Consider the following 230686-nt stretch of genomic DNA (forward strand, 5'->3'; position numbering starts at 1 on the left):
GGCGCATCCCTACTCACTCTCGGCGGCGCCGGACGGACTGAGTCTGCGCATCACGGTCAAGGATCTCGGCGACGGCAGCCGCGAGCTCGCCGACGTGAAGCCCGGCACCCGCGTCCTCATCGAGGGCCCCTACGGCCGCCTCCATCCCGGCGTACGAACGCGGCGGAAGGTCACCCTGATGGCCTCAGGCATCGGGATCAGCCCGATGCGCGCCCTCCTTGAGGGCCTTCCGCAGGAGCCCGGCGAGGTCACCCTCCTCTACCGCGCAAGAGGCGACGAGGACCTTGCGCTGCGAGCGGACATCGAGCAGATCGGGCGCGCCAGGGGCGCCCGGGTGGTCTACATCCTCGGCCGGCGCGCGCCCGGCCGCGACACCTGGCTCCCCGAGTCCGCCGCCCACCTCACCGACGCTGAGGCCCTCCGGCAGCTGATCCCCGACATCGCCGACCACGACGTCTTCCTCTGCGGCGCCACGGCCTGGATGGCGGCCGCCGCGGCGGCTGCCCGCGAATGCGGGGTGCCTGACAGGCACATCCACAGCGAACGCTTCAGCTGGTGACCCCAGCTCAGACCCCAGCACTGACAAGGAGAAACACCGATGCGCACGATCATCGCCGCCCTCATGGGCACCATCAGCGGCCTGGTGCTGCTGTTCAGCTACCACACCAGCACCGGCACTCAGGCGGCTACGGTCGCGGCGACCTCCACCGAGGACGGCCAATCCGCGACCACCACGCCCAACGCGGGGGAGAGTGAGGCCGGTTCGTCGAGTTCCGTCGCCGACGAGTCCAGCACCGAGTCCAGCACTGACGACGGCACCAGCACCTCGACGACCGGGTCAGTCTCGGGCACCTTCACCGGCGCCGCCGTCGAGACCCGCTACGGCGCGGTGCAGGTGGAGATCACCGTCGAGGACGGCGTCATCACATCGTCGGAGGCCATCCAGTACCCCAACCGCGACCGTCACGATCAGCAGATCAACGCCTACGCCGTGCCGGTGCTCAACTCCGAAGCGGTCGACGCCCAGAGCGCGGACATCGACTCGGTCTCCGGGGCGACGTTCACCAGCGTCGGCTACGCGCAGTCACTCCAGTCGGCCATCGACGAGGCGTTCCAGTGATCAGCGCGCCGGTGGCCGAGCACGCGGAGACCGGCCCCACGGTGGACGCGGGGAGACTGCCGCGCCGCGCCTTCGTCGCCCAGATCATGGGGCTCCCGATGAGCATCCACGTGCGGGGCCCCCGCGCGTGCGACCCCGCCGTCGAGCAGGCCGTCCAGCAGGCGTTCGACGAGCTGCGGGCCGACGACGAGATGTTCAGCACGTGGAAGCCGAACAGCGCCGTCAGCCGGATCCGGGACGGCCGGGACTCGCTCCGGGACGCGCATCCTCGCATCCGTCGGGTCGCGGCGCTGTGCGAGATCGCGGGTCAGCGGACCGGGGGCGCGTTCTCGGCGTGGCTGCCCGACGGTGGCCGCTCCGTCCGCTTCGACCCCACCGGCCTCGTCAAGGGGTGGGCGGTTGAGCAGGCCTTCTCGGGCCTTCTGGCTCGCCTGGCCGAGCTCGGCGAGCACGACGCCCTCGTCAACGCAGGTGGAGACATCGCACTGCACTGCGAGCGCACCGATACGCCTGACTGGGTGGTCGCGGTCGAGGACCCCCGCGACAGGAGCCGGGTGCTCCAGCGGCTCGAGATGCGCACGGGCGCTGTCGCGACGTCCGGGACGGCCGCCCGCGGTCAGCACATCACCGACCCGGCCACGGGTGCCGCGGCGATCGGGCTGCTGTCGGCCACCGTCGTCGGCCCCGAGCTCACGTGGGCCGATGTCTACGCCACCGCAGCCTTCGTGCTCGGCCACACTGGCCTCGGCTTGCTCGCCACCCGACGGGGTCACGCGGGCATCCTCATCGATCACGACGGGAGCGTCACCACCGTCCGGGGGCTCTAGCAGCGGCCTGAACCGGCCCGGGTTGGGCTCACGCCTGGTCGACGCGCACGAGGTTCCCGGAAGGGTCGCGGAAGGCGCAGTCGCGGACCCCCCACGGCTGGTCCGCGACCTCGGAGACGATCTCGGCGCCGGCCTCCGTGGCCTTGGCGAAGACGGCGTCGACGTCGGAGGAGCTGAAGTGCGCCGCGTTCATGCCGCCCTTCGCGACGAGGGCCCGGATCACCTCGATGTCCTCAGGTGAGCCGTCCACGTAGTTCGACAGCACGATCCCCACGTCGGGCTGCGTCGGCGAACCGACGGTGATCCAGCGGAACTCACCCTGGGGTACGTCCATGCGCACCTCGAGGCCGAGCACGTCGCGGTAGAAGGCGAGGGCGGCATCCGGGTCGTTGACGGTGATGAATGAGGTCGAGAGCTTGATGTCCATGCCCGCAACGCTAGACCGGCCGCGCGACCGCTGGCGCCTCAGAACAGCCCGAGGTCCGCGAAGAGCGTAGCCAGACCGTTATCCCTGGGGCCAGCAGCCACGCGGTCTGCTACCGCCAGGACGCGGGGATGGGCGCCTTCGATGGCGACGCCGACGCCGGCCTCGTCGATCATCTCGAGGTCGTTGAGCCCGTCACCGACTGCGACGACTGTCGCGGGGTCCACGCCCAGCGACGATACGACCAGGCGCATCCCGACGGCCTTGTGCACACCCACCAGGTAGAGCTCGCCGGCCGCGGAGCCCAGGTCCGGGATGGAGCTCGGAAGCGCAGCCACCTCGGGACCGATCAGCTCGGCCAACTCCGGGATAAGGGTGGGGGACTCGACGCAGGAGACCTTCCCGAACGAGGCGTCGGAGAGGTCATCGGTCATCCGCAGGTTGTCGAGGAGGTCGAAGGGCCGCGATTGCGCGGGGTCTTCTGAGCGAAGATGAGGCTCCAGGTGACGGGCCACGCGCACGTCGACACCAGGCGGGCCCCACAACCCCTCCGTCGCCTCCAGCAGGAACGCCACGTCGTGCTCGAGGAGAACCTCGACGGTGCGGGCGGCCACCGCGGGCGGGAACCGGACGTCGGCGAGCACCTGTCCGTCCACCTCGACGTAGGCGCCGGCCCCGCCGACGAACCCGTCGAACCCCGCCTCCAGCATCCGGGGCGGCACCATCGACTTCGGCCGACCGGTGCACAGGAACACCAGGTGGCCGGCCTCGCGCGCCCTGCGCACCGCCGTCGCATGAGCTGGGGGAACCTCGCCGTGGTCGGCGTAGGTGCCGTCGATGTCGAGGAACACGGCGCGGCGGCCGGGTGAGCCCGATGTAGGAGCCATGGGGCTGACTGTACCGGCGAAGGCGGAAGGTCGGCTCACCGTCGTGACTTGATCGACCGCGTTGCGGGTCAGCGGCTGAGCCGACGCGGAGCCCGATCCAAGTCCAAACCACCCTCCCGCACGCGGTTCATGCACTCAGGCCGCGTCAGTGCCCCAGGCAGTGGCGCTGCGGATGAGCTCGTCGAGGGCCGGTCCGTGGTGGTCGGGCAGGCTGCACGTGTCCGGGTCCGGCGGCTCCAGATCCCAGTCGGGCGGATCCGGGGGGTCATGGACCCACTCTTGACGGTCGGGCTCCAGTGGGCATAGTGCTCCCCCGACCTGCGGTGCCAGTTGTTGAAGGCGGTGGCGCTGATGCTGCCGTGGTCGGCGGGCGGGGTCGATGTGCCGCGGTGGGGTGAACCACGGCAGGCCGGTCACTTGGTCGATGTGCACCTGCCACTGGGATTCTGCGGACTGCAGCGGATCGGGTTCGACAAGGCGATGGTGGTGGGGGCAGAGCAGAACGCCGTTGGCCAGGCAGGTGTCCCCGCCGGCCCACCAGGGAATGATGTGATGCGCCTGACACGGCGCCGGTGGGGTGGTGCAGCCGGGGAACACGCACCCTTGATCCCGCTGCACGATCGCCGCGCGCAGGGCGGGGGTGAACAGGCGATGGGTCCGGCCGACGTCCAGCGGCCGGGAGGTGGTGCCCAGCACCATGGGGATCAGGTCCGCGTCGCACGCCAGGCGCCGTGCCTCGCTGGCCGACAGCCCGTCGACCACGCCGCCGCCGAGCAGTGTCACATCGCCGAGGCCGGTGACCAGGGTGTCGTAGTCCAGGGTGATGTGGACGTGGGGGCGGTCCACCCCGTGCGAGGGCAGCGTGCCGTGACCCGCGGCATGCTGAGTCAGGAGCACCAGGGCATCGGCGCGTCGGGCGCCACGGCTCGGCGCCTCCCCGGTGTCCGTGTACTTCGACGCCGGAGGCATCAACGCATCCAGTTGAGCTGACAACAGGGCGGCGTCGGCGACAGGGAGCTGGCCCGTGATCCGCATCGACCCGTGATAATCCGGCGCCAGATGCAGGAACCGGTCCCGATGCGCGGTGCGCTCCTCCCGCGCCAGACGCGTCGCGTCGTCGGCGTCGGCGCGGTCCGGGTCGATCACTTCCGTCAGGCGCGACGCCAGGATCCGCAACTCGCTGGGGCCGAGGGTGTCGACGTGGGCCAGGATCAACTCCTGACACTCCACCAACTCGCCGCGGGTCAGGCGGGAGGGGAGTTTCTTCAACCCGGCCACGATCGCCTCGGCCTGCGGCAGAGAGACCACACCCTGACTCAACGCGGCGGCGATCAACCCGAACCGGTCCCCCAAATCCGTGGCGAGACGCAATGCGGCGGTGGCCTGCGAAGGCGTGGTGCGCACCGACTGCCGCACCCCCTCCACCACCCGGTCCGCCGCGGACAGCCTGGCCTCGTGGAGCAGGTGCAGCCTGAGCCCAGCGAGTTGGGCTTCGAACTCACCGATCGAGTCCACCAGAGCCGCCAGACGCTCCACCGCCACCGCGTCCGAACCGAGCGCGGCGGCGGCGTCCCACAGGGCGGCGAGGTACCGCTGTCCCAGGTCCACCACCGTCTCGCTCATGTGAATCATTCTGGCAACGACCACCGACAAAAACGGGCCCAGAAAGCCCGCCATGCAAGAAATTCTTGAACCAATTTCTGGGCCTTCTCCGCGCAGCTCGACCACGCGCGGAGGCATCGCTCGCAGAGGTCAACAGCCCTTGTCAGAGCGAGGTCGCGTCGGCTTCAGGTTGAGGAGTGGGGCAGGGATCCAAACCGGGCGCAAGGGTCAGCGGGTGACCACCCCGCCCAACCCGTAGGCGCGGTGCACCAGCACGATCGGGTGGACCGTCTCGACGCCGCTCGACTTCTCGATCTGCCACCGGCACGTTTCCGTGTCGCACGCGGCGAGGCCGTCGTTGTTGGCCTGAACCATGTCGAACAGCGGCTGGCCGACTGCCTGCGCGATCTCGTACTTCTCCTTCTTCAGCCCGTACGTGCCGGCGATCCCGCAGCAGGTGACGTTGCTGTCGATGACCTCGAGCCCGGGGATGAGACGCAGCAGATCCGACGCCGGGGTGCCGATGCCCTGGCTCTTCAGCTGGCACGGCGCGTGGTACGGCAGGCGCATGTTGACCGGGTGGAAGTCCGTCGGCAGCTCGCCCGCCTCGTAGAGCTCCATGAGGAACTCGGAGATCTCCCGGATTCGCGTGCCGACGTCCAACAGTTCGGGGTCGTGGATGCCAAGGATCTGGTGCGCCTCGTGCTTGAGCATGCCGGTGCAGCTGCCCGCGGTGCTGATGATCGTCAGGTCTGTGCCAGGGGTGCGAAGCTGGTCGACGAGCCGCCGGACCGACGCGCTGGCAGCCTCGAACAGGCCGTTGCTCTGCTCGGCCAGGCCGCAGCAGCCCTGCTGGGGCACGATCACTTCGTAGCCCAGGTGCTCCAGCACCTCGATGGCCTTCTTGGCCGCGTCCACCTCGAAGTAGCCGCCGGCGCAGCCGTGGAAGTAGACCAGGGCGCCGCGGGTGGCGGGCTTGGTCCGTGCGGGCCGCTTCTTCAGCCACTTGTGCAGCGATTCGCCTCGGGCGGTGGGCATGGGGGCGTCGCGGTGGACGCCCACCACCTTCTCCATGGCGTAGCGCGCAGCCTTGTTGCCCAGCACCGCGTTGGCAATGGGCGCGATGGGGGTCATGGCCTTGCCCATCAGCACCGTCTGCGTGATCATCTTGTCGCGCACCGGCACGCCGTCCTCGGCCTTCATCACGGCGCGTGCCAGGGAGTTGAGTTCGGCCACGTTGACGCCCTGCGGGCACACCACGCTGCAGGTGCCGCAGCTGGAGCAGTAGTCGACGGAGTGGTCCACTGACTCGTCGTCACGGAACCGCTCGGCCTGGGGACCGACGAACTTCGGCCCAGAGAACAGCGGCGTGACCGCGGAGACCGGGCACGAGGTCTCGCAGATGGTGCACTTGACGCACATGTCCAGGCTCATCCGCTGCAGCTCGTTGTTGAGCCGCTCCCGCAGGGCCTTGGCCCGCTCGTCGCGCTTCTCGCTCATCGTGCACCTCCGGTGATGTGATCGGCGGCCCGGACGGCCGTGGCGACGGCGATCCCGTCGCCTGACTTGTCGCGCCAGCGCTCGGCGCCGGCGATGATGCCGCCCGCGACGAACAGGTTGGGGTGGACGGCGGTGCCGGCGGCGTCGACCGGTCTGCCGGCGTCGTCGGTGCGGACTCCCACTTCGAACAGGGCCTGCGGGCCCCAGTAGACCGAGGGGATCAGCGGGGTCGCGTCCGTTGCCGTCAGCGGGAGCCCGAACACGGGCTCGGTGATCGCGCCGAACGAGTCGACGTCGAGTGCGCCGCTCTCGAAGCCGCCCGGTGCGAACACGAACGAGGCGGCCTTCAGGTGGCGGGGCCCGCCGGCCGCGGCCAGCGTGACCGAGGCCACGCCGTCGCCGCCAGGGGTGAAGCCGACGATGCGGCTGCCCTGCACGAATCGCACGCCCGCGGCGCGCACCATCGCCAGCAGCGCGTCATAGAGCCGCAGGCCCGGCACCGACGGCGGGGGCAGGGGGATCTCGCAGATGTCGCGGCCGAGCTGGTCAGCGACCTGCCGCCACACGTCGCGGCGCTTGATGCCGAGCACGGCGGGCAGCGCGACCACGTCGGCCTTCCCCGCGACAGCCGCGACCGCCGTCGCGAACGCGGCGGCGAAGGACTGATCGTCCATCGCTCGGGCGTAGGTGAGCGGGGTGGGGTCCGCCTCACCCTTCCGCGCGGGGAGGTTGATCCAGGCTGAGTGCGCGCTCAGGGCGCCGCCGTCGGGGGCCTTCGAGCGGGCGAGGTTGCCGGCGATGAGGTCCGCCGGGAAGTCCTTGAGCTGCCGCACGCCGACGACGGCGTAACTCTTACCGCCCACCGCGTCCCCCGCGACCATCGACGGCTGGGCCAGCGCCGTCGGGCGCACGGCGCCGACCGCCGTCGGCAGGTGATAGTTGCGCGCCGGATCGCCCACGAGCAGGTTCGGGCCGAGCTCCTCGGCGAGCCAGGACACGCCCGCGGCCACGGCGTCGGCGCCGATCGAGGCATACGGGTGCTCACTGGAGACGGCCGCCACCGCATCCAGCGGTGCGGTGACCCGCTCCGGTGTGTAGCCGAGGATGTCGACGGTGCCCTGGGACAGCTGGAGCCCGCCGGGCCCCTTCGTGGTCAGGGTGACCGACTTCCCGGCGCGGGCAAGCCGCAGCGCGGCGGTGAGGCCGGCAAGTCCGGCCCCGATGACGACGACGTCGCTCATCGCACGATCTCCTCTTCAGGCTGGGGCAGGTGCTCGACGTCGAGCGTGCCGGCAAAGATCCAATGGTCCAGGGCGGTCTGGCGCACCTGTTGGCCGTACAGGATGGGCCAGATGCCGATCCACCGGTGTTTGAGGAACAGGCGCAGCAGCCCGGAGGCGCGCTCCGCGTCGATCGCCTTCTCCGAGCAGGCCAGCCCGGCGGCGCGGGCGGCGCAGAACCCGCCCTGACAAGGACCCATGCCGAGACGCAGTTGGCGGCGCAGGTCGTCGAGGGTGGCGTCCGGCTGTTCCTTGAGGAGCCGCACGAACATGGAGCGGTTCATCAGCTCGCACTCGCAGATGATCTGGTCGTCCAGGCGGTCCTTCTCACGGTCCTCGAGGCGGTGAGTGACGGTGTAGAGCTTGCGGTCCTCGCTGCCGGGGATGACCTCGTCGGCTGTGGTGCAGGGCCGCTCCTCGCCGAGCTGCCGGTTCATGGCGTCGACGATGTGTTCGGCCATCAGCCGGTAGGTGGTCAGCTTGCCGCCGCCGATGGTGAGCATGCCGTTCAGGCCGTCGGTCTGGGAGTGGTCGATGACGGCCATGCCGCGGCTCATGTGGCGGGTGTCCTCCACGGAGACCCGCTTGTCCTTGATCAGCGGCCGCGACCCGGACCAGGCGTGCAGGGCGCGGGCCTTGCGGAAGCCGGGGATCATCGCCTCGCCGGCGTCCAGCATCTGCTGCACCTCGGCACGCGGGATGGGCAGGTGGTCGGGGTCCGTCTCGTGGATGTCGGTGGTGCCGATGATGGAGACGGTGTGCACGGGGACGAGGATGTCGCCGTCGGTGGGGTAGACGCAGCGGTTGATGACGGTGTTCACCAGGCGGTGGTTCATCGCGATCATGATGCCGCGGCCGGGGACGACCGCGACCGGCTCGGCGCCGGCCATCTCCGCGATCTGTCCCGCCCACGGCCCGGCGCAGTTGAGGACGAAGGTGCAGTTGATGCGGACGTCCTCGCCGCCCTTCTCGTCGCGGCAGATCACGGCCGCCACACGGTCGCCGTCGCGCTCGATCTTCGTCACCCGGTGGTAGGTGAGCACCTTCGCGCCGTGCGCCTCCGCCGAGCGGGCGGCGCCCCAGACGAGCTGCCAGCCGTCGACGGAGCCGTCGGCCACCTCGATGGCGCGCTGGATGTGGGGGTCGAGGCGGGGCTCGCGGCGGAGCGCCTCCTTGACCGAGATCTCGGTGGCTGGGACGCCCGTGGCTTTGGCCCCGGCCAGGAACTTGTCGGCGTAGGCCGGGTCGTCGCCGGCGAGGGTGACGAAGAAACCGCCCGTGTCCTCGACCGCGCTGGCCTGGATGCGGCGCAGGATCGCGTTCTCCTCGGCGCACTCGGTGGCCGATCCCGGGTCGCTGACCACGTACCGCCCGCCGGAGTGCAGCAGACCGTGGAACCGGCCGGTGGTGCCCTGGCCGAGGTCGACGCGTTCGACGAGCACCGCGCGGTATCCGCGCATGGCGGCGTCGCGGACGACGCCCAGCCCGGTCGAGCCGCCTCCGATGACGACGACGTCGGTGTCGAGACGCTTCATTGTGTCCCCTCCTTGGGCCCTTGCTGTGGTGTCTACCATCTTCCCCCGGGAGGGGCCCCGGCAAGGGGCATTGAGCCGCATTCGTGCAGCGGGAAGGTCGCGGGGCCAACCTATTGTGCACGCATCGATCATCTCCGAGGTGCTGCCCGGCGGTGCGGTTCGGGATGGACGCACCACGGGCCTCCCCACGCACTCAGCTCCGTAACGGTGCCCGACGGCGCGTCTCGGTCCGCCCGCCGGGGGCGCGGGTCTGCAACTTGCTATCCATAGAGCGGTTTGTGTGTATATGCGCAGAAGCCGCTCTATGGATAGCAAGTTGCAGCCTGGTCCTGGCGACGGCGAAGGTGTACGCGTCACAAAGGCGATCCCGGCGACTCAGGAGCGACGGCCGGTGGAGCGCCGCACGATCAATTCCGGCTGGAAGACCGTCTGCCGGGGGATCAGCTCCGGGTCCGCCGCCTCCTCGAGCAGGATCCGCAGCGCCGTCCTGCCGATCATCGCGCTCGGTTGCCGCATCGACGTCAGGGGCACCGCCGCCGCGGCCGCGAAGGTGATGTCGTCGAAGCCCACCAACGCGATCTCCTCCGGCACCCGCATCCGGCCGTCCTCCACCAGCGCCTGGAGGACGCCGAGCGCCACCAGGTCGTTGGCCGCGAAGACCGCGTCCGGCCTGTCCCTCGGCGGCCGCGACAGAATCCGCAGGCCCGCGGCCGCGCCCTCCGCGACACTCATCGCCGCCGTCGGGATCACCTCGATCTCGACGCCACCGGCGTTCTCCGCCGCGACCCTCGCGCCCGCGAGCCGGTCGGTCACCTCGTGCAGCTCGAAGGGGCCACCGACGAACGCGATCCTTCGTCGGCCCCCGGCGATGAGGTGTTCCACCGCCATCCGGCCGCCGGCGATGCTGTCTGCCGAGATGGAGCTGAACAGGTTCTGGCCCGAGAAGCGGCCGACGAGCACCGCGGGCATCCCTCGCCTCCGGAGTTTCTCCAGCCGGCTGAACACCTCCCCGAACGGCGCGATGAGCAGGCCGCGCACCTGGTGCTCCTCGAACAGGTCGATGTACATGCGTTCCCGTGCGGGGTCCTCGGCGGTGTCGCCGAAGAGGATCGCGATGCCGTGCTGGGTGGCCTCGTCGCCGGCCCCCCGGACCACGTCGTTGTAGAACGGGTTCTGCCCGTCCATGACGACGAAGCCGACGGTGCCGCTGATGCCCTGCCTGAGTTTCCGGGCTGCCTCGTTGCGGACGTAGCCCAGCTCGTCGATGGCCTGCTGGACGCGCAGGACCGCGTCCGCGGACACCACGTCGGGCCGGTTGAGCACGTTGGAGACGGTGCCGACCGACACCCCGGCGCGCCGCGCCACGTCCCGAATGCTCACGGCTGCCATGCCCCGGCGCCTCCCTCTCTAACGAATCCGCATCATTTGTCTCCGGTGACTTGACCTGGCGGATCGCTGAAACATACTGTAGCCATGAAACGACGTTGAATCGATTCAAAGGCGGCCCTCGGCGAGGAGGGCAACACACTCAAAGAGGAGAACCGCTAGTGACGGATACGGTACCCGAACCGGCGACGACGCCGGCTCTAGAGCTGTCGAGGGTAGTGAAATCCTTCGGCGCTGTCGTCGCGCTCCGCTCGGGCAGCCTGAGCCTGGAGAAGGGCTCCATCCACGCCCTCATCGGCGAGAACGGGGCCGGCAAGTCCACGCTCGTCAAGATCGTCGCCGGGCTCTACCGTCGCGACGCTGGGGAGTTCCGCCTCGAAGGGGAGCCGGTGGACTTCCACAGCACCGCCCAGTCCAAGGCAGCGGGCATCGCGGTGATCTACCAGGAGCCGACGCTGTTTCCGGACCTCTCGGTCACCGAGAACATCTTCATGGGGCGCCAGCCCGTCGGTCACTTCGGACGCATCGACCGCAAGGCCATGCGCGACGAGGCCACGCAGATCTTCGAGCGCCTCGGCGTCCGCATCGATCCCGACCGGCTCACCGAGGGCCTGTCCATCGCGGACCAGCAGATCATTGAGATCGCCAAGGCCATCTCCCTGGACGCCCGCGTGCTGATCATGGACGAGCCGACGGCGGCGCTCAGCGGGGTCGAGGTGGAACGGCTGTTCGCCGTCGCCCGAAGCCTCCGCGACGAGGGCCGCGCGCTCGTGTTCATCTCCCACCGCTTCGACGAGGTGTTCGAGCTCTGCGACACCGTCACGGTCATGCGCGACGGCTCCTACATCGACACCATGCCCATCGCGGACACCTCCGTCGACGAACTGGTGCACCTGATGGTGGGCCGCGACGTCACCGAGATGTTCCCCAAGCTGCCGGCCGACATCGGCGAGGACATCCTCGTCGTCAAGGGACTCACCCAGAAGGGCGTCTTCAACGACATCTCCTTCACCGTGCGCTCCGGCGAGATCGTCGGCCTAGCCGGGCTCGTCGGCGCAGGCCGCAGCGAGGTGGTCCGCGCCATCTTCGGCGTCGACCCCTACCAGTCCGGATCGGTCACCGTCAGCGGCCAGGCGCTGCCCAAGGGCAACCCGAAGGCCGCGATGGCGCAGGGCATCGCGCTCGTGCCGGAGGACCGCCGCAAGCAGGGACAGGTCCTGGACCAGTCCGTCGCCCTCAACCTCACGCTCGCCATCCGGCAGCGGCTGGCGAAGGGCGGCCTCATCTGGGGCGGGCTGGAGAACGCGAGCGCCAAGGTGTGGGCCAGCCGGCTCGAGGTCAAGACGGCGGCTCTGGACGCCGAGGCCGGCACCCTCTCCGGCGGCAACCAGCAGAAGGTCGTCCTGGCAAAGTGGCTGGCCACCACGCCACGGGTGCTGATCGTCGACGAGCCCACCCGCGGCATCGACGTCGGCACCAAGGCCGAGGTGCACCGGCTCATTTCACAACTCGCCCAGGAGGGGCTCGCAATCCTGATGATTTCTTCCGAACTACCAGAAGTGCTCGGCATGGCCGACCGCGTCCTGGTGATGCGCGCTGGGCGCATCACCGGCGAGTTCGACCGTGCCGACGCCACCCCCGAGGCCGTGATGTTCGCCGCGACGGCCGACGAGGAGGTCGCGTGATGACCGCGGCAACCGCAACGGTGCCCAGGCGATCGGTGCTGGACGTGGCCGGCCACATCCTCAAGGCCCGCGAGACCGGCATCGTCATCGCGCTGATCCTCATCGTGATCGCCGCGACCGCCGTCAACCCGAGCTTCATCTTCTCCTCCGACGGCTTCCGCGACCTCCTGCTCACCCCGTCGCTGCTCATGGTGGTGGCGATCGGCCAGGCCGTGGTGATCATCACCCGCAACGTGGACCTGTCCGTCGGCTCCGTCGTCGGCCTCACCGCCTACATGACCGGCCGCCTGTTCATCGACATCGAAGGCATCCACCCAGGGCTCGTCTTCCTCGCCGGCATCGCGCTCGGCGGGCTCCTCGGCCTGATCAACGGAGCGCTGGTGGCGTTCGCGAAGGTGCCGGCCCTGGTCATCACGCTTGGCACCATGTACATCTACCGCGGCATTAACGTGGCCTGGACCGGCAGTGACCGGATCAACGCCTCAGACATGCCCGCGTCCTTCCGCGATCTCGGTACCCAGATCGTGCTCGGGATCCCGCTGTTGACCATCCTGGCGGTCTTCGTGCTGGTGGTCACCGCCTGGTACCTGCGCAACCTGCGCAGCGGCCGGGAGCTCTACGCCATCGGCTCAGATCCCGACGCCGCCCACCTCTACGGCCTGCGCGTCACCCGGCGGATCCTCTCGGCGTTCATCCTGTCGGGAGCGCTCGCCGGCCTGGCCGGGGTGCTGTTCGCTGCCCGCTACGGCACCGTCAGCTCCAACGCCGGCACCGGCTGGGAGCTCCAGGCCATCGGTGCCGCCGTCATCGGTGGCGTCGCAATGTCCGGCGGCGTCGGCACGGTGTGGGGCGCTGCCTTCGGCGCCTACCTGCTGCTCACCATCAACCGGGCCCTGCCGATCATCGGCATCCAGGACTTCTGGCAGCGCGCAGTGGTGGGCATCCTCATCATCGGCGCCATCATCCTGGACCGCGTCCTCGCCGTCCGTCAGCATCGACGACTCGTCGCGGCGAGGGAAGGAGTGAAGTGATGAGCACCGCCACGGTCCTCACCGACAAGCCCGCGAGGGAGTACAAGTCCTACCAGCACCCGCTCTGGCGCCGGATCATCGCCACCCGCGAAACCGCGATCATCGCTCTGCTCGCCATCGTCGTCGTCGTGTCGACGCTGACGGTGCCCAACTTCGACAGCCCGCTCACTCTCACCTTCCTCATCCGCGAGATCGCGCCCATCCTGCTGATCGCCCTGCCGATGACGCTCATCATCGTCACCGAGGAGATCGACCTCTCGGTGGCCAGCATCCTCGGCCTGGCGAGCGTCGTCACCGGGCTCGGCGTGCAGGCGGGCTGGCCGCTGCCGGTTGCCGGGCTCGTGGCCATCCTCGTCGGGACGCTCGCGGGCGCCATCAACGGCGGGCTGATCACCTTCGTCGGGCTGCCGTCGCTGGCCGTGACCATCGGCACGCTCGCGCTGTTCCGTGGGATCGCGGTGGGCCTGCTCGGCACGACGGCGATCAGCGAGTTCCCCGACTACTGGACGGACCTGATCCGGGCGAACATCCCCGGCACATCGATGCCGGTGATCATCATCCCGTTCCTCGTGCTCGCGCTCATCTTCGCGGTGCTGCTGCACTTCACCCCCTTCGGCCGCTCCCTCTACACGATCGGCCTCAACAAGGAGGTGGCCGCCTTCTCCGGCATCGACGTGGTCCGCACCAAGTTCTGGCTGTTCGTCATGAGCGGGGCCGTCTCCGGCTTCGCCGGGGTGTACTTCACACTTCTCTACAACAACGCCCGAGGCGACAACGCCATCGGCATGGAGCTCCTGATCATCGCCTCAGTCCTCCTGGGCGGGGTGTCGATCTTCGGAGGTCGCGGGGCGCTGCACGGCGTGATCGCCGGCGTGTTCCTCATCGGGACGATGTCCAGCGCACTGCGCCTGGCGGGAGTCACGAGCGACATCATCAACGTCATCACCGGCATCGTCCTCATCCTGTCGGTGGTGTCTGCAAGCTTCCTCGGCTGGATCCGGACCAAGCGGGTCGCGGCCATCGGAAGAAAGAAGGGACAGGCGGGCGCCACCGGCGCCGCAGCCTGAAAAGAGACGAAAGACCACCGGTCCAACGACGGGCCAAGAAAGGAAACTGCAATGTTCATCAAGGGACGCAAGACCGGGCGCTTCGGCCTCGGCCTCGTCGCGATTGCCGCATCCGCGGCACTCGCGCTGGCAGGCTGCTCGGACCCGGGCACCGAGGGTTCAGCTGACCCCACCGCAACCAGCGGTGGCGGCGACGCCGGGGGCAGCGTCAGCGTGACGTTCCTGCCCAAGAACCTGGGCAACCCCTACTTCGACACCTCCAACGCCGGCGGCGCTGAGGCAGTCGAAGAGTTCGGCGGCACGTTCGAGGAGGTCGGCCCGACGGAGGCATCGCCCACCGCCCAGGTGCCGTTCATCCAGACCGCGGCCCAGCAGGGCGTCGGCGCGCTCGTCGTGTCCGCCAACGATCCCGAGGCCATCTGTGACGCCCTCAACGAGGCGCGCGACGCCGGCGTGAAGATCGTCACCTTCGACTCCGACACCAACCCGGAGTGCCGCGACCTGTTCATCAACCAGGCCACCGCAGAGGGCATCGCGAAGGTCCAGGTGGATCTGATCACCGAACAGATCGGCGACGCGGGCCAGATCGCCGTGCTGTCGGCCTCGGCCAACGCGACGAACCAGAACGCGTGGATCGAGATGATGGAGGCCGAGCTCGCGGCCAACCACCCCGACGTCGAGCTCGTCGAGGTCGCCTACGGCGATGACGACGATCAGATGTCCTTCGACAAGACCGCCGCTCTGCTCCAGACCTACCCGGAGCTCAAGGGCATCGTGTCCCCGACCACCGTCGGTATCGCCGCTGCGGCGCGCTACCTGTCGACGTCGGACTACAAGGGCAAGGTCATGCTGACCGGTCTCGGCACCCCGAACCAGATGCGTGAATACGTCGAGGACGGCACCGTCGAAGCGTTCGCGCTGTGGAACCCTGCCGATCTCGGCTACCTGGCCGCCTTCGCCGCTCAGGCTCTCGTCAACGGTGACATCACCGGCGCTGAGGGCGACAAGTTCGAGGCCGGCAAGCTGGGCTCCTACACCGTCGGTGAGGGCGCCTCGGTGCTGCTCGGTGAGCCGTACGTGTTCAACGGCGACAACATCGCGGACTTCGACTTCTGAGTTCCGCACCAACCAGGCCAAGCGCCGTCCGGGGTCACCCGGGCGGCGCTTCGTCCTGTCGCGGTGTCGACGCCCTGTAGTTCCCTGATCAGTGGGCTGGCCGCCCCCCATCGCTCCCTGAGGAGGCGCGCCGCCGAAGGCGCGGGTGCAGTCCCTGCCGCTCCCTGAGGAGGCGCGCCGCCGAAGGCGCGGGTGCAGTCCCTGCCGCTCCCTGAGGAGGCGCGCCGCCGAAGGCGCGGGTGCCGTCCCTGCCGCTCCCTGAGGAGGCGCGCCGCCGAAGGCGCGGGTGCCGTCTCGAAGGGTCGTGACTACCACCTTCACGCGCTTCTTGTGGTCGGGTGCGGTGAGGCGTGAGTCGATGCCCGGGCGGCCGTTGTCAAGGGTCCTGTTGTTGGCTGCCGGTCAGTGTGTGGTCGGGGTGTTGAGGCCGCCCGGGCATCGTCTCCCGTCTCCCCGCGCTCGCCATGTCTGTGGCGTGGTCTTGTCCCGGGTGCGGGCCGGCAGGGCGGCGTGGGGGTCAGGTCAGCTCGAGCGGGATGCCAGTTGGTGATCCTCGGGTTGGGCATCGCTGCGCAGTGCCGCCCTGCCGTCCCCCACCCTCGCTGTCAGGTCCGAGTTCTCGACCCTTCGAGACTCCCGCGGTCGCTTCGCGACGCGGGCCGTCTCGAAGGGTCGTGACTGCACCTGGCCAACATTCCAGACCCGCTGAGGTCGATGCCTGCACCAGGAGGCTCGTGGCGATAGCCGCATCGGACGAACAGACCCCACCCGTCCTTCGCAGACCTCAGGTGACCTCACGGAGGTGACCACGAGTCGTCGCAACGGAGAAGTTATCCACAGAACAGGGGAGGCCTGGGACTTCCTCGGCTCGAAAACCGATCTTTGGTATCTACTGCGACTGAAAGGACGGGATGACTCATGCCCGACGACACTTACGAAATCTGCCTGCTTCTGGATGAGGCCTGCCATCTGATGATGCACGACGACGACTCCCTACCCGGTATGTCGCAGCTGGGGGTCGTGACCTGCTGGATGCTGGCGGCGTCCCTGGCGGCGGGGAGGCCGGTTGCGGCACTCCGGTTCCCCGGGACGGCCGCCCGCTGCTTCGCCTGGGCCGCCTATCGAGTCTCGAGGTGGGACCCGCGGCGGCTCACGGACGATGAGCTGTTCTTCGCGATGATGGTGCGCGACGTGGACCTGGACATCGCCCGACGCCAGCCATCGAGGGCCGAAGAGCCGTTGGTGATCGGGGCCCCACGCATCGACCTCGCCTGGAACTGACCTGCCACTTCCCGGCGTGCACGACACGCCGTCGCGATGTCCTCCCGAGCCCCTATGTGGGGTTCGGGGCCGGGTCCGACGGCGTTTCGTGCACGGCGCGCAGCGCCAACGCGGCCGCGCGCACCTCAGCCAGCGGCACGCGCGCCCCCACCGCGACACTCAAGGCTCCCGCGAGCACCCCGTCGACGATCGGGGCGCTGAAGTCCCCCTGCTTGAACAGGAACGCCACGTCGAGGAGCTCGTATCGGTGGCCGCCGTCGTCGAGCGGCTCCTGGAAGCGTGAACCCCCGTCCACGAACGCGCACTCGACGGCGGGGAACGTGCGCTGAGCATCCGCCGCCCGGTCCCAGGTCCGGACGGAGGCGACGGTGTCCGCGACCGCCTGACCATACGCAGCGGAGTTCGCCCGGACGACGTCGGCCACCGTTCCCGGGATCCCCGACAACGCCTCGACGCCCATCCACCCCTCGGCGACGGCGCGTTCGACGAGCCCGTCCCAGCTCTCGTCGGCGGCCACCGTCACCTGGACCCCGCCGCAGAAGGCGAGGTCGTCGACATCGCAGGCCGAGTCGTCGATGACGAACCCGGCGATGGGCAGGGAGGTCTGCAGAGAACTCATCCCCCCATTGCACGCCGCCGCGACCCTCAACTCAAGGCCCCGCGGCACTCGGCTCTCGGCCGGGACGGCATTGCACGGAAAGACGCCCTTGAACAAACCTTCAACATAGGCTTCAATAGTGCCCACGGAGGGGAGTATCCCCCAGGCGCCTCGTCGTCATTACGGTCCGCCATCGGGCCCGGCGAGCCGGTCTTCGGACCGGGAGAGACCTCCGATCGACTGACTCGATCGGAAGGTTCCTCATGGACGTCTCACTCTGGGTGTGGGTCGGCGTCATCGCCGTCATCCTCGCCATGCTCGCCGTGGACCTCGTCGCCCACCGCGACGCCCACGTCATCAAAGTCCGCGAGGCCGCGGCCTGGAGCGCCGTCTGGGTGGCGCTCGGCGTCGGCTTCGGGGCGCTGCTCTGGTGGTGGCAGGGGCCCGAGATCGGTCAGCAGTACTTCGCCGGCTACCTCATCGAGAAGTCGCTGGCCGTCGACAACGTGTTCGTCTGGGCCGTCATCTTCAGCTACTTCGCGGTGCCGCCGCAGTTCCAGCACCGCGTCCTGTTCCTCGGCGTGCTCGGCGCGCTGGTCCTCCGCGGCGCGTTCATCGCCGTCGGCGCCGTCCTGATCGAGAACTTCACCTGGATCCTGTACGTCTTCGCCGCCTTCCTCCTCTACACGGGCTGGCGGATGATCCGGCAGCGCGACGAGCACCTTGACCCCGAGCAGTCGGCGGTGCTGCGCCTGTTCCGCCGCTTCGTGCCGATGACCGACGCCTACTACGGCCAGCGCCTCCTGATCCGCAAGGGCGGCGTGCTACTCGCCACGCCCCTGCTGGCGGTGCTGGTGCTGATCGAGGCCACCGACGTGGTGTTCGCCGTCGACTCCATCCCCGCGATCTTCGCCGTCACCAGCGAGCCGTTCATCGTGTTCACGGCCAACGCGTTCGCGATCCTCGGCCTGCGCGCGATGTACTTCCTCCTGGCCGATCTCATGCACCGCTTCGTCTACCTCAAGATCGGCCTGGCGCTGGTGCTGATCTGGGTTGGCATCAAGATGGCGCTCAAGATCGACGTGTTCTACATCCCCACCTCGATCTCGCTGGCGGTGATCGCGACGATCCTCACCGTCTCCGTGGTCGCCAGCCTCCGGGCCACCCGCGGCCTCGCCCCCGCGCCCGTCGTCGAGGGCAACGGCCCGTTCCGGATGGCCACCGAGGACGAGTTGGCTGAGCTCGAGGGGGCCCGCACCCGCTAAGGCCTTGAGCCGGACACGACCCTCCGCGGGAGTCGTGTCCGGCTCAGCCGTGTCCCCCGGCCAGGGCGGCGGAGGAGGGGCCTTGCCCAGAGCCTTCAGAATGTGATATCACTTAGATATCGAAATTCTCGCGGAAGGACGCACCATGAGCACCCCCCACATCCCAGATCCCTCAACAGACCTCGAGGGCGACTCGCTCGGCGGCGCACCGTCGGGCCGTCCGGTGGGCCGGGAGGGCGCACGGGTGGACATCGAGGAGCGCAAGGCCTGGTACGTCGACGGCCTGCTCGCCTTCTTCGTGGCCCTCGTCATCGGCGCCCTCGCCACCTGGCAGGGCGTCCTCGCGGGCATCCAGCTGGAGAACAACGGCGGCGGCGGCTGGCGGATGTTCCTCGCCATGCTGGCGTTCCTGCTCTCCATGGTGATGTTCTCCTCGCTGACCATCATCAGCCCCGGAGACACCAAGGTCATCCAGTTCTTCGGCCGCTACATCGGCACCATCCGCAAGGCCGGCCTGCTCATGACCGTGCCGTTCACCACCAAGAAGAAGGTCTCGGTCAAGGTCCGCAACTTCGAGACCAACGAGCTGAAGGTCAACGACGCCGACGGCAACCCCGTCAACATCGCCGCCATCGTCGTCTGGCAGGTGGCCGACACCGCCAAGTCCGTGTTCGCCGTCGAGCAGTACGACGAGTTCGTGGCCGTGCAGTCCGAGTCGGCCCTGCGCCACGTGGCCACCACCCACCCCTACGACAACGGCGAGGCCGGCGAGGAGACCCTTCGCGGCTCGACGGAGCTCGTCGCCCGGGAGCTGGCCGACGAGGTGGCCGCACGGATCGCGATCGCCGGCCTCGAGGTGGTGGAGACCCGCATCTCCTCGCTCGCCTACGCCCCGGAGATCGCCCAGGCGATGCTGCAGCGGCAGCAGGCCTCCGCCATCATCGCGGCGCGCGAGAAGATCGTCGAGGGCGCGGTGACCATGGTGCAGAAGGCGCTGGAACGCCTCGAGCGCGACGATGTGGTCACCCTCGACGACGAGCGCAAGGCGGCCATGGTGTCGAACCTGCTCGTGGTCCTCACCAGCGATTCGAGGGTGACCCCCGTCGTCAACACCGGCTCGCTGTACACCTGAGTAGCGGCGCGACGGCAGGGGCAGGTCATGATGGCCGAACGCAAGGCGGTGCTGCTCAGGCTCGACCCCGCCGTCCACGACGCGCTGGCGCGGTGGGCGGCCGACGACCTGCGCTCAGTCAACGCGCAGATCGAGCTCCTGCTGCGTGACGCGCTCAAGAGGGCGGGTCGGTCTCCGAAGGATGCCGGCCCGCTGCCTCAGCGGGGTCGGCCCCCGAAGGAGTCGTGAGCCTTCGTGGCTCGCGGTCAGCGAGCCGACGGCACCCCGTGCGCGGCGAGCAGGTCTGCCACCGCGTCCGGGGAGGTGAGGACAGCCTGAGTGATCACGGTCCTGTGGCACGTGAGCACCAGCTCCGTGAAGCTCGGCGGCGAGGTCTTCTCGGGCCTGCGGATCTCGAAGGACGTCATTCTCCGGAACGGGACCCGGGTCACGTTGTAGGCGTAGTTGGAGCGGCGGAAGAGCGGCTCGACGGTCCTGTTGCGGTTGATGATCACCAGATCTTCGGATGACGCGAGGATCATCGCCCCAGCCGAGCGGCGCCGGCGGCCCCGCTCGTTGAGGCAGGACTGGCCGGGCTCGTCGACGTGGATCGGCTGGACGCGCTCGGTGGCGCCGGTGTTGAGGGCCAGCAACAGTGAGCCGAAGAAGTGGTACTTGGGCGGCGCAGTCGAGGAGGTCACGACGGGGGCCGCCGGCTGCTTGAGGTCGCCTGGCCCGTGGGACAGGACGTAGCGGTCCACCTCCGCGATCGTCGGGTGCGACACGGCGTTGTACTCGACGTCCAGCGCGCCTCCGTCGGCGAGGAGCAGCGTCCATCTGGCCACCAGGAGGTTGGTGTGGAGGATGGTGGCGACGACGTCGTTGCGCGGCGCCTCGCGGCTGGTGACGTCTGTCGGTCCTGCCCGCAGTACGCGCACCTTGTCGGGGAAGACGGCGATCACCGATTCGTACAGGTCCATCCCGGGGTGAACCTTGGCGCGATCGATGGGGCGCGGCACCTTGAGGAGGTATCGGGCGCCTTCAAGGTCGGGCCACCATCGGCTGAACCGGCGGGGAAGGTCTGCCGGGTCCTTGACCTCGGCGATCCAGGGCCCGAAGGCGTCGTACTCGCGCAGATCGTCGGGATCTGCCGCCGCTCGCCAGGTCGGGATTTTGGCAGCCATCATCGGAGTCTCCCAGGTGCGCGACGGTGAGGTCGTCGTCGGCCCGTCCCGAGGCGCGGTACCCCGACGACTCTACCTTCGCCAGTTCACGCGGGCCACCCCCAGTGGTCAGGCGTCCTGGCTGTAGATGAGCACCGAGTACGGGCCCACCGAGATGTTCGAGTGCGCCCCCATCCCGTCCTCGTCCTCCTCGAACGCCGTGACGTCGAAGGAGTCGTGATCGCCGAACAGCGAGCTGTAGAGCTTCGCGTCGCTGTTGAACCGCAGCTTCCACAGCCCGCCGTGCGGCATCCCGATCCGGTAGTCGGTGTAGGTGTTGGTGCTGAGGTTGACCACCACCACGACGTCGTCGCCCGCCCCGTGGTCCATCCAGCGCTGGAAGACGATGACGTTGTCCTCCTCGTTGACGTGGTAGACGTTCAGCCCGCGCCCGGTCAGTCCGCGGGTGACGCCGCCCCTGTTGAGGCGCAGGTCGATGAGCGTCTTGTACAGCTTCGTGATCCCCTCAAACCGCTTGATCCGGTTCCAGTCCAAGGGGTCGTCGTCGGAGAACCAGCCGCCCTCCAGCGCCTCCTGGCCCTGGAAGATCATCGGGATGCCGGGGCTGGTCATCACCAGTGCGCCGCCGACGGTGGAGCGCTTCTGCGCGAACCAGCCGTCGGCGTTCTCCGGGTCGATCTCGTGCGGGACGCGCGCGGAGCCGTTGGCCACCTCGTCGTGGGATTCGGTGTACACGACGCGGCGGAACGGGTCGCCGTCGTAGTTGTGCGAGATCGCCTCGGCGATGGAGGACAGCGACCGCTCCTCGTCGGTCATCGCCGTGATGGCGTGCCGCACGGGGTGCACGAACTCGGCGTCCCACTGGGCGTGGAAGCCGGCGCCGTGGTCCTCGGTGCCGACGATGCGGTCGTGGCCGTGGAGGTCCTCGGCGATCGAGATGCGGCCGGGGTACTGGCTGCGCAGGGAGTCGGTGATCCAGCGCATCAGCCCGAACCCCTCCTCCAGTTCGAACCCGCCGCCGTGGACGCTGCGCATATAGGGCGTCATGTCGAGGCGCAGGCCGTCGACGTGGTACTCGCGCAGCCACATCATGGCGTTGTCGTGAATGAAGCGGCGCACCTCCTCGCGGCCGTAGTCAGGCCGGGTGTCGCCCCACGGGGTGGAGGAGCGGTCGTCGTTGTAGAAGTAGATGCCGCCCTTGCCGTTCTCGCCCCAGCCGTCGAACTGCCAGAGATCCAGGTCCGAGGGGCCGAAGTGGTTGTAGACCACGTCGAGGATCACCGCGAAGCCGCGGGAGTGCGCGGTCTTGATCAGGGTCTTGAAGGCGTCCGGGCCGCCGTAGGCGCTCTCGACCGCGAAGATGTGAGCGGGGTTGTAGCCCCAGGACTGGTCCCCGGCGAACTCGGCCACCGGCATGATCTGGAGCGTGTTGACGCCGAGCTCCTGGAGGTAGTCCAGCTGCTCGATGACGTCGTGGAAGCCACCGACGCCGTCGTCGGAGGGGGCGAACGAACCCACGTGCATCTCGTAGATGACCATCTCGTGGTGCGGCGGGCAGTGCGCGGTCTCACCCTCCCAGTCGTAGGCCGAGTGGTCGTAGATGACGCCGTTGCCCACCGAGTTGGTCACCTGCATGGCGTAGGGGTCGATCCGGTCGAGCTCCTGCTCACCGTTGGTGAGGTGGAACTTGTACTCCTGCCCTGCCGTGGCGCCCTCGACGAAGCCGTACCAGAAGCCGTTGCCCTCGTCGCCCAGTGGGTCGGCGGTGATGCTCCACTCGTTGAAGTCGCCGGTCACGGCCACGCTGTCGGCGTGCGGCGCCCAGACGCGGAAGGCCACGCCCCCGTCGGTGATGATCGCGCCCATCCCGGCCAGTGTCTCGCGCTCGGCCACGTGTCCCCCTCGTTGTTCTTGTGCGGCGAATCGAGTGTGCCCGACGCGCTGCTGTCTGCGCCAGATGCGACCGCCCGACGGCGAGAGTAGGTCAGGCCAGGCCGTAGATCGCGAACAAGGCACGCGCCCCCAGCACGGCGACTGCAAGGGCGGCGAGCCGAGCCCGCCAGGAGCGCAGCCGGGTGATTGACAGCCACACCACCACCGCGACACCCACCGCCGCCTGCGCCCACCAGTACGACGACGGGGTGGTCTCGGCGATTCGCCGCAGCCCGTGCGCGGCCTCGCCGAGGGCGACCGCCGGGAACGCGCCGGCCGCGGCTCCCCGCAACACAGGATCCCCATGGCCCTGCAGCAGCCACACCGCGACGCCCATGACGAGACCGCTCACCACGCCTGCCACCACCCAGAACCCCACCATCCGCATGCTGACGGGGAAGCCGCGCAGCGACGTGGTGGCGTAGTAGCCCACCATGGCGAGCGGGCCGGCCGACGCACCCAGGAGCGCGTGGGCCCACCACCCGCCCCGGCAGGCGAGCGCGACCAGCGCGGCCAGAGCGACGACGGGGGTGGCCGAGTTGAAGAGGGGGGCCAGGGCCTCCGGGGCGTAGGTCTGCCCGAACGACATGGCCACGCCCGCGATCAGCGAGCCGGCCAAAGCCGAGGGTAGACACCTGTGCATGGCCGTCATGCTAGGCGGGCGGGGTGACACTTCGACCCCTCCGCCGGGCCAACCCAGGGCAAACCCAGGGGACCACCCAGTCAAGTCCAGTGGGAACCCTCAGCGCACTTGGGCCGGGCCGCCCGACGACCGGGCGTCAGTGCCCGGTCAGGCCTCTGCCGGTGGGATCGGGCCCAGGCACTCCGTCGTCGTCGACCGACTGCGCGACGTCGGCGTTGACGTCGCCCGCCGCGTAGGCCTCGTTCAGGCGGCGGTAGGTGCGGGTGAAGAAGGCCGCCACGGTGACCACGAGCCCGACGATGCTGAACAGCACGAACACCAGCGCGATACCGCGGGCATCCCCCTCGCCCAGTAGCCACGTCAGGTCCCTTCGCCCCTGGGGCGACCCCGCGTACGGGATGAGCCAGAACTCGGCCAGGGGCCCGATGAGGAATGCGCGCATGGGCGCCGCGGAGGACTCCACGGCCGCGGCGAAGCCGAACACCCGACCCTGCTTCTCGAAGGGGACCACGCGCTGCAGCCTGGAGGAACGCTGGCCGCACGAGGGCCGGGTCGCAGGCCAGGTGCGCGATGAGTCCGACGCGGCTGGCCAGGCACGCGAGCTCTTCGGCCAGACGGCCATCCCCGACGCCGACCGACGCGGCTGGCCATGCTCCGAGCGAACAAGCTCGCCGGGGAGACGGCCAGGCATGGGCCGAAGACGATGCGAATACGCTCAGTCCCATGGGAAAGCAGTTCGCCGGCATCACCGACAAGCTCCGTGCGTTCATCGAGGCGCAGCACATCTTCTTCGTCGCGACGGCGGCGCGCGACGGGCGCGTGAACCTCTCGCCCAAGGGGCTCGAGTCCCTCCGCGTCGTCGGCCCCAACCGTGTGGTGTGGGTCAACGCCGTCGGCTCCGGCAACGAGACCGCGGCCCATCTCCTCGACACCCCCCGGATGACGCTGATGTTCTGCTCGTTCGACGCCAAGCCGCAGATCCTGCGCCTCTACGGCACCGCCCGCGCGCTGCACCGCGGCGACGAGGGCTGGGACGAGCTGCTGGGGCTGTTCCCCGGGTTCGTGGGGGAGCGCAACATCTTCGACGTCGCCGTCGAGATGGCTCAGACGTCGTGCGGGTTCGGGGTGCCGCTGATGGACTTCGTGGCCGACCGCGACACCATGACCGACTGGCTGGTCAAGAAGGGCGACGACGGCCTGCGCGAGTACGAGCGTCGCAACAACCTGGTGAGCCTCGACGGACTGCCGACCGGACTCCCCGTCGCCTGATTGGCATCCCCGCTGGCTGAGGTGCCGCGCAGCGGCCTCGAAGCCTATGAAACGCGAGCTGACAACGTCACTTTTCTTAGGCTTCGAGGCTCGTCGCTTCGCTCCTCGCACCTCAGCCAGCAGGGGTGGGCCCTCGCTTCGCTCCTCGCACCTCAGCCAGCAGGGGTGGGCCCTCGCTTCGCTCCTCGCTCCTCAGCCAGCAGGGGTGGGCCCTCGCTTCGCTCCTCGCACCTCAGCCAGCGGGGGGGGGGCAGCCAGCAGGGGTGGGCTCAGCGAGCGGGTGGGCTCAGCCGGGGTTCTCAGTGGCCGGGGATGTCGCGACGACCGAACCGCCACAACCCGAAAGCCACCAAACCCGCCGCGACAATCAACTGAACCGCCAGCGGCGCCACAGTCAGCTCCTCCGCCGGGAGCGCCGGCGTGTGCTCGAAGGGTGAAATCTGGCGCACCCAGTCAGGGAACTTCAACATGTCGCCGAACAGCTCGATCAGCGCACCCGCCACCACCGGGATCCACGTGAACACCACCAGGCGCGGGGCCAGAGAGTGCAGCGCGACGGCCAGTCCCAGCACCATGAGCACCGACGGGATGCCGACCGCGGACCCCGCGACACCGTCGCCCACCAGGGAGTAGTCCCCGTCGACCATGCCCGCGAACAACCCCGCGACCGCGCCGGTGAGCAGCAGCATCGCGACGCTCGCTGCGGCGACGACGGCGAGGTGGCCGGCGAGCCATCCCCAGGGTCGCACCGCGGTGGCGAGCACCGGCTCGGCGCGACCGCCTACCTCTTCGGCCACCACCTTCTGCCACGCGATGACCGCGTAGATGGCCACGGTGATGCGCATCATCGTCACGGTCAACGTCAGGTAGCCCTCCAGGGCCGCCTCGGAGCCGCCCATCAGCTGCTGGAAGATGTCCGGAAGGTCGTTGAACGCTTCCACCATGGCCGGGGTGAATGAGCCGTACATGGCCCCGGCCAGCGTCAGCGCCACGGCCCACCAGAGGGTCTGCGTCCGCTGGATGCGCCACGCGAGGGTGAGGGGTCCGCGCAGCCAGGCCGCAGCCGTCGCGCGACCCTTGCGGGGTTGCACCAGCCCGGCGCCGAGATCGCGCCTGGCCTCCATCGCGGCCCCGACGGCCACCAGCACCGCTGCGGTCAGCAGGAGCAGGCCGACGGGCCACCACCGGTCGTCGTGGAATGCGCGGGTCTGCTGCGCCCAGGCCAGCGGTGACAGCCAGGAGAGCCAGCTCGCGTACTCGCCGGGCGCGGCCGCCATGTCGCCGATGCCGCGCACCACCCAGGCGGTGGCCAGCACCGCCCCGGCGATCCCGCTGCCCGCCGACGAGAACGCGCTCAGTTGCGAGGTCACCGTCGTCACCCCGGCGAACACCAGTCCGACCCCGGCCGTCCCGGCGCCCAGCAGCAGCGACGACGACGCGTCGCTCCCGAAGCCGATCAGCCCGACGGCGATCAACGCCCCGACGAGCAGGTTGGCGATCAGGGCGAGGATGAGCGCGGACGTCAGCGGCGCGAAGCGTCCCACCACGCTGGCGCGGACGATCTCCGCGCGCCCCGTCTGCTCCTCCAGGCGTGTGTGCCGCGACACCAGCAGGATGTTCATCAGCGCCACGAAGATCAGCAGGTACAGCCAGTAGACGCCCGAGAAGATGATCTGGTGGGTGAGGGTGGTCGGGTCCACGTTCTTCAGCCCGAAGCCCGGGCCGGTGAACAGGGTGAGCGACGGGTTGGCCATCAGGATGGCGAGGGGGGCCAGTTCCTCGGGCGTGCCGAAGATGGTTTTGTAGGCCGTCATCATGTAGGGCACGAAGGCGGCCAGGGACACCACCCAGATGGTGAGCTTCACCCGGTCGCGGCGGGCGGCGAACCGCAGCAGCGGGCCGGTGGCGGTCAGTGGCTGGCTCATCGGGGGGTCTCTTCCCCGTAGTGGCGCAGCAGCATCTGCTCGAGCGTCGGGGGATGCGCGACGATGGACTGCACGCCGGCCACGGTCAGCTGGGACATGACGGTGCCCAGATGCTCGCCGTCGACCTCCATGCTGACGCGGTCCCCGTCGACCTGGGCGTGGTGCACGCCGGTCATGTGGGCGAGGCCGTTGACGGGCTGAGCCGTGGTCGCCTGGATGGTGGTGCGGCGCAGGTGGCGCATGGCGTCGAGGGTGCCGGTCTCGACGATGCTGCCTTCGCGGATGATCGACACGCGGTGGGCGAGCGCCTCCACCTGGCCGAGGATGTGGCTGGAGAGGAGGACGGTGGCGCCGCGGGCGATGAGGCCCCGGACCTCGTCCTGGAAGATGGCTTCCATGAGCGGATCGAGGCCGGAGGTGGGCTCGTCGAGGATGAATAGGTCGGCCCCGCTGGCCAGCGCCGCCACCAGGGCCACCTTCTGCCGGTTGCCCTTGGAGTAGGTGCGGCCCTTCTTGGTGCGGTCGAGGTCGAAGCGTTCGCAGAGTTCGGCGATGCGGGCCGGGTCGAAGTCGCCGCGGAGCCGGGTCAGCACGTCGATGGCTTCGCCGCCGGTGAGTTGGGGCCAGAGCTCGACGTCGCCGGGCACGTAGGCGATGCGCTTGTGGAGCTCGACGGCGTCGCGGACGGGGTGTCCGCCGAGGACGGTCGCGGTGCCGGAATCGGGGCGCAGCAGGCCGAGCAGGATGCGCAACGTGGTGGTTTTGCCGGCCCCGTTGGGGCCGAGGAAGCCGTGCACCTCTCCCTGCCGGACGTCGAGGTCCAGGCCGTTGAGGGCGACGGTGCGGCCGAAGGTCTTGGTGAGGCCGTGGGTGTCTATGGCGTGGGTCATGGGTGTGCCTTTGGGTGAGTGGGGATGTGGAGCCGGCCGCGTAAGGCGGGCCTCGAGGCTCTCGTCGCGGGGTTGCGCGCGGGCCTCAGCGATCCGGCGCGGGCGGGTCGGGGTCCGTGACGCCGTCGGCCGGGATCCGCTCGGGCGCGGCGAAGGCGGCCTTGATCTGGCGCAGCATGGTGTCGTCGGCGAAGAGGCCGTGGGTGAAGAGCTCGGTGGAGGCGATCGAGTAGCGGGGGAGCACCGCCGGGTCCAGGAGGTGCGTGCCGCCCAGGTGCCGCGACACCTGCGCCTCCAGCACCGTCGCGCCCAGGCTGAGCGCCACCAGCAGCGTGACGGTGGCGTCCAGGTCCGTGGGCTCGCGCATGATGCCGGCGGGCACGCCGACGGTGAACATCTCGCGGGTAAGACCGCACATGGCCTCGAAGAGCCGGTCCGCGCCGTCGCCGCCCTCGGTGATGGAGGCCGCGATGTAGCCGAAGAACGGCCGGAACTCGTTCTGCGCCCGGAACACCGCCTCCAGGGGGTCGGCGCCGCTGACGGCGGCCGTCTTGGTCTCGGTCAGGCGGGCCATCATCCACTCGTCGCAGGCGCGCCGGAGGCCGTCCTTGCTGCCGAAGTGGTGGATGACGAGCGCGGCGGAGACGCCGGCCCCCTCGGCGATCTGGCGGACGGTGGTGGACTTGATGCCGTGGGTCCCGAAGAGCCGCATCGCCTCGTCGCGGATGCGTGCGTGTGCTTGGAGGTCATCGGTTGAACCCATGTTCAGTATTCTGAACGCGCGTTCAGTACCTGTCAAGCCCTCGAGGGGTCTTCTGATCCGCAGCGTGGGTTTCGACGCGGGCCGGCGCCGCGGCGCGGAGCGCCCGCTGCGGTGTCGAAACCGACCTGCGCACGGTGACGGCACAACCCCGCTGGCTGACTTGAAAGAACGCTCTTTCCCGCTCCACGGGGGCCGCCCGGCCCCGGACACTGAGGTGCCGCGTAGCGGCCTCGAAGCCTATGAAACGCGAGCTGACAACGTCACTTTACTGAGGCTTCGAGGCTCGTCGCTGCGCTCCTCACTCCTCAGCCAGCGGGGGTGGGCTCGTCGCTGCGCTGCTCACTCCTCAGCCAGCGGGGGTGGGCTCGTCGCTGCGCTGCTCACTCCTCAGCCAGCGGGGGTGGGCTCGTCGGTGCGCTCCTCGCTCTTCAGCCCGCGGGCGGGGATCACTCCTCGTCGAGGTCGCTCTCGATCAGCGAGGCGATGGCGGCGTTGGCGTCCTCGTCGTCCGACTCCACGATGACCGAAGCCCCCGCGCCCGCTCCGAGTTTCACGATCGCCATCGACGAGGCGGCGTCCACCGGCTGCGTCGCGCGGTCGTCCAGGCGCAGCGTCATGGGGATGCCGAGCTCGGCCACGGCGTCGGCGATGATCGAGGCGGGCCGGGCCTGCAGGCCGACGGCGGACCCGACGGTGGCGGTGGTGTGCGGCATGGCTGATCTCCTTCTACTTCGGTGGCTTGAGTCACGCGCCCGCGGGAGCCGAAAGAGGTGGGCGGCGTCGTGCGACGGGGCCCGCCGCGGTCGAACGCGATCATGACTCCGAGACTATGCCCGAGCGGCACCGTCGAACTGCCGATCGTGACATCCGGCCCACCCGGACGCCAGCGCTCAGCCGGATGTCGCCGCCCCAGGGGTTGGCCTCGCGGACATGGCCTTCGGGGAGAGGTCGGGCGATTCGCGCTGGCCCGAGACCCGGGGGCCGTCAGTTAAGGTGCCTCATGCACCAATTGACCAGGGTGGGGGCACTCGCGGCCGGTTTCGCGTTGCTGTCGACGATGTTCATCGTCCCCTCGAGCGCCAGAGCTGACGATCCCGGCACTGAAAAGGTGTCGGTGGCCACAGGTGGGAGCCACGGCAACGGCATGAGCCATGGCGTAGACCTGTCGGCCGACGGCACGCTCGCGGTGTTCGGCTCCAACGCCACCAACCTCGTGGCCGGGGTCTCGAGTGGGTTCAACATCTATCTCCGCAACCGTTCTGCAGGGACCACGCAGCTGGTGAGCCGCAGTGTCTCCGGCGGGGGCGGCAACTCCACCAGCCTGTGGCCGTCGATCTCGTCCGACGGCACCCGGGTGGCCTTCAGTTCGATCTCGAACAACCTCGTTTCGGGTGACGACAACTCAAATTCCGACGTCTTCGTGCGCGACCTGCGGACCGGCACCACCACCCTTGTCAGCCGGGCCGCCGATGGTTCGCCGGCCTCCGGCCGAAGCGAACGCCCAGAGATCTCAGATGACGGCCGCCACGTGGTCTTCGTCTCGAGCGCGCCAGACCTGGTGCCCGGCGTGCCTGCCGGTGTGGGCCAGGTGTACGTCGCCCACCTCGACAGCGGGACAGTCGAACTCGCCAGCGTCTCATCGACAGGGGAGCCCGCCGCGCTGAACGCCGGCCAGCCGACGATCTCCGCGGACGGCCGCTTCGTCGTCTTCCAGTCGTTCTCAACCAACCTGACCCCTGACGGGCTCGGCTACCTGTTCATCCGGGACCTCCAGTCGGGCACCACCTCGGTGATCCCCGATTCCGGCTCGAACCAGAGCCAGGCGCCGACCATCAGCCCCGATGGCCGCTTCGTCTTCTTCCACCGCGGCTACACCTACCGGGTGGTTCATGACCGCCGGACCGGGACCACCGCTGTGGTCGACATCCCTTCAACCTATGCGGCGTCCTGGGCACGATGGAGCGACGACGGCCGGTGGCTGGCCGTGTACGCCGAGGACGGGCTGCGGTCGAACAGCTACCGCCTCTGGGTGTGGGACAGGCTGACCGGATCTGTCACGGAGGAGACGCGAACCGACGCCGGTGCGCCGGTCACCACGGGGGCGGACGGCGTCCCAACCTGGGGCCGGCCGGGCATCAGCGGTGACGGCCGCATCGTCGGCTTCTGGACGACCGCCGACGGCGTGGTCGCCGGTGACACCGGTGGGCTGCGGGACGTGTTCGTCCGCGACCGCGGCGATGTGCTCGGCCCCGCCGTGTCCGACGTCGCCGTCACTCCGTCCTCACCGGTTGGCGGGGAGCAGGTGACGTTGACGGCCACGGCCGACGACACGGGTCGCGGAGGGTCGGTCATCGCGGCGGCCGACTATCGCATCGGATCGGGCGACTGGGTGCCGATGGCGGCGCTCGACGGCGGTTTCGACTCGGCGCGCGAGCAGCTCATGGCCAATGTCCCAGGCCTCCCGGGCGGCACTTCCTCCATCTGCGTGCGGGCCACCGACGGCAGAGGCAATGTCACCGTCCCCCCGGCCTGCACCGACGTCATCGTGGACGAGGCGGCCGGTCCGGTTGCCGCGACAGTCGTCAACGTCGTCGCCGACGCCCCCACCACCCTGCAGCCGTTCGCCCGGATCGGGGTCATGCCGGGCGAACTCCCCGACGTCAACGCCCTGGGATACGACTCCGTCGATGACCCCTCCGTCCGGCGGGATGTGGCAGACGACGGTGACCTCTTCGCCACCTACGGCTCTCAGGTGGTCTCAACGAGCGGCACTGCGGCGGTTGTCCTGGACGTGGGGTTCCTGCGTGCAGACGGAGGCCGGACGAGGATGGACCTCAACCCGATCGAAGGAGTTTCCCACCTCGTCGTCTCGGTTGACCTGGACACCGGCCGGTGGCAGGGACTTGACGGAGACGGCAACGCGTTCGAGGCGCCAACGTCGTGCGTGCGCTCGGCATCCACGCCCGATCCCGGCACCGTCGCAGGGCATATCTGCTTCGCGGTGTCCGCACTGAGCCTCTCTGGAGACGCCGACGGGGACGGCCTGCTCGACGCCTGGGAGCTGTTCGGGGTGAGCACCGATCCTGCAGTGCCGGTGGAACTCGATCTTCCAGGCTGGGGAGCTTCCCCGGACCACAAGGACCTGTTCATCCAGTACGACGTCGAGGACGATGCCCGCTTCGACAGCCGGGTGGAGGACGGCCTGATCGCCGTCCAGGAGGCCTTCGCCCTGGCGCCCGTCGACGCCGGTGGCGTGGACAACCCCGACGGTCAGCCCGGCATCAGGCTGTGGATCGACTCACCGTCGACCGACTCGGCGCTGAGCCTGGAGGGCAGCGATCGCGATCGCGTGGTTACGGGCGAGGTGTGTTCGGTTGGTGACGACGAGTTCTACACCGTGAAGAGCGCGGTCTTCGACGCGAACCGGCGATGGGTGTTCCGGTGGGCGCTCAAGGAGTTGGAGGACGAAGTGGACCTATGCGGCCGAGGGGGGCAGGCCGAGATCAGCGGCAATGACATGCTCATCCTCAACCACGACCAGCGGACCACCCTGTCCGATGGCACGGCCTGGCCCGGCGGCGAGACGTTCATGCACGAGCTGGGGCACATGCTCAACCTCAAGCACGGCGGCTTCGAGAACGCCAACTACAAGCCCAACTACGTGTCGCTGATGAACTACCGCTACGTGTTCACCCTGCACCGACCCAACGGGGGCGACGGGTTCCTGGACTTCTCACCGGTACGCCAGGATCCCCCTGCCGTCGGGGTGCCCGGAGACCGGCCGTCGACCCTCCTCCCGAACCTGGACGAGGGGGCCCTGCCGGTGGAGGTGGTCCTCGGCGCAGATCATGCTGCCGACCTCTCGTGGGCCGACACCGCGTGCGCGCTGACCGTGGCCCCGGCTGACGATCCGTTCGACGTCGACCCGCTCGTCGCGGGCCCGGACAGCCCGGTGTCACATCCGGGCTTCAACACACCGGCCGACGATCTTCCCGAGACGTGCGAGGGTGCCTCGGAGGACGCCACGCAAACCCACCGCGACCACGATGACTGGACGGCCCTCGTTCTGCCGATCGACGCCCTGGGCGACTATTCGGATGCGCCGACCAACCCCTCGGATGACGACGGTCTGCCGACGAACCAGGAGATCGAGGCGCTGCGCGCCGCCGTCCGCACGACGGACCTGCGGCTCGAGGCATCAGGACCGGATACTCCGGTCAGGTCACCCACCGCCGTGCAGCTGACGGTCACCAACGAGCGTGGGATTCCGGCGAACGCCCTCACTGTGCGCATCGATGCGCCGGCAGAGGTCACCGTGACCGGTGAGGGCTGCAGCGCCGACGGGGTCTGTACCCGCGGGGCGCTGCCAGGTGGGGCGGACGTCGGTCTGAGCCTGAGTGTCTCCGGGCCCGCTGGTAGTCACCGGTTGAGCTTCACCGTGGAGGGGCGCGGAACTCTCGACGCCGATCCCGGAAACAACCGTGACGGCATCGAGGTGACCTTCGTCCGCGAGGAGCCGTCGCCGTCTGTCTCGCCGTCGGCGGGCCAGTCGTCGCGGCCGACGCCCAAGCCGACGCCCGGCCTGCCGAACACCGGTGTCTGACGGAGTTCGGATCCGAGGGGGGCATCGACGGCTGAAGCCCGCCCCCCTCTCCGAGGCACGCCGGGCGGGCGTAGACTGAAGGGTGCAGTCACAACAAAGGAGTTGATATGGCTGACGTCGTGGTTCTCGGGGCCGGCGTGTCCGGCCACACCGCCGCCCTCCACCTGTCCCGCCTGCTGCCCTCGGGGCACACCGTCACGGTGGTGTCGCCGAACTCGCAGTGGAACTGGATCCCCAGCAACATCTGGGTGGGAGTGGGCAAGATGGAGAAGAAGCAGGTGGTGTTCCCTCTTGCGCCCGTCTACCGGAAGAAGGGCATCCGGTTCATCCAGGCGAAGGCCACCGCCATCCGGCCGGAAGGCGACGAGACGTCTGCGCGCCCTGCCGTCGATGTCGAGTACACCTCCCCTGACAAGGCCGGACAGACCGAGCGGATCCGCTACGACTATCTGGTCAACGCCACCGGACCGCAGCTGAAGTTCGGGGCCACCCCCGGCCTCGGCCCCCACGGCGGGCACACCGTCAGCGTCTGCACGGCGGACCACGCCGTCGAGGCGGCCGCGGCGCTGCGGGCAACCATCGAACGGCTGAAGTCCGGCGAGAGCCTCACGCTGGTGGTGGGCATGGGGCACGGCACCTGCACCTGCGAGGGGGCGGCATTCGAGTACGTCTTCAACGTCGACCACGAGCTGCGCGAGGCAGGCGTCCGCGATCGCGCGCGCCTGGTCTACCTCACCAACGAGGCCGAACTGGGCGACTTCGGCGTGGACGGCATGGTGTTCGAGGAGCGCGGCTTCCAGACCACCTCCGAGCTCTGGGCGGGGTCGCTGTTCCGAGAGCGGGGCGTGGAGGCCATTCTCGGGGCGCACGTCATCCGAGTGGAGCCGGGGGTGGTGCGCTACGAGACCCTCGACGGGCTCGAGCACTCCCTGGAGTTCGACTTCGGCATGCTGCTGCCGCCGTTCGGCGGGGTGCCGCTGCAGGCGTTCGACCGCGACGGCACCGAGATCACGGCCCAGCTGTTCGCGCCGTCGGGGTTCATGAAGGTGGACGCCGACTACACGCCCAAGCCGTACGAGGAGTGGCGGGCCGACGACTGGCCCAGGAGCTACCAGGCCGTGGGCTACGACAACATCTGGGCGGTGGGCATCGCGTTCGCGCCCCCGCACCAGATCTCGCGGCCTCGGAAGAGCGCCAACGGGACGGTCATCGCGCCGTCGCCGCCCAGGACGGGGATGCCGTCGGGCGTGATGGGGAAGGTCGCTGCGATGTCGATCGCCGACCGGGTCAGGAAGGGACCGACGGCGAAGAACCACGAGGCGTCGATGGCGGCGATGGGTGCCGCGTGCGTGGCGTCGGTGGGGGAGGGGCTGCGCACGGGCTCGGCGGCGGCGATGACGATGATGCCGGTGGTGCCTGACTACCAGCGCTACCCGACGGGCCGCGACCTCGCGGACACGCGAGGCGAGGTGGGGCTCGCCGGGCACTGGGTGAAGCTGATGCTCCACTACCTGTTCCTCTACAAGGCCAAGGCGCTGCCCGGCTGGCAGCTGATTCCGGAGTGAGTGCGATGAGCGAGCGAGTGCATGAGCAGCAGTTGAGGGCGCCGTCGGGCTCGACGGTCGCGGACCTGTCGAAGGCCCCGCTGCCCACCGAGTCCACGCTGCGGAAGCGGATGAGCCTGCCGCTGCAGCTGACGCGGTTCGTGGTGTTCAACGCGAGGATCATGCGGATGGTCCTGAAGGGGCACAGCCAGGATCACTGAGTGTGAAGAATGTGAACTGAAATCTGTGATGTTTTTAAACTCTTAAGTGTGAAGAATGTAAACTGAAAGCGTGAGCAGATATCTTCCTCGCCTCGCTGACGGTGAGTTGGCCGCACAACTCGACGCGATGGGAGCCGTGCTCATCGAGGGAGTTAAGGGCTGCGGGAAGACCGCGTCAGCACGTCAGCGTGCTGCCAGTGAGGTGCTCCTGGATACCGATCCGGAGGCAGAGCGCCGCGCGGCCCTCGACCCGCGACTGTTGCTCGATGGCGCCACCCCGAAGCTGCTGGACGAATGGCAACGCGCACCGCGGATCTGGGACGCCGTGCGGCGTGAGGTCGATGCCCGTGGGATTCCGGGCCAGTTCATCCTCACTGGCTCCGCCACCCCGAACAACAACCTGCAGCGCCACACGGGAGCGGGACGGTTCGGTGTGATGCGGATGCGCACCATGACGCTGACGGAGAAGCAGGCGTCGAACCCGGCCGTCTCCCTGGCCGGCCTACTGCGCGGCGATCCGGTGACCCCGGCCAACAGCACACTCGGGGTGCGGGACTACCTCCATCACATTGCGGTGGGCGGGTGGCCGTTCCTAGTGGGGGCCGACGAACGCCGGGCGCGCACCTTCCTCGACGGCTACCTGGACATCATCGTCGAGCATGACATCGACGAGGTGTCCGGGGGGCCACGGAACCCCCGGCTGGTGCGTCGTTTCCTTCACGCCTACGCGCAGATGACGGCCCACCCCGCGACTCTGAGTGCCATCCTCAAACGGATGGAGGATCGAGAGGCCCCATCTCGTCCGGCGTCGCAGCTGTACTACGACGTTCTGACTCGGATGCTCATCGTCGACGAGGTGCCCGCTTGGGATCCTGCGGTGAGATCATCGAAACGCCTCGTCAACACCCCGAAGCGGCTCCTGGCAGACCCGTCGCTCTCGGCAGGCCTGCTGCGGTTGTCCACCGATGGCATGCTCGCGGACCTCTCCACCACCGGATTCCTCTTCGAGAGTCTCGTGGCCCACGACCTGCGGGTGTACTCCGAAGCAGCCGGCGCGTCGGTTTTTCACTACCGGGAGGGTGAGGGTCGGCTGGAGGTGGACTACGTCGTCGAGGATCGAGACGGCGAGTGGCTCGCAGTTGAGGTGAAGATGGGAGATGCTCAGGTGGAGCGGGCCGCGGGCTCATTGCATGCGCTAGCGGCACGAGTGGAGCGGCCTCCACGCGCTCTGGTTGTCATGACAACCGGTTCGCTGGCCTACACCCGGGAAGACGGTGTACATGTGGTCCCCCTGGGAGCGCTGGGGCCTTGAGCGTGTGGCGTAGGCTGACCAGCCGAGAGACGTTGAGTGGACGGGGGAGGCATGAGCCGGCGGGGATTGGTGGACGAGGCCATTCAGGGCATCCTCAATCGCGTCGTCGACGGCACCTTCCCAGTCGGCGGTTCGCTCCCGCCGGAGGCGGATCTCGCTGCGCTCCTGGACGTCAGTCGGCCCACCATGCGCGAGGCGGTCCGGTCGCTGAGCGACCGCGGCGTCCTGCGGGTGGTGCACGGGCGGGGCACCTTCGTCACGGCCCGGGAGGAGTGGCGGGACCTGCCCACCCTCATCGGCGTGCTGGCGCGGACCACACCGTCGCGGGAGCTCGGAATCCAGCTCACCCAGGTCCGGCGGATGCTGGAGGTGGGCGCGGCGGGGCTCGCCGCTGAGAACCGGAACGACGTCGACCTCACCGGGATGCGGGCGGTGCTCGACGGGTATGACGAGGCCGCGACCCGAGGAGACGTCGACGAGGTGGTCAGGCTGGACCTCGCGTTCCACGGCCTGGTCCTGAAGGCCTCGGGCAACCCGTTCCTCGCGGCGATCATGCAGCCGTTGGCCGAGGCTCTGTCGGCGTCGCGGCAGACGACGGCGGCGCGCGAGGACGTAAGGGCGCGGGCGCAGGAGCACCACCGTCGAATCCTGGAGGCCATCTCCGGCGGCGACGCGTCGGCCGCGAAGGACGCGATGCGCGCCCACATGAAGCAGACCCACGACGACATCGCGGCGCTGTAGGTCCCGACCCCCCGCGGTTGAGCCCGGCGTCGGCCGCGGAGCGGCTCGGCCGGTGTTGAAGCCTCATTTGCGGTGGGCAGGGTCTTGCACCCGGACAATCCTTGTGTCATTCTTTCCTAAGACCTCTGAGGTCTGAGCACAAAGGAGTGACATGACAGTGGAACTGTCCGATCTGTTGACCAACCATCCGTCCGTGGTGTCCGTGACCGCGGATGACGTCGTCGAGGCGCGCCACCGCGCGGGCGACCACACCGTCTACGTCGTCCTCGACGACGACCCCACCGGCACGCAGTCGGTGGCCGACCTCCCCGTCCTCACCGCCTGGGAGGTCGACGACTTCCGCTGGGCGTTCGGCACCGGCAAGCCCGCCGTCTACGTGATGACCAACTCGCGCTCGCTGGCCCCCGCCGACGCAGAGCGGGTCAACCGCGAGGTCGTCGCTGCGGCGCTCGAGGCCGCCCGCGACACTCGCGTCGCGTTCGTCTCCCGCTCCGACTCGACGCTGCGCGGCCACTTCCCTCTGGAGCCCCTGACCATCGCCGAGGAGATCCGGACCGCCACCGGCCACGGCGTCGACGGCATCGTCGTGGTCCCCGCGTTCGGCGACGCCGGCCGCATCACCGTCGACGGCGTCCACTACGCGGGCTCCCGCGCCGCCGGCTTCACTCCGGTGGGGGAGACCGAGTTCGCCCGCGACGCCACGTTCGGCTACCGGTCGTCCGGCCTCGCGGAGTGGGTGGAGGAGAAGACCGACGGCGCCACCCGCGCCGCGGACGTCATCCTGATCGACCTCACCACGCTCCGCACCGACCGCGCCCACACCGTCGCGCTGCTGCGCTCCGCCTCAGACGCCCGCGTGATCGTCGTCGACATCGTCGAGGAGGAGGACCTCCGCCAGCTCTCCCTCGCGCTGATGGAGGCCGAGACCGCCGGGTCGCGCTTCATCTACCGCGTCGGCCCGCCGTTCACCCGCGCCCGCATCGGCCAGGCCGTGCATCCGCCGGTGACCCTCGACGAGATCCGCAGCTCCCGCAGCGAGCGTGAGTTGGCCAAGGGCGGCCTCGTCGTCGTCGGCAGCCACGTGGACCTCACCACCCGCCAGCTCAACCACCTCCGCGAGGCGATGCATCCCGTCGAGCTGGAGATCGAGGTGGCCCAGGTCATCGACGCCGCCGCCCGCGACGCTCACGTCGCCGACATCGCCGCCCGCGCCGCCGACGCGCTCAACGACGGCACCGTCGTGGTCCGCACCTCCCGCGCCCTGGTCACCGGAGCCGACGGCCACGAGTCGCTCAACATCTCCCGCCAGGTGTCCGCGGCCGTCGTCGAGGTGGTCCAGCGCGTGCTGGCCGCCAACCCGCCGCGCTTCGTGGTGGCGAAGGGCGGCATCACCTCCTCGGACGTGGCGACGAAGGGCCTCGGCTTCCGCCATGCCAATGTCGTCGGCCCGATGCTTCCCGGCATCGTCTCCCTGTGGTCCGGCCAGGACGGCCCCGCCGCGGGAATCCCCTACGTGGTCTTCGCCGGCAACGTCGGCGCCGCCGACTCCCTTGCTGCCGTCGTCGACACGCTCACCCAAGCCTGATTCACCCTCGAAAGGACCCCACTTCCATGAACATCGCTGTTCTCGGACTCGGCGCCATGGGCCTGCCCATGGCCACCTGGCTAGCCCAGAGCTTCACCGTCACCGCCTTCGACATCGCCGAGGCGCGCGTCCAGCTCGCCACCGATGCGGGCATCACCTGCCGGAAGTCCGCCCGTGACGCCGCCGACGGCGCCGACATCGTCCTGGTCGCCGTGCGCAACCAGTCTCAGCTCGAGGAGCTGCTCTACGGCGAGGCCGGGATCGTCCCGGCGCTGAGCCGCGGCGCCGCGATCATCCTCACCTCCACCGTCGGCATCCAGGCCGTCGAGGACGTTGCGGCACGACTCGCGGACGACGGCATCGGCCTGGCCGACGCCCCCGTCTCCGGCGGCCCCGCCCGCGCGGGCAAGGGCGACCTGCTGGTCACCGTCGGCGCCTACCCGGCCGTCTACGAGCACTGCCGCACCGTGCTCGACGCGATGGCCTCCAACATGGTCTGGGTGGGGGAAGCCCCCGGCAAGGGTCAGTGCATGAAGACCGTCAACCAGCTGCTGTGCGGCGTGCACATCGCCGCGGCGGCCGAGGCGATGGCCCTGGCGGGCGAGCTGGGACTCGACCAGACGAAGGCGCTTGAGGCGCTGATGTCCGGCGCCGCGGCATCGTTCATGCTGGGCGACCGCGGACCCCGCGCCATCCAGGCCTACGCCGGCGAGGACGCCGAGGTGAAGAGCCGCCTGGACATCTTCGTCAAGGACATGGGCATCGTCACCTCCGCGGCGAAGTCTGTGGGCATGCCCGTGCCGGTGGCCGCGGCCGCCGAGCAGTTGTACCTCCAGGGCCTCGCCAACGGCCAGGCCGCCATGGACGACTCCTCCGTCATCCGCCTCGTCACCCCGAAGAAGGGCTGAGCCATGGGAGCCGCAAGCCTGCTCGGCATAGCCGTCGGCGCAATCGTCCTGCTGCTGATCCTGGTCATCCAGATCAAGATGTCGGCCTTCGTCGCCCTGCTTCTCGTGGCGTTCGGCACCGCGCTGGCCACCGGGATCGAACTGACCGAGGTCGTCCCCACCATGACCGAGGGCATGGGCAAGACGCTCTCCAGCGTCATGATCGTCGTCGGCCTCGGCGCCATGCTCGGCCGCCTCATCGAGGTCTCAGGCGGCGCCGACGCCCTGGCGGAGAAATTCTCCGCAGTCCTCGGACCCAAGCGCGTCGTCGCAGCGGTCACGGCCGCCGCCTTCGTGCTGGGCATCCCCGTCTTCTTCGACGTCGGCTTCATCATCCTGGCGCCCATCGTGTTCGGCTTCGCCCGCGTGGCCAAGCTCAACCCGCTGGTCCTGGGGCTCCCCGTCGCGGGCGCCATGCTCACCGTGCACGTCGCGCTGCCCCCGCACCCCGGCCCGGTCGCGGCCGCGGGCATCACCGGCGCCGACGTCGGCATGATGCTGCTCATCGGCCTGCCGATCGCCGCCGTCACCGCGATCGTCGGGTTCTACGCCTCGAAGCTGATCAAGGCGCACAAGTACGAGCTGCTGGAGTCGCCGGCCACGAAGGCCGCCGTCATCCACGACGCTGCCGTCGACGGCCCGAAGCGGGTGCTCGGCGCCGGCACCGTCCTGGCCCTCATCCTGCTGCCCATCCTGCAGATCATGGTGGGAACCGTCGGCAACATGACGCTCGCGGAGGGTTCCACCGCCCGCGGGCTGGCGGGCATGATCGGCTCGTCGCCGATCGCGCTGCTGACCGCCGTCGTCGTGGGCTACCTCGTGGTGGGTCACAACCAGGGCTGGTCGCTGGGCAAGCGTGGGTCGGTGCTGGATTCGGCGCTGCCGGATGTCGCGGTGATCGTGTTCGTCACCGGCGCCGGCGGAGTGTTCGCCAACGTGCTCGTCACCTCGGGCATCGGCGCGGCCTTCTCGGAGGCACTGATCGCCATCAACATGCCGATCATCCTGGCCGGCTTCCTCATCTCGCTCGCACTCCGCGCGTCGCAGGGCTCCGCGACGGTGGCGATCCTCACCGCGGCCGGACTGCTGGCCCAGCCCATCCTGGACGCGGGCTACAACCCCACCCAGATGACGCTGGTCACCCTCGCCATCGCGTTCGGCGGCCTGGGGCTCAGCCACATCAACGATTCGGGCTTCTGGATCGTGACGAAGTACCTGGGCCTCAGCGTCAAGGACGGCCTGAAGACGTGGACCGTGCTGTCGACCATCCTGGGCCTGACGGGCTTCCTGCTCACCTGGGGTGTGTTCGCTCTGGTGTCGTAGCGTTCGGGGATCGACGAGGGGGCCGCGCGGGGGTGCGCGGCCCCCTCGTCGCGTTGACGGCCAGGCTTGAGTCTCAGGGCTCGGCGGGTCCCGGAGGGTGCCGCAACGGAGCCACCCAGGGCTCGCCGAAGATGAGCTGGGTCCGGCAGTGAGCCACCTGGGGAATGGCGAGGAGCTTGTCGATGATGAGCGTCTGCAACTCCGCGCTGCTGGCCACGGCGACGTGGACGAGGTAGTCCTCGCTGCCGCTGACGTTGTAGAGCGCGAGCGTCTCGGGCAGGGCAAGGGCCTTCTGCACGAAGTCGTTGGCGGTGTCTCGTGCGTGCGGCCGGATCTGGATGCCGAGGAACGCCTGTTCGCCCTTCCCGAGGAGGCTGGGGAGCACGTGAGCGCGCGTCGCGACGATGGTGCCGTTGCGGCGCATCCTCCGGATCCGCTCCAGGCAGGTGCTCGGGGCCACACCCACCTTGGCGGCGATGTCCTTGTTGGGGATGGTCGCATCCACCTGGAGCAGTTCGAGGATCGCCCAGTCCACCGAATCCAGTTCGGGAGATCGGTGATCTTTCCTCTGGGGTTCGTTCATGAGCGAAGGGTAGCGAATCCACCCATAACGTTGCCCGGGACGGAATCTCGGGTTGGAGGCATGGTGGGAGCTGAGTCGTGGGCGGCGTTCGCCGTCGCTCTGGTGGTGGCGCTGGCCGTGCCCGGCCCGGACCTGGTGCTGGTGGTGCACTCGGCCACCCGTGGCGTGCGGGAAGGCGCTTCGGCGGCCGCCGGCATCGTCACCGGGTTGATGCTGCATGCGCTGCTCGCGGCGGCGGGTGCGACTGCTCTGCTGGTGTCCGCGCCGGGCGCTCTGACCGCCATGCAGGTGCTCGGCGCCGGAGTGCTGCTGTGGATAGGCGCGGGCATGCTGCGCGCCGCGCGCATTGCGGGGACCGGGGTGGATACCGAAGGCATCACCGCGGGGCGGGCGCGGGGTGGCTACGTGCGCGGGTTGGTCACGAACGCGACCAATCCGAAGGCGCTGCTCTTCTTCGCGGCGATCCTGCCCCAGTTCATCGGGCCCGGCGACGGCGCGGAGTTGCGGACCGCCGCGCTGTGCACAGCCGTCGTGCTTGGGGCGGGGCTGTGGTGGGCGGCGGCGATCGCCCTGGTGAGGCTGTTCGGCTTCCACCGGTCCCCGGCCGCGGACCGCATCGTCACGCTCCTGGGGGGCGTGGCGTTGCTGCTCATCGGGGCTGGGCTGCTCGCCACCACGGCTTACGGTCTCGTCCACCCGGCTGTCTGACCGAGCCGGTCGACGGACCCATGGCCCGTCGCAGCCCAGCCCCGATACCTTCGGACAGAAGACATCTGTAACCCACTTCGACAGAAGGACACCGAGCATGGACCTGAGCTTTCGACGGGCCGAGCCGCATGACACCGCGGCGACGCAGGCGGCCTACCGGAGGATCATCGACCACCTCGCCGAGACCGTGGACTACCCCCACTGGCACACCGAGGACCACCCGACGCCGGCGGAGGTCGCCGGGTGGGTTGAAGCAGGCGAGCTGTACCTGGCCGTCGTCGACGACACCATCGCCGGCGTTGTGGTGCTCAATCACGACGCTGCCGACGCGTACGAGAAGGCTGGTTGGGCGATCGAGGCGGAGCAGGACGAGGTGCTGATCGTCCACGCACTCGGCGTCGTGCCTGACCATCTCGGAATGGGCGTGGCCCGGTTCCTCGTGGACGCCTCGATCAGGGTCGCGAGGGAACAGGACTGCCGGACTGTCCGCCTGGACACCTATGTCGAGAACATCCCCGCGCGCAGGCTGTATGAACGATGCGGCTTCACGGATCTGGGTTGCCACACAGTGCGCTACGACGGAACTGACCTGAACCAGTTCCACCTGTTCGAGTACGTCCTCTAGAACCGACCGGCCGCCTGTCCTGATCACCTTCTCGTTCCCTGAGGAGCGTCGTCCGCGCAGCGGCGCGGCGCGTCTCGAAGGGTCGTGGCGTGAGGTTCAGCACGAACTGCTTGTGGGGTCCGAGACGACCCTTCGAGACCCGCCGCCGATGACGCCAGTGGTCGAGTCCTCGCCCACCGGCTAGTCCTCGATGACGTCGAGTCCCTGCTCCCGGAGCTGGGCGAGGTGGTCCAGCATGCCCTTGAGCACCGCTGGGTCGTGACCCTCCCAGTGCTCAAGCTCCGCGACAACGCGCAGTGAGTGCCGGGTCCGGTAGGACTGCGTGGGGTTGCCAGGGAAGCGCTTGTCGGTCACGTTGGGGTCGTCCTCGAACGGGCCCGTGGGCTCGACTACGTAGACGTGACCGCGCTCGGCGCTGCCGGTCAGGGCGGTGGCCAGCTCCGCTCCCCACACTGCCGTCTCCACCAGTGCCGAGAAGTAGATGTTGTTCGACGCCCGCCCCGCGTGGAAGTTCGAGCCGTAGCCTGCAACGAGTTCGGTGCCGGGCTCGACCGTCGACTTCGTGCCGTGGTAGAACGGCCCCTCGACGTGAGAGCAGCTGTCGAAGGTGACCGGCGTGTGGATGACGGGGTCCTCGTCTGATGTCATCTCTCTCCTTCGTCATGGATACACACGAGTCTGCCATCGGGGGTGCTCGGGCAGCGCCTTGCGAGGCTCGTCGCAGTGCCGTCGAGTGCGCTCTCGCCTTGCAGAGACCTCGAAGGTAGCGTTGCCGGATGCCCGTCACGCTCCGTCGTTACCGCGACCTCGACGTCGAACCCACCTGGCAGGTCTTCCACGCCGCGGTGCGTGTGACGGCCCGCGCGGACTACACGCCTGAGCAGTTGGGGGCCTGGTCGCCCGAGGAGGTGGATCTCGAGGTCTGGGGCCGACGGCGGGCCCAGGCGTGGACTCTGGTGGCGGTGGAGGGGGATCGGGTGGTGGGGTTCAGCGACCTGACCGACGACGGGGTCCTCGACATGCTGTTCGTGCACCCCGACTTCGGGGGGCAGGGTGTGGCGAGGCTGCTGGTGGCGGCGGTCCTTGAAGAGGCGCGACGGCGCGGGCTCGCCCGCGTGGTGACCCACGCCAGCCGCACGGCCAGGCCGGCCTTCGAACGGTTCGGGTTCGTCGTCGAGCGTGAGAACACCGACAACTGGACCCGGGGAGTACGAGTCCCGAACTTCGACATGCACGCGGATCTTCCAGCCGAACCCCGCTGACAAGGCGAGGCGCGCGGTCTTTCGTCGCAGCCAGCTGACATGCTGGGGCCGTGAGCAGCAGCGATGTGCCAGAGGGTTTCTACGACGCGTTGGTCACCCGGGCGCTCCAGCGCCAGATTGAGGTCTCTGGCCTGGACCCCACCCTCGCGGCCATCGAGTCCGCAGAACTCGCAGATGTGCTTGCCCACCATGTGCGCCGAGTGTCACTGGCCGCCTTCGAGGACGTGGGTGAGAAACGTAGCCGTGAGCTCGTCGATGAGGTGATCGCCGGCATGGGATCCGAGGGGGACCTCGTCGCAGGCGAGCCTCGTCGCCTGCTTGCACTCCTGCGCCCCGCCACACCCGGGCACCCAGCGCGCTACCTCGGCGCTCCGGAAACACCCCTGTCGCAGCCCGCCCTCCTCACCAACTCACGAGGCGAGCCGACGATGGGGAGCGAGATCGCCTCCGAGCTCGGCTCCGCTGACCACGTCGAGCTCCTGTGCGCGTTCATCAAGTGGTACGGCATCCGCACGCTGGAGAAGCAGCTCAGCAGCCTCCGCGAGCGGGGAGTCCCGCTGCGCGTGATCACCTCCACCTACCTGGGCTCGACGGAGCGAGCGGCCCTCGATCGGTTGATCCAAGACTTCGGCGCCGAGGTCCGGATCAGCTACGAGACGTCCCGCACCCGGCTCCACGCGAAGGCCTGGCGATTCCTCCGCAACACGGGATACGACACTGCCTACGTCGGGTCCTCCAACCTCACCAGCACGGCGATGCTGGACGGCGTCGAGTGGAACGTGCGGCTCACGTCGACCTCCACTCCGGACCTACTGCGCAAGTTCAGCGCCACCTTCGACAGCTACTGGAACGATCAGGCCTTCGAGCCCTACACGCCCGACGACGGGGATCGTCTGGACCGCGCCCTCGCGGAGGCTTCGGGGAAGACCCGGGCGACGGGCTCCCTCGCGATTTCGGGGCTCGAGGTGCATCCGTGGCCGCACCAGGAGCGAATCCTGGAGGCCCTCGACGTGGAGCGCCACGTGCATGACCGGCACCGCAACCTCGTCGTCGCGGCCACCGGAACAGGCAAGACCGTGGTGGCGGCGCTGGATTACCGCAACCTCGCTCGGGCAGCGGGTCGGCGGCCCAGCCTCCTGTTTGTGGCGCATCGCCGAGAGATCTTGGAGCAAGCCCTGCGCACCTACCGCGAGGTCCTGGCCGACGGAGGCTTCGGTGAGCTGCTCGTTGCCGGCTATCGGCCCTCGCGGTGGCAGCATGTCTTCGCCTCGGTTCAGTCGTTGAGCGCCGAATCGCTGGCTCAGATGGACCCATCGGCTTTCGAGGTGGTGGTCGTCGACGAGTTTCACCACGCTGAGGCGTCGAGCTACCGCCGCATCCTGGACCACTTCAAGCCGGGCGAACTCCTCGGCCTCACCGCAACCCCGGAGCGTGCCGACGGTGTCGACGTCCGAAGCTTCTTCGGCAACCGTGCCGCCTACGAGCTGAGGCTTTGGGACGCGCTCAGCTCGGACCTCCTCAGCCCGTTCCACTACTTCGGGATCGCCGACACCACGGATCTCAGCCACCTAGACTTCCGCCGGGGACGCTACGACGTGGGGCAGCTGTCTGGGCTCTTCACGGGCAACGACGCCAGATCGCGTGTCGTCCTCAAGGAGTTGTCCCGCAAAGTGGCCAGCCCGGGTGCCATGAGGGCCCTGGGCTTCTGTGTGGACGTGTCGCACGCGCGCTACATGGCCAAGGTCTTCAACGACGCGGGTCTACCCGCGGTGGCCGTCGACGGAGACACCCCTGAGGCTGAACGCAAGGCAGCCGTCGCTCGGCTCACTGCGAGTGAGCTGGTGGCGATCTTCACCGCGGACCTGTTCAACGAGGGCGTCGACATCCCGGACGTCGACACGTTGCTGTTCCTCCGCCCCACCGAGAGCGCCACGATCTTCCTGCAGCAGTTGGGCCGCGGCCTCAGGCGAACTCCGGACAAGCCGGTGCTGACGGTGCTGGACTTCGTGGGCCATCACCGCAAGGACTTCAACGTCGCTCAGCGCTTCCGCGCCATCGTCGGAGGGTCGCGGAAGTCACTGAGAGAGCAGGTAGAGCGCGGCTTCCCCTACCTGCCGTCGGGCTCGCAGATAGTGCTCGACGACATCACTCAGGAGCGCGTCCTGGACAACATCAAGGCTCAGATCGCCACACGGTGGAAGCACCTCGTCGCCGAACTGCGGGCCGTCGGCGACGTCGACCTGCGCACGTACCTGGACGAGAGCGGCGTCGAGCTTCCTGACCTGCTGGGCAAGAAGTCGTTCACCGAGCTGCGCCGCGAGGCGGGCATGCCCACACCGGCGGGCGGGCACCTGGAGGCGCAGCTCCTCAAACGCGTCAAGGCGCTGGTTCACGTCGACGATGTGGACCGCCACGCGGCCTACACGAGGCTGCTGGCGGACGCCGCCCCCCACTACCAGCACCTCCAGCCCTCTGATCGACGCTGGGCCGAGATGCTCTTCTTCTCCCTGTGGCCGCACGGCGGAGGATTCGCCAGCGTCGAGGATGGCCTGACGGCTCTGCGTGATGAGCCAGCCTTCAGGCAGGAGGCGTGCATGGTGCTCGATTGGGCGCTTGACCAGGCCGAACACGTGGCGCGCCCCCTCGTCGGACGGCTCCGCGACACGCCGCTCCGGTCGCATGCGCGGTACTCCCGCGAGGAGCTTGCGGCCGCTCTGGGGTACGCCAGCCTCAGCCGATTGCCCGGGAATCTGCGCGAGGGGGTGTTCTACAACCGAGAGGTCGACGTCGACGCGCTGCTGGTCACACTCGTCAAGACCGAGCGCGGCTTCTCGCCAACCACGATGTATCGCGACTACGCCATCAACGCATCGCTGTTCCACTGGGAGTCGCAGTCCCGGACCACCGTCGAATCACCGACGGGGCAGCGCTACGTGACCCAACGCACCAATGGCGCCGAGGTGGCGCTCTTCGTGAGGAACACCCCGATGTGGGAGTTCGGCACTGGCGCGCCGTATCTGCTGCTGGGGGACGTCGATTACGTCGATCACCGAGGTGAGCGACCGATTGCGATCACCTGGAAGTTGCGGCGAGCCATGCCTCCGCAGGTCCTGCAGGAGGCACGCGCCGTCAGCTGACGCGAGCACCCACATGGTGAGAATCCGGGGAGTTGGACGCCATAGGGCGCTATCTCCCCGGATTCTCACTCTCTCCGCGTGGGTCGTGATCCACCAGACCCAGGGAACCGTCGAGAGGGAGCAGCCAGCTCAGTCCGTGAGCTCCACGCCCGCCGCGTCGCGGTGCCACCCCCGCCGTCGCGGATGCTCCGGATCACCGCACGAAGTGGGTGGCCTCGTCGCTCGCCAGGGCACGCTCGAGGGCCTCCCGATGCCACTGCGACAAGGGCGGCAGATCGTCGAGGGGGAACCATCGCGCGTCCGTGTTCTCGTCGTCGGCTGGGTGCGGCTCGCCGCTCACCCACCGGAAGAGAAACTCGACGGACAGGTACTGGGTCTGATCCCCGTTGTCGTAGGTGATCATCGGCGTCACCCGCAGCGAGACCAACCGCACCGGCTCACCGACCACGCCCGCCTCCTCGAGTAGCTCCCGCCGGGCGGCCTGCGCGGGCTCCTCGCCCGGATCGACGATTCCTGTGACCGGAGTCCAGGCGCCGTTGTCCGCGCGTCGCACCAGCAGCACCTCGTCGTCGCGCACGACGATGGCGCTGGTGCCGGTCAGCCAGAGCGGGGCGTGACCCACCTTCTCACGCAGCTTCAGGATGAATTCGGGGGTTGCCATGGGCACACGCTAGCGGGGTCGGCGCCGGCTCAGCCCTGGAAGTCCTCCGGCTCCACATCCTCCAGGAACTTGGTGAACGCCTCCACCTCGGCCTCCTCGTCCACCTCGTGCTCCCGGTCGTCGGGGATGGCGGCGTCGTCGAGCACCGACTCGGCCGCCCAGATCACCGTCCCGGTTCGGACGGCCAATCCCAGCGCGTCCGAGGGCCTCGCGTCCAGCACGATCTGCCCGCCGGGCGTGGACAGGGTGATCTCGGCGTAGAAGGTGCCGCCCTCGATACGGGTGATCGCGACCCTCTCCACAGAGGTATCCAACGCTTCCAGCACATGCCGCATCAGGTCCAGGGTGAGCGGCCTGGGCGCCGGGTCGCCGTTGACGCCCTGAAGGATCGCGGCCGCCTCCAGCCCACCGATCCAGATCGGCAGCATCCTGCCCTCGCCCGTCTCTTCGCCGACGGGCTTCAGGATCACCACCGGCTGCGACTTCACGTCCAGTGCGAGCCCGACGATGTGGACGGGGATCATGGATGCCACCTCTCAGCGGGGCCAGATGTTCGGCCGGATTGTGATGCCTCTTCCATCGTAGGCCGGGCCGACGCCTCACCAGCGGTCGTGCACGTACCCGCGGATGTACTCGTCGTAGATCCGCTCACACGCGGCCAACTGCTCAGCGGTCAGCGACGGCAGTGACCCCGCCGCCGCGTTCGCCCGCGCCTGATCCGGCCGGCTCGCCCCCGGGATAACGACGGAGACTCCCGGCTGATCGATGATCCAGCGCAGCGCCAGCTGGGCCGGGGTAACGCCCTCGGGCACGATGGCGGCGAACTCGCGCGCCGCCTCCACTCCAACGTCGTAGGGAACACCGCTGAACGTTTCGCCCTGGTCGAAGGCCTCGCCCTGACGGTTGTAAGTGCGGTGATCCTCCACGGCGAACGTCGTCGACGCGGTGAACCGGCCGGTCAGCAGCCCGCTGGCCAGCGGCACCCGCGCGATGATGCCCACCCCCGCCTCGGCAGCGGCCGGCAGCACTCGCTCCAACGGCTTGCGGCGGAACACGTTGAGGATGATCTGAATGCTGGCCACGCCAGGACGCGCCATGGCGGTGAGGGCCTCGTCGACCGTCTCCACGGACACGCCGTAGTGGCGGATCCGGCCCTCGGCCACCATCTCGTCGAGCACGTCGTAGACCGAGTCGTCGGAGTACACCGGTGTGGGCGGGCAGTGCAGCTGGATCAGGTCGATGGCCTCGACGCCGAGCAGGCTGCGGGAGCGGTCGGCCCAGGCGCGGAGATGGTCGCGGGTGAACTGTTCCGGGGTGTGCGGGTTGGCGCGGCGGCCCAGCTTGGTGGCCACAGTGAGGGAGTCGTCGGCGCGCTCCTTGAGGAAACGGCCGACGAGCTCCTCGCTGTGCCCATCGCCGTAGACGTCCGCGGTGTCGAAGAAGGTGACGCCCTCGTCGGCTGCGGTGTGGAGGACCGCCATGGCGGTGTCGTCGCTGACCGAGCCCCAATCGCCGCCGAACTGCCAGCATCCTTGTCCCACGACGCCGATGGTGCGGCCGGTCCTACCCAAAATGGAAGTCTGCATGCCTCCCACCTTGGCACACCACACCTGATCACGTCTGAGGTGCTCCGCCTTCGCCTATCGAGCCCGGGGAGCGAGTCATAGTTATGCATAGTTATGAGGCATTCGAGCCGGTGATCCCAAATGCTCATATCTCTGTATGACCGTGCTGGCAGCGCACCGCCGCCGTCAGCCGGCGGAGGTTGAACCTCCCGCACCCACGAGGTCTCCCGCCGATCCGGCGCCGGCCATGTGGCGGGCCCCCCGGAGGCCGAACACCGTCGCTGGGCCGATCGTCGAGCCGGGGCCGGGGTACGTGCGCCCCATCACGGAGGCCGAGTTGTTGCCCGCCGCGTACAGGCCCTCGATCACCGAGCCGTCCTCACGCAGCGCCCGCGCGAACTCGTCGGTCACCACGCCACCCTTCGTGCCCAGGTCGCCGATCACCACGCGATACGCCGTGAACGGACCCTTCTCCAGCGGGCCCAGGTTGGCGTTCGGGATCACCGACGGATCGCCGTAGTAGCGGTCGTAGGCGGACCTCCCGCGGCCGAAGTCGTCATCCACGCCCGCCCGGGCGAAGGCGTTGAACCGGTCGACGGTGGCGCGCAGCGTGGCGGGCTCCATCCGCAGCTTCCGCGCCAGAGCCTCGACGGTGTCCGCCTTCGCCATCAACCCCTCGGCCGCAAGCTTCTTGTTGGTGCGCGGATCCATCGCGTAGGTGCGCATGTAACGGCGCGCGTGGCGGGCCTCACCGATGATCCAGTAGGCACCGTCCTTGTCGTGCTCCAACATGTGGTGCCCAAGGTCCACGTAGGACTCCGCCTCATTGGCGAACCGTTCCCCGCGGCCGTCCACCATGATCGAGTAGGGCAGCGCCCGCTCGCCCACGATGAAGGACGGGTCCCCGCCGTCGGCGCCGATTACGGACGCTCCCCACCACGCGTCGTCCATCAGCTCCAGCGCCGCGCCCGCGCGCTGGCCGAGCCCGATCGCCGAGCCCAGGTTGCCCGGGTTGCCGGAGCTGTCGCCCTCGATGCCGTGGTACTGCACCCGCATCAGGGCGTTGCGGTCGAATCCGCCGCCCGCGAGCATCACGCCGCGGCGGGCGCCCACGGTCTGGGTGCGGCCGTCGCGGGTGATCCGCACGCCGACCACGCGGTCGCCGTCGAAGATCAGGTCCTCGACGGGGCTGCTCAGCCACAGCTTCGCTCCGCCCTTCTGCACCACGCCCGCGAACATCGCGGTGGCGAGCGCGGCGCCGATCCCCACGCCCCGCCTCCCGGTGCCCAGGAATCCGAGCATCCGGAACACGAGGCTCGCTCCGCGCTTGAATCCGCCCCAGGTGGACCAGGCGCGCTGGATGAGCCACACGTCGTCGGTCTTGATCGGCAGCGGCGCCGTGAGGCGGAGCGTCGAATACCAGTCGCCAAGCACCTTCGAGTCCAGTGGCTTCACCTCCACGGCGCGCCCGATCCGCCCACCGGGGAGTTCGGGGTAGTAGTCCGGGTACTCGCCCGCCCGGACGAACTCCACCCCGTAGCGCTCAGCGGTGGTGACCAAGTCGGACACCGAATCGACGAAGGCCTCCTTGCGCTCGCGCGATGTGCACCGTCCGACGTCCCCGATGCACGCCTCCATGTACTCGAGTGCGGACTCGCGGGAGTCGGAGACCCTCTCCCGCTGCATCAGGGGATTGTTGGGCAGCCAGAGGCCGCCTCCCGACATGGCCGTGCTGCCGCCCCACTTCTCGGTGCTCTCCAGCATCACCACGTCCAGCTTCTCGTCGACGGCGCCCAGCGCGGTGGCCATCGCGGCCCCACCCGAGCCCACAACCACCACATCGAAAGTGTGGTCGAAAGTCTGCGTCATTTCTCCTCCTCATACCGGACATCTATGTCCGGTTCTATGCTGTCCAGCATGCCCGCCCATCACCGTCGGATCAATAGGGGACCCGCAGCGGCCGCCGAGAATCGCCGCGCGGTGCTGGCTGCCGCCCGCGAACTCTTCGCCGAACGGGGCTACGACGTGCCGATGCAGGCCATCGCCAAGCGGGCCGGCGTCGGCCAGGGGGTGCTCTACCGGCACTTCCCCAAGCGACTGGACCTGGCGCTGGCGGTGTTCGAGGAGAACTTCGTCCGCCTCGAGACGGCCGGGGCCGACGTGGGCCCCGGCTCCTTCAGCGCCCTGTGGGGAGTGATGGTGGACAGCGTGGTGGAATCCGCGGCCTTCGTCGAGATGGCGGTCGAGGCGCGGCGCGAGATGCCGGACTTCGGCGGCAACGAGCGTGTGGTCGCGGTGTTCGGCCCCCACGTGGAGGCCGCCAGGCAGGCGGGGGAGGTGCGCCCGGACCTCGTCGTCGACGATGTGCTCACGGCCGTGCGGATGGTCTACGGCCTGGTGGTGACCAGCGGCGGGGGCGGCATGCTGAGGGGGCGGATCGCGGCGGTGTCGCGGCGATGGTTCGGAATGGGGTGAGTCCCTGAACGGGTGCGGGTGGCTTCGACGCGTGCTGCGGCACTGCGCGCCTTGGCGCGGCTCACCACCCAGCGGGATAGCGGGCGCGGGAGCCTCAAACCGGCAGGTGGAGGCAACAGACGGCTAAGCCGCGCCCAGCGGTTCGTGCAGGCCTACGCTGGCCTCACACGGATGAGAGGCGGCAGACATGCCGGACATCAAACACAACATCGCCCTCGTGGCGCACGACAACAAGAAGGCCGAGCTGCTCAGCTGGGCCAACTACAACCGGGGCACCCTCAGCCACCACACCCTCTTCGCCACCGGCACCACGGGCACGATGCTGGAGTACGAGCTCGGGCTGCCCGTGACCCGGCTGCTGTCCGGCCCTGTGGGCGGGGACCAACAGATCGGCGCGATGATCGCCGAAGGCCGGATCGACACGCTCATCTTCTTCTGGGATCCGCTCGAGCCGCAGCCCCACGACCCTGACGTGAAGGCGCTGCTGAGGATCGGGGCCGTGTGGAACGTGCCCATGGCGTGCAACGTCGCCACCGCCGACGTCCTGATCTCGTCGCCGCTGATGAGCCAGCCGTGGGCGAACCGCCCAGACATCTCGCCGCGAGCCTGGCAGCCCGACGAGGAGTGATGGCCGGGCCTTCGGCCACCTTGCCGCGGTATGGAAAGCTGGGGCCGTGACACCCCTCGAGCTGACCTTCCCGGACATCAATCCGGTTGCCATCAACATCTTCGGCCTGAAGATCCACTGGTACGCCCTCATGTACCTCCTCGCGTTCGCGATGGGGTACGGGTTGATGATCCTGCGCCTCCGGCACGAGCCCTACCGGTCGATCACCACGCCCAGGCCGTGGACCCGGACGAGCATCGAAGACATCCTGCTCGCGGCCATCATCGGCGTCATGGTGGGCGGACGCCTCGGCTACACGCTCTTCTACAATCCGGCCTACTACTTTGCCAACCCGCTGGAGATCCTCCAGATCTGGGATGGCGGGATGAGCTTCCACGGCGGTGCCATCGGCGTGGCGCTCGGCCTGGCCTGGTTCGCCTTCCGCGAGAAGCGCCCCTTCCTCCAGGTGGCGGACTTCCTCGTGCCCGCCGCGCCCATCGGCCTGGCGGCCGGCCGGTTCGGCAACTTCATCAACGGCGAGCTGTGGGGCCGCGAGGCGTCGGCAGGCCTGCCTTGGGCCATGCGGTTCCCCACCGGGGGCGACGTCCTGCGCCACCCGTCGCAGCTCTACCAGATGCTCCTCGAGGGCGTCCTGCTGTTCATCCTGCTTTGGCTCTACGCCCGCAAGCCCCGCTTCCGCGGCCAGATCACCGGCGCATTCATCGCCGGCTACGGGCTGTTCCGGTTCATCGCGGAGTTCTGGCGCGAGCCCGACGCGCAGCTGGGCTTCCTCTCGCTCGGGCTCAGCATGGGTCAGTGGTTGTCGCTGCCCATGGTGCTGATCGGCCTCGTCCTCTGGTCCTGGGCCCGGATGCGCGCAGTCAGCGATGTGGAAACCGAGGCTGTTGATAACCCGGAGGATAAGTCCGTGGAGTCCGACGAGGCCTGACCCCTTCGCGGTGACCTGCGGTCTTTTCGCTCCGCGAACCTGTGGACAACTGTGTGGACGGCTGTGTGGACCGACCGGCTCAGAGGTGGTAGTGGCCGGCGCGGGCGGCCAGCCATCCTTCGGGATCCTTGAAGACGGGGCCCATGGCCGCCAGCCCCGCCCCCATCACCGACCGCAGGGGTGCGTCGGTCAACGCCGTGACCTCCATGGGTGTCTTGCGGGCCCACACCACCCGGCCCGCCAACTGCCGGTGCAGAGGCTCGCGCAGCCAGGGTTCGAGGTGGGCGAAGTGACCGGACAGTCGCACGGTGGACACGTCGGAGAGGTTGATCGCAGCACCGAGCGCGATCCCCAGGGCGCCGGCGGCGCGGCGGATCACCGTCTGGGCCCGTTCGTCGCCGTGGGAGAGGGCGTGCATGAGTGCCTCCAGGGTGGGTTGCCTGGCCGCTGAGAGGAGGGCGTGCAGGCCAACGACCGTCTCCAGGCAGCCGACCGAACCGCACGGACAGGGTGCCCCGCGCGGGTCTACGCAGACGTGGCCGATCTCACCGGCCCAGCCGTGCTCGCCGAGGTGCAGCCTGCCCTTGACGACGATGGCGCCTCCAACCCCGGCATCCCCACAGAGCAGGATGAACGACCCGCCGTGCGCGTCCCGGAGCAGGGTCACCGCGCCGCTGTCCGCGTCGTTGGCGATATTCAGCGACACAGGCACGCCGTCGTGCGCGAGAGACCAGTGATCTGCCGGGCGTTCCCCCTCCCAGCCGAGCGGAGTGGAGCGCACGATCAGGCCGGCCTTGCGATCCACCAAGGCGGGCAGCGCCACGTAGGCGCCGATGAGGCGGCCGGCGGAAGGAAGCTCCTCCAGGACGCTACGTGAGAGCCGCTCCAACTCGGCCATGGTCCCCGCGACACCCAGGCGCTTGGCATCCGCGGCCACCTCCCGGGAGGCAGTCACCTTGGAGGTCAGGTCCACGAGGCCCACCGCGAGCCTGCCCAGGCGGACATGCAGGCCCAGCCCGAACGTGGTCCCCGGCTTGATGAACAGCGGGACCGCGGGGCGGCCCCGGCCGGCGCTGGCCGCCTCGCCCTCGGTCACCAGATCGCCGGAGATCAGCTCGTCAACCAGCCGCGACACCGTCGATCTCGTCATGCCCAGCTGCTGGGCGATTCCCGCGCGCGACACGTGCCCGCTGTGTTCCACCACGCGCAGAAACACCAACGCGAGGTTCGACGATCGCATCGCCGACTGCGTCATGCCCGAGGTGTGCTCGTACTCCGGCTCTTCCGTCATGCAACTCACTTCCGATCACCGACGCTGGGGGTGCGTCTCCGGTGACGCCGCCAGTGTCCACCCAACAAGGTGTTGAGCGCTAGGGGGCGTCCATAAATGGGCGGTCAGGCAGATCTGCAACGGCGGCCCGATAGTCGTCGCCTAGGCGCTCCAGGTCCGCCCGGCAGCGGCTGATCAGGCAGCGGTCGCCGTCGGCGTCGATGCCTTCGCGCTGCCACTGCTTCCGGGCCAGCGGGAGCAGATGCTCGGGCATTCGCCCGGAGGCGTTGGTCACGCGCCACCATGACACCTCACCGCCCCAACTGGTCATGATGCTGCCGACCCGGCGGGGCGACGTGCCAACAAGAGCCGCGATGTCGCCGTAGGCCACGACCCGCCCCGGCGGGACCTGGTCCACGGCCCGCAGCACGCGCTCCACCACCTCGTCACTCATCGGCGACCCCTAGCAGAGCCGGGAGGACCTCGTCGAGCTGACCGCGGATGACCTGGTCCGCGTCGTCGTCGTAGGCGGTGGCCTCCGCGTTGACGATCACTCCGTACGCCCCGAGCTCCAACGCCAACGGGAACAGGCCGGCGACGGGATAGACGCCGAGAGTGGTGCCGACGGCGACGATGGCGTCGCAGTCCTCCGCCGCCGCCACCGCGGCGCCCAGCACGTCGGCGTCGAGGACCTCCTCGAACAGCACGACGGTGGCCCGCGTGATCCCCCCACACGCGGGGCAACGCGGATCCTCCTCGCCGGCCGCCACCCGCTCCAGCATCTCCTCCATCGGACCGGTGCGCCCACACATCTCGCAGCGCCAGGTGCGTGCCGAGCCGTGGATCTCGTGCACCAGATCGGGGTTGCTGCCGGCCAACTGGTGCAGACCGTCGGTGTTCTGCGTGACGATCGCGCGCAACCGCCCCGCCCGCTCCAGCTCGACGATGGCCCGGTGCGCGCGAGTGGGCTGCGCGGCCCACATCGCGGGGTGGGCCCGACGGCGCCAGGCCGCCTTGCGCACGTCGTCGTCGCGGAGATACCAGGAGAGGGTGGAGACCAGCTCGGCGTACGGGTCCCGCGTCCAGAGACCCTCAGGCCCGCGGAAGTCCGGGATGCCCGCCGCGGTGGACAGCCCGGCCCCGCTGAGGATCAGGATCCGGGTGGCCTCGTCGAGGCTCGTGATCTTCGCCACGGCTCAGCCTCCGGTCACCAGGCGTAGGCCTCCGGCGCGGCTCCGCCGGGGCCGGGGAAGATTTCGTCGAGGCGCTTCAAGGCGGCGTCGTCGAGGGTGATCTCCAGCGCGCGGAGGGCGCCTTCGAGCTGCTCCATGGTGCGAGGCCCGATGATGGGTCCGGTGACACCGTCCTGGTGCAGCAACCACGCGAGGGCCACGTCGCCGGGCGCGTGGCCGAGCTCGTCGCAGAACGCCTCCCACTGCTCCAGCTGCGCCCGCTTCTCCTCGACCCGCTTGAGCATGCCCGCGTCTGCGCGGCGGCCCTCATCGATCTTGCGCAGCACGCCACCCAGCAGGCCGCCGCCCAGCGGCGACCACGGAATGACGCCGAGGCCGTAGTGGCGGGCCGCCGGGAGGACCTCAAGCTCGATGGTGCGGGCGGCGAGGTGGTAGAGCGACTGCTCGCTGACCAGGCCGAGCGAGTGACGCGCCTTGGCGGCCTCGTTGGCCGCGGCGATGTGCCAGCCGGCGAAATTCGACGAGCCCACGTAGACGATGTCGCCGGAGGCGACGAGGCGGTCCATCGACTGCCACACCTCCTCCCATGTGGTGGCGCGGTCCACGTGGTGCATCTGGTAGAGGTCGATGTGTTCGGTCTGGAGCCGCCTCAGGGAGGCGATCGCCGAGCGGCGCACGTTGACGGCGGACAGCTTCGAGAAGTTCGGCACCTCTTCGTCGAGGGTGGAGCCGTAGCACTTGGTGGCCAGCACCACCTCGTCGCGGCGGCCGGACTTGGCGAACCAGCGCCCGACGATCTCCTCGGTGCGGCCGCGATGGCCCTGACCGCCGTAGCCGTTGGCGGTGTCGAAGAAGTTGATGCCCGCGTCGAGGGCGCGGTCCATGATGGCGTGCGAGTCCTCTTCCGAGGTGTGCGGGCCGAAGTTCATGGTGCCGAGCACGATGCGCGAGACGAGAAGGCCGGAACGACCGAGGTGGGTGTACTGCATGGTGTCCTCCAGTTGACTGCTCCTCCACCCTATCCACGGCCCGCGTGCGGGGGTGGGGACTTCGCAGAGGCGACGTGGCACGACGGCGGGGTTAGGACAGCCTCAGCTCATAACTGACCCCCGGGGTCGCAATTGGCAACCGCAGTGTTAGCTTAATTCCATGACCCTCGTGGAGCGCTTCGTGAGCCGTCGGTGCATCACAGCCCAACAGCTGGACGCCGGGACGACGCGCGCACTGGACGCACTGAGGGTAGGCGAGGCGGCCACCATCGCCGCCTTCGACGCCAACGACGTCGTCGCGCGGCGCCTCTTCGACCTCGGGTTCACGCCGGGAGAACCCGTCGTCAGGCTGAGGCAGGCGCCGCTCGGCGACCCGTTGATGTTTCGCGTGGGCGGCATCGAGATCGTGTTGCGCCGGGCTGAGGCGCGGCGGATCCTCGTCTCGGCATGACCCACCACCACGGAGGAGCCTCCGCAGCGCCCGTGCTGCCCGGTGCCGCCCGGGTGGCGCTCGTCGGCAGCCCCAACGCGGGCAAGACCACCCTCTTCAACGGCCTGACCGGCCTGCGCGCCAAGACAGGCAACTACCCCGGGGTGACGGTGTCGCGGTACGAGGGGCGGGTGGACACCCCGGCCGGCCCCGTCATCGTGGAGGACCTCCCGGGCACCTACTCGCTGGACCCGATCAGCCCTGACGAGGAGATCGTCGCGCAGGTGTTGGAGGAGGCCCACGAGCTCGCCGGCCTCGTCGTGGTGGTGGACGCCACCCACCTCCGCCGCGGACTCGGCCTTGTCTCGCAGGTGCAGCAGGCCGGCCTGCCCACCGTCGTAGTCCTCACCTTCGTCGACGAGCTGCTCCGACGCGGCGGCCGGGTGGACCCGGAGCGGCTCGGACGGGCGCTGGGCGTCAAGGTCCTGCCCGTGGTGGCGGGGGAGCGACGGGGGGTTGAGGCACTGCGCGACGTGCTGGCCGCACCGTCGGCCTGGCCCGCCCCGCCGCTGCCGCCGCCCACCGAGCCGGACGAGGTGACCGGCTGGGCCAGATCCATCCTCCAGGCCGCGCACTTCGCGCCTCCCGACCCCGACTCGCGCACCGGCCGCCTCGACGGAGTGCTGCTGCACCCCGTGTGGGGGTCACTGGCGTTCTTCGCGACGATGTTCGCGTTCTTCCAGACCATCTTCATGGTCGCGGCCCCGGTGCAGGGGTGGATCGAGGCTGCCTTCGCCTGGTTGGGTGACGTGGCCCGGTCGTCGATCCCGGTGGAGTGGCTGGGCCGGTTCGTCGCTGACGCGCTGCTGGCCGGCGTCGGCGGGGTGCTGGTCTTCCTGCCCCAGATCGCGCTGCTGTTCGTGCTCATCTCGCTGCTGGAGGGCTCCGGCTACCTGTCGCGGGCCGCGTACCTGATGGATCGGGTGATGGCCACCGCGGGGCTGGAGGGTCGCGCGTTCGTCGCACTGCTCAGCTCCATGGCGTGCGCCATCCCCGGCATCATGGCCACCCGCACCCTGCCGTCGGCCAAGGACCGGCTCGCCACCATGATGGCGGCCCCGCTGATGACCTGCTCCGCGCGGCTGCCCGTGTACGTGCTGCTCATCGGGATGCTGGTGCCGCCGGACCTGCGCTGGGGCCTCATCGGTGCGCAGGGCCTGATCATGTTCGGGCTGTACCTGATGGGGGCCGCCTCCGCCATGACGTCGGCCTGGTTCTGGAAGCGCATCGTCGGACGTTCCGGCATGAGCCTGCCGTTCTACATGGAGATGCCCAGCTACCGGATGCCGCGGCTGCGCACCGTGCTGATCTCCGTATGGGACGCGTGCAAGGCTTTCCTGCGCAAGATCACCTCCATCATCCTGGTCACCACCGTCGTGCTGTGGGCGCTGCTCAACCTGCCGATCCGCGGTACCGACGAGTTGCTCGAGGCTGGGGTGGACCCGGCTGACAGTGTCGCGGTGACTGCCTACACGCTGGACCACTCGGCCGCTGCAGCCGTGGGCCGGGCCATCGGGCCGGTGTTCGAGCCGCTCGGCTTCGACTGGCGCGTCAACGTGGGAGTCATCTCCTCCCTGGCCGCCCGCGAGGTGTTCGTCTCGACGTTGGGCCAGGTGGCCGCCGCCTCGGACCCGGAGGACCCCACCGCCGCGCTCGAGGCCATGACCCACACCGAGGGTCCCCGCGCCGGGGAGAAGGTCTTCACGCCGCCCACCATCGCCGCTCTGCTGGTGTTCTTCGTCTACGCGCTGCAGTGCATGTCCACCCTCGCCGTCATGCGGCGCGAGACCGGCACCTGGCGCTGGCCGCTGATCGCCTTCGTGCACCTCGGGGTCATCGCGTGGCTGATGGCGTTCCTTGCCCACTCGATCGTCGGAGCACTCCTGTGAAGCGCAGCATCCATCCCCAGGCCGTCCCCGGAGAGCCCGCGGCGGTCCGGTGGGTCACGGACGTCGACCTGCCGGTGGGGCGCGTGGTCTCCGCCCCCGGCACCCTCGGCCCGCTGCTCGAGTACGGGGTGCTGACCAAGGCGTTCGTCGAACGTGGGGGAGTGTGGACGTGGCTCGCCCCGGACCACACGTGGACCGAGCACGGGCCGCGGATCCGGGACGCGGTCTCGTCGGCCGTCGACCTGCCCGGCTGGGAGGTCGACGAGGGATCCGACGAGCTGCTCGGCCTGATCGCCCGGGAGATCCTCGACGGCGAACTCGCCGGCTACGTCGAATCTCACGGGGGCGTCATCACGGTCGCGGGCGCGGAGGGCGGGCGGCTGACGCTGGACTTCGGCGGCGCGTGCGAGGACTGCCCCGCGGCCAGCTCGACGCTCCACGAGCGGATCGAGGCCGCCGTGCGCGAGCGCTACCCGCTGCTGGGCGGGGTCGAGCGGGTGGGTGGGGCCCACCACAGGTCGCGGGGATGGTTGGGGTTGCCCGTCCCGGGTCGCGGCCGCTGATTCGCCCCGTCGCCTGAGCTGGGGCCTATCCGACCCGTCGGAGGGAGCGGAGGGTGAGTGCGGTCTCGATGGCCGCGTGCGCCGCCTCGAAGCCCTTGTCCTCGACAGAGCCCGCCAAACCTGCCCGGGCGAGTGCCTGCTCCTCGGTGTCACAGGTGAGCAACCCGAAGCCGACGGGGGTGCCATGATCGAGAGCCACGCGGGTGAGGCCGTCCGTCGCCGCGGCACACACGTACTCGAAGTGTGGCGTCCCTCCCCGAATGACGACGCCGAGGGCCGCGACGGCGTCGTGGGTACGGGCGAGAGCGTCGGCTGCCACGGGCAGCTCGAAGCTGCCGGGCACGCGGACCACCGTCGGATCGGCACCGGCGGCCACGCAGGCGCGCAGCGCACCCGCGAGGAGGCCGTCCATCACCGTCTGGTGCCAGCTGGCCGCGACGATTGCGACGCGGAGGTCGCGGGCATCTAGTCCACTGGTGGCGGGGGCGCCGTGTCCACTCATGTGAGGTCTCCTTGGGCGCTGGTGGGAAGCAGGGGACTGAGAAGATGTCCCATCCGTTCCCGTTTGGTGGTGAGGTAGGCCAGGCTGTGTTCCCCTGGCGGTACGAGGATGGGGACTCGTTCCGTGACGCTGGTCCCCAACTCCTCGAGGGCGGTGACCTTGGCCGGGTTGTTGGTGAGCAGCCGGACGGCAGGGACGCCGAGGTCGCGGATGATCTGCGCGGCGGCGGTATAGCGCCGGGCATCGATCGGGAGACCGAGATCGGTATTGGCATCGACGGTGTCGCGGCCGGACTGCTGGAGTGCGTACGCATGCAGCTTGGCGATGAGGCCGATGCCCCGACCCTCGTGGCCGCGCAGATACACGATCAGCCCTCGTCCCTCCGCCGCGATCCGGGCCAGCGCCAGGTCCAGCTGTGGGCCACAGTCGCAGCGGATGCTGCCGAAGACGTCGCCGGTGAGGCACTCAGAGTGGACCCGCGTGAGCGGAGGCTTGGGGCCGCCGAGGTCGCCGAGGGTCAGCGCGACGTGCTCCTCGCCCTCGACGGTGCGGTAACCGATCGCGAGGAAGTCTCCGTGGCGAGTGGGCAGATGTGCCTCGGCGGCCCGCTCGACCAACCGTTCGGCACGTTCCCGGTGGACCACCAGGTCCTCGATGGAGATCAGCGCTAGGCCGTGCTCGTCGGCGAAGTCACGGAGCGCCTGGCCCCGTTTCATGGTGCCGTCGTCGTTGACGATCTCCACGAGCACGCCCACCGGCCGGAGCCCGGCCAGCCGCGCGAGGTCAACGGCCGCCTCGGTGTGCCCACGCCGGGCGAGCACCCCGCCCTCCCGATACCGCAGCGGGAAGACATGCCCCGGCCTGGTCAGATCCCTGGCCCCCGTCGCCGGGTTGGCCAGCATCTGGACGGTGTGGGCCCGGTCCGCCGCGCTGATGCCCGTGGTCACCCCGGTGCGCGCATCGACGGTCACGGTGAAAGCGGTCCGGTACTGGTCGTCGTTGTCGCGGGTCATCAGCGGGATCTGCAGGCGGTCCAGCAGCTCGCCCGTCATCGGCGCGCAGACCACACCGCTTGAGTAGCGGACGGTGAAGGCCATCAGCTGGGGAGTCGCCTTCTCGGCGGCGAAGATGATGTCGCCCTCGTTCTCCCGTGACTCGTCGTCCACCACCACGACCGGGCGGCCGGCTGCGATGTCCTGGATGGCTCGGGCGACGGTGTCCAGCTGGAGGGTCATCGGGTGACCAGCCGTTCGACGTACTTGGCGATGATGTCAACCTCAAGGTTGACGAGGTCGCCGGCCTGCCGGAGGCCCAGGGTGGTGCGCTGCAGGGTCTCCGGGATCAGCCCGACGGTGAAGGTAGCGGCGTCGTCGTCGACCTCCACCACGGTCAGGCTCGTGCCGTCGACGGCGATCGATCCCTTGGGCACAACGTAGCGGGCGAGCGCCGACGGCAACGCGAAGGTCACGGTGTCCCAGTGCTGGCTGGGGTGGCGCGACACGACGTGGCCGGTCCCGTCGACGTGGCCCTGCACGATGTGGCCGCCGAGCCTCCCTGTCGCGGTGACGGACCGTTCGAGGTTCACCGGGCTGCCCGGCTCCAGTGAACCGAGGGAGGTCTTGTCGAGGGTCTCCTGCATGAGGTCTGCCGTGAAAGTGGGCCCGTCAAGAGTGACGACGGTGAGGCAGCACCCGTTGACGGCGATCGAGTCCCCGGGGCGGGCGTCGCCGGTGACCAGCGGCCCCCCGATGGTGAGGGTCAGTGCGTCGGGGTGTGGATCGAGTGCGAGCACTTGGCCCAGCTCTTCGACGATTCCGGTGAACATGTCAGAACGCTCCTTCGAGGGGGGTGGGGGAGGGTGGGCGCAGCGTGAGGCGCAGCGCGGGTTGGTCAGTGGGGTCCACAGGTGGGAGGACGGTGGCCTCGTCGAGGTCGAGGCGCAACGCCTGCGAGATGGTGCCGATGCCGAGGTCGCCGACGACCGGGCTGCCAGCTCCGAGAAGGGCCGGCGCGATGTAGGCGACGATCTCGTCGATCAGGGCCTCGCGGAGGAAAGCTGCCGCAAGCGTGGGACCGCCCTCGAGCAGCACATGCCTGCGCCCGCGCCGGTGAAGCTCGGCCAGGGCCGAGTGCGGGTCGCGGGTGGGGAGGTGGATCGAGTCGGCGGCGCCGTCGAGCACGCGGCTTCCGGGGTGGGGTTTCCGCAGCCCCATGACCACCCGCAGTGGCTGGATGTCCGCCAGGGTCCCGGCGGAGTCGCGGATCGTCAGGTGTGGGTCGTCGATGGTTACGGTGCCGGTCCCGGCGAGGATCGCGTCGCAACGTGCACGCAGCCGGTGGGCGTCGGCACGTGCGGCCCTCGACGACACCCAGCGCGAAGTGCCGTCAGAGGCCGAGGTCCGCCCGTCGAGCGTTGAGGCGAACTTCCAGGAGACGTAGGGTCGGCCGCGGCTCACGGCGATGCCCCATGCCTTGTTGAGGGCTGCCGCCTCGTCAGCAAGGAGTCCTCCGGCAACGTCGATGCCCGCGTCACTCAACCGCCGGGCACCGCCCGACGCCTCGGGGTTGGGATCCTCCTGCGCGAAGACGACCCGCCGCACGCCGGCCGCTATCAGAGCTTCCGTGCAGGGGCCTGTGCGCCCGGTGTGGTTGCATGGCTCAAGGGTGACCACGGCGGTGGCGCCATGGGCACGCACCCCCGCGGCGGTCAGGGCGTCGACCTCGGCGTGTGGTGTGCCCGCTCCCCGATGGTGACCCTCAGCGATTGTGCGCCCGTCGGGTGTGAGGAGCACGCAGCCGACGCGAGGGTTGGGGCCGTGCGGCGCGTCTTCTGCAGCCGCCAGCTGCAGTGCCCGCGTCATAGCGCTCTGTTCGGCCGGTGATTCGTGCACGGTGCCCGCTGTCCTCTTCGGGCGCGCTCCGGGGGTACACGACCAAGCGGCAGGTACGCTGCCGCTGACCGCTGCGTGCGCTTCCCATCCGGACTTTAACCGTCGGTCCAGGAGTTCCACCTGGTCAACCGGCCAACGAGTTGGCCGGGTCGCGGACTGTCACCGCCGGTGCGGAATTTCACCGCCCCCAGAGCACGCAATGTGTGTTGGGCCAACAATGCACGGCCCGGCGGTGGCAGTCAATCCGTGATGGCTGGTCAGGCCTCGTCTATCCTGGCCCGACGGCGGGGTCATGAGCCGGCTCGACGCCGTGGCCCGGAGCGGGGTCGGGGACGGGGCCGCTGTGCTTGGGGGGGGCGTGCGATTCCCGTGCGGGGCCGACGGTGAGCGCCGCGATGCCGGTCGTGATGGGCACCGCGAGGATCAGCCCGATGGCCGAGGCGAACGTCCGCACGCCCTCCCCGGCGAACAGCTCGAGCCCGAACAGGTCCAGCGGCTCCCGGGTGGTGAAGAACAGCAGCAGCAGGATGGTCAGGGCGCCACCGGCGTAGGCGAACACGATGGTGTAGATGGTGGACGCGATGTGGTCCCGCCCGATCCGCATCCCCGCCGAGAACACCTTCGCCCGCGTCCACTCCGGCGCGGCGGCACGCAGCTCCCACACGGCCGAGGCCTGCGTGATTGTCACGTCGTTGAGCACGCCCAGGCCGCCGATGATGATGCCCACCATCAGCAGTTCCTGGAAGTTGATGCCTGGGGCGAGTTGGGCCAGGTCGTACTCGTTCTCCTCGGCGAAGCCTGACAGGCGTGCCGCGCTGACGGCGATCGTCCCCAGCGTGGTGGTGACGGCGAGGCCGAGAAGGGTGCCGGCCAGCGCCGCCGACGTGCGCATCGACACCCCGTGGGCCACGTAGAGGACGATGAACATGATCACCGTGGACCCGGACAGCGCCACCGCCATTCCCGGCTTCCCGACGATGATGGCCGGCAGCATGAAGCCCAGCAGGATCCCGCCGGCGATGACCAGCCCCACCAGCGCGAACAGCCCGCGCCAGCGCGCCACCGCGACCACCGCCACAGTGAACAGTACTGCCATCGTGAGGAGCACCGGCAGTCTGTTGATGCCGTTGAACGCGTAGTGGATGCCGTCAGAGGTGGGCACGCGCGCCACCTCGATGGTGTCTCCGGCTCGCAACCCGTTGTGCACGTTGGGGCCGGTGAGCTCGACGGCAGCCTGCTCGCCGGCGTCCGGACCTGAGGTGAGCGTGACGGTGGCGGTCATGCACGCCGCCGTCCCCGTCGGCGTCTCGACGGAGGACTCGCACCCGTCCACGATCGAGTCGATGGTGGCCTGCTCGTAGGTGACCCCCGGGGCGTCGGAGATCTTGTTGAGCGCCGCGGACACCTCGCTCTGGCTGGGCCACAGCCAGATCAGCCCGGCGATGGCGAGGACGCCGAACACCACCAGCAGGCCGGTGAGCAGGGTGCGGGCGCGCTGGCCCACCTCGACGACCCCGTGGCTGCCGTGCCCGTGCCCATGCCCGTGACCCATGGGCACAACTTACCGGCCCACCCGCCCGGAGTGGCCAAGACCGCTCGCCCTAGAATGGGACTCACGATGCTCAAGGCACCCCAGCCCTCCCTCCCGCGGCGACGACCCGACGCGAAGTGCCCGCTGCGCCCGGGGGAGCCGTGCACCCTGTGCCAGGCAAGTGTGACGGGGCCGCAGGACTGCGGCCTGGTGTACCTGGTCATGGATGATCCCGAGTTCCGCGAGGCCTGGGCGGCGTCGCGCCGGCCCGTCGGGCAGTAGCAGCCCCGAGCCCGTCCAGCCCGGGCCCTCAGCCCACAACCACGGAGCCGCCCCGCTGCGGCGGCTGGGTACGCTCGTCGCATGGATGCCGAGTCGTCGACGTGTTATCGACACCCCGATCAACCCACGCGTATCGCGTGCCAGCGCTGCGACCGGCCCATCTGTCCGCAGTGCATGATCCCCGGCGCGGTCGGCTTCCAGTGCCCTGAGTGCGTGTCCCGCGGCCACCGCGAGACACGGCAACTCCAACTCCCCTACGGGGGGACTCGGGCGGCCAACCCGCGCGCCACCTCGATCGCGCTGATCGTGATCAACGTCGTCGTGTTCGCGGGGGTCCTGCTGACGGGGGGATCCTTCGGGTCCCTGTTCAACCTGTTCGCCCTGACCCCGCAGGGCATCTGCCCGGTGGGCGACCAGATCCTGCTCACGGACGCGGCCGGCTGCGCAGCGGAGGGCTACGTGTGGCAGGCGGGGGTGGCCACGGGCGCCCCCTGGCAGGTGATCACCTCCGGCTTCACCCACGCCGCCCCCCTCCACATCCTGTTCAACATGCTGGTGCTGTGGCTGCTCGGGCCCACTATCGAGCAGGTGCTCGGCCGGGCGCGGTACCTGGCGGTCTACCTGGTGGCGCTCCTGGGTGGGTCGGCCGCGGTGATGCTCTTCTCGGAGCCATTCCTCTCGACCATCGGCGCCTCTGGTGCCATCTACGGGTTGATGGGGGGTCTTCTGCTGATCGCCGTCCGGCACAAGGGAGACGTGCGCGGCATCCTCTTCTGGCTTGGACTCAACGTCGTCCTGTCGTTCACCTGGGCGGGCATCAGCTGGCAGGGGCACCTCGGCGGCCTCCTCGGCGGCGCGGCGACGGCGGCCTTGATCATGTACCTGCCCAAGGAGCGCCGCGCCGCCTGGCAGTGGCCGTTGGTGGGTCTGTTGGCGGCGGTGTTCGTGGCCATCATCGTGGCCCGCGCGCTCGCCCTGGCAGGCTGACGGCGGGGCGTGGCCCCCGTCCAGCACGGTGGTAGGTTGCGGGCATGGTGGAGGCCCCCCGCGATGAGCTCGATCCCGCGCTGCGTCGCGCCCGCTACGGCAAGCGCGACGACGGGGACAGGTTCCTCGGCTTCTGGCTGACCATCCTGGTGCATGCCCGCCAGGATCGACTCACTCCCAGCCTCACCCAGGTTCGACGCGCCATCGAGGGCTTCTATGCCGGGCGTGAGGTGCGGGCCGCCGTCGCCGCGGTGGGGCTGCCGGCTGTGCAGGACCAGCTGCGCGACGCCGCAGCCGTCTACTTCCAGACCTGCCTGACCGATCCCCAATACTCGTCGGTGGTGTGGGGGATGAATCGGCTGCAGCCAGACCAGCTGCGCGCCAAGGCGGCCAAGGATGCCGCGACCGCGCTGGCGGCGCTGGTGGAGTGCCGCGCCGGGAGCCCGGCGGAGGAGTTGCCCCCGCTGTTCGTCGATGGTTTCCTCGAGGTCTTCGGTGAGCCGGGCCGCGACGCACTGCGCCCAGCCCTGGCGAAGAGGTCCTCGCTGGCGGGCCTCGGACTGGTCTAGGAGCTCACGCCTCGGGGGCCCCCGCCATTGCGCGGCGGGCCGACGGTGCGTGGAGCGCGGCCTGGATTCGCCTGGAGAGGTCCGGCGCCAGGTCACGGCCCTCGGCGCGGGCCGTCCGGGTCAGGGCCACCGCGGCGCCGTTGGCCTCGGAGGAACGACCGGCCAGGGCGAGGGCCAGGATCTCCCGCGATGCGAGGGCGTCGTTCGAGGGCGCAGCGAGACGTCCCCTTCGTACCGCCCAGAGGGCGGCCTCGGCCGCGCTGCGCTCCAGCGCCCGGTCCGCCAGCACACTGGCCGCGTCCACGACCATGGACACCATGTCCGAGCGCAGCTGGTGCGCCCAGCCCCATTGGAACTCGAAGGAGCCAAGGGGCTCGCCGCGCACCAGGCGCAGCGCCGCCACGAGAGCAGCGTCCGAGGACAGGTTCACGCCACCGCTCAGCATGGTGCGGAACTGCTCCCAGTCCGAGGACACCCTCGGATCCAGCGACACCCTCCCCGAGTACGCATCCGGCAGGTACTGCACCCCGTCCGGGGCGTCGCCCAGCCAGCTGCGCAGGCGGCTGGTGTTGGAGCGCCGGGTGGTCTCAGCGATCAGCAGCGCGCGCGTCATGGCCGTCGGCGTGGATCCGGGGTTCTCCAGGAGCCAGGCGCAGTACTCGAGGCACTGGCCCACGGCGCGCCCAGGAACGTCTCCGGCGGCGCCGATCAGGTCCGGATCCCCGAGGAGGAGCAGCATCGGGTGCTCGGGAGTGCTGAGCCGTCCGGTCATGGGGGCGTCCTCGTACGGTCTGGGTGAGTGCGGAAGGGGCGTCACGTTGGGGGGAAGCTCGTCCTCCGAGCGCCACCACGGAGCCTGCTCTGTGTCTGTGCTGCCGGCTGCGCGGAACAGTTCAAGCACTGCCCTGCGGGCCGGCTGGGTCAGCAGTTGGGGCGTGAACGACTGACCCCGCCAGGTGCCTGAGCGATCATCGACCGTCACGGGGTGCGAGCCGAGCTGGGTGGCGGACTCCGATCCGACGACCACGCTCACGCCCACCTCACCGAGGGCGAGGGCATCGGCGATGGCATCCAGCTGCACCGGGTTCACCGTCGACACGAACACCACCACCACCGGCTGCCACACGCCGGCCAGGTCCGCGTCCTCGCGGAGCTGGGGGAGGGTGCGACCGGCCATGGCGAGGCGCCGTTGGCTGCAGAGTCTGGTGAGGGCCAGGACGCCGTCCTCGACGGTGTGCGTGGCGCTGATCCGGGGATCATCCAGGGCGTCGGCCCATTCGGTGCCGCCCACCAGGACAAGCTGCGTCTCATCGGCCCAGGGCGCGCAGCTGAGGCCCGTCACCACAGCGGCCAGCGCCGACGCCGTAGCCGGCCCGGTGAGGATCAGCGCCCGCTCCCGCTCCACGTCCGCCGCGACCGTCTCGCCCTCAGCGGTCCACCCGAGGACGACGGCGGTGGCCGACTGCCCTGGCTCCGCCTCCTCCGCCCGCCTCGCCAGCGCCGCCCAGAAGCGGGCGAGTGGAGGTGAGACCGGGATGGCTCTGCGGCCCATCGCACGGCCGAGAAGCTGCAGGCGACGCCGTGAGGCCAGGCCCGCCACGATGCCGCTGGCCAGGATGGCTCCGATGGGGCCGAGCACCTCGGCCACGCCGTCGTCCGCGTCAACCATCGAGGACACGGCGGCCGCGGCTTCGTCGGCGCGCTCAGATGGGGCAACGGTGGGTGGACCGGGGAGCGGGTCCTCGGCACCTTCGTCCGGCCGCGGAGTGGCCGGCGGGCGGCTGGGCGTGGAGGTGTCGGTGGGGTCACTGAGCGAGGACTCAACCGCGACTTCGTCAGGAAGGGGATCCGCCGGCGCCGCAGCCACTGGGACAACCTCGACGACCGGCTCAGCGGCAACTGGGACGCTGAGGACCCAACCGGTGTCGATCTGGTCCGGGTCTGCGATGCGCTGTTGATTGAGCCGGTGGATCTCCGGCCACCGCTCGGGATCCCCGAGCTCGTCCGCCGCGATGGACCACAGCGTGTCACCCTCCTCCACCACCATCTCCTCCACGGCACCCACGGCGGCTTCCTCGGGGAGGACCAGCCGCCTCCCGGCCTCGAGCCGAGTGGACTCAGTGAGCCCTGGGTTCAGGGCCACCAGCTCCCGCCAGCGGCCTCCCTCGCCCAGCTCCTGCTCGGCCACCCCCCACAGTTCGTCGCCCGGCTGGACCAGGTAGGTGCGTGACCCTGCCGCCTCATCCGACACGGAGGCCTCGGCGCGGGCCGAGACCGACGCGCGCCCCCCGGACGCATCAGCGGGGCCACCAGGCGCCGCGACCGTGTCGGCCACCGCCGCGTTGGGCGCCGCGACAGCCGCCAACACCAGCGCCCCGATGACGGGCCGGAGCCAGCCGGTGCCGGGAAGCGCCACCGCGACCCGCCGTCGGGTGGCCACGGACAGCAACTCGAAGACGACGGTGAGGGCCAGGACCGCCCACGCCACCCAGCCCACCACGCTCAGCGCGGCCACGACCAGGCGGCTGTCCATCGCCACGAAGAGCGACGTGGCCCAGTCCGCGTTGAGGAGCGCCGTCGGATTCCCCACCTGGAGCAGCAGCCACGGGATGCCGATCAGGAGGAAGGCGAGTGCCAGCGTGGCGCCGAGGGCGCGGATGAGCCTCATGGCCCTGCCTCCTCGCCGGCTGAGTGCGCGCGCATGTCAGCTGGGGAGGCGGTCTGTGACGTACGCGGTGATGGCGGTGATGACCACCAGGGCGATGGCGGCGGCGCCCGCGAGCAGGATGGCGTTCTCCGTGCTCTGGCTGAGGCCTCGCTCATCGCGCTCGCGGGGCAGGTGACGAAGGGTGACGAGCAGCCCGACGAGGTGATGGATGGGTGACATGGGAACCTCCTGGTGATGATTGTGGTGGGGGGCAGTGCCAGTTCTTGAGTTATCCACAGGTGCGGGCGAAAGAGTAGATAGTCGTCCACAGTTGTGGTCCGGGTCTTGACATCAGGTGGCCAACAGCTTCAGCAGCGGCGGAACCAGGAGGGCAAGACCGAGAATCAGGGCGGGGATGGTCATCCACAGCGACATCGCCTCGCTCGCCTCCTGCGCGGCGGTGCGTTGGGCGCCCAGGTGGGCGTCGCGCAGCTCGCGCACCCGAGCCTGAAGGACGTCCGCCAGGCCCGCGCCCTGCTCCTCCAGCTGCATGACGTCCGCGAAGTCCGCCAGCTCCGGCACGTTCCATTCCCGGGCCACCTCCCGCAGCTCGGACCATGGCTGGGACTGCTCCATGCGGGCGCGTTCGAGGCCGGATGAGATCCTCCGGAAGAGGGGCGAATCGGAGACACCAGCCGCGCTCGCCGCCGCCTGCGCGGCCGACGAGTTGGCCAACCGCTCCAACACGACGAGATCGAAGAACGTGTGGATGCCGTCGGTGGCGGCGCGGCGTTCCTGCTCCGCCCCGCCGCGGAGCCGCAGGTCAGCAACGAAGTAGCCGACCACTGCGGCCACGAGGCCGATGGCCAGGGGCGCGGGGCCTGGTGAGCCGCCGAACGCCATCTGAGACGCGGCCCACACCACCGGGAGCAGGAGCCCGGCCGCCGTCCAGACGAGCTTCTCGACGAAGAAGTCCCCCACGCTGCGGCCCTGCATGAGCAGCAACTGCTGCTGGCGGGCGGTCAGCGGGAGCCTGAGGCGCCTGTGCACCCGTTCGCCCAGCGCCTCCACGCCGACGGCGGGCGCCGACGCCGACGCCGTCGGCTGACGACTGTCCAGGAGAGCCAACGCGTCTCCCAGCCGCACCGGGGGAGTGGTGAAGCCCCGCACCATCACGACGGCGCCCAGGCCGGCCACCATGCCGAATCCGATTGCCGCCCCGATCACTGCGCGCTCCGGAGGAAGCGGGGCGCCACGGGCGGCACCGTCATGCGGCGCAGCATCACGAGGCAGCCCAGGTAGGCGGCGGCCAGTCCGAGCGCGATCAGCTGGCCGAGGGGGGTGGTGTATGGGGCGAAGAACTGCGGATTCATCACCAACGCCCCGACGAGCACGCCCAGGGTGATGAAAGTCACCTGCTTGACCACGGCGCGGGGCTTGGCGCGCTCGGCGGAGATCTCGCGCAGCGCGGCGAGGCGTGCCTGGATGCTGTCGGAGATGGCACCGAGGGTGGCCCGCGCGCCCGCGCCGCCCTTCGCGGAGGCGATGGTCAGGGCCGCCACCACCGCGTCCGCGTCTGCGGAGGCCAGCTCGTCGGCCATGGCGAACAGCGCATCCCGGGCCTGCCAGCGCTGATCCAGGCGCGTGCACAGCCGTGCGACGGGCTCGCGCAGCACCGGCGCCACCTGCTGGCGGGTGCTGAAGATGGCGTCCCGGATGGATCTACCCGAGGACAGGGAGGTGGCGATCAGCCTCACCCAGCGGTCCAGGGCGGCCAGGATCTCGATCTCGCGGTTGGGCGGCGCGCTCAGCAGCAGTGGAATGGCGATGGAGATGGCGGGGAGCAGGATCAGCGCCATCACCGAGCCCGTCGCGAGGCCGGCCACCACCCCCGCGGCCCCGGCGGCCGCGAACCAGCCCCGGCGGGCCCTCGACAGCCCTGTCCACCACCGCGACACTCTTGTCCACAGGCATGTGGACTTCGGTGTGGATAACCGCTCGGCGCGGCGCCAGCCGAGCCCTACCAGCAGCAGACCCAGGCCCAGCGTCGATCCGGACAGCGCCGCCAGGATCACCCCCACGGGCCCGCCCCGTCGAACTGCGCCAACTCCGCCGCCATCGCCGCCTCGGGCTGGAAGAGCTCGGGCTGGGTGGGCGTGGCCGCGCGATAGACCAGGTGCGTGGCCGGCCTGCCCGCCTCGACGGATCCGGTGAGCTGCCTCACCTCAGAGACGAACCGGAGTCTCGTGCCGCCACGCCAGGCGTCGTCGCGGAGGGTGACGTGGACGATGAAGTTGAGGTGATGGGCGATCTGATGCATTGCGTCCTCGACGCTCAGCACCCGGCCCTGCGCCACCCTGGCCGCCAGGCGGTCGATCGTCGACGACGCCGAATGCGAGTGCGTCGTGGCCAGGCATCCCGCGCCGGATTGCATGGCTTCAAACATTGCGCCCGCCTCCGAGCCGCGCACCTCGCCCACCACGATCCGGGTGAGGTTCTGCCGCAGCGCCTCAGGGATGAGATCCGCCACCGAGTAGGATCCCACGCTCGTCCCGCCAGCCATCTCGCCCATCCCCACCCTGGCCTGCAGCGCCAGGATGTTGCGACGGTTGCCCAGCAGGTGGGTGAGCAGCTCGTAGTCCGTCTCCAGCGTGCCGAACCGCTCCGTGGGATGGATGGCCGCGATCAGTGCACGCAGCAGTGTGGTCTTGCCCGCGCCCTGGTCTCCCGAGATGACGATGGACTTTCGAGCCATCACTGCGCTCTGCAGCAGGCGCGCGACATGCGGCGGCAGCATCCCGTCGTCTGCCAGCTCGGCCAGGGTGACGTCGGTCAGGAGGTGCTGCCGGATGACCACGCTCGGCCTGAACGAGAGTCCGAACCCGATGGCGTGCAGCCGGAAGCGATTGCCCAGGGCCAGTGTCATCGTGGGGTGCAGGTCGTCGAACGGCCTTGGCGGCGTGGCGGTCTGACCCAGGAAGCGGATGGCGTCCACCAGTTCCTCGTCGGTGTCCGCGACGGCGGCGTGCGCCTCGCGGTGACCGTCGCCGTATTGCACCGTGACCGTGTCGCAGCCGTGGATCTCGATGTTCTCGGCGTCTCGGATCTCGAACAGCGGCTGGAGCCGGCCGTAGCCGAAGATGGCGTTGTCCACCGCGTCGACGTAGCGCAGCTCCAGCTCGAGCGGCCACAGTGCCTCCCCGGCCTCGCCGAGGCTCTGTGCCCGGGCGTGCACCACGCTGCGGATGATGGCGCGGCCGCGGACCCGGCGGTCCTCCTCCGGCATGGGCTGGTTGCGGGTGGCCTGCCACTCGGCGGAGGCGTTGGAGATGAGCTCCACCGCCTCGCGCCGCAGGCCGACGACGAGCTGCCAGTCCACGTCCTGGGGAATGGAAGCCCCGCCTGCCGACGGCGCGGCGGCCCTGCGGGCGGACGAGGGATCAGGGGCAGGGGCCGCGGGCCCGGGGTCCGCGGGCATGAGCCCCAGCCTGCCCAGCGCCCCCGCCAGCGGAGGTAGTTGTCCGACGCTCATCAGGCCCTCACCGTCACCGCGGCCACGGCCTGGCGGGTACGGGTGAGGCGCTCTGACAGCGCCTTCGCGTCCGCCCGGAAACTGCCCATGAACCCTCCCTCGTGGAACCGCCTCGGCTCGACGGCGCCGTCGCTCAGCACCTCGGCCTGGCGTGGGTCCCACGACGGCTCCAGCCAGCAGGGGAGGCCGAACTGCGCCGCGATCTCTCCCGCCGCGTAGGGCCGGCCTGGGCCCACCACGGCCAGGCCCGCCGTTGTGGGGGACGGCATGGAGCGCAGCTGCTCCTCCACCGTGGCCAGATGGATCCTGGCCGCGGCAAGTGAGCGCAGCGACGACCGCACGCACACCACAACGGCGTCCGCCGCGGCGAGCAGGCCCAGCGGCAGCCCCGCCGACGAGATCCGTCCGCCGTCGATCAGCACGTCGATCCCGCGGTCGTCCAGGGAGGCCAGCGCCTCGCCGAGTGGGCCCCACACGTGCTCGAACAGCCTGGACGCCCCCGCCGTCGAGAATCCGGGGAGGAACCTCCGCTCCCGGTCCCCTCCCTGGGTGAGGGGCAGCGTGTGCCGCCAGAGCTCGGGGGCCAGCGCGGTTCCCTCCCGGTGGAGTTGCGCCAGGGCCATCAGACCCCGCCCGCCGTGGTCCATGCCGCGGAGGTAGCCGGCCTGGATGGCCTGGGAGGGGTCGCGGTCACAGTCCGCCACCAGCGAGTGTCGCGGCCAGGCCAGGCCGAGCGCCAGGGCGGTGGTGGTGACCCCGGGCGAGCCGGTGGCCGAGGCGAGCAGGACAACCGCCATCACTGCCCCCTGACCACGACGACGGCGAGGAGGTCCGCAGCGGAGAGCCGCGCCACGGCATCCGCGTCTGAATCGGAGACCCGGACGTCCAGGGAGAAGCTGGCCCCGTCGTCGAGGAGCACCGGCGAGCTGGCGACGACCGCACGGGCGGCGGTGCTCGTGCCCTCCACAAGTCCGACGAGGCGTACGGCGGTGCCTGGCGGCATGTCAGCGGTGGGCAGCTTGCCGAGCGGGAGGCGCAGCCCGATGAGGGCCTGCCCGCTGGGAAGTGGATCCTCCCCGACGTGGCGTGCTAGCGGGAACGCGCCCTGCGGGAGGTCCGTCAGCGAGCGCTGCCCGACGAGGCCCGGCAGCTCCGCGGCGCCCAGCGCCTCGACCCCGAGGCTCTCGGGGACCTCAAGGACCGCAAGATCCTCCCGTTCGATCGCGTCCCCGCGGCGCACGTCGGTGGCCATCACAACGACCGCGCGGTGGTCCGCGTTCATGGAATAGAGGGTTGCGGCGCCGAGCCCGCCGAGCGCCACGAGCATCGCTCCCAGGGCAATCAGCTTGGGGCTGCGGCGTGCGCGCAGCTGGACCTCGGCCGGCCGGGGCGCGGCGGGCGCAGCGGGTTCCGGCGTGTGTGGCCGTTTCTGATCGTGCATCGGGCCTCCCTTCCGGCCGCAAATGTAAGAGGAGCAGAGGGTCACTTCGGAGCCCAGAACCCGGATGTGGACAAGTTCGCCCCATTTGAACGATTTATCCACACCCTTATCCCCAGAGTCCTGTGAACGAAGCACACCAGCTTGACTATCTGAGAATCCTGAGAGATTCTTGGGGTCGTTGACTGTGAAGAGTGGGAGAGCTTGTGCGCAAGTGGATCGCAGCGTTGACGGCCTCCCTGGTCGTCGCCGCGGGTTCCGTCGTCGCCACCTCCGCCCAGGCGCTGCCCATCGCCCCCGCCCCAGTGGCATCAGTGACCGGGATCCCCACCCCGTGCCCCTCGACGAAGCCCTACCCGGCTGACGCGTCGATCGAGCAGCTCAAGGAACAACTCGCGGCCACCTTCGGCTTCAAGCTCGCCGGATCCCAGTGGACCGAGCAGCGCCGGCCCTCCATCAAGATCCTGTGGGAGACCCTGGACGCGGTGGAGTGCACCACCTACCGCGCGGATCTCCAGGCCAACGTGCACGGCGCTCTCGGCCTCAACGCCGCCCACATCTCCGGCTACGCCTGGGGTGACTGGAGCCTGACGAAGACCAACCACGTCACGCTGGACTTCGCGAAGTTCCAGCGCGCGCTGGACAGCGGCGACGAGGGCCGCCTCGTGCGCCTCGTGATCCACGAGCTCGGCCACGTGCGGAACTCGGACCGCTACGAGAACCCCGAGTACTGGACGGTGTTCACCAAGCTCTTCGCCCGTGAGGGCCGGTTCAGCGAGTACGCGGGCCGCAGCGTCACGGAGACGTTCGCCGACGTCGTCGGCTACTACGTGGGCCGCTGTGCGCTGGACAATCCGTACGACTCGGGCGAGCACGCCGCCTACTACGACTACGCGAAGACCTACATCTTCGGTGGCAAGGAGTTCGGGCCCGCAGCAGGCGTCGCGCCCAACTGCACGCTGCCGTCCGAGACGGCCGAGGAGCCGGCGCCGGGCGCCGAGGTCGCGGCGTGGATGGAAGGTCTCGGCGGCGAGTAGAAGCTGACGGGGTAGCATCGCAAGCTGTCCCACGGATCTGCTTCATGGAGGAAGTCATGCCCGACGTCGCCGCCTACGCCATCGATTCACCCACCGGCCGCTATCACAGGACCACCATCAGCCGTCGCGAGCCGGGCCCCACCGAGGTGTACTTCGACATCGCGTACACGGGCATCTGTCACTCGGACATCCACACCGCCCGCGGCGAGTGGGGGCCCATCCACTACCCGTTCGTCGGCGGCCACGAGATCGCGGGCGTCGTCAGGCAGGTGGGCTCGGAGGTGACGAGGTTCCAGGTGGGTGATCGCGTTGGCGTCGGCTGCTTCGTCGATTCCTGCCGCACCTGCGAGATGTGCCTCCAGGGTGAGGAGCAGTTCTGCACCGGCCGGCCAGGCGCGGTCTGGACCTACAACGGGACCGGTCGCGACGGGCTGCCCACCGACGGCGGCTACTCGCAAGGCATCACCGTGGAGCAGGACTACCTGATGCGCGTGCCGGAGCAGATGCGCCTCGAGCACGCCGCCCCCCTGATGTGCGCCGGCATCACGCTCTACTCCCCGCTGAAGCGTTGGGGCGCCGCGCCTGGCAAACGGGTGGGCATCGTCGGCATGGGCGGCCTCGGTCACATGGGCGTGCAGATCGCGGCGGCCATGGGGGCCGAGACCATCGTTCTCGGCCGCACTCTGGCCAAGCGCGACGACGGGCTCAAGCTCGGCGCCACGGACTACGTGTCCACGCAGGATCGCGGGGTGATGAAGTCTCTCCGGGGCTCGTTCGACCTGATCGTCACCACCGTCTCCGACGGCGTCGAGCTGGATTCGCTACTCAAACTGCTCAAGGCGCACGGGGTGCTGGTCAACGTCGGCCTGCCGGAGAACGCGTCGTCGGTGCACCTCGGCGTGCTCACCGGGCAGGCCCGGGTGCTGGCCGGATCGAACATCGGTGGGATCCGGGAGACGCAGGAGATGCTGGACTTCTGCGCTGAGAACGGGCTCGCGCCTATCGTCGAGATCATCGGCGCGGACCAGATCGACGAGGCGTACGACAATGTCGTCGCGTCGAAGGTCCGCTACCGCTACGTGATCGACATCGCCACCATCTGAGGGGTCGCAACGGGGCAGCGAGGACGAACGCAGAATACACCTGTGTACGGTGCGCGGCCCCTCCACCCCCACCAGGGCTCCCATGTCGACGATGCGACGATGGAGGGGTAGGAACGGCGTCCACCGTTCCTGCGGCCGGCCGGTCGGCCCGGCGCTTTCCCGGCAACCGGGCCGACCCCCGACGACGACGTCGGCCGCCGGTGCCTCTGTTGCCCACGGTTGCCGCGACAGCCCAGCCGCGGGCGTGGGTTCATCAGTCATCGGCATAGGATCGTCCCGGGAGGTCACGCGTGGTGGCGAGCGGATACGGTCGAGCGGCCTGGGTGGTCTGGGGAGTCGGCGTTTTCGGGTACTCGCTGGCGGTCATGCACCGTGCCGCCCTCGGCGTCGCGGGGCTTGAGGCGGCGGATCATTTCGGCACCACTCCCGGCATCATCTCCACCTTCGTCGTGCTGCAACTCGCCACGTATGCGCTTGCCCAGGTGCCCGTCGGCCTGCTGCTCGACAGGTACGGTTCCCGCCTCATGCTCACCGGCGGAACCCTCGTCATCGCCGGCGGGCAGGCGATGCTCGCCACCACCGACGACCTGTCCACGGCCTACGTCGCCAGGGTGCTGCTCGGCATCGGCGACGCCTGCATGTTCAACTCCGTGCTCAGACTCCTTCCCCGCTGGTTCGCGCCGCAGCGCGTCCCCGTGCTCAGCCAGGTCACGGGCATGGTCGGCGCACTGGGCCAGATCGCGGCGGTGGGCGCGGTCCTTCCGCTGATCAAGCTCATGGGCTGGCAGACGGGCCTACTCATCACAGTGGCCTTCAGCGTCCTGGCCGCAGTGCTCGTGATGGCGTGGGTGCGCGACGCTCCCCCCGGGCAGGCGTCGGCGGTGGTGGTGGACCCCATTCGCGAAATCCCCGGCCGGATCAGAGGGGTCTCCATGCACCCCGCCACCCAACTCGGCTTCTGGGTGCATTTCACCTCTGGATTCTCCAGCATCACCTTCGTGTTCATGTGGGGGATCCCGTACCTCGTCGTCGGCCAGGGAATGTCGCAGGCCGAGGCGGGCGGGCTCTTCGCGCTGCTCTCGGTGGCATCGATGGTGGCCGGCCCCGTCGTCGGGTCGCTCACCGCCCGGCACCCGCTGCGGCGCAGCACCCTGGTGATGATCCTGGTGTGGACCGTCATCGCGTGCTGGGCGGCCGTGCTGCTGTGGCCGGGGCGCGCCCCGCTACCGCTGCTGGTCCTGCTGGTGCTCGCGCTGGCGGTGGCGGGCCCCGGCACCGGGGTGGGCTTCGACTTCCCCCGCACCAACCTCCCGGTGACCCGGCTCGGAGCCGCCAACGGCATCGTCATCGCGGGCGGCTTCGTGGGCGGCACCGTGCTCATCCTGATCATGGGCCTCTTCCTGGACTGGCTCTCGGGGGGCAGCGCCTATACCCCGGAGCAACTCCGCCTCGCGTGGCTGCTCCAGATCCCCTTCTTCGCGGTGGGGATCGTAGGTATCCAGCTCAGCAGGCGACGCCTGCGCCGGTTGATGGCGGAGGAGGGCGTCGTCGTACCGTCGTGGCGCGAGGTGGCGCGCCGAATCCGAGACCGGCGCGTCGAGGACTAGCGACGAGGGCTAAAAGGGGCTAAAAGAGGCCTTCTGGCAGCGGGGGCGGTGCATAGGACGGGTCCACGTCGTTGAACAGCTTGCTCACCGAGCGGCCGTTGTGGATGCGGTCGATGGCGTCGGCGAACAGTCCCGCTACGCTCAGCACCGTCAGGCCGGGGAAGTTCTCGGGCGGGGGCACGGTGTTGGTGGAGACCACCTCCACGATCCGCGACACGTTCTGCAGCTTCTCCACGGCCTGGCCCGCGAACAGTCCGTGAGTGCACGCCACCGACACCTCTTCGCAGCCGAAGTCCCCTAGCCGGGTGACGATCTCGACGATGGAGCCTCCGGTGGCGATCTCGTCGTCCAGCACGATGGCCCGCTTGCCGGCCACGTCGCCGACGATGGCGTCGATGACCACGCGGTCGTCTGCTAGGCGCTGCTTGGACCCGGCCGCGACCGGCAGGTTGAGGAGGCGGGCCAGCAGCGTGGCCTGCTTCGCGTTCCCCAGATCCGGGGAGACCACGACGGTGTTGCTCAGGTCCCGATCCCGGTAGTGGTCCGCGATCACCCCCAGTGCGGTGAGGTGATCCACGGGAACCGAGAAGAAGCCGTGCACCTGGGGCGCGTGCAGGTTCATGGTGAGCACCCGGTCCACCCCTGCCGTGGACAGCATGTCTGCCACCAGCCGCCCGCCGATCGAGATCCGCGACGCGTCCTTCTTGTCCGAGCGCGCGTAGGCGTAGTGCGGCATCACGGCGGTGATCTGGCCGGCCGAGGCGCCGCGGGCCGCGTCGATCATCAGCAGGAGCTCCATCAGGTGGTCCTGCGTGGGCGGCACGAGCGGCTGCACGATGTAGACGTCGCGCTGGCGGCAGTTGGCCAGCAGCTGCGCCTGCAGGCAGTCGTTGCTGAAACGGGAGATCTTGACGCCTGAACGACGAAGACCCAGGTGGCTGCAGATCTCGTCGGCGAGCGCGGCGTGGGCCGACCCGGAGAACACGACAACGCCCTTCACAGGCTGCCCCTTCCGTTTGCCCCCAGCCTAATGGGCGACGGGGTATCGCGGGCCCCACCGATCACACGTTCCAGTGGGCAGCCCGTTCGGGGCGTCGCCGTCGCCTCACCTCCCGCAGCGCTCCTCCGACGCGACCGCTCACACAAGCATGCGGGTGCCGGTGGGGGTGACTTCGTAGCGGTAGCCCAGGGGGCTGGACCAGTGGAGCTGGCTTGGTCTGGGTTGGTCGGCGCGCCAGGTGCGGGCGGTTTTCGCGCGGTGGACCCTGCGGCTGAGTGGGGCAAGGTTCCCGCTCCGGGTCTGCCCGCGGCAGCCGGATGCGAAGGGTTGGGTGTGGTCCAGGTCCAGGCCGTTGGCTCGCCGTTTGGAGTAGGGGAACATTTCGTGGTCCATGCTCAACAGCAGGGCCTTCTTCAACCCGGCCGATGGGGCGTAGTGGTCTTCGGCGGGGATTGCGGGCAGATCGATCACAGGCTGCACCGTGACATCCACCCCCGGGAGCAGTTCGGCCAGCAGGGCGGTGGTGATGTGCCCGGCGCGGTCGATGCGGGCGGTGCCGGTGAGCTGGCCGAGGGCGTCGGCGTGAATGTGGACGGCCAGCTCCAGCTTGGGGCGGAGCTTGGCCAGTGGGGTGGTGATGGTGCCACACAACGCGCCGAGGCAGTGCGGATCATGACGCTGCCCACCATCGACAGGCGCAGGCTCCGCAGGTCCGCCGCCGTAGCCGACTGACCCTGTGTCCGGGGCGTTGGCTGTGGTGGGGGCCGGGGCAGTGTCGAGGGCGGCGGCGAGGCTGTCGTGGAGGGCGGGCTGCGCCGCGTGCTGGAGAAGCGCCAGGGCGTAGGCCGGGTTGGCGAGCACTCCGAGGGCTTTGGCGCGCAGGATCGTCTTCGATGTGTCGGGCTGCTCGACAGCCAGCAGGTCGGCGATGCGGTCGACGGCAGCATCCAGGTAGCGGGCGTCGAGCACATCCAAGCGGCCGGTGAGGTTCATCACCCCGTCGTGCAACCCCCACACGTGCACCCCGCGTGAGGCCCGCTGCCGCCGTTCGCGTTCCGCGGCGCGGGCCTGATCAGCCTCGATGATCATCTTCTTCAACAGCGTGAACGCGGCCGTCCAACCCAACCCGTCCTGCCTACCCAACCAGCGGTCGGTGACCGCATCGGCCCCCTCGACCGGCAGGTCCAGACACATCGACGCCGCCTTGCAGGCCCGCCCCGCCTCGATCCGGCCCTCCTGCACCGCCGCGTAGAGGCAGGGATGGCGGTGCTTCAGGCTCAAAGCATCTGCCAGCTTCGAGGCCGCCACAATGGGTGGGCAGCGCAGCAGGCCGGCCAGTTCCAGGCCGATGAACTCGGAGACCGCCGGGGTCCCGATACCCCCGACCACCACCCTGCGCTCGGCGAGGACCTCAACGACCTGGTCGTAGTCAACCTCGTAGTGCTCCGCGAGGTCACACAGCAGGGTCAGGGTCTGGGCCTCGGCGAAGCGGCGCAGTTCGTCGGCGGAGCGCAACTGCTCCGCGATCTCACGCGCCTTGTCCTTCATGGGTTCCACGCTATGTCCGACCACTGACATTTTTGGCTCCCAGCAGGGGCGCCGGGCAGAAATTCTTTGAGAAGTTTTTCTGGGGGTTGCTGGGGGGTCGGCGACGGTGTCGAGGCCTCGACGCGTCGGGCGAGTTGGCTTGTCGGCTCGCGTTTCTTAGGCTTCGAGGCCGCTTCGCGGCACCTCAGCCAGCGGGGAGGGCTCCAGCCCACTGCGCGGCACCTCAGCCAACGGGGAAGCCCTCGTCGCCGACCCGCGGCTCCTCAGCCAACGGGTAGGGGGAGCTCCGACTCGTAGGGTCTTCCGTGGCGACGCGACACGGCGCCCGGGAGTGGGGGGCTCCCGGGCGCCGTGTCGCGTTGCGGACGGATCAGGCCTTGGCGGCCGCCGCCCGACGCTTGTTCCAAATGTCGAATGCCACTGCGAGCAGCAGCACCAGACCCTTGACGATCTGCTGGATGGACGTCTGGACGCCCATCAGCTGCATGCCGTTGCTCATGACGGCCATCACCAGGCCGCCGATCATGGCGCCGATCACGGTGCCGACGCCGCCGGTGACGGCTGCGCCACCGATGAAGCAGGCCGCGATCGCGTCGAGCTCGAACATGTTGCCTGCGCCCGGCTGGGCGCCGTTGGTGCGCGAGGAGAACACCACGCCGGCCACGCCGGTGAGGAGGCCCATGTGCACGTACACCCAGAAGATGGTGCGCTTGACCTTGACGCCGGAGAGCAGGGCGGCGTTGATGTTGCCGCCGATGGCGTAGACGTGACGGCCGTAGATCGAGTTCTTGGCAAGGAACGAGTAGACCAGCACCAGCACGGCCAGGATGATCAGCACGATCGGGAAGCCACGCGCGGTGGCAAGCTTCCAGGCGAAGAACATCACGACGACGGCCACCGCGACCAGCTTGAAGATGAAGAGCGGCATGCCCTCCACCTCCTGCTCGTAGCGGATGCGGGCGCTGCGGCTGCGCCACTGGGTCCAGGCGAAGCCGGCGATGGCGAACACGCCGATGAGCAACGTGAACAGGTCGAAGCCGTTACCGCCTAACAGCCCGTTGAGGAAGCCGTTGGCGATCTGCTGGTACTCCGGGGTCATCGGGGACAGGGAGACCGAGCCCAGCACGAGGAACGTCATGCCACGGAACAGCAACATGCCCGACAGGGTCACGATGAAGCCCGGGATGCCCACGTAGGCCACCCAGAAGCCGTGCCAGGCGCCGATCGCGAGGCCGACGATGAGGCCGGCGATGACGCCGACATACCACGGCATGCCGTTCTTGATGATCAGCGTTGCCGAGACCGCGCCCACCAGTGCCACCACGGAACCCACCGACAGGTCGATGTGGCCCACGACGATGACGAACAGCATGCCGATCGCCAGGATCAGGATGTAGGAGTACTGGAGGATCAGGTTGCTGACGTTGATGGGATTGAGCAGCGTCCCGCCGGTCAGCACCGTGAACAGGAGCACGATCGCCACGAACGCGATGACGATGCCGCTCTGGCGGAGGTTCTTGGAGAAAAGGTCCTTGACGGTGGCCATCACGCGGCCTCCCTTTCTTTGGTCATGAGCTTCATGAGGCTCTCCTGGGTTGCCTCTCCGCGGGGGAGTTGGCCTGTGATGCGTCCGAAGGCCAACGTGAAGATGCGGTCACAGATGCCGAGGAGCTCAGGGAGCTCCGACGAGATCACAACCACCGCCTTCCCGGCGTCGGCGAGCGCGTTGATGATGGTGTAGATCTCGTACTTGGCGCCGACGTCGATGCCGCGGGTGGGTTCGTCGAGGATCAATACCTCAGGGGAGGTCATCATCCACTTCGAGAGGACAACCTTCTGCTGGTTTCCGCCGGAGAGCTGGCCCACCACGTTCATCACGGTGGGGGTCTTGATCCGCATCTCCTTGCGGTACCGCTCGGCGTTCTTGATCTCCTCGTTGGAGTTGACCACCCCGTTGGAGGCGATCTTGTCCAGCGAGGCGGCCGAGATGTTGCGACGGATGTCGTCGATCAGGTTGAGGCCGTAGCGCTTGCGGTCCTCGGTGGCGTAGGCGAGACCGGCGTCAATGGCTGCTGCCACTGAATGGAGCTGGACTTCCTTGCCGTGGAGGAAGAGCTTCCCGCCGATCTTGCGGCCGTAGGCCCCTCCGAACAGGCTCATCGCCAGCTCGGTGCGGCCCGCGCCCATGAGGCCGGCGATCCCGACGATCTCCCCGGCGCGGACGTCGAAGGAGGCGTTGTCGGAGACCTTCCGGCCGGCGACGGTGGGGTGCAGAACCGTCCAGTCCTCGACCCGCATGATCTCCTCGCCGATGTTGGGCGTGTGATCGGGGAAGAGGTTGTCCAGCTCGCGGCCGACCATGTCTTTGATGATCCGTTCCTGGGTCATGTCCGGGCCTCTGTCGAGGGTCTCGATGGTCATGCCGTCGCGGATCACCGTGGTGGCATCGGCGATGGCGGTGATCTCGTTGAGCTTGTGGGAGATCATGATCGACGTGATCCCCTGCCCCTTGAGGTGCCGGAGCAGGTCCAACAGGTGCGCCGAATCGGTGTCATTGAGCGCGGCGGTGGGCTCGTCGAGGATGAGCAGCTTGACCTGCTTGGAGAGCGCCTTGGCGATCTCCACGAGCTGCTGCTTGCCGACGCCGATCTGGTTGATCGGCGTCATGGGGTTCTCGTCCAGACCCACCCGGGCCAGCAACTTCGCCGCCTCGGCGTTGGTCTTGTGCCAGTCGATCACCCCGCGCTCGACCTGCTCGTTGCCGAGGAAGATGTTCTCGGCGATCGACAGGAGCGGGACCAGGGCGAGCTCCTGGTGGATGATGACGATTCCCGCGTGCTCCGAGTCGTTGATGGAGTTGAACTTGCACTCCTTGCCCTCGAAGATGATGTCGCCTTCGTAGGTGCCGTGCGGGTACACGCCGGAGAGCACCTTCATGAGGGTGGACTTACCGGCCCCGTTCTCGCCGCAGATGGTGTGGATCTCGCCGCGCTCAACCTCAAGCGTGACGTCCGAGAGGGCCTTGACACCAGGAAAGGTCTTGGTGATGTTGCGCATCTCGAGGATGTTCTGTGTGTCGCTCATGCGTCGCCTTTCTTCGCTGTCAACGGGCGACGATGGCCCGGCCCCTGAAGGGCCGGGCCACCGCGGGTGCCTGGATCAGGCAACGCCTGCGTCAATCTGCTCCTGGGTCCAGTAGCCGGTGTCGACGAGCGCCTCGGTGATGTTCTCGCTGGTGACGGTCACAACATCGAGGAGGTAGGACGGAACGACCTTCACGCCGTTGTCGTAATCCTCGGTGTTGTTCGCCTCGGGCTCGTTGCCGGCCAGGAGGTCCTGGGCGGCTGTGACGGCCTGCTCGGCCAGAAGCCGGGTGTCCTTGAAGATGGTCGAGGACTGGATGCCGTCCTGGATCAGCTTGACGGAGGCGATCTCGGCGTCCTGCCCTGTGACGATCGGGAAGCTGTCGGCGACGGTGCCCGAGTAGCCGTTGTTCTGCAGGGCGGTGATGATGCCGCGGGAGAGTCCGTCGTAGGCCGACAGCACGCCGTCAACCTTGGTGTCGCCCTGGTAGTTGGCGGTGAGGAGGTCCTCCATGCGCTTCTGCGCGGTCTCCTGCTGCCAGCGAAGCGTGGCTGCCTGCTCGATGTCGGTCTGACCGGAGACCACCACCATGGTGCCGTTGTCGATCTCGGGCTGGATGACGCTCATGGCGCCGTTGAAGAAGAAGAAGGCGTTGTTGTCGTCAAGCGAGCCGGCGAACAGCTCGATGTTGAACGGGCCTTCGCCGCGGGCCTTGAGGCCGTCGATGAGGGCCTGGCCCTGGGCGACGCCGACCTTGAAGTTGTCGAAGGAGACGTAGAAGTCGACGTTGGCGCTGTCGCGGATCAGGCGGTCGTAGGAGATGATCTTGATGCCCTGCGCAGCGGCGTTCTCGAGCTGGGGGGCCAGCGCGGTGCCGTCGATGGCGGCGATGATGAGGACCTTGACGCCCTGGGTGATCATCTGGTCGATCTGCTGGCCCTGGGTGGGGATATCGTCGTTGGCGAACTGGAGATCGACTTCGAAGCCGGCCTCTTCCAGCTGGGACTTGACGGCCTCGCCGTCGGCGATCCAACGCTCGGAGGTCTGGGTGGGCATCGACACGCCGACGCTGCCGCCCTCTTCCATGGGGGCGCTCGCGGACGCCGTGGCGTCACCCGAGGCGGCGGGGGTGGTGGCTGTTCCGGCGCCGCCGCCACCGCATGCGGTGAGGGCGAAGGCCATGAGCAGGCCTGCGCTCGCGGTTACGAACTTCTTCATCTTCATTCGTTCCTCCTGTGAACGTTCACTTCGAGCGGACCGACGCCGCCTCGTGGGGTTGTGCGGGTATGAACGAAGCGCTGAGCGCTGGGCGAACTCCGCACACGGTGTCTTGTGGGCCGGATCTCGGACGGCGTTGTCTCTCCGTTGCGCTTGAGTCTGTCGCGCAGTCGCAGCGCTGTCAACCGATTCTGAGGCCTGACATGGTTGCGAAATTGTAACGATCTGATAGCGCTCCCACCATGCACTTTCGACGGCGAGGGTGGGGGTCGGCTCCGAAACGACGCTGTGTAGTATCCGGACGGTGACTCCGCACCCAGGCACCGCCCCCCACGAGGCCCGCAAGGGCGTGGTCCGCACGCTCCACCACGACGCCGGGGAGCGCCCCCACGTGCTGGTCTGGGAGGTCACCCGAGCCTGTCAGTTGGCCTGTCGACACTGCCGCGCTGATGCCTTCACCCGGGCGGACCCCCGGCAGCTCACCACCGAGCAGGGCAAGGCCCTCCTCGACGATTTCGCCGCCTACGGCACCCCCAAGCCGATCGTCATCCTCTCCGGCGGCGACGCGTTCGAGCGCGACGATCTGGAGGAGTTGATCGCCTACGGCACCTCCATCGGACTGCCCATCGCGCTGTCGCCGTCGGTCACGCCGCTGCTCACCGACGAGCGTCTGGCGTCGGTGCGCGAGGCCGGGGTGAAGGCCTTCTCGCTGTCCCTCGACGGCGCCACCGCTGAGACCCACGACTCGTTCCGTGGCATCGACGGCACCTACGAGGACACCATGGCGGCCGCCGAACTGGTGGTGAAGCACGGCTTCCGGTTCCAGGTGAACACCACGATCTGCCGCAACAACCTGCGCGAGCTCCCTCAGCTGCTCAAGCGGACCATGGAGATGGGCGCGGGCATGTGGTACGTGCTGTTCCTGGTGCCGATGGGTCGCGGATCCAACCTCGAACCGCTCGATCCGGACGAGATGGAGGACGTGCTGCACTGGCTGCACGACGTCTCCGACCGGATCGCGGTGAAGGTCACGGAAGCGCCGAACTACCGTCGCGTCGCCATCCAGCGCGACGACGCCCGCGCGGCCGGTCGGCCGTTGCCGGTCCGCGGAGAATTGCATGCCTGGCTGACTGCCGAGACCGACGCCCTGCTGGGTGAGGTCCTGGAGCGGCGGCCGCCGCGTCCGCCGATCGGCGTCAACAGCGGTCGCGGCTTCGCGTTCGTGGACCACATCGGCGACGTCTACCCGTCGGGGTTCCTGCCGCACCGCTGCGGATCGGTGAAGGAGCAGAGCTTCCGCGAAATCTACGCCGGGGCGCCGATGATGAAGGCGTTGCGGGACCCCTCGTCGTATTCGGGCAAATGCGGGGTGTGCGAGTTCAACTGGATCTGCGGAGGGTCGCGGGCGAGAGCCCATGCCATGCTGGGTGACCCCTTGGCTTCGGACCCCACCTGCGTCTACCAGCCCACGGGTCTGCGTGGCGTGCACGAAACGCCGTCGGACCCGGAGTCCGTGCACGTATAGGTCCATGGGGAGCGATCCCGACGGCGTGTCGTGCCCGCCTGGAGGGCTGCCGGTGAGCTTGGCAACCCCCCAGGAGTATCCGGGGCAACGAATGGCAACTTCTTGTTGACGGGGATGCCGGATGGCGTACTTATCACACCGCACTGACGGGCTCGCCCCCGAGTCCTGACAGCAGAGCGGACGTCCGACATCTGGTCCCGGAGAGGCTCTCGCCAACCGGGTCCCCTTTTCGAAGGAACCGACAGTGAAGTCACGCATTCTTTCCGCGACGGCGCTCGCCACCGTCGCCGCCCTGGCCCTCGCGGGCTGCTCATCGCCCGCCGCTGAGGAGCCCAACTCGACCCCAGGGACCTCCGGCACCGCGGCCTCGACCCGCGGCGAACTCCTCACGCTCGGCATCGTGCAGGAGCCGGCCTCCTGGGATCCGGCGCAGGCACACGTGGGCCACCGCCTCCAGCCCTTCCAGGCCGCCTACGACTCCCTGATCCTCCGCGCCCCCGACGGCTCCTACGAGCCGATGCTCGCCACCGAGTGGGGATACACCGACGAGACCAACCTCGTGTTCAGCCTCGACCTCCGCACGGACGTCACCTTCTCCGACGGTGCCGCCTTCGATGCCGAGGCCGTCGTGGCCAACCTCGACCACTTCAAGACTGAGAACGGCCCTCAGGCGGGCCAGGCGGCGGCAGTGGCCTCCGCCTCCGCCGTCGACGAGGACACCGTGGAGATCACGCTGTCCCAGCCCGACCCCGCGCTGGAGTATTACCTGAGCCAGGCCCTCGGCCTGATGGGCAGCCCCGAGGCGCTCGGCACCGACGAGATCGACCGCACCCCCGTCGGAACCGGCCCCTACGTCATGGATGCCGCGCAGGCCGTCGTCGGCTCGCAGTACGTGTTCAAGGCGCGGGAGGACTACTGGAACCCCGACCTGCAGAAGTGGAACCAGATCACCCTCAAGCTGCTCGCCGACGTGACCTCCCGCGTCAACGGACTCGTCTCCGGAGAGGTGGACGCCACCCTGCTGGACGCCACCACCTACCAGCAGGCCCAGGGCGGCGGGTTCGAGCTCCTGGAGTACGGCACCGACTGGATGGGACTCCTGCTGTTCGACCGCGACGGTGCGCTGAGCCCGGCGATGGCGGATGTCCGCGTGCGCCAGGCGATCAACTACGCCTTCGACCGTGACGCCCTCCTCCAGGAGATCGGCGGCGGCTTCGGTGAGACCACGAGCCAGGTGTTCGGCCCGGACAGCACGGCCTTCCTGCCGGAGCTCGAGGGCTACTACACCTACGATCCCGACAAGGCCCGCGAGCTCCTCGCGGACGCCGGCTACGCCGACGGCCTCACCATCGAGCTGCCCGTCTTCACCCCCGGCGGCGAGACCATCATGACGTTCGTCACGCAGCAGCTGGCCGACATCGGCATCACCGTCACGCAGACCTCGGTTCCGGGAGCCGACTTCCAGGGCCTCCTCGGCCAGGGGAAATTCCCCGGCTCCTGGTTCAGCCTCTTCCAGGGCCCGTCCTGGGTGGCCTACAGCCAGATGCTCTCCACCGATGCCCTCTACAACCCCTTCGACTCGACCGACCCGGTGATCGAGGCCGCTGTCGAGGAGCTCCGGGTCGGGGGCGACGAGGCCGTCGACGCCGCGCAGGCCATCAACAAGTTCGTGACGGAGGAGGCCTGGTTCGCCCCCTGGTTCCGCCCGTCGCAGCTGTACTTCCTCAACTCGGACAAGGTGACCGCCGTGCCGCAGTCGCAGATGGCCGTCCCGTCCATCTACAACTACTCACCGGCTTCCTGAGCCGCTGACGTGGGGGGCGGCAACCCGCCGCCCCCCACGCCCACCCCACCGGGCACCCCCCACCCCTGTCTGCAACGGAGCTGACCCATGCTTTCTATGATCCTGCGGCGCATCGCTTCCGGGGTCGCCGTCCTGCTCGTCGTGTCCGTCCTCACGTTCACGATGCTGTACGCGTCGTCCGGCAACATCGCCCGAAACATCCTCGGCGACCAGGCTACTGAAGAGGCCATTGCTGCCAAGGAGGCCGAGCTGGGCCTCGATCAACCCCTGATCACCCGCCTCCTCGCCTGGCTCGGCGACGCCGTCACCGGCCAGTTCGGAAAGTCATGGTTCACCAACGAACCGGTCTTTCAAGCCATCGGCAGCCGCCTCCCCGTCACGTTGGCGATGATCGGCGTCTCCATTGTCCTCATCGCGCTCGTCGCCACCGGGCTCGGGATGCTCGCCGCCACGCGGCGCGGCTGGGCCGACCGCCTGGTCCAGCTCGGTGCGGTCGTCGGCAATGCCGTCCCCGGCTTCATCATCGGCGTCCTCCTGGTGTGGATCTTCGCCATCGAACTGGGATGGCTGCCCGCCATCTCGCAGATCGCTCCCGGCGTCAGCCCGGCCGTGTGGATCGCCTCACTGACGCTTCCCGTCATCGCCCTCGTCATCAACGGCGTCGCCAGCGCGGCGCAGCAGATCCGAAGCGCCTTCATCAAGCAGCTCGAAATGGACTATGTCCGCACCCTGCGCAGCCGCGGAATCACCGAGCGGGAGATCCTCTTCAAGCACGTACTCCGCTCGGCTGCCCCCGCTGGGCTGACAGTCCTCAGCCTCCAGTTCATCGGCCTGCTCGGCGGCGTCGTGATCATCGAATCCATCTTCGCCATCCCCGGCCTCGGCCGCCTCGCCGTCACGGCCACCACCATGAGCGACCTGCCGCTGGTCATGGGCGTGGTCATCTACACCGTCGTGATCGTCATCCTCGTCAACCTCCTTGTGGACATCCTCAACGGTTGGCTCAACCCGAAGGTACGTGTCTCATGAGCGAGCTCACACCCCCCGTTGCCGTGGGCCAGGTCGGCGCCGTCGTGCGTGCCTCGGCGCTGCGCCGCCTCCTCAAGAACCCGATGGGTCTGGCGGCCATCATCTTCCTCGTGCTGATCACGATGGTCGCGGTGTTCGCACCGCTCCTGGCCCCGCATGACCCCAACTTCGCAAGCCTCGGCAACGTGCTGCTCGGCCCGGGCGGGGACTACCCGCTCGGCACCGACAGCGCCGGCCGCGACATCGCCTCGCGCCTGATCTTCGGCGCGCGTGTCACGCTGCTCTCCGCGGCGCTGGCAGCCAGCGTCGCCATCGCCGTCGGCCTTCCGTCCGGTCTGATCGCCGGCTACTACGGCGGCAAGTTCGACGGCATCGCGAGCTGGTCCACCAACATCCTGCTCGCGCTTCCCGGCATGATCGTTCTGCTCGCAGTCCGGGCCGCCCTCGGCCCGTCGGTGTGGATCTCCATGATCGTCTTCGGCCTCCTCCTCAGCCCCGGCTATTACCGCCTGACGCGCACGGCAGTCCAGTCCGTGCGCAACGAGCTGTACGTGGACGCGGCCCGCGTCTCCGGACTGTCCGACGCGCGCATCATCTCCCGGCACATCTTCTCCGTGGTCAGGGCCCCGATCATCATCCAGACGGCCATGGTGGCCGGCGTGGCGATCTCCATCCAGTCCGCCCTGGAGTTCCTGGGGCTCGGTGACCCCACCGTCCCCACCTGGGGCGTCATGGTCAGCGACGGGTTCCGCAACATCTACCGGCAGCCCCTCAATCTCCTTTGGCCCACGCTGGCGATCGCGCTGACCATCGCCGCCTTCGTGCTGCTGGGTAACGCCGTCCGCGACTCCCTCGAGGACCTGGAGAAGACCAAGGCCGTCCGCGTCAAGCCGCTGCCCGACGCCCACGTGGCAGAGGCGCACGCCGCCGGGATCGCGGAGTCCGCACACCACCTGCTGACCGTCACCAACCTCGGCGTCGGCTACCCCCAACCCGACGGCTCCACCAAGACCGTCGTCGACGGCGTGTCCTTCCATGTGGACCGCAACGAGGTGGTCGGCATCGTGGGCGAGTCCGGGTCCGGCAAGTCCCAGACCGCCTTCTCGATCCTCGGACTCCTGCCCGACAATGCCATGATCACCGGCGGCTCCATCCTCTTCGACGGCACCTACACCGTCGCGCCGGGAGACGACCACGTGCGGCAGTCCAAGATGCGCGCCCTGCGCGGCAAGCGGATCTCCTACATCCCGCAGGAGCCGATGAGCAACCTGGACCCCGCCTTCACCATCGGGTCCCAGCTCTCCACCCCGATGGTCAGGGTGCTGGGCGTCACCAAGGCGGAGGCCAGGCAGCGGGCCCTGGAACTGCTCGCCAGCGTCGGCATCCCGGACCCGCAGCGGACCTACAACGCCTACCCGCACGAGGTCTCCGGCGGCATGGCGCAGCGCGTCCTGATCGCCGGCGCGATCTCCTGCGAGCCGGACCTGATCATCGCCGACGAGCCGACCACCGCGCTGGACGTCACCGTGCAGGCCGAGGTCCTCGACGTCCTCCGCGAGCTGCAGCGCAAGCTGGGGCTGGGGATCATCATGGTCACCCACAACTTCGGTGTGGTGGCCGACATCTGCGATCGCGTGCTCGTCATGCAGAACGGCCGGCTCGTCGAAGGCGGCCCGGTGCGGCAGATCCTGCACACGCCTCAGGATCCCTACACCCAGATGCTGCTGTCCTCGATGCTCGAGGGCAAGCCGCCGATGACCCAACTGCTCGGCTCCACCGTCCCGACAACCCCTGACGCCCCCGTGGAGGTGGCCCGATGAACGCTCCTGCTCAAGACCTGCTCACCGTCGACGACCTGGTGGTGGAATATCCCGGCAAGGGCTGGCTCGCCAAGCCGTTCCGCGCCCTTCAAGGCGTCTCGATCCGGATCGGGGCCGCCGAGACCCTCGGCCTGGTGGGTGAATCCGGCTCCGGCAAGACGACGCTGGGCCGGGCAGTGCTGGGCCTGGCGCCCGTCACCGAAGGTCAGATCGTCTTCCAGGGCCAGGACATCAGCCACGCCACCCGGTCCGACCGGCGCAAGCTGAGCCAGGACCTGCAGGTGGTCTTCCAGGACCCGTACAGCTCTCTCAACCCGTCGCTGACCGTGGGCGACATCCTCTCGGAGCCGCTGGGCATCCAGGGCGTCACCGGTCCGGACGCCCGCAAGCGTGTGCAGGAACTCCTGGACCGGGTGCACATGCCGCTGGACGCGATGGGCAGGCTGCCGCGCGAGTTCTCGGGCGGTCAGCGCCAGCGGATCGCCATTGCTCGCGCGTTGGCGCTGCGGCCGAAGCTCATCGTGTGCGACGAGCCGGTCAGCGCCCTGGACCTCTCGACGCAGGCGCGGGTGCTGGATCTGCTGCTGGAGATCCAGCAGCTCACGGGGGTGTCGTACCTGTTCGTCTCGCACGACCTTGATGTGGTGCGGCATGTGAGCCACCGGGTCGCGGTGATGTACAAGGGCGAGCTGGTTGAGCAGGGGGAGGCGGAGCAGGTCACGGGCCGCCCCGAGCACCCCTACACACAGAAGCTGCTGCTCGCGTCGCCGGTTCCCGACCCGGACCGCCAGGCGATCCGCCGTGAGGAGCGCCGGCGCCACGCGCGTGAGACGGCGGCGGCCTGACCTGACTCGGGCCGCATGGCCTGCAGGATGCTATCCATGGGGCGGCTTCTGTGTATATGCACAGAAGCCGCTCTCTGCATAGCAAGGTGCCCGCGTCGGTGCCCGCATGGGTCGTCGAGGGTGCGTCGCGACGGCGTGTCGTGCCGTTGTGGGGGTGCGGGTTGGGGTGCACGAAACGCCGTCGGACCCCGCGTCGGTGCCCGCATGGGTCGTCGAGGGTGCGTCGCGACGGCGTGTCGTGCCTACAACCTCCACTGGCTCACCGCACGCGCAGCCGGCCAGCCCGGCCTGGAGGGGATTTAGGGAATGGACGTCGCCTGAACTTCGCCAACTGAGGCCCTCGGCGCTGTCACCGGCTGAGCTGAGCCGTCTCGACCCTGGCCGCCCGATCTGATGATCGGGCGGCCAGGGTTGTTGTCATCGCATGCCGGGGAGAGACGGTTGTCGCCAGACGGCGAGCGGTGGCCGACCCCTGCTGGCTGAGGTGCCGCGGAGCGGCCTCGAAGCCTGGGAAACGTGAGTTGTCAAGGTCACTTTTCTTAGGCTTCGAGGCTCGTCGCTGCGCTCCTCGCTCCTCAGCCCGCGGGGGTGGGGTCGTCGCTGCGCTCCTCGCGCCTCAGCCCGCGGGGGTGGGGTCGTCGCTGCGCTCCTCGCTCCTCAGCCCGCGGGGTGGGGTCGTCGCTGCGCTCCTCGCGCCTCAGCCCGCGGGGTGGGCTCGTCGCTGCGCTCCTCGCTCCGCAGCGACCGGGGCCGGGCGGCCCCCGTGGTCAAGGAGAGAGATCTTTCCCATCAGCCCGCGGGAGGCGCCTCATCAACTCTCAGAGTCAGCGGCGATGTCCCTCAGCCCAGCGCGTCCACCGTGAGCGTGGCGGACATCGTGTGGGTCGTGCCGGGGGCGACCGCGATGCGGCCTTCGCCCACGTTGCAGGTCTCGACGCAGAGCATCGAGGTCCACTCGTCGTCGCCGAAGTCGGGCATGGCGGCGGCCTTGGTGGGGCCGGGGTTCCAGACGACGGCGTTGGCGGAATCGGCCGCCCGAACCGTGATGGCACGGCGGCCGGCGGGGTCGTCGACCCGGATGACGCCTGGCTGGGCGAGGAGGCGGTCGGTCTCGCCGTCGATCGTCAGGGCTCCGACCGGCGCGGGGAGCATCTCCCCCGTGAGCCGGTCCAGCGACGGGACCGACTCGAGGCCGCCAAGGGACGCCAGGCGGACGTCGCCGACGGCCAGGTAGGTGTGGAACGCCTCCTCGACGACGATCGGAGCGGGCCCGTCGTTCGTCACCTGAAACGCGAGCCGGAGCTCGGCGCCCACGCTGACGCTGTAGCGGAGATGGGCGGGCTCGTGGGCGAGGACGCCCGGGATGCCCGCCGTGTCGAGGGCGAAGGTGAGGGTGGCCACGCCGTCGGCCTCGTCAGCCGATTCCAGCTCCCAGACGGCGGTGCGGGCGAACCCGTGGAGCGGGGCCGCGCCGTCGGACGGGTGGGGGCCGAACCAGGGGTAGCAGACCGGCACCCCGCCCCGGATCGGGGCGCCCGGCGCGAACGCGCTGCGGCCGCTGACCCACAGGGCGTCCTCATGGCCGGCGGGGACCCAGGAGGTCACGTGGGCGCCCTGCAGGTAGATGACCGCGGAGGCCGCCGGGGTGGTGACGACCACCCGCCGCAGCCCGCCGCGACCCTCCTCGAAGCGCACGCTCCCTGGTAGGCCGAGCCCCGCGCCTGTCGTCGGGGCGATGTCGGTCACTGGGGCGATGCTGGTCACGAGGGTCTCCGGTTGGCTTGGGCGGGGCGGTCGGGCGTCCGGGGTGAGGGTCAGAGGAGGTTGCCGTAGCCGAGCTCGACGAGGTTGGCCCGCGAGATCGCGAGCGCCTCGAAGGGGTCGCGGCCGTAGGTGTCGTCCTGCTCGACGAGGAGGTGCTCGGCGCCGCTGGCCAAGGCCTGCTCGATGATGGGCTCCCACTCAAGGTTTCCCTCGCCCACCTCGGCGAACTGCACCACGCCGTAGAACCCCGCCATGAAGCCTGCGAAGTCTCCGGCGGCGATCGCGTCGCGGGCGGAGTCCGGGAGCAGGCCGATCCGGTAGTCCTTGAGGTGGACCAGCCGCACGCGGCCCGCGTATTTGGCCAGCACCGAGACCGGATTGAGGCCGCCACGCTGGACCCAGTGGACGTCCACCTCCAGCCCGACGGTGGGCGCCAGGTCAGCGATCACGTCGAGCATGTAGCGACCGTCGAGGCGGGCGAACTCGACGTGGTGGTTGTGGTAGTACAGGGCGATGCCGTCGTCGGCCAGGCGCTTGGCGTACTCCTCGGTCTGCTTGGCGAAGTCCACGATGCTGTCGCGCTGACCCATGGCGTCGATCGGCAGCATGCCGATGCGCAGCAGGCCGGTGTCCAGCGTGCGGCAGTCGTCGACGATCTTGTCGTAGGTGGTGCTGAGCGAGTCTCCGCCGCCGGGAGGCGGGGTGAGGCCGGCAGACAGCGCCACCACCGACACGCCGAGCTCGTCCTGTGCGCGCTTCATCTCCGCGACGTTCTCGGGCGTCATCGCCACCTGGGACATCTCGATGTCGCGGTAGCCGATCTCGGCCATCCGGCGAAGCGTCTCGAAGGTGCCGTTCTCGGCGAAGGAGGTCTTGATGGTGCTGGCTTGCACACCGATTCTGGCCATGGGTGTTCCTTTCAGGAGGTGAGGGGAAGCCGGACAACGTCGCCGGTGCGGGCTGATGCGTAGATGGCGAGGACGAGCTCGAGGGTCTGCCTGCCGCCGACGCCGTCGACCAACGGGGCGCGGCCCTCGGCGATGGCGTCCACGAAGTCCAGGAGCTGCAGGCGGTGCGCCTCGCCCCAGACGTCGGCAGGGTCGACGGCGACGTCGGCCGGTGCCTCGGCGACGGCGAGTGTCGCGGCGCGTGTCCCGCCCGCGGCCACCTGCTGTGCGTGCGCCGTGGTGCCCTCCCCTCCGAGGACGGTGCCGTCGGTCAGGGAGAGGGAGGCGAGGCGGTCGCCGTGGATCACGGCGCCGCCGTCGGTGCCGTGGAGGGACAGCGAGGCAGGGAAGCCGGGGAAGGCGCTGGTGGTGGCCATGACGGTGGCGATGGCGCCGTCGGCGAAGGACACCGTCGAGCAGACCACGTCCTCCACCTCGATCCGGTCGTGGGTGGCGGTGCGCGCCTGCGCATAGACGGTCTCGACTGGGCCGCACATCCAGCGCAGCAGGTCGACGGTGTGGATGCCCTGGTTGATCAGGGCGCCGCCGCCGTCGAGCTCCCACGTGCCGCGCCATTCGCCGGAGTCGTAGTACTCCTGGGTGCGGAGCCACGGGACGCGGCACTCGGCCAGCACGAGGCGGCCGAGCCGGCCGTCGCTGATCGCCTCGTGCACCAGCTGCGCCGCGGGGTCGAAGCGGTGCTGGGAGACGACGGCGAGGGCGCGGCCCGAGGTTCGTTGGGCCTGGATCAGCCGGTCGCAGGCCTCGAGGGTGACCTCCATGGGCTTCTCGATGATGACGTGCTTGCCGGCGAGCAGCGCTGGGACGCCCACCTCGGCGTGGCGTCCGCTGGGGACGCAGACCGACACGGCGTCGATCGTCGGATCGCTGAGGATGTCGTCGTAGCTCATCGCGGTCAGCCCGAACTCGGCCGCGAGGGCCTCCGCGCGCTCCGGAAGGATGTCGCTGCACGCCACCAGCTCCACGCGTCCCGCGAGCTGCTGCAGCGCCCGGACGTGGGTGGGGGCGATGGCGCCGCAGCCCACGACGGCGAACCGGAGGGCGCTCATCGGTAGCTGATCTGCTGTGCGTCGAGGAGGGCCGTGAACGCTTGGGTGGCGCGGGTGAAGTTGTCCGGACCGGAGAATCCGCCGAGGTGGTGCGCGGAGGATAGGTGCGGTTCCATCGAGAAGAATCCGTCGAAGCCGTCTGCCGCGAGCGCCCGGATGGTGTCGGGCACCCGCCCGTCCCCGGCGCCGGCCACGACGACCTCGCCGGTGCCGAGCTTGGCGTCCTTGATCTGGATGTAGTCGGTGTAGGGGCGCAGCTGCTCGTAGGCCTCTGGGAAGGGGACCACGCCCACCTGCACGTAGTTGGCCGCGTCCCACGCCAGCCGAAGCGCCGGGGAGTTGACGGAGGTGACGAGGTCCAGGACGCGCTCGGGGATGTCGCCGAAGATGCCCTTCTCGTTCTCGTGCAGCATCACGACGCCGCCGGCCTCGGCGCGCTGAGCCAGCGCGGTCATCCGACGGACCACCTCGTCGCGGTGGTCCTCGGGGCGCTGGTCGGCGGTGAGGAAGAAGGAGAACACGCGGATGAACGGCGCCCCGAGCTGCTGAGCCACCCACACAGCCCGGTCCATCCGTGCCAGGTGGGCGTCGAAGTCGTCGGTGATATTGACCTTGCCGATGGGAGAGCCGATGGACGAGGCCTGGATGCCGTGGCTGACCAGGATGTCGTGGGCGCGGGCCACCTGCTCGTCATCGAGGTCGAGAACGTTGACGCCCCAGGCGCTGCGGAACTCGATGAACCGGATGCCCAACTGATCAAAGAGCAAGCACTGGGTCTCGAGGTCGTCGTCGATCTCGTCGGCGAAACCGGACAGGGTCCACATGGGTGAGCTCCGATCGTGAGGTTGGGGTGCACCACTGCACCGTCGTAGCGCCGTCCCGCTTGGACGGACCCGGGGTTCGGGTGGGCGCTGATGATGACGCTACGCACTGAGCCCCTCGTGGCCAATGGATTGCCAGAAGTTGCCGCGGCCCCTCGGCTTACGAGGCAACTTGATGCAACACAGCGCGATCCGTGCCGTTCCACTGTTCTACTCGTATCCCGGGTATCCCCCGGACAGCCCACCGACGAAGGCGGGCGCGGACGATCAACACGCTCAAGGAGACGCACATGACGAAGCAGGTGAGGCTCGGGATCATCGGGCTGGGACAGCAGGGCGGGCTCTACGCGTCGCTCATCAACGACGGGCGCGTGCCGCACATGACCATCGGCGCCATCTGCGACACCGACCCCGCCAAGCGTGACCTCGCCCGGTCCACGTACCCCGGCGTGCCGGTCCACGACGACCTCGACGCGCTGCTGGCCAGCGGCGACGTTGACGCGATCGTCACCACCACCCCCCATTATCTGCACCCGGAGATGGGGATCGCCGGGCTGAAGGCCGGCCTCCACGTGCTGGTGGACAAGCCTGCCGGCGTCTACACCAAGCAGGCCCAGGAGCTCGTCGACTTCGCCGCCTCCAAGCCCGAGCTGACGTTCGCGATCATGTTCAACCAGCGGATGAACCCGCTGTACCGCAAGCTCAAGGAGATCGTCGAAGGCGGCGAGATCGGCGCCATCCGCCGCTCCACCTGGACCATCACCACCTGGTGGCGGCCGCAGGGCTACTACGACTCCAGCGCCTGGCGCGCCACCTGGGGCGGCGAGGGCGGTGGCGTGCTCGTCAACCAGGCCCCCCACCAGCTCGACCTGTGGCAGTGGATCTGCGGCGTGCCGCGGACCGTCTTCTCCAAGCTGGGCTACGGCGTCAACCGCGACATCGCCGTCGAGAACGAGGTCAACGCGATGGTGGACTACGGCGACGGTGTCACGGGTTCGTTCGTCACCTGCACCTACGACATCGCCGGCACCGACCGGCTCGAGATCCTCGGCGACGCCGGCAAGATCGTCGTCGAGGACAGCAAGCGCGCCATCATCACCAGGCTGCGCAAGCCCGAGCAGGAGCTCAGCGGCGGCATGGACATGGACGACGTGATGCGCCTGTTCACCGGGAAGGTGGACCTTAACACCCTCTACACCCAGGAGACGCTGGAGTTCGAGTCGGCCTTCGGCAGCCAGCACGCCGACGTCCTTGAGAACTTCGCCCTCAACATCGTCGACGGCACCCCGCTCGTCGCGCCCGGCGCCGACGGCATGCACGGCGTCCGCCTGGCCAACGCCATCCACCTGTCGAGCTGGAAGGGCGAAGAGGTGCCGCTGGCCTTCGACGCCGACGAGTACCTCGCGCTGCTCAACGACCGCATCCGCGAGGAGGGAAAGTTCGCCGAGCGCGCGTGAGGATCTGGACCCGTACCTTCGTCCTGGCGACGGTGGTCAACTTCCTGGTGTCGCTGGTCTTCTTCATGCTGATGGTGACCATGGCCACCTACGCGGGGGAGCGGTTCTCGGCGTCAGACAGTGTCGCGGGGTTGGCGGCGAGCATCTTCATCGTCGGGGCGCTGGTGGTGCGGCCGTTCGCCGGCCGGTTCCTCGACGTGGTGGGGCGGCGCCGGATGCTGCTCCTCGGCCTTGGGGTGTTCAGCGTCGCCTCGTTCCTGTACGTGCCGGCCGACAACCTCGGGCTCCTGCTCGCCGTGCGGATGCTGCACGGCGCGGGTCTGGGGGCCTCGCACACGGCGATCGCGGCGTCGATCATGACGGTGCTGCCGCCGGCGCGCCGCTCGGAGGGCATGGGCTACTTCACGCTCAGCGGGACGGTGGCCACCGCCGTCGGGCCGGCGATCGCCCTGGCGGTGCTGCAGTTGGGCGCCATCGAGTGGCTGTTCGGGTTCGGTGCAGTGCTGTCGACGGGGGCCTTTCTGCTGGCGTTCGGCCTCAGGTTCCCCGGCCCCGGGCGCGACGGCGGCGAGGCCGGACCCGTGGGCGACCGCCCGCACAGCCCCGTGAGCGGGTTCCTGGAACGCTCGGTGCTGCCGATCGCGACGATGATGCTGCTGCTGGGGATCGCCTTCACCGGCGTCCTCACCTACGTGTCCACCCACGCCGCCGCCTTGGACCTGACGGCCGCCCTGAGCGGGTTCTTCCTGGTCTACTCCGGCGTGATCGCAGTCTCGCGGCTGTTCGTGGGGCGGCTGCACGACGCGCGGGGGGACAACGTGATCGTCTACCCGGCCCTTGTGTCCATGTCGGCGGGGCTGGTGGTCCTGGCGCTTGCGTCGTCGGGAGTCGCGTTGCTGGTGGCCGGCGGGCTGCTCGGGTTGGGCATGGGCACGCTGCAGTCCTCGGCGCACGTGATCGCGGTGTCGGTCGCGCCGTTGCACCGGGTGGGGCTGGCCACGTCGACGCTGTTCATCATGATGGACCTCGGCGTGGGCCTGGGGCCGCTGGCCCTGGGCCCGGTCATCGCCGAATGGGGGCTGGGGGCGATGTATCTGGGCCTGTCAGCGCTGGTTCTCGTGGCGGCGGGCGTCTACCACCTGGGGCACGGTCGGGGTCGCGGCGGGGCCGGATCACCGAGCCTCTGACCCGAGCAAGCACCCGGCCTCAGGCCTGAGCAGCCTCCGAGCGCTGCGGCTGCTTGACGAACAGCGCGACGATGAAGCCGGCCAGCAGCACCAGCACGACTCCGAGGATGCCCCAGTGCTGGCTGGACTCCTGCGCGTCGCCCGTCACCGCGACACCCACCGCGATCATCAACCCGAACATCAGCGGCGCCAAGAAGCTGACCGCGCGCCCCGTCGTCGCGTACAGCCCGAACATCTCGCCGCTCATGCCCTCGGGGATCAGGCGCGCCAGGAAGGATCGACTCGCCGACTGCGCCGGGCCGACGAACAGGGTCATGCCCAGGCCGAAGATCCAGAAGATAGTCTTCCCGCCGTCGTGGAAGTAGAAGATGCCGAGCCCCAACGCCACCAGCATCCCGAGGGAGAACAGGATGACCCGCTTCGGGCCGAGTCGGTCGTCGAGGAGGCCGAACAGCATCGTCGCCAGGCCCGCGACGACGTTGGCCACGACGCCGAAGATCACCACCTCGCCGAACGTGAAGCCGAATGTGCCGGCGGCCAGCACGCCGCCGAAGGTGAACACCCCGGCCAGGCCGTCGCGGAACAGCGCGGAGGCGGCGAGGAAGAACAGGGTGTTGGGGTTGTCCCTCCCGACGCGCGCGATGGAGCGGAACAGCTCGCGGTAGGAGCCGACGATGCCCAGCGACGGCGGCACGTGGTCCGGCTTGCGGTCCTTGAGGGCGATGAAGATCGGGATGGTGAACAGCAGCGTCCAGGCGCCGCAGATGAGCATCGAGAGGCGCACGTCGTCGGGCGTGAAGTCCGAGCCGAGGACCCCGATGATGACGAGCAGGATGGTGATGCCGCCGAGGTAGCCGAGCCCCCAGCCCAGGCCGCTCACCCGGCCCACGTCGGACGGGGTGCTGACCTGGTCCAGCGCCGAGTAGTAGTTGACGTTGGCGATCTCCGAGACCACATTGCCTGCGCCCAGCAGCACGGCGCCGAGCAGGAAGTACTCGGGCGCCGGCGCGACGAAGTACATCGCCGCGCAGATCGCCGCGAGCAGCCAGGTCTGCCAGCGCAGGTGGAACATCCGCTTTCCCGTGCGGTCCGCGCCCTGGCCGAGCACCGGGGCCAGCAGGGCGATGAGCAGGCCCGCGGTACCCGTCGCCCAGGCCAGCTGGATGGTGACCTGGTCCTTCTCACCGAAGGCGGAGCTGGTGAGGTAGACCGAGAACACGAACGTGGTGATCACGGTGGCGAACGGCTGCGTGCCCCAGTCCCAGAATGCCCAGGCGACCACCTTCCTGCGCGGGGCCTTGGTGGAGGACAGCGCGCCGGCCTGTGGCACGGCGTCGACGGCGGGGGGCGGCTCGATCGTCACGCGAGCAATGTATGCCGAACGGGTGAACGGTGAGCGTCATCCCGGGAAACGTCGGTTGCTCCGGGAGGGGGCGATGTTTGAAATCCGCCGAAGTGGGTATGAGGGAGAGATACATCTGAACAAGCAAGGAGCCACTCATGCGTATCGGTTCATCCGTCTTCCTCATCGCGCTCGGCGCCATCCTCACGTTCGCAGTGGAGGCTGACGTCCCCTACATCAGCCTGGATCTCGTGGGCTACATCCTGATGGCGGCAGGTGTCGTCGGCCTCATCTGGGCGCTGCTCGCCTCCAACCGCAGCCGCACCACCGAGACCCGCGTGGTCAGCGACCCTGCCACCGGCGAGACCGTTCGCCGTTCGGAGTCCTCCGAGGGCATCTGACCCACCGACTCTGCAGCCCCCTCCCGTCGCTCTGACGGGTGGGGGCTGTTTTGTGTGGTCTCTACAACAAGATTGGACGCTTTCCGGAGGTTCCCTCCAGCGTTGTAGGGTGGGGGTGCAGGCCAGTGAGTAGGCATCAACGGCGCCCACGACGGTCGCCGGGACCCAAAAGAAAGGCAACGCATGACCGACAGCGGATTCCTCAGGTACGGGGATCTCGAGCTTGAACTGCCGATCGTGGAGGCCACGCAGGGCAACGATGGATTCGACATCGGCAAGGTCCTGGCGCAGACCGGCGCCACCACCCTGGACCCCGGCTTCGTGAACACCGCGTCGTGCACGTCGTCGATCACGTTCATCGACGGCGACGAGGGTGTGCTGCAGTACCGCGGCTACCCCATCGAGCAGCTCGCCGAGCAGGCCACGTTCATCGAGGTCACCTACCTCCTCATCTACGGTCACCTCCCCTCGCAGGATGAGCTCGACGAGTTCAGCCTCAAGATCTCGCGCCGCATGATGCTCGACGAGCGCATGCGCGAGCTGTTCCGCTGCTTCCCGCGCGGCGCCCACCCCATGCAGGTGCTCGCCGCCGGCATCATGGCGCTCGGCTCGTTCCACCGCGACACCCTCTCGGTGCACGACACCAACCAGGTCGAGGAGGCGTCGCTCCGGTTGCTGGGCTCGATGCCCACCCTGGCCGCCTACGCGTACAAGAGCTCCGTCGGGGAGCCGTTCCTCTACCCGCAGACCGGACTCGGCTACGTCGAGAACTACCTGCGCCTGTCCTTCGGCACGCCGCAGGAGGAGTACCACATCGACCCGGACATCGTCCGTGCCTTCGAGACGCTGTTCATCCTGCACGCGGACCACGAGCAGAACGCCTCCACCTCGACGGTGCGGCTCGTGGGTTCGGCAGATGCCAACATCTACGCCTCGGTCAGCTCCGGCGTCAACGCGCTGTCCGGCCCTCTGCACGGCGGCGCCAACCAGGCCGTGCTGGAGATGCTCTCGCGTATCCAGGATGAGGGCCTGGACATCAAGGAGTTCGTCAGCCAGGTCAAGGACAAGAAGTCCGGCGTGAAGCTGATGGGCTTCGGCCACCGGGTCTACAAGAACTACGACCCGCGCGCCAAGATCATCAAGGGTCACGCCGACGCGCTGCTGCGCATCTCCGGCCGCAACAACCGGCTGCTCGACATGGCGCTGGAGTTGGAGGAGACGGCGCTCAACGACGACTACTTCATCGAACGCAAGCTGTACCCCAATGTGGACTTCTACACGGGCCTCATCTACGAGGCGATGGGATTCCCCTCGCAGCACTTCACGGCCCTGTTCGCCCTCGGCCGGCTCCCCGGCTGGATCGCGCAGTGGCGCGAGCAGCACGCGGACCCCAACCGCAAGATCGGGCGTCCGCGCCAGATCTACATCGGCGAGAAGAAGCGCGACTACGTGCCGATCACCGAGCGCTGACGTCCGACTTCAAGGGCCCACTCCCGTCGGGAGTGGGCCCTTCGTCGTTCACCTGCAGGGTCGGGGAGGGGTTGACCGCTCCCGCACGACGGGGCACCATTGGACACGTATTTCAACGATGAAAGGCTGTCCCGTGGCCACCCTCCCGCTCGTCGCCCCCGCTTCCCCTCTGGCCGCAGGCCCGCGTCACCCCGTCGCGATCACCGGGGTCCGCCTGGACCCCGCCTCGCGGCTGGGCGCCTGGCAGCTGCGCAACGCCGCCGCGACCATCCCGCACTGCATCGCCCAGCTCGAGGAGGCCGGCAACCTGGACAACTTCCGCCGTCTGATCGGCGAGTCCACCGCCGAATGGCGCGGGTTCTGGTTCGCCGACTCAGACCTCTACAAGACCATCGAGGCGGTGGCCTGGGAGATCGCCCGCACCGGCACCCGTGAGTTCGACGCCTGGCTCGACGACGTGATCGGCCTCGTGGCCCGCGTCCAGGAGCCGGATGGCTACGTGATGACCTGGATCCAGGGCGTGCACCCCGAGAAGAAGTTCGCGGAGCTGGACTGGACCCACGAGATGTACGTGCTCGGCCACATGGTGCAGGCCGCCGTCGCGTTGGCCCGCGCCGGCCGCACCGACCTCCTGGACATCGCCGTCCGCTTCGTCGACCTCGTGGACGCCACCTTCGGACCAGGAGCTGACAAGGTGGGATACTGCGGGCACCCTGAATTGGAGACCGCGCTAGTGGAGCTCTACAGGCACACCGGCGAGCGCCGCTTCCTGGACCTGGCCCGCCACCAGGTGGACCACCGCGGCTCCGGCCTGCTCAAGGTGGGCTCACTCGGGGCCCGCTACTTCCAGGACCACGCCACGGTTCGGGAATCCACCAGCGCCGTCGGCCACGCCGTCCGGCAGCTCTACCTCAACGCAGGGGTGACCGACCTGGTCCTCGAGGAGGGCGACCAGTCGCTGCTGGCTGCGATGCGCGCCCAGTGGGACAGCGCCCACGAGCGCAAGATGTACATCACCGGCGCATTCGGCTCGCGCCACCGCGACGAGGCGTTCGGCGACGACTACGAGCTGCCGTCGGACCGCGCCTACGCCGAGACCTGCGCCACCATCGCGGACCTGCACTGGAACTGGCGCATGTACTTGGCCGAGGGCGGCGCCCGCTACGCCGAGACCATCGAGCGCGAGCTGCACAACGCGCTGGCCGCCTCGCTCGACGAGTCCGGTACCCGATTCTTCTACTCCAACCCGCTCCAGTTGCGCCCAGACCGCTACTCGGAAGAGAGCGCACCCCGTGAGCGCACCCCCTGGTACGCCTGCGCCTGCTGCCCGCCCAACATCGCCCGCGTCTTCGCCCAGCTGAGCGGCTACGTGGCTTCCATCGACGGCGACGCCCTGGCGCTCCACCTCTACACCGCCTGCGAGATCGACGTGCCCGAAGCCCTCGGCGGCGGAATCGTTGTCGTGCGCACCAGCTACCCCGACGACGGCCGCGTCGAGATCGCCGGCCCGGCCGGCCTTCCTGTCGCTCTCCGGATCCCGAGCTGGGCCGATGCTCCCACCATCGACGGGCAGCCGGTCCAGCCGGACGCCGACGGCTACGCTCGCGTCGAACTCGCAGCCACCCCGCTCGCCCTCGACCTGCCGATGGCCCCCCGCTGGACGCAGGCCAACCATCGCGTGGACTCGGTGCGCGGCTGTCTCGCGCTCGAGCGCGGACCCCAGGTGTACTGCGTCGAGCAGGTGGACCTCCCTGAGGGGATCCGCCTGGACGATGTGATCGTCGACGCCACCAGTGCGCCGATCGAGTCCGACGGCGGGCTCGAGATCGCGGTCACCCCACGGCCGGGGGTGGGCCCGCTGTACGGCGCGCCAGCCACCGCCCCCACGGGGCAGCCGGTCACAGTGCGGGCCATCCCCTTCCTCACCTGGGGCAACCGCGCCTCGGGTGCCATGCGCGTCTGGCTCCCGACCATCTGAGATGAACGGCCGCGGCGTCGGCCGCTCAGGTCCACACGGGTAGAGTGCCACGTCGAAGGAGTGACCGCTCGTGCGCAGCATCGCCAAGATCATGGCCACAGCCAGAGAGCTGTGGCCGCTCTACCTCATCGTCGTCGTCGGGGCCGTCGCCACGTCCGCGACGGCTCTGTTGACCCCGTTCGTCATCGCGCGGGCCACCGACACGGTGGTCGACATCGCGGAGGGCCGCGGGGGCACCGTCGCCGACCTCATGTGGCTGGCGGTGATCCTGCTGGTCATCGCGCTGGCCAACTCGGCGATCACCAACCTCTCCGGCTACTTCGGCGACCTGATGTCGGTCAGGCTGCGCGCCATCCTCTCGGCCAACTACTACCGGAAGCTGCTGCGCCTGCCGCAGCGCTACTACGACAACGAGCTGACCGGCACCATCATCTCCCGGCTCAACCGCTCCATCACGTCGATCACCGACTTCCTCCAGACCTTCAGCAACGGCTTCTTCCCGACCGTGGTGACACTGCTCGCGGTGCTCGTCATCACGGCGTTCTACTCGCCGTGGCTGACGATCCTGCTCATCCTCATCTACCCGACCTTCGTGTGGCTGACGGCCAGGACGTCGAAGAAGTGGCAGGTGTGGGAGAAGCAGAAGAACGACCACTACGACATCTCAGGCGGCCGCTTCTCCGAGGTGATCGGGCAGATGCGGGTGGTGAAGAGCTTCGTCACCGAGAAGAGCGAGCTGGAGTCGTTCAAGGGCCACTACCGCGACGCCATCGGATTGTCGCGGCAGCAGTCGCGGTTCTGGCACACCATGGACCTCTGGCGGCGGGGGGCGCTGGACGTGGTGTTCTTCGGGATCTACGCCATCATCTTCTACCAGACGGCCAGCGGCCAGTACACCGTCGGCACCATGGTTCTCCTCATCCAGCTCACCACGATGGCGCGCATGCCCGTCACCTCCATGAGCTACTGGGTGGACATGACGCAGCGCGCCGTCGCCGGAAGCCGCGAGTACTTCAAGGTGATGGACGAGACCGACGAGCCCAACAACGCGCTGGAGGCCGCGCCGTCGGCCGTGGTGGAGTGGGTGGAGTCCGATCCGGTGATCGAGTTCGACCACGTGGACTTCGGCTACGGCGACGGTGACGGCGCCGACGGGCTGGTCCTGAGAGACATCGACCTCACGGTGAACCGCGGCGAGCGGATCGCGTTCGTGGGCGAGTCCGGAGGGGGCAAGACCACGCTGGTCAACCTCATCATGAAGCTGTACCCGGTGACCTCCGGGGCGCTGCGTGTCCACGGCCAGTCCGTCGACGACGTGCCGACGGTGGCGCTCCGCCGCGAGGTGGGCGTGGTGTTCCAGGACGCCAGCCTGTTCTCCGGCACCATCCGCGAGAACATGGCCTACGGGCAGGACGGCGTCACCGACGAGCAGTTGAGTGTCGCGGCGAGGCGCGCCAACGCGCTGTCCTTCATCTCGCACCTCCACAACGGCTTCGACACCGAGATCGGCGAGCGGGGCGTCAAGCTCTCCGGCGGGCAGAAGCAGCGGCTCTCCGTGGCGCGGGCCCTGCTCAAGGACGCGCCCATTCTCATCCTCGACGAGGCCACCAGCTCCCTGGACACCAAGTCCGAGCGCGCGGTGCAGGCCGGCTTGGAGGAGCTGATGGAGGGCCGGACCACGCTGATCATCGCGCACCGGCTCTCCACCATCTCGACGGTGGACAGGATCGTGACGCTGCGCGACGGTCGCATCGACGAGATCGGCACCCCCGCCGAGTTGGCCACCACCGACGGCATCTACGCCGAGCTGCTGGCCCTGCAGGGCTCCACGCGGAAGGCGGACAAGGCGCGCCTCCTGCGCTACGACATCACCCAGTAGCATCGGCGCGGCGCTCGAGCGCCTCAGCGTCGAGGATCCTGATCTCTCGGCGGCCCGCCAGCTCCACCACGCCGTCGTCGACGAGGTCGCGGAGCCGGCGGCTGAACGTTTCCGGGGTGGTGCCCAGGTAGCTCGCCACGTCCTTCTTCGCCATGGGCAGCTCCACGACCGCTCCCTCGGGGTCGCGGCGGGACGGGAGGTCCAGCAGGTACGCCGCGACCCTCGCGCCCACGTCCCGCCCCCCGAAGGCGGCCAGCATCCGCTCGGCCGCGGCCAGCCGCTCGGCCTGCATCTGCAGCATCCGCACGGCGATGTCGGGGTAGCGGGCGACGAGGCGCGCCAGGTCCGCGTGGTCGAACGAGCACAGCTCGACGTCGGTCTCGGCGTAGGCGTAGTTGTCCGGGCGACGGCCGAGGATGAACGACGCCTCGCCGACCACGCTGCCCGGACCCAGCACCCTCACGACGCGCTCGTGGCCGGTGTCCAGCAGGTGCGCCACCCGGACGCTTCCGCGGTGGATGACAAGGAGGCGTCTGGTCCGGTCCGTCGGCGCGAGCAGCTGCTCACCGGCGGCGGCCCTGATGGGCCTCGCGAATCCTGCCACCTCCTCCTGCTGGCCGGCATCCAGCCCGCGGAAGACGGGGACCAGCGCCACGCAGGTGTCGCCGGCGTGATGGGTCTGAGCGTGCTGAGTCATGGCCCCAGCCTGCCCCAACACCCAGTCTGTCAGGCAATGCCGAACGACTCTTCCGCCGAGTAGGATTCAGTCCTACCCTGGATGGATGGAGGGAGGTCGACATGAGAACTACGAAGCAGATGAGTGTGACGTTGCCCCACGAGATGGCCGACATGGTCCGCGCCAAGGTGGTCTCAGGAGAGTACGCCTCCGAAAGCGAGGTCATCCGCGAAGGCCTACGGGCCCTGGCGGCACGCGATCGGGCGGTCGACGCCTGGCTTCTGGAGCAGGTTGCTCCAGCCTATGACAGGCTGCTGGCAGACCCGAATGGTGCGCTGTCTGCAGGCGAGGTCCGTGCGCGGCTCGTGTCCCTGCGCGGCCAGTGACCTACACGGTTCGGTTTGCGCAGGAGGCGGCAGATCAACTCGAGGCGCTGTACCGGTACCTTGCTTCGTCAGCATCGCCGATGGTTGCTGCCGATTACGTGGATGCCATCGTGGCCCACTGCGAGGGCCTCGCGGTGTTCCCGCACCGAGGAACAATGCGGGACGACATCCGTCCTGGGCTTCGCACCTCCAGTTACAAGAAGCGTGCGGTGATCGCTACCTACGTCGATGACGAGACCCAGGAGATCACCATCCTCGGCGTCTTCTACGGCGGCCAAGACTACGACACGATCCTGAGCGGATCCGACAACGCGTGAGTCCTCTGCCCTAGGGAATCACTGATCAATCATGTCCTGGCTGCGGCGCACCGGATCGGGCGATCTGACCCCCCTGCATCTGGATATGGACGTCGAGTACACGCACCAGATGCAGTGGCACCATCTCATCCCGCCCGGCACGTCCTCGCCGAGGACAGCATTGATCAGTAACTCCCTAGAGGACACCGGTGGAACGCACTCAATTGCCGCGATGGGCGTGATCAGGTGTTCGCCGGCGTGCCCACGATCGCCAAGCCGCAAGCATGACCGCGGAGGGGCTCGGCTCGAGCGCGTCCGTTGCTTCCCGGAGCAGGTGAGACCTCCCCGCTGCGCAGGCAGGCATGCAGCGCCGTTTCCTCGACGCGGCTTGATCCACGTCAAGGAAGCGTGGGCGGCACCCCCGTAGCGTCGAGACAACGCCGCATCCAGCGGCACCGACTTCCAGGAGGAGACCATGACCACCGCGACCATCACCCACACCACCCTCCGCGCAGAAGGCTTCAGCTGCCCGTCCTGCGTGGCCAAGATCGAGAAGGCGCTGAGCGCGCTGCCCGGTGTGACGACGGCGAAGGTCCACTTCGCCTCCTCCCGCATCGAGGTGGATCACGACCTCGGCCGCACCAGCGTCGACGACCTCGTGGCCGCCGTCGCCAAGGCCGGCTACGCCGCCCGCCCGTCCGCGTTCTGAGGACCCGCCATGACGCTCCTGTCCCATCGCTGGCGAGTGCCGGCGCTCTCCGGGTTCCTCATTCTGTCCTCGTGGCTGGCCGGCGCGCTCGCGTGGCCGGCGGCCGGCTGGCTCATGCTGGCCGCCGCCCTCGTGGCCGGCGCACCGGTGGCCTGGTCCGCGGTGCGGGCGCTTCGGCTACGGGTGATCGGGATCGACCTGCTGGTCGCCGTCGCCGCCGTGGGCGCCATCGCGATCGGCAACTACTGGGAGGCAGCCGCGGTCACGTTCCTCTTCGCCGTCGGACACGCGCTGGAGGACGCGACGCTGGCCAAGACCCGCTCCGCACTGGCCGAGCTGGTGGCCCTGGCCCCCGACACCGCCACCGTCGTCCGCGACGGTGCCCAGGTGGAGGTGCCGGCCGCTGAGGTGGGGGTCGGCGAAACCGTGGTGGTCAAGCACGGCGGACGGGTCCCCGTCGACGGAGTGGTCACCTATGGGCGGGCGGCCGTCGACGAGGCCGCGATCACCGGCGAGTCCATCCCCGCCGAGAAGTCCGCGGGCGACCCCCTGTTCGCCGGCACGATCGTCGCGGACGGATTCGTCACCCTCGATGCCACGGGTGTCGGCGCCGACACCACCCTCGCGCGCATCGTCCACCGGGTGGAGGAGGCGCAGGACGCCAAGGCCCGCACCCAGCAGTTCATGGAGCGCTTCTCCCGCTGGTACACCCCGGGGATCATCGTGCTGGCCGTCGTGGTGGGGCTGCTCACCCGCGACCTCGAACTCGCCCTCACGCTCCTGGTCATCGGCTGCCCCGGCGCCCTGGTGATCTCCGTGCCGGTGGCGCTGGTGGCGGGCATCGGCCGCGCTGCCCGTGACGGCATCCTCATCAAGGGCGGCGAATTCCTCGAGACTGCCGCCCGCGTCGACACCGTCGCGCTGGACAAGACCGGCACACTCACCGTGGGCCGGCCCGCGTTGACCGACGTGGTGACCCGCGGGGACTGGACCGCCGACGAGGTGCTCGGCTGGGCCGCGCGCGCGGAGGCGGGCTCGGATCATCCGCTGGCCCTCCCCATCGTCGAGGAGGCGCTGGCCCGCGGTCTGGACGTGCCTGCCGTCCCCGACGGCGTGCGCACGGTGCCCGGGCACGGCGTGGTCGCGATGGTCGGCGGGCGTGAGGTGGCTGTGGGCACGGTGGCGTTGGTCGCACCGCAGGGCGACGCGTGGGGGGCCCAGGCGGCCGCGACCCTCGCCGATGCCGGCCACACCCCGCTCATGGTGGCCGTGGACGGCGACATGGTGGGCGCCATCGGCGTGGCCGACGCCGTGCGGCCCGAGGCGGCCGCGCTCGTGGCGGCGCTGCACCGGGTGGGCGTGACGCGCGTCCTCATGCTCACCGGCGACCAGGCGAGGGTCGCGGCGGCGGTCGCGGGAACGGTCGGGATCGCCGACGCCCGCTCGGGGCTCCTCCCCGAGCAGAAGCTCGACGTGGTCCGGGCCCTTCAGGCCGAGGGCCGCGTGGTCGCGATGGTCGGGGACGGAGTCAACGACGCCCCCGCGCTCGCCCTGGCCGACGTCGGGATCGCGATGGGGGCCGCGGGCTCGGCAGTCGCGGTGGAGACGGCCGACATCGCCCTGATGACCAGCCGGCTGGACCGGATCCCGCAGGGCATCGGGCTGGCGAAGCGCACCGTGCGGGTCATGCGCCAGAACATCGTCATCGCGCTCCTCACGGTGGGGACGCTGCTGGCGGGTGTGTTGTTCGGTGGGGTGACGATGTCGATCGGGATGCTCGTCCACGAGGCATCCGTGCTGATCGTGATCGTCAACGGCATGCGCCTGCTGCGCCCCGGGCTGCACGGGAAGGACCGGGCGGTCGCCTAGCCGGCGGAGCGGTCGAGCAGGCGGCGAACGTCGCCGACGGTCGATCCGTGGCCATCGGCCCAGCGCGGCTCGTCGTCGGAGAGCAGCGCCAACATGCCCGTCAGCTCATCCGTGGCCAGCTGGTGGAGGCGTTGGAGGGCAGAATGGGACGACGGACGGGTGGGGAGGGCGGCCTCGACTGTCGCGGCCCCGTCCTCGGTGGTCACGCCGTTGGCGAGGATCCCGGCCCAGAACAGTCTGGTCCGGGTGAGGTCCCAGAGGTCGTCGTCGGTCACCCACAGAGCGTAACCCTGGGTCAGCGGCGGTGGGCCTCGATCACCTGGACGATCGAGGGACGCAGCTCGGCCGGAGAGATCACCCGGTCCACCGAGCCAACCTCGACGGCGCGGTGAATGTTATGCACCCCGTCGAACTCGGCCGCGATCTCGGAGATCTTCTCCGCCCTCACCGCCGCCCGCACGTCCGCGAGCTCCACCTGGATCTCGGCCCGCTGCTCCGGGGAGGCGTCCCGGAGGCTCGCCTCCAACGCCGCGACCCTCGAGTCCGCACCGGTCCGCTTCGCCACGTCACCGGCGAACACCACCGCGGCCGCCGGCGCCCCACCCAGCACCGAGGCGTAGGACCCCTCGAGCGCCAGCACCGTCATGTTCTCGTTCAACCGCTTGGAGAACACCACGAACGCGCCGCCGTGGTAGCGCGAGATGACCACGAACACGATGGGGCCGTCGAAGTTGACGATGCCCCGCCCGATCTCCGCGCCGTACTCCAGTTGCAGGTTGCGCATCGACTCCGGCGAGCCGTCGAAGCCCGACAGGTTCGCCAGCACCACCAGCGGCCGGTTGCCGGATGCCGAGCTGATGGCACGAGCCACCTTCTTCGACGACCGCGGGAACAACGTGCCACCGGTGAACGTGTCCGGGCCGTCGGTGGGGGGGAACCCCGCGCGCGGCACAGGCTTGGACTCGATCCCGACGACGCATACCGAGTGCCCGCCAACACGCGCGTCGATCACCACCGCCGTCTCGGCCTCCGCCATGCCCGCCCAGCGCTCGACGCGCGGGTGGTCCTGGTCGCAGACCGCCGCGATGACGGTGCGGATGTCGAACGGCTTCTTCCGGTCCGGGTTGTGGGTGGCCGAGAAGATCTGCCCGACGGTGGCGAAATCCGTGCCGATGTTGTGTGGGTACTCCGAGACGTCGCGATCCACGGCATCGCCCGTCACCGCACGGCGGGGGCCGGACTCGCCCTCGGGCGAATAGGTGTGGTCGTAGTGCGACATCAGGATGCCCATGGCCGCACCCAGATCCTTCGCCCAGTACTGCGCCTGGCCGTTGGGGCCCATCACGCGGTCGTAGCCGCCGATGCCGAAGTTGTCCTCCGCCGACACGCCGCCCGAGAAGTCCAGCGACTGCTTGCCCGTCAGCACCATGGCCGAATCAGGCGTCATCACGAGGATGCCCTTGGTGTGCATCAGCATGGTCGCCTCGGCGTTCCAGTACGGCTGGGCGCCCACGTTGATCCCCGCGACGACCACGTTGATCTCGCCGCCTCCTTGGGTGAACTCGACGATCCGGCGCAACGCGGCGGCCACCCAGTCCATGTTCTCGGTGCCCGACTCCATCGAGATCCGGGCCCCGGAGCTGAGCGTGAACCACTCCACCGGCACGCCCATCTCCTCGGCGAGGTCGATCGCGGCCATGATCCGCGAGCACTCCGGCTCCGAGACGGCGCCCAGACCCTTCGTCGGATCGCCCGACAGCACGATCCTGGTCACGCCCTCCGGGTGCAGCGCCGTCGGGGTGGTGACCCGAGCGACGATGATGCCCGCCTTGTTGCGGCCCGGGGCACGGTCCACCTCCACGAGGCGGCCCTCGCCGTCGAGATCGAGCTCGACCAGCGAGCCGCCGGGACCGGCGAGGGTCGCGGACAGCTCGTACGGGTAGACCAGCCCGCGACGGCGGGCGCGCAGCACCTTGGCCGTGTAGTCGTCGAGCGGCTTGAGCGGCTCGGTGGGCGGCGGGGTCACGGTGGTGGTGACGCCCGCGCCCGGCTGCGCGTGGAAGCGGACGGCCAGCGGGATGAGGCGGTCGCCGCGGACGAAGCGGCCCTGGCAGAGGACCTCCTCGATGCCCGCGCCGTCGGACAGCGGGGTGATCCGGTCCTGCAGCGGCTCGACGTCTGAGACGTCCAGGTCGATCTCCGGCCAGACGTGCACCCACACGTGGTTCATGTCCAGCTTCGAGCCGGCCTTGCCTCGGGCGGAACGGGTCCGACGGATGGCCTCCAGGCAGTTGGCGACCGCGCGCTCGGCGTGCGGCAGGCCGATCAGGCCGCCGTCGGCGTCGCGCACCACGGCCAGCTGCCGCACCTGCGCCATCGCCACGAGGCGGCGGTCGTCCGCGTTGGACTTCGCCACGCACTCGAACAGCAGCACGTCGTCGGGGGCGGGCAGGCGCGTGGTGTCGAAGTCGCGCAACCGCCACAGGTCCAGGCGGCGCCCCACCATCGGAGGCAGGCCACGGATCTTCTCGTCCTCGTAGAGCTCACCGTCAGTGAACCGGAACGTGCGGTACTCCACCGCGCCGTCGGCGGTACACACCGCCACCGCGACCCTCTGCACGGCCGGGTCCCAGGCCCAGGACCGCAGGCGCTCCAGCAGTTCGGCGCCCAGAGCCTCGGCATCCGGGCGCTCCGGCCACAGCACATACATCTCGACCACGGCGTCATGGCCCGGCGTCCGCTCCGCGACCTGCGAGGCGATCAGCGACTCCAGCGGCCCGCCCGCGGCGAGCTCGTCGGCCAGGCCCACCGTCGTCACGAAGCGGCGCGGCCGCCCGTTGAGGGTGTAATCGCCGAGCACGACGGAGCGGTCGGCCACCGTGACGCGGGAGACGTCCGAGAGCCCGTAATCCGTGTAGTACTTCCGCAGCAGCACCTCGAGCATCGGCTCGTGCGCCGGCACCCCGCGACCCAACCGCGTCGCGAGGAAGTTGGCCGTCCACTCCGGGATGTCGGCCAGCCTGGCGATCCGTTCGTCGTAGTCGGGCGCGTCAGGGGTGGCGGCGAGTGCCTCCACCTCGTCACCCACGCCGGCGACGATGGCCGCCCGCTCGGCGTCCACCTGCGGCTGGTCGAACCAGCGGAAGCGGACCGAACGCGCGAGGTCTCCGACGGCGGGGAACCGCAGCTGCGTGGCGCGCACCAGGCGCTCCAGCTGCGCCCGGGCGATCACCGCACGGTCAGCGTCAGGGGCCGGCTCGGCGATCCAGCGGTCCAGGATGCCCAGCACCAGCGGCACGTCTGCGGCCACCCGCTTCTGCGCCAGGAAGATGCGGAACACGGCCGCCTCCAGCTCGGGCGCGCGGTCCAGCGAGTCCACGCCGTAGTGCCGCAGCGCGGCCGCCAGGCGGTCGACGAAGTGGCCGGGCAACCCGGCGCGCTCCACGTCGAGGGTGGTCAGGTAGCGGTGCAGGTGCTCGCGGTCCGAGTGGACGCGCAGCTCGGTGTTGGCCTGCTCGCCCATGGGGCGGTTGCGGCTGAGCTCGGCGAGATCGGCGAACAGGGTGAGCAGCTCGATCTCCGCGGCCACCACATCGACGCCCGCGGACCGTGCCTCCTCGCGCGCCACGAGGTAGCGCGGAAGCGTCTTGGCCGAGGGGTCCACGTCGAAGCCCATGAGGATGGCCGACAGATCCGCCAGCAGGCGGCCGGCGCGGACGGAAGGATCCGCCGCGGGCGGGCAGACAGGAATGTCGATCGGCGCGGACTCCACGATCACCGCGGCGGCGCCGTTGCCGAGCGGCTCCAGGCGCACCAGCGGAGCCATGGACTCCACCTGCGAGCCGGTGGTCACCAGCATCTCCTTCACGCGCGCGGCGAAGGGCGCGTAGACGGCGGTCTCCATCTTCATGGATTCGAGGACCACGACGGGGGCGCCGGCCTCCACCTCGTCGCCCACCTTCACCGGCGTCGCCACCACGAGCGCCGGGGCGGGGGAGCGCAGCACGCCGCCCTCATCCCGAGACACCCGGTGGGTCACGCCGTCGACCTCGATGAGGTGGATGGGCCCGTGGGTCGCGGTGATGATCCGGTGCCGGTCGCCGCCGACGGTGACCCGCCCGTGTACGTCGTCCAAGCGCTGCAGCTCGGCCTCGGTGGCCTGGCCTCCGACGACGACCCGATAGCGCCCCGGGGCGATCGCGAACGCGGTGACGCTGTGCACGGACCCGCGCAGCTTCAGGTCGACGGCGGCGCCGGACTTGTGCTGGGTCTGCGGCCGGCCGCCGTGCGCGGTGGTGAGCAGCCGGTCGGTCTCGATGGCCGTGGTCTCCTCGTAGGCCTCGATGGCCGCCACCACGAGCGCGACGCCGGCGTGCTCGTCGGCGATCAACCCGCCGTCGGCGCGGGTGCGGTCGATCCAGCCGGTGTCGGCCCACGGGATGTCCGCGTCCTGGGGCCCCGCGGCGCGGCGCGCGCCCGCCTGCTTCGGCTGGCGGCCGGTCACCTCGGGCTGGCGGAGCAGCTCGAGGACGAAGCTCTTGTTGGTGGCGCCGCCCTCGATGACGACGGTGGTCTCCGCCATCGCGCGGCGCAGGCGGCCCAGCGCCTCGTCGCGGGTGCGGCCGTAGGCGATGATCTTGGCGATCATCGAGTCGAAGTCCGCGGGGATCGAGTCGCCCTCCGCCACGCCGGTGTCGACGCGGATGCCCGGACCGGCCGGCAGGTCCAGCCGGGTGATCAGGCCGGGGGCGGGGGCGAAGTCGCGGTCGGGGTCCTCGGCGTTCAGGCGGGCCTCCACGGCGTGGCCGAACTCGATGGGGCGCTCAGTGAGGGTGCCCCCGGCGGCGACGTGGATCTGCGCCTTGACAAGGTCGAACTCATTGGTCACCTCGGTGATCGGGTGCTCCACCTGAAGGCGGGTGTTGACCTCCAGGAACGCGAACATCTTGTCGCCCGGGTGGTAGAGGAACTCCACGGTGCCCGCGCCGCGGTAGTCGACGGCCAGCGCCAACCGTTCGGCGGCGGCCTTCAGCTCGTCGGTCTGCGCGGAGGTCAGAAGGGGGGAGGCGGACTCCTCGATGATCTTCTGGTTGCGGCGCTGGATGGTGCAGTCGCGCACGCCGATGGCCCAGGCGGTGCCCTGGCCGTCGGCGATCACCTGCACCTCGACGTGCCGGGCGCCCGTGACGAGCGACTCGAGGAACACAACGCCGGAGCCGAACGCCCGCTGGGCCTCGTCGCGGGTGCGCTGATAGGCGTCGGTCAACTCCTCGGGGGTGGTGACCTTGCGGATGCCGCGGCCACCGCCGCCCGCCGTCGCCTTCAACATCAGCGGGTAGCCGATGGACTCGGCGGACGCGAGGGCGTCGTCGAGGGTGTCGACGCCGCCGCGCGACCACGGCGCCACCGGCACGCCCACCTCCTCGGCGATGAGCTTGGAGCCGATCTTGTCGCCCAGCTTGCGCATGGCGTCGCCGGAGGGGCCGATGAAGGTGATGCCGAGGCTCTCGACGAGGTCCGCAAAGGACGCGTCCTCGGCGACGAAGCCCCAGCCCACCCAGACGGCGTCGGCCCTGGCGTCGGTGAGGACGCGGGCGAGGAGGTCGTGGTTGAGGTAGGGGCGCTCCGACGCCGGGCCCAGCGGGTAGGCCTCGTCGGCCTCGCGGGCGAACATGGCGGAGCGCTCGGCGTCCGTGTACAGCGCGATCGTCGCGATGGGGTCGCGGTCAGGATGTTCAGCGTTCAGGTCCCGCACAGCGTGGATGAGCCGCATGGCGGCCTCTCCGCGGTTGACGATGGCGATGCGTTGGAACACCTTGCCTCCTCAGGGGTCGACGGCAGCCCGTGGGGGGCTGAGTGTCAATGTCGCACCCTTTGGGCGGCTGCGCGAGTCGGCGCGACGGTTGGCCCCCGATTGGCGGTAGTGAAGGGGTTGCGGCTCAATGTCGCGGGGAAAACATTGTGAGGTTCCCACAAGCTGTGGGCGTCCCCCGCCATTGGGTGGGTCTTGGGTGTTGTGGTCGGGTCCGGCGGCGTGTGGTGGGGGCCGGGCCGCCCATGATGCCGGCCTCGGTCTCGGGTGTTGTGGTCAGGTTCGGCGGCGTGTGGTGGGGGCCGGGCCGCCCATGATGCCGGCGGCGGCGCTTCGCGCTGCGCGTCCGTCATCAACGCCCACCCAACCTGCCCCGGCCCCCACCACCCACCGCCTTTCTGGCGCGGTCACCGGCCTCCCGGTGGGTGAGCCGGTCGGGCGCGGAGCGCCGCCGACCGCGTCGAAGCCTCTCTTACACGGTGGCTCTCCGGAGGCGTGGTCGCAGGCCTCCCGGTGGGTGAGCCAGCCGGCGCGAAGCGCCAGCTGCGTCGAAGCCTCTCTCGGCCGGTGCAGCGGCCTGACAAGCGGAACGCCCCGCCGCTGGGGAGTGCGACGGGGCGTTCGGGTTCGGGAGAGATCAGTCGTCGTCACCGTCGTCATCGTCGTCGTCGTCCGAGTCCTCATCCCAGTCGTCGTCATCGTCATCCCAGTCGTCGTCATCGTCACGATCGTCGTGATCGTCGTCACGGCCGTCGGAGTCGTCGTAGCCGTCGTGCGAGTCGTCGTCGTCCCGATCATCCCAACGGTCGTCCGAGTCATCGCGGCCGTCGTCATCGGAGTCGTCGTCCCAGCGGGAGTCGCGGTCGTCGCCCAGTTCGACGCGATCATCCCGATCGCGCTCGCCGCCCCTGTCATCGTCACCGGCGGACCGGGTCGAGGGAGCGGCGGAGGAGCTGGGGGTGCTGTCCGCGGTGGCCGAGGGGCTCGCGGAGCCGGCCGGGACCAGAATCGGGGTCGTGTCGCCGTCGTCGGACGAAGCGGGGGCCGAGATGGTCGTCGCGGGGCGGGCGTTCTCGGGCTGGTTGACGGCTGAGGCGAAGAGGCCGCCTCCGACGGCGGTGACGCCGAGTGCTGCTGCGGCGAACCAGGTGAGGGTTGAGAGTGCCATGGTGGGCTCCTTCGTCGTTGTCGTTGGAACCATTCGACAGCGGCAACATGAGGGCGACCAGAAGATCAGCGTGAGACCTCTCTCATCCGCGTCGTTCGCGGGTCGTGGCAGCCCGGGCTCTACCCACCCGCGCGGCTGCTGTTCCTCCAGAACGGTTCCCGACGCCCTGAGGGGCCCGAGACCACGCCTGGAGGAACAGAAACCGCGCACCCCCGAGGCGACCGTCCCGTGACTCGTCCACATGAGACGTTTCTCACGCGGCCACGCCCGGCAGAGGGCACCGGAGCGGGCAGACTGGAGCCCATGACCGACCCCGACCCCCAGGGCGCCACCCGGGTGACCATTCGGGCCCGCATCATGTGGGCGATGGTGCTGCTGGCCGGGCTGTCCCTCCTTACATCCGGCGCCATCGTGGCCGGGGTGCAGGACCGCGTGATCTCCGCGAACCTGGACGCCCAGCTGGAGCGCTCACGTGACGAGCTCAGGGTCCTGGCCACCCGGGGTGTCGACCCAGCGACTGGCGCTCCCTTCGCTGGCCCCTCAGAACTGCTGCGCACCTACCTCGAACGCACCGTCGTCGGCCCGGGCGAGGGCGAGGTGGCGTTCGTGGGATCACAGGTGCGGTGGGTGGCCTCGGAGGATGTGCCGCTGCGGCCGGAGGACGACGCCGAGTTGATCGCCATCGCCACTCCGTGGGCGACGGGCGACGAGATCATCCTGGAGCGGCTCCGCACGCCCACGGGGGACTATCACCTGCTCCTGGTGCCCGTGAAGTTCCCGACTGAGACCGGGGCCCTGCTTCACGTCGTGGACCGTGGCCTGGCCGAGGCCGAACTCCGCCGCACCATGACCGTGTACGCCGCCATCGCGCTGGCCACCATGGCGCTCGTGGTCTTCCTGGCCTGGCTCGTGGTCGGCAGGTTGCTGCGCCCGATCGAGGAACTGCGCGAGGCTGCCGAGTCCATCGACGAACGCGACCTCACCTCCCGCGTCCCGCTCCGCGGCAACGACGACCTCACCGCTCTGTCCGCGACCATCAACCGCATGCTCGACCGGGTGCAGCACTCCGTCGAGGGGCAGCGGCAGCTGCTCGACGATGTGGGCCACGAACTGCGCACGCCCATCACTGTCGTCCGAGGCCACATGGAACTCATCGACGTCCACGATCCGCACGACGTCCGGCAGACCCGCGACCTGGTGCTGGAGGAGGTGGACCGCATGGGGGTGTTGGTCAACGACCTCCTCATGCTCGCCCGGGCCGGCGAGAGCGACTTCGTCCAGCCGCGGTGGGTGGACCTGGCCGCCCTGACCGACCAGACGCTGGAGAAGTCGCGCGCCCTGGGGGACAGGGTGTGGCGCCTGGAGCGCATCGCGTCCGCCGAGGCGTGGCTGGACCCGTCACGGATCACCCAGGCCTGGCTTCAGTTGGCGGCCAACGCGGTGAAGTACTCCTCGCCGGGCTCGGCGATCGCGTTGGGGTCGCAGCTCCACCGCGGCGAGGTGCAGCTGTGGGTGCGCGACGAGGGGATCGGGATCGCGCCGGATCAGCTGGCATCCGTGCGGGAACGGTTCGGGCGGACCCGGGAAGCCGAGAGCCACGCGGCCGGCGCCGGGCTGGGGCTCAGCATCGTCGAGACCATCCTCGCCGCACACGGCGGACGGCTGGACATCGAGTCCGAGCCCGGCGTCGGGTCCACGTTCACCATCAATCTGCCGCTCGGGCCCGAGCGTGCCGTCGAGGAGGCCGACGTCTCATGAGCACGATTCTGATCATCGAGGACGAGGCGCGGATCGCGTCGTTCATTGCGAAGGGGTTGAAGTCCGCCGGGTTCACCTCGCACTCGACGGCGAGCGGCGCGGAAGGGGCATCGCTGGCGATCCACGGCGGCTTCGATCTCGTGGTGCTGGACGTCGGACTGCCGGACATCGACGGCTTCGAGGTGCTCGAACAGATCCGTGGCCAAGGGGTCGCGGTCCCGGTGATCCTGCTCACCGCGCGGTCATCGGTGGCGGACCGGGTAGCTGGCCTCGAGGGTGGCGCGGACGATTACATGCCCAAGCCGTTCTCGTTCGAGGAGCTGCTGGCGCGGATCCGGCTGCGGTTGCGCACGGACGCGGGGTCGACGGCGGGGGACCCGACGCAGCTCAGCCACAACGGGTTGTCCCTCGATCTTCGAACCCGCCGCGCGACCGTCGGAGAGAAATCGGTGGACCTGTCGGCGCGGGAGTTCGCGCTCGCGGAGACGTTCCTGCGCAACCCCGGTCAGGTGCTGAGCAGGGAGCAACTGCTGAGCAATGTGTGGGGGTTCGACTTCGACCCCGGCTCCAACGTCGTCGACGTGTACGTGAGATACCTGCGGGGAAAGCTGGGCAGGGAGCGGTTCGAGACCGTGCGGGGCATGGGCTACCGGCTGGTATGACGTGACTGCGCGTCAGTCATCGTCATCGTCCCGGTCGTCGTCATCATCATCATCGTCGTCGTCGTCGTCGTCGTAGTAGCTCGGCTTCGGGGCCGCGACGGTCTGGGGCGCCTCGGCCTCGTGGGCGGTCTGGGTCGCGGACGGCGAAGGCGTCGTCGTCGATCCGGACGTGGCGCCCGGGTAAGCCGAGTCGGACGGGGACGGTGTGGGGATGGTCGGAGTGATGGTCGATTCCGGCGACGGCGACCCCGCGGCGGGCACCATCAGGGCCGGCTCGCGAACCGGGGTGCCCGCCGGTGGGACCATGCTCGCCACCGCCCACACCCCTGCGGCTGCCACGGCGACGATCAGCGCCAACCCGGCCAGCGTCCGTTTCATGTCAGACCTCCTCGACCACACCAGTCAACACCGCCCGCATGAGCGGGGAGCGACGCGCGCATGAGAGAACTCTCATCTCCCCGTCGACTATTGGGTAGGTCTGGTGTGGTGTTGGCCACGATTTCTACCGAGTAGGCATTCGGGGAAGGGACGGGCTTTGAGTTGCGAGCGAGGGTGCGGGACGGCAGGGCGGCTGCGCGCGTGCACGCCCAACCCGACCATCACTCGACGGAACACGCCTGAGCAGACCCGGCCCGAGGCCGCCGTGACGGCACGCGCCCGGAAGGGACCACGCCACTGGAAGACGAGTGCAGGGAGACCTGACACGAGGCCCGGGCGGCTTCACTTCCCGACCACAGCCAGGCTGGCAGCAAAACGGCCGACGGTGGACCATGGCCGCCCGGGGTCGTGTCGGGGCTCCCTGCACCGGGCGCAAGGGGCTTCGACTCAGCGGCGGGCGCTGCGCGCCGCGGCTGGCTCACCCAGCGGGCGTTAAGGGTGCCATTCCTTCGCGCTTCGGGATGGTCAGGGCGATGGGCTTGTTGACCTCGGCGAAGAAATCGTTGCCCTTGTCGTCGACGATGATGAACGCCGGGAAGTCCACCACGTCGATCTTCCAGATCGCCTCCATGCCGAGCTCCGCGTACTCCACCACCTCGACGTGCTTGATGCAGTCCTGCGCCAGGCGGGCGGCGGGGCCGCCGATGGAGCCGAGGTAGAACCCGCCGTGCTTGTGGCATGCGTCGGTGACCGACTGCGAGCGGTTGCCCTTGGCCAGCATGATCATCGAGCCGCCCGCGCCCTGGAACTGGTCCACGTAGGAGTCCATGCGGCCCGCCGTCGTGGGCCCGAACGAACCGGACGCCATGCCCTCGGGGGTCTTGGCCGGGCCGGCGTAGTAGACGGGGTGGTCCTTCAGGTACTGCGGCATCGGCTCGCCGGCGTCGAGGCGCTCCTTGATCTTGGCGTGTGCGATGTCGCGGCCGACGATGAGCGGCCCGTTGAGCATGACGCGCGTCTTGACGGGGTGCTTGCGCAGTTCGTCGAGGATCTCGGGCATGGGGCGGTTGAGGTCGATGCGGACGGCCGCGCCCTGGCCGGTGCCGGTGATGCCGTCGGTCTGGGCGTCCAGCTCCTCGTCGACGTGCTCGGGCATGAAGCGGGCGGGGTCGAACTCGAGCTGCTCGATGAACACACCCTCGGGGGTGATCTTGCCGAGGCACTGGCGGTCCGCGGAGCAACTGACCGCGATCGCGACGGGCAGCGACGCCCCGTGGCGGGGCAGCCGGATGACGCGCACGTCGTGGCAGAAGTACTTGCCGCCGAACTGGGCGCCGATGCCGAGCTTGCGGGTGAGCTCCAGGACCTCGTTCTCCAGCTCGACGTCGCGGAAGCCGTGCGCCGCCATCGACCCCTCGGTGGGCAGGGTGTCGAGGTACTTTGCGGAGGCGTACTTGGCCGTCTTCATCGCGAACTCCGCCGACGTGCCGCCCACCACGATGGCCAGGTGGTACGGCGGGCAGGCCGCGGTGCCGAGCGAGCGCAGCTTCTCCTCGAGGAACTTCATCATCGACGCGGGGTTCAGGACCGCCTTCGTCTCCTGGTACAGGTAGCTCTTGTTGGCCGAGCCGCCGCCCTTGGCCATGAACAGGAACTTGTAGGAGTTCTCATGCCCGACGGCGGTGTCTGCGTAGAGCTCGATCTGCGCGGGCAGGTTGGAGCCGGTGTTCTTCTCCTCCCACATCGTCAGAGGCGCGTTCTGCGAGTAGCGCAGGTTGAGCTTGGTGTAGGCGTTGAACACGCCCATCGACAGGGGCCGCTCGTCGGTGCCCTCGCTGAGTACCTGCTGGCCGCGCTTGCCCATGATGATGGCGGTGCCGGTGTCCTGGCACATGGGCAGGATCCCGCCGGCGGCGATGTTCGCATTCTTCATGAGGTCCAGCGCCACGAACTTGTCGTTGGGGGAGGCCTCCTCGTCGTCGAGGATGTTGCGCAGCTGCTGCAGGTGCGCGGGGCGCAGGTAGTGGCCGATGTCGTGCATCGCGGTCTCGGACAGCAGCGTCAGGGCCTCGGGCGCCACCTTGAGGAATCGTCGCCCCTCAGGTCCCTCCACCGTCTCCACACCTTCGGTGGTGAGCAGTCGGTAGGGCGTCTCGTCATGCCCGATCGGCAGCATGTCAACGTAGCGAAACTCCGGCATGGGACCTCCTAGAGAGCGGTCCGACCAGTTTCTCAGACGAGGGTTGCCGCGGCATGAGTGGGGTCGGCGTTGGGGTCTACTGCTGGGCGCATGGGCGGAGTAGCGTCGTCACCATGGCCATGTTCAGGATCGACGGGAAGCGCGCCCTCGTGACGGGCGCCAGCAGGGGGATCGGGTTCGCGACGGCGAAGGTGTTACGCGAGATGGGGGCAGAAGTCACCATCGCGGCGCGCAACGGGGCGGAGCTGAAGGCGGCGGCCGAGCGGATCGGCGCCTCCTGGGTGCCCGCCGACGTGAGCCGTGAGGCAGACGTGCTGCGCCTCGTCGACCGGGCCGGTGACGTGGACATCCTGGTCAGCAACGCGGGCGGACCGCCGCCCGGGCTCCCGAGTGAGGTGTCCCCGGAGGCGTGGGAGGCGGGATTCGAGACCACCTTCATGTCGACGGTGAGGCTCGCCGACGGCGTGCTGGCGGGGATGCGGGAGCGGGGCTGGGGACGGATCGTCGCGATCACCAGCCTCACCGTGCGGCGACCGGCGCTGAACCTGCCGGTGAGCAACGCCATGCGGGCCGCGGTGACCAACCATCTGCGGACCCTGGCGATGGAGGTCGCCAAGGACGGGGTCACCTGCAACACCGTGGCCCCCGGCTACACCGCGACAGAGCGGCTCAAGCGCCTCCACACTGACGCGGCGGACGCGCAGCGCCTTCAGGCCTCGATCCCGGCGCGGCGTTTCGGCGCCCCTGGGGAGGTCGCGGCGGCGGTCGCATTCCTGGTCACAGAGGAGGCGGCCTACATCACCGGCCAGGAGATCGTCGTCGACGGCGGCTTCACCATCTGAGGGCGGCGTCGTCGTCTAGCCTGGGGGTGTGGCAGAGGAACTCACGGAGCGCCAGAAGGCGGCCAAAATCAGGCACGAGCTCACCGAGGGGCACGCGCGAGCCGAGGCTGCCCGTGCGAAGGTGCTGATCGACGAGTTCATCGTCGCCGCGCGCGCCCAGGGGCTCGAGCCCCGACCCCTGCAGGCGCGGACGCTGAGCGGTCACCCCGTCAAGACGGACAAGGTGGGCTGGTACCTGCGCACCAACCACTCCGTCGGCATCGACACCGAAGGCAACTACTACTCCCTGACCGTCCCCGGCGGGCTGATGGAGCGCCTCCGCGGGGTGAAGCTGGAGCCGACTTTGGCGCCGCTGGTGATCGGGCGCGGGGGTCGCGACGGCGAGACGGGCGACCTGAGGGAGTTCCTGGCGTGGGCGTTGGAGGGTCGCATTCCGCAGGACTGAACGCTCCTCGCGCCTCAGCCCGCTGTGGGTCGGTTGGCCAACGACGGGACGCGTGGCATCATATTTCTGACGTATTCCCTCACGAGGAGAACTCCAGTGACAGATCTGATCGGCACCGCGCCCCTGCGCTGACCCGTCGAGCTGTCCGCTCCGGTCTCAGCGCGTCCCGCTGATCGATCGGAGTTCTTTTGTTTTCAGTCACGTTCAACCGCGTCCGCCTCACCTGGCCCGACGGCACTCCCTGCCTCGATGACGTCACGCTCGCCTTCTCCCCCGGTGTCACGGGGGTCGTCGGCGACAACGGCTCCGGCAAGTCCACCCTCCTGAAGCTCATCACCGGCGAGATTGCCCCGACGGCGGGCACCGTTGTCGTCGGCGGGAGCGTGGGCGTCCTTCCCCAGAACCTGACCCTCCGCACCGACGACACGGTTGCCGACCTCCTGGGCATCCGGGCGCAGGTCGACGCCGTGCGCGCCATCGTCGCCGGGGACCCCGACCCGGCGCACTTCGACGCCGTCGGCGACGACTGGGACATCGAGGCCCGCGCCGCCGAGGAACTGGGCGCCGTCGGCCTGGACCTGGGCCTGGACCGGCCCGTCGGCACCCTCTCCGGAGGCGAGGCGATGCTGGTGGCGCTGGTGGGACTGAGCGTGCGTCGACTCGATGTGGTCCTCCTCGACGAGCCCACCAACAACCTGGACCGCAACACCCGCGTCCGCGTCTACTCGCTGCTCGAACGCTGGCGCGGCACCGCGGTGGTGGTCAGCCACGACGTCGAGCTGCTGCGTCGCGTCGGCTCGATCGTCGAGGTGCGCGACGGCGAGGTCGAGGCGTTCGGCGGCAACTGGGAGGTGTACCGCGAGGCGGTGGGTATCTCCCAGGAGGCCGCCGGGCGCGCACTCCGGGCGGCCGAGCAGCAGCTGCGCACTGAGAAGCGCCAGAAGGTCGAGGCGGAGAAACGCCTGGCCAGGCGCGAGAACGCAGGCAAGCCCGCGGCCGCGCGCGGGGTGAGCAAGGCCGCCCGCGACTTCTACGCCAACCGCTCCGAGAAGGCCATCGGTAAGGCGCGCGGGGAGTTCGACGACAAGATCGCGGCCGCGCGCTCCGCCGTCGACGACGCCGAGGCCCGGCTCCGCGACGACGAGCGGGTCAGGATCGATCTGCCGGACCCGGGTGTCGGGACGGGCCGGAGGCTGGCCGAGATCGTCGACGCCGCTGGCGCGGTTCACGTCATCCAGGGCCCGGAGCGGGTCGCGCTGGTGGGCCCCAACGGCGTCGGGAAGACGCTACTGATCCAGTCGATGGTGGCGCCGGCTGTTGTCGCGGGTCACGACCCTTCGAGACGGGCCACGCCGCTCCGCGGGTGGGCCCCCTCAGGGAGCGAGAGACGGGCCACGCCGCTCCGCGGGTGGGCCCCCTCAGGGAGCGAGAGACGGGCCACGCCGCTCCGCGGGTGGGCCCCCTCAGGGAGCGGAGCAGCCGGCTCGATCACCGCCCGCGTCGGGTACCTGCCGCAGCGGCTCGACCACCTCGACGACGCCCGCGCCGTCCTCGACTGCATCCGCGACGCCGCCCCCACCGTCGAGCCTGGCGCCATCCGCAACCGCCTCGCCCGCTTCGGCCTCCGCGGCGACGCGGCCCTCCGGCCCCTCGGCACCCTCTCCGGCGGCGAACGGTTCCGCGCCTCCCTGGCCGCGCTTCTCCTCGCGGAGCCACCCGCGCAGCTGCTCATCCTCGACGAACCCTCCAACAACCTCGACCTCGCCACCGTTGAGGTCCTCGTCGACGCACTGCGGCAGTACCGCGGCGGCCTCCTCGTCGTCTCGCACGACGACGATTTCCTCGCTCGCCTCGCCGTCGGGAGGCGCCTGGAGCTACACCACGACGGCTCGATCTCGGACGTCGTCGAACCTGTGGACAGGGCGGACGGCGGAAAATCTGGGGTCTACCATCAATGACCATGGCCACGTTCTCGCTCACCCGCACCACCACCCCCACAGCGGACGCCGCTCGCCTGGCGGCTCTCGCGGACCCGGGCTTCGGCCGCTATTACGTGGACCACATGGCGGTCATCGACTACCAGGGCGGCGACGGCTGGCAGGAGCCGCGCCTCGTGCCGATGACGGAGTGGGCGCTGCACCCCGCGGCCGCCGTCCTGCACTACGGGCAGGAGATCTTCGAGGGCCTCAAGGCGTACCGCCGCGACGACGACTCCATCTGGCTGTTCCGCCCCGAGCGCAACGCCGCGCGCTTCGTCCAGTCCGCGAAGCGGATGGGTATGGCGGTGCTGCCGGAGGAACTGTTCCTGGACTCGGTCACCCAGCTCGTCGAGCTGGAGCGGGACTGGGTGCCTGTGGGCGAGAACGAGCAGAGCCTGTACCTGCGCCCGTTCATGATCGCCTCTGAGCCGTACCTCGGCGTCCGCGAGGCCCACACCTACCGCTTCGCCGTCATCGCCACGCCGGCCGGCCCGTACTACTCGGAGCCGGTGAAGCTGTGGATCACGCCCAACTACACCCGCGCCGCCCCCGGCGGCACCGGCACTGCGAAGTGCGGCGGCAACTACGCCGCCAGCCTCGTCGCCACGCAGGAGGCTGCGGCCAACGGCTGCGGACAGGTGCTGTGGACCGACGGCGCCGAGCACAAGTGGGTGGAGGAGTGCGGCACGATGAACATCATGTTCGTCACCGCCGACGACGAACTGGTGACCCCGTCGCTGGGCTCCATCCTCGCCGGCGTGACCCGCGAATCCATCCTGGTGCTCGCGGCCGAGCACGGGCTCGAGCCGGTGGAGCGCCCCATCTCGGTCGACGAGGTGCTCGACGGCGTGGAATCGGGTCAGATCCCGGAGGTGTTCGCCTGCGGGACCGCCGCCGTCGTCACGCCCATCACCGGGTTCAACTCGCCGGCTCGGGGCGTGCAGACCGTGGCCGACGGCGTCCCGGGCCGCAAGACCCGTGAGATCCGCCAGCACCTTGTCGACATCCAGTTCGGCCGCGCCGAGGACAAGTTCGGCTGGACCCGAAAGGTCTGCTGAGGCGGTGGCATAGTGGCGGCATGAGCGCACCCCAGCCGCCGTCGAACCCTCAGCCTCCGTGGGGCGGCGGGCCTGGTCAGCCGCCCTATGGGCCTAGTCAACCGCCCTACGGTCAGGGCCAGCCTCCTTACGGTCAGGCCCAGCCATCCGCTCAGTGGCCCGGGCAGCCCGGGGCTTGGCAGCAGCCGGCGAAGCCTCGCAGCAAGCTGGGGCCCATCCTGACCGCCGTCGGCGCGGTGATGCTGGTGGCCGGTGTGGTGCTGGGGTTCTCCGTCGGGCGGAGCTTCATGCAGATCATTCCGTCGGCCAGCCAGAGCACGCCGGTGGTGGGAGAGACAGTCGTCACCGTCACAGGTGGTGACTCGCTGGTGCTCTACGCGCCCAGCGGGATCATGCCGGTCTGCGACATCATCGGCCCCACCGAGGCCGTGCCCAACATCGACCTCGGGGGCGCGAGCTATCAGTTCTCGGTCAACAACGTGAGTTACGAATCGATGGCCAGGATCGGCGGTCCGGGCGAGCCCGAGGGCGAGTACACCGTCAGTTGCGAACAGACCGGCCTCCTCATCGCGCCGCCGCTCGACGTGGGGGACATCGTCGGCTCCGTGGGCGGCCTGCTCGGCGTGATCGCGTTGCTCGGCATCGGATTCACACTGCTCGTCGTGGGGTTCATCATGTGGCTGCTCGGACGCCGCCGTCCCTGATCGGGAATAGTTTCATTTTCAACTTGTTTGGTCTATCGTAGAGGTAGCAAACAGTTTGGAGCAGTCATGCAGTTCGGCATCTTCAGCATTGGGGACATCACCACAGACCCCACCACGGGGCGCACTCCCACCGAGCACGAGCGCATCCGCGCGACGGTGGAGCTGGCGAAGAAGGCCGAGGAGGTGGGGCTGGATGTCTTCGCCACCGGCGAGCACCACAACCCGCCGTTCGTAGCGCCGGCCAACCCGACGGTGCTGATGGCTTACCTGGCTGCCCAGACCGAGCGGCTGATCCTCTCGACGGCCACCACGCTGATCACCACCAACGACCCGGTCCGCCTCGCGGAGGACTACGCCTACGTGTCCCACCTGGCCGAGGGTCGCGTGGATCTCATCCTGGGCCGCGGTAACACCGGGCCGGTCTACCCGTGGTTCGGCAAGGACATCCGCGACGGCATCGCGCTCGCGGTGGAGAATTACGCCCTGCTGCACCAGCTCTGGCGCGAGGAATCGGTCGACTGGGATGGCAGGTACCGCACCCCGCTGCACGGCTTCACCTCCACCCCCCGCCCGCTCGACGGTGTGGCGCCGTTCGTGTGGCACGGCTCCATCCGCTCGCCCGAGATCGCCGAACAGGCCGCCTATTACGGCGACGGCTTCTTCCACAACAACATCTTCTGGCCCCCGAGCCACACCCGGCGCATGGTGGAGCTGTACCGTCGTCGGTTCGAGCACTACGGCCACGGACGGGCTGACCAGGCCATCGTCGGGCTCGGCGGGCAGGTGTTCATGCGGAAGAACTCGCAGGACGCCATCCGCGAGTTCCGCCCCTACTTCGACCACGCGCCGGTCTACGGCGGCGGGCCGTCGTTGGAGGAGTTCACGCGGGAGACGCCGCTGACGGTGGGCTCGCCGCAGCAGGTGATCGAGCGGGTCCTCGGCTTCCGGGAGTACGCGGGCGACTACCAGCGCCAGCTGTTCCTGATGGATCACGCGGGCCTGCCGCAGAAGACGGTGCTGGAGCAGATCGACATGCTCGGCGAGGAGGTGGTGCCAGTGCTTCGGAAGGAGTTCGCGGCGCTGAAGCCCGCCCACGTGCCCGATGCGCCCACCCACGCCTCGCTCCTGGCCGCCCGCGCCCCCGTCGAGGAGCCGGAGCGCACCGAGCCCTCCGTCGACCGGTGGACCGGAACCCGGGCCGAGGACGACAACCGCCTCTGAGTTCCGCTCGGCGCGGGTCGGGGTTTGAGCAAATGGCACGGATCAAACCGCGAAACCGGCCTTCTTGAACGATCAAACCGCATCGACTCGTGCTATTTGCTCAAACCCCCTCCAGCCCAGCACGCCCCTTCCGCGAAAGGAACCATCCCCATGTCCCGCATCGTCGTCATCTCCGGCGGCCTCGGCACGCCGTCGTCCACCCGCGTCCTCGGCGACGCCGTGGTGTCCCGCCTCCGCGAGAACCTGCTGGAGCGAGGCGAGAGCGCCGAGGTGACGGTCGCCGAGCTGCGCGAGCTGGCCCACCCCATCGTCGACGCCATGCTCACCGGATTCCCGACCGGTGAGCTCGCCACGGTGGTCGACGCCGTGGCCCGGGCGGACGCGCTGGTCGTGGTGTCGCCCACCTTCTCCGCGTCCATGAGCGGGCTCGTCAAGAGCTTCTTCGACATCCTGGAGCCGGGCACGCTCGCCGGGAAGCCCGTGCTGATGGCCGCCACCGGAGGCACCGAGCGGCACTCGCTGATGCTTGAGTTCGCGATGCGCCCGCTGTTCAGCTATCTGGGCGCGCTGCCAGTGCGCACCGCCGTGTTCGCCGCGACCTCCGATTTCGGCGGTCCCGGCGCCGCATCGCTCGCCAGGCGGGTGAAGGAGGGGGCCGACGAGCTGGCCGCCGCCCTCGTGGCGGCGCCCCGTCAGGCCACAGACGACGGTTTCGTCGAGTTCGCCGCGCTGCTGGCGAGCTAGCACTCCACAAGAAGGGGCCCGCGATGAGCGTCATCGAGGGCCCTTTTCCTGTCCCGGTCAGCCGGCGACGTCGTCGCTCCGCAGGCCGGCGAACAGGCAGCTGGCTAGCCCGTCGCCCTTTGGGAACGGCTCCCCGGCGCCCATGAGGTACGCCTCGCCGGAGCCCGGGAGCTCCTGCATGATCCGGTAGAACTGCCAGAACGGGTGCTCGATGTCCACCTGGCTACGGTGAGAGCCCAGCGCCCGCCGGCACACGTCCAGCCACGGCGCGGTCTCGATCAGCGCCACGATCTGCGCCGGGTCCGGCCCGAAGCTGTCGGCGTCGCGCTCCTGCTCCGGCCACAACTCCAGCCCGCGCTCCTTCGCGATCAAGTACGCCTCTACCCACTTGTCCGTGTTGTGGGTGTTCCAGAGGATGCGGCGGATCTGCCACGGTGCGCCGAGGTCTGGGCGGTGCGACGGCGAGGCCGCCAGCACGCTCGCATACATGAGCACCCGGTGCGCCTGAATGTGATCGGGGTGGCCGTAGTTGCCGTGCGGATCGTAGGTGACGGCCACCTGGGGGCGGCGGCTGCGGATCACCTCGACTAGGTGGTTGGCCGCCTCGAGGAGGTCGGCGCGCCAGAACGCGTTGGCGGGCATCCCGTCCGGCACGGCCGCCTTGCCGTCGGGTCCGGTGGTCATGCCGGAGTCGTGATAGCGGCCCACGCCGCCGAGGTACACGTGATCGGTCACGCCTACCTCGCGCAGCGCCGCGTCGATCTCCATCCGACGGTGGTCGCCGAGTTGGGCGGGGGTGAAGTGCTGCCACTCGGGCAGCATGATCTCGCCGAGCTCGCCGAGCGTGCAGGTGACCAACGTGACCTGGGCGCCCTCGTCGAGGTACCGCGCCATGGTGGCGACGGACTGGCTGGACTCGTCGTCGGGGTGGGCATGGACGAGGAGGAGGCGATGGTTCACGGCCGACAGTCTACGCCGCGCCGCAAGGTAATCCAATCTTCAACTAGAGTGGCCGGGTTCCGGTCGGGGCTCCCCGGGGTCGTGCGGTAGATGTTCCTCCAGAGCGATACTCGGGACCCACAGGGCCCCGAGGACCGCTCTGGAGGAACAGCAACCGCGCCGGGCCCCCGACCCTCAGCCTTCCGACAGCCCGAGGAGAGGGCGGAGCTCGTCCAGAGTGGCGACGGAGTGGTCCGCGCGGTCTTCCACCGGCGCCTCCGGCGACTCGAGGGTCGCCGTGGCCAGCCCCGCCGCTGCGGCGGCGTCCGCGTCGATCGGACGGTCGCCCACGGCGAGGCACCCCGCCGGGTCCAGCCCGTGCCGCTGCAGCATCGCGAGGTACATCGCAGGGTCCGGCTTGCGCGGGTACCCGTCGGTGGTGGAAATGAGATCGTCCGCCTCCAGCCCGAGGCCGTCGAGCAGTGACTGCGCGCTTGCACGGTCGCGGTGGGTGACGACGAGGTTGAGTCCGCCGGCCGCCCGCACGTCATGCAGCAGCTGGCGCGCGCCCGGCATCGCCGGAGCCGGATCCAGCCGCCACTGGGCCTTCAGCTCATCCTCCGCCGCCTCGAACTCGGCCTCCGGCACCCCGAACCGAGCGGCGAGTGTCGCGACGGCGTGCCCCGTCGACACCCGCGTCAGCCGCGACACCTCAGCCACGTCCACAGCGCCGCCGTGGGCGCGGACCACCGCAGCCAGGGCGGAATCCAGGGCCGGGTAGGTGTCCACCAGGGTGCCGCCCATGTCCCAGAACACGTGTTCGTACATGGGGAGAGCTTACGACCCAGCTGGTTGAGCCGGCTGCGGCGCGCGAGCGGCCCGGTGCCGCGTCGACGCCCCCAGCGGGTGGGGCGAGCCCCACGGGCGGGTCAGGGGAGGGGGTCGCCCATGAGATCGCGGGCCCGCTCCATCAGAGTGATGGTGGACAGCGTCGCGTCCAAGGGCCGGATCGGCGATTCCGTCAGCCCCGCGCCGATGCACCGCGCCACCTCGAGCGCCTCGTGGTAGAGCCCCACGTGCGCCACCCGCTCCTCCTCCCAGCGGAGCACCTCGCCGTCACGGAACCGCACCTCCACGGGGCCAGGATGGTAGAACGGTCCGTCGAGGACGAGGGTGGCCTCGGACCCCGCGACCACCGCCGTCGTCGGCGTGTCCGCGACCATCGACGCGTGCACCACCGCCTGCCTCGACTCGCCATCAACCAGCAGCGCCGCGAACTGCCCGACGGCGCCCGTCGCGTGCCGCTGCCCGGTGGCCGCCGCGACACTCAAGCCCGGCAGAACCCAGTCCACGAACATCAGCGGGTAGGTGCCCAGGTCGTTCATGGCGCCGCCGGCCTGCGCCGGGTCCATGGCTCGGTGGTGGTCGACGAGGTACTCGCCCATGTCGGCGGCCACGGACCGGACCTCGCCCAGCATTCCACTCTCGAGGATCTGCCGGACGACGTCGTAACGCGGCAGCGCCAGCGACCACACGCCCTCCATGCAGAACAGCCCACGGCTGCGGGCCACCCCCACCAGCTCCTCCGTGTCTGCGAGCTTCGGCGTCATCGGCTTCTCCACCAGCACCGGCTTGCCGGCCTCCAGCGCGAGCCGCGCGTGGGCGAGGTGGTCGAGGTGCCCCGTCGCGACGTAGATGACATCGACGTCAGAGTTCACCAACTCCTCGTAGGAGCCGAACGCGTGCTCGATACCGAACCCGTCGGCGAACTCCCGCGACCGCTGAGTCGTCCGCGACCCCACCGCCACCACCCGCTGGCCCGTGTTGGCCAGCAGCGTGGAGACGAACTGGTGCGCGATCCAGCCGGTGCCGAGGATGCCCCAGCGCAGGCTGGGGACATCGCCGACGGGGCGTGGCTGGGGGAGCGCCCTCACCGATCGACCTCGACGAACCTGCCGCCGGTGTGCATCGATTCGACCACGGCTTCGCCCACGAGGGTGGCCCGCTCGGCGTCCTCCAGCGTGGCCACCGTCGACGGCCGACCCTCGCGCACGGAGTCCACCCACTCCTGCAGCTCCAGCCGGTAGGCGTCCGCGAAGCGCGGACGCCAGTCCATGGCGATGGGCGACGAGGTGGCGAAGTTGGCGTTGACCAGCAGCTTCGCTGGCTCGGTGACGGTGAGCACGCCGGTCTCGCAGACAGCGTCGCAGCGGATGTCGTAGCCGTACCGGGCGTTGAGGAAGACCTCGACGGTGCTGAGGGACCCGTCGGCGGTGCGGACCAGGATGAGGAACGGGTCCGCGAGGTTGTTGGCGGTGGAGCTCGGGTGGCCGGCATGCCAGCTGACCTCGGTGACGGGAGCGTCCAGCAGCCACGGAATGAGGTCGAGGTCGTGGATGGCGGAGTTGAAGACCACCGACTCGTTGGTGGCCCCCGGCCCGGAGGACACGCCGCGACCCACGGAGTGGATCATCAGCGGCCGGCCGTGCTGGCGGGACGTGATGGCCGCCTTCATGGCCACGTAGCCGGGGTCGAACCGGCGCATGAATCCGACGGCGGCGCGGGCGGTTCCGCCACCGACGGCGATGCGGTGGGCCGCGACCACCTCGGCGCAGGTGGCCGAGTCGTAGGCCAGCGGCTTCTCGACCAGCACATGCTTGCCGGCCTCGAGGCAGGCCTTGACCTGTTCCGCGTGCAGGAAGTCCGGTGAGGCGATGACGACGGCGTCCACATCGTCGGCCGTGATGAGGTGGCTCGGGTCCGTGAGGACGCGGGCGCCGGGGATTCCGGCGATGGCCGCTTCGGCGCGGTCTTTGTCCGGATCAGCGATGGCGACGACGTCGGCGCCTGCGATGAATCGATGGATGTTCTGAGCGTGATCGGCGCCCATGATGCCTGCGCCGATGACCCCGATGGAGAGACTCATTTGTCCTGACCTTTCTTGGGTGATTCCAGCCTACGCGATGCGCGGGTGTCGCGGAAGGACTTCCCCCGGGCTGAGGAGTGAGGAGCGCAGCGACGAGCCTCGAGGCCTCACTGACGTTTGCTGACAGGGTCACTTGTGTGAGGCTTCGAGGCCGCTGCGCGGCACCTCAGCCAGCGGGGGCGCTGCGCGGCACCTCAGCCGGCGGGGGCGCTGCGCGGCCCTCCGAGAGTGGGGATCCGGGGAGGGTAGACCGGCCCTGGACCCCCACTCTGCGAGGGGTACCCTGTCGGCCGTGCACGAAATCGACCCCACCCGCGTCCGCGCCCTCAAACGGACCGTCCTCATCGTCGCCCTGCTGAACCTGGGCTACTTCTTCGTCGAGAACGCGGTGGCGCTGGCCATCGGGTCGGTGTCGCTGTTCGCGGACTCGGTGGACTTCCTCGAGGACACCGCGGTCAACCTGCTGATCTTCGCCGCACTGGGCTGGCCGCTGGCGCACCGCTCCGTGGCGGGCAAGGTGATGGCCGGGATCATCCTGGTGCCCGCCGTGGCCGCGCTGTGGATGGCGATCGCCAAGTTCCAGAACCCAGACGCACCAGACCCTCTCTCGCTGATCCTCACCGCCGGCGGCGCCGTCGTCATCAACACCATCTGCGCGATTCTGCTTCTGCGGCAGCGTGACCACGGCGGCTCCCTGACCCGCGCTGCGTGGCTCGCCGCCCGCAACGACGTGATCATCAACCTCGGCATCATCGCGATGGGCATCGTCACGCTCACGCTGGTGCCCAACGGCTGGCCGGACCTGCTACTCGGGATCGGCATCCTGGCGCTGAACCTACGGGCAGCCAAGGAGGTGTGGGAGGTCGCGGAGGAGGAGAACCTCGCCGCGAAGGCGCTCGCCGGCGAGGTCGACGACGACTGATCCGCCCCCGGGCGTCGGCGCTGCGCCCCTGCCCCCTGCGCTGCGCCCCTGCCCACTGCGCGGCTGTGCCCGGCTCAATCCGGGAGGGCTCAATCAGCGTCGGGAAGGTCAGTCAGGATCGGGGCTCGCGGCGCGACGACCGCTCGGGTCAACCACCACGACCCGATGCCCACCGCCCTCGGCGAGCACCATCACGTCCAGGCCCGGATACAGGGCCAACTCGTCGGCCAACCCCGCGACATTCCAGTCCGCGGACGGGTGGTCCAACCGCCCCCACACCTCGACGTGGGCCCCCGTCGCGCGGGAGACCTCGCGGTCCACTTCCGGCCCTACTGCGCCGATGAGCACCACGGTCCTCGGCCCCCGCGGGCGCGCCGAGGCCCCGGCCACGCGATCGGCCCGGAACACCGCCCCGTGATAGGCCGACACCGCGGCCGCCCCAACCAGGGTCCCCAGCGCGTAGCGCATCGACCGCACGGTGGCCGCCCCGAGGGACCCAGCCACCACGTCCTGCAGCAGGGTGACGGCGGCCGTGATGAGCGCGATCACCGCCGCGACACCCGCCAGCCCGAAGAGCACCACCAGGTAGACCCGACGCGCGGGCGAGGCAGCCTCCGCAGTGGGATCGACGGCGGCGCCCAGGCCGACCCGCCGCCAGAACACCCACCACACGGGTGCGCCCACGACGAGCAGCGTCACCGCAGCCCAAAGCGTGTTGACCACCGGCATGCCGGCGTCGATGCCGGGGGTGAGGGCCTCGATGAGGGTCACCAGCAGGGTGCCGACGCCGACGGCGGCAGCCACCAGCCCGATGCCGGCCACCAGGTATTCGTAGACCCGCTGCGGCTCTGTGCGCGCCAGGCCTTCCTGGCCGGAGGCCAGCACAGAGCGGTGGTACCACCAGATCAGGACCCCTACCAGCAGCGCGGCCAACTCGAGCGAGGCGCTGTCGAAGTGCCCCGACGCCGTCAGATCCTGCCGGTCACCGAAGAACCACACCAGCACGCTCCACAGCAGCCGGCTGCCGGCCACCAGTGCCATCACCAATCCGCCGCCCACCCCGAGCGGCAGCACGAAGGCCAGCCACAGCGGCCGTCGGGGCAACGCAATGGCCCGCGTGGCCCAGTAGCGCATCCAGATCAGCGCCCCGACGAGCAGTGTCGCGGCTCCCTCGCCGAGCATGCCCAGCGGGCGGCCGACCGTCTCGGGCCGCAGCAGCAGGTCCAGCGAGGTGCCCAGCGTGATGACCAGCCCGGCGGTCCCGAAGGCCAGGCCCACCAGCGATCCGAGCAGCAGATGCGCGGTCTGGCGGGCCTCGTCGAGGGTCCGTCGTGCGATCTCCCAGTGGACCCACCAGACGGCAGCCCAAGGGACGAAGGTCGCGGCGGACTCCGCGTCGAGGCGCCCGTCCGAGACCAGCAGGTAGCCCACGTTCTGCACCGACGACGCCGCGACGACCGCTCCGGTGAGCGCGGCCAGCGTCACGTAGGCCACCCACATCGGGGACTCGGCCTCGGTGGGGTCCGCCTTGTGCATGCGGCGCGTCCACCAGGCCAGCAGCAGCGCCAGGGCGCCGCCGACGAACGTGAAGGCCAGCCCCCTCGCGAGTTCAGCCGACGGATCCTGCCACTGGGGCACCTCGGCGCCCAGCAGCCTCCCCAGCAGCTCGTCCACGCCCAATGCCACGACGATCACGAGGGCATACAGCACGGCGTACTGGAAGAATCGGCGCACGCTGCGGGCGTCGACGCCGGGGCCGCGGCGCCTGGCTCCCGTCGCGATCAGGGCGATGAGCCCCACCACCACCGCCAGGCTGATGAACCCGGAGACCATCTCAACCACCACCGTCCTACTTGCAGCCGTAGACAGGCCAAGGGTGACCGGTCAGCATCCACTCGCCATCCCGCGCGCGAAGCTCGAACTGTTCGCGATGCTCCCACGTATCGAGCATTCCGCCCTGGGATTCGGTGATATCGGCCACGACGATGGCCTTGTCGCCATCAACGCGGGTGTCGGCGACGGTGAGGCTGGCGCGCAGCGGCCGCTGCACCCCCGGCAGGGGGGCGGAGCAGCCGAGGGACGGATCCAGGTAGCTGACCGCCTCGTCGTCGTCGCCCCTGATGAGGGCAAGGGCGTAGAGCTGGACCACGCCGTCGGGCGTCGACGGATCAAGGTCTGGCTGTTCGCGGGTGGCGGTGAAGACGCCGGCCATGACAGCCAGGAGCGCCACTGTCGCGATCACCACCGCGAGCACCACGTTCGGGCGCGTGTTCATGCCTCCAGCGTCCTCCTGCCGCGACCCGTTGGGAAGAGATCCCGGGCGCTCGTTGCGGCAATCTGGTGGGCGGCGTGTCAAAATCGTCGCCATGACACGCGTGATAGCGCTCGACCGGCGCTCCTGGTCCAAGGCCACCTGGCCGCTGGGCACACACCCCCACGCAGAGGGGGTCACCTTCGCCGTCTACGCCCCGGCCGCCACGCGGGTGCAGCTCGAGATCTACCCGGAGGCGATGGGTGCCTCCGCGCAGCGCACCTATCTCCTCGCCAAGGGCCGCGACGGCGTCTGGCGGGCCTGGTTGCAGGGCCTGCAGTTCGGGGCCCTGATCGGCTTCCGCGCCTGGGGCCGGAACTGGCGGTATGTGAAGGGCTGGAAGCCGGGGTCGGATCTGGGCTTCGTCTCCGACCTGGACAAGGACGGCAACCGGTTCAACCCCAACAAGGTGCTCTTCGATCCCTACGCCCGCGAGGTCACCCACAACGTCTTCACCGACCAGCTGCATGATTACGGCGTCAACGACGGCGTGTTCGGCACCGGCGGGGAACTGGTCGACGGCGTCCCCCGTCGCAACATCGACACCGGACCGTACGCGCCGAAGGGGGTGCTGATCGCCGACTACACGCCCGTCACGCCGAAGCCCCGCATCCCGAGCGAGAAGAACGTCATCTACGAGGTGCAGGTGGAGCAGCTGACCGGCCATCCGTCGGTGGCGCGGCTGTCCGAGCTGCTCAGCCGCGAACCGGGCTTCGAGGGCGTCGTCGACATCCCGCCGGAGTTCCAGGGCACCTACAAGGGTGCCGGGATGATGGCGCCGTACCTCAAGGCGTTGGGGGTGACCACCGTCGAGTTGCTGCCGGTGCACGAGACGAACGCGTCGGAATCCGCCCGCCACGGCGCGGTGAACGCCTGGGGTTACATGACGCTGTCCTTCTTCGCCCCGAACCGGCAGTACGCGGCGGACAAGAGCTGGTGCGGGCCCACCCGCGAGTTCAAGGAGATGGTCTCCGCGTTCCACGACGCGGGCCTCGAGGTGTACCTCGATGTGGTCTACAACCACACCGCCGAGGGCGGCAACTGGAACGGTGACGTCAACGCCACCGGCTTCACCAGCCTGGGCGGGTTCGCCTGCGCCGAGTACTACCAGATGACGCCAGACAAGATCCTGGTCGACGGCGCCACGGGCACGTCGAACCAGATGAACTACTCCTCCGAGGCGGCCAGGAAGCTGGTGCTGGACTCGCTGGAGTACTGGACGCAGGACATGCAGGTGGACGGCTTCCGGTTCGACCTGGCCACCGTGCTCGGCCGCCTGCCCGGTGAGGCCGCCGCCGACGACTGGGCCAGGCAGAAGCGGTTCTTCTCGGACCACCCGTTGCTGGTGGACATCGCGGCCATGGCGAAGGCCGAGCACATCGACGTCATCGCCGAGGCGTGGGACCTCTGGGGCTACGAGGTGGGCAACTTCCCCCGCGGCTGGGGCGAGTGGAACGGCCGCTACCGCGACGCTGTGCGCCGCTTCACCAAGGGTGACGCCAACATGGTGGCGTTCACGGACATGTTCAACGGCGACTACCACCACTTCCACGACAGCGGCGGCGCGCAGAAGACCATCAACTTCATCACCGCCCACGACGGCTTCAACATGGCGGACCTGGTGTCCTACCAGGAGAAGCAGAACCACCAGCCGCCGCCGTTCGGTCCCTCCGACGGCGGGTCGGACGACAACCTGTCGTGGGATTCGGGGGGCTCCCAGGCGCTGCGCCGCCAGCGGTTGCGCAACCTCTGGACCATCCTGTTCTTCTCCCGTGGGGTGCCGATGATCGTGGCCGGCGACGAGTTCGGCCGCACCCAGAACGGCAACAACAACCCGTGGGCGCTGGACTCGGTGGCGATGCGCAACAACTACGCCATGATCCCCACCAACGCCCCGCAGCGGGTGCCGGTGGCCGACGGCGTCGACGAGCCGTACCACGACAATCTTGGGCAGTACGAGACGCCCCCGCACGTCAACGGGCAGTTCCGCTTCGCCACCTTCCTCGCCAACCTCCGCCAGCGGCACGAGGCGCTCCAGCAGAGGCGCTGGGGGGACATGGTGGCAGACGACAAGGACGTGTCCTACCTCTTCCACACCCCGTCGGGCGAGGGGTTCCCCATGGAGGGGGACCGGGCGGTCTCCATCCAGATCGACTCCCCGGGGGACGACTTCTGGGTGATGATCAACATGGCCGACCACGAGATCGAGTTCAAGGTCCCGCCGCCCCTGGAGGGCTACGTGTGGCGGCGGCTCATCGACACGTCGACCTTCGCGGAGCCTGCCTGCAACTACTGGAACGAGGGTGAGGGCTTGATCGTGTCCGAGACCGCGACCGTTGCGGCCTGGTCGGTCATCGTGTGGCAGGAGCAGCCGAAGCCCGACGGTTCGCGGGTCATCCCCGTCTGGAAGGACTGACTGACATGGCTGAGGCAAGCGGCGGGTCTGTGGCATCGGGCGAGGCGACGGGGGCACGCGGCCGGCGCGCCGCCGTCGTGTTCAACCCCACGAAGGTTGAACGTGCGGGGCTGGAGAAGGTGGTTGGTGCGGCCGAGAAGACGGCGGGCTGGGGTCCGTCGCTGTGGCTGGAGACCTCCGCCGAGGATCCGGGCACCGGCATGGCACGGCAGGCCGTCGACGAGGGGTGCGCGGTGGTGCTCGGGGTCGGCGGTGACGGCACCATCCGGGCCGTGGCCGAGGGCCTGCGGGGTAGCGGGGTGCCGCTCGGGCTCTGTCCCCAGGGCACGGGCAATCTGCTGGCCAGAAACCTGGAACTGACGTTGGACAACCTGCCCGAATCGGTGAAGGCCGCGTTCGAGGGCGTGGCGCGGCCGGTGGACCTGGGGATCGCCGCATGGACGCGGGAGAGCGGCGATCGCGAGGAGCGCACCTTCGTCGTGATGGCCGGCATGGGCCTGGACGCCCAGATCATGTCGTCGGCGGATGAGAAGCTGAAGAAGAAGTTCGGCATGGTGGCCTACGTGAAGGCCGGTCTGGAGTCGCTGCGCAAGAACCACCGGATGCGTCTGCAGTACCGCCTCGACGACGACGCCCCCCAGCGCGCGCGGGTGCACACGGTGCTTGTCGGCAACTGCGGATCCATCGGCGGCAACGTGCTGCTCATGCCGGATGCCGCCGTCGACGACGGGGTTCTCGACGTGGTCGCGGTGGAACCGCAGGGCCGCTTCGGGTGGGTCCGCGTGGCGTGGAAGGTGTTGGTCGACAACGCCATTTTCCGCGGCCGGAAGCGCAGCCAGGGCGGGAACCGCGAGCTGAGCTACCAGCAGTGCCGACGCATCGAGGTGTGGTTGCGCGAGCCGGAGGAGATCGAGCTCGACGGGGACCACTTCGGCGAAGTGACCTCGGTGACGGTGACTGTTGAGCCGAAGGGGCTGCAGGTGATGATGCCCGCCGGATGGGAGCCCTCCGCCGCCTGACCCCTCCGTCGGCCCGGCGCCTGCACCGCCGTGCTGCCGCCCCCGACGGGGTCCCGAGTGTCACTTGTCATGCTCAGGGTCGAGTACGACCTTGAGCATGACAAGTAGCCAACCCCCCATAATGGCGGCATGGAACTGCTCCCCATGACGTTCGCCTCCGGGTGGGCCTCAGGCATCAACGCCTACGCGACGGTGTTCATCCTCGGCCTGCTCGGCCGGTACGCCGGCACCGGCGGCGTCCCCGAGGGGTTCATGCGCACCGACGTACTGATCATCATGGGTGTCCTCGCCCTCCTCGAACTGGTGGCGGACAAGATCCCCGTCGTCGACTCCATCTGGGACGTGCCCTCCACTGCGATCCGCCCCATCGCCGGGGCCGTCATCGGAGCGCTCATCGCCGGCGCCAACGGCGACCTGCTCACCATCTCGCTGGCCGCCGTCGGAGGGGTGACGGCCCTGCTCAGCCATCTGTCCAAGGCCGGGATCCGGCTGGCGGTCAACACATCCCCGGAGCCGGTGTCCAATGTCGCGGCGTCCGTGGCCGGGGACGTCGGCGTGGTGAGCGTGGCCACGTTGGCGGTGCTGTTCCCAGTTACGGCCGCGATCGTCGCCGCGATCCTGCTCGCCATCATGATGTGGCTGGCGTGGACGCTGATGTCGCGGATCAAACGCGGGTGGGAGTGGTTGAAAGCTCGGTGGGGCGCGGCGGACACACCCGCCTAGCGCCGCCTCACGAACCACACCGCGACACCCGCCGCGACCAACGCGACAATCAGCCCCGCGGCGACGGCTGGGTCTGCCAGCAGGCCGACCCCGGCCGACGGCGTCCCGGGCGACGGCTCCACGGGTGAGGGTTCGCCGAGGTCGGCGGTCAGCTCGGCCTCGACCCCGTCGTCGGCCGGTCCGGAGCCGCTGCACAGGTTGGAGCGCCAGGCGGCACCGTCGGGCTGGGCGAACAGGATGATCTCCATCCCCTCCTCGATGCCCTCCCAGCCGCAGCTGGCGCCTTCAACGGCGGTGAGCACCTCGACGGTGCCGGGAGGATCGCCCTTCCACGCCTGCGTCAGCTCGACGGTGTAGGTGGCGTCGTCGAGGCTCGACGTCGGTCTCGCGGGCCGCTCGACCAACACCACGGTGCCGCGCGCCACCACGTCGGCCATGTCGGCCTGTTCCGCGGGCGTGAGCGCCACGCAGCTGCACGCGACCGCCCGGGGTGCCTGCTGCCAGCTGACCACGAGCGTGGTGGCGAGCATCGCGACCACCACCAGGAGCGCCTTGATCCTCATCCCTCCAGGGTGCCACCGCGACCCTGCTGGGTCATCCCCGAGGCGGTAACCGTCGCCGAATCGTGACCTCGGCTGTCAGCCTGAGAGGGGTGCGTGGGTGAGGGTGCGGTCCACCCAGGCGTCGAGCCAGCGCCCCGCGGAGGGCCGGAACGAGTAGACGAACGCCAACCGCAGCCGCGCCGCCGCTCCGTAGGTCGCCAGCCGCTCCGGGCTGATCCGCAGCTCCTCGACGACGCCGGCGAGGGCCTCGCGGACGGGTCCTGGCTCCCGAAGCGATCCCTGAGCGTGCCGCAGGTCGACGTGGGTGAGCAGGTTCGCCAGGTCCAGGGCCGCCTCGCCCCGGGCCGCGGTGTCCAGATCCAGTAGGGCGAGCGAATCCCCGTCCCACAAGGCCTGTTTGTCGTGCAGGTCGCGGTGCAGCGTCACCGCGGGGTCCGGTGCGTCCGCGAGCCCCCCGCACGTCCTGTCGACGGCGCGGGCCAGCTCCGCCATCCGCGGCAGGGACCCGAAGAGCTCAGCGTGCCCCAGCCACTGCCGCAGCACCGCGACCTCGGCGGCCGCGTCGTGGGCCGGCACGTTCACCGGCTGCCGTGCCAGCAGAGGCCACCGGGCCGCGAGCTCGCGCCACCCGTCGAGGCCGTCGTCGCCGAGCTCATGCAGGGTCCGGCCTGGGAGCAGCTCGAACTCCAGCCGATCCTCCGCCACGGCCCGCACTGCCGCGGCGCCCAGGCCGGCCCGTCGGCACGCCTCGCCCATCTGCGACGACACCGCCGCGACCCCCGCCGCCCGCCCGGGCCGCAGCACCTTCGTCGCCCGGTCCGGGTGCAGCACCACGGCCCGCCTGTGCAGCCGGTGCACCACCAGCCGCCCTCCCGACGGCGTCAGCCCGGGGAGACGAGGGTCGCGGCGGTGCCCGGCGAGCCGCAGCCCACCGTCGGCGGACAGCCGCCCGGCCAGAAGCGACGCGTCGCGCACCACCTCGACGGTGAGCGAGCCGTCGCTCGCCGGCCACGCGCGCCTCACCCCTGGCAGCTCCCGCAGCGCGGACAACGCCCGCGACACGCCCGTCACACCAGTTCCTCGAGGATGTCCAACCGCCCCGCGACACCCGCGCGCCACCCCGGATCGGCCCGCCGCAGGGGATCGACGGCGCCCAGCAGCACCGCTCGCGCCCGACCCACCCGCAGCTCCGCATCGCCTGGGATGCTGCCGCCGCCCGCGCGGTACCCATCGAGCAGGGCCTCCCCGAGCCCGGGGGCGGCGGAGGCCAGGTAGGAGCCGAGGTCCGCCGCCGGTGCGCCGACAGTGGCCCGGTCCAGGTCCGTCAGCCACACCCGCCCGGTCTGCCGCTCCAGCAGCACCTGGTCCGGGGAGAAGTCGCCGTGCAGCAGGGCGCCCCCGCGCCCGACCCGCGCCCACAGGGCCGCGACCCGATCGGTCAGGACGGAGACCCGGGAGGCCAGGCCTGCTTCCAATGGCGCCAGGATCTCCGCGTGGGCGCGGCCCTGCGCCGCCAGGTCCGGCTGCCGAGCCGCCAACCAGCCTGCGACCTGCACCGGTACCGCCCCGACGGCCCCGTGCAGGAGAGCCAGCGCGACCCCCGCCGCGCGGGTGCCGGCCACGTCGGGGGTCCGCTCCAGGTCGGTGTCGCCCACGAACCGCTGGATGCGCACCCCCCGCCGCGACCCGTCGTCGATCCGCCCAGGCACGGGCACCCCGGCTGCGACCAACACCGTGTCCAGCGCCAGCGCCGTCGGGTCCGCCTCGTCGGCCACCCGCACCGTCGTCGCTGCCCGGCGCACCACCAGGCGCCGGGCAGGGTTGTAGCGCAGCACCGGATCGTCGACCCCCAGAACCCCGGCCACGGCAGCGCCCCGCAGTGCGCCGGCGAGCACCGGGTCCGCCCACACCTCACCGCTCTCCAGCACCAGGTCGCCGTCCAGCGTCCGCAGGCGGTACCGCTGGCCGCGCCGGACTGCCCGTTCCTCCGCCTTCTCCGTCTTGGCCCGGCTCGCCGGCCACAGCACCCGCGCCCACCCGTCGACCTCCCCCGTCCGCGCGTCCGCCAGCGCCGCCACCACGGACACCCCCGGTTTGATCCGCAGCCGCGACACCACAGCCTCGCGCCCCGTCAGCTCCGAGATCGACGGCGGGTCCAGCAGCAGCGCCACCACCTCGTCGGTCCTCATCGCGTGCCCATCCGGATCTCGTCGGGGGTGCGGCCGCTGGCCTCCACCCAGGCCCGGAACGAGGGGTCGTCGGCGAGCAGCGCCGCCGGCGAGCCCTCGCGCAGGATCCTGCCGTCCTCCAGCCACACCACCCGGTCCGAGCGGAGCGCCATCTCGACGTCGTGGGTGACGGCCAGGGTGGTGCGGTTCTCGACGAGGGTATCGATCGCGTCGAGGACCAGCCGGGCGGACTCCGGGTCCAGGCCGGTGGTGGCCTCGTCGAGCACCACGACTGGGGCGTCGCGCAGCAGCGCGCGGGCGATGGCGACGCGCTGCCGCTGCCCGCCGGACAGGGTGCCGCCGCGCTCGCCGACGACGGTGTCGTAGCCGTCTTCGAGGTCGAGGATGAACTCGTGGGCGTGCGCGGCGCGCGCCGCGATCTCGACCTCCACGTCGGTGGCGTCCTGCCTTCCCAGCCGGATGTTCTCCCGGATGGTGCCCGTGAACAGCACCGCCTCCTGGGCCAGCAGCGAGACGTTGGCCCGCAGGTGCCCCAGGTCCAGCTCCCGCAGCGGATGACCGTCCAGGGTCACCTCGCCGAGCTGGGGGTCCAGCGCCCGCACCAGCAGCGAGACCAGCGTGGACTTGCCGGAGCCGGACGGGCCGATGACGGCCACCTTCTCGCCGGGGCGGGCCGTCAGCGTCACCCCGCGCAGCACCGTCGTCCTCCCGTAGCCGGCCACCACGGAGTCGAACCGCACCCAGCCCCGCACAGCCCGCGGGGTCACTGAGCGCCGCGGGGAGACCACCTCGGGGGCGATGTCCATCAGGTCCGCCACCCGCTCGCCCGAGGCGCTGGCCCGCGCGATCCGGCCGGTGTACTTCGCCATGTCGCGCAGCGGTTTCATGGTGGTGCGCAGGTAGGTGGTGAACAGCACCAGATCGCCCGGCGTCATGGCGCCGTCCAGGACGCGCAGGCCGCCGCCGACGAGGACGACGGCGGTCGCGAGCCCGACGATGACGTCGGTGCGGCGCTCCAACCCGGCCGCCAGCCGCCGGGACTTCACGCCCTCCTTGAGCGAGCGGTGGTTCGCCGACGAGAACCGGCCGGCGATGTGCTCCTCCAGGCCGTACGCCTGCACGATCCGGATCGACGAGAGCGACTCCTGCGCAGTGTTGGCCAGCTGCCCCTCGCCCTTGCGGGTCTGGCGTGAGGCCACCGCGATCTTCTGCGAGGTGCCCACCGAGCCCACGAAGAACAGCGCCATGGCCGCCACCACCACCAGCGACAGCAGCGGGTCCAGCACCAGCATCACCACCAGCATCACCGCCAGCGTGAGCAGGTTGGCCACCAGCGGCAGACCCGCGGTGACGGCCACCTCCTGCATCCGGCCCACGTCGCTGACGAGGCGCTGGACCGTGTCGGCGCTGCGGTTGCGGGAGTGGAACTGCTGCGACAGGCCCTGCACATGACGGAACACGCGTGCCCTCAGCGTCGTGGCCACCCGCGACCCCACCAGCGCGAACGCCACCGTTGCCAGGTAGTTGCTGAGCGCCCGGAGCCCCACGATCACCACCGTCGCCACGCCGCACCAGACGAGCAGGCCGACGGTGGCGGGGGCCTGGCCCGCGCCGAGGTCGGCGCCCAGCGAGGCACTCACCGCGTCGACGACGAACTTCATCGGCCACGGCTCCAGCACCCGGAACACCACCTCGAGCAGCAGCACCCCGGTGCCGCCGAGCATCAGGCGCCGGTGGCCGACGAGGTCGGGGCGCAGCAGCGCCAGGGTGCGGGCCATCGCGGAGCGGTCCAGCCGCGTGCGGTCACTCATCGCCCGCCTCCGCGAGGGCCAGGATGCGATCCACCACGCCGGCCCAGCTGTGCCGCTCGACGGCGTGCGCCCTGGCCAGGCGGCCCATCCGCGACCTGAGCGCGGGGTCGGCGGCCAGGCCATCGAGCGCGCCCGCCAGGGCGGCCGGGTCCGACGGCGGCACCAGGACGCCGTCGCCGTCGAGGATCGCGGGCAGCTGCCCGACGGCCGATGCCACCACGGGCAGCCCGGCCGCGAGGTACTCGTAGACCTTCAGCGGCGAGAAATACTGGTCCCCGTCCGCCGGCGACGCCGGGTAGGGCGCCACGCCGACGGCGGAGCCGGCCAGGTGTCGCGGGATCTCGGCGGGGGCGACGGCGCCGCGGAACTCCACCTCGACGCCCAGCCGGGCCGCAAGTCCCTCGAGGGCGCCGCGCTCCGGGCCGTCGCCGATGATCCGCAGCCGCCAGGGCACGTGGGCCAGCGCGGCTGCCTCCACCAGGTCCGAGACGCCGTGCCAGGGCTTGAGGGTGCCGACGAACGTCACCACCGGCGCCCCGTTCGATTCCGGCTGGGGCGCGATGCGCTGCACGCCCACCCCGTTGGCGACGGTGTGCACCCGGCCGCCGTCGGTGTGCCGCCGCACCCAGGCCCGCACCGGGTCCGAGACGCACACGGTGGCCGAGGCCGCCTTGACCTGCGCGCGGAGCGCTGCCCAGGCGAAGGGCGCGTCGACGAGGTCACGGTGCCGGCGCTGCTCCTCGATGAGGGGGGCGTTGACCTCCAGGACCGTGCGGGCGCCCAGCGACGCGCCGACGCGCGCCAGGGCCGTGCTGAACAGGGAGTAGCGCTCGTAGACCAGGTCCGCGCCGCCGTCGATCACCTGCCGGGCGATCATGTCCGAGGCGGTGCGCTGGGCGCGCTCGCGGGCGGCAGGATCGCCCTTCGCGACGCCGACGTGCACCACGTCGAGGCCGGCCAGATCCTCGGGCACGTGCTCCCCGATGCGGGTGGCGTAGACGGTGACGTGGTGGCCGCGGGCGCGGAACTCGCGGACCACCTCCTGGATGTGCACGGAGGCGCCCTTCGTGCCGAACACCGGGATGCCGGGGTCCACGGACACGTAGGCGATCCTCATCGGGCGGCTCCGTTCTGCCAGGCGCTGAGTGTCGCGGCGTGGCGGCGGCTGTCGAAGCGCTCCTCGATGAGGGCGCGGGCGTTGGCGGACATCGCCGCGGCGGGTAGCCGGCCGGCCGCGAAGGCGGACAGGGCATCGGCCAGGCCGGACACGTCGCCGGGCTCCAGGAGCACGCCGGTCTCGCCGTCGAGGACCACCTCCGGTAGGCCGGTGACGGCTGTGGCGACCACGGGCGTGCCCACGGCCATCGCCTCCAGGACGACGGTGGGGAGGCCGTCGACGTTGCCGTCGTCTGCGGGGATGCAGGGGGCGGCGAACACGTCGGCCTCCTCGATCAGGGTGCGGATCTGGGTCTGGGTGCGGGGGCCCACCAGGCGGACGGTGTCGCGGAGGCCGAGCTCGTCGATCCGGGCCTGGAGTGCGGGCGCGAGCTCGCCGTCACCGGCGATGGTGACCCGGAGTGGAAGCCCGGCGGCGGTGGCCTGGGCGGCGGCGTCGACGAGGTCGGCGAACCCCTTCTTCGCCACCAGCCGGCCGACCGCCGCCACCTTGAGCCGCTGGCCCGGCTCGGGGAGGTCGCGGTAGGGGAAGCGGTCCAGCTCCAGTGCGTTGTACTGGAGGGTGATGCGGGCTCCTGTCCCGTCGAGGACGCGCTCCAGGTGTGCGAGGTTGAACCGGCTGATGGCGATCACCCGGTCCGCGTCGGCGGCCAGGCGGCGCAGCCAGGCGAGGTCCACGGACTCGTGGAAGATGTCCTTGGCGTGCGTGGTGAGCGTGAACGGCACCCCGGTGAGGCGCGAGGCGATCCACGCGGCGCGCCCGGCGAGGGTGGCGAAGTGGGCGTGCAGGTGCGTGATCCCGTCGGCGACGACGGCCTGCGCCAGCTCCACTCCCTGGGCCACCTCGTCGCCGGGGAGGTCCGCCAGATGCGGGAGGGTCGCGGCGAAGCGGTCCCGCATGGCGGGGTCCTGGACGCCGTCGGCGATCCGAGCCCACAGGTCCGCGCCCTTCGCGTACCGGGAGATCCACGTCACGTTGGCCTCCACGCGGGCGATCTCGGGGTGGAAGCGGGCGTCGGTGGTGGGACGCAGGGCGTAGATGGAGAGGTCGTCTCCGTGGGCCTCGCGGGCCAGGATCTCGGTGACGATGAACGTCTCCGAGAAGCGCGGATAGACCTTCAGGACGTAGCCGATGCGGGTCATGCCCCCACCCCCACGAGGTAGCGGGAGCGGTCCGCGTTGAGCAGGGTCGCCGCGTAGCCGGCGGTGACCGCCAGGCCGTCGAGGCGGATGCCGGAGCGGTCGACGCGACGGTGGACGGCGTCGGCCGCCCAGGAACCCAGCGCGGCGGGGGTGGCGTGTCCGGCCCGGAGGAGGTCAGCGGCACCCGCGCGGGCCATGGAGCGGGCGCGGATCAGCTGCTCTGTGCGGGGCTGCTCGCGAGGCACCAGGAGCGCCGGGGTGGCGGTGGCGAGGACCTCGCACACCGTGTTGTAGCCGGCCATCGCGATCACGGCCGAGGCGGCCCGGATGTGGTCCGGGAGGCCGGGAAGGTCGCGGTGCACGTCGGTGAGCGGGCCGGCGGCCGCGGCGATCTCGGCGTGGGCGTCGTCGTCGAGTTGGGGCCCGGTCACCACCAGGTGCCGGTGCCCGGGGGGAACCTCCATGGCGACGGCGGCGCGCAGCAGCTCCACGCCGTCGGAGCCGCCGCCGGTGGTGGTGAGGATGAACGGGGGATCGGCGGCGAGGGTCGCGGCGGGGGCGTCGGCACGCCCCTCCGCCAGATAGCCGGTGAACCGGATCCGGTCGATCAGCGCGGGGGGAGCCTCGCCGGAGGCGATGGGATCGTGGATCCGCGGGTCGCCGTACACCCACACCTCGTCCACCAGGTCGCGCAGCTTCATCGGGTTCTTGAGCCGACGCCACTCCGCCGCGACCACGTCGGGGGCGTCGAGCACCTCCCGCAGCCCGAGGACGACGCGGGTGGTGGGGCGCGCTGCTCGCAGCCGGCGCAGGGGGCGACGGAGCTCCTTGCGGACGCCGTAGATGTGGCGGTCGATCACAACCAGGTCCGGCGCGAAGCCGAGCAGCGCGGCCTCGAGCACCGAGGAGCGGAGCTGGATCAGGTCGTCGGTGCCGGCGTCCAGGTGTCGCGGGTGATACTCGCCGCCGTCCTTCGCGATGCCGGGGATGGTCAGCCAGTCGAAGCCGGCCGGGAGCGGGAACGCGCTGGCGCGGGGGAGGCCGGAGACCAGCAGGCCGGAGACCGGCCGGCCGGTCAGCGCGGGGAGCGCGGCGGCGAGGTGGTGCGCGATGGCGAGGTTGCGACGCACATGGCCGAGGCCCTGCGAGTCGTGGCTGTAGAGCACCACTTTGGTGGGTGAGCTGTCGTCCGGCATCTCTGCTCCAGTCCCTCGTCCGCCGGGTGTCGGCCCGGGCCGCCGGTCCCAACCGGCCGGTGAGATGAGCCTGCCGGGCGTCGGTGAGGCGCCCGTGAGCCGTCGATGGGAGAACTCTCATGAAGCCGCCGTGGTGCGTGCAAGACTGACGCCCATGGAGTTCTCCTCGCTGTACCGCCACGGGTTCGCGCGGGTTGCGGCCTGCACGCTTCCGGTGATCATCGCGGACCCGGCCGCCAATGCCCATGCCATCTCGCTTGAGGTGAAGGCGTGCCACGACGACGGTGTCGCGGTGGCGGTGTTCCCCGAACTGTCGCTCTCCGGGTACGCCATCGACGACCTCCTGCTGCAGGACGTGCTGCTCGACGCCGTGGACCGCGCCGTCGTCGAGCTGGCGGAGGCGACCGCGGACCTGCTGCCGCTGATCGTGGTGGGGGCGCCGCTGCGCGCAGGCAACCGGCTCTACAACTGCGGAGTGGTGATCCACCGCGGGCATGTGCTCGGCGTGGTGCCGAAGGCCTACCTGCCCAACTACCGCGAGTTCTACGAGAAGCGCTGGTTCGCTGACGGCGCGGACCTGGACTTCGACACCCTCCACCGGCCCGGGTGGCCCGCCGAGTTCGGCGAGGTCCCCTTCGGCACGGACCTCCTCTTCGAGGCCCGGGACGTGCCCGGCCTCACCGTCCACGTCGAGGTCTGCGAGGACATGTGGGTGCCCGTGCCGCCGTCGTCCCTGGCAGCGATGGCAGGCGCGACGGTGCAGCTCAACCTCTCCGCGTCCCCCATCACGGTGGGGCGGGCCGAGGACCGGCACCTGATGGCCCGCTCCGCCAGCGCCCGCAACAACTCCGCCTACGCCTACGCGGCGGCCAGCTTCGGCGAGTCCACCACGGACCTGTCCTGGGACGGCATGACGATGGTCTACGAGATGGGCGATCTGCTGGGCCAGACCGAGCGTTTCCCGCACGCCGCCCAGCGCACCGTCGTCGACGTGGACCTGGACCGCCTGCGCCAGGAACGGATTCGGCAGGGGTCGTTCGAGGACAACCGACGGGCGGTCGGGGTGGGGGAGTACCGGAACATCGACTTCGCGGTCCGGCCACCCTCGGGCGATCTCGGGCTCCGTCGCCCGCTGGATCGTTTCCCGTTCGTGCCCGACGACCCGGCCAGGCTGCACCACGACTGCTACGAGGCGTACAACATCCAGGTCTCCGGGCTGGAGCGGCGGATGAAGGCCATCGGGGGAGGGGATGCGGCCAAGTCGCCGAAGATCGTCATCGGCGTCAGTGGAGGGCTGGACTCCACGCACGCCTTGATTGTCGCGGCGAAGGCGTGCGATCGGTTGTCGCTGCCCCGCACCCACATCCTGGCGTTCACGCTGCCCGGCTTCGCCACGTCGTCGCACACGAAGAACAACGCCACCCTGCTCGCCGAGGCGCTCGGCGTCACGTTCGAGACGGTCGACATCACGGCCATGGCCACCCAGCTGCTCAAGGACCTCGGCCATCCCGCGGGCGACGGTGAGCCGGTCTACGACGTGACCTTCGAGAACGTGCAGGCCGGCATCCGCACGGACTTCCTGTTCCGCGCCGCGAATCAGCGCGGCGGGATCGTGCTGGGCACCGGGGACCTGTCCGAGCTGGCGCTCGGCTGGTGCACCTACGGTGTGGGTGATCAGATGAGCCACTACGGCGTCAACGCGGGAGTCCCGAAGACGCTCATGCAGCACCTCATCCGGTGGGTGATCAACACCGGACAGTTCGAGGAGAGCGGGGTCAACGAGACCCTGTCGTCGATCCTCAACACGGAGATTTCGCCCGAGCTGATCCCGGTGGGGGAGGGACAGAAGCCGCAGTCCACGGAGGACTCGATCGGGCCCTACGCCCTGCATGACTTCACCCTGTTCGGCGTGCTGCGCCGCGGCTACCGGCCGAGCAAGATCGCGTTCCTGGCGCACCATGCGTGGCGGGATGTCGACGCGGGCCACTGGCCCTCGGGGTACCCGGAGGCGGACCGTACCGCCTACGACCTGGCCACCATCAAGAAGTGGGAGTCGGTGTTCCTGCGTCGGTTCTTCGCCAACCAGTTCAAGCGTTCGGCGATGCCCAACGGGCCGAAGGTGCTCTCGGGTGGGGCGTTGTCGCCGCGGGGGGATTGGCGGATGCCGTCGGACGTGTCGGCGACGGCGTGGTTGGCCGAACTGAAGGACAACGTTCCGGACTGAGGCGTCATTCTCGTTGGCTGAGGTGCCGCGCAGCCCATTCCCGCTGGCTGAGCCGCCCGCAGGCTGTCCCGTTGGCTGAGTGCCGCGCAGCTCTCTCCCGCTGGCTGAGGTGCCGCGCAGCGGCCTCGAAGCCTATGAAACGTAGGCTGACCAGCGGATGGGGACCCTCTCAGCGGGTGCCTGGACCCGTGAGTCGAGGCCCGGGCGGCCGTTGTGCGTGGTCTGATATGGGGGTTCAGCCTTGGCGGTGGCCGGGTGGTGAGGCCGCCCGGGCCTCGTCTCCCGTCTCCACGCACTGGTCTCCGTGTGGCGTGGTTAGCTTCGGGCGCGGTTCGCCGGGACGGCCCCTGGTGCGGGTCAGTCCAGGCGGGACGCCAGCTGGGTGATCGTCGGGTTGGGCATCACTGCGCCGCGCCGCCCCCGTCGATCCGCTCCCAGCGGACCACGACGCCTCCGTATTCCTGGCCCCGCCGGGGCTGAGTCCTGGGACGGCTCTTCTGCTGGCTGAGCGCTTGAGACGAGCGGCCTCTCCCGGTGGCTGAGGTGCCGCGCAGCTCTCTCCCGCTGGCTGACTTGAAAGAACGCTCTTTCCCGCTCCACGGGGGCCGCCCGGCCCCGGACACTGAGGTGCCGCGCAGCTGACTTGAAAGAACGCTCTTTCCCGCTCCACGGGGGCCGCCCGGCCCCGGACACTGAGGTGCCGCGCAGCTCTCTCCCGCTGGCTGAGGTGCCGCGCAGCGGCCTCGAAGCCTATGAAACGTAGGCTGACAACGAACGTCCCTTGAGTCCCTCTAAGACTCGTCGCTTCGGGATGGGGGCGGCGACCCCTCTCAGCTGGGTGAGCCAGCCGGCGCCCGGGGCTGGGACCCGCCCCAGGGCCGCCGACGAGCCGGGTGCCCCCCAATTCACCAGGCTCGCCGGCGGCTGCTCGTGGGGTTGGCGTGCCTCACCGCCCGTCTTGGGCCGCACATCTGCACGAGGCGTGACGGACCGCAGGCCCCGCTTCAGGAGGTGGCGATGGTCCAGGCGCCGTCGGCCTTGACGAGCAGCAGAGACGGGCCGGCCATCAAGGGGACGCTGCCCTCGTAGGCGCCGATCTCGTTGATCAGCAGGCTGGGCCAGGTGCCGTCGGACTGCTGGAGGACGAAGTTTGCACCGCCGTCGTGGGTGACGGCCGCGACCGCCGCCCCACCCTCGTACTTGAACACGGCGTCGCCGGCCCCGCTGAGTTGTGCCGGTGCCACGGGAGCAGCGGTGACGGGATCGATCTGGACCGTCCAGGAACCGTCCGCCGTGATCTGCAGCATGGTGGGCTCGCCACCCATGAGGCCGTAGGAGACGGTGCCGGAGTAGGTGCCGATCTCGTTGACGAGCAGGTCATCGAGCTGGTTCGAGCCGTCAAGCGTCTGGAGGACGAAGTTGGCGCTGCCCTCGTGGGTGGCGGTGACCAGAGCGGCCTCGGCGTCGGCCGGCAGCTGGATCACCGAGTCGCCGGTGCCGCTCTGCGTGATGGTGGCGAAGGCGCCGAAGCGCTCGGCGTAGGGGTCGGCTTCTGGCGCCGGGGATTCCTCCGGCTGTGTGGCGGCGGTGCTCGACGGGGCGCTGCTGGCGGCGGGTGATGCAGCAGGACTCGACGGACTCGTTGCAGGGGCGGAGCTGGAGGCGGGGGCGGCCACGGGTGCCGCAGTCTCGGCCGGATCCGAGAAGGCGCCGCCGATACCGGCCAGCACCAGGAGGCCCGCAGGGATCAGTACGCGCTTCTTGCGGTACCACGGCCTGGTGAGCGGCGGAGGGGTGGGCATGGGGGCGCTGGGCTGTTGTTGCCACTGTGGCGTGGTAGTCACGGTGTCTCCTTGGGGTCGACGATGGATCCACGATCCCAAGGCTGGCTTCTCATGTCGCGACAGCGTGCGATAAGGGGGATTATCGCAGCACAAAGACCCAAGTGGCGATGCTCGGCTACTGTGATCGCCGAGGGGAGGGCGCCATGCTCATCACAGCTACCGACGTGTCGATGATCGCGCGCGTCCGCCGCCCCGTCGTCTCCATGTGGCGCAAGCGCTACGCAGGGGCCGACGCCTTCCCTGAGCCTGACAGCGCAGGGCTGTTCGACGCGGAGCGGGTCGTCGGCTGGCTGGCGGAGCACGGGCGCGGGAACAACCCGCAGCCTGAGCGTGCGCTGCCGCTGCTCGGCATGCTCGTCGAGGCGCGCACGGACGTGGCCCGGGCGATGGAGCTGTCCGCCGTGCTCGCGTTCCGGGCGGCCTACGGGGAGGAGCTCGTCGACGACCTCGACGCTCACAGAGGCGCCGCTCTCGGCGGACTCGACGCGTGGGACAGGCTCCACTGCTTCGGCAGTGAGGTCCTGGCCCTCGGCGACGGCCTGACTGAGACGGCTGCAGCGGTAGACGCCTTCCTCGACGAACGCTTCGGGGCGGCCGACGCCATGCGGTGGCTCGCCGACGACTGCCTCGTCCGCCACCTCCCGCCCTTCGCCGCCGGAGGGCTGTCTGACGCGGCAGCAGAACTGGTGGCCCGGGCCGCCGTCGCGCTCGCGGACCTCTCCCCGCAACCCTCGCTGCTCGATTCGGCCGGCACCGGCTTCTCCTGGCTGCAGCACCTCCCCCCGGAGTGGCCCGCGCCGGTGGGGATCCGGGTGGATGAGTCGCCGGTGGGCCGCCACTCCCGGCGGGTCCTGCAGGTGGGGGAGTGGGACGCGCTGGCGGTGCCCGACGAGCGCGGCTGGGCCGTCGCCGTCGACGCAGCCCTCGATGCAGACCCTTCGGAGCTGTTCGCGCGCGCCGCGCTCGGCGACGACCGCCAGGTCCGGCTGGTGCTCGGCCCCGCCAGGCTGCTCGCCGATCCCGCAGGGGATCTTGTCGCCCGCGACGCACTCCTCCGCGACGGCGTGCTCCGCGCCGTCGTCAAGCTGCCGGCGGGATGCCGCCCGGCCCACCCGCGCGAGGCGCTGGCGCTCTGGCTGGTGGCGGAGCGCGACGAGCTGCCGTTCGAGCAGCACCGCACCTTCGTCGCGGACCTCACCGGCGTGGACCTGCCGCAGGTGACCGCCGACCTTGTGGTGGACCTGACGGTCGCCGCGCAGGACCTTCCCGCCCAGCAGCACCGCGCGTGGCGGGTGCTGCGCCCAGCCCTCACCCGGCACCTCCTCGCTCGCCGCGGCTCCCTTGTCGCCATCTCCCAGGCGCCAACAGGACGGCGCGCGCAGGCCCCGACGCCCGCGGAGTTGGAGGCCAAGGCCGAGGCGGTGGGGTTGGGCACGCTCCCGCTCCCACTCGGCTCCGGCGCCCGGAGGACCCGGTCCGAGATCACCGCCCAGACAGGCCTCGACGACGGCTGGCTCAGGCTTCTCGCCGGCTCCCGGATCTCGCCCGATCAGCTAGGCGAAGGCGACCTCACCGTCTGGACCGCCGACGGCGGCCGCCTCGCCCGGACCGTCCGCGTGGACCGGTTGGCCGCCCTCGGCCGCCCGCGCACGTGGCTGACGCAGCCGGGCGACGTGATCCTCGGCCCGGGCCCGACCGCCGTCCTTGACCTCGACGGTGGCTCGCTCGTCGCCGCCCCCGCCCGGGCGTTGCGCCTCACCACTGACGCGCCCGTGACCGCCCAGCAGCTGGCCCGCGCCGTCGCCGCCGCGTCGCGCGGCACCAGGCCGCCCCAGTGGCGGCTCACCCCGCTCGACCCAGCCCAGCGCGTCGCACTGTCTGCGGCGGCTGACAGGATTGGGCAGCGTCGGGCAGAGCTCACCGCCCAGCTCGACGCCCTCAACTCGTTCGAGGACGCCCTCCTCGACGCCTGCGAGACCACCACCCTCACCCTGGAGACCCGCTGACTATGGCCAGAACACCCGCCGCCCCCGCCGCGCCCAGCACCGCGAAGGAGCTCAAAGACCTGCTGTGGAAGTCGGCTGACAAGCTGCGCGGCTCGCTGGACGCCAGCCAGTACAAGGACATCGTGCTGGGGCTGGTGTTCCTCAAGTACGTCTCCGACGCGTTCGAGGAGCGCCGCGAGCAGATCCGCGAGGAACTCATCATCGAGGGCTACGACGAGGCCACCGTCGCCGAGACGCTGGAGGATCGCGACGAGTACACCGGCTCCCAGGTGTTCTGGGTGCCGCAGGAGGCCCGGTGGTCCTACCTCGCCGCGCACGCCAAGGGCACGCCGGACAAGTCCACCGGCGAGCTCGTCGACGACGCCATGCGCCGGCTCATGGAGGAGAACAAGTCGCTGGCGGGCACGCTGCCCATGGTGTTCAACCGGTCGAGTGTGGACATGCGCCGCCTGTCGGAGCTGATCGACCTGCTCAACGGAGCCCGCTTCACCGGCGCCGGCGCCACCAAGGCCCGCGACCTCCTGGGCGAGGTGTACGAGTACTTCCTGGAGAAGTTCGCCCGCGCCGAGGGCAAGCGCGGCGGCGAGTTCTACACCCCCGCCGGCGTGGTGCGGGTGCTCGTCGAGGTGCTGCGCCCAACGTCGGGCCGCGTCTACGACCCCTGCTGCGGGTCGGGGGGCATGTTCGTGCAGGCGGAGAAGTTCCTCGAGTCGCACCACCGCTCGCCCGGCAGCATCTCCGTCTACGGGCAGGAGCTCAACGAGCGCACCTGGCGGATGGCGAAGATGAACCTGGCCATCCACGGCATCCTGGGCAACCTGGGCCCCACCTGGGGCGACACCTTCGCCCGCGACCTCCACCCGGACCTCAAGGCCGACGTGGTCATGGCCAATCCGCCGTTCAACATCAAGGACTGGGCGCGCCGCGAGGACGACGCCCGCTGGGCCTACGGCGTCCCACCGGCCGGGAACGCCAACTACGCCTGGCTCCAGCACATCCTCAGCAAACTCACGCCCGAGGGTCAGGCGGGCGTGGTGATGGCCAACGGCTCGATGTCGTCCAACAGTGGCGGGGAGGGTCAGATCCGCGCCGAGATGGTGGAGGCGGATGTGGTGAGCTGCATGGTGGCGCTCCCCACCCAGCTGTTCCGCTCCACCGGCATCCCCGTGTGCGTATGGTTCCTGGCCAAGAACAAGGGCGCCTCCGAGGACGCGACGACGGACCGCCGCGGTCAGACGCTGTTCATCGACGCCCGCAACCTTGGCCACATGGTCGACCGCGCCGAGCGCGCGCTGAGCGACGACGACATCGCCAGGATCGCGGGCACCTTTGCCGCGTGGCGGGGCATCGAGGGGGAGTACGACGACGTCCCCGGGTTCTGCCGCTCGGTCCCGACGGCGGAGATCAAGGCCGCGGGCTACGCCCTGACCCCGGGCCGCTACGTCGGCACGGCGGCGGTCGAGGACGACGGCGAACCCCTGGACGAGAAGATCGAGCGGCTCACCAAGGAACTGTTCGAGGCGATGGACGAGTCGGCCCGCCTCGACGCCGTCGTCCGCGAGCAGTTGGGGCGAGTGAAGTGAGGTTGGAAGATCTCTGCGAGGAGTTCGTCGACTGCAAGAACCGGACAGCTCCCCTTGATGAAGGGGGTGAGTTCTTCGCGGTTGGTACACCCGCCATGAGGAGCAATCGGATCAGCTTTGGTGAGGCGCGGCCAATTTCGCGGTCGACCTATGAGCTGTGGACGGCCCGGCTCGTGCCGCGCGAAGGCGACCTACTGCTGGCCCGTGAGGCGCCCGTCGGACCGGTCGTTCTGGTGCCTCGGGCACCGAGGGTAGCCGCTGGCCAGCGGACGGTCCTGCTACGAGTGGACCCCGCCGTCGCCGTGGCTAAGTGTCTCTACTACTACCTCATCGACTCCGGCACGCAGCAGCGGCTTCAAGGCTTGGCCCATGGATCGACAGTTCCTCACCTTCGGCTTTCCGATGTGCGGGATTTTGAGGTCGACCTGCCAGACCTCGCCACCCAAACCGCCATCGCCGACGTCCTGGGAGCGCTGGACGACAAGATCGCCGCCAACGAGCGCGCCAACTCGATTGCGTCCGCGTTGTCGCAGTCGCTGCTCGTTAGGGCGTCCGACTCGGTTCCTTTGGTCCCTCTGGGACAGCTCGTCGACGTCCCGAGGAACACAGTCACGCCGGTTCCAGGTGGCGTGTGGCACTTCAGCCTGCCGGCCTTCGACGAGGGGGAGGTCCCCAAAATGGAGGATGGGGCCGAGATCAAGAGCGCCAAGCAGCGCCTGGATCAGCCTGCCGTGCTCCTCTCGAAGCTGAACCCGCGCATCCCGCGGGTGTGGGACGTGGCGTCAATCCCGGAGGCGCATCCTGCCTTGGCGTCGACGGAGTTCATCGTGCTCGAACCACGCTCGGCATCAACCGCAGTGCTGGCAGCGGCGTTGAGGCTGCCCACATCGTTGGATGGCCTCCAATCCCTAGCCCGCGGCACGTCAGGATCACACCAGAGAGTGAGTCCTGCTGACGCGATGGCCCTCGAGATCCCCGATGTCAGGCAACTCCCCGTCGATCTACGCGAGAAGTTAGCGGTGTTGGCCGCAGCCACGGCCAGCAGGCGCACAGAGTCGGCACGCCTCGCCGCGACCCGCGACGCCCTCCTCCCCGAGCTCATGTCCGGGCGGCTCGCCGTCAAGAACATTTGACAGCCGTGCTAGCGTGTAACGAAGAAGGTTACATCCATTGAGGATCAGCTACTCGTCCAAGCAGCTTCAGAGGGAGTGCACCGACGACCGTGAGATGAAGCGGAAACGCGGGTCGGTGGCTCTGAAACTGAGGCTGCGAATCAACGCTTTGAATGCGGCAACGTCGTTGGAGGATCTGCAGACGTTGGATCCTCTTGGCCGGTGGCACCCGTTGACGGCCAATCGCTCTGGTCAATGGGCCGGGGACCTCAGTCGCAACTGGCGGCTCATCGTCGAGGATGACGGCGTCGAGGGCGGAGAGGTTTCGGTCATGGTGATCGAGATCCGGGACTATCACTAGAGGGGAGGGGACATGGACAGGAACTATGCGGTCGCGCCGGGGGAGTACCTCGCCGAGTGGCTGGGCGACGAGCACTTCACCCAGCAGCAGCTGGCCGACAGGCTGGGGTGGAGCCGGAAGCGGGTGAACGAGATCGTGGGGGGTCGCGCCCCGATCTCCGCTGAGGCGGCCATCCAGCTGGAACGGGTCACCGACATCCCTGCCGACTCGTGGCTGCGCTTCGAGGCCGCCTACCGGGCCGACCTCGCACGGCTGCACGACGCCGAGCAGCTTCAGGCGGACGTCGACGTGGTCGATGCGCGCGTGGCAACGTACCTGCGCGCGCTCGGGGCCACGACGGCGACGGCCAGGAGCAAGACGCAGCTCGTGGCCGACTTCCTGCGCTTCCATCGCTGCGGCACAGTGGCCGCCTATCGGGAGCTGGTGGCGGATCAGTTCCGGGGCGAGTTCCAGCTCGCGGCGCTGAAGGAGTCCGCGGACGCCGTCGATCAGGGGCTGCTGATGGCCTGGCTCCGCGCCGGCGAACTCACGTCCGAGTACGAGGCCGCCCGCACCCTTGCCTACGACGAGGAGGGCCTGCGAGCGCTGCTCCCCGAGCTGCGCCGCCGCGTCGCCACCCCCGACGACCGCATGATCGACGACGTGCGCGCCATGCTGCGAGCTGTCGGGGTGACGCTCCAACTGGTCGATCCGCCGGCGAGCTTCCCGCTGCACGGCGCCACCCGCTGGACCGACGGCCGGCACCCGTTGATCCAGCAGACCGGTCGCCGGGGCAAGGACGGCTTCATCATCTGGACGCTCTTCCACGAGCTGGGCCACATCCTGAACGACCCCCGCGGCGAGATCCATCTGGAGTTCACCTCGTCGAAGACACGGAACTCGCACGCGGAGAAGCAGGCCAACCGTTTTGCGATGGAGACGCTGTTCGGCGAGTCCGGGCTGGATCCCTTCGATGGACTCGAGCGCGACGGCGACATCCGTCGCGTGGCGCAGGAGGTGGGAATCTCCCCGGGGCTCGCGGTGTTCCAGATGCACCGGACCCGGCTGCTCGACTACAACCGGGGCAACCAGCTCTGCGTCGATCTACGCGCCTGACCGAACCTCGCGCTCACTCGGCCGAACGCCGCTACGCAGATGCGGATCGTTGTCAGTGAAGTGAGAGTGTGACCACACTGATCGACACTGAAACACACTGAAGGACACTGACAGTGTGAGTCGACGAGAGTGAAAGTATAAGCTCTCACCGTTGTTAGCGTTGCACGTTGTGAAAGCTGGGTTCACAGGAGAAGACACACGATGACTCTGAAAGACTGTAAAACTTGAAAACCCAAGTCTTGTGTCGTATGTTTCAACTGTGAAGTGGGACAGCGCGAGTCTTCAGGATGCGATCGTCGGGCTTCGGGAGCGGCGAGCCGACAGCGCGGAGATCGAAGTGAAGTCAGCTGTCGGCGGTGCTCCAACGCTGGGGTCAACCCTGTGTGCCTTCGCCAACATGCCCGAAGGAGGAACAATCATCCTCGGGCTCGATGAGGCGGCAGGTTTCGTGCCAGTGGATCTGACGAGCGTCGCCGCCCTCGAACAGGCGGTCTCCGATCAGGCAAGAACCAGCGTCGTCCCGCCCCTGCGGTGCGAGTTCCAGACTTTTCGGGTGTCGGGCAAGCCCGTGCTCGTCGTCGAGGTGATAGGCCTGCCACTCGACCAGCGGCCTGCGCGCCACGGCGGCAAGGCGTATCTCCGCCAGACTGATGGTGATTACGTGATGAGCGAGCAGGAACTCGCCCAACTCGAGCTGGCCAAAACCCAGGCCAAGCAGCCCACCCATCCTGACCGCCAGCCTGTTCCCAGCTCATCGGCCGACGACCTTGACGGCGGACTGGTCGCCTCGTATCTGGCCGCCGGGCGCGCCGCGTCGCGTCGCTATGCAGCAGCCACTGACGAACAGATCCTCCTTCACACGGGCGTGACGACGCGTTCGGGCGAGGTCACCCTGGCCGGTCTCTATGCCATGGGCCAGTTCCCACAGTCGGGTTCGCCGAGCCTTGGAATTACCGCCGCCGCCGTGCCGCCGCGTGATTCGGATGGTCCCCGCACTCGAGACCTGGTTCACCTCATCGGGCCCATACCTGACCTGCTGGACGAGGCCATGGCTTGGGTGCTCCGCAACACGCGCACCACCATGGGCTACGACGACAGGGGCCATGGCGTCGACCGCTCAGAACTCCCGATGAGAGCCGTGCGCGAGATAGTCGCCAACGCCCTCGTCCATAGGAACCTGGATCCCATCACCGACTCGAAGCGGGTGGAGATCCGGCTCCTCAACGATCAACTGGTCATCACGAGCCCCGGAGGTCTCTGGGGCGTCTCGGAGAGCCAACTCGGGCGCCCAGGCGCGAAGAGCGCCGTCAACCCGGTTCTCTACGAGATCTGCAAGTTCGTACGCATGGCGGACGCGAGTCGAGTCATCGAAGGGGAGGGGGGCGGCATTCGCGAGGCAATTCAAGCCCTCACTGCCGCAGGACTCCGTCCGCCACGGTTCATCGACAACGGGCTCCAGTTCACCGTCATCATCTCCAGACACACCCTGGTGGAGGACGCGGACCTGGTGTGGCTTCAGGACGTCACCGACGATGTGGACCTCTCAAGTGAGGAACGGGCCGTCCTTGCGTCGATGAAGCACGGGGGAGTCTGGAGCAACGTCCGCGTCCGGCAGGAGTTCGCACCGATCGACTCGACGGCGGCCCGGAAGCTGTTGCAACGGCTCGTCGAGGCCGGGCTTGCGGTGGCCGACGGCGAACGTCGGCAGACGTCTTATCGAATCTCACCCTCGCTGGCCTCCTCTGCGCAGGAGGAAGTGGAGGTGTTGGAAACGGCTCCTTCAAGGCCGCCACGCCTCGACGATACGGGTGCCCCTCGACCACGCGTCAAGCATTCAGACTCGATTCTTGCCGCGATGGAGCGTGCGGCGACGCTCCACGAGCTCGTCGAGGCTACCGGCCTCACTGAAGGGCAGGTTCGGTACGCACTGAAGAGGCTCATAGAGACTGGGGACGTCGTGATGATCGGCTCCCAGGGAGTGCGTGATACCCGCTACGAGCGCTCGGGTGGCGTCCACTAGTCAGCGACAACGACATTCGCCCTCAATGCACATCACTGAGTGCTCACTGAACAACAGTGATGTGCAGTGAATGACAGTGAGGTCAGTCAGCAGTGGCCGCGAGGCGGCTGCTGATGTGCTGATGCAGGTCGTCGACATAGACAGGAAGCCGCATAGACCGGAGCGAGAAGGAACCACACTCTGGCTCGCACCAGGCGAACACGTCGGCGTCGGGGGCCCGAACGCCCTTCAGCAGTGCCAGAGCTTCGGCGTCGCGCCCGAGGAGATGGCGCACGAACGCACGGTTGGCGGTGTTGAGCTCTGGCTGCCTCAGCGGGAGGCGCGACGCCCGGTCCAGTGGTCCCACCGCTTGTGCTGCGCCTTGGGGGATCAGGCAAAACCCAAGGTTGTTGAGAGCCTCTCCGTCCGCTGGGTTCATGAAAGCCAGCGCAGTGAAGATCTCAGCGGCTTCCTCAGGCCGGCCCTCCTGGAGGTGGCGCACAGCCTCGCTGACGAACTGATCAGTGCTCAGGTCGCGTGTCTGCGGGAAGGTCTGAGGTGTGGACTCGGCCAAGCGGTCAAGGGCCACGGCGGCAACGTCGGTAGGACTGATAGTCCTCGCAGCGAGGACGCGCTCCCCGCACTGAGTACCGATCCTGCCGCGCGAGTATCCCCATTCCATGACGAGGCTACTCGTGGTCCAATTCGACAAGTGAGTCACTGTGAACCGTTCCCACAGCCAGAGTGCCTCGGGCTCGGGAAGCGTGGGTGGCAGATTACTGAACAGCGCCTCCGCCGGCGCCTGCCACCCTAGGAACCCATGCAGGTCCGTCTCGACCAGACGAGCGAGCCACTCGGTCACATGCGTCGCGAACCAAGCGCCGTACGTGTGGGAACTCGAGTTGCGATCAAGGCATCTCTCCCAGAGTCGTCGCCAGGCGTCTGACGCGGGGAGGTCGGTGATCATCTGCGTGATGACGTCCGCGACGGTAGGTGAGACCCCGACACGCAGGATGGGGACGACATCCAGCCCGCGCCGAGACAACTCGCCCCAAATGCCGAGGAAGTCCTCATCCGATGTGGTGCGAGCGATTGGCGGTGTCGCGGCGTGCGTACGCAGCCGGAGCAGCAGTGCGGTCGTGCTTGCGCCCGCAACCGGTGAGTCCAGATCGCGGAGCATGGCCTCCGTAGCGTCGAAGAGGGAAGCGCCCGAAGCGATCTCAATGGGCCGCGAGACGCCGGTCATGACCAGTCCTCCGAGCACATTCACCGAAGTGGTGGGTCTGGAGACACCGAGCTCGAGCAGCGTGTCACGGCACTCCTCCGCGCACGTTGGCCCTTGGGGACCCTCCCTGAAGTAGGGGCACGACGGAGTCAGGGTCGGAATGGTGCAGGCATCGCTGTAGGCCGTGAGGGCACGAGTAATCAGTCCATCTCGAAGTGAAGAAGCTTCCCCCATGACCGCAGCCTAGATCAGTCGGGGTGCGGGCCGATGGTCACGATGGTGATGTGCCCGTCACCGGGCCCGTAGATCCAGAAGATGCGCCATGCGCCGGGCGTGTGATTCTCGACGTAGGACTCCCACAAGTCCGAGCCATCCACCGACTTGACTGACTGATACTTGTGGGAGTTGAGCCCCGGGTGCCGAGGATTCTGCTCCAGGAGCCCCAAGGTCTTGCGCACCTTCTTCAGCTTCACCGAGTAGTTCGGTGAGTCCGCAAGATCCTTCAAGACCTTGGTGGCCTCCCCGGTGAAACGTAGCTCCACCGGGCTAGTCCTCGACGTCCTCGTCGGCGTACTGGGCGAAGCTGCCGAGGCTCTGGGTCACGCCTGCCGCCGCCTCCGCCAAGCCCCGCGCCAGGGACTCGCGCAGCATCTGGTTCTCCCACACGATCAACTCGCGGCGGGGGATCGAGACCAAGGGGGTGAGCAGGATCTGCCCGTCGTCGTTGACCGCTACTGCGTACCGATCGTCCTTGCGAACGCCGGTCTTGGCCATGGGCAGGCGTCCGCGCTCGTCAGCAAGTGCTTCGCCGACGCTCTTGAAAACGTCCGTGTTCATGTGAGTCCTTCCCCTCCGCGAGAAATGTAACACTTGACCCGCGGTTGCATTGCCCCACTGGGGCATTGCCCACGGTACGCCTTTCTGGTGGCCTGTTCAAGTCGGGAGTAATGTTCTGTGGACAACTCGAAGCCTGCCGTATCGGCTTGGTCCGGCAGCGCGCCGGCTCGCGTCACGCTGGAATCACCGACGTCGTGACGAACCAATGGTCATGGTTCCTCCGCGCTCGGCCGCGGTTGAACCGGTAGCCACAGTCCCAGATCACGCGGGCAACACGTAGAAGTACATCAAGAGGTAGTGGAGGAACGCCGCCACCGCCACGAGCACGTGCCAGATCTCGTGAAAGCCGAATATGCCGGGCCACGGGTTCGGTCGCTCGATCACGTAGATCACGAAGCCCGCGCTGTACACCAGGCCGCCCGCCGCCAGCAGGACCAGTGCGGTCGGCGGGAGCGAGACGTCCGCGCCCAACAGGGCGATGGTCATCCAGCCCAGCGTGATGTAGAGGGTGTTGGTGACGTACTTCGGGACTCGTCGCCACACTGAGCGCAGCACGATCCCCAGGATCGCGACGGCCCACACCGCGCCGAACACCGCCCATCCGTACACGCTGCGGAAGAGCACCAGCACGAGGGGAGTGACCGTGCCGGCGATCAGGGTGAAGACGGATGCGTAGTCGAGCGTCCGTAGTGCCTCGTTGATTCGTGGGCCTCGATCGAGTCCGTGGTGGAGCGTGCTCGCTGCGAAGAGTGTCATGAGTGCCAGCCCGTAGATGCTGAAGCCGACGATCTTCCACGGATCTCCCTGGTCTATGGCCTGGGAGACCAGCAGGACCGTCCCCAGGACGGAGAAGCAGAAGGCCACCAGGTGCGAGAGGGTGTTGAACCGCTCGTCGGTCACGTGGACGCTGCCGTCCCTGCTTCTGATAGGGCTGTTCACAAGCCGCCTTCCGAACGTAGGGCCGTGCGTGAGGGGGGTCCAATCACGACGCAGTTTACCGGGGTGGAACTGTCGTACCTGCGCCCTAGCGTCGGCGTCAGGAGTCGACACTCGGGTCGGCACGCGAACGGTAGGAGGTCCTCATGGGCGACGTGATCGATCTGGACGCCACGGTGGAAGCGTCGTGGGGCAGGTTCGAGCAGGAGTACGCAGCCGCGGTGCGGGAGTTGCGGCCAGGGCAGCACCTGCTGGCGAGTATCGAGGATGGCTATGTAGACGATGACGACGAGGACGGCGGATACGCGATGGAAGCCACCCCCTCCGTCGTGACCCTCGCCTGGGAGGGCGAGGTCGGCGTCATCGTGGAGGGCAACGACGTCCTGGCCTGCGCCTATCACTTGACCCGGGCCGACATGTCCGCACTGCGGAAGTGTGGGCTGCGGCGCTTCAGCAGGCACACCTCGGCATATCGGCTGGTGCTCCCCGTCAGCGAGGCGACGCACGCCGCGGCCGTGGCTGCCTCCGTGCTGCGCGACGTGTTCTCCGTGATCCACCCAGCCTTTCTCAAGGGTGGAGGATTCTCGGTGGGCGGCCAGCCTCGCAGCGAATGACCTTGCCCCGGTCAGGCAACTGCATTCCACGTCAGTAAATCGGCGTGGTGCGTGGATGGTAAACGAACGTTTCGAAAGCGCGTACACTTTGATCGTAACGAGGAGGTTGCGTGATGAGCACGGCTATGGCACCCCAGACCTACGTCCCTGAACAGAGCGAAGAACTGGCACAGGTTCACAGTTTCATCGAGGCCCATGCTGAACGTAGAGGGGCGGTACCGCCCGCCCGGTTCCTGCTGATCGGAGGCGGCGAGGGGGAGCAGATCGAGTTGCCCGAGTCCCTCTACGGGATTCTTGTGCAAGTGGTGGACGCACTCGCCGCCGGTAAGGCGGTGACCGTGACACCCACGGAGCCTCAACTGACCACGCAGCAGGCGGCGGACCTGCTGGGTGTGTCGCGGCCGACTGTGGTCCGGATGATCGACTCCGGCGAACTCCGCGCCGAACGGAATGGGTCGCGCCGGCGACTCCTTCTGAGTGACGTCCTCGAATATCGCGACCGCCGCCGCCAGCGTCAGTACGCGATGCTCGAGGCCACGGCGGTCGATATCGATGACGAGGACGACCCGGCGGACGTCATCGCCCAGCTGCGAGCCGCACGGCAGTCACTCGCCGGACAGAGAAAGCGTTGATCTGGGAGGAATGTTCACCGCACTCCTCGACACCTCGGTCCTCTGGCCCAGTTTTCAGCGCGACTTCTTACTCAGCCTCGCCATCGAAGGCCTTTACCGTCCAATCTGGTCCCAGGCGGTGCTGGACGAGCTGACCTGGGCAGAGACCGCGAAGCGCGTGAAGCGCGGAGCGAAACAACACGAAGCAGAGGAGGCTTCCCGGCGGTTGATCGAACAGATGAGTTGGGCTTTCGATGACGCGTGCGTCCAGGGATGGGAGCCGCTGGTGGGCTCCTACGAACTACCTGACCCCAACGATGAACACTTGGTCGCCGCAGCGGTCGTTGGGGGCGCCGGTGTGATCGTCAGCGACAACTTGCGCGACCTGCCTTCAGACAAGCTGCCGACAGGCTTGGACGCTGTGTCAGCGGCACGATTCGCGCTCGACACCGTCTCCGTCGCACCTCCCATGGCTGTCCGAGCCGTAGAGACGCTCGCAGTGCGCTACCAGAACCCGCCGCGAGGCACGCTCGAACTCCTGGACACGTTGAGAGTCCGGTACGGAATGGGCGACGCCGTGGATCTCATGCTTGAAGCCGTGGCCACCGATAACGGGCCTTCTGGCACGCCGCGTCGGATGCGGACGGACATGCGGGCAGACTAGGGCTCATGCTCGAAGACGACCTCGAACTCCTCGCCCACGACTACCTGGGCGAACTCGGGTGGCGTCCGGTTCACGGCTCCGAGCTCAACGCCCGCCGCGCGTCGGCCGCGGACCCAGTCCTCGCCGTCGACTTCCGCGCGGCGCTGGCCCGGCTCAACCCGGCGGTGCCCGCGACACTGCTGGACCAGGCCGTCACAGAAATCCTCACGCCCGCGTCGCAGGACGCCGCCTCGGAGAACCTGCGCCTCCACGAGCTCATGGTGCACGGCTACCGCGGGGTCAGCTGGCTGGAGCCCGACGGCACGGAGCGCACCCCTACGTTGCGGCTGATCGACCCCGACCCGTCGGCCAACGACTGGCTGGCCGCGCGCCAGGTGATCGTCCGCGACCGCGACGCCCACCGTCGCTTCGACCTCGTCCTCTACTGCAATGGCCTGCCCGTCGGCGTCGTGGAGCTGAAGAACGCCGGAGACCAGTCCGCCACCGTCGCCACCGCCCACGCCCAGCTCGCCACCTACCTGCGCGAGTTCCCGATGGCCTTCCGCACCTGCGTGGTCACGCTCCTCAGCGACGGCGTGCTGGCCAAGTACGGCAACCCGTTCGCCCCGCTCAACCACTACGCCGAATGGAACGTCGACGACGACGGCCTCCCGCTCGCCGACCAGGCGCCCGCGCTCGAATCGCTGCTCGACGGCGTGGCCAACCTGGAGCGCTTCGGCCAGCTGATGCGCAACTTCACCGCCTTCGCCGAGGGGGAGGGCGGCATCCTCAAGCGCACCGCTAAACCGCACCAGTACTTCGCCGTCACCAAAGCCGTCGGCCGCACAGTCCAAGCCGTCGAGAGCGACGGCAAGGCCGGCGTCGTGTGGCACACGCAAGGCTCCGGCAAGTCGCTGGAGATGGAGTTCTACACCAACCTCCTCCTGCGCACCCCGCGCCTGCAGAACCCCACCGTTGTGGTGGTGACCGACCGCACCGAACTCGACGGTCAGCTCTTCGACGGCTTCGCCGCGTCCAAGCTGTTCCCCGAGAAGCCGGAGCAGGTCTACACCCGCGAGGCGCTCCGCACGGCGCTCACCGAGCGCAACTCCGGCGGCATTCTGTTCACCACGCTGCAGAAGTTCGGCCGCACCCAGCAGGAGCGCGAGGCCGGGCGCGAGCACCCGCTGCTGTCGGGGCGCCGCAACATCGTGGTGATCGTCGACGAGGCGCACCGCAGCCACTACGACGACCTCGACGGCTACGCCCGTCACCTCGCCGACGCCCTCCCCAACGCCACGCTCATCGCGTTCACCGGCACCCCGATCAGCTTCACCGACCGCAACACGCGTGAGGTGTTCGGCGACTACATCGACATCTACGACCTCACCCGCGCCGTCGCCGACGGCGCCACGGTGCCCGTCTACTACGAGCCGCGGCTGGTCACCGTCGGGTTCGACGACGGCGTCACCTCAGAACAGCTCGACGCCGCCGCCGACGAGCTGACCCGCGACCTCGACGAGACCGAGCGCGAGCAGGTGGAGCGCTCGGTGGCCGTCATCAACTCCATCTACGGCGCGCCCGAGCGGCTGCGCACCCTCGCCGCTGACATCGTCGAGCACTGGGAGAGGCGCCGGGCCCGGGTCATCACCGAGATCGAGGGGCCGGGCAAGGGCCTGATCGTGTGCGCGACTCGCGAGATCGCCGCGAACCTGTACTCGGCCATCGTCGAGCTGCGGCCGGACTGGCACTCGGATGCCATCGACGGCGGCCGCATCAAGGTGGTGTACTCCGGGACGGCCTCGGACCAGCCCCCGATCAGCGACCACGTGCGGCGCGAGTCCGAGAACAAGGTGATCAAGAAGCGGCTCGCCACCGCCGAGGACCCGCTGGAGCTCGTCATCGTCAAGGACATGATGCTCACCGGCTACGACTCGCCGCCGCTGCACACCCTGTATCTCGACCGTCCGCTCAAGGGTGCGCTGCTCATGCAGACCTTGGCCCGGGTGAACCGCACGTTCCGCGGGAAGTCCGCGGGCCTGCTGGTGGCCTACGCGCCGCTTACCGACAACCTCGCCCATGCCCTTGCCGAGTACACCCTCTCCGATCAGCGCGAACGCCCGATGGGCCGCGACGTCGGCGAGGCGGTCGAGCTGGCCCGAGCCCTCGTCGAGCAACTCCGCGACCTCGTCCGGCCCGTGAACTGGCGGGCCAAGCTCGGCACACCTAGAGGCTGGATGGACGCCGCCCGGCTGCTGACCGCCTGGCTGCGGGACCCGCGCAATCCGGGCAACCGGGTTGCGGAGGGGCACGCGACGCTCACCGACAGGTACCGGCACCTCACCACTCAGCTTGGCCGCGCATGGGCGCTGTCCGCAGGTGCGGACAACCTCGCCGACATCGCCGACGAGGTCCGGTTCTACGTCGAGGTCCGCGCCTGGGTGGCCAAGCTCGATGCAGCGGAGCGGGAGGCCAGCGGGCGGCCGGTGCCGGAGGAGGTGGCGCGGGCGCTGCTGGCCGTCGTTGAGGACTCCACCGACTCGCGTGACGTCATCGACATCTACCAGATGGCTCAGATCACCCCGCCCGACTTCGACCACCTGGCGCCGTCGGTGCTGGAGGAGGCGCAGGCCTCGCAGAACCCGCAGCTGGCCATCGAGGCGCTGCGTGCCGCGCTGCTCCTGGAGGCGGCCCGGGTCTCAGGCCGCAACCTGGTACGGCAGCAGACGTTCGGCGACAGAGTGGCCGACGTCATCAACCGCTACACCAACGGGCAGCTGACCTCCGCCGAGGTGCTTCTGGAGCTGTGGCGGACAGCGGAGGAGATCGCGTCGGAGGCGCGACGGGGGGAGCAGTTCGACCCGCCGCTCGGCACCGACGAGCTGGCCGTCTACGACGCCGTCGCAGCCAACGACTCGGCGATCGAAGTGCTCGGGCAGCCCGTGCTGGGGCAGATCGCTCGCGAGCTCGTGGAGATGCTCAGGCGCGACGCGAAGACGGACTGGACGGTGCGTGACGACGTGCGCGCCTCGATCCGGGCCAAGATCAAGCGCCTACTGCGCAAATATAAGTATCCGCCGGACCGCTCGGAGGCGGCCGTCAAGTTGGTGGTGCAGCAGATGGAGGCGCTGTCCGCTGCCTGAGGTCTGCTGGCCTCGTCAGCTCGGCTGCGCCACGGAGACGCGGCGTCGCTGAGGGACTGGGCAGGCGATGCTGCCCGAGAGGCGGAATACCAGCCCGACGGCCAGCAGGATCAGGGACAGGGCCGCGAGCCAGGGCTGGAGCGGCCCGAAGTAGGTCAGTGCACCCGTGTAGCCGAGGGCCAGCAGGGCGATCTTGTTGCAGACCGGGCATCCGATCGCGAACCACGCCCCGAAGGCGCCCACGGTGCCCCAGACGGAGAGTTTCGCGTCCTCTGCGTCCGCGGTCGCCTTCGGTCCGCTGCGGAAGTACGTGGCGATGAGCATGCCGGACAGGCCCGAGGTGACGATCCAGGCCGGGTAGCTCCACGCGGTGGGCGGGATCTCGCGGCCGAAGATTGGGTTCGGGATCAACACCGTGACCACGCCCAGGGCCAGCCCTACGACGAGGGTGGCCACGGCGGCGCCCGCCCATCGCCTGGCGGACCAGGACCGCAGGGCCTGCAGGGAGAGGTTCAGATGGCGACGCATTCGACCAGTCTGCCACACGCGGCCCAATACCCCCAGTGGTATCCGTCAAGGCGTGCAGGTTTGCTCGTTCAAATCGTTGCCGAATTGTGACCTTTCTAACGTGCCAATTCGCCGCGAGGACCGTTAGTGTCGAGCCATCGACGTGGTCAGCGGTGACGCTGACGACGTCTCCCCGCCGTCCTCAAGAGGGCGGGCCGCAACGTCACCTAGGAGGGTACGAACCCCATGAAGAACCTGAAGCGCTCCATCGCGCTCCTTGCGGTCGCGGCACTGTCCGTCGGCGCGCTGGCCGCTTGCGGCGATGACGAAGGCGCCAGCGGCGATGCTGAGGGCTCGGTCTACTTCCTCAACTGGAAGCCCGAGTCGGAGGCGACCTACGGCGAGATCGCCGAGAAGTACACCGAAGAGACCGGCGTCGAGGTCAAGGTGGTCACCGCCGCCTCCGGCACGTACGAGCAGACCCTGCAGGCCGAGATGACGAAGTCGGACGCCCCGACCCTGTTCCAGATCAACGGCCCCGTCGGCCTCGTCAGCTGGCAGGAGTACGCCGCTGATCTCGGCGAGACCGACTTCGCGAAGGACCTGAGCGATCCCGGCCTCGCGCTCACCGGCGAGGACGGCACCGTGTACGGCGTGCCGCTGGCCGTCGAGGGCTTCGGCATCATCTACAACGACGCGATCATGCGCGATTACTTCGAGATGGACGGCGCCAAGGCCGCCTCGATGGACGAGATCAACAACTTCGACAAGCTCAAGGAAGTCACCGACGACATGCAGGCCCGCAAGGCCGACCTCGGCATCGACGGCGTGTTCGCGTCGACGTCGCTGGCTACCGGTGAGGCCTGGCGTTGGCAGACGCACCTGTTCAACACCCCGCTGTACCACGAGTACCAGGAGAAGGGGATCACCGACGCCGAGGAGATCGAGTTCACCTACAGCAACGAGTTCAAGAACATCTTTGACCTCTACCTGACCAACTCAACCGTCGAGAAGACGCTCGCACCGTCCAAGACCGTGACCGACTCCATGGCCGAGTTCGCCACGGGCAAGGCTGCCATGGTGCAGAACGGCAACTGGGCCTGGAGCCAGATCAAGGACATCGAGGGCAACGCAGTGGCTGAGGAAGACATCAAGTTCCTCCCCATCTACTCGGGCGTCGAGGGTGAAGAAGACCTGGGCATCAACGTCGGCACTGAGGCCTTCATGGCCGTCAACAGCCAGGCCACCGAGGCCGACCAGCAGGCCACCATCGACTTCGTCAACTGGCTGTTCACCGACGAAGACGGCATGAACTACGTGACCGAGGATCTCGGCTTCATCGCTCCGTTCAAGTCCTTCGGCGATCGCACGCCGGCCGACCCGCTGGCCAAGGAGATCAACCGCTACATCAGCGACGATTCCCTGACCGCCGTGCCCTGGGTGTTCACCACGATGCCCTCGGCCAAGTTCAAGGACGACTTCGCCCAGCTCCTCGCCCAGTACGCCTCCGGCAACCTGGAGTGGGCTGAGGTCGAGGAAGCGGTCGTCGCCAACTGGGCCACCGAGAAGGCTGCCGTCGGCGGCAACTGACCGTCGGCTAACATCTGGGGCGGGCCACGCACAGTGGCCCGCCCCAGTACCCCATTCGGCATCGCGGCCGGGCGGGGTTGAACGGAGTAATCACTATGCAGAGATCCCTGAAGAAGTACTTCCCGCTATTCGTGCTGCCAACGTCGGTCGCTTTCATCATCGCGTTCCTGGCACCGTTCGTCATTGGCCTGTACCTGTCGTTCACGAAATTCACCACGATCACCAACGCCGAATGGGTCGGCCTGGACAACTACCGTCGGGCGCTCGATCCCGCTGACGGGTTCCTCGGCTCGTTCTGGTTCACGATCCTCGTCGTCGTCGCGTCGGTCATCACCGTCAACCTCTTCGCCTTCGGCATCGCCAAGCTGCTGACACAGAAGCTGAAGGGCACCAACGTCTTCCGGACGATCTTCTTCATGCCGAACCTCATCGGTGGCATCGTGCTGGGCTACACCTGGCAGGTCATCATCAACGCGGTCCTCGCCAACTACGGGACCACCCTGGTGGCCGACTGGAAGTACGGCTACATCGGCCTCATCCTGCTGGTCAACTGGCAGCAGGTGGGCTACATGATGGTCATCTACATTGCGGGACTGCAGAACGTGCCGCCGGAGCTCAACGAGGCAGCGGCCCTCGACGGCGCCGGCCGCTGGCAAACGCTGCGCAACGTGACGATCCCCATGATCATGCCGACGATCACCATCTGTCTGTTCCTCACGCTGTCCAGCGCGTTCAAGATGTTCGATCAGAACCTCGCGCTCACCGACGGCGCCCCCATGGACCAGACCAAGATGGTCGCGCTGGACATCTTCAAGACGATGTTCTCGCAGATCGGTCGGCAGGGCGTCGGCCAGGCCAAGGCCGTCCTATTTGTCATCGTCGTCGTGGCGATCGCGCTGCTGCAGCTGCGCGCCACCCGGAGCAGGGAGGTTGAGGCGTGAGCACGCAACCGCAGACAGTTACCCCCGTACCGGTCGCTGGACCGACGACGCCCCCGGCGGCCGAGGCCGGCGGCAAGCGCCGCGACCCGGTGGGCAAGATCCTCATCTACGCGCTGCTGGTGGCCCTCGTGGGCCTGTTTCTGGGGCCGATCGTCTTCATCGTCCTCAACTCCTTCAAGCAGAAGTTCTCCATCTCGTCGGACCCCTTCGCGGTGCCGCTGGGGGATATGTGGGCCGGGTTCAGCAACTACATCACCGGGATCCAGGCGCAGAACTTCTTCGAGGCCATCCTCTGGTCGTTCGTCATCACCATCGGATCGGTGCTCATCATCGTGTTCCTGACGGCGATGCTGGCGTACTTCATCACGCGCGTGAAGACGTGGTGGACGTCCCTGATCTACTACCTGCTCGTCTTCTCCATGGTCATCCCGTTCCAGATGGTGATGTTCCCGACGGTGAAGCTCGCCGATGCCCTCGGCCTGGCCAACCCGGTCGGCATGATGGTGCTCTACCTCGGCTTCGGTGCGGGGCTGTCGGTGTTCATCTTCTCCGGGTTCGTCAAGTCGATCCCCCTGGAGATCGAGGAAGCCGCCTATATCGACGGATGCTCACCGCTGACCACCTACTTCCAGGTGGTCTGGCCCATCCTCAAGCCCGTGACGATCACGGTGGCAATCCTCAACGCCATGTGGATCTGGAACGACTACCTGCTGCCCTACCTGGTCATCGGCCTGTCGACACGCTTCAAGACCATCCCGGTCGTGGTGCAGCAGTTCGTCGGCTCGAACGGTAACCGCGACATGGGTGCGCTCATGGCGATGCTCGTGCTGGCCGTGGTCCCGATCATCGTGTTCTATCTGTTCGCGCAGAAGCACATCATCGAGGGCGTCGTCGCCGGGTCGGTCAAGGGCTGAGTGGTCGACCCCAACTCGCGGACCTGGCAGGCGCTCGGCCTCGCGGCCGACGTCGTCGTCGTCAACGCGCTCACCATCGTCTGCTCGTTGCCGGTGGTGACCGCGGGGGCTGCGCTGTCCGCGGCCCACGGCACTCTGCTGGAGATGGTCCGTGAGGAGGGGGCGAAACCTGCCCGCACCTACTTCTCCTACTTCACCCGCACGTGGAGGACGGCGACCTTCGGGTGGCTGCTGCTGCTCGCCGTCGGCTCTGTCCTGGGCTGGGAGTACTGGGCGCTCGGCCGCATGGACGGTGGCGCTGCGCTGGTGGCCCAGGCCGGAGTGCTGGCCGGGGCCATCCTGGTGACTCTCTGGGCTGTCTGGTTCTTCCCACTGGCCTCTCGGGGGGAGGGGTTCGCCCGCACCGCGAAGTTGGCCGCACTGCTCGCGCTCGGCAAGTTGCCCCGGAGCCTGCTCGCCTCAGTCTGGCTCTTGATCCCCGCCGTGCTGATCATCCTCAACCCCGGCGGCTGGGTGCTGTGGCTCGCGGTCATGGCCATCATCGGGGTGGCTCTGATGCTCTACCTGGTCGACCTCGTGGTCGTGGAGACGATCGATTCGCTCCCGCCGCGCGGCTCCACCGGAAGCGCGCAGTAGTCTCGACGGCATGCCATCTGCCGAAGGAAACCTGGACTGGAAGCCGCTCGCCGACCATCCCGAGTTGGTCGCCCACCCCGTCGCGCAGGCGTCGCATCGCGTGCCCGACGCGCGGGTCGCCGAGATCGACGAGGCGCTCGCCGACACCGCCGCCTTCTGCGAGCGGTACGACGTTGCGCTCGAGGCGTCGGCCAACTGCGTCATCGTCTTCGGGCGACGCGGCGAGGAGACCGTCCACGCTGCCGTGATGGTGCTGGCGGTCGACCGCGCCGACGTCAACAAGACCGTCCGCAAGGAGCTGGGCATGCGGAAGATGTCGTTCGCCGACCAGCCGACGGTGGAGCAGCTGACCGGGATGACGCAGGGAGGGATCACCCCGGTGGGGCTGCCCGACGGCTGGCCGATCCTCATCGACGAGGCCGTCGTCAGCGCGGGGCCGGTCGTGATCGGGGGAGGGGTCCGGGGGAGCAAGATTCTGCTTGACGGCGCCGACCTGGCACGACTGCCCGGCGCCAAGGTGATCCCGCTGGCTCTGAGTGGCGCCTGACGGGCTCAAGGGAGGGCCCTGCGGGGTGTTACATTGTAACGATTCGTTTAACGAATACCGTTATGGCTCCGCGCGCCAGGCGCCGCTGTAACTCACGACGGCCGCCCATGGGGACGGCCAGCGCGATGCGAGCGGCAGGGTCAGACGAAGATGACCTGCGCGCCCTCGGAGATCTCGATGAAGTCGGTGGCGCTGATGACGCCCTCGACGCCGGGGTGCAGGTCGGCCTCGATCATCTTCATCATGTCGAAGGTCAGCTTGCAAGCGTACATGTGGGCACCGGCGGCGTGCAGCAGGTCGATGAAGTCGGGCACGTCGGGCACCTCGAGCTCTTCCATCTGCTTCTTCATCATCGACGTCGCGAAGCGGGTCATGAACGGGATGTTGCCCATCGCCTGGGGCATCGAGACGTGCTCGAGCCCGGGCTTCAGGCGTCCCAGCTGCGGCACTACGACGACCTCGACGGCTACGCCCGCCACCTCGCCGACGCCCTCCCCAACGCCACGCTCATCGCGTTCACCGGCACCCCGATCAGCTTCACCGACCGCAACACGCGCGAGGTGTTCGGCGACTACATCGACATCTACGACCTCACCCGAGCCGTCGCCGACGGCGCCACCGTGCCCGTCTACTACGAGCCTCGCCTGGTCACCGTCGGGTTCGACGACGGCGTCACCTCAGAACAGCTCGACGCCGCCGCCGACGAGCTCACCCGCGACCTCGACGAGACCGAGCGCGAGCAGGTCGAGCGGTCGGTGGCGGTGATCAACTCCATCTACGGCGCGCCCGAGCGGCTGCGCACTCTGGCCGCGGACATCGTCGAGCATTGGGAGAAGCGGCGGGCCCGGGTCATCACCGAGATCGAGGGGCCGGGCAAGGGCCTCATCGTGTGCGCGACTCGCGAGATCGCCGCCAACCTGTACTCGGCCATCGTCGAGCTGCGGCCGGAGTGGCACTCGGATGCCATCGACGGCGGCCGCATCAAGGTGGTGTACTCCGGGACGGCCTCGGACCAGCCGCCGATCAGCGACCACGTGCGGCGCGAGTCCGAGAACAAGGTGATCAAGAAGCGGCTCGCCACCGCCGAGGACCCGCTGGAGCTGGTCATCGTCAAGGACATGATGCTCACTGGCTACGACTCCCCGCCGCTGCACACCCTCTACCTCGATCGGCCGCTCAAGGGCGCACTGCTCATGCAGACCCTCGCCCGGGTCAACCGAACATTCCGGGGGAAGTCCGCGGGCCTGCTGGTGGCCTACGCGCCGCTTACCGACAACCTCGCCCATGCCCTTGCCGAGTCCACGCTGTCCGATCAGCGCGAGCGCCCGATGGGCCGTGACGTGGGCGAGGCGGTCGAGCTGGCGCGGGCCCTCGTCGAGCAACTCCGCGACCTCGTCCGGCCCGTGAACTGGCGGGCCAAGCTCGGCACACCTAGAGGCTGGATGGATGCCGCTCGTCTTCTGACGGCCTGGCTGCGGGACCCGCGGAATCCGGGGAACCGCGTGGCGGAGGGGCACGCGACGCTCACCGACAGGTACCGGCACCTCACCACGCAGCTCGGCCGCGCGTGGGCGCTGTCCGCCGGTGCGGACAACCTTGCCGGCATCGCCGATGAGGTGCGGTTCTACGTTGAGGTCCGCGCCTGGGTGGCCAAGCTCGATGCCGCAGAGAGGGAGGCGGACGGGCGGCCGGTGCCGGAGGAGGTGGCGCGGGCGCTGCTGGCCGTCGTCGAGGACTCCACCGACTCGCGCGATGTCATCGACATCTACCAGATGGCGCAGATCACCCCGCCCGACTTCGACCACCTGGCGCCGTCGGTACTGGAAGAGGCGCAGGCGTCGCAGAACCCGCAGCTGGCCATCGAGGCGTTGCGGGCCGCGCTGCTTCTGGAAGCCGCGCGCGTGTCGGGCCGGAACCTGGTGCGGCAGCAGACGTTCGGCGACCGAGTGGCAGACGTCATCAACCGTTACACCAACGGGCAGTTGACCTCCGCTGAGGTGCTTCTGGAGCTGTGGCGGACGGCGGAGGAGATCGCGTCGGAAGCGCGGCGCGGGGAGCAGTTCGACCCGCCGCTCGGCACGGACGAGTTGGCCGTCTACGACGCTGTCGCAGCCAACGACTCGGCGATCGAAGTGCTCGGGCAGCCCGTGCTGGGGCAGATCGCTCGCGAGCTCGTGGAGATGCTCAGGCGCGACGCGAAGACGGACTGGACGGTGCGTGACGACGTGCGCGCGTCGATCCGGGCCAAGATCAAGCGGCTGCTGCGCAAGTATAAGTACCCACCGGACCGCTCCGAGGAGGCGGTGAAGCTGGTGGTGCAGCAGATGGAGGTGCTGTCGCGGGGGTAGGGCAGGCGGCGGTCACACTGACCTGCGATCAATCCGTTCGGTCGCCTCGGCTGGCTGATGCAGGTAGGTAACGTGGGACGCGCAGTGTTTCACCACCGCTTTCACCGTCGAAGGGGGATCTCATGAAGGACCTGACCATCCTGCACAATCCGCGCTGCTCCACCTCGCGCGCGGGGCTGGAGGCCGCCGAGGCCTCGGGGCTGAGCCTCGAGGTGCGCAACTATCTCAAGGAACCACTCGACGAGGCCGGCTGGCTGGCCGTGCTGGAGATCCTCGACGCGGACCCCACCGAGCTGGTGCGCCGCGACAAGGCCTTCGACGAGCTTGGCCTCAGCAACGACGATGTGGCCAGCGTGGACCAAGTGGCCCGCGTGCTGGCCGCCAATCCCACCTTGGCACAGCGCCCTGTGCTGATCAGGCGCGATGGGGTGCGCGAGCGGGCGATCATCGGCCGGCCGAAGACCGCCGTTGCCCCCTTCCTGGCTTAGCCCCCGCCGGCTGAGGTGCGAGGAGCGAAGCGACGAGCCTCGAAGCCTAAGAGAGATTCCTTGTCAGCCAACGTTTCATAGGCTTCGAGGCCGCTGCGCGGCACCTCAGCCAGCGGGAGTGGGCCGCTGCGCGGCACCTCGGCCAGCGGGGGAGCCGAAGACCGCCGTTGCCCCCTTCCTGGTTTAGTTGGGAGGGGACAGTCTGCAACTTGCTATCCAGAGCGCGCCTTCTGTGGATATACGCAGAAGCCGCGCTCTGGATAGCAAGTTGCAGAGCCGTTCAGCCAGCGGGGGAGTCGAGCACCGCCGCGACATCGGTCCACTCGCGCCCGAACGCCTCTGCTACCGGCCGCGACACCAGCGTCCCCGCGTGGGTGGACAGGCCGCGCGCCAGCGACTCGTCGGCACGCATCGCGTCGCGCCACCCACGGTCCGCGATCGCCTCGACGTAGGCCAGCGTGGCGTTGGTGAGCGCCCAGGTGGAGGTGTTCGGCACCACGCCGGGGATGTTGGACACGCAGTAGAACGTCGATCCCTGCACCTGGAAGGTGGGGTTCTCGTGCGTGGTGGGGCGAGAGCTCTCGAAACAGCCGCCCTGGTCGATCGACACGTCCACCAGCACCGAGCCCGGCTTCATGGACGCCACCATGTCGTCGGTGACCAGCTTCGGCGCCCGCGCGCCCGGCACCAGGACGGTCCCGATGACGAGGTCAGCCCCCAGCACCTGCTCCCGCACGGCCAGCGTCGACGACGCGATCTGGTGCACCCGGTTGTCCCACCGCCAGAAGCTCATCCGCAGCTTCTGCAGGTCCGTGTCCAGGAGGGTGACGTCGGCGCCCATGCCGAGCGCGATGTTGGCGGCGTTCTGCCCCGCGACACCCGCGCCCAGCACCACCACCTTGGCGTTGGCCACCCCGCCGATTCCGCCGAGCAGAACTCCCCGTCCGCCCTGGTTCTTCAGCAGCGCGTGGGCACCGACCTGCGGCGCGAGGCAGCCCGCAACCTCGCTCATCGGGTACAGCAGGGGGAGCAGACCTGACGAGAGCTGCACGGTCTCGTAGGCGATCGACGTGGTCCCGGCCGCCAGCAGTGCGTCGACGAGGGGTTCGTCGGCGGCGAGGTGCAGGTAGGTGAACAGCACCAGGTCCGAGCGGAGGCGGTGGTACTCCTCGGCCACGGGCTCCTTGACCTTGAGCACCAGCTCGGCGTCGCCCCAGGCGGTGTCGGCGTCCGCGACGATGGTGGCGCCCACCGCACGGTAGTCGTCGTCGCTGAACGACGACCCGGCCCCGGCGCCCTGTTCCACCAGTACCTGGTGGCCGCGCTGCGTGAGCTCGTGCACGCCGACGGGGGTGATCGCCACCCGGAACTCGCTGTTCTTCACCTCTCGGGGGACGCCGATGCGCATCTGATGCTCCTTGCTGGGCTCGCGGGCCGCTTCGTCGCGGCGACGGTTCAGGCTATCGCGCACCTGTGCCCACCGGTTGTGGTCGGAGGTCTGCGGCTGATGTTCCTCCAGGCTGGGTCTCGGGCGCCCTGGGGGCTCCAGGGCCGTTCTGGAGGAACAGCTACCGCACCTCCGCCAGGAGCCGGTGGGCTGAGCTCGGTTGCCGTGCACCCGTGGCAAGAGGCGGGCGTTGCGGCGTTTCGAGGATTTGAGAGCGCTCTACAAGGGCTATTGCGCTGGTCCAGCTCGCGGGTTATGATCAATCATCGAAACGCTTCGCCGATGGAGGCAGAGTCACTATGAACAAGGAACCAGCACCCACACCGGGTGACCAGCTCGGCGCCGGCGCCCACGCGCCGGCGATTCCGCAGGGACGCGGCTGATGTCGGTCGCGGCGCCGGTGCAGCCCCCGAAGCCTGAGGTTGTCGCCACCGCCAAGCGTCGGCTTCGTCGAAGCGACGCCCCTGTCGAGTCCAAGTCGTCGCGGCGGCGCCCCTCGAAGGCGATGTTCCTCAGCATCCTGCCGTTCCTCATCCTCGTCTTCCTCTTCTCCTACTTCCCCTCTACGGGTGGGTCTACTCGCTCTACGACTACAAGCCCGCCCTCGGGCTTTCCGGCAGCGAGTTCGTCGGCCTGCAGTGGTTCCGGCTCCTGATTGGATCGCCGACGCAACTGGCCCAGATCGGGCAGGTGATGGCGAACACGCTGGGCATGAGCTTCATCGGCATCGCGTCGTCGGTGCTTCCGCTCGCGTTCGCTGTGTTCCTCAACGAGATCCGCGCCCCATGGTTCAGGAACGCCATCCAGACCCTGACCACCCTGCCCAACTTCATCTCGTGGGTGCTGGTCTACATGATCGCGTTCTCCATGTTCTCCACAACGGGCCTTGTCAACACGCTGATGCTGGACTCCGGACTGATCACGGTGCCCACCAAGTTCCTGGACTCGGACCAGAACGTCTGGCTGACCATGGCGGCCTGGGGCATCTGGAAGACCGTGGGGTGGGGGGCCATCATGTACCTCGCCGCGATCGCGGGCATCGACCAGGCGCTCTACGAGTCGGCCAAGGTCGACGGTGCGGGCCGCTTCCAGAGGGGTGTCGATCTCGTCGGCTGTGATGTGCGCGTACGGGTCTGCCTCGGGCGTCAGTTCCCCGGTGAGCGCCCGCGCGAGGAGGACGCGTCGCGCGGCCCGCCGCACGTCGTCCATCCCGAGCAGCCCCGCCCCGAGCGCCGCCCGGATGGCCCCGAGGGTGTGTGTGGAGTCTGCGTCACGGTCCGTGAAGGAGTCCAGGCCGGCGAGGATCGCGGCGGCGTGCGCCTCGGCTTCGGTGGCGTACGCCCGCTCGGCGCCGGTGAGGTTGGTGGGCGCGTAGGCGTCCGAGACGGCCAGCAGGTCCGGGTTGGCGGCCCGCACGGCCTCGAACAGCTCCTGCGACGTGTGTGCCGGGCGCCCGTTGACGAGGTTGTAGGCGGCCATCACGCCACCCACCACGCCCGCCGCGATGGGTTCGACGAACGGCGGCAGGTCGTACTCGTGCAGCACCCGGGGCGGCAGGTTCGACGACGACGTGCAGCGGTCCAGCTCGTTGTTGTAGGCCAGGAGGTGCTTGAGGGTGGGGACGGTCCTCCAGAACACGGCGTCGTCCCCGCGGAGCCCGGAGGAGTAGGCGATGGCGCACTCGGCGGTGACGTGCGGGTCCTCGGAGTAGCCCTCCTCGTTGCGGCCCCACAAGGGGTGGCGCAGCGGGTTGACCACGGGCGCCCACACGTTCAGCGACATCCCGACGGGATCAGCGGCGTGCTTGGCACGCACCTCCGTGGAGGTGGCCTCGCCGAGCTCGCGGAGCAGCTCCGCGTCCCAGGTGGCGGCCATGCCCACCGGCTGCGGGAAGACGGTCGCGGTGCCGGTCCACGCCACGCCGTGCAGCGCCTCCGCGCCGGTGTGGAACTCTGCCAGGCCGTGGTGGGGCATCGCGGGGTTGACCTGGTGGAGCAGGGCGACGCACTCGTCGTCGGAGAGCCCGGCCAGCGTCGCGTCCACCAGTGCCTCGAGGGCGGGGCGGGTGACGGAGGACTCAGCCGACGGGGCGGTCCCCCGGCGCGCCGGGACGGCCGGGGCGACACTGGCTGGGACGGGAGGTGCAGAAGCCATGAGGTCGAAGCCTTTCGATGCATGAGTGGCGGCGGTGCCCGCGGTGATCGTTGCCTCAATCATGCACTATCCACGCTGCGCACGCGCGATCGTTCGACGAGACTGTCGCGGGGTGTTGCGGCCTGAGCCGCCGTCGTGGTCTACTTGTGTCGAAATGATTCGACGACGAATCGAAAGATCGTCCAACCCGGTGGAGGAGTGCAATGCGGTTCGGCGCGCTGAGCTCAGCACCCCTGGCGGGCGGGCCTGGTCACTCGACCCGCGGCGCCACCAGCCTGCGCTCCGGAAGGGAGCGGTCGTTGACGAGACTCATCAGCATGTCCACCGCGGTGGAGCCGATGGTGGTGCCCGGGATGTCGATGACCGTCATCGGCAGCAGCGGCGCGAGCAGCAGAGACTTCGGCCCGATGGCCACCACCGCGACCGAGTTGGCCACCTCGGGGCCCCGTCGGGCCAGCGCCGTGATCACGCCCGGAAGGGCTGCCTCGTTGTGCACGATCAGCCCGGTGATGCCGGATTCCACCAGCTCGTCGATGAGCGGGGACGCCTCGAGCGGATCGTCGCCGCAGGCCAGCCGCTGCAGCGTGATGTGGTGGGCCTCCGCCTCCCGCTCGGCGCCGCGCGCCAGCCGGACAGCGTACGAGGTGCCGCGGCTGTGGACCGCGGGCGAGGACCCGATGAGCGCGATCCGCGTGTGCCCCGCGGTGGCCAGCTTGCGCACGGCCATGGAGCCGGCGTTCTCGAAGTCGAAGTCGATGCAGCTGAGCGAGCCGGGATCCTCCGGCATTCCGATCAGCACGCTGGGCTGCCGCAGCGCAGCCAGCGTGGGGAGGCGGCTGTCGCGGGATTCGACGTCCATGACGATGAAGCCGTCCACCATCGAGCGGAGCGAGACGCCCTCGATGCCGGAGGCGTCCGGCTCGGTGACCAGGAGAACGTCATGCTCGTAGTGGCGGGCCCGCGTCGCGATGCCGGCGACGAACTGCATGATCACGTCCACGTTGACGCCCGGGCGGAGCGGGGTGACCAGGCCGAGCACGTGGGTCTTGGACGACGCCAGGGCGCGCGCCCCGGCGTGCGGCCGGTAGTTGAGCTCGTCAATGGCCTTGAGCACCCGCTCGCGGGTGGTCTCGGAGATGGGGCGCCGGCCGCTGAGCACGTACGAGACGGTGGATTGCGAGACGCCCGCCTTGCGTGCGACCTCCTGGATTCCAGCCATCGACACCCCTTGTCCCAGGGCGGGAGCGGCGGGGTGTGGCCCCATCAGCCCGACGGGCTGGCGCCGTCGACAAACGGCCCTGTGTCTCACCAGCGTAGGCCCGCGCAAGCGTTTCGACCAAGCGGGGGCGCGGACGCGCACCCCGTGTCAGACGGTCCTGGAAGAGCTGTCTTCCGCGGCCTCGTCGCCCAGCAGTTTCCCGCGCGGCACCGCGTCGTGTCGCGTCACCCAGAGAGGACCCGAGCATGAAGTTCACCGACGGCTACTGGCAGATGCGCCCCGGCGTCACTGCGCTCAGCCCGCGCAGCATCGCCGACATCGTAGTGGAGGACGGCCGCATGGTTGCCCATACGCCCACGCGCGTCATCGAGACGCGCGGCGACACCCTCAACTGCCCGGCCCTCACCATCACCGTCGACTCCCCGGCCGACGGCGTCATCGGGGTGACCATCGAGCACTGGGACCAGCCCACCACCGGGCCGAGCTTCGCGCTCTCCGGCGGCGGGCATGAGGTGTCGGTCGTCGAGACCGAGGACGCGGTGTCGCTGACCAGCGGCACCCTCACCGCGACCTTGGGGAGAGAGGTGCCGTGGGACCTCCAGTTCGTCGGCGCGGGCGGGCCGCTCACATCGTCGACGGGGCGCTCGCCGTCGGCCCTCACCAACCCGGACGGGCGGCGGTTCGTGCGCGAACAGCTGGCCATCGCGCCCGGCGAGCACCTGTACGGGCTCGGCGAGCGGTTCGGGCCGCTGATCAAGAACGGCCAGAGCGTGGAGATCTGGAACGCCGACGGCGGCACCTCCAGCGAGCAGGCCTACAAGAACGTGCCGTTCTACCTCAGCGATCGCGGCTACGGCGTCTTCGTCGACACCCCGGACCACGTCTCCTACGAGCTGGCCTCGGAGTTCGCGTCGAGGGCGCAGTTCTCCGTGCCCGGGCACCGGCTGCGCTATCTCATCATCGACGGCCCCACCCCGGCCGACGTGCTGCGCCGCTACACCGCGCTCACCGGCCGCCCGGCGCGGGTGCCGGCGTGGAGCTACGGCCTGTGGCTGTCCACCAGCTTCACCACCGACTACGACGAGGCCACCGTCACCTCCTTCATCGACGGCATGGCCGAGCGGGACCTCCCGATGTCTGTGTTCCACTTCGACTGCTTCTGGATGCGCGCCTTCCACTGGACGGACCTGGTGTGGGACCCGGCCACGTTCCCGGATCCGGAAGGGATGCTGTCGCGGCTGCACGAGCGCGGGTTGAAGGTCTCCGCGTGGATCAACCCCTACATCGCGCGGCGCTCGGGGCTCTTCGAGGAGGGCCGGGAGCTCGGGTTCCTGGTGAAGCGCCCCGACGGGTCAGTGTGGCAGTGGGACCTGTGGCAGGCCGGCATGGCGCTAGTGGACTTCACCAACCCGGACGCCTCCGCCTGGTTCGTCGACAAGCTGCGCGGCCTGCTGCGGCAGGGCGTCGACTGCCTGAAGACCGACTTCGGTGAGCGGATCCCCACCGACGTCGTCTGGCACGACGGCTCGGACCCTCAGCGGATGCACAACTACTACGCGCACCTCTACAACAAGGCGGTCTTCGACCTGCTGGTGGAGGAGCGTGGCGAGGGTGACGCCGTCGTGTTCGCCCGCTCCGCCACGGCCGGCGGGCAGCAGTTCCCGGTCCACTGGGGCGGCGACTGCGAGTCCACGTTCTCGGCCATGAGCGAGTCGCTGCGCGGCGGGCTCAGCCTGGCGGCGTCGGGCTTCGGGTTCTGGAGCCACGACATCGGCGGCTTCGAGGGCACCCCGGACCCGGCGGTCTTCAAGCGCTGGCTGGCGTTCGGGCTGCTCAGCTCGCACAGCCGCCTGCACGGCTCCAACTCCTACCGGGTGCCGTGGGCGTTCGACGACGAGGCCGTCGACGTGGCGCGCAGCTTCATCCGGCTGAAGATGCGGCTGATGCCGTACCTGGGCCAGCTGGGCGAGATCGCGCACCTCGAGGGGCTGCCGGTGATGCGGCCCATGTTCCTCGAGTTCCCCGAGGACCCCGGCGCGGCGATGGTGGACCTGCAGTACATGCTGGGCGACCAGTTGCTGGTGGCGCCGATCTTCACCGACGACGGAAGGGTGTCGTACTACGTGCCGAGCGGGCGGTGGACGCGCGTGCTCGACGGGGGCGTCGTCGAGGGTCCGGGGTGGCGCACGGAGACGCACGGGTTCGACTCGCTGCCGCTCCTGGCGCGCCCGGGCTCGGTGATCCCGTGGGGCGCCGTCGACGACCGGCCCGACTACGACTGGGCCGACGGCGTGGAACTGACCGCCTACGGGTTCGAGCCTGGAATGTCGCGGACGGTCGAGGTGTCGCGGCCGGACGGGTCGGTGTCGCGGTTCGAGGTGGTTGCGGACGCCGATGGCGAGGTGTCGGCCAAACTGCTCGACGGCTCGGCCTCGGTGGGGTCCTGGACCCTCACCGTCCGCTGAGGTGAGGTCGTCCGCGCATCGCCCTGCAGGTCGGGTGGCGGCGTGTGCTGTGGTCGGTTTGGGCGGCGTGTGGTGGGGGCCGGGCCGCCCATGATGCCGGCGGCGGCGCTTCGCGCTGCCGCGACCGTCATCAACGCCCACCCAACCTGCCCCGGCCCCCACCGCCCACCGCCCTGTGGTCCCGTCTCGGCGCCTGGCTTGCGTCTCGGCGCCTGGCTCGTGTCTCGGCGCCTGCTCTATATCGCAGGCGGCCCGGAGCCGCCTGTCCTCGGTTCGGCCGCCGGCGCTGTAGCGCCGGCGGCCAGACTTAACGCAGGCGCCACCGGATCCGCCGCCCTGAGACGAGCCGACGCGAGATATGCACGAGGGTGGGGGACGGCAGGGCGGCTGCGCGTCGGGATGCCCAACCCGAGGATCACCAGGCCGGCCTCCCGCCTCAACTCACTTTCACCAGGGCCGCCCGGCCGGCACGCGCCCGGATCAGACGACGCCACAGGCAGACCAGTGCGGGGAGACACGAGACGAGGCCCGGGCGGCCTCGATTGCCCGACCCAGGACCAGGTCGCGACAGATTGCGAACGGCGGACAGCGGCCGCCCGGGCCTCGACTCATGGGTCACCGCACCGGGAGGGATCAGGTCGGCGAATACGTCGCAGCGGCGTTCCTGTTCCCAGGGGGACTCACGGGAGGGTGAGGCCGACGTCGGTCCGGACGGCCAGGCCGTCGGCCACCAACGATGCCGCGCAGGCCTCGAGCTGCCCTCCGTCGGGCCAGGCGACGTCCGCGAGCCGGACCGCCCCGTGGCCTCGCAACGCCGCCATGATCCGCCCGCGACACTGCCGATCCGTGCCCTCCCACGCCTGGACCCTGCGCTCGGGCCCGTCCCACGCGGGCCGCCCCGCCGCCAGCCACGCGCACGCATCAGCCACCGGGCACTCTTCGCACCGCGGCGCTTTCGCCGTGCACACCAACGCCCCGAGTTCCATCGCCGAGACCGACCACAGCGCCGCTTCACCGTCGTCCTCGGGCACGAATTCCCACGCCCGCCGCCGCTCGGCCGCCGTCTCGTGGGCGACGGGGAACTCCACCCCACCGTCGATCCTCGCGAGGACGCGCCGAATGTTGGTGTCGAGGACCAGCGAGCGGAGCCCGAACCCGAACGCCCGCACCGCGGCCGCGGTGTAGCGTCCGACCCCCGGCAGCGCCATCAGGTCGGCCTCGCCGGAGGGCACCTCCCCGTCGTGCACCTCGACGACGGCGCGCGCAGCCTCCTGCAGCCGCAGCGCCCTCCGCGGGTAGCCCAGCCGATCCCAGGCGCGCAGCACGTCCGCCGTCGGCGCCGTCGCGACATCCGACGGCGCGGGCCAGCGTTCCATCCACTCCACCCACTGCGGGGCCACCCTGGCTGCCGGCGTCTGCTGGCACATCACCTCGCTGACCAGCACCCCCCAGGGGGTCACCCCCTCCGCGCGCCACGGCAGGTCGCGGGCGTGCGCGACGTACCACGCCGCGAGGCGGGGGTGGAGTGGGCCGGTGGTCACGGGTCGATCATGCCAAAAGCTGGCATTTTGCCGGCTGGGCCGCGGAAACGATCCCTCAGCGTCGGTGTCCCCATGGAGCGCTGAGCGTGGTCGCCGGTCACTGGGGGACCAATTCCGCGCCATAGCTACCCACCGCCCTCTTGGCCCGGCTGGGAGCCGACGGGCGGCAACTCCCTGCAACATCGGCACCGGACTCATGCTCCACGGGGATGGCGGTTTAGGCTGAGCGGTCTAGCCAGGAGCCCCGGCGGGCTCCGGTGAAGGGACCAACGATGGAATACCCGTGGTGGAGCATGCTCCCGTTCGTCGCGATGCTGGGCGGCATCGCGGTGTTCCCGCTGCTGTCGCGGACGAAGCATCAGTGGGAGAAGCCCGCCTCGCAGCTGGGCTACGCGTTGGTGCTTGGCCTCCCCGTCGCGTTGGCGGTGTGGGCGCTGGACGACCCGTGGCGCGTGGGTCACGCCGTCTATGAGTACGCCCAGTTCATCGCCCTCCTGCTGGCGCTGTTCGTCGTCTCCGGTGGGCTCTTCCTCAAGGGCGACATTGAGGCCACGCCGCGCAACAACACCACCTTCCTGGCCATCGGTGGCCTGGTGGCCTCCTTCGTCGGCACCACAGGCGCCGCGATGCTGCTGATCCGCCCGCTGCTCAACACCAACGTGGAGCGCAAGCACCGGGTCCACACCGTGCTGTTCGCGATCTTCATCGTCGCCAACTGCGGCGGACTGCTCACCCCGCTGGGTGACCCGCCACTGTTCCTCGGCCTGCTCCGCGGCGTCCCGTTCACCTGGACCTTCGGGCTGTGGCCCTACTGGCTGTTCGTCAACGTCATCCTGCTGTTCAGCTACTACGCGCTCGATCGCCGGATCTACGCCACCGAGGCGCCGGAGGACGTGGCCTTCGACCGCACCCACATCGAGCCGCTGGGGGTGCGCGGCAAGATCAACTTCCTCTGGTTCGCCGTGATCATCGCGGCTGTGGCGTTCGCGCCGTCGATGGACCTCCACGCCATCGAGGCCGGCCATGCGACGGCATTGTCCTGGGTGCCGGTGCGCGAGCTGATCATGCTCGCGGTGACCGCTGCCTCGTTGCTGACCACTCCCCGCAGCGTCCGCCACGTCGACAACGAGTTCAGCTGGGCCCCCATCGGGGAGGTCGCGGCGCTGTTCATCGGCATCTTCCTCACCATGATCCCGGCGCTGGAGTTCCTCGGCCAGCAGGCGCCCAAGCTGCCGCTCAACGAAATCACGTTCTTCCTGTTCACCGGCGGCCTGTCGTCGGTGCTGGACAATGCCCCCACCTACGCCACCTTCTACGAGATGGCCTCGCAGGTGCCTGCGCCGCCGGGCGTGGCCATGATCGGCACCACACCGCCGGTGCCGGAGAGCTTCCTGGTGGCTATCTCGCTGGGTGCCGTGTTCTGCGGCGCGCTGACCTACATCGGCAACGGGCCGAACTTCATGGTGAAGTCCGTGGCCGACTCGCGGGGCGTGCACATGCCGTCGTTCGGCGTCTACGTCGTGCGGTCGATGCAGTATCTGGCCCCGACTCTGCTGGCCATGATGCTGCTGATGATCGCGGACCACTGGGCCGCGTGGGTGGCGGGCGCTGCCATCGTGGTGTGGATTCTTGCGCGGGCGGTCCTGGACATCCGCCGCTCGACGGCGGTGCCTGTCCCCCCGGCCTGACCGGGAGGCGCGAAGCCACGTCTCAGGCGATGGCCGAGCCCCCGTCGTGGGCGCCCCGCGGCGGTCGGGCGGCTAATTGGCAGGTCTGGTACCGACTACGGCACGAGACCTGCCAATTAGGCCTTCGCCGACGCGGCCCATGCCATCCCGCAGCGCTGAGGTGCCGCGAAGCGGCCCATATCGTTGGCTGAGGTGCCGCGAAGCGGCCTCGAAGCCTCGGGAACGTGACCTTGTCAGCGGCGGTTTCTTAGGCTTCGAGGCTCGTCGCTTCGCTCCTCGCGCCTCAGCCAGCGGAGAAGGGCTCCTCGCGCCTCAGCCAGCAGGGTGGGCTCGTGCCTCGGCCTGCGGGGTGGAGTCGTCGCTTCGCTCCTTCGCCCCCGCCAGCGGGTGCGTCCCGGGGCCCTTATCCGGTGTTCTGCAGGCCGGCCGCGGCACCGTTGACGGTGAGCAGCAGCACCCGTGCCCACTCGGCGCGCTCCGCATCGTCGATCGGCGAGGCGGCGTCGCGGATGAGCCGCAGCGCCCGGAGTTGCAGGTGGCTGAGCGCGTCGATCGACGGCGCCCTCAGGCTCACCCGGCCCTGCAGCAGCGGCTTGGCCTCGAGCAGCTCGGACTGGCCCATCGTCTCCAGGACCAGGCGCCTGGTCAGATCCAGTTCGGTCAGCACCCGCTCGGTGACCTCAGGCCGCCCGCCCAGGGTAAGGAACGACCGGGCAAGCCGCGGGTTGGCCTTCGCCAGGCTCATCTCCGCGACGTCGATCAGGCTGGCGAACAGCGGCCACTCCTGATAGGCCGCGCGCAGGCGCTCCGGATCCCCGACCGCGGCCAGGCCGGTGCCCAGCCCGAACCAGCCGGGGATGTTGGCCCGGATCTGCGACCACGCGAACACCCACGGGATGGCCCGCAGGTCCGCAAGGTCGCGGCCCTCCGTAGCGCCGCTGCGCCGGGCCGGCCTTGACCCGAGCCGCAGTTCACCGAGCTCCTCGAGCGGGCTCGACTCGGCCACCACGTCGGCGAACCCCGGGATCCGCACCAGCTCCCACCAGGCCTCGCGGGAGACGCTCTCGACGGTGGCCGCCACATCGGCGAACCGAGCCGCCGCGTCGCGGTTGCGGCACGTCGCGTCCTCGGTGTCTGCCAGCAGCACCGCCGAGGTGAGCCGCTCCAGGTGAGCCTGGGCCAGGGTCTCATCCGCGTACCGGGCGAAGATCACCTCGCCCTGCTCCGTGACCTTGAACCGGCCGGCCACGGAGCCCGGCGGCTGCGCCAGGATGGCGCGGTGCAGCGGGCCCCCGCCGCGACCGAGCGAGCCGCCGCGGCCGTGGAAGATCGTGAGGTGCACGCCGTGCCGGTCCGCCCAATCCACGAGCTCGCCCTGCGCGGTGTAGAGGGTCAGCGTCGCGCTGGCGGGGCCCACGTCCTTCGCCGAATCCGAGTAGCCCACCATCACCTCGACGTGCCCGCCGGTCTGGCCGAGCCAAGCGCGGGTGCTGTCCAGGGGCAGCCAGCGCTCGAGGATTCCGACGGCGCCGTTGAGGTCCGCCCCGGTCTCGAACAGCGGCACCACGTCCAGCCGGAGCGGACCGTCGCCGACCGCGAGCCGCGCGAGCGCCCGGACGCCCACCAGGTGCTCGGGCGCCTGGGTGAAGCTGACCACGTAGCGGCCGCAGGACCGCTCGCCCCACCGCTCCTGCAGCCAGGACATCACGCGTAACGTGTCCAGCACCTCGCGCGTCCTGTCGGTGGTGGCCTGCACGTGGCTGGGCCAGCCCTCCATGGCCAGGCGGTCCAGCAGCGCCAGCCGGGCCTCGTCGTCTGCCGGCTTCTCGTCGAGCTGACCCAGCAACTCGTCGAGGGCCGCCTTGTGGACGGCGCTGTGCTGGCGCACCTCGAGCTCGGCCAGGTGGAAGCCGAACGTCTCGGAGAGCCAGATCAGGTGCTGGAGCTCGCCGAAGGCCGCGCGGTCGTCGCCGGCGACGCGCAGGGAGTCCTGGATGAGCCGCAGGTCCTCGAGCAGTTCCTCTGGCCGGCGGTAGGCGAGCTCGATCCGTCCGTTCCGCGTGGCGGCCAGGCGCTCAGCTACGAACAGCAGCTTCTGGCGGTGTGGCTCGCTGGGCGACGACGTGCGGATGGCGGCGAACAGCTCTGGCGCGGCGACGGCGTCGCGGGCCAGCGAGTTGGCCAGGTCCGGCGACGCGGGGGTGGCGTCGTCGCTCATGGTCAGGGTGCGCGCGATGCGTTGAGCCCCCGTGGCGAGCGCCCGCAGGGCGTGATCAGCCTGGATGGCGGCGGTCTGCCGCGTCACCTCGGCGGTGACGAACGGGTTGCCGTCGCGGTCGCCACCCACCCAGGAGCCGAACCGGAGGAACGCGGGCACGGCCGGCTCGCGGCGGCCGGCGTCCCCGTTGGAGATCACGGACTCGACGGAGCGGTACAGCCGGGGCACCGCGTGGAACAGCGTCTGGTCGAAGACCTGCATGACCGCGCGCACCTCGTCCGACGGTTGAGGCTTGGTGGTGCGCAGCGGCGAGGTGCGGCTCAGGATGTCGATCTCCTCGAGCATCCGGCGCAGCGCGGCGGCCCGCTCCTGCCTGCCGACGGCCGCGTCGTCGTAGTCGTCGAGATGGTCCCCGATCCGGTCCAGGGCCGACGACACGGCCCTGCGGCGAGCCTCCGTGGGGTGGGCGGTGAGGACGGGGTGGACGCGGAGGTCACGCACCCGCGTGGCCAGCTCGCCCAGCGCCGCGACCGCCGGCCACATGTCCGGCGTCGCGTCGCCCGAGCGGGGGTCGGCGCCGCGGAGCAGGCGGGACCGGTGCCGCTCCTCCGCCAGGTTGATGAGGTGGAAGTGCACGGTGAGGGTCTGCGCCAGGCTGGCTGCCGTGGTGGCCGGGAGGCCCTCGATGATGTGCGACGGCGCGTCGGGGTCACCACCGTCAGCGGCGCCCGCGGCGGCCTCCTCGAGGCGGTCCATGAGCGTGGCGAGCTCGCCGCGACCGGATTCGGTGAGCACCTGGCGGTGCAGCTCGGTCAGCAGCGCGAGGTCGGCGACCAGGAGCGCATCCGGGGAGGTGTCGACGGGGGGGAGGGCTTCACTGGGCATGAGAGGGCCTTTCGATCGCGAAGTCCGATACGCGCATTATTTCAGCACTCCGCATGAGAGCAGCATTCGCGCAGGCCAGGGCGGACTGGACGGCCGGTCACATGGGGGCGTTGATGAAGCGGCTGTAGTGGCCCTGGAACAGGGCGTCGATCCTGCCGGTCTCGCCGTTGCGGTGCTTGGGGATGTGCAGCGTGGCCAGGCCGCGCTCCTCGTCGGTGGGGTTCTGCGAGTACATCTCCGGGCGGTGCAGCATGATCACGATGTCCGCGTCCTGCTCCAGGGAGCCGGACTCGCGCAGGTCCGAGAGCTGCGGGATGCCGTCCTTGCGCTGCTCTGTGTTTCGCGAGAGCTGCGACAGCGCGATGACCGGGATCTCCAACTCCTTGGCCAGGAGCTTGATCTGGCGGGAGAACTCGGAGACCTCGAGCTGGCGCGACTCCACCTTCTTGCCGGAGCTCATCAGCTGGATGTAGTCGATGGCGAGGATCTGCAGGTCGTGCTTCTGCTTCAGCCGGCGCGCCTTGGCGCGGATCTCCATCATGGTGAGGTTGGGGGAGTCGTCGATGAAGAGGTTCTTCTCGCCGAGGATGGCGGACTTGTCCGTGACGCGCTGCCAGTCCGTCTCGTCCATCTTGCCGCCGCGGATCTTCCCCAACGGCACCGACGCCTCGGCCGAGAGGATCTTCATCACGATCTCCGTGCGGCTCATCTCCAGGGAGAAGAACGCGGCCGTGAGGTTGTGGTGGATGGCGGCCGAGCGGCACACGTCCAGCGCGAACGTGGACTTCCCGACGCCGGGGCGGGCCGCGACGATGATCATCTGCCCCGCGTGGAGGCCGTTGGTGATCCGGTCCAGGTCCACGAACCCCGTCGGCACCCCGGAAAGGGCGTCGCCCGAGGAGGCGATGGCCTCCATCTCGTCGAACGTGGGCTCGATCAGCTCGCGGAGTGACTTGTAGTCCTCCGAGGCCTTCTTCTCGGTGACCTCGAAGAGGGTCTGCTGGGCCTCGTCGACGATCTTGTCCACCTCGCCCTGGCCCTGGTAGCCGAGCTGGGCGATCCGGATGGAGGCGTTGACGAGGCGGCGCAGGACGGCCTTGTCGCGCACCAGTTCGGCGTAGTAGATGGCGTTGGCCGCGATGGAGACGGAGGCCAGGAGATCGTGCAGGTAGACCGCGCCTCCCACCTTGGACAGCTGGCCGCTCTTGCCCAGCTCCCCGGCCACGGTGATGGGATCCGCCGGCTCCCCGCGACCGTACAGGGTGATGATGGCGTCGAAGATGGTCTCATGATTGGGCCGGTAGAAGTCCACCCCGCGGAGCACCTCGACCACGTCCGAGATGGCGTCCTTGGACATCATCATGGCGCCCAGCACGCTCTGCTCCGCGGCCAGGGCCTGCGGGGGAGTGCGGTCCAGATCACGGTCGTCGTAGACGGCGGTCTGCGTCATGTCCCCTCCTCATGGCCACCGGTTTCCGGCCACAGGACAGGCTAGGGCACGCCACTGACAGGTTCTGTGACGTGCCTGTGGGCAAGCCTGTTGTCGACCTGTGGGTGGCTTGTGGACAACTTCCACCGCCGTGCCCGTGGGGTGTGCACAATCTTGTGGGTTGAGCGCCGAATCCCCGTTATCAAATTGTTATAAAGACTCGCCGATCGACGGCTCCCGCACTTTGTCCACAAATCGGCGAGCGGGTCAAGCGCCTCAGGCGGCGGAGCTGGTCCGCGACCCGGCGGACCCTCCCCCCGGCGCCGCGAAACGCCATCCGACTAGGGGTGATCTGCGATCATCGGCAAACACGAACCGTGCGTCCCGAGGCTGTGTTATAGACCCCCAGCGTCCCATAGTGGGCGTCTGGGGGCGCCTCGGGGAGGGATGTCCACAGGCCGGGCGCGCAAACTGTGGATAAGCCGGTCCCCCCCTCGCCCTAGGTCACCCCGGACGAGGGCCCGACCCCCCGTCATGTCATGATGAGATCAGTTGAATCCAATACCCCCATGGGGTATGTTGGGTACGGAGAAGGGGGACCGATGACCGACATCATTGAGGAGAGCTGCCACGCCACTCACGGCTACACGCCGGAGAAGGCTGCCTACCTGCGTCGGTTGAAGCTGATCGAGGGCCAGGCGCGCGGCATCGCGCGCATGGTGGAAGAAGATCAGTACTGCATCGACATCCTCACCCAGGTGACCGCCGTCACCAGTGCACTCAAGGCGGTCTCGCTCGGACTTCTCAACGATCACCTCTCCCACTGCGTCGCCGACGCCGCCCGGAAGGGCGGGCCGGAGGCAGAGGAGAAGATCGACGAAGCGATGCAGGCCATCAAGCGCCTCGTCCGCTGACCCACCACGAGAGGATTCACCCCATGATCAGCAAGTACACCGTCTCGGGCATGACCTGTGGCAACTGCGTCAACCATGTCACCGAGGAGGTCTCCGAGGTCGACGGCGTGGTGAACGTCTCCGTCACACTGGACAACGGGGCGATGCTCGTCGAGTCCTCGGAGCGCATCCCCTTCGACGCCATCATCGAGGCCGTCCACGAAGCGGGCAGCTACTCCGTCGTCGAAGCCTGACACCGGCGGGTCGCGCCCGCCTCCTCCTGGCGCCCGCCACCGTCGGCGCCGCTGACATCCCCAGTGCCCGCGCTTACCAGCGCGCCCGAAACCGGAGGGCCGACATGGCCAATTCCACCATCCAACTCGACATCCAGGGAATGACCTGCGCCTCCTGCGCCGCCCGGATCGAGAAGAAGCTCAACAAGGTCGACGGAGTCACCGCCACCGTCAACTACTCCACCGAGCGCGCCACCGTCGAGGCGCCCACCGGAGTCACCGCGCAGCGCATCATGGAGGTCGTCGCCCAGGCCGGCTACGGCGCCACGCTTCCGGTGCCCGAGGCGGAGAAGGCCGACGAGGCCGCCGCGCTCAAGCCGCGCGTGCTCTGGTCCTTCGCGCTGAGCATCCCCGTCGTCGTCGTGTCCATGGTGCCGGCGCTGCAGTTCCCAGCCTGGCAGTGGGTGGCGCTGGTGCTCTCCAGCGTGGTCGTGCTGTGGCTGGGCCGCAACTTCCACCAGGCCGCCTGGACCAACGCCCGGCACGGCACCACCACCATGGACACCCTGGTGTCCATGGGCACGCTCACCGCCTACGCCTGGTCGCTGTACGCGATGGTCTTCGGCCACGCCGGCATGATCGGGATGAAGCACGAGTTCTCCCTGACACTCAGCCAGCAGGACGCGCGCGGCTTCATCTACTTCGAGGCCGCCGTCACCATCATCTCCTTCCTCCTGCTGGGCCGCTACATCGAGGCCCGCGCCAAAACCGAGTCCGGCGCCGCCCTGCGCGCGCTCCTCGAGGTGGGCGCCAAGCAGGCCAGCGTCCTCGTCGACGGCGAGGAGCGCCGGGTGGACGCCAAGTCGTTGCGCGTTGGGGACCTCATCGTGGTGCGCCCCGGCGAGAAGGTCGCGGCCGACGGCGAGGTGGTGGAGGGTCGCTCCGCCGTCGACGCCTCCGTCATGACCGGCGAGTCGCTTCCGGTGGAAGTGGAGCCGGGGTCGATCGTGGTGGGGGGATCGGTCAACACGACGGGGCGGCTCGTGGTGCGCGCCACGGCCGTCGGCTCGCAGTCCCAGCTGGCCCGGATCGCGGCCATGGTGGAGGAGGCCCAGACCGGCAAGGCCGAGGTGCAGCGCCTCGCCGACAAGGTCTCGGGCATCTTTGTCCCCATCGTGCTGGTGATCGCCGCGCTGACCCTGGCCGGGCATCTCCTGGTGGGCAACGGGGTGACGATGTCGCTGTCGGCGGCCATCGCCGTGCTCATCATCGCCTGCCCGTGCGCGCTGGGGCTGGCCACGCCGTCGGCCCTCATGGTGGGCACCGGTCGCGGCGCCCAACTCGGCACGGTCATCCGTGGCCCGCAGGTGCTCGAGCGCGCCCGGCGCGTGGAGACCGTGGTCTTCGACAAGACCGGCACCCTCACCACGGGCCAGATGTCCGTGGCCCAGGTGGAGACCGCCGACGGCGTCACCCGCGACGAGCTGCTGCGGCTGGCGGCCGCCGTCGAATCAGGGTCCGAGCATCCCATCGCCCAGGCCATCGTGGCCGAGGTGGAGCGGCCCGGCGCCGTGGTGGACTTCGTCAACGTGCCGGGTCGCGGGGTGCGGGGGGTGGTCGACGGGCGGGCCGTGTTCGCCGGATCGTCGGCCTTCATGGCGGACCTCGGGCTGGCGCCGGTGGCGTGGCCAGGTGAGCCGGTGGGCAGCGTCGTCGAGGTGGCCGACGAGCAGCGGGTGCTGGGCCGGATCATCGTCGGCGACACCGTCAAGGAGTCGGCCGCGGCCGCCATCCGGGAGCTCAAGTCCCTGGGCCTGCACCCGGTGCTGCTCTCGGGCGACAACGAGCGCACGGCGCGAGCGGTGGCCGCGCAGGTGGGCATCGACGACGTGCGCGCGGGCGTCACTCCGGAGGGCAAGGTCGCGGCCATCAAGGAGCTGCAGGCGGCCGGCCGGCAGGTGGCGATGGTGGGCGACGGCGTCAACGACGCAGCGGCCATCGCGCAGGCGGACCTCGGGATCGCGATGGGCACCGGCACCGATGCTGCGATCGCGGCCGGCGACATCACCCTGATGCGGCACGACCTGATGGCCGCCGTCGACGCCGTCCGCCTCTCGCGGGCTACGTTGCGCACCATCAAGTCCAACCTGGTGTGGGCGTTCGGCTACAACACCGCGGCCATCCCGCTGGCGGCGCTCGGGATGCTGACGCCCATCATCGCGGGCGCGGCGATGGCCTTTTCCAGCGTTTTTGTTGTGCTCAACAGCCTTCGGTTGAAGGGCTTTCGGAGCGTGAACCGCCGCTGACTAGGGGTGTTGGCGCGCAAAGTCAAGAGATCGTCAAGAAACCAAAAACCCAGTACTGCGAGTGCATGTGAATGCCACCGGATCGGGTACATTTATCTCCGACGCTGTTGGTGTCACCAAAGACCGCTCGGCCGCTGCCGCCCCCCCAAGGGCAGCGGCCGAGCTCTTTTTCTGCCCGGGCGAGGCGCCGGCGAGGGTAGGTTGGGGCTCATGGGTACCCGCATCGAAACAGACTCCATGGGCGAGGTCCCGGTAGCCGAAGACCGCTACTGGGGCGCACAGACGCAGCGCAGCCTGCACAACTTCGACATCGGCCGCGACACCTTCGTGTGGGGCCGTGCCATGATCCGCGCGCTCGGCGTGCTGAAGAAAGCCGCCGCGCAGGCGAACGCCGAGCTCGGGGAGCTGGCCGCAGACAAGGCGGATCTCATCTCCCGCGCCGCCGACGACGTGATCGCGGGGCGCCTGGACGACCACTTCCCGCTCGTGGTGTTCCAGACCGGCTCCGGCACGCAGTCCAACATGAACTCCAACGAGGTCATCTCCAACCGCGCCATCGAGCTCGCTGGCGGTGTCCGCGGGTCGAAGGCGCCGGTCCACCCCAACGACGATGTCAACCGCGGCCAGTCCTCCAACGACACGTTCCCCACCGCCATGCACATCGCGGTGGTGACGGAGCTCAACGAGCGGCTCTACCCGGCCATCGCCCGGCTGCGCGACGTGCTCGCTGCAAAGGCCGATGAGTACGACGGCGTGGTGATGGTGGGCCGGACGCACCTGCAGGACGCCACGCCGGTCCGGCTGGGCCAGGTGTTCGGCGGCTGGGTGGCGCAGCTGGACTTCGCCGTCGAGGGTGTCCGGCACGCGGATTCGCGGGCGCGGGATCTGGCCATCGGCGGCACCGCCGTCGGCACCGGGCTCAACGCCCATCCCGACTTCGGTCGCCTGGCGGCTGAGAAGATCACCGCGGAGACCGGCCTGGAGTTCCAGCAGGCGGAGAACCTGTTCGCAGCGCTGAGCGCCCACGACTCGCTCGTCGAAGTCAGCGGCGAGCTACGGGTGCTGTCGGGGGCACTGATGAAGATCGCCAACGACGTGAGGTGGTACGCCAGCGGGCCGCGCAACGGCATCGGCGAGCTGAACATCCCGGAGAACGAGCCGGGCAGCTCGATCATGCCCGGCAAGGTGAACCCCACGCAGTCGGAGGCGCTGACGATGGTCGCGGCGAGGGTCTTCGGCAACGACGCCACAGTCGGGTTCGCCGGCAGCCAGGGCAACTTCCAGCTCAACGTGTTCAAGCCGGTGATGGCGCACGCGGTGCTGGAGAGCATCCGGCTGTTGGCCGATGGTGCGCTGTCGTTCACTGAGCATTGCGCCGTCGGCATCGAGCCGAACCTGCCGCGCATCGAGCACAACCTGTCGACCAACCTCATGCTGGTGACCGCCCTGAACCGGCACATCGGCTACGACAAGGCGGCGAAGATCGCCAAGCAGGCGCACAAGGAGGGGACGTCGCTGCGGGAGTCGGCGCTGGCCAACGGGGTGAGCGGTCAGGACTTCGACGCGTGGGTGATTCCGGCGGACATGACGGGGAAGTAGTCCTCGCCGGCACCGGCGAGGGAGAACGGGTCTGCAACTTGCTATCCAGAGCGCGGTATCTGTGTATATACGCAGATACCGCGCTCTGGATAGCAAGTTGCAGAGGGTGGGGTCCCACCCGCCATCTGAGGTGCCGCGGGGTGTCCATCCCGCTGGCTGAGGTGCCGCGGAGTGCCCATCCCGCTGGCTGAGGTGCCGCGGAGTGCCCATCCCGCTGGCTGAGGTGCCGCGCAGCGGCCTCGAAGCCTAGAAAACGCAAGCTGACAAGGTCACTTTTCTGAGGCTTCGAGGCTCGTCGCTGCGGTCCTCGCTCCTCAGCCCGGGGGAGGGGTCAGCGCGTGGCCGCGACCTCCGCGTACAGCCGAAGCAATTCCGCAGCCTGAGACTCGATCGACCACTGCGACGCCAGCTCGACGGAGCGCTCGGACGCGCGCCGACGCCAGACCTCGTCGTCGAGGCGGTCGATCACCCGCATCAGCCCGGCGGCCAGCGACGCCGCCGTCGGGCGCGTGATCTCCCCGTTGACGCCGGGTTCGATCACCAACTGCAGCTCGTGATCCACGCTCACGATGGGCAACCCCGCCAACGCGGCCTCGTGGAGCACGAGGGCCTGCGTGTCGGTGAGGCTCGGGAAGGCGAACACGTCCGCCATGCCGTAGTACGCGCCGAGCGCGTCGCGCTTCTGCTCGCCCGGCAGGATGATCTTGCCCGCGGCCCGGCCGTCGGCCAGCACCTTCTTGATGCGCGGGTACCGCTCCCAGTCACCCACCACGCACAGCCGCGCGTCCGGCCGCTGCGCGTGCACCAGGTCGAACGCCTCCGCCAGCAGGGGGATGCCCTTCTCGGGCGCGATCCGGCCGGCGTACAGCACCAGCGGCCCCTCCGGGTGGGGGAACGGCGGCGGGCCGGGCGGGAGGGGGTCCACGCCGTTGGGCACCACGACGATCCTGGCGTCCGGCGAGATCAGGCGGAGACGGCTGGCCGTCTTCGGCGACGGTGTGGTGGTGAGCGTGGCCATCTCCAGCATCTTTTCGCAGATGCTGAGCAGCGATGCGGTGGACTTGCCCCGGTCCTCGTAGCGGATCTCGGCGAGCCTGATGTCCTCGGCGCTGACGAACTGTCCCTTGGTGATCCGCGCGAACGCCCGCAACACGCCGGTGAGCAGCGGCAGGACGGCCGAGTAGTGGTCGCCGTAGGCCTCGAAGTCTGTGTGCCAGGTCACCATCATCGGGATCCCCAGCCGCCGCGACGCCCAGGTGCCGAGCAGGCCGACGGTGCCGAACCCGTGCACATGCAGCACGTCCGGGCGCATCTCCCCGATCTGGTCGATGGTGCGGTCGAAGTGGCGGCCGTTGGCCACCCGGGTGGGCATCTTCGGCACGCGGACCGACGGCAGGCGCACCTCGGTGCGGCCGGGGCGCCCGTGGTGCGGGTTGGGGCCCTTGGTCTCCGGGGCCACGACGATCACCTCGTGGCCGGCGTCCAACAGGTTGCCCTCGAGCTGCTGGACCGCGAACATCAGCCCGTTGCTGCCGGGCCCGTAGTTGTCCGTGAACTGCGCCACCTTGAGGCGGCGGCCGGGCGCTGCGGGGGATGTCACCCGGTCACTCTATCGGCTCGCGCCGGTCGCGTCGCCGGGGTTGGCGGGGCGGGCCCCGGACGCCGTCGATCACCCTAGGCTCGGAGCATGCACGTTGTGGTCGCGCCCGATTCCTTCAAAGGGACCCTGACGGCCGTCGAGGTCGCGGAGTGCATCGCCGCCGGCTGGCTGGCCGTCCGCCCCCGCGACACCGTCGCCCTCCACCCCATGGCCGACGGAGGCGAGGGGACCCTGGACGCCTTCGCGGCGGTGCCCGGTTCGGAGCGCGTGCCGGTGGCGGTGGTCGACGCCGTGGGGCGCCCGCGTGAGTCGTCGTGGCTGAGGCTGCCCGACGGGACGGGCGTCGTCGAGCTGGCCGCTGCCTGCGGCATCGTCGGCCTCGATCCCCTGGATGCGCGGGGTGCGCACACCACCGGGTTCGGGATGGCGATCCGGGCGGCGCTGGAGGCGGGAGTGTCGCGGCTGCTGCTGGCCATCGGCGGCAGCGCGTCCACCGACTGCGGTGCCGGGCTCCTGGTGGCGTTGGGGGCGCGGCTGCTCGACGACGGGGGCCGCGAGGTGACCTCGCCCGGCAACTCGGCGCTGCCCCGCGTGGCGACGGTGGACCTCTCCGGGATGCCCCCGCCGCCTCCGGGCGGCGCGGTGGTGCTCTCGGACGTGACCAACCCGCTGCTCGGCCCCCTCGGCGCGGCCGCTGTGTTCGGCCCGCAGAAGGGTGGGGTGGGGATCGTCGAGGAGTTGGAGCTCAACGTCGGGCGGTTCGCGGAGCTACTGGGCGGCGACGTCGAGGCCGCCGGGGCCGGCGCCGCAGGCGGGGCGGGTTTCGCGCTCCAACGGTGGGGGGCGACGACTGAGTCGGGGGCCAGGGCCGTCGCGGAGGCGGTGGGTCTGGAGGCGGCGCTGGACGGCGCGGACCTGGTGATCACGGGCGAGGGGCGCTTCGACAGCCAGTCGGCCGGAGGCAAGGTGGTCTCCGTCGTGCGGGAAATGGCCGGGGACCGGCGGGTCGCGATCGTCGCGGGGCGGATCGACGCCGCCGTCGGCGGGCTGGCGGGTGCGGTGTCGCTGTGGGATCTCGCGGGCGAGGGTGCGCTGACGGAGTCCGCGAGTGTCGCGGAGGAGGCGGGGAGGGTCCTGGCGTCGCGGTTCGTCCTGCCTTGATCTTCGGGCGCGTTCCGGGCTTCCAGGCTGTGGTCGGGCTTGGCGGTGTGTGATGTGGTGGTCGGGTTGGGCGGCGTGTGGTGGGGGCCGGGCCGCCCATGATGCCGGCGGCGGCGCTTCGCGCTGCGACGCCGTCATCAACGCCCACCCAACCTGCCCCGGCCCCCACCACCCGCCGCCCTGCGGGCCCGTCCCGTCGGACCCCATCACCCGCGCCCTGCTGTCTCCGTCGCGTCGGACACACCAGCCCCAGGCCCCATCACCCGCGCCCGGCTGGCCCGTCCGGTCGCCTGTCTTAGGTCTCGTCGCCTGGCTTGTGTGTCTCGGCGCCTGCGCTCTATCGCAGGCGCCCCCCAGCCGCCTGTCCTGTGTTCGCGCGCCGGCGCTGTAGCGCGGGCGGCCAGACTTATCGCAGGCGCCAAGGGGCACCGCCCCGAAACGAGCCGGCGCGAGACGCCGATTGGGTGCGACGCTCGGGGACGGCAGGGCGGTTCTGCGTCGGGGGGGGGGATTCGGTTGACTGGCACTTCTGGTGTCGACTACGACACCAGAACTGCCACTTCCGGTGTTCGTTACGCCACCAGAAATGACGGTGAGCCAGATGGGTGCGAGTCGCGGGGCGGCGACGTGGGTTTGACGCGAGGGCGGGGGACGGCAGGGCGGTCTGCGTCGGGGTGTTTCGGTTGACTGTCACTTCTGGCCTCGACTACGCCGCCAGAAGTGACGGTGAGCCAGATGGGTGCGAGTCGCGGGGCGGCGACGTGGGTTGGACGCGAGGGCGGGGGACGGCAGGGCGGTCTGCGTCGGGGTGCCCAGCTTGAGGGTCACCGGACTGGCGTCCCGCCTGGGAAGACTCTCGCCAGGCCGCCCTGACGGCACGCGCCCGAACTCGACGACGCCACCGGGGACGAGTGCGGGGAGACGGGAGACGAGGCGCGGGCGGCCTCGATGCCTGACCCGAGGCCAACGCGCGCGTGCGTGCTGACGTAGGGAGAGCGGCCGCCCGTGCCTCGGCTCACGGCTCCCGGCACCGACGGCGGGTTCGGGTCAGGGCTTCCTACGACGGTGCAGTGGGTTTCGACGCAGCAGCGGGCGCTTCGCGCCGCGGCTGGCTCAACCAGCGGTGCTGTTTCGACGCTGGGCGGGCGCTCCGCGCCGCGGCTGGCTCAACCAGCGGGGCTCAGGCGACGGTGACCCGTACCTCGTGGTATCCCTCGGCGCCGTTGGGGAACGGCTCCGCGGGGCCGACGGGTTGCGGACGACCGTCCGCATCGGTGACACGAACGGCCAGCCGATGCTCGCCCGGGGTCGCATCCCAGGCGTAGGTCCACTGCCTCCACATGTCGATCCCCGCGTCGGGGCCCTCACTCGCCACCCGCCAGGGCCCCTCGTCGATGCTGACCTCGATCTGCGCGATCCCGATTCCCTGCGCCCACGCCACGCCGGCGATGGCCGCCCGGCCGGCCGGCACCGTCGATCCATCGCGAGGCACGTCGATCCGGCTTGCCGGCTTGATCGGCCCCTGCTCGTCCCATCCACGGACCGTCCAATAGGCCTGATCCCGCGCGAACGTGGTCACATTCAGGTTGGTCACCCACTTCGTCGACCCCACGTACCCGTACAGGCCGGGCGTCACCAACCTCACCGGCGCCCCGTGGATGCGCGGCAGCGGCTCGCCGTTCATCCCGATGGCGAGCAGGGCCATCCGGTCGTCGGTCAGCGCCTGGAGAGGGGTGGAGATCGTGAACCCGTCCACCGAGCGGCTCATCACCATGTCGGCCTCCGGGAGGGGCCCGGCCATCGCCAGGACGTCGGCCACCCGGACCCCCAGCCACCTCGCCGCCCCCACGTACGGCCCGCCGACGGGGTTGCTCACGCACAGCATGGTGATGTCGGCCTCCACCACGTCGAGCGCGAGGAGGTCGTCCCAGGTCAGGGTCACCGGGCGCTCCACCATGCCCTCGACGTTCAGCCGCCACTCACGGTGGTCGAGCCGGGGTGGGCTGAGGGAGGTGTCGATCCGGTAGAAGTCCGCGTTGGGGGTGTAGAGCTTTGACACCCCCTCCACCTCGCCCTCCAGGCCGGCGGCCCGCGCAGGGAGGGGGCTCGGGGGGACCGGCAGGACGGGCGGCCCGCCAGGAGCGACGGTCGGGGCCAGCTCGCCGAGCCCGAACCCCGCCAGCGCCACCCCGCCACCGGCCGCCCCGACGATGACGCGTCGTCGGCTCAACACCGGGCCTTGAATGTCGTCGTCGTCGGCTCCGATGCGCGAGAAGGCGGTCAGGATCCCGCCGCCCACCAGCGCTGCCAGCACCGACGGCGCGGCCCACAGCGGCGTCGCCTCGGGATCCGTGAGCGCGGCCGCTGCGACCACCAGGCCCAGGGCGGCGGTGGCCAGCCAGGCGGCCGCTAGTGATCGGGTGGCTAGGCGTCCGATGGCCAGCCCAAGGAGCGCGACGACGGCCACCACGCCCACCAGCAGGATGGGCTTGTTGGCCGTCCCGAAGGTGGCCACCGCCCATTCCTTGACGACGGTGGGGGTCAGGTCGATGAGGCGGTTGGCCGTCGCGAACAGGGGCGAGGACCCGGCCGAGACGAGCGCCGACAGCCCGTGCCCGGCCCCAAGGCCGGCCGCCACCGCGACAAGCCCCTCAAGGGCGGGGATCCGTCCACGCTCGGGCCTGAGTTCCACAACTGAGGCCTGATTTAGTGCCCCGTTCTGCGAGGGATCTTGGCGAGGATGGCTTCGGCTTCGGCGGTGAGGCGTGGTTGGGCCTGGATGGGCTGGCCGGCGATGGTGATCGTGACGGTCCGGAGGGGTCGAAGTGTCTGCACGAGGCGCTTGATGCTGACGCCGGTCTGGTCTTGGAGGTAGCGCGCGACCGCGAGCGCGGCGAACACGATGGTGAGGTGGGCCTCGATCGGTTCGCGTTTGCGGTGGAAGATCGGGCGGGCCTGGAGGTCTCCCTTGGCCATCCGGAATGACTCCTCGACGTGCCACAGGTCCCGGTAGGCGGCCACCACCGAGGCGCCGTCCATCACGTCGGCGCCGATGTTGGTGACGTAGCCCTTGAACCCGGCGCAGAACCTGGCCCGTTCGATGACGTCCCAGTTGACTTGGGCCTTCTTCCCGTCGGCGTCGGTGGTGACCGTCACGAACCGGTCCCGGGCGACGGGTCGGAGCCCGTCGGCGACCTTCTCGGCCTTGACGACCTGGGCGTTGATGGTCTTGTCGTCTCGCTTGTGCCGCTTGAACGAGTAGTGATACACCACCCGGCGGGTACGTCGCTGCCGGCCGGTGCCCATGTCGCGGGTGGTCTCGATCGTCGAGTCATCGGGGGTGTAGTTGCCGTGGCGTTCGAAGTGGTCGCCCAGGTCGTAGGGCACGTGCGACTGGCGGGAGGCGACGATGAAGCGGCATCCGGCGTCCTCCAGGCCGTTGAGGTTGTCCGCCGACAGCATCCCGGCGTCGGCGACCACGACCAGCTCCTTGATGCCGTGGCGGGTCTTGAACTGCTCGATCACCGGGATCAGGGTCTTGGTCTCTGCCTTGTTGCCCTCGAAAAGGGCGACCTCCAGTGGGAACCCGGCGGCGGTGACCAGCAACCCGACAGTGACCTGGGGGTCGACGCGGCGTTCCTTGCTCATCCCGACCTTCCGGAGCCGGTCCTCGTTGGTCACCTCGAAATGCAGAGTGGTCAGGTCATACATCACCAACGCCACCGGCCCCCGGGCGGTCGCATGCGCCCAACAGGCGGTAGCGACACGGCTGCGGTAGTCACGCTCCACACACCGCCGCAGACAGTTGTAGAGGGTGTTCACATGCGGCACCGGCAGACCCAGCTCGCCCAGCACCCGCAGCGTGTCCTGCTTCGAGGTCGGCTCGATGATCCGCGCCGCCACCAGCGAGGCGAACACCTCGTCATCGATCTGGTCGAACCCCAGCCGCGCATAGGCGTCGGTCAGCACCCGCCACAGCAACTCGCTGGAGGTGTGTTCCACCACCGGCCCCGCAGGCTCCCGCCCGGGCTGTTCGAACTGCAGCATGTCGTCCTGGACTCCATGGACACGCTGCTGGGCGGCGCTGAGTAGCACCGCGAGCTCGGCCTCGTCATGAGCCGAACCGACATGCTCCAGGATCCGGCGGCGGCCGTTGCGTTTCTCGACGATCTGGACCGCCGTCGCCCCCGAGGCGGTCTTGACCTTCCGCACGAACGGACTCACCCCAGCACTCTACCCAGCACCCCCGATTAGTGCCCCAAAACCGGCCCCCAAACCTGTCCTGACAAGCAACTCAATCCCGGCACTCAAGAGCAGTTGTGGAACTCAGGTCGGGCATGCACCAATAGTGCCCCCCGGCGCAAGGGCGGCGGAAGGGCCGACGTGTGGGCCGGACACGGCCCGCGGCGACGGCTCGCGAGGCGGATCAGAGGCTCATCAGAAGCGCCCCATCGTGCCTGGCCAGCTGAGTGAGCCAGATCTGCATTTTCCACCCGGAACGGGCGCCCCACCAGGGGCGACCCTGCTCAACCCGGAGGGCGCCCCGGTGCGAACGATCCACGCGCCACGAGACCCGGCTCCGGCCCAACTCCTGCAGCGCGGGGCGCAGAGTCCAAGCGGTGGACGCGGGTGCAGCGGGCCACCAGGTCGGGGTCGTGGGTGAGGACCAGCAGCGGCGTGTCGGCGAACTCGCGCCACACGTCGTCCATGAGGGCGGTGGACGTTTCGCGGTCGAGGTGCTCGGTGGGCTCGTCCAGGATGACGACGTCCGGGCTGCCCACCAGCAGCCGCGACATCGCGAGCCGCCGTCGCTCACCACCGCTCAGCGTGGTGCCCGCCTCGCCGATCCGGCGCTCGGGGTCCAGGGGCAGGCCGGCGCGCGCGAGGGCGGCGCGGATGTCGTCGTCGGTGGCGTCGCGGTTGCCGATGCGCACGTTCTCCGCGACGGTGGTGGCGAAAATGTGGGCGTCCTGCGCCAGGTAGCCCACCCGGCCGCCCCGTCGCACCTCCCCGGCCAGCGGCGGGATCAGGCCCATGACGGTGGCGGCCAGCGTCGTCTTTCCCACGCCTGAGGGCCCCACCACGGCCACCTGCTCGCCGGGCGCCACGCTGAGCTCGATGCCCTCCTGCACCGGGCCCGCGCCCGGCCACCCCACCGCGACACCGGTCAGGCGCAGCCCCGCCTCGCTGTTGTCGCCCGCGACGGCGTCTCCATGGCCGACGGGGGGCTCGCTCAGCACCTCGCCGAGCCGGTCCAGCGCGGACCTGGCGCGGGTGTGGGTCTGCGCCGCCTGCGCGAAGGTGCCCAGCACCTCGTGCAGGGCGAGGGGGGTCAGGGCCAGGACGGCGAGGAAACGGGGGTCGAGATCGCCCGAGGCGAGGGCGTTCGTCCCGAACCACAGCGCCGCCAGCACGGCGATCCCGGCTGCCGCCACCTGGCCCCCCGTCGCGATGCCACGCACCCAGGCGCCCCGCCACTCCTGCCCGCGGAGCTCCTCGTCGACGGCGAGCAGCCGCGCCAGCGTGGGGGCTTCGGCCCCGTAGGCGACGAGGTCGTCGGAGGTGCGGGCCAGCTCGCGCACGCCGTCGGCCAGGCGACCGCGGGTGGGGACGGCCGCGGTGTCGGCGGCACGGCTCGCCTGTTGCGTCCACAGGGGCAGGACCGCGCCCGCGAGGAGGGCTGTGGCCAGCAGCGCGACGGCGCTCTGCCAGTTGAAGAGGGCGAGCATGAGGCTGGTCGCGGCCACGACTGTCGCGGCGGAGGCGACGGGGATCACCACCCGCACCACCAGATCCTGGATGGCCGCGACGTCCGCCACCACCCGGGTGAGCAGGTCGCCGCGGCGCCGCCCGATCAGCGTGGTCGCGCTCAGCTTGGCGTAGATCCGCACGCGCAGGGCGCCCTGCAGGCGGAGTGCGACGTCGTGGCCCACCAGGCGCTCCACGTAGCGGAACACGCCGCGCGAGATGCCGAAGGCGCGGACGCCCACCGCGGCGGGCTGGAGGTAGAGCACCGGCGGCGCCATGGCGGCGAAGGAGATCAACCAGGCGGAGACCCCCATCAGCGCCACCGACGAGCCCGACGCCAAGGTGGCGAGGAGGACGGCGAGCAGGAAGCGGGTGCGGGCCTTCGGCGCGGTGGCGAGAAGGTCGCGGAGCAGGGAGGTGGGGGCGCTGGGCGAGGAGGTCGCGGGATACGACCCTTCGAGACGGCCCTCGCCGCTCCGCGGGTGGGCCTCCTCAGGGAGCGAAGTGGAGTGTGGCGGGTCTGCTTCCTCGGGGAGCGGGGTGTTGCTTCGCGGGTGGGCCTCCTCAGGGAGCGAAGTGGAGTGTGGCGGGTCTGCTTCCTCGGGGAGCGGGGTGTTGTTCCGCGGGTCGGCCTGCTGGGGGAGCGGGGTGTTGTTCCGCGGGTGGGCCTGTTGGGGGAGCGGGGTGTTGCTTCGCGGGCCGGCCCCCGCAGGGATCGGAGCGCCCGCCGTCGACACGACGCGGTCCGCCGCGACCAGCACCGCCGGGCGGTGCGACACGATCAGGGCGCCGGCACCGGTGGCCCGCACCGCCTCGATGACGCGCGCCTCCGTCGCGGCGTCGAGGCCGGCGGTGGGCTCGTCGAGCACCAGCAGCCGGGCGCCTCCCAGCCGGATCCGGACCAGGGCGCGCGCCAGCGCCACCCGGCGACGCTCCCCGGCGGACAGGCCCTCGCCGTCGTCGCCGACGGGCTTGTCCGGCCCAAAGTCCGCCCCCGCCTCGTCCAGCGCCCGCCGGATGTCATCCTCCGCCGCGCCCGGGCAGCCGAGCGCGACGTTGTCGCCCACCGTGCCGTTGAGCATTCCGGGCTCCTGGCCCACCCAGGCCAGCTGCCCCCGCCACGACGCGAGGTCCACGCCGCTCAGGTCCACGCCGTCGACGGTGACCCGGCCCGACGTCGGGGTGAGGAAGCCGAGCGCCATGGCCAGCGAAGTCGACTTGCCGCCGCCCGACGGGCCGGTGAGCGCCACCACCTCGCCGGGTGCCACCTCCACGCTCAAGTGCTCGACGGCCCGGCCCGCGGCGCCGGGATAGGAGTAGGTGAGGTCCTCCAGCCGCAGGGACCCGCCGCGCGGGGCGGGCTCGGTGCCGGCGTGCCCAGCCCCGCCGTCGATCATCTCGAAGGCGGCGTCCGCCGCGGCCACCCCGTCGGCCGAATCGTGGAAGTGGACCCCCACCTGCCGCACCGGCAGGAAGGCCTCCGGGGCGAGGATCAGCACGAAGAGGGCGGTGGGGAAGTCGACGTTGCCGTAGACCAGGCGGAAGCCCACCGTCACCGCGACCACCGCCACTGACAGCGTGGCCAGCAGCTCGAGCGCGAACGAGCTGAGGAACGAGATGGTCAGCACCTTCATGGTGGCGTCGCGGTAGTCCTCCTCGCCGAGTTCCACCCCGCGCTTCTGCGCCCGCGCCCGGGCGAAGGCCTGGAGTGTGGGGAGGCCGGCGATGAGGTCGGCGAAGTGGTTGGCGAGCCGGTCCGCCACGGCGAAGCTGCGGCGGGTGGCCTTCTCGGTGGTCCAGCCGATCAGCGCCATGAAGACCGGGATCAGCGGGAGGGTGAACGCGACGATGATCGCAGAGGGCCAGTCCGCCAGCAGGATCGCGCCGCCGACGAGGAACGGCACTGTCGCGGCGAGGCCCAGTTGGGGGAGGTACTTGGAGAAGTAACCGTCCAGGGCGTCGAGGCCCTGGGTGACGATCCGGATCAGCGAGGCCGACGACGCGGCGCCGACGGGGGTGTCGAGGCGGGCGGCGAGAATGTCGCGGCGGAGCTGGGACTTGACTGTCGCGGCGGAGCGGTGGGCCAGGGTTGAGCTCAGCCAGGCCAGCAGTCCGCGTGCCAGGAACACGGCCGCCAGCAGGAGCAGCGCCGTCTGCCACCCCGGCGGCAGGGCCTGAGTCTCGAACGCCAGGGTGATCCAGTCCGCCAACAGCCGCGCCTGGACGATGAGCAGCCCTGCGGTGACCAGGCCGACGAGCACCGTCGCCACCATGAACCCACGGGTGGCGCGGGCGCGGGTGAACAGTCGGGGATGGATGGGGCCTGCCACCTGGCCAGTGTTCCACAAGGCCAGTGGGGCCTTCTGCGGGGCCGGTGGGCGCCTTCGTCTCTCACCACTCGCGCGCGTCGCCGCACACGGGGGGAATGTTCTTGCCCTTTCAACTGTTGTGGTCAGCGTGCTCGTCGTCCACCGGCCAGCCACCCCCTCGCAGAACCGGAGCAGCCAGATATGACCTCACCCGTGACCGACACCAAGCCCGCGACGCGCAGCCTTCTCGACAGCACCCGCGCCCCCCAGATCACTGTTTCGCGTGTGCCCACCTTCGTCGACGACGTGACAGTCCGGCTGATCGCGGCGGTGGTCGTGGCCGTCGGCCTGCTGGCGCTGGCCACGCAGCAGTGGTGGCTCTACGCCGTCCTCTTCGCCGACTTCACCCTCCGCGCCGCTGGGGGCCCGCGCTGGAGCCCGATCGCGCGCGCCGTCGGCGCCTGGCTCCGGCCGCGCCTCGCCGCCCCGAAGCAGCCCACGCCGTTTGCGCCCAAGCGGTTCGCGGCCGGGATCGGCGCAGTCATGACCGCGACCATCACCGCGCTGTGGATTGCCCACTCCCTCACCGCGACCCCCGGCCTCATCTGGGCCGCGACGGCGCTCGCCGTCGTCATGATCGTGCTGCCTGGGCTGGAGGCTGCGCTCGGGTTCTGCCTCGGCTGCACCATCTTCGTCGCCCTGATGCGCGTGGGCCTCATCCCGGAGGACGTCTGCGTGGACTGCGCCCCGTCGTCGCGCCGCGCCTGACCCACCAGGCAGACAAGAAGGCCCACCCCGTCTGGGGTGGGCCTTCTCGCGCGTTGTGGGGCGGGGTCAGTGGGCCGCGACCATCTCGTCGGGGATGTTCTTCGTCGAGATGCGGCGGCTGAACACCCAGTAGGACCACGACTGGTAGGCCAGCACGATCGGCACGAAGATCACGGCGGCCCACGTCATGATGGTGAGGGTGGTGTCCGACGACGCCGCGGTGATGATGTTGAGGCGCTCATCAACGGGGACCGTCTCGTCCTGTGCGAAGCCAAGGTTTCCGTACATGCGAATGAAGATGCCGATGAACAGCGTCACCACCGTCGCGCCGGTCAGGATGAAGCCCCAACCGTCGCGGCCCTTGGTGATCATGATCGTGGCGCCCAGGATCGTGGCGATCGCGATGATCCCGGCGGCCCATGCGAACACGGTGAAGTCGCCGAACTCGGAGTTGGCCGGCCAGAACACGTTCTGTGCGATCACGAACAGGGCCACCATCGCGGAGGCGGCCCAGCCCACCTTCGCGCCGAATGCCTCGGCCCGCTCGTGGATGTGGCCCTTGGTCTTCAGCGCGATGAACGCCGCGCCGTGGACGAGGAACAGGGTCACCAGCATTACACCGCCCAGGAGCCCGAACGGCCCGAACAGGCCCCAGAAGGAGCCGTTCCAGAGCAGGCCGTCGTTGGCGAGGCCGATGACGAAGTTGGCGAACCCGACGCCGAACACCAGCGAGGGCAGGAACGATCCGACGGTGGCGAACCAGTCCAGCATCGAGCGGTAGCGGCTGTCCGGGTGCTTCGAGCGGTACTCGAACGCGACGCCGCGCAGGATCAGGCCCACCAGCACGAGCAGCAGCGGCAGGTAGAGCCCGGAGAACAGGGAGGCGTACCAGCCGGGGAACGCCGCGAACATCGCGCCGCCCGCGGTGAGCAGCCACACCTCGTTGCCGTCCCACACCGGGCCGATGGTGTTGACGAGGACGCGCTTGTCCTTGTCGTTCTTCCCCAGGACGGGGATCAGCATGGCTACGCCGTAGTCGAAGCCCTCGAGGAAGAAGTAGCCCAGCCACAGCACGGTGACCAGCAGGAACCACACGATGGGCAGCGTCGGAACCGACACCGTCGCTTCAAGCAGGGTGATCATCTCTGGTTCTCCTCTCTCAGTACGCGAAGGTCATGGGGGCGTCGGGATCCGTCTGCACCTCGATGGGTGCGACGTCTGGCAGGCCCGCCTTCGCGTACCTGAGGAACAGCCACACCTCGATGACGGCCAGGCCGCCATAGATGAGCGTGTAGGTGATCATCGAGAACAGCACCTCGCCCACGCTGACGGTGGGGGAGATACCCGACGCCGTCGGCATCACGCCCGCGACGATCCAGGGCTGGCGGCCCATCTCGGTGAAGATCCAGCCGAACGAGATCGCGAACAGCGGCAGCAGCGGCATCGCGAACATCAGCCACGTCCACAGGGTGCTCGGCTGCGGGAGACGCTCCCTGCGGGTCACCCAGAGCGTGAGCGCCGCGATGGCCATGCCCGCGAACCCCAGGCCGATCATCAGCCGGAAGGTCCAATAGGAGACCGGCACGATGGGCATGGGGTCCAGGTCCGGGTAGTTGGCGGAGAGTTCGGCCGCGTACTGCTCCTGGATGGTGGTCTGGGTCCCGTCGAACTGGCGGAAGCCCTCGGTCTCGAACTCCTCGCGGAGGTCGTTGATGCCCTTGACCTCTTCATGGCCGGACAGGATCGACAGCAGGCCGGGGATCCGGAGCGACCACACCTCCTCCGTGCCGTCGAGGGAGCCGATGGTGACGATGGAGAAGGATGCGTTCTTCTCGGTGTAGAAGAGCCCCTCGGCGGCGGCCATCTTCATGGGCTGGACCTGCGTCATGATCTTCGACTGCAGATCCCCGGTGAAGACCACCACGACGGAGGACACCAGCAGGACCCACGCGCCCATCCGCACGGAGAAGCGGTAGGCGCTGGTGTCGCCGGGCCTGGACTCGCCGTCGCGGTTGATCTTGGCGAGGTGCCACCCCGCAATGCCCGCCATCAGGCCGCCGGCCACCATGTAGGACGACGCGATGACGTGCGGGAAGGTGACCAGGAGGACGGGGTTGGTGAGCACCTCGAGGAATCCCGCGACACCGTCGAGTTCGGCGCGGCCGTTGTTGAACACGGTGCCGATGGGGTTCTGCATCCACGAGTTGGCGGCGAGGATGAAGACCGCCGAGAGCATCGTGCCGAACGCCACCATGTAGATGGTCATCAGGTGGATCTTCTTGGGCAGCTTGTCCCAGCCGAAGATCCACAGGCCTAGGAAGGTGGATTCGAGGAAGAACGCCAGTAGCGCCTCGAGCGCCAGCGGGGCGCCGAAGACGTCACCGACGAAGCGCGAGTACTCGGACCAGTTCATGCCGAACTGGAACTCCTGCACGATGCCCGTGACCACGCCGAGGGCGAAGTTGATGAGGAAGAGCTTCCCGAAGAACTTCGTGAGCCGCAGGTAGGCGTCGTTGCCTGTGCGCACCCAGAAGGTCTGGAGAACTGCCACCAGCATCGACATCGCGATGGTGATGGGGACGAAGAGAAAGTGGTAGACGGTGGTGATTCCGAATTGCCACCGCGCCAGGGTCACAGCATCCATAGCTGGACGGTACTACCCAGGGTCGTATTTGCCCAACGAGTGCACCCCGGGGGGTGAGATCGCCCCTTATGCTTAGCCCCATGTCCTCACGTGGAGAACTCGAGCAGCGCGTCATGGAGCTGCTGTGGTCCTCCGGGGTGCCCCAATCCGTGGCGGACGTGCATCAGCAGCTCAACCGGGAACGCGAACTCGCCTACACCACCGTCATGACAGTGTTGGACAGGCTCGCGAAGAAGGGCCTGGTGTCGCGGGAGCTGGTAAACCGCGCCTGGCAGTACCGGCCGGTATCGCCGCAGGCGGATGTCGTGGCCCGCGACATGGAGCGCCTGCTGGAGCCTGTGGCGCCGGACGTGCGCATCGACGCGCTGCGTCGCCTGGCCGAGAGCCTGAGCTCGGAGGAGCGGGCGGCGCTGGCTGCGCCGTTGGCCACGGCCTGACCGGCGCCGCCGCGCGTCACTTCTTCTTCCCCTTACCGCCCTTCTTCTTGTTCTTCTTGCCCTTCTTCTCCTCCTCGGCAGCGTCGTCGTCTGGGGCTGGAAGGAGATCGGGCGCGACGGCGGCGAGCAGTTCCCGCTTGTGGGCCAGCGTCCGCTCCAGATCGGCCAGCAGGCCCTCCCTCTTGACCCGGAGCCCCTCCAGCGCGGCCGCATGGGCGTCGTCGCCCTGCCCCTTGGCGCGCAGCATGACGGCTTCCTCGCGTACCTCGGTGCTTGACTCGAGGGCCTTCATCACCACGGCCTCCGTGTCCGCCATCGATTCCGCGAGGGCCGCTGGGGACATCGTCGCGGCCAGCTGCCGTCGCTGGACCTCCGGCTTCCACCGCGGCTGCGGCCACTTGAGGTCCATGTCGACGAGGGCGCGGGTGAGGATCTCCGTGGCGGCCAGCCGCGAGTACCACTTGCGGTCCGCGGGCAGGACGTACCAGGGGGCGTGATCGGTGGAGGTGAGCCGGAACACGTCGGCGTAGGCCTCCTGGAAGTCGTCCCACCTCGCGCGGGTGGTGAGGTCGCCGGAGCTGAACTTCCACCGCTTGTCCGGGCGGTCGAGGCGTTCCATGAGTCGCTTGCCCTGCTCGTCGTGCGAGACCATGAGCGCGAGCTTGATCACGATCGTCTCGTCGTCGACGAGCGACTTCTCCCACTTGTTGATCTCGGCGTAGCGCTTGCGCCACACCTCCTCCTCGACGAGCTCCTCGACCCGCACCACGAGCACGTCCTCGTAGTGGGAGCGGTCGAACACGCCGATCAGCCCGGGGCGGGGCAGGCCGCGCTTGATCCGCCACAGGTAGTGGTGCCGCCGCTCCTCGGGGGTGGGGACCCCGAAGCTGCGCAGCGCCACCCCCTGCGGGTCCACCATTCCCATCACGTGGCGGGTGATGCCGCCCTTGCCGGCCGTGTCGAGGCCCTGCACCACGACGAGGACCTTGCGGTTGCCCCCTGCGCGGCCATGGGCGAAGAGGCGTTCCTGAAGCTCGGAGAGCAACTCCCCGCGCTCCTTCATGGTCTCCTCGGCCTGATCCTTGTCGCCCGTCCAGCCCGGGGTGCCGGCCCGGTCGAAGGTGGACAGGTCGAAGTCGGGTCCGACGCGCAGGGCGCTGCGCGGGTCCTCGCTCCAGAAGTCAGTCATGGGTGGTCCTTTCTCTGGGACCCCATTCTGTCGCGGCAGGCCGGTGGGCGGGAGCTTTCCGCTCAGGCGTCGTCGGTGAGCCGTCGACGGTTCCGGCCAGAGGTCACCCATCGGGCCAGGGCGCCCCCCTCGTGGAGCAGTTCCAGGCGGCGCTGCGTGCGCTCGACCAGCTCCGTCCGTGCCGCGAGCAGCAGCTGGTCGTTCTCGCGCAGGCGGGTGCTCCTGTCCGGGACCAGGATCGCGTCTCCGCGGATCACCATGGATACCACCGAGCCACCCGGGAGGCGGAGGTCGTCGACGTACATGCCGGTGAGGCGGCTGCCGGGGGGCACGGTGACCTGCACCAGCGTGGCGTCGATCCCCTCCAGCGGCGAGGAGTCGAACGTGACGGCATGCTGCGAGATCGCCTCGGTGACGCCCATCCACCGCGCGAACCGGGGCAGGGTCGGGCCCTGCAGCAGGGTGAAGGTGACCACCAGCAGGAAGGTGACGTGGAAGATGTGGCTGGCGTAGGGCAGGTTCTCGGTGAGCGGGATGGTGGCCAGCATGATGGGCACGGCGCCGCGCAGCCCGGACCAGGAGGTGAACGCCTTCTCGCGCCAGGGCACCTTGAACGGGGCCAGACACAACCACACCGAGAGGGGGCGTGCCACGAACGTCAGGACGGAACCGATCACCAGGGCGTCGACGATGGCGCCCGGCAGCTCGGCCGGTGAGGCCAGCAGCCCGAGCATGATGAACAGCGCGATCTGCGCCAGCCACCCGAGGGATTCGGTGAAGCCCTCGGTGGTGGAGTGGTGGGGGAGGGCCTGGTTGCCGAGCCAGATCCCGGCCACGTAGGCCGCCAGAAGGGCGGAGCCCCCCGCGATGCCGGCCGTCGCGAAGGCCGCCATCGCGATCGTCAGGGTGGCCAACGGATACAGCCCGGCGGACGGGAGGGAGATCCGGCCCAGCAGCACCTGCCCGATGCGGGCGATGATCAGCCCGATCAGCGCCCCGGCGACGAGCTGGAAGAGTGCCGTGCCCAGCATCGCGGCAACCGAACCCTCGCTCCAGGCGTCCGAGGCGACGACGCTGACGAGCACGATCGTCGGGGGATCGTTGAACCCGGACTCGCCCTCCAGCGTGGTGCGGACGCGGCGCTTGATCGGCAGCCGGCGCAGGATCGCGAAGACGGCGGCCGCGTCGGTGGAGGACACCATGGCGGCGAGCAGGATCGCGGTGCGGAGGTCCAGGTCCAGGATCAGGACGGCGAAGGTGGCCGCGACCGCGACGCTCACCATGACGCCCGCCGTCGCCAGGATCCCGGCGCGGAGAGCGACGGGGCGCAGGTCCGCCCAGCGGGTGGTGAAGCCGCCGTCGATGAGGAGGACGGCGACGGCGATGAGGGCAAGGTTGAACGCGAGCTGGCTGTCGTCGAAGCGGATGCCCAGGCCCGCCTCGCCGATGATCAGGCCGATGCCGAGGTAGAGCAGCATGCCGGGCATCCCGCTGCGCGAGGAGATCCGCACCGCGACCACGGCCGCGAGGAAGATGCCGGACACGGCCAGCACGACGAGGTTGAGCTCCTCGTGGGTCATGGTCTGGCTCGCGTGGTGCGCATGGGGACCCTTCGGCCGGTGGGCAAGAGCTTAGCGGCGTGGTGGGGCTCGCAGACTCCGTCGGTCCACCGTCGTCGCGCCTGCACTGAGTCTCGGGGCCTGGGGTCCGGCCCTCGCGCCAGTGCTAAGTCTCGTGACCTGCGCTATAGCGCCGGCAGTCCGACTTATGTCAGGCGCCTCGGCGGCACCTGCGATGCAAGCGCAGGCGTGGGGACGTACGGCAGGCGCGGGGACTAAACGCAGGCGTCGAGATGTAGCGCAGGAGGGTCGGCCGGGAGTCAGCCGACGGTGAGGCGGATCTCATTCCTCCACGGATCCAGCACCGACAGCGTCCGGCCGTCGAACGTCGGCGCGTGGCCGGAGAAGCGCAGCCGCTCGTCGGCCTTGGCGATCTCCTCGGCTGTGGGCACCAGAATGTCGATGACCCCCATCCCGAGCGTGTTGTGTCGCGGGCCGGCGCCGGCCGAGTTCCACACGTTCATCGCCATGTGGTGGTGGTATCCGCCCGCCGCGACAAACAGGGCCGAGCCGCCGAGGGAGGCGGTCTGCTCGAACCCGAGCGCGTCGACGTAGAACGAGCGGGCGGTGGCGACGTCGCCCACCTGGAGGTGGACGTGCCCCAGCTCGACCTCGGTGGGCGGCAGTGTCGCGGGGTCCGTGCCGGCGAGATGCTTGGCGACGAACTCGTTGGGGTCGATGTAGAGGGTGGCCATCTGGACCTGGCTGCCGTGCCACTGCCACTGGTCGCGGGGGCGGTCGTGGTAGAGCTCCACCCCGTTGCCCTCAGGGTCGGTGAAGTAGAAGGCCTGGGACACGAGGTGATCCCCCGTGCCGGCGTAGGTCTGCGGATACCGCTCATACATCCGCACCAGGGTGGCGGCGAGGGCGGGTAGCTCGGCGTAGACGACGGCGGTGTGGAAGAGGCCCGCGTCGGTGCGCCGGGCGGGGCGCAGGTCCCTGGCCTCGGTGAGGCGGACGATCGGGGTCTGCGAGTGGCCGAGGGTGACCGAACCGGGCTCGTCGACGAGGGGCTCAAGGCCCACGCCGTCGGTGTAGTAGGCGAGCATGCTGGTCATGTCGCGGACGCGCAGCTCGAGGCGCCCCATGTGGGTGTCGGCGTGAAGGCTCATGCCCCCAGTCTAAAGTTTAATCTTCAACTAATCAACCGCGATCGCTCGACGGCGGGGCCCAACGCGCGGGGTCGTCGAGCACCCGCTCCAGTGCCACGTAGGCCGCGCCGAACGCCGGCGCCGCGTGGTCCGGCGTGGCGGCGATGAGGGCGGGCTCGGTGAAGGGCCTGGCCAGCAGCCGCGTGTCCAGCTCGCGCTGGATGAAGGGCCGGTACTCCTCGATGAGCACGGCGAGGTCGCCGCCGAACACGACGGTGGTGATGTCGAGCAGGTTGCCGGCGTTGGCCAGGGCGAGCCCGAGCGCGCGCCCGGCCGCCCGCACGGCGTCCACGGCCGCGGGGACGCCGTCGAGGAAGGCCTGCCGGACCTCCTCGATCGAGCCGACGCCCACCAGCTCGGTGAGCGCGCGGGTGCCGGCGTAGCGCTCGAGGCAGCCCTTGGCGCCGCAGCCGCACTGCGGCCCGTCCGGGTCGATGAAGGTGTGGCCGATCTCCCCGGCCCAGCCGCGGGTTCCCAGCGAGACGGAACCGTTGATGACGAGGGCCGATCCGATGCCCACCTCGCCGGAGAGGTAGAGGAAGGCGTCCAGGGGGCCGGGGCGGCCGGGCCGCTCGTGGCCCACGTAGATGGCAGCGCAATCGGCCTCGTTGGCCACGCCGAAGTCCACCTCGTCCACCTCGGGGAGCCCGCCGTCGCGAAGAAGGGCGCGCGGGTCCACGTCGTGCCAGCCGAGGTTGGGGGCGCGCAGGACCATGTGCGTGGACGCGTCCACCAGGCCCGGGACGGCGAGCTGGATGCCCACCAGGCTGCCGCCCTCGGGGAGCGCGCCCAGGCACTCCCGGGCGAGCCCTGCCACGCGGGCCAGTGCCTCGGCCGGGGACAGGTCCACGTAGTGGGTGGCGGCGTCCGCCGCCGCGACGACGGTGCCGGTGAGGTCCACCAGTCGAGCGGCGCTGTGGCCGACGTTGATCTCCAGGCCCAGCGCTAACAGCGTGCCGGCGCGGGGGTGCAGCGGCGTGGCGGGGCGCCCGCGCTTGGTGGCCGGCAGCGGGCTGGACTCCGAGACGATGCCGGCCGCCACCAGCTCGTCGACCATGCGCGAGGCCGTCGATCGCGTCATGCCCGTGGCCTGGGCGACGTTCGCCCTTGCCGGGGCTGTGTCGCTGGCAAAGACGTACCTGGCCACCAGCGAGAGATTGCTGGCGCGGAGGCTGCCCTGCCTGGCCACTCCGGCCGCGGGATCGAAACGTGTGCGCATGGGCTTGACTCTAGCCCAGAATCGTTATAAGTTCAGGACGAAAACAATATCGTTTCTCGACGAGGAGACCCCCATGACTGATCACGACTACAAGTTCTCGTTCGGCCTCTGGACCGTCGGGTGGCGCGGCACCGACCCGTTCGGCTCCGACACCCGCCCCGAGTTCGACCCCTGGCACTACGCAGACAAGCTCGCCGAGCTCGGCGCCTGGGGCATCACGTTCCACGACAACGACATCTACCCCTTCGATGCCGACGAGGCCACCGCCAAGGGCCGCATCAAGCAGCTCAAGGACGCCTGCGACAAGTCGGGCCTGACCATCGAGATGGTCACCACAAACACCTTCAGCCACCCCATCTTCAAGGACGGCGGCCTCACCTCCAACGACCGTGGTGTGCGCCGCTTCGGCCTGAAGAAGATTCTGAACGCCGTCGACATCGCCGCCGAGGTGGGCGCCTCCACCTTCGTGATGTGGGGCGGTCGTGAGGGCGCCGAGTACGACACCTCCAAGGACTACTTCGCCGCCCACGCCCGCTACGCCGAGGGCCTCGACACCATCGCCGGGTACATCAAGGACAAGGGCTACGATCTGAAGATCGGCCTCGAGCCCAAGCCCAACGAGCCCCGCGGCGACATCCTGCTCCCGACGATCGGGCACGCTCTCGGCCTCATCGCCACGCTGGAGCACGGCGACATCGTCGGCCTCAACCCCGAGGTGGGCCACGAGCAGATGGCCAACCTCAACTACACCACCGGCCTCGCGCTGGCGCTGTACGCGGGCAAGCTGTTCCACATCGACCTCAACGGCCAGCGCGGCCTGAAGTACGACCAGGACCTGGCTTTCGGCCACGGCGACCTGATGAGCTCGTTCTTCACCGTCGACCTCCTGGTCAACGGCTTCCCGGCCAGCCCGGACGCGCCCCGCTACGAGGGCCCCATCCACTTCGACTACAAGCCCAGCCGCACCGAGGGCGTCGAGGGCATCTGGGATTCGGCGAAGGCGAACATGGAGACCTTCACCCTGTTGGCCGAGCGCGCCCGCGCCTTCCGTGCCGACCCGGCCGTCCAGGAGCTCATGCGCCAGGCCTCGATCTTCGAGCTGGCCGAGCCCACGCTCGCCGAGGGCGAGACGATCGCGGACCTGCGCGCCGCCGAGATGCCCGACCCCGATGAGAAGGGTGCCCGCGAGTACCACTTCGTCGAGCTGCAGCAGGCCGCCATCCGGCACCTGCTCAAGGCCTGAGGGGTTAAGCCGTGACGCTGGTCGCTGGCGTCGACACGTCGACGCAGTCGTGCAAGGTGCTGGTGGTTGACGCCGACACCGGTGAGATCGTCCGCCAGGGCGCCACCTCCCATCCCGACGGGACGGAGGTGCACCCGGACCACTGGTGGACCGCCTTCCAGTCGGCCTCCGCCGCCGCGGGTGGGCTCGACGACGTCACCGCGATCAGCGTCGGCGGCCAGCAACACGGGATGGTCGCGCTGGATGCCTCCGGTGAGGTCATCCGGCCGGCCCTGCTCTGGAACGACACCCGTTCCGCCGAGGCCGCCCGTCAGCTCCGTGAGGAGTTCGACGGGTGGGTCCCGGCCGTGGGCTACCTGCCGTTGGCGTCGTTCACCAACACCAAGCTCCGCTGGATGGCGGACGCCGAGCCGGATAACGCGGCCCGCGTGGCTGCGGTGGCACTGCCGCACGACTGGCTGACCTGGAAGATCCAGGGAACCGGGGTTCTGACGGATCTCGTGACGGATCGCTCCGACGCATCGGGCACGGGCTACTTCGATTCGGTGCGCAATGAGTACCGGCGGGACCTGTTGTCGCTGGCACTGCGTCGCGACGCGTCGTCGGTGATCCTGCCGCGGGTGTTGGCGCCCTCTGAGGGCGTCGACGGCGGCCGCTGGGTGCTCGGACCGGGCTGCGGCGACAACGCCGGCGCGGCCTTGGGCCTCGACCTGCGCCCTGGGCAGACGAGTGTGTCGCTGGGGACGTCGGGCGTCGTCGCGGCGGTATCGTCGACGCCGGCCTACGACGAGTCGGGCCTGGTCAACGGGTTCGCCGATGCCTCGGGCTCCTGGCTGCCGCTGACCGCGACCCTCAACGCGGCGCGCATTTTGGATGCGGCCCGACGGGTGCTGGGGGTGGACTTCGACGAACTGTCGCGGCTTGCGCTCTCGGCTCCTTCGGGGGCTGAGGGGTTGGTCATGGTGCCGTGGTTCGAGGGGGAGCGGACGCCGAACCTGCCCGATGCGACGGCGTCGCTGGTGGGCATGACGCTCAAGAACTTCACGCCCGAGAACGTGGCGCGGGCCGCCGTCGAGGGGTTGTTGTGCCTCATGGGTGAGGGTCTGGAGGCGATTCGTCGGCTCGGCGTCTCGATCGAGCGGGTCAGCCTGATCGGCGGAGGAGCGAAGTCCGAGGCCGTCCGACGGCTGGCTCCCGAGGTGCTCGGGGTGCCCGTCGACGTGCCCGCTCCGGCGGAGTACGTGGCGCTGGGCGCTGCGCGCCAGGCGGCGTGGGCCCTGTCGGGGTCGCGGCCTGCGTGGGAGTCGTCGTCGACGGAGACCTACGAGGCGGTGTCGCGGCCGGAGATCGCTGCGCGCTACCGCGAGGTCGCGGGTCGGTTGGTGTCGTCGAACGGTTGGTGAGCCAACCGCCACCTCCCCCGCGGGCTGAGGTGCCGCGGAGCGGCCTCGAAGCCTAAGGAAAGTGAGCTGACAAGGGATTTGGGTCATCTTGCCTGCAGGACCTGTGGTCGGGTTGGCGACGTGTGGTGGGGGCCGGGCCGCCCATGATGCCGGCGGCGGCGCTTCGCGCTGCCGCGCCGTCATCAACGCCCACCCAACCTGCCCCGGCCCCCACCACCCGCCGCCTGCTGCCCCGTCGCGTCGCCTGGCTCCCGTCGCGTCGCCTGCCTCCCGTCGCGTCGCCTGCCTCCCGTCGCGTCGCCTGGCTTGTGTGTCTGCTCGCCTGCGCTAGATCGCAGGCGCCCCGGAGCCGCCTGCCCTGGGTTCAGCCGCCGGCGCTGTAGCGCGGGCGCGCAGACTCAACGCAGGCGCCACAGGGCCCGCCACGCCGAATGAGACGACGGGACGCGCCCGTCGGGGTCCTGCGGCAAGGCCGGGATTCGGAGCCCTCATTGTCACGTCTAGCGTCGACTACGACCTCAGACGTGACAGTTAGCCTCCGGCGGGCCCGTGCCTGGCGCCGAAGACAGTCGTGAGGGAGCGCGAGGGTGGGTGACGGTGGGGCGGCTCGGCGCAGTGCTGCCAACTCGAGGATCACCCAGCTGGCGTCCCGCCTGGGCAGGCCCGACCCAGGCCCGCCCTGCCGTCGCGGACCCGGACCCGACCAGGCCACAGGCAGACGAGTGCGGCGAGACGGGAGACGATGCCCGGGCGGCCTCAACAACCCGGCGACACAACGTCGTGCGGTCGTCAAGGAGACCCTGGACAATGGCCGCCCGGGCATCGACTCACGGCTCACCGCACCGGACCACGAGATCCGCGTGAAGGTGGTAGTCACGACCCTTCGAGACGGCCCACGCCGCTCCGCGGGCGGCCCTCCTCAGGGAGCGAAAGGGCGGTCCTCCTCAGCTCAGGGGGGCGAAAGGACGGGCTGCGCCGCTCCGTGCGCCGCTCCGCGGGCGGCCCTCCTCAGGGGGCGAAAGGACGGGCCACGCCGCTCCGCGGGCGAAAGGACGGGCTGCGCGCTTCGCGGGTGGACCTCCTCAGGAGCGAGAGCGGGTCAGGCAGCGGTCTCCTCCTCGATGGCCGCGTTGAACTGGCTCTGGTACAGGTCGTAGTACGCACCCCTCGCGTCGAGGAGCTCGTGGTGGGTTCCCTGCTCGACGATGCGACCCTCCTCCATGACGAGGATCAGGTCCGCGTCGCGGATGGTCGACAACCGGTGCGCGATGACGAACGACGTCCGCCCGGTGCGCAGTGCCGCCATCGCGTGCTGGACCAGCACCTCGGTCCGCGTGTCCACCGACGAGGTGGCCTCGTCGAGGATCAGCAGCGCCGGGTCCGCAAGGAAGGCGCGCGCGATGGTGATCAGCTGCTTCTCGCCGGAGGAGACGTTGGAGCCCTCCTCGTCGATCACCGTGTCGTATCCCGCGGGCAGCGAGTGCACGAACCTGTCCACGAACGTGGCCTTGGCCGCGGCGCGGATCTCCTCTTCGCTGGCGTCCGGCCTGCCGTAGGCGATGTTGTCGCGGATGGTCCCGCCGAACAGCCACGTGTCCTGCAGCACCATGCCGATGTTGCCGCGCACCTCACCCCGGGGCGCGGACGAGATGTCCACGCCGTCGATGAGGATCCGACCGGACTGCAGGTCGTAGAACCGCATGATGAGGTTCACCAGCGTGGTCTTGCCCGCCCCCGTCGGCCCGACGATCGCGACCGTCTGCCCCGGCTTCGCCGTCAGAGACAGGTCCTGGATCAGCGGCTGCTCGGGCTTGTAGGAGAACCCGACTTGGTCGAACACCACATCCCCCCGCGACACCTTCAGCTCACCGGTGGGCTCCGCTGACATCTCCTCGGAGTCCAGCAGCTCGAACACGCGCTCGGCTGACGCGACGCCGGACTGCAGCAGGTTGGCCATCGACGCCACCTGCGTCAGCGGCTGCGTGAACTGGCGCGAGTACTGGATGAACGCCTGCACGTCGCCGATGTTCATCCGGCCCGACGCCACCCACAGGCCGCCGACGACGGCGATCACCACGTAGTTGAGGTTCCCGACCAGGAACATGACCGGCATGATGATGCCGGAGATGAACTGGGCGCCGAAGCCCGCCTTGTACAGCTCCTGGTTGCGGACCTGGAACTCGGCCTCGACCTCCTTCTGGCGGCCGAACACCTTCACCAGGGAATGACCGGTGAAGGCCTCCTCGATGTGGGCGTTGAGCTCTCCGGTGGACTTCCAGTTCTGCGCGAACAGCTTCTGGGAACGCTTCCCGATCACGGAGACCACCACCATCGCGATCGGCACCGACACCAGCGCGACGAGCGCCAGGATGGGGGAGATCCAGAACATCATGATCAGCACGCCGATCACCATGAGCAGCGAGTTGAGCAGCTGCGACAGGGTCTGCTGCAGCGTCTGCGACACGTTGTCGATGTCGTTGGTGACGCGGCTGAGCACCTCACCGCGGGGCTGCTTGTCGTAGTAGGAAAGCGGAAGCCGGTCCAGCTTGGCGGCCACCTCGCGTCGCATCTGGTAGATCGACTTCTGCACGGCGCCGTTGAGGACCCAGCCCTGGATGTAGGAGAAGACGAACGACACCACGTAGAGGCCGAGCACCCACAACAGGATCACGCCGATGGCGCCGAAGTCGATTCCCTCACCCGGGATGAAGTCCAGGTTGCGCAGCAGGTCGGCGAAGTCGGTGTTGCCCTCCGCGACGGCGGCGTCGATGACCTGCTGCTTGGTCACGCCGGCGGGCATCTGGCCGCCGATGATGCCCGACAGCATGAGGTCCGTGGCGCGGCCGAGGATCTTGGGCCCGACCACGCTGAGTGCCACCGACAGCACGCCCATCGCGATGGCCAGGATGATGCCGGCGCGTTGCGGGCGCAGGTGGCTGAGCAGGCGCCGGACCGACACCTTGAAGTTCGCCGCCTTCTCGCCGCTGCCGGACATCGGGCCGTGCCCGGGGCCGCCGCCGCGGTGCGTGGGCGCGTGCTTGGGCCGCTCGTTGGCCTTGACGGGGATTGCCTTGTTCTCGCTCATGCGGCGGCCTCCTCGGCGCTCAACTGGGACTCGACGATCTCGCGGTACGTCTCGTTGGACGCCAGCAGTTCGTCGTGGTTGCCGCGGCCGACGATCCGGCCGTCTTCGACGACGAGGATCAGGTCTGCGGCGGTGATGGTGGAGACGCGCTGTGCCACGACGAGGACCGCGGCGTTCGCGGTCTCCGGCCGGAGCGCGGCCCGGAGGCGCGCGTCGGTGGCCACGTCGAGGGCGGAGAAGGAGTCGTCGAAGATGTAGACGCTCGGCTTCTTCACCAACGCGCGGGCGATGGCGAGGCGTTGGCGCTGCCCGCCGGAGACGTTGGTGCCGCCCTGCGCGATGTGCGCGCCGAGTTGGTCCTCCTTCTCGAGCACGAACGCCTCCGCCTGCGCGACGCGCAGCGCTGACCACAGTTCGTCGTCGGTGGCGTCGGGCTTTCCGTAGCGCAGGTTGCTCGCGATGGTGCCGGTGAACAGGTAGGGCTTCTGCGGCACGAGGCCGATCCGGGCCCAGAGGGTGTCCGGGTCCAGGTCGCGCACGTCCACGCCGTCGACGAGCACCCGGCCCTCCGTCGCGTCGAACAGGCGGGGGATGAGGCTGATCAGGGTGGTCTTGCCGGACCCGGTGGAACCGATGATCGCGGTGGTGGTGCCGGGGGTCAGCTCGAAGGAGACGTCCTGGAGCACCGGGGACTCCGCGCCCGGGTAGGAGAAGCTGACCCGGTCGAACACCACGTTGCCGCGCTCGCCCGACGGCGCCACCGGGTGCGCCGGCGGGGCCACGGAGCTCTCGGTGTCGAGGACCTCCATGATGCGGTCCGCGCAGACGGCGGCGCGGGGCGCCATGACCAGCAGCATCGTCGTCATCATGACGGAGATGAGGATCTGCATCAGGTAGGAGATGAACGCGGTGAGCTGACCGATCTGGATGTCTCCGGACTCGATGCGCTGGGCGCCGAACCACATCACGCCCACGGTGGAGACGTTCATGATGAGCCCCACGAAGGGGAACAGGAAGGCCATGAGCCGGCCGACGGTGGTGGTGGTGTCGACGAGTTCGGCGTTGGCCTTGTCGAATCGGCGGGCCTCATGGGGCTCGCGGACGAAGGCGCGCACCACCCGGATGCCGGTGATCTGCTCGCGGAGGACCCGGTTGAGGGTGTCGATCCGCTTCTGCATGGTCTCGAACAGCGGGCCCATGTTGACGATGAGGATGGTGATGCCGGCGCCCAGGACCACGACGGCGGCCAGGATGATCCACGACAGCCCGGCGTCCTCGCGCAGCGCCATGAAGACGCCGCCCACCATCGTGATGGGGGCTGAGACGAGCATGACGGCGCTCATCAGGACCAGCATCTGGACCTGCTGCACGTCGTTGGTGTTGCGGGTGATCAGCGACGGGGCGCCGAACTTGTTCAGCTCACGGGCGGAGAAGGAGAGGGCGCGCTCGAAGATCGCGGCCCGGACGTCGCGGCCGAACTGCATGGCCGCGTTGGCGCCGGCCCACACCGCCGCGATCTGGGCGGCGCCCTGAACGGCCGACAGCAACAGCATGATGCCGCCGGTGCCCCAGATGAAGTCGGTGTTGCCCGTGACGACGCCCTCGTCGATGATGCGGGCGTTCAGGGTGGGCAGATACAGCGACATGATGGTCGCGATGGTCTGCAGCACGATGACGATGGCGAGCAGCCCCCAGTAGGGGCGGATGTAGCGGTTGATGAGCCGCCCTAAGCGGGAGATCATGCGATGTCCTTTCGGAGCGCCCCGTGGAGCGCGAGGCGGGCGAGGTCGTCGAGCGAGAGCGACGACGAGACGAAGCGGGAGGCGTGTCCGACGGCGAACGTGCGCAGCAGCGTCGCGAAGGCGTCGAGGGGGACGGTGATGTGGTCGCGGTGGGGGGCGAAGGCGTCCGTCATCCAGGCGTCGAGCTCGGCTGTGCGTGCCTCGAGCTCGGTGCGGGCGCACTGGGCGGCGTGGGGGGCTGTGTGTTTCGCGGCCCCGTGGGCAGCGACGAACATGGTGTGCACCGAATGCAGGTACTGCTCGATGAGCTCGATGGCGGCGCGGGTCTGGGTCTCGATGCCGCCGGTGAGGTCCGACGCGGCCAGCCGGGTGGCCAGCCGTTCGGCGGAGAGCGCCTCGCTGATGGTGGCGGAGATGAGGTCGTCGAGGGAGTCGAAGACGCGGAAGATCGTGCCCTCGGCCACGCCTGCCGCCTCGGCGACCATGCGGGTGGTGAGGGCCTGGCCGTGCTCCTCCAGGAGCGGGATGCTGGCCTCGACGATCGCGGCGCGGCGCCGCTCGGGGGGCATGGGGGCTGCGCGGGTCACGGTGGAAGTGTAGTGAGTGAACACTCACTCATCAAATGCGCTGTGCCCTCGAGTGGCCTCCAGGCGCCTGCGTGAGTTCGGGCCGCCTGCGTTGGCTCCCGTCGCCTGCCTTGGGTTGGGCCGCCTGTGGAGGCGCCTGCGTTGGTGCGCGCCGCCCGCGCTGAAGCGCAGGCCGCGCGACATTATGCAGGCGGCAAGGCTGACCGGAGCGCGATGGACGTCACTCGTCGGGTTGGACAGTCCACGCCGGGGGCTCGTCCTTGCCCGCCTTCTCGTCGGCCTCCGAGTCCTCCTCGGTCTTGTGCACCTTGCCCTTGGCGTGGTGCGACGGGGCGTAGATCACGTAGAGCTGCATGGGCTCGTCGCCGGTGTTGACGATGTCGTGCCAGGTGCCGGCCGGGACCTGGACGGACCAGCCGTCCTCCACGTCCACCTTCACGTTGAGCTCATCCTTGGAGGGACCCATCAGGCAGCGACCCTTGCCCGCGTCGAGGCGGATGAACTGGTCCGTGTCCGGGTGCACCTCGAGCCCGATCGAGTGGGCCACGGGGATGGACATCAACGTGATCTGCAGGTACTTCCCGGTCCATGCGACAGTGCGGTAGTTGGGGTTCTCCCTGGTAGCGGTCTCCAGGTCGAAGACGTTGGGCTCCGGCCCATTGTCGGTGATCTTCATCGGTTCTCCCTCCGGTCGTCTTCCCACATTAGCCCAGCGTCGGGGCCAGCGGTGGGGGGGACGTGCGGCTCCGTGGGGCTGAGGTCAGGCGGTGAGTCGGGCGAGCTCTGCGGCCAGGTTCTCTCGCGCCCGCGACCCCCACAGATTGCGGCCCCCCGTGGTGCGGAACAGGGGCTCCATCGCGAGCAGGTGCCGTAGCAGCTCCGCCCGCCCCACCCTCCAGGCGTCGTCGTCGACGTGGGCGTAGTCCAGCCGGACGTCGCGGACGTAGACGTGGTAGCGGCCGGGGATCTGGCCGAGGATCGAGAGGTCCGCGTCGGACAGCAGCGCCCCGCGCTCGTCGTCGGGGGCGTGGGTGGCGGTCATCCTCACCAGCCGCGACACCTGAGCCACGTCGTCGGCCGGAATCAGCCCACCCAGCGACGACTCGGCGAACGCGGCCGAACGCTCCTCGTCATCCCCGGGCACACCGTCGTAGACGGAGTCGTGGAACCATGCCGCGAGCTCGACGACGCCGTCCCGGCACCCCAACTGCCCGAGGGCGGTGAGGCACTGCGCGAGGTGGCGGACGTCGTGGTAGTGGCGGTGAGGCTCGGACCATCGGGCGACGAGGTCGTCGCGGAGGGTCGTCGGCAGACGGAGACGCTCCCATGCGGTGACGACGGCGACGCGGGCCGCCGGGCGGGTGGGGGTCTTCTCGTGGACGCGCACCCGCAGGCCGGAGGCGGCCAGCCGGCGCACCAGCTCCCGCTCATCCAGCGGGAGGGCCCCGGCGGAGACGAGCTCGTCATAGCGCGACACCGGCACGTCGTAGTGGTCGTGGTCGAAGGCCCTGGGCGGGATGCCCGCGCGCGCGGCGAAGTCGTGGAGTTCGTCGAGGGACGCGTCCGAGACGAGATGGCCGAACACGGTGCCGTGCGCCGGCCAGCGGGGCGGGTCGATCAGCACGGCCATCGTCGAACCCGCCGTCAGCCGCCGGCGAAGGGCGGGAGGACGTCCAGGAGGGCGTCGTCGGCCAGCGGTGTGGCTGGGTCCTCCACGTATTGGCCGTCGTGGAGGACGGAGCTGACCTCCAGCACCCGCGACAGTCTCGCCCCGTGCCGCGAGCGCAGGTCCGCCAGGAGCGCGCCCAGCGTGGGGGCCGCCACCTGTTCCTGCTCTGTGCCCGCGGCCTCGGCGGCCGCGGCGAAGTACCTCACCGTCGCCATGGGAACCAGTGTCGCATCAGTAGTGGGGGAAGCTCGGGTCGATCCGTTCGCCCCACGCGATCATGCCGCCCTCCATCAGCGACACATCAGGGTGGCCGAGCCCGATGAGGTGCGCCGCGGCGCGGCGCGCGCGGGGTGAGATCTTGCAGTAGACGATGACGGGGCCGTCGGGAAGGTTGTCGTCCAACCGGTCCCAGGTCAGCACCTCGCCGAGCGGCACCGCCAGCGAGCCGGGAATCGTGCCCAGCGCGTGCTCCGCGGGCTCGCGGACGTCCAAGAGCGTGGGCCGCGCGGGATTCTCCAGGATGGCGGCGACGTCCTCGACGGTGAGCTCGTTCAGTGTCATGGGGGCCTCCGCTGTGTGGGGGTGGGTGTGGGGGCGGGTATGGACGACGGGGGGTGCGGGGCGCAGCGGCACCTCGCGGGTGCGCTGGGTGAGCGCGTCGATGAGGAGGATGCGGCCGACGAGGGGGTCGCCGAATCCACAGATCAGCTTGACCGCCTCCGCGGCCATGATGGACCCCACCTGGCCCACCAGCGCGCCCAGCACACCGGCCTCGGCGCAGGACGGGACGTCCTCCGGGCGGGGCGGGACCGGGTAGAGGTCGCGGAGGGTGACCGACTCCGGGCGGCCGGGCACGAAGGACGACACCTGGGCGTCGAACTGCAGCACCGCGGCCCAGACCACGGGGAGTCCGAGCTGGGCGCAGGCGTCGGAGACGGCGTAGCGGGTGGGGAAGTTGTCGGCCCCGTCGAGGACGAGGTGGTGGCCTTCGAGGAGGTTGCGGGCGTTGTCAGGGGTGATGCGGGTGCGCTGGGTGGTGACCGTGACGTCTGGGTTCAGGCCGGTCACGAACGCGGCGGCGGAGTCCACCTTGGGGAGGCCGACTGCATTGTCGCGGTGGATGATCTGCCGCTGGAGGTTGCTGGCGTCCACCACGTCGTCGTCGATGACCGTGAGGTGCCCGACGCCGGCAGCGGCGAGGTAGGCCAGGATCGGGCTCCCGAGCCCGCCGGCGCCGACGACCGCGACCCGCGCGGCGAGCAGGCGCCGCTGGGCCTCGATGCCCATGCCGGGGACCAGCAGGTGCCGCGAGTAGCGGATGAGCTGGGCGCGGGTGAGCTCCGGGCCGGGTTCAACGAGCGGGGCTGTCACGCATTCGAGCCTACCCTCGCATTCTTCGGAGAGCCCCCGCCCGGTAGGGGGTTTGAGCAAATGGCACGACTCGCGACGGAGGCCACGCTCGTCTTGAGCGCGGAGCTGACCGCGAGCCGTGCCATTTGCTCAAACCCGTCACACGGGACCGGCCGCCGCGCTGCCCAACGACTCCCGGTACCCGACGAGCCGGTCCGCGGCCGGTGCGGGGGGCTCTCGGCACAGGAATCCTTTGGATCGACGGTGGCGTCATCCTCTCACGCACCGCCAAGTGCCTGCCCGTCTACGATGACCCCATGCGGACCACAGCGCAGTTGCTCGCCGAGATCCGGGCCGACGGTGGCCTCGAGGAGTTCTGCGCGGCCCAGGGGATCGACCTCTTTGTGATGCGTCATGACCACGTGGCTGTTGATGACGGGGGAGGGAGATCGCGCGGAGGGGCCACCCTCGGAGGCGCCCTGAAGACCGGGTAACCGTGGACCCCGGAGTCGATTCTTACGCATCCGTAAGTTACGGTACCGTAGGAACACCATTTGTGAGGAGATCATCAGTGCCCATCACACATCCCCCGACCGTGATTCAGGGCGGCATGGGCGTCGCAGTGTCGTCCTGGAAGCTGGCCCGCGAGGTCTCCCAGTGCGGCGAACTCGGCGTCGTCTCCGGCACCGCCCTCGACGGCGTGCTGGCCCGGGTGCTGCAGGACGGCGATCCGGGCGGACACCGCCGTCGGGCGCTGTCGCACTTCCCGTCGCCCGCGATGGCCCAGCGGATCCTCGACACCTACTTTCTCGAAGGCGGCCGCGCTCCCGGCCAGCCGTACCGCCCGCACCCCACCCTCACGATCTCGCCGAGGCGGGCGGCCATCGAGCTCAACCTCGTCGGCAACTTCTCCGAGGTCTGGCTGGCCAAGGAGGGGCACTCCGGCCTGGTCGGGATCAACATGTTGGAGAAGATCCAGACCGCCAGTCTCTCCGCCATCCTCGGCGCGATGCTGGCCGACGTCGACTACGTGATCATGGGCGCCGGGGTGCCGCGCGAGATCCCCAGGCTGCTCACGGAGTTCGCGGCCGGCCGCACCGGCCACCTCACCATCGACGTGGTCAACTCCACGACGACCCACACGGCTTCCCTCAACCCGGTCACCGCCATGGGCGACGAGCTGCCCGCCCTGCGGCGCCCCAACTTCCTCGCGATCGTCACCCTCCATGTGCTGGCGGACTACCTCAACCGCGACCCCGAGATCCGTCCCGATGGCTTCATCGTCGAGGGCCCCCGCGCCGGTGGGCACAGCTCCCCGCCGCGCGGCGTGCGTGTCCTCGACGAGGCCGGGGACCCGATCTACGGGCCGAGGGACGACGCGGACCTGAGCAAGATCGCCCGCGTGGGCCTGCCGTTCTGGGTTGCCGGCGGCTACGCCACCCCGGAGAAGGTCGCGGAGGCTCGCGCCGCAGGCGCCGAGGGCGTGCAGATCGGCACCTTGTTCGCACTGGCGGACGAGTCCGGCCTCACCCCTGCCATCCGGCAGCAGTTGATGGCCGAGCTGGAGTCCGGTGACTTGGTGGTGCGCAACGATCCGCGCGCGTCGCCGACCGGCTTCCCCTTCAAGGTGGCCCAACTGGCCGACACCCTCTCCGAGGAGGACGTCTACCAGGCGCGGGAACGCATCTGCGACCTCGGGTACCTCCGCATCCCTGTCGAGCGCCCAGACAAGTCGATCACCTACCGATGCCCGTCGGAGCCCCTCAAGCCCTACCTCCGCAAGGGCGGCTCCGAAGAGGACACGGTGGGGCGCAAGTGCCTCTGCAACGCTCTGATGGCCAACATCGGTCTTGGGCAGCTCCGTAAGGACGGCTACCAGGAGCAGCCTGCGGTCACCCTCGGGCAGGACCTGGACGGCGCCAAGGCGCTGGCGGCCCTGTATCCCGGTGGGTGGACCGCTCGGCAGGCTGTCGACTGGTTGCTGTCGGTCCACGCGCCGCGCTGACCCCTGACGAGGAGTAGCCGCACCCTTCCCTGACCTCGGATGGCGACGAGGTCGGGGAGGCGTGCCGACTGATCTGCAGGAATCTACGTAGAGAGCGGCATTTGTGTATATACACAAATGCCGCTCTCTACGTAGCATGTTGCAGATCACGTGGGCCTCAAGTGGCGGCGTTTGCGGAGTTCATGGATCAAGCTCTGTTGGGTAGCCGGCCATTTCTTCCAGATCTGCTGGTAGCTGAGCCTCAGCGTCGTGTAGCCGAGTCCTCTCGCGGCAAGATCCCGCCGTCGGTCGTTCTCGTAGTTGGTCTCGCCGTGGTGTGCCTGGCTGTCGCACTCGACGATGAGCGAGTCTCCCACCAGGAGGTCGACGAACCCAACGCCGTCGATCTTGGCCTGAGCCCTGACGGGGACGCGCCTGCGCACGAAGAAGAGCCTGACTCTCGTTTCGCTCCCGGACTGGGCGGGTGCGATTCGGTCGCGGTAGTCGGCGTACTTCTTCGGCAACCCTCCGAGTGCCCAGCGGACTTCCTCCAGAGGTGCCAGGCCGAGGTTCAGGGCGGACTCGGCCACGATCATGGCGTCCTCCACCGGGTGTCGGACCGCCACCTGTCGCAGGCAGTCCGACAACGGCCAGACTGCCTCTGGCGGATATCTGACCCCGTAAGGATGGGCGATCAACCCCTTGCGCCTGACGGGGTCGGTTCCAGACCCGTAGACGACATGGATTCCTGACCTGTTGGGGACCCAGAGTCCATGGTGCCGGCATCCGCTGAGGCAGCCCAGCCTGGCGCCAGCCTTGAGGGCGCGCTGCACGTCTTCGTCGGCTCCGTCCGTGGCGTACCAGCCCGGGCGGATCCGGCGCAAGCTTCCGTTCTTCACCAGCAGAGCGGCGTGGTGCCGGGTGATGCCCGCGTCTCGAAGTTGAGCGGGGGAGTAGATGCCTTGGAGATCCATGCCGCCACTCTCGGCAACCTGGCGGGGCATTTCCCGCCACGCCTGACGCCCTGTGGACGACCTCGCCTCTGCAAGTTGCTATCCAGAGCGCGGTTTCTGCAGATATCCACAGAAACCGCGCTCTGGATAGCAAGTTGCAGACAGGGGTGGCCAGATCCGGGCGTTGGTCAGGAAGTGAGGTCGAGTCCGAGGTCGAGAACCTCTGCCGAGTGGGTCAGGGCGCCGACGGCAATGAACTCCACTCCTGTGGCCGCGACCTCGGCGGCCCGCTCAAGCGTCAGCCCTCCGCTCGCCTCCGTCCGGACCCCCGCTTCGCGGCACACAGCAACGGCCTCGCGGGTCTCGGCCAGGGTCATGTTGTCCAGCAGCACCAGCTCGGCTCCCGCCGCGACCGCCTCGCGCAC

General features: G+C 69.5%; 193 protein-coding genes, 3 pseudogenes and 1 riboswitch (2 of these 197 running past the window's edge). Of the genes and pseudogenes, 96 read left to right on the forward strand and 100 right to left on the reverse strand.

All coding sequences use genetic code 11. From position 1 onward, the window contains the following. The 3 genes in view from ACX1D1_RS01825 to ACX1D1_RS01835 are tightly spaced (at most 39 nt apart) and all read left to right on the forward strand, a layout consistent with a single transcriptional unit that may run on beyond the window. A protein-coding gene (locus ACX1D1_RS01825; RefSeq protein WP_459055677.1) for a ferredoxin reductase family protein crosses the window boundary here: on the forward strand, positions 1–559 show its 3' portion. The gene continues 884 nt to the left of window position 1, outside the view; 559 of the gene's 1443 nt are visible here — the last part of the coding sequence; the start codon falls outside the window, past its left edge; the stop codon is at positions 557–559. Between the two features lie 39 nt (positions 560–598). Then, complete coding sequence (locus ACX1D1_RS01830; protein WP_459055678.1) at positions 599–1120, forward strand: FMN-binding protein; 522 nt, start codon at positions 599–601, stop codon at positions 1118–1120. After that, positions 1117–1947, forward strand: a complete 831-nt coding sequence (locus ACX1D1_RS01835) for an FAD:protein FMN transferase (RefSeq protein ID WP_459055679.1) — start codon at positions 1117–1119, stop codon at positions 1945–1947. Before ACX1D1_RS01830 ends, ACX1D1_RS01835 begins: the two co-directional genes overlap by 4 nt. Before the next feature lie 28 nt (positions 1948–1975). Here ACX1D1_RS01835 and ACX1D1_RS01840 read toward each other — a convergent pair whose 3' ends face one another. The 7 genes from ACX1D1_RS01840 to ACX1D1_RS01870 form a co-directional block, all read right to left on the reverse strand. Further along, positions 1976–2374, reverse strand: a complete 399-nt coding sequence (locus ACX1D1_RS01840) for a VOC family protein (protein ID WP_182781054.1) — start codon at positions 2372–2374, stop codon at positions 1976–1978. Between the two features lie 38 nt (positions 2375–2412). Beyond that, positions 2413–3258, reverse strand: coding sequence for an HAD-IIB family hydrolase (locus ACX1D1_RS01845; RefSeq protein WP_459055680.1), 846 nt, complete (start codon positions 3256–3258; stop codon positions 2413–2415). A gap of 135 nt (positions 3259–3393) precedes the next feature. After that, positions 3394–4881, reverse strand: coding sequence for an HNH endonuclease signature motif containing protein (locus ACX1D1_RS01850; protein WP_459055681.1), 1488 nt, complete (start codon positions 4879–4881; stop codon positions 3394–3396). Positions 4882–5088: 207 nt separating this feature from the next. Next, complete coding sequence (locus ACX1D1_RS01855; protein WP_182800628.1) at positions 5089–6360, reverse strand: anaerobic glycerol-3-phosphate dehydrogenase subunit C; 1272 nt, start codon at positions 6358–6360, stop codon at positions 5089–5091. Further along, the gene (glpB, locus tag ACX1D1_RS01860) at positions 6357–7601 is read right to left on the reverse strand and encodes a glycerol-3-phosphate dehydrogenase subunit GlpB (RefSeq protein WP_182781049.1); all 1245 of its coding nucleotides are present in this window, start codon (positions 7599–7601) and stop codon (positions 6357–6359) included. The genes ACX1D1_RS01855 and glpB overlap by 4 nt, the downstream gene beginning before the upstream one ends. Continuing rightward, complete coding sequence (glpA, locus tag ACX1D1_RS01865) at positions 7598–9175, reverse strand: anaerobic glycerol-3-phosphate dehydrogenase subunit GlpA (RefSeq protein WP_182800626.1); 1578 nt, start codon at positions 9173–9175, stop codon at positions 7598–7600. The genes glpB and glpA overlap by 4 nt, the downstream gene beginning before the upstream one ends. A gap of 375 nt (positions 9176–9550) precedes the next feature. Continuing rightward, entirely contained in the window at positions 9551–10564 is a 1014-nt protein-coding gene (locus ACX1D1_RS01870; protein WP_459055682.1) for a LacI family DNA-binding transcriptional regulator, read from the reverse strand. Between the two features lie 215 nt (positions 10565–10779). Between ACX1D1_RS01870 and ACX1D1_RS01875 the strand changes: the two genes are divergently transcribed. From ACX1D1_RS01875 to ACX1D1_RS01895, 5 genes are all read left to right on the forward strand, one after another. Then, positions 10780–12246, forward strand: coding sequence for a sugar ABC transporter ATP-binding protein (locus ACX1D1_RS01875; RefSeq protein WP_459055683.1), 1467 nt, complete (start codon positions 10780–10782; stop codon positions 12244–12246). Then, positions 12246–13277: an ABC transporter permease gene (locus tag ACX1D1_RS01880; RefSeq protein ID WP_459055684.1), complete on the forward strand. Its 1032-nt coding sequence runs from the start codon at positions 12246–12248 to the stop codon at positions 13275–13277. The genes ACX1D1_RS01875 and ACX1D1_RS01880 overlap by 1 nt, the downstream gene beginning before the upstream one ends. Beyond that, the gene (locus tag ACX1D1_RS01885) at positions 13277–14344 is read left to right on the forward strand and encodes an ABC transporter permease (RefSeq protein ID WP_459055685.1); all 1068 of its coding nucleotides are present in this window, start codon (positions 13277–13279) and stop codon (positions 14342–14344) included. The genes ACX1D1_RS01880 and ACX1D1_RS01885 overlap by 1 nt, the downstream gene beginning before the upstream one ends. Positions 14345–14395: 51 nt before the next feature. Continuing rightward, positions 14396–15460: a rhamnose ABC transporter substrate-binding protein gene (gene rhaS, locus ACX1D1_RS01890; protein ID WP_459055686.1), complete on the forward strand. Its 1065-nt coding sequence runs from the start codon at positions 14396–14398 to the stop codon at positions 15458–15460. A gap of 918 nt (positions 15461–16378) precedes the next feature. Beyond that, on the forward strand, positions 16379–16741 hold the full coding sequence (locus ACX1D1_RS01895; RefSeq protein WP_459055687.1) for a hypothetical protein: 363 nt from the start codon (positions 16379–16381) through the stop codon (positions 16739–16741). Positions 16742–16793: 52 nt separating this feature from the next. Here ACX1D1_RS01895 and ACX1D1_RS01900 read toward each other — a convergent pair whose 3' ends face one another. Continuing rightward, a complete protein-coding gene (locus tag ACX1D1_RS01900; RefSeq protein ID WP_459055688.1) occupies positions 16794–17360 on the reverse strand; it encodes a hypothetical protein in 567 nt (188 codons plus the stop codon). 242 nt (positions 17361–17602) lie between these two features. On the opposite strand from ACX1D1_RS01900, the gene ACX1D1_RS01905 reads away from it, so the two are divergent. From ACX1D1_RS01905 to ACX1D1_RS01915, 3 genes are all read left to right on the forward strand, one after another. Continuing rightward, positions 17603–18604 carry a TerC family protein gene (locus tag ACX1D1_RS01905; protein ID WP_459055689.1) on the forward strand — a complete coding sequence of 334 codons (1002 nt, stop codon included), beginning with the start codon at positions 17603–17605 and terminating at the stop codon, positions 18602–18604. Positions 18605–18749: 145 nt separating this feature from the next. Continuing rightward, on the forward strand, positions 18750–19736 hold the full coding sequence (locus tag ACX1D1_RS01910) for an SPFH domain-containing protein (RefSeq protein WP_459055690.1): 987 nt from the start codon (positions 18750–18752) through the stop codon (positions 19734–19736). 27 nt (positions 19737–19763) lie between these two features. Beyond that, complete coding sequence (locus tag ACX1D1_RS01915) at positions 19764–19964, forward strand: type II toxin-antitoxin system antitoxin (RefSeq protein ID WP_255421928.1); 201 nt, start codon at positions 19764–19766, stop codon at positions 19962–19964. Positions 19965–19981: 17 nt separating this feature from the next. Here the strand turns inward: ACX1D1_RS01915 and ACX1D1_RS01920 are convergent, their stop codons facing one another. The 4 genes from ACX1D1_RS01920 to ACX1D1_RS01935 form a co-directional block, all read right to left on the reverse strand. Next, complete coding sequence (locus ACX1D1_RS01920; RefSeq protein WP_182800615.1) at positions 19982–20899, reverse strand: hypothetical protein; 918 nt, start codon at positions 20897–20899, stop codon at positions 19982–19984. A gap of 108 nt (positions 20900–21007) precedes the next feature. Then, a complete protein-coding gene (locus ACX1D1_RS01925; protein WP_459055691.1) occupies positions 21008–22792 on the reverse strand; it encodes an alpha-amylase family glycosyl hydrolase in 1785 nt (594 codons plus the stop codon). 91 nt (positions 22793–22883) lie between these two features. After that, positions 22884–23474: a DUF6518 family protein gene (locus ACX1D1_RS01930; RefSeq protein WP_459055692.1), complete on the reverse strand. Its 591-nt coding sequence runs from the start codon at positions 23472–23474 to the stop codon at positions 22884–22886. Positions 23475–23610: 136 nt separating this feature from the next. Beyond that, complete coding sequence (locus ACX1D1_RS01935) at positions 23611–23985, reverse strand: hypothetical protein (protein WP_459055693.1); 375 nt, start codon at positions 23983–23985, stop codon at positions 23611–23613. Positions 23986–24197: 212 nt separating this feature from the next. Here ACX1D1_RS01935 and ACX1D1_RS01940 point away from each other — a divergent pair, with 212 nt between their 5' ends. Next, entirely contained in the window at positions 24198–24743 is a 546-nt protein-coding gene (locus ACX1D1_RS01940; protein ID WP_459055694.1) for a pyridoxamine 5'-phosphate oxidase family protein, read from the forward strand. Positions 24744–25042: 299 nt separating this feature from the next. Here the strand turns inward: ACX1D1_RS01940 and ACX1D1_RS01945 are convergent, their stop codons facing one another. The 4 genes from ACX1D1_RS01945 to ACX1D1_RS01960 form a co-directional block, all read right to left on the reverse strand. After that, on the reverse strand, positions 25043–26668 hold the full coding sequence (locus ACX1D1_RS01945; protein ID WP_459055695.1) for an ABC transporter permease: 1626 nt from the start codon (positions 26666–26668) through the stop codon (positions 25043–25045). Beyond that, complete coding sequence (locus tag ACX1D1_RS01950; RefSeq protein ID WP_459055696.1) at positions 26665–27558, reverse strand: ABC transporter ATP-binding protein; 894 nt, start codon at positions 27556–27558, stop codon at positions 26665–26667. Before ACX1D1_RS01950 ends, ACX1D1_RS01945 begins: the two co-directional genes overlap by 4 nt. Positions 27559–27643: 85 nt before the next feature. Next, positions 27644–28321 (reverse strand): TetR/AcrR family transcriptional regulator, encoded by a 678-nt coding sequence (locus ACX1D1_RS01955; protein WP_459055697.1) that lies wholly within the window; start codon positions 28319–28321, stop codon positions 27644–27646. Positions 28322–28767: 446 nt separating this feature from the next. Then, a complete protein-coding gene (locus ACX1D1_RS01960) occupies positions 28768–29034 on the reverse strand; it encodes an HPr family phosphocarrier protein (protein WP_459055698.1) in 267 nt (88 codons plus the stop codon). 287 nt (positions 29035–29321) lie between these two features. Here ACX1D1_RS01960 and ACX1D1_RS01965 point away from each other — a divergent pair, with 287 nt between their 5' ends. The 8 genes from ACX1D1_RS01965 to ACX1D1_RS02000 all read left to right on the forward strand — a co-directional run bounded on the left by ACX1D1_RS01965 (position 29322) and on the right by ACX1D1_RS02000 (position 40597). Further along, positions 29322–32924: a TolB-like translocation protein gene (locus ACX1D1_RS01965; RefSeq protein WP_459055699.1), complete on the forward strand. Its 3603-nt coding sequence runs from the start codon at positions 29322–29324 to the stop codon at positions 32922–32924. A gap of 107 nt (positions 32925–33031) precedes the next feature. Next, entirely contained in the window at positions 33032–34489 is a 1458-nt protein-coding gene (locus ACX1D1_RS01970) for an NAD(P)/FAD-dependent oxidoreductase (RefSeq protein WP_459055700.1), read from the forward strand. A 5-nt stretch (positions 34490–34494) separates the two neighbouring features. Then, complete coding sequence (locus ACX1D1_RS01975) at positions 34495–34689, forward strand: hypothetical protein (protein WP_459055701.1); 195 nt, start codon at positions 34495–34497, stop codon at positions 34687–34689. Between the two features lie 70 nt (positions 34690–34759). Then, a complete protein-coding gene (locus ACX1D1_RS01980; RefSeq protein WP_459055702.1) occupies positions 34760–36001 on the forward strand; it encodes an ATP-binding protein in 1242 nt (413 codons plus the stop codon). Between the two features lie 51 nt (positions 36002–36052). Further along, the gene (locus ACX1D1_RS01985; protein ID WP_459055703.1) at positions 36053–36742 is read left to right on the forward strand and encodes a FadR/GntR family transcriptional regulator; all 690 of its coding nucleotides are present in this window, start codon (positions 36053–36055) and stop codon (positions 36740–36742) included. Between the two features lie 151 nt (positions 36743–36893). Then, positions 36894–38327 (forward strand): four-carbon acid sugar kinase family protein, encoded by a 1434-nt coding sequence (locus ACX1D1_RS01990; protein ID WP_459055704.1) that lies wholly within the window; start codon positions 36894–36896, stop codon positions 38325–38327. A gap of 26 nt (positions 38328–38353) precedes the next feature. Then, positions 38354–39235: an NAD(P)-dependent oxidoreductase gene (locus ACX1D1_RS01995; protein WP_459055705.1), complete on the forward strand. Its 882-nt coding sequence runs from the start codon at positions 38354–38356 to the stop codon at positions 39233–39235. Between the two features lie 3 nt (positions 39236–39238). Next, the gene (locus tag ACX1D1_RS02000; protein WP_182781023.1) at positions 39239–40597 is read left to right on the forward strand and encodes a GntP family transporter; all 1359 of its coding nucleotides are present in this window, start codon (positions 39239–39241) and stop codon (positions 40595–40597) included. 73 nt (positions 40598–40670) lie between these two features. Here the strand turns inward: ACX1D1_RS02000 and ACX1D1_RS02005 are convergent, their stop codons facing one another. Next, entirely contained in the window at positions 40671–41180 is a 510-nt protein-coding gene (locus tag ACX1D1_RS02005; RefSeq protein ID WP_182781022.1) for an Lrp/AsnC family transcriptional regulator, read from the reverse strand. Positions 41181–41240: 60 nt separating this feature from the next. On the opposite strand from ACX1D1_RS02005, the gene ACX1D1_RS02010 reads away from it, so the two are divergent. Together ACX1D1_RS02010 and ACX1D1_RS02015 are read left to right on the forward strand one after the other, a co-directional pair. Then, on the forward strand, positions 41241–41888 hold the full coding sequence (locus ACX1D1_RS02010) for a LysE family translocator (protein ID WP_459055706.1): 648 nt from the start codon (positions 41241–41243) through the stop codon (positions 41886–41888). 97 nt (positions 41889–41985) lie between these two features. Beyond that, positions 41986–42513: a GNAT family N-acetyltransferase gene (locus tag ACX1D1_RS02015; RefSeq protein WP_459055707.1), complete on the forward strand. Its 528-nt coding sequence runs from the start codon at positions 41986–41988 to the stop codon at positions 42511–42513. Between the two features lie 180 nt (positions 42514–42693). Here ACX1D1_RS02015 and arr read toward each other — a convergent pair whose 3' ends face one another. Further along, positions 42694–43161, reverse strand: a complete 468-nt coding sequence (gene arr / locus ACX1D1_RS02020) for an NAD(+)--rifampin ADP-ribosyltransferase (RefSeq protein ID WP_459055708.1) — start codon at positions 43159–43161, stop codon at positions 42694–42696. 128 nt (positions 43162–43289) lie between these two features. Here arr and ACX1D1_RS02025 point away from each other — a divergent pair, with 128 nt between their 5' ends. Together ACX1D1_RS02025 and ACX1D1_RS02030 are read left to right on the forward strand one after the other, a co-directional pair. After that, on the forward strand, positions 43290–43775 hold the full coding sequence (locus ACX1D1_RS02025; protein ID WP_459055709.1) for a GNAT family N-acetyltransferase: 486 nt from the start codon (positions 43290–43292) through the stop codon (positions 43773–43775). A 50-nt stretch (positions 43776–43825) separates the two neighbouring features. Then, positions 43826–46912, forward strand: a complete 3087-nt coding sequence (locus ACX1D1_RS02030; protein WP_459055710.1) for a DEAD/DEAH box helicase — start codon at positions 43826–43828, stop codon at positions 46910–46912. A gap of 193 nt (positions 46913–47105) precedes the next feature. Here ACX1D1_RS02030 and ACX1D1_RS02035 read toward each other — a convergent pair whose 3' ends face one another. The 4 genes from ACX1D1_RS02035 to ACX1D1_RS02050 all read right to left on the reverse strand — a co-directional run bounded on the left by ACX1D1_RS02035 (position 47106) and on the right by ACX1D1_RS02050 (position 51007). Then, complete coding sequence (locus tag ACX1D1_RS02035) at positions 47106–47573, reverse strand: NUDIX hydrolase (protein WP_459055711.1); 468 nt, start codon at positions 47571–47573, stop codon at positions 47106–47108. 29 nt (positions 47574–47602) lie between these two features. Next, a complete protein-coding gene (locus tag ACX1D1_RS02040; protein ID WP_182800590.1) occupies positions 47603–48097 on the reverse strand; it encodes a bifunctional nuclease family protein in 495 nt (164 codons plus the stop codon). Between the two features lie 75 nt (positions 48098–48172). Beyond that, positions 48173–49159, reverse strand: a complete 987-nt coding sequence (locus ACX1D1_RS02045; protein ID WP_459055712.1) for an aldo/keto reductase — start codon at positions 49157–49159, stop codon at positions 48173–48175. A gap of 165 nt (positions 49160–49324) precedes the next feature. Further along, a complete protein-coding gene (locus ACX1D1_RS02050) occupies positions 49325–51007 on the reverse strand; it encodes an FAD-binding protein (RefSeq protein ID WP_459055713.1) in 1683 nt (560 codons plus the stop codon). Between the two features lie 48 nt (positions 51008–51055). Here ACX1D1_RS02050 and ACX1D1_RS02055 point away from each other — a divergent pair, with 48 nt between their 5' ends. The 3 genes from ACX1D1_RS02055 to lgt all read left to right on the forward strand — a co-directional run bounded on the left by ACX1D1_RS02055 (position 51056) and on the right by lgt (position 53169). Beyond that, complete coding sequence (locus tag ACX1D1_RS02055; RefSeq protein WP_459055714.1) at positions 51056–51613, forward strand: TetR family transcriptional regulator; 558 nt, start codon at positions 51056–51058, stop codon at positions 51611–51613. A 187-nt stretch (positions 51614–51800) separates the two neighbouring features. Continuing rightward, positions 51801–52241, forward strand: coding sequence for a methylglyoxal synthase (locus ACX1D1_RS02060; protein WP_459055715.1), 441 nt, complete (start codon positions 51801–51803; stop codon positions 52239–52241). Positions 52242–52287: 46 nt separating this feature from the next. Continuing rightward, positions 52288–53169 carry a prolipoprotein diacylglyceryl transferase gene (gene lgt, locus ACX1D1_RS02065; RefSeq protein ID WP_459055716.1) on the forward strand — a complete coding sequence of 294 codons (882 nt, stop codon included), beginning with the start codon at positions 52288–52290 and terminating at the stop codon, positions 53167–53169. 79 nt (positions 53170–53248) lie between these two features. Here the strand turns inward: lgt and ACX1D1_RS02070 are convergent, their stop codons facing one another. The 4 genes from ACX1D1_RS02070 to ACX1D1_RS02085 all read right to left on the reverse strand — a co-directional run bounded on the left by ACX1D1_RS02070 (position 53249) and on the right by ACX1D1_RS02085 (position 56621). Then, the gene (locus tag ACX1D1_RS02070) at positions 53249–54460 is read right to left on the reverse strand and encodes an ROK family transcriptional regulator (RefSeq protein ID WP_182800584.1); all 1212 of its coding nucleotides are present in this window, start codon (positions 54458–54460) and stop codon (positions 53249–53251) included. A 79-nt stretch (positions 54461–54539) separates the two neighbouring features. Beyond that, positions 54540–54893, reverse strand: a complete 354-nt coding sequence (locus tag ACX1D1_RS02075) for an MGMT family protein (RefSeq protein WP_459055717.1) — start codon at positions 54891–54893, stop codon at positions 54540–54542. Next, positions 54886–55632: an SIR2 family NAD-dependent protein deacylase gene (locus ACX1D1_RS02080; RefSeq protein ID WP_459055718.1), complete on the reverse strand. Its 747-nt coding sequence runs from the start codon at positions 55630–55632 to the stop codon at positions 54886–54888. The genes ACX1D1_RS02075 and ACX1D1_RS02080 overlap by 8 nt, the downstream gene beginning before the upstream one ends. A 14-nt stretch (positions 55633–55646) precedes the next feature. Further along, positions 55647–56621 (reverse strand): aldo/keto reductase, encoded by a 975-nt coding sequence (locus ACX1D1_RS02085; RefSeq protein ID WP_459055719.1) that lies wholly within the window; start codon positions 56619–56621, stop codon positions 55647–55649. A 160-nt stretch (positions 56622–56781) separates the two neighbouring features. On the opposite strand from ACX1D1_RS02085, the gene ACX1D1_RS02090 reads away from it, so the two are divergent. Genes ACX1D1_RS02090 through ACX1D1_RS02100 form a run of 3 tightly spaced genes read left to right on the forward strand, consistent with a single transcriptional unit; the run spans position 56782 to position 59563 of the window. Continuing rightward, a complete protein-coding gene (locus ACX1D1_RS02090; RefSeq protein WP_459055720.1) occupies positions 56782–57072 on the forward strand; it encodes a FeoA family protein in 291 nt (96 codons plus the stop codon). Further along, on the forward strand, positions 57069–59000 hold the full coding sequence (feoB, locus tag ACX1D1_RS02095; protein ID WP_459055721.1) for a ferrous iron transporter B: 1932 nt from the start codon (positions 57069–57071) through the stop codon (positions 58998–59000). Before ACX1D1_RS02090 ends, feoB begins: the two co-directional genes overlap by 4 nt. Next, complete coding sequence (locus ACX1D1_RS02100) at positions 58997–59563, forward strand: NifU family protein (RefSeq protein ID WP_459055722.1); 567 nt, start codon at positions 58997–58999, stop codon at positions 59561–59563. Before feoB ends, ACX1D1_RS02100 begins: the two co-directional genes overlap by 4 nt. Before the next feature lie 25 nt (positions 59564–59588). Here the strand turns inward: ACX1D1_RS02100 and ribH are convergent, their stop codons facing one another. The 5 genes from ribH to ACX1D1_RS02125 form a co-directional block, all read right to left on the reverse strand. Further along, complete coding sequence (gene ribH, locus ACX1D1_RS02105; protein ID WP_459055723.1) at positions 59589–60065, reverse strand: 6,7-dimethyl-8-ribityllumazine synthase; 477 nt, start codon at positions 60063–60065, stop codon at positions 59589–59591. After that, positions 60062–61300 (reverse strand): bifunctional 3,4-dihydroxy-2-butanone-4-phosphate synthase/GTP cyclohydrolase II, encoded by a 1239-nt coding sequence (locus tag ACX1D1_RS02110; protein ID WP_459055724.1) that lies wholly within the window; start codon positions 61298–61300, stop codon positions 60062–60064. Before ACX1D1_RS02110 ends, ribH begins: the two co-directional genes overlap by 4 nt. After that, positions 61297–61890, reverse strand: a complete 594-nt coding sequence (locus tag ACX1D1_RS02115) for a riboflavin synthase (RefSeq protein WP_459055725.1) — start codon at positions 61888–61890, stop codon at positions 61297–61299. Before ACX1D1_RS02115 ends, ACX1D1_RS02110 begins: the two co-directional genes overlap by 4 nt. Position 61891: 1 nt before the next feature. Then, the gene (gene ribD, locus ACX1D1_RS02120; RefSeq protein WP_459055726.1) at positions 61892–62926 is read right to left on the reverse strand and encodes a bifunctional diaminohydroxyphosphoribosylaminopyrimidine deaminase/5-amino-6-(5-phosphoribosylamino)uracil reductase RibD; all 1035 of its coding nucleotides are present in this window, start codon (positions 62924–62926) and stop codon (positions 61892–61894) included. A 101-nt stretch (positions 62927–63027) separates the two neighbouring features. Then, positions 63028–63156: riboswitch (FMN riboswitch) on the reverse strand. Between the two features lie 68 nt (positions 63157–63224). After that, positions 63225–64508: a YibE/F family protein gene (locus ACX1D1_RS02125; protein WP_459055727.1), complete on the reverse strand. Its 1284-nt coding sequence runs from the start codon at positions 64506–64508 to the stop codon at positions 63225–63227. Positions 64509–64574: 66 nt separating this feature from the next. On the opposite strand from ACX1D1_RS02125, the gene ACX1D1_RS02130 reads away from it, so the two are divergent. The 3 genes from ACX1D1_RS02130 (at position 64575) to ACX1D1_RS02140 (ending at position 66325) form a co-directional block, all read left to right on the forward strand. Continuing rightward, complete coding sequence (locus tag ACX1D1_RS02130; RefSeq protein WP_182781003.1) at positions 64575–64769, forward strand: DUF6767 domain-containing protein; 195 nt, start codon at positions 64575–64577, stop codon at positions 64767–64769. A gap of 81 nt (positions 64770–64850) precedes the next feature. Beyond that, on the forward strand, positions 64851–65756 hold the full coding sequence (locus ACX1D1_RS02135) for a rhomboid family intramembrane serine protease (protein WP_459055728.1): 906 nt from the start codon (positions 64851–64853) through the stop codon (positions 65754–65756). Between the two features lie 44 nt (positions 65757–65800). Then, entirely contained in the window at positions 65801–66325 is a 525-nt protein-coding gene (locus ACX1D1_RS02140; protein ID WP_459055729.1) for a DUF6553 family protein, read from the forward strand. Between the two features lie 4 nt (positions 66326–66329). On the opposite strand, the gene ACX1D1_RS02145 is transcribed toward ACX1D1_RS02140, so the two are convergent. The 7 genes from ACX1D1_RS02145 to ACX1D1_RS02175 form a co-directional block, all read right to left on the reverse strand. Next, positions 66330–68993: a LysM peptidoglycan-binding domain-containing protein gene (locus tag ACX1D1_RS02145; protein WP_459055730.1), complete on the reverse strand. Its 2664-nt coding sequence runs from the start codon at positions 68991–68993 to the stop codon at positions 66330–66332. A gap of 36 nt (positions 68994–69029) precedes the next feature. Beyond that, on the reverse strand, positions 69030–69212 hold the full coding sequence (locus tag ACX1D1_RS02150) for a hypothetical protein (protein ID WP_182781000.1): 183 nt from the start codon (positions 69210–69212) through the stop codon (positions 69030–69032). A 111-nt stretch (positions 69213–69323) separates the two neighbouring features. Then, on the reverse strand, positions 69324–70199 hold the full coding sequence (locus ACX1D1_RS02155; protein WP_182800575.1) for a type II secretion system F family protein: 876 nt from the start codon (positions 70197–70199) through the stop codon (positions 69324–69326). Further along, complete coding sequence (locus tag ACX1D1_RS02160) at positions 70196–71053, reverse strand: type II secretion system F family protein (protein WP_459055731.1); 858 nt, start codon at positions 71051–71053, stop codon at positions 70196–70198. Before ACX1D1_RS02160 ends, ACX1D1_RS02155 begins: the two co-directional genes overlap by 4 nt. Further along, positions 71044–72504: a TadA family conjugal transfer-associated ATPase gene (locus ACX1D1_RS02165; protein WP_459055732.1), complete on the reverse strand. Its 1461-nt coding sequence runs from the start codon at positions 72502–72504 to the stop codon at positions 71044–71046. Before ACX1D1_RS02165 ends, ACX1D1_RS02160 begins: the two co-directional genes overlap by 10 nt. Next, positions 72504–73301, reverse strand: coding sequence for a hypothetical protein (locus ACX1D1_RS02170; protein WP_459055733.1), 798 nt, complete (start codon positions 73299–73301; stop codon positions 72504–72506). Before ACX1D1_RS02170 ends, ACX1D1_RS02165 begins: the two co-directional genes overlap by 1 nt. Further along, positions 73301–73945, reverse strand: coding sequence for a CpaB family protein (locus ACX1D1_RS02175; RefSeq protein ID WP_459055734.1), 645 nt, complete (start codon positions 73943–73945; stop codon positions 73301–73303). Before ACX1D1_RS02175 ends, ACX1D1_RS02170 begins: the two co-directional genes overlap by 1 nt. Before the next feature lie 191 nt (positions 73946–74136). Between ACX1D1_RS02175 and ACX1D1_RS02180 the strand changes: the two genes are divergently transcribed. The 3 genes from ACX1D1_RS02180 to ACX1D1_RS02190 all read left to right on the forward strand — a co-directional run bounded on the left by ACX1D1_RS02180 (position 74137) and on the right by ACX1D1_RS02190 (position 77689). Then, positions 74137–74979 carry a hypothetical protein gene (locus tag ACX1D1_RS02180; RefSeq protein WP_459055735.1) on the forward strand — a complete coding sequence of 281 codons (843 nt, stop codon included), beginning with the start codon at positions 74137–74139 and terminating at the stop codon, positions 74977–74979. 56 nt (positions 74980–75035) lie between these two features. Further along, the gene (locus ACX1D1_RS02185; RefSeq protein ID WP_182780993.1) at positions 75036–76082 is read left to right on the forward strand and encodes an NAD(P)-dependent alcohol dehydrogenase; all 1047 of its coding nucleotides are present in this window, start codon (positions 75036–75038) and stop codon (positions 76080–76082) included. Positions 76083–76372: 290 nt separating this feature from the next. After that, positions 76373–77689, forward strand: a complete 1317-nt coding sequence (locus ACX1D1_RS02190) for an MFS transporter (protein ID WP_459055736.1) — start codon at positions 76373–76375, stop codon at positions 77687–77689. 19 nt (positions 77690–77708) lie between these two features. Here ACX1D1_RS02190 and ACX1D1_RS02195 read toward each other — a convergent pair whose 3' ends face one another. From ACX1D1_RS02195 to chvE, 5 genes are all read right to left on the reverse strand, one after another. Further along, a complete protein-coding gene (locus ACX1D1_RS02195) occupies positions 77709–78689 on the reverse strand; it encodes a ribose-phosphate diphosphokinase (protein ID WP_182780992.1) in 981 nt (326 codons plus the stop codon). 138 nt (positions 78690–78827) lie between these two features. Further along, the gene (locus ACX1D1_RS02200) at positions 78828–80237 is read right to left on the reverse strand and encodes a hypothetical protein (protein WP_459055737.1); all 1410 of its coding nucleotides are present in this window, start codon (positions 80235–80237) and stop codon (positions 78828–78830) included. Positions 80238–80607: 370 nt separating this feature from the next. Then, positions 80608–81783, reverse strand: a complete 1176-nt coding sequence (gene mmsB / locus ACX1D1_RS02205) for a multiple monosaccharide ABC transporter permease (RefSeq protein WP_182783568.1) — start codon at positions 81781–81783, stop codon at positions 80608–80610. Next, positions 81783–83321: a multiple monosaccharide ABC transporter ATP-binding protein gene (gene mmsA / locus ACX1D1_RS02210; RefSeq protein ID WP_182783541.1), complete on the reverse strand. Its 1539-nt coding sequence runs from the start codon at positions 83319–83321 to the stop codon at positions 81783–81785. The genes mmsB and mmsA overlap by 1 nt, the downstream gene beginning before the upstream one ends. A 75-nt stretch (positions 83322–83396) precedes the next feature. After that, positions 83397–84539: a multiple monosaccharide ABC transporter substrate-binding protein gene (gene chvE, locus ACX1D1_RS02215; RefSeq protein ID WP_459055738.1), complete on the reverse strand. Its 1143-nt coding sequence runs from the start codon at positions 84537–84539 to the stop codon at positions 83397–83399. A gap of 304 nt (positions 84540–84843) precedes the next feature. On the opposite strand from chvE, the gene ACX1D1_RS02220 reads away from it, so the two are divergent. From ACX1D1_RS02220 to ACX1D1_RS02240, 5 genes are all read left to right on the forward strand, one after another. Continuing rightward, positions 84844–86064 (forward strand): TIGR04053 family radical SAM/SPASM domain-containing protein, encoded by a 1221-nt coding sequence (locus tag ACX1D1_RS02220; protein WP_459055739.1) that lies wholly within the window; start codon positions 84844–84846, stop codon positions 86062–86064. Between the two features lie 244 nt (positions 86065–86308). Continuing rightward, positions 86309–87868: an ABC transporter substrate-binding protein gene (locus tag ACX1D1_RS02225; protein ID WP_459055740.1), complete on the forward strand. Its 1560-nt coding sequence runs from the start codon at positions 86309–86311 to the stop codon at positions 87866–87868. An 87-nt stretch (positions 87869–87955) separates the two neighbouring features. Further along, positions 87956–88897 (forward strand): ABC transporter permease, encoded by a 942-nt coding sequence (locus ACX1D1_RS02230; RefSeq protein ID WP_459055741.1) that lies wholly within the window; start codon positions 87956–87958, stop codon positions 88895–88897. After that, positions 88894–90717 (forward strand): dipeptide/oligopeptide/nickel ABC transporter permease/ATP-binding protein, encoded by a 1824-nt coding sequence (locus ACX1D1_RS02235; RefSeq protein ID WP_459055742.1) that lies wholly within the window; start codon positions 88894–88896, stop codon positions 90715–90717. The genes ACX1D1_RS02230 and ACX1D1_RS02235 overlap by 4 nt, the downstream gene beginning before the upstream one ends. Then, entirely contained in the window at positions 90714–91562 is an 849-nt protein-coding gene (locus tag ACX1D1_RS02240; RefSeq protein WP_459055743.1) for an ATP-binding cassette domain-containing protein, read from the forward strand. The genes ACX1D1_RS02235 and ACX1D1_RS02240 overlap by 4 nt, the downstream gene beginning before the upstream one ends. A gap of 840 nt (positions 91563–92402) precedes the next feature. Here ACX1D1_RS02240 and ACX1D1_RS02245 read toward each other — a convergent pair. From ACX1D1_RS02245 to ACX1D1_RS02260, 4 genes are all read right to left on the reverse strand, one after another. Beyond that, positions 92403–93308, reverse strand: coding sequence for a D-hexose-6-phosphate mutarotase (locus tag ACX1D1_RS02245; RefSeq protein ID WP_459055744.1), 906 nt, complete (start codon positions 93306–93308; stop codon positions 92403–92405). 68 nt (positions 93309–93376) lie between these two features. After that, complete coding sequence (locus ACX1D1_RS02250; protein ID WP_459055745.1) at positions 93377–94234, reverse strand: sugar phosphate isomerase/epimerase family protein; 858 nt, start codon at positions 94232–94234, stop codon at positions 93377–93379. Between the two features lie 11 nt (positions 94235–94245). After that, on the reverse strand, positions 94246–95343 hold the full coding sequence (locus ACX1D1_RS02255; RefSeq protein WP_459055746.1) for a Gfo/Idh/MocA family protein: 1098 nt from the start codon (positions 95341–95343) through the stop codon (positions 94246–94248). Beyond that, on the reverse strand, positions 95340–96167 hold the full coding sequence (locus ACX1D1_RS02260) for a sugar phosphate isomerase/epimerase family protein (protein ID WP_459055747.1): 828 nt from the start codon (positions 96165–96167) through the stop codon (positions 95340–95342). Before ACX1D1_RS02260 ends, ACX1D1_RS02255 begins: the two co-directional genes overlap by 4 nt. Before the next feature lie 287 nt (positions 96168–96454). Between ACX1D1_RS02260 and ACX1D1_RS02265 the strand changes: the two genes are divergently transcribed. Both ACX1D1_RS02265 and ACX1D1_RS02270 read left to right on the forward strand, forming a co-directional pair. Next, positions 96455–97621, forward strand: coding sequence for a Gfo/Idh/MocA family protein (locus ACX1D1_RS02265; RefSeq protein ID WP_459055748.1), 1167 nt, complete (start codon positions 96455–96457; stop codon positions 97619–97621). Next, the gene (locus ACX1D1_RS02270) at positions 97618–98808 is read left to right on the forward strand and encodes an MFS transporter (RefSeq protein ID WP_459055749.1); all 1191 of its coding nucleotides are present in this window, start codon (positions 97618–97620) and stop codon (positions 98806–98808) included. Before ACX1D1_RS02265 ends, ACX1D1_RS02270 begins: the two co-directional genes overlap by 4 nt. 19 nt (positions 98809–98827) lie before the next feature. Here the strand turns inward: ACX1D1_RS02270 and ACX1D1_RS02275 are convergent, their stop codons facing one another. After that, a complete protein-coding gene (locus tag ACX1D1_RS02275; protein WP_459055751.1) occupies positions 98828–100171 on the reverse strand; it encodes an MFS transporter in 1344 nt (447 codons plus the stop codon). 137 nt (positions 100172–100308) lie between these two features. Between ACX1D1_RS02275 and ACX1D1_RS02280 the strand changes: the two genes are divergently transcribed. From ACX1D1_RS02280 to ACX1D1_RS02295, 4 genes are all read left to right on the forward strand, one after another. Continuing rightward, complete coding sequence (locus tag ACX1D1_RS02280) at positions 100309–100551, forward strand: DUF6458 family protein (protein ID WP_182783529.1); 243 nt, start codon at positions 100309–100311, stop codon at positions 100549–100551. Positions 100552–100734: 183 nt separating this feature from the next. Continuing rightward, on the forward strand, positions 100735–102021 hold the full coding sequence (locus ACX1D1_RS02285) for a citrate synthase (protein WP_182783527.1): 1287 nt from the start codon (positions 100735–100737) through the stop codon (positions 102019–102021). A gap of 133 nt (positions 102022–102154) precedes the next feature. Then, positions 102155–103999: a glycoside hydrolase family 127 protein gene (locus ACX1D1_RS02290; protein WP_459055752.1), complete on the forward strand. Its 1845-nt coding sequence runs from the start codon at positions 102155–102157 to the stop codon at positions 103997–103999. 70 nt (positions 104000–104069) lie between these two features. Then, positions 104070–105878 (forward strand): ABC transporter ATP-binding protein, encoded by a 1809-nt coding sequence (locus ACX1D1_RS02295; protein ID WP_459055753.1) that lies wholly within the window; start codon positions 104070–104072, stop codon positions 105876–105878. Here the strand turns inward: ACX1D1_RS02295 and ACX1D1_RS02300 are convergent. Beyond that, positions 105868–106575 carry a Crp/Fnr family transcriptional regulator gene (locus tag ACX1D1_RS02300; protein WP_459055754.1) on the reverse strand — a complete coding sequence of 236 codons (708 nt, stop codon included), beginning with the start codon at positions 106573–106575 and terminating at the stop codon, positions 105868–105870. The genes ACX1D1_RS02295 and ACX1D1_RS02300 overlap by 11 nt on opposite strands. A gap of 101 nt (positions 106576–106676) precedes the next feature. On the opposite strand from ACX1D1_RS02300, the gene ACX1D1_RS02305 reads away from it, so the two are divergent. The 4 genes from ACX1D1_RS02305 (at position 106677) to ACX1D1_RS02320 (ending at position 109814) form a co-directional block, all read left to right on the forward strand. Continuing rightward, positions 106677–106940: a type II toxin-antitoxin system ParD family antitoxin gene (locus ACX1D1_RS02305; protein ID WP_182800564.1), complete on the forward strand. Its 264-nt coding sequence runs from the start codon at positions 106677–106679 to the stop codon at positions 106938–106940. Beyond that, the gene (locus tag ACX1D1_RS02310; protein ID WP_182800563.1) at positions 106937–107257 is read left to right on the forward strand and encodes a type II toxin-antitoxin system RelE/ParE family toxin; all 321 of its coding nucleotides are present in this window, start codon (positions 106937–106939) and stop codon (positions 107255–107257) included. Before ACX1D1_RS02305 ends, ACX1D1_RS02310 begins: the two co-directional genes overlap by 4 nt. A gap of 454 nt (positions 107258–107711) precedes the next feature. Continuing rightward, on the forward strand, positions 107712–107945 hold the full coding sequence (locus tag ACX1D1_RS02315) for a heavy-metal-associated domain-containing protein (RefSeq protein ID WP_459055755.1): 234 nt from the start codon (positions 107712–107714) through the stop codon (positions 107943–107945). 9 nt (positions 107946–107954) lie between these two features. Next, entirely contained in the window at positions 107955–109814 is a 1860-nt protein-coding gene (locus ACX1D1_RS02320) for a heavy metal translocating P-type ATPase (RefSeq protein WP_459055756.1), read from the forward strand. Here ACX1D1_RS02320 and ACX1D1_RS02325 read toward each other — a convergent pair. From ACX1D1_RS02325 to ACX1D1_RS02335, 3 genes are all read right to left on the reverse strand, one after another. Then, on the reverse strand, positions 109811–110089 hold the full coding sequence (locus ACX1D1_RS02325; RefSeq protein WP_459055757.1) for a hypothetical protein: 279 nt from the start codon (positions 110087–110089) through the stop codon (positions 109811–109813). The genes ACX1D1_RS02320 and ACX1D1_RS02325 overlap by 4 nt on opposite strands. Positions 110090–110109: 20 nt before the next feature. After that, entirely contained in the window at positions 110110–115629 is a 5520-nt protein-coding gene (locus tag ACX1D1_RS02330; protein WP_459055758.1) for an ATP-binding protein, read from the reverse strand. Between the two features lie 634 nt (positions 115630–116263). Further along, a complete protein-coding gene (locus tag ACX1D1_RS02335; RefSeq protein ID WP_459055759.1) occupies positions 116264–116794 on the reverse strand; it encodes a hypothetical protein in 531 nt (176 codons plus the stop codon). Between the two features lie 303 nt (positions 116795–117097). Here ACX1D1_RS02335 and ACX1D1_RS02340 point away from each other — a divergent pair, with 303 nt between their 5' ends. Next, a complete protein-coding gene (locus ACX1D1_RS02340; RefSeq protein ID WP_459055760.1) occupies positions 117098–118552 on the forward strand; it encodes a sensor histidine kinase in 1455 nt (484 codons plus the stop codon). Further along, positions 118549–119214, forward strand: a complete 666-nt coding sequence (locus ACX1D1_RS02345; RefSeq protein ID WP_182783496.1) for a response regulator transcription factor — start codon at positions 118549–118551, stop codon at positions 119212–119214. Before ACX1D1_RS02340 ends, ACX1D1_RS02345 begins: the two co-directional genes overlap by 4 nt. A 12-nt stretch (positions 119215–119226) precedes the next feature. Here the strand turns inward: ACX1D1_RS02345 and ACX1D1_RS02350 are convergent, their stop codons facing one another. Together ACX1D1_RS02350 and ACX1D1_RS02355 are read right to left on the reverse strand one after the other, a co-directional pair. After that, a complete protein-coding gene (locus ACX1D1_RS02350; protein ID WP_182800555.1) occupies positions 119227–119592 on the reverse strand; it encodes a hypothetical protein in 366 nt (121 codons plus the stop codon). A gap of 478 nt (positions 119593–120070) precedes the next feature. Beyond that, positions 120071–121792: a fumarate hydratase gene (locus ACX1D1_RS02355; protein WP_459055761.1), complete on the reverse strand. Its 1722-nt coding sequence runs from the start codon at positions 121790–121792 to the stop codon at positions 120071–120073. 113 nt (positions 121793–121905) lie between these two features. Between ACX1D1_RS02355 and ACX1D1_RS02360 the strand changes: the two genes are divergently transcribed. The 7 genes from ACX1D1_RS02360 to ACX1D1_RS02390 all read left to right on the forward strand — a co-directional run bounded on the left by ACX1D1_RS02360 (position 121906) and on the right by ACX1D1_RS02390 (position 128785). Further along, on the forward strand, positions 121906–122634 hold the full coding sequence (locus tag ACX1D1_RS02360) for an SDR family oxidoreductase (RefSeq protein ID WP_459055762.1): 729 nt from the start codon (positions 121906–121908) through the stop codon (positions 122632–122634). 28 nt (positions 122635–122662) lie between these two features. Further along, positions 122663–123079, forward strand: coding sequence for a hypothetical protein (locus tag ACX1D1_RS02365; protein WP_182783488.1), 417 nt, complete (start codon positions 122663–122665; stop codon positions 123077–123079). 188 nt (positions 123080–123267) lie between these two features. Further along, positions 123268–125037: an ATP-binding cassette domain-containing protein gene (locus ACX1D1_RS02370; protein ID WP_459055763.1), complete on the forward strand. Its 1770-nt coding sequence runs from the start codon at positions 123268–123270 to the stop codon at positions 125035–125037. Between the two features lie 2 nt (positions 125038–125039). Further along, positions 125040–126116: a branched-chain amino acid aminotransferase gene (locus tag ACX1D1_RS02375; protein ID WP_459055764.1), complete on the forward strand. Its 1077-nt coding sequence runs from the start codon at positions 125040–125042 to the stop codon at positions 126114–126116. 20 nt (positions 126117–126136) lie between these two features. Next, complete coding sequence (locus tag ACX1D1_RS02380) at positions 126137–126820, forward strand: hypothetical protein (RefSeq protein ID WP_459055765.1); 684 nt, start codon at positions 126137–126139, stop codon at positions 126818–126820. 66 nt (positions 126821–126886) lie between these two features. Further along, a complete protein-coding gene (locus tag ACX1D1_RS02385; protein WP_459055766.1) occupies positions 126887–128041 on the forward strand; it encodes an LLM class flavin-dependent oxidoreductase in 1155 nt (384 codons plus the stop codon). Between the two features lie 150 nt (positions 128042–128191). Next, positions 128192–128785, forward strand: coding sequence for a CE1759 family FMN reductase (locus tag ACX1D1_RS02390; protein WP_459055767.1), 594 nt, complete (start codon positions 128192–128194; stop codon positions 128783–128785). Positions 128786–128842: 57 nt separating this feature from the next. On the opposite strand, the gene mshB is transcribed toward ACX1D1_RS02390, so the two are convergent. From mshB to ACX1D1_RS02410, 4 genes are all read right to left on the reverse strand, one after another. Further along, positions 128843–129745 (reverse strand): N-acetyl-1-D-myo-inositol-2-amino-2-deoxy-alpha-D-glucopyranoside deacetylase, encoded by a 903-nt coding sequence (mshB, locus tag ACX1D1_RS02395; RefSeq protein WP_459055768.1) that lies wholly within the window; start codon positions 129743–129745, stop codon positions 128843–128845. A gap of 174 nt (positions 129746–129919) precedes the next feature. After that, entirely contained in the window at positions 129920–130552 is a 633-nt protein-coding gene (locus ACX1D1_RS02400; RefSeq protein WP_459055769.1) for an HAD-IA family hydrolase, read from the reverse strand. A gap of 101 nt (positions 130553–130653) precedes the next feature. Further along, positions 130654–131658: a Gfo/Idh/MocA family protein gene (locus tag ACX1D1_RS02405; RefSeq protein WP_459055770.1), complete on the reverse strand. Its 1005-nt coding sequence runs from the start codon at positions 131656–131658 to the stop codon at positions 130654–130656. Next, positions 131655–132650 (reverse strand): Gfo/Idh/MocA family oxidoreductase, encoded by a 996-nt coding sequence (locus tag ACX1D1_RS02410; protein WP_182783473.1) that lies wholly within the window; start codon positions 132648–132650, stop codon positions 131655–131657. The genes ACX1D1_RS02405 and ACX1D1_RS02410 overlap by 4 nt, the downstream gene beginning before the upstream one ends. Positions 132651–132942: 292 nt before the next feature. Here ACX1D1_RS02410 and ACX1D1_RS02415 point away from each other — a divergent pair, with 292 nt between their 5' ends. Then, positions 132943–133572, forward strand: a complete 630-nt coding sequence (locus ACX1D1_RS02415) for a cation efflux transmembrane domain-containing protein (RefSeq protein WP_370585769.1) — start codon at positions 132943–132945, stop codon at positions 133570–133572. Positions 133573–133680: 108 nt separating this feature from the next. Here the strand turns inward: ACX1D1_RS02415 and ACX1D1_RS02420 are convergent, their stop codons facing one another. Together ACX1D1_RS02420 and ACX1D1_RS02425 are read right to left on the reverse strand one after the other, a co-directional pair. Beyond that, entirely contained in the window at positions 133681–135405 is a 1725-nt protein-coding gene (locus tag ACX1D1_RS02420; RefSeq protein WP_459056532.1) for a DUF5671 domain-containing protein, read from the reverse strand. 16 nt (positions 135406–135421) lie between these two features. Continuing rightward, complete coding sequence (locus ACX1D1_RS02425) at positions 135422–135847, reverse strand: hypothetical protein (protein ID WP_182783469.1); 426 nt, start codon at positions 135845–135847, stop codon at positions 135422–135424. A 91-nt stretch (positions 135848–135938) separates the two neighbouring features. Here ACX1D1_RS02425 and ACX1D1_RS02430 point away from each other — a divergent pair, with 91 nt between their 5' ends. From ACX1D1_RS02430 to ACX1D1_RS02440, 3 genes are all read left to right on the forward strand, one after another. Then, a complete protein-coding gene (locus tag ACX1D1_RS02430; protein WP_459055771.1) occupies positions 135939–138299 on the forward strand; it encodes a glycogen debranching protein in 2361 nt (786 codons plus the stop codon). A 5-nt stretch (positions 138300–138304) separates the two neighbouring features. Continuing rightward, positions 138305–139318 (forward strand): diacylglycerol/lipid kinase family protein, encoded by a 1014-nt coding sequence (locus ACX1D1_RS02435; protein WP_182783465.1) that lies wholly within the window; start codon positions 138305–138307, stop codon positions 139316–139318. A 129-nt stretch (positions 139319–139447) separates the two neighbouring features. Next, entirely contained in the window at positions 139448–140041 is a 594-nt protein-coding gene (locus ACX1D1_RS02440) for a DUF4126 domain-containing protein (protein WP_182783463.1), read from the forward strand. Here the strand turns inward: ACX1D1_RS02440 and ACX1D1_RS02445 are convergent. From ACX1D1_RS02445 to ACX1D1_RS02475, 7 genes are all read right to left on the reverse strand, one after another. Continuing rightward, a complete protein-coding gene (locus tag ACX1D1_RS02445) occupies positions 140038–140604 on the reverse strand; it encodes a netrin-like domain-containing protein (RefSeq protein WP_459055772.1) in 567 nt (188 codons plus the stop codon). The two genes, ACX1D1_RS02440 and ACX1D1_RS02445, sit on opposite strands and share 4 nt — an antisense overlap. A 75-nt stretch (positions 140605–140679) precedes the next feature. After that, entirely contained in the window at positions 140680–141675 is a 996-nt protein-coding gene (locus ACX1D1_RS02450; RefSeq protein WP_182783459.1) for a phosphotransferase, read from the reverse strand. Continuing rightward, positions 141672–142793: a phosphotransferase family protein gene (locus ACX1D1_RS02455; protein WP_182783457.1), complete on the reverse strand. Its 1122-nt coding sequence runs from the start codon at positions 142791–142793 to the stop codon at positions 141672–141674. Before ACX1D1_RS02455 ends, ACX1D1_RS02450 begins: the two co-directional genes overlap by 4 nt. Continuing rightward, entirely contained in the window at positions 142790–144604 is a 1815-nt protein-coding gene (locus tag ACX1D1_RS02460) for an ABC transporter ATP-binding protein (protein WP_220491007.1), read from the reverse strand. Before ACX1D1_RS02460 ends, ACX1D1_RS02455 begins: the two co-directional genes overlap by 4 nt. Then, positions 144597–145721 carry a glycosyltransferase family 4 protein gene (locus ACX1D1_RS02465; RefSeq protein WP_182800540.1) on the reverse strand — a complete coding sequence of 375 codons (1125 nt, stop codon included), beginning with the start codon at positions 145719–145721 and terminating at the stop codon, positions 144597–144599. The genes ACX1D1_RS02460 and ACX1D1_RS02465 overlap by 8 nt, the downstream gene beginning before the upstream one ends. Next, the gene (locus tag ACX1D1_RS02470; protein ID WP_459055773.1) at positions 145718–146923 is read right to left on the reverse strand and encodes a glycosyltransferase; all 1206 of its coding nucleotides are present in this window, start codon (positions 146921–146923) and stop codon (positions 145718–145720) included. Before ACX1D1_RS02470 ends, ACX1D1_RS02465 begins: the two co-directional genes overlap by 4 nt. Further along, the gene (locus ACX1D1_RS02475) at positions 146920–148119 is read right to left on the reverse strand and encodes a glycosyltransferase family protein (RefSeq protein ID WP_220491006.1); all 1200 of its coding nucleotides are present in this window, start codon (positions 148117–148119) and stop codon (positions 146920–146922) included. The genes ACX1D1_RS02470 and ACX1D1_RS02475 overlap by 4 nt, the downstream gene beginning before the upstream one ends. A 154-nt stretch (positions 148120–148273) precedes the next feature. On the opposite strand from ACX1D1_RS02475, the gene ACX1D1_RS02480 reads away from it, so the two are divergent. Continuing rightward, a complete protein-coding gene (locus tag ACX1D1_RS02480; protein ID WP_459055774.1) occupies positions 148274–150343 on the forward strand; it encodes an NAD(+) synthase in 2070 nt (689 codons plus the stop codon). Positions 150344–151347: 1004 nt separating this feature from the next. Here ACX1D1_RS02480 and ACX1D1_RS02485 read toward each other — a convergent pair. Next, positions 151348–152187, reverse strand: a complete 840-nt coding sequence (locus ACX1D1_RS02485; protein ID WP_459055775.1) for a hypothetical protein — start codon at positions 152185–152187, stop codon at positions 151348–151350. Positions 152188–152330: 143 nt separating this feature from the next. On the opposite strand from ACX1D1_RS02485, the gene ACX1D1_RS02490 reads away from it, so the two are divergent. The 6 genes from ACX1D1_RS02490 to ACX1D1_RS02515 all read left to right on the forward strand — a co-directional run bounded on the left by ACX1D1_RS02490 (position 152331) and on the right by ACX1D1_RS02515 (position 160364). Beyond that, on the forward strand, positions 152331–154193 hold the full coding sequence (locus ACX1D1_RS02490) for a hypothetical protein (RefSeq protein ID WP_459055776.1): 1863 nt from the start codon (positions 152331–152333) through the stop codon (positions 154191–154193). 2 nt (positions 154194–154195) lie between these two features. Further along, positions 154196–155776 carry a class I SAM-dependent DNA methyltransferase gene (locus ACX1D1_RS02495; RefSeq protein WP_459055777.1) on the forward strand — a complete coding sequence of 527 codons (1581 nt, stop codon included), beginning with the start codon at positions 154196–154198 and terminating at the stop codon, positions 155774–155776. Then, complete coding sequence (locus tag ACX1D1_RS02500) at positions 155773–156909, forward strand: restriction endonuclease subunit S (protein WP_182783443.1); 1137 nt, start codon at positions 155773–155775, stop codon at positions 156907–156909. The genes ACX1D1_RS02495 and ACX1D1_RS02500 overlap by 4 nt, the downstream gene beginning before the upstream one ends. 37 nt (positions 156910–156946) lie before the next feature. After that, a complete protein-coding gene (locus ACX1D1_RS02505; RefSeq protein ID WP_220491005.1) occupies positions 156947–157249 on the forward strand; it encodes a type II toxin-antitoxin system RelE/ParE family toxin in 303 nt (100 codons plus the stop codon). Between the two features lie 12 nt (positions 157250–157261). Then, positions 157262–158344, forward strand: a complete 1083-nt coding sequence (locus ACX1D1_RS02510; protein ID WP_459055778.1) for an ImmA/IrrE family metallo-endopeptidase — start codon at positions 157262–157264, stop codon at positions 158342–158344. Positions 158345–158603: 259 nt separating this feature from the next. Further along, complete coding sequence (locus tag ACX1D1_RS02515) at positions 158604–160364, forward strand: ATP-binding protein (protein WP_459055779.1); 1761 nt, start codon at positions 158604–158606, stop codon at positions 160362–160364. 82 nt (positions 160365–160446) lie between these two features. Here the strand turns inward: ACX1D1_RS02515 and ACX1D1_RS02520 are convergent, their stop codons facing one another. The 4 genes from ACX1D1_RS02520 to trhA all read right to left on the reverse strand — a co-directional run bounded on the left by ACX1D1_RS02520 (position 160447) and on the right by trhA (position 163305). Next, the gene (locus tag ACX1D1_RS02520) at positions 160447–161589 is read right to left on the reverse strand and encodes a tetratricopeptide repeat protein (protein ID WP_459055780.1); all 1143 of its coding nucleotides are present in this window, start codon (positions 161587–161589) and stop codon (positions 160447–160449) included. 227 nt (positions 161590–161816) lie between these two features. Then, the gene (locus ACX1D1_RS02525; protein ID WP_182783434.1) at positions 161817–162110 is read right to left on the reverse strand and encodes a hypothetical protein; all 294 of its coding nucleotides are present in this window, start codon (positions 162108–162110) and stop codon (positions 161817–161819) included. A 4-nt stretch (positions 162111–162114) separates the two neighbouring features. Then, a complete protein-coding gene (locus tag ACX1D1_RS02530; RefSeq protein ID WP_182783432.1) occupies positions 162115–162405 on the reverse strand; it encodes a hypothetical protein in 291 nt (96 codons plus the stop codon). 261 nt (positions 162406–162666) lie between these two features. Beyond that, a complete protein-coding gene (gene trhA / locus ACX1D1_RS02535; RefSeq protein ID WP_459055781.1) occupies positions 162667–163305 on the reverse strand; it encodes a PAQR family membrane homeostasis protein TrhA in 639 nt (212 codons plus the stop codon). Between the two features lie 182 nt (positions 163306–163487). Here trhA and ACX1D1_RS02540 point away from each other — a divergent pair, with 182 nt between their 5' ends. The 4 genes from ACX1D1_RS02540 to ACX1D1_RS02555 all read left to right on the forward strand — a co-directional run bounded on the left by ACX1D1_RS02540 (position 163488) and on the right by ACX1D1_RS02555 (position 168352). After that, on the forward strand, positions 163488–163955 hold the full coding sequence (locus tag ACX1D1_RS02540; RefSeq protein ID WP_459055782.1) for a TY-Chap domain-containing protein: 468 nt from the start codon (positions 163488–163490) through the stop codon (positions 163953–163955). Between the two features lie 113 nt (positions 163956–164068). Further along, positions 164069–164587 (forward strand): helix-turn-helix domain-containing protein, encoded by a 519-nt coding sequence (locus ACX1D1_RS02545; RefSeq protein ID WP_459055783.1) that lies wholly within the window; start codon positions 164069–164071, stop codon positions 164585–164587. A gap of 10 nt (positions 164588–164597) precedes the next feature. Beyond that, positions 164598–165230 carry a PIN domain-containing protein gene (locus ACX1D1_RS02550; RefSeq protein ID WP_459055784.1) on the forward strand — a complete coding sequence of 211 codons (633 nt, stop codon included), beginning with the start codon at positions 164598–164600 and terminating at the stop codon, positions 165228–165230. 5 nt (positions 165231–165235) lie between these two features. Then, positions 165236–168352, forward strand: a complete 3117-nt coding sequence (locus ACX1D1_RS02555; RefSeq protein ID WP_459055785.1) for a type I restriction endonuclease subunit R — start codon at positions 165236–165238, stop codon at positions 168350–168352. 15 nt (positions 168353–168367) lie between these two features. Here ACX1D1_RS02555 and ACX1D1_RS02560 read toward each other — a convergent pair whose 3' ends face one another. Next, positions 168368–168880, reverse strand: a complete 513-nt coding sequence (locus ACX1D1_RS02560) for a hypothetical protein (RefSeq protein WP_459055786.1) — start codon at positions 168878–168880, stop codon at positions 168368–168370. Between the two features lie 225 nt (positions 168881–169105). On the opposite strand from ACX1D1_RS02560, the gene ACX1D1_RS02565 reads away from it, so the two are divergent. The 5 genes from ACX1D1_RS02565 to ACX1D1_RS02585 all read left to right on the forward strand — a co-directional run bounded on the left by ACX1D1_RS02565 (position 169106) and on the right by ACX1D1_RS02585 (position 173487). Further along, a complete protein-coding gene (locus ACX1D1_RS02565; protein WP_459055787.1) occupies positions 169106–170449 on the forward strand; it encodes an ABC transporter substrate-binding protein in 1344 nt (447 codons plus the stop codon). A 95-nt stretch (positions 170450–170544) separates the two neighbouring features. Then, positions 170545–171390: a carbohydrate ABC transporter permease gene (locus ACX1D1_RS02570; protein ID WP_182783420.1), complete on the forward strand. Its 846-nt coding sequence runs from the start codon at positions 170545–170547 to the stop codon at positions 171388–171390. After that, entirely contained in the window at positions 171387–172304 is a 918-nt protein-coding gene (locus tag ACX1D1_RS02575) for a carbohydrate ABC transporter permease (RefSeq protein ID WP_182783418.1), read from the forward strand. Before ACX1D1_RS02570 ends, ACX1D1_RS02575 begins: the two co-directional genes overlap by 4 nt. Further along, the gene (locus tag ACX1D1_RS02580; RefSeq protein ID WP_182800876.1) at positions 172305–172940 is read left to right on the forward strand and encodes a MusI family membrane protein; all 636 of its coding nucleotides are present in this window, start codon (positions 172305–172307) and stop codon (positions 172938–172940) included. It begins immediately after the preceding gene. 10 nt (positions 172941–172950) lie between these two features. After that, the gene (locus tag ACX1D1_RS02585) at positions 172951–173487 is read left to right on the forward strand and encodes a YbaK/EbsC family protein (RefSeq protein ID WP_459055788.1); all 537 of its coding nucleotides are present in this window, start codon (positions 172951–172953) and stop codon (positions 173485–173487) included. Between the two features lie 140 nt (positions 173488–173627). Here ACX1D1_RS02585 and ACX1D1_RS02590 read toward each other — a convergent pair whose 3' ends face one another. Further along, a complete protein-coding gene (locus tag ACX1D1_RS02590) occupies positions 173628–173861 on the reverse strand; it encodes a DsrE/DsrF/DrsH-like family protein (RefSeq protein WP_220491004.1) in 234 nt (77 codons plus the stop codon). A 36-nt stretch (positions 173862–173897) separates the two neighbouring features. On the opposite strand from ACX1D1_RS02590, the gene ACX1D1_RS02595 reads away from it, so the two are divergent. Both ACX1D1_RS02595 and ACX1D1_RS02600 read left to right on the forward strand, forming a co-directional pair. Beyond that, entirely contained in the window at positions 173898–175835 is a 1938-nt protein-coding gene (locus ACX1D1_RS02595) for a type I restriction endonuclease subunit R (RefSeq protein WP_459055789.1), read from the forward strand. Between the two features lie 122 nt (positions 175836–175957). Beyond that, positions 175958–176323 carry an ArsC/Spx/MgsR family protein gene (locus ACX1D1_RS02600; protein WP_459055790.1) on the forward strand — a complete coding sequence of 122 codons (366 nt, stop codon included), beginning with the start codon at positions 175958–175960 and terminating at the stop codon, positions 176321–176323. Positions 176324–176603: 280 nt separating this feature from the next. Here the strand turns inward: ACX1D1_RS02600 and ald are convergent, their stop codons facing one another. Next, positions 176604–177731: an alanine dehydrogenase gene (gene ald, locus ACX1D1_RS02605; RefSeq protein ID WP_459055791.1), complete on the reverse strand. Its 1128-nt coding sequence runs from the start codon at positions 177729–177731 to the stop codon at positions 176604–176606. A 750-nt stretch (positions 177732–178481) separates the two neighbouring features. Between ald and ACX1D1_RS02610 the strand changes: the two are divergent. Beyond that, positions 178482–178805 (forward strand): annotated as a pseudogene (locus tag ACX1D1_RS02610) (hypothetical protein); the annotation flags it as partial. A gap of 198 nt (positions 178806–179003) precedes the next feature. Here the strand turns inward: ACX1D1_RS02610 and ACX1D1_RS02615 are convergent. Together ACX1D1_RS02615 and ACX1D1_RS02620 are read right to left on the reverse strand one after the other, a co-directional pair. Continuing rightward, positions 179004–179987: pseudogene (locus ACX1D1_RS02615) on the reverse strand (glycoside hydrolase family 3 N-terminal domain-containing protein); the annotation flags it as partial. 187 nt (positions 179988–180174) lie between these two features. After that, a complete protein-coding gene (locus ACX1D1_RS02620; RefSeq protein ID WP_459055792.1) occupies positions 180175–181143 on the reverse strand; it encodes a LacI family DNA-binding transcriptional regulator in 969 nt (322 codons plus the stop codon). Positions 181144–181388: 245 nt separating this feature from the next. Here ACX1D1_RS02620 and yicI point away from each other — a divergent pair, with 245 nt between their 5' ends. Beyond that, a complete protein-coding gene (gene yicI / locus ACX1D1_RS02625) occupies positions 181389–183608 on the forward strand; it encodes an alpha-xylosidase (RefSeq protein ID WP_459055793.1) in 2220 nt (739 codons plus the stop codon). A 680-nt stretch (positions 183609–184288) separates the two neighbouring features. Here yicI and ACX1D1_RS02630 read toward each other — a convergent pair. Further along, positions 184289–185149, reverse strand: coding sequence for an iron-sulfur binding domain-containing protein (locus tag ACX1D1_RS02630; RefSeq protein ID WP_459055794.1), 861 nt, complete (start codon positions 185147–185149; stop codon positions 184289–184291). Positions 185150–185421: 272 nt separating this feature from the next. On the opposite strand from ACX1D1_RS02630, the gene ACX1D1_RS02635 reads away from it, so the two are divergent. After that, positions 185422–186837, forward strand: a complete 1416-nt coding sequence (locus tag ACX1D1_RS02635; protein ID WP_459055795.1) for a sodium:proton antiporter — start codon at positions 185422–185424, stop codon at positions 186835–186837. Between the two features lie 403 nt (positions 186838–187240). Here ACX1D1_RS02635 and ACX1D1_RS02640 read toward each other — a convergent pair whose 3' ends face one another. Both ACX1D1_RS02640 and dnaB read right to left on the reverse strand, forming a co-directional pair. After that, on the reverse strand, positions 187241–189940 hold the full coding sequence (locus ACX1D1_RS02640; protein WP_459055796.1) for a phosphoenolpyruvate carboxylase: 2700 nt from the start codon (positions 189938–189940) through the stop codon (positions 187241–187243). 97 nt (positions 189941–190037) lie between these two features. Beyond that, a complete protein-coding gene (gene dnaB, locus ACX1D1_RS02645) occupies positions 190038–191390 on the reverse strand; it encodes a replicative DNA helicase (RefSeq protein ID WP_182800832.1) in 1353 nt (450 codons plus the stop codon). Between the two features lie 581 nt (positions 191391–191971). Here dnaB and ACX1D1_RS02650 point away from each other — a divergent pair. The 4 genes from ACX1D1_RS02650 to fumC all read left to right on the forward strand — a co-directional run bounded on the left by ACX1D1_RS02650 (position 191972) and on the right by fumC (position 196400). After that, positions 191972–192283 (forward strand): metal-sensitive transcriptional regulator, encoded by a 312-nt coding sequence (locus ACX1D1_RS02650; RefSeq protein WP_182783399.1) that lies wholly within the window; start codon positions 191972–191974, stop codon positions 192281–192283. A 23-nt stretch (positions 192284–192306) separates the two neighbouring features. Continuing rightward, the gene (locus tag ACX1D1_RS02655) at positions 192307–192516 is read left to right on the forward strand and encodes a heavy-metal-associated domain-containing protein (RefSeq protein ID WP_459055797.1); all 210 of its coding nucleotides are present in this window, start codon (positions 192307–192309) and stop codon (positions 192514–192516) included. Between the two features lie 104 nt (positions 192517–192620). After that, positions 192621–194801: a heavy metal translocating P-type ATPase gene (locus ACX1D1_RS02660; protein ID WP_459055798.1), complete on the forward strand. Its 2181-nt coding sequence runs from the start codon at positions 192621–192623 to the stop codon at positions 194799–194801. Positions 194802–195011: 210 nt separating this feature from the next. Next, positions 195012–196400: a class II fumarate hydratase gene (fumC, locus tag ACX1D1_RS02665; protein ID WP_182783396.1), complete on the forward strand. Its 1389-nt coding sequence runs from the start codon at positions 195012–195014 to the stop codon at positions 196398–196400. Between the two features lie 331 nt (positions 196401–196731). On the opposite strand, the gene ACX1D1_RS02670 is transcribed toward fumC, so the two are convergent. Then, positions 196732–198000, reverse strand: a complete 1269-nt coding sequence (locus ACX1D1_RS02670) for a glycosyltransferase (RefSeq protein WP_459055799.1) — start codon at positions 197998–198000, stop codon at positions 196732–196734. 87 nt (positions 198001–198087) lie between these two features. Between ACX1D1_RS02670 and ACX1D1_RS02675 the strand changes: the two genes are divergently transcribed. Further along, a complete protein-coding gene (locus ACX1D1_RS02675) occupies positions 198088–199161 on the forward strand; it encodes a glycerate kinase (protein WP_459055800.1) in 1074 nt (357 codons plus the stop codon). A gap of 1180 nt (positions 199162–200341) precedes the next feature. Here the strand turns inward: ACX1D1_RS02675 and ACX1D1_RS02680 are convergent. The 4 genes and pseudogenes from ACX1D1_RS02680 to cydD form a co-directional block, all read right to left on the reverse strand. Further along, complete coding sequence (locus ACX1D1_RS02680; RefSeq protein ID WP_459055801.1) at positions 200342–201853, reverse strand: molybdopterin-dependent oxidoreductase; 1512 nt, start codon at positions 201851–201853, stop codon at positions 200342–200344. Between the two features lie 14 nt (positions 201854–201867). After that, positions 201868–203385 carry an IS1634 family transposase gene (locus tag ACX1D1_RS02685; protein WP_459055802.1) on the reverse strand — a complete coding sequence of 506 codons (1518 nt, stop codon included), beginning with the start codon at positions 203383–203385 and terminating at the stop codon, positions 201868–201870. Between the two features lie 302 nt (positions 203386–203687). Beyond that, the gene (gene cydC / locus ACX1D1_RS02690) at positions 203688–205322 is read right to left on the reverse strand and encodes a thiol reductant ABC exporter subunit CydC (RefSeq protein WP_459056533.1); all 1635 of its coding nucleotides are present in this window, start codon (positions 205320–205322) and stop codon (positions 203688–203690) included. Between the two features lie 321 nt (positions 205323–205643). Continuing rightward, positions 205644–207182: pseudogene (gene cydD / locus ACX1D1_RS02695) on the reverse strand (thiol reductant ABC exporter subunit CydD); the annotation flags it as partial. A gap of 237 nt (positions 207183–207419) precedes the next feature. Between cydD and ACX1D1_RS02700 the strand changes: the two are divergent. Beyond that, complete coding sequence (locus ACX1D1_RS02700; RefSeq protein ID WP_459055803.1) at positions 207420–207986, forward strand: DUF4395 domain-containing protein; 567 nt, start codon at positions 207420–207422, stop codon at positions 207984–207986. A 66-nt stretch (positions 207987–208052) separates the two neighbouring features. Here ACX1D1_RS02700 and cydB read toward each other — a convergent pair whose 3' ends face one another. Both cydB and ACX1D1_RS02710 read right to left on the reverse strand, forming a co-directional pair. Beyond that, on the reverse strand, positions 208053–209129 hold the full coding sequence (gene cydB / locus ACX1D1_RS02705; protein ID WP_459055804.1) for a cytochrome d ubiquinol oxidase subunit II: 1077 nt from the start codon (positions 209127–209129) through the stop codon (positions 208053–208055). Between the two features lie 16 nt (positions 209130–209145). After that, positions 209146–210630: a cytochrome ubiquinol oxidase subunit I gene (locus ACX1D1_RS02710; RefSeq protein ID WP_459055805.1), complete on the reverse strand. Its 1485-nt coding sequence runs from the start codon at positions 210628–210630 to the stop codon at positions 209146–209148. Positions 210631–210710: 80 nt separating this feature from the next. Here ACX1D1_RS02710 and ACX1D1_RS02715 point away from each other — a divergent pair, with 80 nt between their 5' ends. Then, entirely contained in the window at positions 210711–211067 is a 357-nt protein-coding gene (locus tag ACX1D1_RS02715; RefSeq protein ID WP_459055806.1) for a BlaI/MecI/CopY family transcriptional regulator, read from the forward strand. Between the two features lie 16 nt (positions 211068–211083). Here the strand turns inward: ACX1D1_RS02715 and ACX1D1_RS02720 are convergent, their stop codons facing one another. From ACX1D1_RS02720 to ACX1D1_RS02735, 4 genes are all read right to left on the reverse strand, one after another. Continuing rightward, positions 211084–212256, reverse strand: a complete 1173-nt coding sequence (locus ACX1D1_RS02720) for a PPK2 family polyphosphate kinase (RefSeq protein WP_459055807.1) — start codon at positions 212254–212256, stop codon at positions 211084–211086. A 62-nt stretch (positions 212257–212318) separates the two neighbouring features. Beyond that, positions 212319–213836: a potassium/proton antiporter gene (locus ACX1D1_RS02725; protein WP_459055808.1), complete on the reverse strand. Its 1518-nt coding sequence runs from the start codon at positions 213834–213836 to the stop codon at positions 212319–212321. Between the two features lie 299 nt (positions 213837–214135). Continuing rightward, positions 214136–214987, reverse strand: a complete 852-nt coding sequence (locus ACX1D1_RS02730; protein WP_459055809.1) for a VOC family protein — start codon at positions 214985–214987, stop codon at positions 214136–214138. A gap of 31 nt (positions 214988–215018) precedes the next feature. Next, entirely contained in the window at positions 215019–216245 is a 1227-nt protein-coding gene (locus ACX1D1_RS02735) for an ROK family protein (RefSeq protein ID WP_459055810.1), read from the reverse strand. Between the two features lie 73 nt (positions 216246–216318). Between ACX1D1_RS02735 and xylA the strand changes: the two genes are divergently transcribed. Both xylA and xylB read left to right on the forward strand, forming a co-directional pair. Next, complete coding sequence (gene xylA / locus ACX1D1_RS02740) at positions 216319–217488, forward strand: xylose isomerase (RefSeq protein WP_182783385.1); 1170 nt, start codon at positions 216319–216321, stop codon at positions 217486–217488. An 11-nt stretch (positions 217489–217499) separates the two neighbouring features. Further along, entirely contained in the window at positions 217500–218891 is a 1392-nt protein-coding gene (gene xylB / locus ACX1D1_RS02745) for a xylulokinase (protein ID WP_459055811.1), read from the forward strand. Positions 218892–219990: 1099 nt separating this feature from the next. On the opposite strand, the gene ACX1D1_RS02750 is transcribed toward xylB, so the two are convergent. The 7 genes from ACX1D1_RS02750 to ACX1D1_RS02780 form a co-directional block, all read right to left on the reverse strand. Beyond that, the gene (locus tag ACX1D1_RS02750) at positions 219991–221976 is read right to left on the reverse strand and encodes an ABC transporter ATP-binding protein (RefSeq protein ID WP_459055812.1); all 1986 of its coding nucleotides are present in this window, start codon (positions 221974–221976) and stop codon (positions 219991–219993) included. Continuing rightward, positions 221973–223718 (reverse strand): ABC transporter ATP-binding protein, encoded by a 1746-nt coding sequence (locus ACX1D1_RS02755; protein ID WP_459055813.1) that lies wholly within the window; start codon positions 223716–223718, stop codon positions 221973–221975. Before ACX1D1_RS02755 ends, ACX1D1_RS02750 begins: the two co-directional genes overlap by 4 nt. After that, positions 223715–224305 carry a TetR/AcrR family transcriptional regulator gene (locus ACX1D1_RS02760; protein WP_459055814.1) on the reverse strand — a complete coding sequence of 197 codons (591 nt, stop codon included), beginning with the start codon at positions 224303–224305 and terminating at the stop codon, positions 223715–223717. Before ACX1D1_RS02760 ends, ACX1D1_RS02755 begins: the two co-directional genes overlap by 4 nt. A 220-nt stretch (positions 224306–224525) precedes the next feature. Then, positions 224526–224981: a cupin domain-containing protein gene (locus tag ACX1D1_RS02765; RefSeq protein ID WP_459055815.1), complete on the reverse strand. Its 456-nt coding sequence runs from the start codon at positions 224979–224981 to the stop codon at positions 224526–224528. Positions 224982–225065: 84 nt separating this feature from the next. Beyond that, a complete protein-coding gene (locus tag ACX1D1_RS02770; RefSeq protein ID WP_459055816.1) occupies positions 225066–225935 on the reverse strand; it encodes a DUF4031 domain-containing protein in 870 nt (289 codons plus the stop codon). Between the two features lie 14 nt (positions 225936–225949). Further along, positions 225950–226189 carry a MoaD/ThiS family protein gene (locus tag ACX1D1_RS02775; RefSeq protein WP_182783132.1) on the reverse strand — a complete coding sequence of 80 codons (240 nt, stop codon included), beginning with the start codon at positions 226187–226189 and terminating at the stop codon, positions 225950–225952. Positions 226190–226205: 16 nt separating this feature from the next. Then, entirely contained in the window at positions 226206–227345 is a 1140-nt protein-coding gene (locus ACX1D1_RS02780) for a ThiF family adenylyltransferase (RefSeq protein WP_459055818.1), read from the reverse strand. A gap of 296 nt (positions 227346–227641) precedes the next feature. Between ACX1D1_RS02780 and ACX1D1_RS02785 the strand changes: the two genes are divergently transcribed. Both ACX1D1_RS02785 and ACX1D1_RS02790 read left to right on the forward strand, forming a co-directional pair. After that, positions 227642–227818: a hypothetical protein gene (locus ACX1D1_RS02785; RefSeq protein WP_182783134.1), complete on the forward strand. Its 177-nt coding sequence runs from the start codon at positions 227642–227644 to the stop codon at positions 227816–227818. A 77-nt stretch (positions 227819–227895) separates the two neighbouring features. Further along, positions 227896–229329: a nitronate monooxygenase gene (locus ACX1D1_RS02790; protein WP_459055819.1), complete on the forward strand. Its 1434-nt coding sequence runs from the start codon at positions 227896–227898 to the stop codon at positions 229327–229329. Between the two features lie 146 nt (positions 229330–229475). On the opposite strand, the gene ACX1D1_RS02795 is transcribed toward ACX1D1_RS02790, so the two are convergent. Beyond that, positions 229476–230282, reverse strand: coding sequence for a DUF559 domain-containing protein (locus ACX1D1_RS02795; protein ID WP_459055820.1), 807 nt, complete (start codon positions 230280–230282; stop codon positions 229476–229478). 167 nt (positions 230283–230449) lie between these two features. Further along, positions 230450–230686, reverse strand: the final stretch of a protein-coding gene (gene nadC, locus ACX1D1_RS02800; RefSeq protein WP_459056534.1) for a carboxylating nicotinate-nucleotide diphosphorylase. 672 nt of this gene lie beyond the right edge of the window; the window shows 237 of its 909 coding nt (coding positions 673–909); its start codon lies beyond the right edge, outside the window; it ends in the stop codon at positions 230450–230452.

It is taken from the genome of Tessaracoccus luoxuelianae, from assembly GCF_054483915.1.

Coding starts and splice junctions, on each gene's coding strand:
- ACX1D1_RS01830 (WP_459055678.1), top strand. CDS start 599: ATGCGCACGATCATCGCCGCCCTCATGGGCACCATCAGCGGCCTGGTG.
- ACX1D1_RS01840 (WP_182781054.1), bottom strand. CDS start 2,374: ATGGACATCAAGCTCTCGACCTCATTCATCACCGTCAACGACCCGGAT.
- ACX1D1_RS01845 (WP_459055680.1), bottom strand. CDS start 3,258: ATGGCTCCTACATCGGGCTCACCCGGCCGCCGCGCCGTGTTCCTCGAC.
- ACX1D1_RS01850 (WP_459055681.1), bottom strand. CDS start 4,881: ATGAGCGAGACGGTGGTGGACCTGGGACAGCGGTACCTCGCCGCCCTG.
- ACX1D1_RS01855 (WP_182800628.1), bottom strand. CDS start 6,360: ATGAGCGAGAAGCGCGACGAGCGGGCCAAGGCCCTGCGGGAGCGGCTC.
- glpB (WP_182781049.1), bottom strand. CDS start 7,601: ATGAGCGACGTCGTCGTCATCGGGGCCGGACTTGCCGGCCTCACCGCC.
- glpA (WP_182800626.1), bottom strand. CDS start 9,175: ATGAAGCGTCTCGACACCGACGTCGTCGTCATCGGAGGCGGCTCGACC.
- ACX1D1_RS01870 (WP_459055682.1), bottom strand. CDS start 10,564: ATGGCAGCCGTGAGCATTCGGGACGTGGCGCGGCGCGCCGGGGTGTCG.
- ACX1D1_RS01880 (WP_459055684.1), top strand. CDS start 12,246: ATGACCGCGGCAACCGCAACGGTGCCCAGGCGATCGGTGCTGGACGTG.
- ACX1D1_RS01885 (WP_459055685.1), top strand. CDS start 13,277: ATGAGCACCGCCACGGTCCTCACCGACAAGCCCGCGAGGGAGTACAAG.
- rhaS (WP_459055686.1), top strand. CDS start 14,396: ATGTTCATCAAGGGACGCAAGACCGGGCGCTTCGGCCTCGGCCTCGTC.
- ACX1D1_RS01895 (WP_459055687.1), top strand. CDS start 16,379: ATGCCCGACGACACTTACGAAATCTGCCTGCTTCTGGATGAGGCCTGC.
- ACX1D1_RS01900 (WP_459055688.1), bottom strand. CDS start 17,360: ATGAGTTCTCTGCAGACCTCCCTGCCCATCGCCGGGTTCGTCATCGAC.
- ACX1D1_RS01905 (WP_459055689.1), top strand. CDS start 17,603: ATGGACGTCTCACTCTGGGTGTGGGTCGGCGTCATCGCCGTCATCCTC.
- ACX1D1_RS01910 (WP_459055690.1), top strand. CDS start 18,750: ATGAGCACCCCCCACATCCCAGATCCCTCAACAGACCTCGAGGGCGAC.
- ACX1D1_RS01915 (WP_255421928.1), top strand. CDS start 19,764: ATGATGGCCGAACGCAAGGCGGTGCTGCTCAGGCTCGACCCCGCCGTC.
- ACX1D1_RS01920 (WP_182800615.1), bottom strand. CDS start 20,899: ATGGCTGCCAAAATCCCGACCTGGCGAGCGGCGGCAGATCCCGACGAT.
- ACX1D1_RS01930 (WP_459055692.1), bottom strand. CDS start 23,474: ATGCACAGGTGTCTACCCTCGGCTTTGGCCGGCTCGCTGATCGCGGGC.
- ACX1D1_RS01940 (WP_459055694.1), top strand. CDS start 24,198: ATGGGAAAGCAGTTCGCCGGCATCACCGACAAGCTCCGTGCGTTCATC.
- ACX1D1_RS01945 (WP_459055695.1), bottom strand. CDS start 26,668: ATGAGCCAGCCACTGACCGCCACCGGCCCGCTGCTGCGGTTCGCCGCC.
- ACX1D1_RS01950 (WP_459055696.1), bottom strand. CDS start 27,558: ATGACCCACGCCATAGACACCCACGGCCTCACCAAGACCTTCGGCCGC.
- ACX1D1_RS01955 (WP_459055697.1), bottom strand. CDS start 28,321: ATGGGTTCAACCGATGACCTCCAAGCACACGCACGCATCCGCGACGAG.
- ACX1D1_RS01960 (WP_459055698.1), bottom strand. CDS start 29,034: ATGCCGCACACCACCGCCACCGTCGGGTCCGCCGTCGGCCTGCAGGCC.
- ACX1D1_RS01965 (WP_459055699.1), top strand. CDS start 29,322: ATGCACCAATTGACCAGGGTGGGGGCACTCGCGGCCGGTTTCGCGTTG.
- ACX1D1_RS01970 (WP_459055700.1), top strand. CDS start 33,032: ATGGCTGACGTCGTGGTTCTCGGGGCCGGCGTGTCCGGCCACACCGCC.
- ACX1D1_RS01975 (WP_459055701.1), top strand. CDS start 34,495: ATGAGCGAGCGAGTGCATGAGCAGCAGTTGAGGGCGCCGTCGGGCTCG.
- ACX1D1_RS01985 (WP_459055703.1), top strand. CDS start 36,053: ATGAGCCGGCGGGGATTGGTGGACGAGGCCATTCAGGGCATCCTCAAT.
- ACX1D1_RS01990 (WP_459055704.1), top strand. CDS start 36,894: ATGACAGTGGAACTGTCCGATCTGTTGACCAACCATCCGTCCGTGGTG.
- ACX1D1_RS01995 (WP_459055705.1), top strand. CDS start 38,354: ATGAACATCGCTGTTCTCGGACTCGGCGCCATGGGCCTGCCCATGGCC.
- ACX1D1_RS02000 (WP_182781023.1), top strand. CDS start 39,239: ATGGGAGCCGCAAGCCTGCTCGGCATAGCCGTCGGCGCAATCGTCCTG.
- ACX1D1_RS02005 (WP_182781022.1), bottom strand. CDS start 41,180: ATGAACGAACCCCAGAGGAAAGATCACCGATCTCCCGAACTGGATTCG.
- ACX1D1_RS02010 (WP_459055706.1), top strand. CDS start 41,241: ATGGTGGGAGCTGAGTCGTGGGCGGCGTTCGCCGTCGCTCTGGTGGTG.
- ACX1D1_RS02015 (WP_459055707.1), top strand. CDS start 41,986: ATGGACCTGAGCTTTCGACGGGCCGAGCCGCATGACACCGCGGCGACG.
- arr (WP_459055708.1), bottom strand. CDS start 43,161: ATGACATCAGACGAGGACCCCGTCATCCACACGCCGGTCACCTTCGAC.
- ACX1D1_RS02025 (WP_459055709.1), top strand. CDS start 43,290: ATGCCCGTCACGCTCCGTCGTTACCGCGACCTCGACGTCGAACCCACC.
- ACX1D1_RS02035 (WP_459055711.1), bottom strand. CDS start 47,573: ATGGCAACCCCCGAATTCATCCTGAAGCTGCGTGAGAAGGTGGGTCAC.
- ACX1D1_RS02040 (WP_182800590.1), bottom strand. CDS start 48,097: ATGATCCCCGTCCACATCGTCGGGCTCGCACTGGACGTGAAGTCGCAG.
- ACX1D1_RS02045 (WP_459055712.1), bottom strand. CDS start 49,159: ATGCAGACTTCCATTTTGGGTAGGACCGGCCGCACCATCGGCGTCGTG.
- ACX1D1_RS02050 (WP_459055713.1), bottom strand. CDS start 51,007: ATGACGCAGACTTTCGACCACACTTTCGATGTGGTGGTTGTGGGCTCG.
- ACX1D1_RS02055 (WP_459055714.1), top strand. CDS start 51,056: ATGCCCGCCCATCACCGTCGGATCAATAGGGGACCCGCAGCGGCCGCC.
- ACX1D1_RS02060 (WP_459055715.1), top strand. CDS start 51,801: ATGCCGGACATCAAACACAACATCGCCCTCGTGGCGCACGACAACAAG.
- ACX1D1_RS02070 (WP_182800584.1), bottom strand. CDS start 54,460: ATGACGGAAGAGCCGGAGTACGAGCACACCTCGGGCATGACGCAGTCG.
- ACX1D1_RS02075 (WP_459055717.1), bottom strand. CDS start 54,893: ATGAGTGACGAGGTGGTGGAGCGCGTGCTGCGGGCCGTGGACCAGGTC.
- ACX1D1_RS02085 (WP_459055719.1), bottom strand. CDS start 56,621: ATGCAGTACACCCACCTCGGTCGTTCCGGCCTTCTCGTCTCGCGCATC.
- ACX1D1_RS02090 (WP_459055720.1), top strand. CDS start 56,782: ATGACCCTCGTGGAGCGCTTCGTGAGCCGTCGGTGCATCACAGCCCAA.
- feoB (WP_459055721.1), top strand. CDS start 57,069: ATGACCCACCACCACGGAGGAGCCTCCGCAGCGCCCGTGCTGCCCGGT.
- ribH (WP_459055723.1), bottom strand. CDS start 60,065: ATGAGTGGACACGGCGCCCCCGCCACCAGTGGACTAGATGCCCGCGAC.
- ACX1D1_RS02110 (WP_459055724.1), bottom strand. CDS start 61,300: ATGACCCTCCAGCTGGACACCGTCGCCCGAGCCATCCAGGACATCGCA.
- ACX1D1_RS02115 (WP_459055725.1), bottom strand. CDS start 61,890: ATGTTCACCGGAATCGTCGAAGAGCTGGGCCAAGTGCTCGCACTCGAT.
- ribD (WP_459055726.1), bottom strand. CDS start 62,926: ATGACGCGGGCACTGCAGCTGGCGGCTGCAGAAGACGCGCCGCACGGC.
- ACX1D1_RS02125 (WP_459055727.1), bottom strand. CDS start 64,508: ATGGGTCACGGGCATGGGCACGGGCACGGCAGCCACGGGGTCGTCGAG.
- ACX1D1_RS02130 (WP_182781003.1), top strand. CDS start 64,575: ATGCTCAAGGCACCCCAGCCCTCCCTCCCGCGGCGACGACCCGACGCG.
- ACX1D1_RS02135 (WP_459055728.1), top strand. CDS start 64,851: ATGGATGCCGAGTCGTCGACGTGTTATCGACACCCCGATCAACCCACG.
- ACX1D1_RS02140 (WP_459055729.1), top strand. CDS start 65,801: ATGGTGGAGGCCCCCCGCGATGAGCTCGATCCCGCGCTGCGTCGCGCC.
- ACX1D1_RS02145 (WP_459055730.1), bottom strand. CDS start 68,993: ATGAGGCTCATCCGCGCCCTCGGCGCCACGCTGGCACTCGCCTTCCTC.
- ACX1D1_RS02150 (WP_182781000.1), bottom strand. CDS start 69,212: ATGTCACCCATCCATCACCTCGTCGGGCTGCTCGTCACCCTTCGTCAC.
- ACX1D1_RS02165 (WP_459055732.1), bottom strand. CDS start 72,504: ATGAGCGTCGGACAACTACCTCCGCTGGCGGGGGCGCTGGGCAGGCTG.
- ACX1D1_RS02170 (WP_459055733.1), bottom strand. CDS start 73,301: ATGGCGGTTGTCCTGCTCGCCTCGGCCACCGGCTCGCCCGGGGTCACC.
- ACX1D1_RS02175 (WP_459055734.1), bottom strand. CDS start 73,945: ATGCACGATCAGAAACGGCCACACACGCCGGAACCCGCTGCGCCCGCC.
- ACX1D1_RS02185 (WP_182780993.1), top strand. CDS start 75,036: ATGCCCGACGTCGCCGCCTACGCCATCGATTCACCCACCGGCCGCTAT.
- ACX1D1_RS02200 (WP_459055737.1), bottom strand. CDS start 80,237: ATGAAGGACAAGGCGCGTGAGATCGCGGAGCAGTTGCGCTCCGCCGAC.
- mmsB (WP_182783568.1), bottom strand. CDS start 81,783: ATGGCCACCGTCAAGGACCTTTTCTCCAAGAACCTCCGCCAGAGCGGC.
- mmsA (WP_182783541.1), bottom strand. CDS start 83,321: ATGAGCGACACACAGAACATCCTCGAGATGCGCAACATCACCAAGACC.
- chvE (WP_459055738.1), bottom strand. CDS start 84,539: ATGAAGAAGTTCGTAACCGCGAGCGCAGGCCTGCTCATGGCCTTCGCC.
- ACX1D1_RS02230 (WP_459055741.1), top strand. CDS start 87,956: ATGCTTTCTATGATCCTGCGGCGCATCGCTTCCGGGGTCGCCGTCCTG.
- ACX1D1_RS02235 (WP_459055742.1), top strand. CDS start 88,894: ATGAGCGAGCTCACACCCCCCGTTGCCGTGGGCCAGGTCGGCGCCGTC.
- ACX1D1_RS02240 (WP_459055743.1), top strand. CDS start 90,714: ATGAACGCTCCTGCTCAAGACCTGCTCACCGTCGACGACCTGGTGGTG.
- ACX1D1_RS02250 (WP_459055745.1), bottom strand. CDS start 94,234: ATGGCCAGAATCGGTGTGCAAGCCAGCACCATCAAGACCTCCTTCGCC.
- ACX1D1_RS02255 (WP_459055746.1), bottom strand. CDS start 95,343: ATGAGCGCCCTCCGGTTCGCCGTCGTGGGCTGCGGCGCCATCGCCCCC.
- ACX1D1_RS02260 (WP_459055747.1), bottom strand. CDS start 96,167: ATGTGGACCCTGTCCGGTTTCGCCGACGAGATCGACGACGACCTCGAG.
- ACX1D1_RS02265 (WP_459055748.1), top strand. CDS start 96,455: ATGACGAAGCAGGTGAGGCTCGGGATCATCGGGCTGGGACAGCAGGGC.
- ACX1D1_RS02280 (WP_182783529.1), top strand. CDS start 100,309: ATGCGTATCGGTTCATCCGTCTTCCTCATCGCGCTCGGCGCCATCCTC.
- ACX1D1_RS02285 (WP_182783527.1), top strand. CDS start 100,735: ATGACCGACAGCGGATTCCTCAGGTACGGGGATCTCGAGCTTGAACTG.
- ACX1D1_RS02300 (WP_459055754.1), bottom strand. CDS start 106,575: ATGACTCAGCACGCTCAGACCCATCACGCCGGCGACACCTGCGTGGCG.
- ACX1D1_RS02305 (WP_182800564.1), top strand. CDS start 106,677: ATGAGAACTACGAAGCAGATGAGTGTGACGTTGCCCCACGAGATGGCC.
- ACX1D1_RS02315 (WP_459055755.1), top strand. CDS start 107,712: ATGACCACCGCGACCATCACCCACACCACCCTCCGCGCAGAAGGCTTC.
- ACX1D1_RS02320 (WP_459055756.1), top strand. CDS start 107,955: ATGACGCTCCTGTCCCATCGCTGGCGAGTGCCGGCGCTCTCCGGGTTC.
- ACX1D1_RS02335 (WP_459055759.1), bottom strand. CDS start 116,794: ATGGCACTCTCAACCCTCACCTGGTTCGCCGCAGCAGCACTCGGCGTC.
- ACX1D1_RS02340 (WP_459055760.1), top strand. CDS start 117,098: ATGACCGACCCCGACCCCCAGGGCGCCACCCGGGTGACCATTCGGGCC.
- ACX1D1_RS02345 (WP_182783496.1), top strand. CDS start 118,549: ATGAGCACGATTCTGATCATCGAGGACGAGGCGCGGATCGCGTCGTTC.
- ACX1D1_RS02350 (WP_182800555.1), bottom strand. CDS start 119,592: ATGAAACGGACGCTGGCCGGGTTGGCGCTGATCGTCGCCGTGGCAGCC.
- ACX1D1_RS02355 (WP_459055761.1), bottom strand. CDS start 121,792: ATGCCGGAGTTTCGCTACGTTGACATGCTGCCGATCGGGCATGACGAG.
- ACX1D1_RS02360 (WP_459055762.1), top strand. CDS start 121,906: ATGGCCATGTTCAGGATCGACGGGAAGCGCGCCCTCGTGACGGGCGCC.
- ACX1D1_RS02375 (WP_459055764.1), top strand. CDS start 125,040: ATGGCCACGTTCTCGCTCACCCGCACCACCACCCCCACAGCGGACGCC.
- ACX1D1_RS02380 (WP_459055765.1), top strand. CDS start 126,137: ATGAGCGCACCCCAGCCGCCGTCGAACCCTCAGCCTCCGTGGGGCGGC.
- ACX1D1_RS02385 (WP_459055766.1), top strand. CDS start 126,887: ATGCAGTTCGGCATCTTCAGCATTGGGGACATCACCACAGACCCCACC.
- ACX1D1_RS02390 (WP_459055767.1), top strand. CDS start 128,192: ATGTCCCGCATCGTCGTCATCTCCGGCGGCCTCGGCACGCCGTCGTCC.
- ACX1D1_RS02400 (WP_459055769.1), bottom strand. CDS start 130,552: ATGTACGAACACGTGTTCTGGGACATGGGCGGCACCCTGGTGGACACC.
- ACX1D1_RS02410 (WP_182783473.1), bottom strand. CDS start 132,650: ATGAGTCTCTCCATCGGGGTCATCGGCGCAGGCATCATGGGCGCCGAT.
- ACX1D1_RS02420 (WP_459056532.1), bottom strand. CDS start 135,405: ATGGTCTCCGGGTTCATCAGCCTGGCGGTGGTGGTGGGGCTCATCGCC.
- ACX1D1_RS02425 (WP_182783469.1), bottom strand. CDS start 135,847: ATGAACACGCGCCCGAACGTGGTGCTCGCGGTGGTGATCGCGACAGTG.
- ACX1D1_RS02430 (WP_459055771.1), top strand. CDS start 135,939: ATGACACGCGTGATAGCGCTCGACCGGCGCTCCTGGTCCAAGGCCACC.
- ACX1D1_RS02435 (WP_182783465.1), top strand. CDS start 138,305: ATGGCTGAGGCAAGCGGCGGGTCTGTGGCATCGGGCGAGGCGACGGGG.
- ACX1D1_RS02440 (WP_182783463.1), top strand. CDS start 139,448: ATGGAACTGCTCCCCATGACGTTCGCCTCCGGGTGGGCCTCAGGCATC.
- ACX1D1_RS02445 (WP_459055772.1), bottom strand. CDS start 140,604: ATGAGGATCAAGGCGCTCCTGGTGGTGGTCGCGATGCTCGCCACCACG.
- ACX1D1_RS02455 (WP_182783457.1), bottom strand. CDS start 142,793: ATGAGGACCGACGAGGTGGTGGCGCTGCTGCTGGACCCGCCGTCGATC.
- ACX1D1_RS02460 (WP_220491007.1), bottom strand. CDS start 144,604: ATGAGTGACCGCACGCGGCTGGACCGCTCCGCGATGGCCCGCACCCTG.
- ACX1D1_RS02465 (WP_182800540.1), bottom strand. CDS start 145,721: ATGAGGATCGCCTACGTGTCCGTGGACCCCGGCATCCCGGTGTTCGGC.
- ACX1D1_RS02470 (WP_459055773.1), bottom strand. CDS start 146,923: ATGACCCGCATCGGCTACGTCCTGAAGGTCTATCCGCGCTTCTCGGAG.
- ACX1D1_RS02475 (WP_220491006.1), bottom strand. CDS start 148,119: ATGCCGGACGACAGCTCACCCACCAAAGTGGTGCTCTACAGCCACGAC.
- ACX1D1_RS02480 (WP_459055774.1), top strand. CDS start 148,274: ATGGAGTTCTCCTCGCTGTACCGCCACGGGTTCGCGCGGGTTGCGGCC.
- ACX1D1_RS02490 (WP_459055776.1), top strand. CDS start 152,331: ATGCTCATCACAGCTACCGACGTGTCGATGATCGCGCGCGTCCGCCGC.
- ACX1D1_RS02495 (WP_459055777.1), top strand. CDS start 154,196: ATGGCCAGAACACCCGCCGCCCCCGCCGCGCCCAGCACCGCGAAGGAG.
- ACX1D1_RS02510 (WP_459055778.1), top strand. CDS start 157,262: ATGGACAGGAACTATGCGGTCGCGCCGGGGGAGTACCTCGCCGAGTGG.
- ACX1D1_RS02520 (WP_459055780.1), bottom strand. CDS start 161,589: ATGACCGGCGTCTCGCGGCCCATTGAGATCGCTTCGGGCGCTTCCCTC.
- ACX1D1_RS02530 (WP_182783432.1), bottom strand. CDS start 162,405: ATGAACACGGACGTTTTCAAGAGCGTCGGCGAAGCACTTGCTGACGAG.
- ACX1D1_RS02540 (WP_459055782.1), top strand. CDS start 163,488: ATGGGCGACGTGATCGATCTGGACGCCACGGTGGAAGCGTCGTGGGGC.
- ACX1D1_RS02545 (WP_459055783.1), top strand. CDS start 164,069: ATGAGCACGGCTATGGCACCCCAGACCTACGTCCCTGAACAGAGCGAA.
- ACX1D1_RS02550 (WP_459055784.1), top strand. CDS start 164,598: ATGTTCACCGCACTCCTCGACACCTCGGTCCTCTGGCCCAGTTTTCAG.
- ACX1D1_RS02555 (WP_459055785.1), top strand. CDS start 165,236: ATGCTCGAAGACGACCTCGAACTCCTCGCCCACGACTACCTGGGCGAA.
- ACX1D1_RS02560 (WP_459055786.1), bottom strand. CDS start 168,880: ATGCGTCGCCATCTGAACCTCTCCCTGCAGGCCCTGCGGTCCTGGTCC.
- ACX1D1_RS02565 (WP_459055787.1), top strand. CDS start 169,106: ATGAAGAACCTGAAGCGCTCCATCGCGCTCCTTGCGGTCGCGGCACTG.
- ACX1D1_RS02570 (WP_182783420.1), top strand. CDS start 170,545: ATGCAGAGATCCCTGAAGAAGTACTTCCCGCTATTCGTGCTGCCAACG.
- ACX1D1_RS02585 (WP_459055788.1), top strand. CDS start 172,951: ATGCCATCTGCCGAAGGAAACCTGGACTGGAAGCCGCTCGCCGACCAT.
- ACX1D1_RS02590 (WP_220491004.1), bottom strand. CDS start 173,861: ATGACCCGCTTCGCGACGTCGATGATGAAGAAGCAGATGGAAGAGCTC.
- ACX1D1_RS02600 (WP_459055790.1), top strand. CDS start 175,958: ATGAAGGACCTGACCATCCTGCACAATCCGCGCTGCTCCACCTCGCGC.
- ald (WP_459055791.1), bottom strand. CDS start 177,731: ATGCGCATCGGCGTCCCCCGAGAGGTGAAGAACAGCGAGTTCCGGGTG.
- ACX1D1_RS02620 (WP_459055792.1), bottom strand. CDS start 181,143: ATGGCTGGAATCCAGGAGGTCGCACGCAAGGCGGGCGTCTCGCAATCC.
- yicI (WP_459055793.1), top strand. CDS start 181,389: ATGAAGTTCACCGACGGCTACTGGCAGATGCGCCCCGGCGTCACTGCG.
- ACX1D1_RS02635 (WP_459055795.1), top strand. CDS start 185,422: ATGGAATACCCGTGGTGGAGCATGCTCCCGTTCGTCGCGATGCTGGGC.
- ACX1D1_RS02640 (WP_459055796.1), bottom strand. CDS start 189,940: ATGCCCAGTGAAGCCCTCCCCCCCGTCGACACCTCCCCGGATGCGCTC.
- dnaB (WP_182800832.1), bottom strand. CDS start 191,390: ATGACGCAGACCGCCGTCTACGACGACCGTGATCTGGACCGCACTCCC.
- ACX1D1_RS02650 (WP_182783399.1), top strand. CDS start 191,972: ATGACCGACATCATTGAGGAGAGCTGCCACGCCACTCACGGCTACACG.
- ACX1D1_RS02655 (WP_459055797.1), top strand. CDS start 192,307: ATGATCAGCAAGTACACCGTCTCGGGCATGACCTGTGGCAACTGCGTC.
- ACX1D1_RS02660 (WP_459055798.1), top strand. CDS start 192,621: ATGGCCAATTCCACCATCCAACTCGACATCCAGGGAATGACCTGCGCC.
- fumC (WP_182783396.1), top strand. CDS start 195,012: ATGGGTACCCGCATCGAAACAGACTCCATGGGCGAGGTCCCGGTAGCC.
- ACX1D1_RS02675 (WP_459055800.1), top strand. CDS start 198,088: ATGCACGTTGTGGTCGCGCCCGATTCCTTCAAAGGGACCCTGACGGCC.
- ACX1D1_RS02700 (WP_459055803.1), top strand. CDS start 207,420: ATGACCTCACCCGTGACCGACACCAAGCCCGCGACGCGCAGCCTTCTC.
- cydB (WP_459055804.1), bottom strand. CDS start 209,129: ATGATCACCCTGCTTGAAGCGACGGTGTCGGTTCCGACGCTGCCCATC.
- ACX1D1_RS02710 (WP_459055805.1), bottom strand. CDS start 210,630: ATGGATGCTGTGACCCTGGCGCGGTGGCAATTCGGAATCACCACCGTC.
- ACX1D1_RS02715 (WP_459055806.1), top strand. CDS start 210,711: ATGTCCTCACGTGGAGAACTCGAGCAGCGCGTCATGGAGCTGCTGTGG.
- ACX1D1_RS02720 (WP_459055807.1), bottom strand. CDS start 212,256: ATGACTGACTTCTGGAGCGAGGACCCGCGCAGCGCCCTGCGCGTCGGA.
- ACX1D1_RS02725 (WP_459055808.1), bottom strand. CDS start 213,836: ATGACCCACGAGGAGCTCAACCTCGTCGTGCTGGCCGTGTCCGGCATC.
- ACX1D1_RS02730 (WP_459055809.1), bottom strand. CDS start 214,987: ATGAGCCTTCACGCCGACACCCACATGGGGCGCCTCGAGCTGCGCGTC.
- ACX1D1_RS02735 (WP_459055810.1), bottom strand. CDS start 216,245: ATGCGCACACGTTTCGATCCCGCGGCCGGAGTGGCCAGGCAGGGCAGC.
- xylA (WP_182783385.1), top strand. CDS start 216,319: ATGACTGATCACGACTACAAGTTCTCGTTCGGCCTCTGGACCGTCGGG.
- ACX1D1_RS02750 (WP_459055812.1), bottom strand. CDS start 221,976: ATGAGCGAGAACAAGGCAATCCCCGTCAAGGCCAACGAGCGGCCCAAG.
- ACX1D1_RS02755 (WP_459055813.1), bottom strand. CDS start 223,718: ATGATCTCCCGCTTAGGGCGGCTCATCAACCGCTACATCCGCCCCTAC.
- ACX1D1_RS02765 (WP_459055815.1), bottom strand. CDS start 224,981: ATGAAGATCACCGACAATGGGCCGGAGCCCAACGTCTTCGACCTGGAG.
- ACX1D1_RS02770 (WP_459055816.1), bottom strand. CDS start 225,935: ATGGCCGTGCTGATCGACCCGCCCCGCTGGCCGGCGCACGGCACCGTG.
- ACX1D1_RS02775 (WP_182783132.1), bottom strand. CDS start 226,189: ATGGCGACGGTGAGGTACTTCGCCGCGGCCGCCGAGGCCGCGGGCACA.
- ACX1D1_RS02785 (WP_182783134.1), top strand. CDS start 227,642: ATGCGGACCACAGCGCAGTTGCTCGCCGAGATCCGGGCCGACGGTGGC.
- ACX1D1_RS02795 (WP_459055820.1), bottom strand. CDS start 230,282: ATGGATCTCCAAGGCATCTACTCCCCCGCTCAACTTCGAGACGCGGGC.